The organism is Streptomyces sp. NPDC051576 (genome assembly GCF_040681835.1).
GTDB lineage: Bacteria > Actinomycetota > Actinomycetes > Streptomycetales > Streptomycetaceae > Streptomyces.
Map to the genome: position 1 here is coordinate 168950 of NZ_JBFAZO010000007.1, position 230140 is coordinate 399089.

At 70.4% G+C, this 230140-nt stretch carries 197 protein-coding genes and 4 pseudogenes (2 of these 201 cut by a window edge); 100 read left to right on the forward strand and 101 right to left on the reverse strand.

Annotated elements, in window-relative coordinates; genetic code table 11:
• Positions 1-367: the 3' portion of an LUD domain-containing protein gene (locus AB0M63_RS24045; RefSeq protein ID WP_366020817.1), read on the forward strand. The gene continues 302 nt to the left of window position 1, outside the view; only the last 367 of its 669 coding nucleotides appear in the window; the start codon falls outside the window, past its left edge; its stop codon occupies positions 365-367.
• Here AB0M63_RS24045 and AB0M63_RS24050 read toward each other — a convergent pair.
• On the reverse strand, positions 340-3453 hold the full coding sequence (locus tag AB0M63_RS24050) for a family 78 glycoside hydrolase catalytic domain (RefSeq protein ID WP_366020818.1): 3114 nt from the start codon (positions 3451-3453) through the stop codon (positions 340-342). The two genes, AB0M63_RS24045 and AB0M63_RS24050, sit on opposite strands and share 28 nt — an antisense overlap.
• 169 nt (positions 3454-3622) lie before the next feature.
• On the opposite strand from AB0M63_RS24050, the gene AB0M63_RS24055 reads away from it, so the two are divergent.
• Positions 3623-4777, forward strand: coding sequence for a betaine/proline/choline family ABC transporter ATP-binding protein (locus AB0M63_RS24055; protein ID WP_366020819.1), 1155 nt, complete (start codon positions 3623-3625; stop codon positions 4775-4777).
• A 15-nt stretch (positions 4778-4792) separates the two neighbouring features.
• Here the strand turns inward: AB0M63_RS24055 and AB0M63_RS24060 are convergent, their stop codons facing one another.
• The 4 genes from AB0M63_RS24060 to AB0M63_RS24075 are packed head-to-tail and all read right to left on the reverse strand — an operon-like array spanning position 4793 to position 7695.
• Positions 4793-5371, reverse strand: coding sequence for a hypothetical protein (locus AB0M63_RS24060; RefSeq protein ID WP_366020820.1), 579 nt, complete (start codon positions 5369-5371; stop codon positions 4793-4795).
• Between the two features lie 40 nt (positions 5372-5411).
• Positions 5412-6350, reverse strand: a complete 939-nt coding sequence (locus AB0M63_RS24065; RefSeq protein ID WP_366020821.1) for an ABC transporter substrate-binding protein — start codon at positions 6348-6350, stop codon at positions 5412-5414.
• On the reverse strand, positions 6347-7018 hold the full coding sequence (locus AB0M63_RS24070) for an ABC transporter permease (RefSeq protein WP_355910898.1): 672 nt from the start codon (positions 7016-7018) through the stop codon (positions 6347-6349). Before AB0M63_RS24070 ends, AB0M63_RS24065 begins: the two co-directional genes overlap by 4 nt.
• Complete coding sequence (locus AB0M63_RS24075; RefSeq protein WP_355910895.1) at positions 7015-7695, reverse strand: ABC transporter permease; 681 nt, start codon at positions 7693-7695, stop codon at positions 7015-7017. The genes AB0M63_RS24070 and AB0M63_RS24075 overlap by 4 nt, the downstream gene beginning before the upstream one ends.
• A gap of 204 nt (positions 7696-7899) precedes the next feature.
• Between AB0M63_RS24075 and AB0M63_RS24080 the strand changes: the two genes are divergently transcribed.
• A complete protein-coding gene (locus AB0M63_RS24080; RefSeq protein WP_355910892.1) occupies positions 7900-8682 on the forward strand; it encodes an ABC transporter ATP-binding protein in 783 nt (260 codons plus the stop codon).
• A gap of 3 nt (positions 8683-8685) precedes the next feature.
• Positions 8686-9996, forward strand: coding sequence for an FtsX-like permease family protein (locus tag AB0M63_RS24085; protein ID WP_366020822.1), 1311 nt, complete (start codon positions 8686-8688; stop codon positions 9994-9996).
• Between the two features lie 66 nt (positions 9997-10062).
• On the opposite strand, the gene AB0M63_RS24090 is transcribed toward AB0M63_RS24085, so the two are convergent.
• Positions 10063-10638: a TetR/AcrR family transcriptional regulator gene (locus AB0M63_RS24090; protein ID WP_366020823.1), complete on the reverse strand. Its 576-nt coding sequence runs from the start codon at positions 10636-10638 to the stop codon at positions 10063-10065.
• Between the two features lie 151 nt (positions 10639-10789).
• Here AB0M63_RS24090 and AB0M63_RS24095 point away from each other — a divergent pair, with 151 nt between their 5' ends.
• Both AB0M63_RS24095 and AB0M63_RS24100 read left to right on the forward strand, forming a co-directional pair.
• Entirely contained in the window at positions 10790-11647 is an 858-nt protein-coding gene (locus AB0M63_RS24095; protein ID WP_366020824.1) for a MoxR family ATPase, read from the forward strand.
• Positions 11644-12999 carry a VWA domain-containing protein gene (locus tag AB0M63_RS24100; RefSeq protein WP_366020825.1) on the forward strand — a complete coding sequence of 452 codons (1356 nt, stop codon included), beginning with the start codon at positions 11644-11646 and terminating at the stop codon, positions 12997-12999. Before AB0M63_RS24095 ends, AB0M63_RS24100 begins: the two co-directional genes overlap by 4 nt.
• On the opposite strand, the gene AB0M63_RS24105 is transcribed toward AB0M63_RS24100, so the two are convergent.
• Positions 13000-13704: an SDR family oxidoreductase gene (locus AB0M63_RS24105; protein ID WP_355910877.1), complete on the reverse strand. Its 705-nt coding sequence runs from the start codon at positions 13702-13704 to the stop codon at positions 13000-13002.
• A 145-nt stretch (positions 13705-13849) separates the two neighbouring features.
• Between AB0M63_RS24105 and AB0M63_RS24110 the strand changes: the two genes are divergently transcribed.
• Positions 13850-14809 (forward strand): pyridoxal-phosphate dependent enzyme, encoded by a 960-nt coding sequence (locus AB0M63_RS24110; RefSeq protein ID WP_366020826.1) that lies wholly within the window; start codon positions 13850-13852, stop codon positions 14807-14809.
• Between the two features lie 50 nt (positions 14810-14859).
• On the opposite strand, the gene AB0M63_RS24115 is transcribed toward AB0M63_RS24110, so the two are convergent.
• From AB0M63_RS24115 to AB0M63_RS24130, 4 genes are all read right to left on the reverse strand, one after another.
• Positions 14860-15219, reverse strand: a complete 360-nt coding sequence (locus AB0M63_RS24115) for a cupin domain-containing protein (RefSeq protein WP_355910871.1) — start codon at positions 15217-15219, stop codon at positions 14860-14862.
• 165 nt (positions 15220-15384) lie between these two features.
• Positions 15385-16365: a threo-3-hydroxy-L-aspartate ammonia-lyase gene (locus AB0M63_RS24120; protein WP_366020827.1), complete on the reverse strand. Its 981-nt coding sequence runs from the start codon at positions 16363-16365 to the stop codon at positions 15385-15387.
• Positions 16362-17069: a helix-turn-helix transcriptional regulator gene (locus tag AB0M63_RS24125; protein ID WP_366020828.1), complete on the reverse strand. Its 708-nt coding sequence runs from the start codon at positions 17067-17069 to the stop codon at positions 16362-16364. Before AB0M63_RS24125 ends, AB0M63_RS24120 begins: the two co-directional genes overlap by 4 nt.
• A 66-nt stretch (positions 17070-17135) precedes the next feature.
• A complete protein-coding gene (locus AB0M63_RS24130; RefSeq protein ID WP_366020829.1) occupies positions 17136-21029 on the reverse strand; it encodes a helix-turn-helix domain-containing protein in 3894 nt (1297 codons plus the stop codon).
• A gap of 313 nt (positions 21030-21342) precedes the next feature.
• Between AB0M63_RS24130 and AB0M63_RS24135 the strand changes: the two genes are divergently transcribed.
• Positions 21343-22140, forward strand: coding sequence for a hypothetical protein (locus AB0M63_RS24135; RefSeq protein WP_366020830.1), 798 nt, complete (start codon positions 21343-21345; stop codon positions 22138-22140).
• Positions 22141-22200: 60 nt separating this feature from the next.
• Here AB0M63_RS24135 and araD read toward each other — a convergent pair whose 3' ends face one another.
• The 5 genes from araD to AB0M63_RS24160 all read right to left on the reverse strand — a co-directional run bounded on the left by araD (position 22201) and on the right by AB0M63_RS24160 (position 29962).
• Entirely contained in the window at positions 22201-22926 is a 726-nt protein-coding gene (gene araD / locus AB0M63_RS24140; protein WP_355910856.1) for an L-ribulose-5-phosphate 4-epimerase AraD, read from the reverse strand.
• Between the two features lie 31 nt (positions 22927-22957).
• On the reverse strand, positions 22958-24475 hold the full coding sequence (araA, locus tag AB0M63_RS24145; RefSeq protein ID WP_366020831.1) for an L-arabinose isomerase: 1518 nt from the start codon (positions 24473-24475) through the stop codon (positions 22958-22960).
• Positions 24476-24528: 53 nt separating this feature from the next.
• Positions 24529-26211 (reverse strand): ribulokinase, encoded by a 1683-nt coding sequence (araB, locus tag AB0M63_RS24150; protein WP_355910851.1) that lies wholly within the window; start codon positions 26209-26211, stop codon positions 24529-24531.
• 132 nt (positions 26212-26343) lie between these two features.
• The gene (locus AB0M63_RS24155; protein WP_366020832.1) at positions 26344-28704 is read right to left on the reverse strand and encodes an alpha-L-arabinofuranosidase C-terminal domain-containing protein; all 2361 of its coding nucleotides are present in this window, start codon (positions 28702-28704) and stop codon (positions 26344-26346) included.
• Positions 28705-28939: 235 nt separating this feature from the next.
• Complete coding sequence (locus tag AB0M63_RS24160) at positions 28940-29962, reverse strand: LacI family DNA-binding transcriptional regulator (RefSeq protein ID WP_355924302.1); 1023 nt, start codon at positions 29960-29962, stop codon at positions 28940-28942.
• A 42-nt stretch (positions 29963-30004) separates the two neighbouring features.
• On the opposite strand from AB0M63_RS24160, the gene AB0M63_RS24165 reads away from it, so the two are divergent.
• From AB0M63_RS24165 to AB0M63_RS24205, 9 genes are all read left to right on the forward strand, one after another.
• Positions 30005-30919, forward strand: a complete 915-nt coding sequence (locus AB0M63_RS24165) for a family 43 glycosylhydrolase (RefSeq protein ID WP_355924304.1) — start codon at positions 30005-30007, stop codon at positions 30917-30919.
• A 65-nt stretch (positions 30920-30984) separates the two neighbouring features.
• Entirely contained in the window at positions 30985-32232 is a 1248-nt protein-coding gene (locus tag AB0M63_RS24170) for an extracellular solute-binding protein (RefSeq protein WP_355924306.1), read from the forward strand.
• Between the two features lie 123 nt (positions 32233-32355).
• Complete coding sequence (locus tag AB0M63_RS24175) at positions 32356-33312, forward strand: sugar ABC transporter permease (protein WP_355924308.1); 957 nt, start codon at positions 32356-32358, stop codon at positions 33310-33312.
• Positions 33309-34130, forward strand: a complete 822-nt coding sequence (locus AB0M63_RS24180; RefSeq protein WP_355924310.1) for a carbohydrate ABC transporter permease — start codon at positions 33309-33311, stop codon at positions 34128-34130. Before AB0M63_RS24175 ends, AB0M63_RS24180 begins: the two co-directional genes overlap by 4 nt.
• Complete coding sequence (locus AB0M63_RS24185; RefSeq protein WP_366020833.1) at positions 34127-35104, forward strand: glycoside hydrolase family 43 protein; 978 nt, start codon at positions 34127-34129, stop codon at positions 35102-35104. The genes AB0M63_RS24180 and AB0M63_RS24185 overlap by 4 nt, the downstream gene beginning before the upstream one ends.
• A gap of 119 nt (positions 35105-35223) precedes the next feature.
• Positions 35224-38025 carry a LamG-like jellyroll fold domain-containing protein gene (locus AB0M63_RS24190; RefSeq protein ID WP_366020834.1) on the forward strand — a complete coding sequence of 934 codons (2802 nt, stop codon included), beginning with the start codon at positions 35224-35226 and terminating at the stop codon, positions 38023-38025.
• 92 nt (positions 38026-38117) lie between these two features.
• Positions 38118-38885 carry a hypothetical protein gene (locus AB0M63_RS24195; RefSeq protein ID WP_366020835.1) on the forward strand — a complete coding sequence of 256 codons (768 nt, stop codon included), beginning with the start codon at positions 38118-38120 and terminating at the stop codon, positions 38883-38885.
• A gap of 42 nt (positions 38886-38927) precedes the next feature.
• A complete protein-coding gene (locus tag AB0M63_RS24200) occupies positions 38928-40325 on the forward strand; it encodes a glycoside hydrolase family 43 protein (RefSeq protein WP_366020836.1) in 1398 nt (465 codons plus the stop codon).
• A 75-nt stretch (positions 40326-40400) separates the two neighbouring features.
• Positions 40401-43124 (forward strand): beta-L-arabinofuranosidase domain-containing protein, encoded by a 2724-nt coding sequence (locus tag AB0M63_RS24205; protein ID WP_366020837.1) that lies wholly within the window; start codon positions 40401-40403, stop codon positions 43122-43124.
• Between the two features lie 136 nt (positions 43125-43260).
• Here the strand turns inward: AB0M63_RS24205 and AB0M63_RS24210 are convergent, their stop codons facing one another.
• Entirely contained in the window at positions 43261-44238 is a 978-nt protein-coding gene (locus AB0M63_RS24210; protein WP_366020838.1) for an alpha/beta fold hydrolase, read from the reverse strand.
• A 114-nt stretch (positions 44239-44352) separates the two neighbouring features.
• On the opposite strand from AB0M63_RS24210, the gene AB0M63_RS24215 reads away from it, so the two are divergent.
• Entirely contained in the window at positions 44353-44958 is a 606-nt protein-coding gene (locus AB0M63_RS24215) for a TetR/AcrR family transcriptional regulator (protein ID WP_366020839.1), read from the forward strand.
• A 28-nt stretch (positions 44959-44986) separates the two neighbouring features.
• On the opposite strand, the gene AB0M63_RS24220 is transcribed toward AB0M63_RS24215, so the two are convergent.
• Complete coding sequence (locus AB0M63_RS24220; RefSeq protein ID WP_366020840.1) at positions 44987-46132, reverse strand: DUF2332 domain-containing protein; 1146 nt, start codon at positions 46130-46132, stop codon at positions 44987-44989.
• 226 nt (positions 46133-46358) lie between these two features.
• Here AB0M63_RS24220 and AB0M63_RS24225 point away from each other — a divergent pair, with 226 nt between their 5' ends.
• From AB0M63_RS24225 to AB0M63_RS24235, 3 genes are read left to right on the forward strand one after another with little or no spacing between them, the layout of a single operon-like run.
• Positions 46359-47843 carry an MFS transporter gene (locus tag AB0M63_RS24225; protein ID WP_366020841.1) on the forward strand — a complete coding sequence of 495 codons (1485 nt, stop codon included), beginning with the start codon at positions 46359-46361 and terminating at the stop codon, positions 47841-47843.
• Positions 47844-47878: 35 nt separating this feature from the next.
• The gene (locus tag AB0M63_RS24230; RefSeq protein ID WP_366020842.1) at positions 47879-50200 is read left to right on the forward strand and encodes a glycoside hydrolase family 78 protein; all 2322 of its coding nucleotides are present in this window, start codon (positions 47879-47881) and stop codon (positions 50198-50200) included.
• A complete protein-coding gene (locus AB0M63_RS24235) occupies positions 50197-51228 on the forward strand; it encodes an alpha/beta hydrolase (protein ID WP_366020843.1) in 1032 nt (343 codons plus the stop codon). The genes AB0M63_RS24230 and AB0M63_RS24235 overlap by 4 nt, the downstream gene beginning before the upstream one ends.
• Here AB0M63_RS24235 and AB0M63_RS24240 read toward each other — a convergent pair.
• Positions 51164-52207, reverse strand: coding sequence for a LacI family DNA-binding transcriptional regulator (locus AB0M63_RS24240; protein ID WP_355924331.1), 1044 nt, complete (start codon positions 52205-52207; stop codon positions 51164-51166). The genes AB0M63_RS24235 and AB0M63_RS24240 overlap by 65 nt on opposite strands.
• A gap of 395 nt (positions 52208-52602) precedes the next feature.
• Here AB0M63_RS24240 and AB0M63_RS24245 point away from each other — a divergent pair, with 395 nt between their 5' ends.
• Positions 52603-54099, forward strand: a complete 1497-nt coding sequence (locus AB0M63_RS24245; protein WP_355924333.1) for an arabinofuranosidase catalytic domain-containing protein — start codon at positions 52603-52605, stop codon at positions 54097-54099.
• Between the two features lie 111 nt (positions 54100-54210).
• Positions 54211-57003 (forward strand): LamG-like jellyroll fold domain-containing protein, encoded by a 2793-nt coding sequence (locus AB0M63_RS24250; RefSeq protein WP_366020844.1) that lies wholly within the window; start codon positions 54211-54213, stop codon positions 57001-57003.
• An 89-nt stretch (positions 57004-57092) separates the two neighbouring features.
• On the opposite strand, the gene AB0M63_RS24255 is transcribed toward AB0M63_RS24250, so the two are convergent.
• The 3 genes from AB0M63_RS24255 to AB0M63_RS24265 form a co-directional block, all read right to left on the reverse strand.
• A complete protein-coding gene (locus AB0M63_RS24255; RefSeq protein ID WP_366020845.1) occupies positions 57093-58556 on the reverse strand; it encodes a hypothetical protein in 1464 nt (487 codons plus the stop codon).
• 95 nt (positions 58557-58651) lie between these two features.
• Complete coding sequence (locus AB0M63_RS24260; RefSeq protein WP_355924339.1) at positions 58652-59029, reverse strand: metalloregulator ArsR/SmtB family transcription factor; 378 nt, start codon at positions 59027-59029, stop codon at positions 58652-58654.
• A gap of 207 nt (positions 59030-59236) precedes the next feature.
• Positions 59237-59611 carry a hypothetical protein gene (locus AB0M63_RS24265; RefSeq protein ID WP_355924341.1) on the reverse strand — a complete coding sequence of 125 codons (375 nt, stop codon included), beginning with the start codon at positions 59609-59611 and terminating at the stop codon, positions 59237-59239.
• Positions 59612-59966: 355 nt separating this feature from the next.
• Between AB0M63_RS24265 and AB0M63_RS24270 the strand changes: the two genes are divergently transcribed.
• Together AB0M63_RS24270 and AB0M63_RS24275 are read left to right on the forward strand one after the other, a co-directional pair.
• On the forward strand, positions 59967-60902 hold the full coding sequence (locus AB0M63_RS24270) for a hypothetical protein (protein WP_366020846.1): 936 nt from the start codon (positions 59967-59969) through the stop codon (positions 60900-60902).
• Between the two features lie 147 nt (positions 60903-61049).
• Entirely contained in the window at positions 61050-61721 is a 672-nt protein-coding gene (locus AB0M63_RS24275) for a GntR family transcriptional regulator (RefSeq protein ID WP_355924345.1), read from the forward strand.
• Between the two features lie 29 nt (positions 61722-61750).
• Here AB0M63_RS24275 and AB0M63_RS24280 read toward each other — a convergent pair whose 3' ends face one another.
• Positions 61751-63487 carry a carboxylesterase family protein gene (locus tag AB0M63_RS24280; protein WP_366020847.1) on the reverse strand — a complete coding sequence of 579 codons (1737 nt, stop codon included), beginning with the start codon at positions 63485-63487 and terminating at the stop codon, positions 61751-61753.
• A 401-nt stretch (positions 63488-63888) separates the two neighbouring features.
• Between AB0M63_RS24280 and AB0M63_RS24285 the strand changes: the two genes are divergently transcribed.
• The 4 genes from AB0M63_RS24285 (at position 63889) to AB0M63_RS24300 (ending at position 68214) form a co-directional block, all read left to right on the forward strand.
• Entirely contained in the window at positions 63889-64755 is an 867-nt protein-coding gene (locus AB0M63_RS24285; RefSeq protein ID WP_366020848.1) for an amidohydrolase family protein, read from the forward strand.
• The gene (locus tag AB0M63_RS24290) at positions 64748-65644 is read left to right on the forward strand and encodes a hypothetical protein (protein ID WP_366020849.1); all 897 of its coding nucleotides are present in this window, start codon (positions 64748-64750) and stop codon (positions 65642-65644) included. The genes AB0M63_RS24285 and AB0M63_RS24290 overlap by 8 nt, the downstream gene beginning before the upstream one ends.
• A 75-nt stretch (positions 65645-65719) precedes the next feature.
• Entirely contained in the window at positions 65720-67024 is a 1305-nt protein-coding gene (gene dctA / locus AB0M63_RS24295; protein WP_366020850.1) for a C4-dicarboxylate transporter DctA, read from the forward strand.
• A gap of 164 nt (positions 67025-67188) precedes the next feature.
• Entirely contained in the window at positions 67189-68214 is a 1026-nt protein-coding gene (locus AB0M63_RS24300) for an amidohydrolase family protein (RefSeq protein ID WP_366020851.1), read from the forward strand.
• Positions 68215-68318: 104 nt separating this feature from the next.
• On the opposite strand, the gene AB0M63_RS24305 is transcribed toward AB0M63_RS24300, so the two are convergent.
• Complete coding sequence (locus tag AB0M63_RS24305) at positions 68319-69005, reverse strand: GntR family transcriptional regulator (protein ID WP_355924640.1); 687 nt, start codon at positions 69003-69005, stop codon at positions 68319-68321.
• Positions 69006-69480: 475 nt separating this feature from the next.
• On the opposite strand from AB0M63_RS24305, the gene AB0M63_RS24310 reads away from it, so the two are divergent.
• From AB0M63_RS24310 to AB0M63_RS24380, 15 genes are all read left to right on the forward strand, one after another.
• Positions 69481-70275, forward strand: a complete 795-nt coding sequence (locus AB0M63_RS24310) for an ABC transporter ATP-binding protein (protein WP_355924642.1) — start codon at positions 69481-69483, stop codon at positions 70273-70275.
• Positions 70276-70381: 106 nt separating this feature from the next.
• Positions 70382-71032: an SRPBCC domain-containing protein gene (locus tag AB0M63_RS24315; RefSeq protein ID WP_355924644.1), complete on the forward strand. Its 651-nt coding sequence runs from the start codon at positions 70382-70384 to the stop codon at positions 71030-71032.
• Positions 71029-71889: an aldolase/citrate lyase family protein gene (locus AB0M63_RS24320; RefSeq protein ID WP_366020852.1), complete on the forward strand. Its 861-nt coding sequence runs from the start codon at positions 71029-71031 to the stop codon at positions 71887-71889. Before AB0M63_RS24315 ends, AB0M63_RS24320 begins: the two co-directional genes overlap by 4 nt.
• Positions 71890-71970: 81 nt before the next feature.
• Positions 71971-73041, forward strand: a complete 1071-nt coding sequence (locus AB0M63_RS24325; protein WP_366020854.1) for an amidohydrolase family protein — start codon at positions 71971-71973, stop codon at positions 73039-73041.
• On the forward strand, positions 73038-74693 hold the full coding sequence (locus tag AB0M63_RS24330) for a thiamine pyrophosphate-binding protein (RefSeq protein ID WP_366020855.1): 1656 nt from the start codon (positions 73038-73040) through the stop codon (positions 74691-74693). The genes AB0M63_RS24325 and AB0M63_RS24330 overlap by 4 nt, the downstream gene beginning before the upstream one ends.
• 5 nt (positions 74694-74698) lie before the next feature.
• Positions 74699-75610, forward strand: a complete 912-nt coding sequence (locus tag AB0M63_RS24335) for a hypothetical protein (RefSeq protein WP_366020856.1) — start codon at positions 74699-74701, stop codon at positions 75608-75610.
• A 23-nt stretch (positions 75611-75633) separates the two neighbouring features.
• On the forward strand, positions 75634-76785 hold the full coding sequence (locus AB0M63_RS24340) for a DUF3500 domain-containing protein (protein ID WP_366020857.1): 1152 nt from the start codon (positions 75634-75636) through the stop codon (positions 76783-76785).
• Positions 76786-76805: 20 nt separating this feature from the next.
• A complete protein-coding gene (locus AB0M63_RS24345) occupies positions 76806-77684 on the forward strand; it encodes a hypothetical protein (RefSeq protein WP_366020858.1) in 879 nt (292 codons plus the stop codon).
• A 63-nt stretch (positions 77685-77747) separates the two neighbouring features.
• Entirely contained in the window at positions 77748-78728 is a 981-nt protein-coding gene (locus tag AB0M63_RS24350; protein ID WP_366020859.1) for an ABC transporter substrate-binding protein, read from the forward strand.
• Positions 78729-78767: 39 nt separating this feature from the next.
• A complete protein-coding gene (locus tag AB0M63_RS24355; RefSeq protein WP_355924660.1) occupies positions 78768-79622 on the forward strand; it encodes an amidohydrolase family protein in 855 nt (284 codons plus the stop codon).
• 76 nt (positions 79623-79698) lie between these two features.
• A complete protein-coding gene (locus tag AB0M63_RS24360) occupies positions 79699-80403 on the forward strand; it encodes a GntR family transcriptional regulator (RefSeq protein ID WP_355924662.1) in 705 nt (234 codons plus the stop codon).
• Between the two features lie 52 nt (positions 80404-80455).
• A complete protein-coding gene (locus AB0M63_RS24365; protein ID WP_366020860.1) occupies positions 80456-82048 on the forward strand; it encodes a carboxylesterase family protein in 1593 nt (530 codons plus the stop codon).
• Between the two features lie 12 nt (positions 82049-82060).
• On the forward strand, positions 82061-83155 hold the full coding sequence (locus AB0M63_RS24370; RefSeq protein WP_366020861.1) for an ABC transporter substrate-binding protein: 1095 nt from the start codon (positions 82061-82063) through the stop codon (positions 83153-83155).
• 62 nt (positions 83156-83217) lie between these two features.
• Positions 83218-84084 (forward strand): ABC transporter permease, encoded by an 867-nt coding sequence (locus AB0M63_RS24375; protein WP_355924668.1) that lies wholly within the window; start codon positions 83218-83220, stop codon positions 84082-84084.
• A 100-nt stretch (positions 84085-84184) separates the two neighbouring features.
• Positions 84185-85492 (forward strand): MFS transporter, encoded by a 1308-nt coding sequence (locus AB0M63_RS24380; protein ID WP_366020862.1) that lies wholly within the window; start codon positions 84185-84187, stop codon positions 85490-85492.
• Positions 85493-85723: 231 nt separating this feature from the next.
• On the opposite strand, the gene AB0M63_RS24385 is transcribed toward AB0M63_RS24380, so the two are convergent.
• The 6 genes and pseudogenes from AB0M63_RS24385 to AB0M63_RS24410 form a co-directional block, all read right to left on the reverse strand.
• Positions 85724-86605: a serine hydrolase gene (locus AB0M63_RS24385; RefSeq protein ID WP_366020863.1), complete on the reverse strand. Its 882-nt coding sequence runs from the start codon at positions 86603-86605 to the stop codon at positions 85724-85726.
• Between the two features lie 141 nt (positions 86606-86746).
• A complete protein-coding gene (locus tag AB0M63_RS24390) occupies positions 86747-87148 on the reverse strand; it encodes a hypothetical protein (RefSeq protein ID WP_355924674.1) in 402 nt (133 codons plus the stop codon).
• A gap of 59 nt (positions 87149-87207) precedes the next feature.
• Complete coding sequence (locus tag AB0M63_RS24395) at positions 87208-87609, reverse strand: hypothetical protein (protein WP_355924676.1); 402 nt, start codon at positions 87607-87609, stop codon at positions 87208-87210.
• Positions 87610-87746: 137 nt separating this feature from the next.
• A complete protein-coding gene (locus AB0M63_RS24400; RefSeq protein ID WP_366020864.1) occupies positions 87747-88493 on the reverse strand; it encodes a phosphotransferase in 747 nt (248 codons plus the stop codon).
• A gap of 63 nt (positions 88494-88556) precedes the next feature.
• A pseudogene (locus tag AB0M63_RS24405) lies at positions 88557-88718 on the reverse strand (pirin family protein); the annotation flags it as partial.
• Positions 88719-89313: 595 nt separating this feature from the next.
• Positions 89314-90387 (reverse strand): IS256 family transposase, encoded by a 1074-nt coding sequence (locus AB0M63_RS24410; protein ID WP_366021017.1) that lies wholly within the window; start codon positions 90385-90387, stop codon positions 89314-89316.
• Here AB0M63_RS24410 and AB0M63_RS24415 point away from each other — a divergent pair.
• Together AB0M63_RS24415 and AB0M63_RS24420 are read left to right on the forward strand one after the other, a co-directional pair.
• A pseudogene (locus AB0M63_RS24415) lies at positions 90268-90687 on the forward strand (RHS repeat-associated core domain-containing protein); the annotation flags it as partial. The gene AB0M63_RS24410 and the pseudogene AB0M63_RS24415 sit on opposite strands and share 120 nt — an antisense overlap.
• Complete coding sequence (locus AB0M63_RS24420) at positions 90672-90890, forward strand: hypothetical protein (protein ID WP_366020865.1); 219 nt, start codon at positions 90672-90674, stop codon at positions 90888-90890. The pseudogene AB0M63_RS24415 and the gene AB0M63_RS24420, both read left to right, overlap by 16 nt.
• Positions 90891-91159: 269 nt before the next feature.
• Here the strand turns inward: AB0M63_RS24420 and AB0M63_RS24425 are convergent, their stop codons facing one another.
• Positions 91160-92422 carry a hypothetical protein gene (locus AB0M63_RS24425; RefSeq protein ID WP_366020866.1) on the reverse strand — a complete coding sequence of 421 codons (1263 nt, stop codon included), beginning with the start codon at positions 92420-92422 and terminating at the stop codon, positions 91160-91162.
• A gap of 122 nt (positions 92423-92544) precedes the next feature.
• Between AB0M63_RS24425 and AB0M63_RS24430 the strand changes: the two genes are divergently transcribed.
• Positions 92545-92715, forward strand: a complete 171-nt coding sequence (locus AB0M63_RS24430) for a hypothetical protein (protein WP_366020867.1) — start codon at positions 92545-92547, stop codon at positions 92713-92715.
• Here the strand turns inward: AB0M63_RS24430 and AB0M63_RS24435 are convergent.
• The 3 genes from AB0M63_RS24435 to AB0M63_RS24445 all read right to left on the reverse strand — a co-directional run bounded on the left by AB0M63_RS24435 (position 92712) and on the right by AB0M63_RS24445 (position 95033).
• A complete protein-coding gene (locus AB0M63_RS24435; protein WP_366020868.1) occupies positions 92712-92981 on the reverse strand; it encodes a hypothetical protein in 270 nt (89 codons plus the stop codon). The genes AB0M63_RS24430 and AB0M63_RS24435 overlap by 4 nt on opposite strands.
• Positions 92982-93346: 365 nt before the next feature.
• Positions 93347-94687, reverse strand: coding sequence for a diaminopimelate decarboxylase (gene lysA, locus AB0M63_RS24440; protein ID WP_366020869.1), 1341 nt, complete (start codon positions 94685-94687; stop codon positions 93347-93349).
• Between the two features lie 13 nt (positions 94688-94700).
• Positions 94701-95033, reverse strand: coding sequence for an SAV_915 family protein (locus AB0M63_RS24445; RefSeq protein WP_366020870.1), 333 nt, complete (start codon positions 95031-95033; stop codon positions 94701-94703).
• Between the two features lie 275 nt (positions 95034-95308).
• Between AB0M63_RS24445 and AB0M63_RS24450 the strand changes: the two genes are divergently transcribed.
• Complete coding sequence (locus AB0M63_RS24450) at positions 95309-95875, forward strand: universal stress protein (protein ID WP_366020871.1); 567 nt, start codon at positions 95309-95311, stop codon at positions 95873-95875.
• Between the two features lie 5 nt (positions 95876-95880).
• Here the strand turns inward: AB0M63_RS24450 and AB0M63_RS24455 are convergent, their stop codons facing one another.
• The 7 genes from AB0M63_RS24455 to AB0M63_RS24485 all read right to left on the reverse strand — a co-directional run bounded on the left by AB0M63_RS24455 (position 95881) and on the right by AB0M63_RS24485 (position 105871).
• Positions 95881-98424 carry a sensor histidine kinase KdpD gene (locus AB0M63_RS24455; RefSeq protein WP_366020872.1) on the reverse strand — a complete coding sequence of 848 codons (2544 nt, stop codon included), beginning with the start codon at positions 98422-98424 and terminating at the stop codon, positions 95881-95883.
• Position 98425: 1 nt separating this feature from the next.
• The gene (locus tag AB0M63_RS24460) at positions 98426-99109 is read right to left on the reverse strand and encodes a response regulator (RefSeq protein WP_366020873.1); all 684 of its coding nucleotides are present in this window, start codon (positions 99107-99109) and stop codon (positions 98426-98428) included.
• A 94-nt stretch (positions 99110-99203) separates the two neighbouring features.
• Positions 99204-99872, reverse strand: coding sequence for a potassium-transporting ATPase subunit C (locus tag AB0M63_RS24465; RefSeq protein ID WP_366020874.1), 669 nt, complete (start codon positions 99870-99872; stop codon positions 99204-99206).
• Positions 99873-99877: 5 nt separating this feature from the next.
• The gene (kdpB, locus tag AB0M63_RS24470) at positions 99878-102013 is read right to left on the reverse strand and encodes a potassium-transporting ATPase subunit KdpB (protein ID WP_366020875.1); all 2136 of its coding nucleotides are present in this window, start codon (positions 102011-102013) and stop codon (positions 99878-99880) included.
• Positions 102010-103674, reverse strand: coding sequence for a potassium-transporting ATPase subunit KdpA (gene kdpA / locus AB0M63_RS24475; RefSeq protein ID WP_366020876.1), 1665 nt, complete (start codon positions 103672-103674; stop codon positions 102010-102012). The genes kdpB and kdpA overlap by 4 nt, the downstream gene beginning before the upstream one ends.
• An 8-nt stretch (positions 103675-103682) precedes the next feature.
• The gene (kdpF, locus tag AB0M63_RS24480) at positions 103683-103772 is read right to left on the reverse strand and encodes a K(+)-transporting ATPase subunit F (RefSeq protein WP_016434100.1); all 90 of its coding nucleotides are present in this window, start codon (positions 103770-103772) and stop codon (positions 103683-103685) included.
• A 257-nt stretch (positions 103773-104029) separates the two neighbouring features.
• Positions 104030-105871 carry an APC family permease gene (locus AB0M63_RS24485; RefSeq protein ID WP_366020877.1) on the reverse strand — a complete coding sequence of 614 codons (1842 nt, stop codon included), beginning with the start codon at positions 105869-105871 and terminating at the stop codon, positions 104030-104032.
• A gap of 281 nt (positions 105872-106152) precedes the next feature.
• Between AB0M63_RS24485 and AB0M63_RS24490 the strand changes: the two genes are divergently transcribed.
• Positions 106153-106698: a hypothetical protein gene (locus AB0M63_RS24490; RefSeq protein ID WP_366020878.1), complete on the forward strand. Its 546-nt coding sequence runs from the start codon at positions 106153-106155 to the stop codon at positions 106696-106698.
• 3 nt (positions 106699-106701) lie between these two features.
• Here AB0M63_RS24490 and AB0M63_RS24495 read toward each other — a convergent pair whose 3' ends face one another.
• Both AB0M63_RS24495 and AB0M63_RS24500 read right to left on the reverse strand, forming a co-directional pair.
• Positions 106702-107505: a DUF4118 domain-containing protein gene (locus tag AB0M63_RS24495; RefSeq protein ID WP_366020879.1), complete on the reverse strand. Its 804-nt coding sequence runs from the start codon at positions 107503-107505 to the stop codon at positions 106702-106704.
• A complete protein-coding gene (locus tag AB0M63_RS24500) occupies positions 107505-110000 on the reverse strand; it encodes an ATP-binding protein (RefSeq protein ID WP_366020880.1) in 2496 nt (831 codons plus the stop codon). Before AB0M63_RS24500 ends, AB0M63_RS24495 begins: the two co-directional genes overlap by 1 nt.
• 202 nt (positions 110001-110202) lie before the next feature.
• On the opposite strand from AB0M63_RS24500, the gene AB0M63_RS24505 reads away from it, so the two are divergent.
• Positions 110203-111810 carry a Na+/H+ antiporter gene (locus AB0M63_RS24505; protein ID WP_366020881.1) on the forward strand — a complete coding sequence of 536 codons (1608 nt, stop codon included), beginning with the start codon at positions 110203-110205 and terminating at the stop codon, positions 111808-111810.
• Between the two features lie 36 nt (positions 111811-111846).
• Here AB0M63_RS24505 and AB0M63_RS24510 read toward each other — a convergent pair whose 3' ends face one another.
• Both AB0M63_RS24510 and AB0M63_RS24515 read right to left on the reverse strand, forming a co-directional pair.
• On the reverse strand, positions 111847-112461 hold the full coding sequence (locus AB0M63_RS24510; RefSeq protein ID WP_366020882.1) for a DUF1707 domain-containing protein: 615 nt from the start codon (positions 112459-112461) through the stop codon (positions 111847-111849).
• Positions 112462-112552: 91 nt separating this feature from the next.
• Positions 112553-113965 carry a hypothetical protein gene (locus AB0M63_RS24515; protein WP_366020883.1) on the reverse strand — a complete coding sequence of 471 codons (1413 nt, stop codon included), beginning with the start codon at positions 113963-113965 and terminating at the stop codon, positions 112553-112555.
• Positions 113966-114787: 822 nt separating this feature from the next.
• On the opposite strand from AB0M63_RS24515, the gene AB0M63_RS24520 reads away from it, so the two are divergent.
• The 3 genes and pseudogenes from AB0M63_RS24520 to AB0M63_RS24530 form a co-directional block, all read left to right on the forward strand.
• The gene (locus tag AB0M63_RS24520; RefSeq protein WP_366020884.1) at positions 114788-115060 is read left to right on the forward strand and encodes a hypothetical protein; all 273 of its coding nucleotides are present in this window, start codon (positions 114788-114790) and stop codon (positions 115058-115060) included.
• Positions 115021-115386 (forward strand): annotated as a pseudogene (locus AB0M63_RS24525) (potassium-transporting ATPase subunit B); the annotation flags it as partial. The gene AB0M63_RS24520 and the pseudogene AB0M63_RS24525, both read left to right, overlap by 40 nt.
• 346 nt (positions 115387-115732) lie before the next feature.
• Positions 115733-115960: pseudogene (locus AB0M63_RS24530) on the forward strand (SDR family NAD(P)-dependent oxidoreductase); the annotation flags it as partial.
• A gap of 142 nt (positions 115961-116102) precedes the next feature.
• Here AB0M63_RS24530 and AB0M63_RS24535 read toward each other — a convergent pair.
• Entirely contained in the window at positions 116103-116330 is a 228-nt protein-coding gene (locus AB0M63_RS24535; protein WP_366020885.1) for a hypothetical protein, read from the reverse strand.
• Between the two features lie 255 nt (positions 116331-116585).
• On the opposite strand from AB0M63_RS24535, the gene AB0M63_RS24540 reads away from it, so the two are divergent.
• From AB0M63_RS24540 to AB0M63_RS24560, 5 genes are all read left to right on the forward strand, one after another.
• The gene (locus AB0M63_RS24540) at positions 116586-117470 is read left to right on the forward strand and encodes an aminotransferase class I/II-fold pyridoxal phosphate-dependent enzyme (RefSeq protein ID WP_366021018.1); all 885 of its coding nucleotides are present in this window, start codon (positions 116586-116588) and stop codon (positions 117468-117470) included.
• A gap of 188 nt (positions 117471-117658) precedes the next feature.
• Positions 117659-119614 (forward strand): amino acid transporter, encoded by a 1956-nt coding sequence (locus tag AB0M63_RS24545; RefSeq protein ID WP_366020886.1) that lies wholly within the window; start codon positions 117659-117661, stop codon positions 119612-119614.
• A 117-nt stretch (positions 119615-119731) separates the two neighbouring features.
• On the forward strand, positions 119732-120250 hold the full coding sequence (locus tag AB0M63_RS24550) for a hypothetical protein (RefSeq protein WP_366020887.1): 519 nt from the start codon (positions 119732-119734) through the stop codon (positions 120248-120250).
• 107 nt (positions 120251-120357) lie between these two features.
• Complete coding sequence (locus AB0M63_RS24555; RefSeq protein ID WP_366020888.1) at positions 120358-120852, forward strand: hypothetical protein; 495 nt, start codon at positions 120358-120360, stop codon at positions 120850-120852.
• A gap of 42 nt (positions 120853-120894) precedes the next feature.
• Positions 120895-121176 carry a hypothetical protein gene (locus AB0M63_RS24560; protein ID WP_366020889.1) on the forward strand — a complete coding sequence of 94 codons (282 nt, stop codon included), beginning with the start codon at positions 120895-120897 and terminating at the stop codon, positions 121174-121176.
• Positions 121177-122721: 1545 nt separating this feature from the next.
• Here AB0M63_RS24560 and AB0M63_RS24565 read toward each other — a convergent pair.
• The gene (locus AB0M63_RS24565; RefSeq protein WP_366020890.1) at positions 122722-123687 is read right to left on the reverse strand and encodes a pirin family protein; all 966 of its coding nucleotides are present in this window, start codon (positions 123685-123687) and stop codon (positions 122722-122724) included.
• Between the two features lie 119 nt (positions 123688-123806).
• Here AB0M63_RS24565 and AB0M63_RS24570 point away from each other — a divergent pair, with 119 nt between their 5' ends.
• From AB0M63_RS24570 to AB0M63_RS24580, 3 genes are read left to right on the forward strand one after another with little or no spacing between them, the layout of a single operon-like run.
• Positions 123807-124307: a MarR family transcriptional regulator gene (locus tag AB0M63_RS24570; RefSeq protein WP_366020891.1), complete on the forward strand. Its 501-nt coding sequence runs from the start codon at positions 123807-123809 to the stop codon at positions 124305-124307.
• Complete coding sequence (locus AB0M63_RS24575; RefSeq protein WP_366020892.1) at positions 124304-124747, forward strand: MarR family transcriptional regulator; 444 nt, start codon at positions 124304-124306, stop codon at positions 124745-124747. Before AB0M63_RS24570 ends, AB0M63_RS24575 begins: the two co-directional genes overlap by 4 nt.
• Positions 124748-124795: 48 nt before the next feature.
• Positions 124796-125143 carry a tetratricopeptide repeat protein gene (locus tag AB0M63_RS24580; RefSeq protein ID WP_355924686.1) on the forward strand — a complete coding sequence of 116 codons (348 nt, stop codon included), beginning with the start codon at positions 124796-124798 and terminating at the stop codon, positions 125141-125143.
• A gap of 54 nt (positions 125144-125197) precedes the next feature.
• On the opposite strand, the gene AB0M63_RS24585 is transcribed toward AB0M63_RS24580, so the two are convergent.
• Positions 125198-126589, reverse strand: coding sequence for a PepSY-associated TM helix domain-containing protein (locus AB0M63_RS24585; RefSeq protein WP_366020893.1), 1392 nt, complete (start codon positions 126587-126589; stop codon positions 125198-125200).
• Between the two features lie 444 nt (positions 126590-127033).
• On the opposite strand from AB0M63_RS24585, the gene AB0M63_RS24590 reads away from it, so the two are divergent.
• Positions 127034-127678, forward strand: coding sequence for a peptide deformylase (locus tag AB0M63_RS24590; protein ID WP_355924690.1), 645 nt, complete (start codon positions 127034-127036; stop codon positions 127676-127678).
• A 22-nt stretch (positions 127679-127700) separates the two neighbouring features.
• Here the strand turns inward: AB0M63_RS24590 and AB0M63_RS24595 are convergent, their stop codons facing one another.
• Positions 127701-129131, reverse strand: coding sequence for an NAD(P)/FAD-dependent oxidoreductase (locus AB0M63_RS24595; protein ID WP_366020894.1), 1431 nt, complete (start codon positions 129129-129131; stop codon positions 127701-127703).
• 122 nt (positions 129132-129253) lie between these two features.
• Here AB0M63_RS24595 and trxA point away from each other — a divergent pair, with 122 nt between their 5' ends.
• Positions 129254-129640, forward strand: coding sequence for a thioredoxin (gene trxA / locus AB0M63_RS24600; protein ID WP_355924694.1), 387 nt, complete (start codon positions 129254-129256; stop codon positions 129638-129640).
• Here the strand turns inward: trxA and AB0M63_RS24605 are convergent.
• The 5 genes from AB0M63_RS24605 to AB0M63_RS24625 all read right to left on the reverse strand — a co-directional run bounded on the left by AB0M63_RS24605 (position 129634) and on the right by AB0M63_RS24625 (position 135575).
• On the reverse strand, positions 129634-131670 hold the full coding sequence (locus tag AB0M63_RS24605) for a hypothetical protein (protein ID WP_366020895.1): 2037 nt from the start codon (positions 131668-131670) through the stop codon (positions 129634-129636). The two genes, trxA and AB0M63_RS24605, sit on opposite strands and share 7 nt — an antisense overlap.
• On the reverse strand, positions 131648-132490 hold the full coding sequence (locus tag AB0M63_RS24610) for a trypsin-like peptidase domain-containing protein (RefSeq protein ID WP_366020896.1): 843 nt from the start codon (positions 132488-132490) through the stop codon (positions 131648-131650). Before AB0M63_RS24610 ends, AB0M63_RS24605 begins: the two co-directional genes overlap by 23 nt.
• Positions 132491-132499: 9 nt before the next feature.
• Positions 132500-132805 (reverse strand): CU044_2847 family protein, encoded by a 306-nt coding sequence (locus tag AB0M63_RS24615; RefSeq protein WP_366020897.1) that lies wholly within the window; start codon positions 132803-132805, stop codon positions 132500-132502.
• Between the two features lie 103 nt (positions 132806-132908).
• Positions 132909-134345 (reverse strand): aldehyde dehydrogenase family protein, encoded by a 1437-nt coding sequence (locus AB0M63_RS24620; RefSeq protein ID WP_366020898.1) that lies wholly within the window; start codon positions 134343-134345, stop codon positions 132909-132911.
• A gap of 195 nt (positions 134346-134540) precedes the next feature.
• A complete protein-coding gene (locus AB0M63_RS24625; RefSeq protein WP_366021019.1) occupies positions 134541-135575 on the reverse strand; it encodes a LacI family DNA-binding transcriptional regulator in 1035 nt (344 codons plus the stop codon).
• A 140-nt stretch (positions 135576-135715) separates the two neighbouring features.
• Between AB0M63_RS24625 and AB0M63_RS24630 the strand changes: the two genes are divergently transcribed.
• Both AB0M63_RS24630 and AB0M63_RS24635 read left to right on the forward strand, forming a co-directional pair.
• Positions 135716-136393, forward strand: a complete 678-nt coding sequence (locus AB0M63_RS24630) for a TetR/AcrR family transcriptional regulator C-terminal domain-containing protein (RefSeq protein WP_366020899.1) — start codon at positions 135716-135718, stop codon at positions 136391-136393.
• A gap of 38 nt (positions 136394-136431) precedes the next feature.
• Positions 136432-137568, forward strand: coding sequence for an NAD(P)/FAD-dependent oxidoreductase (locus AB0M63_RS24635; RefSeq protein WP_366020900.1), 1137 nt, complete (start codon positions 136432-136434; stop codon positions 137566-137568).
• Between the two features lie 7 nt (positions 137569-137575).
• Here the strand turns inward: AB0M63_RS24635 and AB0M63_RS24640 are convergent, their stop codons facing one another.
• Complete coding sequence (locus AB0M63_RS24640) at positions 137576-138259, reverse strand: helix-turn-helix domain-containing protein (RefSeq protein ID WP_366020901.1); 684 nt, start codon at positions 138257-138259, stop codon at positions 137576-137578.
• Between the two features lie 104 nt (positions 138260-138363).
• Between AB0M63_RS24640 and AB0M63_RS24645 the strand changes: the two genes are divergently transcribed.
• Positions 138364-138927 carry an NADPH-dependent FMN reductase gene (locus tag AB0M63_RS24645; RefSeq protein WP_366020902.1) on the forward strand — a complete coding sequence of 188 codons (564 nt, stop codon included), beginning with the start codon at positions 138364-138366 and terminating at the stop codon, positions 138925-138927.
• A gap of 65 nt (positions 138928-138992) precedes the next feature.
• Here the strand turns inward: AB0M63_RS24645 and AB0M63_RS24650 are convergent, their stop codons facing one another.
• Positions 138993-139874, reverse strand: coding sequence for an LLM class F420-dependent oxidoreductase (locus tag AB0M63_RS24650; protein ID WP_355911364.1), 882 nt, complete (start codon positions 139872-139874; stop codon positions 138993-138995).
• A gap of 241 nt (positions 139875-140115) precedes the next feature.
• On the opposite strand from AB0M63_RS24650, the gene AB0M63_RS24655 reads away from it, so the two are divergent.
• The 4 genes from AB0M63_RS24655 (at position 140116) to AB0M63_RS24670 (ending at position 145333) form a co-directional block, all read left to right on the forward strand.
• The gene (locus AB0M63_RS24655) at positions 140116-141096 is read left to right on the forward strand and encodes an alpha/beta hydrolase (protein WP_366020903.1); all 981 of its coding nucleotides are present in this window, start codon (positions 140116-140118) and stop codon (positions 141094-141096) included.
• A gap of 618 nt (positions 141097-141714) precedes the next feature.
• Entirely contained in the window at positions 141715-142797 is a 1083-nt protein-coding gene (locus AB0M63_RS24660; RefSeq protein WP_366020904.1) for a helix-turn-helix domain-containing protein, read from the forward strand.
• 472 nt (positions 142798-143269) lie between these two features.
• Complete coding sequence (locus AB0M63_RS24665) at positions 143270-143647, forward strand: histone-like nucleoid-structuring protein Lsr2 (RefSeq protein WP_355911814.1); 378 nt, start codon at positions 143270-143272, stop codon at positions 143645-143647.
• Between the two features lie 345 nt (positions 143648-143992).
• Positions 143993-145333 (forward strand): jacalin-like lectin, encoded by a 1341-nt coding sequence (locus AB0M63_RS24670; RefSeq protein ID WP_366020905.1) that lies wholly within the window; start codon positions 143993-143995, stop codon positions 145331-145333.
• 72 nt (positions 145334-145405) lie between these two features.
• Here AB0M63_RS24670 and AB0M63_RS24675 read toward each other — a convergent pair whose 3' ends face one another.
• A complete protein-coding gene (locus tag AB0M63_RS24675) occupies positions 145406-146401 on the reverse strand; it encodes an AsnC family transcriptional regulator (RefSeq protein WP_366020906.1) in 996 nt (331 codons plus the stop codon).
• A 141-nt stretch (positions 146402-146542) separates the two neighbouring features.
• Between AB0M63_RS24675 and AB0M63_RS24680 the strand changes: the two genes are divergently transcribed.
• Positions 146543-148150 carry an MFS transporter gene (locus AB0M63_RS24680; RefSeq protein WP_366020907.1) on the forward strand — a complete coding sequence of 536 codons (1608 nt, stop codon included), beginning with the start codon at positions 146543-146545 and terminating at the stop codon, positions 148148-148150.
• Positions 148151-148198: 48 nt separating this feature from the next.
• Here the strand turns inward: AB0M63_RS24680 and AB0M63_RS24685 are convergent, their stop codons facing one another.
• Positions 148199-149149 carry a superoxide dismutase gene (locus AB0M63_RS24685; RefSeq protein ID WP_366020908.1) on the reverse strand — a complete coding sequence of 317 codons (951 nt, stop codon included), beginning with the start codon at positions 149147-149149 and terminating at the stop codon, positions 148199-148201.
• A 382-nt stretch (positions 149150-149531) separates the two neighbouring features.
• Between AB0M63_RS24685 and AB0M63_RS24690 the strand changes: the two genes are divergently transcribed.
• Together AB0M63_RS24690 and AB0M63_RS24695 are read left to right on the forward strand one after the other, a co-directional pair.
• On the forward strand, positions 149532-150842 hold the full coding sequence (locus AB0M63_RS24690) for an MFS transporter (protein ID WP_366020910.1): 1311 nt from the start codon (positions 149532-149534) through the stop codon (positions 150840-150842).
• Positions 150843-150909: 67 nt separating this feature from the next.
• Positions 150910-152298 carry a Fic family protein gene (locus AB0M63_RS24695; RefSeq protein WP_366021020.1) on the forward strand — a complete coding sequence of 463 codons (1389 nt, stop codon included), beginning with the start codon at positions 150910-150912 and terminating at the stop codon, positions 152296-152298.
• Here the strand turns inward: AB0M63_RS24695 and AB0M63_RS24700 are convergent.
• Both AB0M63_RS24700 and AB0M63_RS24705 read right to left on the reverse strand, forming a co-directional pair.
• Positions 152271-153530, reverse strand: coding sequence for a glucarate dehydratase family protein (locus AB0M63_RS24700; protein WP_366020911.1), 1260 nt, complete (start codon positions 153528-153530; stop codon positions 152271-152273). The genes AB0M63_RS24695 and AB0M63_RS24700 overlap by 28 nt on opposite strands.
• Positions 153531-153609: 79 nt before the next feature.
• Entirely contained in the window at positions 153610-154998 is a 1389-nt protein-coding gene (locus AB0M63_RS24705; RefSeq protein WP_366020912.1) for a glycoside hydrolase family 43 protein, read from the reverse strand.
• 255 nt (positions 154999-155253) lie between these two features.
• Here AB0M63_RS24705 and AB0M63_RS24710 point away from each other — a divergent pair, with 255 nt between their 5' ends.
• The 4 genes from AB0M63_RS24710 (at position 155254) to AB0M63_RS24725 (ending at position 159044) form a co-directional block, all read left to right on the forward strand.
• Positions 155254-156690 carry an amidase gene (locus tag AB0M63_RS24710; protein WP_366020913.1) on the forward strand — a complete coding sequence of 479 codons (1437 nt, stop codon included), beginning with the start codon at positions 155254-155256 and terminating at the stop codon, positions 156688-156690.
• Positions 156691-156692: 2 nt separating this feature from the next.
• Positions 156693-156911 carry a hypothetical protein gene (locus tag AB0M63_RS24715; RefSeq protein ID WP_355911397.1) on the forward strand — a complete coding sequence of 73 codons (219 nt, stop codon included), beginning with the start codon at positions 156693-156695 and terminating at the stop codon, positions 156909-156911.
• 143 nt (positions 156912-157054) lie between these two features.
• The gene (locus AB0M63_RS24720) at positions 157055-158542 is read left to right on the forward strand and encodes an SPFH domain-containing protein (protein ID WP_355911400.1); all 1488 of its coding nucleotides are present in this window, start codon (positions 157055-157057) and stop codon (positions 158540-158542) included.
• A gap of 55 nt (positions 158543-158597) precedes the next feature.
• Complete coding sequence (locus AB0M63_RS24725) at positions 158598-159044, forward strand: type II toxin-antitoxin system PemK/MazF family toxin (protein WP_366020914.1); 447 nt, start codon at positions 158598-158600, stop codon at positions 159042-159044.
• A gap of 4 nt (positions 159045-159048) precedes the next feature.
• Here AB0M63_RS24725 and AB0M63_RS24730 read toward each other — a convergent pair whose 3' ends face one another.
• Positions 159049-159873 carry a TIGR02452 family protein gene (locus AB0M63_RS24730; protein ID WP_366020915.1) on the reverse strand — a complete coding sequence of 275 codons (825 nt, stop codon included), beginning with the start codon at positions 159871-159873 and terminating at the stop codon, positions 159049-159051.
• Positions 159874-160154: 281 nt separating this feature from the next.
• On the opposite strand from AB0M63_RS24730, the gene egtA reads away from it, so the two are divergent.
• The 5 genes from egtA to AB0M63_RS24755 all read left to right on the forward strand — a co-directional run bounded on the left by egtA (position 160155) and on the right by AB0M63_RS24755 (position 164855).
• The gene (gene egtA, locus AB0M63_RS24735) at positions 160155-161465 is read left to right on the forward strand and encodes an ergothioneine biosynthesis glutamate--cysteine ligase EgtA (RefSeq protein ID WP_366020916.1); all 1311 of its coding nucleotides are present in this window, start codon (positions 160155-160157) and stop codon (positions 161463-161465) included.
• Complete coding sequence (gene egtB, locus AB0M63_RS24740; RefSeq protein ID WP_366020917.1) at positions 161462-162814, forward strand: ergothioneine biosynthesis protein EgtB; 1353 nt, start codon at positions 161462-161464, stop codon at positions 162812-162814. Before egtA ends, egtB begins: the two co-directional genes overlap by 4 nt.
• Positions 162814-163587: an ergothioneine biosynthesis protein EgtC gene (egtC, locus tag AB0M63_RS24745; protein ID WP_366020918.1), complete on the forward strand. Its 774-nt coding sequence runs from the start codon at positions 162814-162816 to the stop codon at positions 163585-163587. Before egtB ends, egtC begins: the two co-directional genes overlap by 1 nt.
• Complete coding sequence (gene egtD, locus AB0M63_RS24750; protein WP_366020919.1) at positions 163584-164546, forward strand: L-histidine N(alpha)-methyltransferase; 963 nt, start codon at positions 163584-163586, stop codon at positions 164544-164546. The genes egtC and egtD overlap by 4 nt, the downstream gene beginning before the upstream one ends.
• 93 nt (positions 164547-164639) lie before the next feature.
• Positions 164640-164855, forward strand: a complete 216-nt coding sequence (locus tag AB0M63_RS24755) for a dodecin (RefSeq protein WP_019068358.1) — start codon at positions 164640-164642, stop codon at positions 164853-164855.
• Between the two features lie 24 nt (positions 164856-164879).
• Here AB0M63_RS24755 and AB0M63_RS24760 read toward each other — a convergent pair whose 3' ends face one another.
• On the reverse strand, positions 164880-165371 hold the full coding sequence (locus tag AB0M63_RS24760) for a hypothetical protein (protein WP_355911422.1): 492 nt from the start codon (positions 165369-165371) through the stop codon (positions 164880-164882).
• A gap of 70 nt (positions 165372-165441) precedes the next feature.
• Between AB0M63_RS24760 and AB0M63_RS24765 the strand changes: the two genes are divergently transcribed.
• Together AB0M63_RS24765 and AB0M63_RS24770 are read left to right on the forward strand one after the other, a co-directional pair.
• Positions 165442-165864, forward strand: coding sequence for a (2Fe-2S) ferredoxin domain-containing protein (locus AB0M63_RS24765; protein ID WP_366020920.1), 423 nt, complete (start codon positions 165442-165444; stop codon positions 165862-165864).
• Positions 165865-165903: 39 nt separating this feature from the next.
• Positions 165904-166908 carry an LLM class flavin-dependent oxidoreductase gene (locus AB0M63_RS24770; RefSeq protein ID WP_366020921.1) on the forward strand — a complete coding sequence of 335 codons (1005 nt, stop codon included), beginning with the start codon at positions 165904-165906 and terminating at the stop codon, positions 166906-166908.
• Here AB0M63_RS24770 and AB0M63_RS24775 read toward each other — a convergent pair.
• Together AB0M63_RS24775 and AB0M63_RS24780 are read right to left on the reverse strand one after the other, a co-directional pair.
• Positions 166898-167920 carry an alcohol dehydrogenase gene (locus AB0M63_RS24775; protein WP_366020922.1) on the reverse strand — a complete coding sequence of 341 codons (1023 nt, stop codon included), beginning with the start codon at positions 167918-167920 and terminating at the stop codon, positions 166898-166900. The genes AB0M63_RS24770 and AB0M63_RS24775 overlap by 11 nt on opposite strands.
• A gap of 49 nt (positions 167921-167969) precedes the next feature.
• Complete coding sequence (locus AB0M63_RS24780; RefSeq protein ID WP_355911432.1) at positions 167970-170438, reverse strand: ATP-dependent Clp protease ATP-binding subunit; 2469 nt, start codon at positions 170436-170438, stop codon at positions 167970-167972.
• A 123-nt stretch (positions 170439-170561) separates the two neighbouring features.
• On the opposite strand from AB0M63_RS24780, the gene AB0M63_RS24785 reads away from it, so the two are divergent.
• Positions 170562-172904: an excinuclease ABC subunit UvrA gene (locus AB0M63_RS24785; protein ID WP_366020923.1), complete on the forward strand. Its 2343-nt coding sequence runs from the start codon at positions 170562-170564 to the stop codon at positions 172902-172904.
• A gap of 12 nt (positions 172905-172916) precedes the next feature.
• On the opposite strand, the gene AB0M63_RS24790 is transcribed toward AB0M63_RS24785, so the two are convergent.
• The 7 genes from AB0M63_RS24790 to AB0M63_RS24820 form a co-directional block, all read right to left on the reverse strand.
• Positions 172917-174086: an alanine--tRNA ligase-related protein gene (locus tag AB0M63_RS24790; RefSeq protein ID WP_366021021.1), complete on the reverse strand. Its 1170-nt coding sequence runs from the start codon at positions 174084-174086 to the stop codon at positions 172917-172919.
• Between the two features lie 130 nt (positions 174087-174216).
• Positions 174217-175152 carry a lysophospholipid acyltransferase family protein gene (locus tag AB0M63_RS24795; protein WP_366020924.1) on the reverse strand — a complete coding sequence of 312 codons (936 nt, stop codon included), beginning with the start codon at positions 175150-175152 and terminating at the stop codon, positions 174217-174219.
• Complete coding sequence (locus AB0M63_RS24800; RefSeq protein ID WP_366020925.1) at positions 175152-175925, reverse strand: GNAT family N-acyltransferase; 774 nt, start codon at positions 175923-175925, stop codon at positions 175152-175154. The genes AB0M63_RS24795 and AB0M63_RS24800 overlap by 1 nt, the downstream gene beginning before the upstream one ends.
• 172 nt (positions 175926-176097) lie before the next feature.
• Complete coding sequence (locus tag AB0M63_RS24805) at positions 176098-177123, reverse strand: hypothetical protein (RefSeq protein WP_366020926.1); 1026 nt, start codon at positions 177121-177123, stop codon at positions 176098-176100.
• Between the two features lie 122 nt (positions 177124-177245).
• The gene (locus tag AB0M63_RS24810) at positions 177246-177995 is read right to left on the reverse strand and encodes a succinate dehydrogenase/fumarate reductase iron-sulfur subunit (RefSeq protein ID WP_355911447.1); all 750 of its coding nucleotides are present in this window, start codon (positions 177993-177995) and stop codon (positions 177246-177248) included.
• Positions 177992-179944 (reverse strand): fumarate reductase/succinate dehydrogenase flavoprotein subunit, encoded by a 1953-nt coding sequence (locus tag AB0M63_RS24815; RefSeq protein ID WP_366020927.1) that lies wholly within the window; start codon positions 179942-179944, stop codon positions 177992-177994. The genes AB0M63_RS24810 and AB0M63_RS24815 overlap by 4 nt, the downstream gene beginning before the upstream one ends.
• A gap of 1 nt (position 179945) precedes the next feature.
• Positions 179946-180617 carry a succinate dehydrogenase gene (locus AB0M63_RS24820; protein ID WP_355911823.1) on the reverse strand — a complete coding sequence of 224 codons (672 nt, stop codon included), beginning with the start codon at positions 180615-180617 and terminating at the stop codon, positions 179946-179948.
• A 120-nt stretch (positions 180618-180737) separates the two neighbouring features.
• Here AB0M63_RS24820 and AB0M63_RS24825 point away from each other — a divergent pair, with 120 nt between their 5' ends.
• Positions 180738-181619, forward strand: coding sequence for a LysR substrate-binding domain-containing protein (locus AB0M63_RS24825; RefSeq protein ID WP_356058833.1), 882 nt, complete (start codon positions 180738-180740; stop codon positions 181617-181619).
• A 280-nt stretch (positions 181620-181899) separates the two neighbouring features.
• Here the strand turns inward: AB0M63_RS24825 and AB0M63_RS24830 are convergent, their stop codons facing one another.
• The 5 genes from AB0M63_RS24830 to AB0M63_RS24850 all read right to left on the reverse strand — a co-directional run bounded on the left by AB0M63_RS24830 (position 181900) and on the right by AB0M63_RS24850 (position 187430).
• Positions 181900-182679: an oxidoreductase gene (locus AB0M63_RS24830; RefSeq protein ID WP_355911456.1), complete on the reverse strand. Its 780-nt coding sequence runs from the start codon at positions 182677-182679 to the stop codon at positions 181900-181902.
• Between the two features lie 31 nt (positions 182680-182710).
• Positions 182711-183112 (reverse strand): DUF4440 domain-containing protein, encoded by a 402-nt coding sequence (locus AB0M63_RS24835; RefSeq protein WP_366020928.1) that lies wholly within the window; start codon positions 183110-183112, stop codon positions 182711-182713.
• Positions 183113-183162: 50 nt separating this feature from the next.
• On the reverse strand, positions 183163-185310 hold the full coding sequence (locus tag AB0M63_RS24840; protein ID WP_355911462.1) for an EAL domain-containing protein: 2148 nt from the start codon (positions 185308-185310) through the stop codon (positions 183163-183165).
• Positions 185307-186119: an SAM-dependent methyltransferase gene (locus AB0M63_RS24845; protein ID WP_355911465.1), complete on the reverse strand. Its 813-nt coding sequence runs from the start codon at positions 186117-186119 to the stop codon at positions 185307-185309. Before AB0M63_RS24845 ends, AB0M63_RS24840 begins: the two co-directional genes overlap by 4 nt.
• A gap of 351 nt (positions 186120-186470) precedes the next feature.
• Positions 186471-187430 carry an SCO0930 family lipoprotein gene (locus AB0M63_RS24850; protein ID WP_366020929.1) on the reverse strand — a complete coding sequence of 320 codons (960 nt, stop codon included), beginning with the start codon at positions 187428-187430 and terminating at the stop codon, positions 186471-186473.
• Between the two features lie 271 nt (positions 187431-187701).
• On the opposite strand from AB0M63_RS24850, the gene AB0M63_RS24855 reads away from it, so the two are divergent.
• The 3 genes from AB0M63_RS24855 (at position 187702) to AB0M63_RS24865 (ending at position 189852) form a co-directional block, all read left to right on the forward strand.
• Positions 187702-188319: a hypothetical protein gene (locus AB0M63_RS24855; RefSeq protein ID WP_355911471.1), complete on the forward strand. Its 618-nt coding sequence runs from the start codon at positions 187702-187704 to the stop codon at positions 188317-188319.
• A 16-nt stretch (positions 188320-188335) separates the two neighbouring features.
• The gene (locus AB0M63_RS24860) at positions 188336-189100 is read left to right on the forward strand and encodes a DUF4239 domain-containing protein (protein WP_355911474.1); all 765 of its coding nucleotides are present in this window, start codon (positions 188336-188338) and stop codon (positions 189098-189100) included.
• 200 nt (positions 189101-189300) lie between these two features.
• Positions 189301-189852, forward strand: coding sequence for a hypothetical protein (locus AB0M63_RS24865; RefSeq protein ID WP_355911477.1), 552 nt, complete (start codon positions 189301-189303; stop codon positions 189850-189852).
• A 96-nt stretch (positions 189853-189948) separates the two neighbouring features.
• Here the strand turns inward: AB0M63_RS24865 and AB0M63_RS24870 are convergent, their stop codons facing one another.
• Positions 189949-190455, reverse strand: coding sequence for a hypothetical protein (locus tag AB0M63_RS24870; RefSeq protein WP_355911480.1), 507 nt, complete (start codon positions 190453-190455; stop codon positions 189949-189951).
• A 332-nt stretch (positions 190456-190787) separates the two neighbouring features.
• Here AB0M63_RS24870 and AB0M63_RS24875 point away from each other — a divergent pair, with 332 nt between their 5' ends.
• The gene (locus AB0M63_RS24875; RefSeq protein WP_366020930.1) at positions 190788-191459 is read left to right on the forward strand and encodes a class F sortase; all 672 of its coding nucleotides are present in this window, start codon (positions 190788-190790) and stop codon (positions 191457-191459) included.
• Between the two features lie 31 nt (positions 191460-191490).
• On the opposite strand, the gene AB0M63_RS24880 is transcribed toward AB0M63_RS24875, so the two are convergent.
• Positions 191491-192330, reverse strand: a complete 840-nt coding sequence (locus AB0M63_RS24880) for a polysaccharide deacetylase family protein (protein ID WP_366020931.1) — start codon at positions 192328-192330, stop codon at positions 191491-191493.
• Positions 192331-192421: 91 nt separating this feature from the next.
• Positions 192422-195700 (reverse strand): bifunctional lysylphosphatidylglycerol synthetase/lysine--tRNA ligase LysX, encoded by a 3279-nt coding sequence (gene lysX / locus AB0M63_RS24885; protein ID WP_366020932.1) that lies wholly within the window; start codon positions 195698-195700, stop codon positions 192422-192424.
• Positions 195701-195791: 91 nt separating this feature from the next.
• Between lysX and AB0M63_RS24890 the strand changes: the two genes are divergently transcribed.
• Positions 195792-196253 (forward strand): universal stress protein, encoded by a 462-nt coding sequence (locus AB0M63_RS24890; RefSeq protein WP_355911492.1) that lies wholly within the window; start codon positions 195792-195794, stop codon positions 196251-196253.
• Between the two features lie 240 nt (positions 196254-196493).
• On the opposite strand, the gene AB0M63_RS24895 is transcribed toward AB0M63_RS24890, so the two are convergent.
• On the reverse strand, positions 196494-197309 hold the full coding sequence (locus tag AB0M63_RS24895; RefSeq protein ID WP_366020933.1) for an alpha/beta hydrolase: 816 nt from the start codon (positions 197307-197309) through the stop codon (positions 196494-196496).
• A gap of 79 nt (positions 197310-197388) precedes the next feature.
• Here AB0M63_RS24895 and AB0M63_RS24900 point away from each other — a divergent pair, with 79 nt between their 5' ends.
• Entirely contained in the window at positions 197389-197853 is a 465-nt protein-coding gene (locus AB0M63_RS24900; RefSeq protein WP_355911826.1) for a MarR family winged helix-turn-helix transcriptional regulator, read from the forward strand.
• A 30-nt stretch (positions 197854-197883) separates the two neighbouring features.
• On the opposite strand, the gene AB0M63_RS24905 is transcribed toward AB0M63_RS24900, so the two are convergent.
• Positions 197884-199023, reverse strand: a complete 1140-nt coding sequence (locus tag AB0M63_RS24905) for a CapA family protein (protein WP_366020934.1) — start codon at positions 199021-199023, stop codon at positions 197884-197886.
• Between the two features lie 223 nt (positions 199024-199246).
• On the opposite strand from AB0M63_RS24905, the gene AB0M63_RS24910 reads away from it, so the two are divergent.
• The 3 genes from AB0M63_RS24910 to AB0M63_RS24920 all read left to right on the forward strand — a co-directional run bounded on the left by AB0M63_RS24910 (position 199247) and on the right by AB0M63_RS24920 (position 201257).
• Positions 199247-199792: a sigma-70 family RNA polymerase sigma factor gene (locus AB0M63_RS24910; protein ID WP_355911501.1), complete on the forward strand. Its 546-nt coding sequence runs from the start codon at positions 199247-199249 to the stop codon at positions 199790-199792.
• A 156-nt stretch (positions 199793-199948) separates the two neighbouring features.
• Positions 199949-200464, forward strand: coding sequence for a hypothetical protein (locus tag AB0M63_RS24915; RefSeq protein ID WP_355911504.1), 516 nt, complete (start codon positions 199949-199951; stop codon positions 200462-200464).
• 142 nt (positions 200465-200606) lie between these two features.
• The gene (locus tag AB0M63_RS24920; protein ID WP_355911507.1) at positions 200607-201257 is read left to right on the forward strand and encodes a zf-HC2 domain-containing protein; all 651 of its coding nucleotides are present in this window, start codon (positions 200607-200609) and stop codon (positions 201255-201257) included.
• Here the strand turns inward: AB0M63_RS24920 and AB0M63_RS24925 are convergent.
• Positions 201244-202065: a helix-turn-helix transcriptional regulator gene (locus AB0M63_RS24925; protein ID WP_366020936.1), complete on the reverse strand. Its 822-nt coding sequence runs from the start codon at positions 202063-202065 to the stop codon at positions 201244-201246. The two genes, AB0M63_RS24920 and AB0M63_RS24925, sit on opposite strands and share 14 nt — an antisense overlap.
• A 72-nt stretch (positions 202066-202137) precedes the next feature.
• Between AB0M63_RS24925 and AB0M63_RS24930 the strand changes: the two genes are divergently transcribed.
• Positions 202138-202854 carry an SDR family oxidoreductase gene (locus AB0M63_RS24930; RefSeq protein WP_366020937.1) on the forward strand — a complete coding sequence of 239 codons (717 nt, stop codon included), beginning with the start codon at positions 202138-202140 and terminating at the stop codon, positions 202852-202854.
• Here AB0M63_RS24930 and AB0M63_RS24935 read toward each other — a convergent pair whose 3' ends face one another.
• From AB0M63_RS24935 to AB0M63_RS24945, 3 genes are all read right to left on the reverse strand, one after another.
• Positions 202855-203718, reverse strand: a complete 864-nt coding sequence (locus AB0M63_RS24935) for a DNA-formamidopyrimidine glycosylase family protein (RefSeq protein ID WP_366020938.1) — start codon at positions 203716-203718, stop codon at positions 202855-202857.
• Positions 203719-203749: 31 nt separating this feature from the next.
• Complete coding sequence (locus tag AB0M63_RS24940; RefSeq protein ID WP_355911518.1) at positions 203750-205825, reverse strand: SpoIIE family protein phosphatase; 2076 nt, start codon at positions 205823-205825, stop codon at positions 203750-203752.
• Positions 205826-205894: 69 nt separating this feature from the next.
• Positions 205895-207148: a DUF6777 domain-containing protein gene (locus AB0M63_RS24945; protein ID WP_366020940.1), complete on the reverse strand. Its 1254-nt coding sequence runs from the start codon at positions 207146-207148 to the stop codon at positions 205895-205897.
• A 135-nt stretch (positions 207149-207283) separates the two neighbouring features.
• Between AB0M63_RS24945 and AB0M63_RS24950 the strand changes: the two genes are divergently transcribed.
• Positions 207284-208705, forward strand: coding sequence for a lipase maturation factor family protein (locus AB0M63_RS24950; protein WP_366020941.1), 1422 nt, complete (start codon positions 207284-207286; stop codon positions 208703-208705).
• Here AB0M63_RS24950 and AB0M63_RS24955 read toward each other — a convergent pair.
• Genes AB0M63_RS24955 through AB0M63_RS24990 form a run of 8 tightly spaced genes read right to left on the reverse strand, consistent with a single transcriptional unit; the run spans position 208693 to position 216611 of the window.
• A complete protein-coding gene (locus tag AB0M63_RS24955; protein ID WP_366020942.1) occupies positions 208693-209532 on the reverse strand; it encodes an amidohydrolase family protein in 840 nt (279 codons plus the stop codon). The genes AB0M63_RS24950 and AB0M63_RS24955 overlap by 13 nt on opposite strands.
• The gene (locus tag AB0M63_RS24960) at positions 209529-209843 is read right to left on the reverse strand and encodes an L-rhamnose mutarotase (RefSeq protein WP_355911529.1); all 315 of its coding nucleotides are present in this window, start codon (positions 209841-209843) and stop codon (positions 209529-209531) included. Before AB0M63_RS24960 ends, AB0M63_RS24955 begins: the two co-directional genes overlap by 4 nt.
• Positions 209840-210841: an aldo/keto reductase gene (locus AB0M63_RS24965; protein WP_366020943.1), complete on the reverse strand. Its 1002-nt coding sequence runs from the start codon at positions 210839-210841 to the stop codon at positions 209840-209842. The genes AB0M63_RS24960 and AB0M63_RS24965 overlap by 4 nt, the downstream gene beginning before the upstream one ends.
• Positions 210838-211593, reverse strand: a complete 756-nt coding sequence (locus AB0M63_RS24970) for an SDR family oxidoreductase (protein WP_366020944.1) — start codon at positions 211591-211593, stop codon at positions 210838-210840. The genes AB0M63_RS24965 and AB0M63_RS24970 overlap by 4 nt, the downstream gene beginning before the upstream one ends.
• The gene (locus AB0M63_RS24975) at positions 211590-212939 is read right to left on the reverse strand and encodes an L-fuconate dehydratase (protein WP_355911539.1); all 1350 of its coding nucleotides are present in this window, start codon (positions 212937-212939) and stop codon (positions 211590-211592) included. The genes AB0M63_RS24970 and AB0M63_RS24975 overlap by 4 nt, the downstream gene beginning before the upstream one ends.
• A 60-nt stretch (positions 212940-212999) precedes the next feature.
• The gene (locus AB0M63_RS24980) at positions 213000-214028 is read right to left on the reverse strand and encodes an ABC transporter permease (protein WP_366020945.1); all 1029 of its coding nucleotides are present in this window, start codon (positions 214026-214028) and stop codon (positions 213000-213002) included.
• Positions 214021-215526: a sugar ABC transporter ATP-binding protein gene (locus tag AB0M63_RS24985; protein ID WP_366020946.1), complete on the reverse strand. Its 1506-nt coding sequence runs from the start codon at positions 215524-215526 to the stop codon at positions 214021-214023. Before AB0M63_RS24985 ends, AB0M63_RS24980 begins: the two co-directional genes overlap by 8 nt.
• Positions 215523-216611: a sugar ABC transporter substrate-binding protein gene (locus tag AB0M63_RS24990; RefSeq protein WP_366020947.1), complete on the reverse strand. Its 1089-nt coding sequence runs from the start codon at positions 216609-216611 to the stop codon at positions 215523-215525. The genes AB0M63_RS24985 and AB0M63_RS24990 overlap by 4 nt, the downstream gene beginning before the upstream one ends.
• 163 nt (positions 216612-216774) lie before the next feature.
• Here AB0M63_RS24990 and AB0M63_RS24995 point away from each other — a divergent pair, with 163 nt between their 5' ends.
• Positions 216775-217503, forward strand: coding sequence for a FadR/GntR family transcriptional regulator (locus tag AB0M63_RS24995; protein WP_355911551.1), 729 nt, complete (start codon positions 216775-216777; stop codon positions 217501-217503).
• A gap of 78 nt (positions 217504-217581) precedes the next feature.
• Here the strand turns inward: AB0M63_RS24995 and AB0M63_RS25000 are convergent, their stop codons facing one another.
• From AB0M63_RS25000 to AB0M63_RS25030, 7 genes are read right to left on the reverse strand one after another with little or no spacing between them, the layout of a single operon-like run.
• A complete protein-coding gene (locus AB0M63_RS25000; protein WP_366020948.1) occupies positions 217582-218049 on the reverse strand; it encodes a DUF4231 domain-containing protein in 468 nt (155 codons plus the stop codon).
• Between the two features lie 7 nt (positions 218050-218056).
• The gene (locus AB0M63_RS25005) at positions 218057-221086 is read right to left on the reverse strand and encodes a glycoside hydrolase family 38 C-terminal domain-containing protein (RefSeq protein ID WP_366020949.1); all 3030 of its coding nucleotides are present in this window, start codon (positions 221084-221086) and stop codon (positions 218057-218059) included.
• Positions 221087-221140: 54 nt separating this feature from the next.
• Positions 221141-223165 carry an endo-beta-N-acetylglucosaminidase gene (locus tag AB0M63_RS25010; RefSeq protein WP_366020950.1) on the reverse strand — a complete coding sequence of 675 codons (2025 nt, stop codon included), beginning with the start codon at positions 223163-223165 and terminating at the stop codon, positions 221141-221143.
• Positions 223162-224418, reverse strand: a complete 1257-nt coding sequence (locus AB0M63_RS25015) for a glycosyl hydrolase (RefSeq protein WP_366020951.1) — start codon at positions 224416-224418, stop codon at positions 223162-223164. Before AB0M63_RS25015 ends, AB0M63_RS25010 begins: the two co-directional genes overlap by 4 nt.
• A 43-nt stretch (positions 224419-224461) precedes the next feature.
• Positions 224462-225367 (reverse strand): carbohydrate ABC transporter permease, encoded by a 906-nt coding sequence (locus AB0M63_RS25020; protein WP_355911566.1) that lies wholly within the window; start codon positions 225365-225367, stop codon positions 224462-224464.
• Positions 225364-226257 (reverse strand): sugar ABC transporter permease, encoded by an 894-nt coding sequence (locus AB0M63_RS25025; RefSeq protein WP_355911569.1) that lies wholly within the window; start codon positions 226255-226257, stop codon positions 225364-225366. The genes AB0M63_RS25020 and AB0M63_RS25025 overlap by 4 nt, the downstream gene beginning before the upstream one ends.
• A 6-nt stretch (positions 226258-226263) precedes the next feature.
• On the reverse strand, positions 226264-227559 hold the full coding sequence (locus AB0M63_RS25030) for a sugar ABC transporter substrate-binding protein (protein WP_366020952.1): 1296 nt from the start codon (positions 227557-227559) through the stop codon (positions 226264-226266).
• A gap of 282 nt (positions 227560-227841) precedes the next feature.
• Here AB0M63_RS25030 and AB0M63_RS25035 point away from each other — a divergent pair, with 282 nt between their 5' ends.
• The gene (locus tag AB0M63_RS25035) at positions 227842-228849 is read left to right on the forward strand and encodes a LacI family DNA-binding transcriptional regulator (protein ID WP_355911829.1); all 1008 of its coding nucleotides are present in this window, start codon (positions 227842-227844) and stop codon (positions 228847-228849) included.
• Positions 228850-228919: 70 nt separating this feature from the next.
• Entirely contained in the window at positions 228920-229723 is an 804-nt protein-coding gene (locus tag AB0M63_RS25040; RefSeq protein ID WP_366020953.1) for an SAM-dependent methyltransferase, read from the forward strand.
• Between the two features lie 67 nt (positions 229724-229790).
• Here the strand turns inward: AB0M63_RS25040 and AB0M63_RS25045 are convergent, their stop codons facing one another.
• A protein-coding gene (locus tag AB0M63_RS25045; protein ID WP_355911578.1) for an ATP-binding protein crosses the window boundary here: on the reverse strand, positions 229791-230140 show its 3' portion. 199 nt of this gene lie beyond the right edge of the window; 350 of the gene's 549 nt are visible here — the last part of the coding sequence; the start codon falls outside the window, past its right edge; its stop codon occupies positions 229791-229793.

Sequence of the window (230140 nt, forward strand, 5' to 3'; positions counted from 1 at the left end):
ACAGATCGCGGACCGGACGGAGAACACTCCGCACGAACTGGACCGGGTCGACAGTGTGGTCACGGCCTGCGCGGTGGCCGCCGCCGAGACCGGCACCATCGTCCTGGACGGCGGCCCGGACCAGGGCCGCCGCCGGATCACGCTCGTCCCCGACCACCACATCTGCGTCGTACGGGTACCGGACCAGGTCGTCTCCTCCGTACCCCAGGCCCTCCAACGCCTCGATCCGGCCCGCCCGTTGACCTGGATCTCGGGTCCGTCCGCGACCAGTGACATCGAGCTGGACCGGGTCGAAGGGGTGCACGGGCCGCGCACCCTGGAGGTGGTGCTGGTGGGCGGTCAGGCGAGCGTGGACGTCAAGTCGTAGCGCCCCGAGGGGAGTTCGAAGGACGCGATGCCGTCCGCGAAGCCGAGGAACTCGACGCCCGGCGTCTCGGCCAGCGGTGTCCCGTCCTCGTGCACGTTCGACGGATCGGCGGCGGGGATGCGCAGGGTCGCCGTGCTGTTCGCGGGGACGGTCGCCCGGTACGTCAACTTCCCTTCCCGTACGGTCCATTCGCTGACGATCTCGCCGTAGGGCGAGAGGTGCGAGCCGCTGACCCTGGTGATCCTGCCGGCCGGGTCGACGTGCGGGCGGAGGAGGAAGTGCTTGAAGCCCGGGTGTTCGGGGACCTTGGCGATACCGGCCATGCTCTCGTACATCCACTCCATGATCGCGCCGTAGGAGTAGTGGTTCAAGGAGTTCATGTCGACGGGCCCGAAGCCGTCCTCCGTGGAGTACGAGTTCCAGCGCTCCCACACCGTGGTGGCGCCGTTGGCGACCGAGTACAGCCAGGACGGCATCGCGTTCTGGTGGAGGAGCCGGTACGCCAGGTCGACGCGTCCCTCGTCGGTGAGGACGGGCGCGAGGACGTTCACGCCGAGGAAGCCCACGGAGAGGGTGTTCTCCACGTACTCCACGCGGGTGCTGTCGGGGTGTGCCGCCTTGTGGGCCGGGCTGTTGCCGATGTTGTCGGCGAGCAGGGTGACCAGTTGGCGGTGCTGCGACTCCGTGTCGTGGAAACCGAGTTTGAGGATCCAGAGCAGGGCGGTCTGGGTGTCGTCCTCGGTCCTGCCCGCGCTGTTGCCGGGGGTGTGGGGTGGTGGGGCGCCGAGGCTGGACCGGACGGTGAGCTGTCCGGTGAGGGCGTCGGTGGCGAAGTACTTGGCGATGAAAGCCCGTTTGATGTGGGTGAAGAGCAGTTCGTAGGTGGCCGCCTCCTCGGTGCGGCCGGTGGCGCGGGCCATGTCCGCCATCAGGCGGGCGCTGTAGCCGTAGTAGACATCGCTGATGAGCTGGGTGCTGGTGATCTGGAAGGCGAGCCAGTCGCCGAAGATCGCGCCCTGGCCCGCATAGGTGTCGCCAGTGCGGTCCCGGATCCAGTCCAGGTACCTGGTCATCGCCGCCCAACTGCGGTCGATGATCGTGGGGTCGCCTGACATCTGCCACACCGTCCACGGCACGACAACTCCGCAGTCCGCCCAGCCACTGGCCGGCAGCGGCTGGCCGTAGCGGTGGCCCGGGGCGACCCAGGGGAACTGGGCCCCGTCCGCACCATAAGTGTGCTGCGAGTCGATCAGGGTGTCCTGGAAGTGGGTGAGGAAGGAGACCGCGTCGGTGTTGAACAGGCCTGTGGCGCAGAAGAGTTGGGTGTCACCGGTCCAGCCGAGGCGTTCGTCGCGCTGGGGGCAGTCGGTGGGCACCCACAGGTAGTTGCCGCGCTGGCCCCAACGGACGTTGCTGATCAACTGGTTGACGTCGTTGTCGTCGGTGGTGACGCTGCCGATGTCACGGAGGGCGGAGGTGGCCACCCGGCCCGTGAGTGCGACGAGGGTCACGGGCGCGGTCGTGGTGACGGAGACGTACCGGAAGCCGTAGAAGGTCAGCGAGTCCTCGTGGGTCTCGCCTGCGGGATCACCCTTGAGGATGTACGTGCTGGTGGCCTGGGCGGTGCGCAGGTTCGCGCGGTAGACCGAGCCGACGGGTCCGTCGGCGCCCGCGCTGTCGTCGTTGAGCATCTCCCCCGGTTTGAAGGCGACTTGAGCACCCGCCGTGCCGCGCAGGGTGTAGCGGGGCACGCCGACGAGGTTCTGGCCGAGGTCGATGACGGCGGTCTCGCCGGGGTGCAGGGTGACGGAGACGGTGGCCGCCCGCACGGGATCGGTGACCGTGCGGGCGGGGTCGACGACGATGCGGCCTCGGCCGTTCGCGCTGCTCTCCTGGTCCGTGGCTCCGGTGTAGACGGTGACCGCTTGCGGCTTGCGGTCCCACTCGGGCATCAGGCGGGCGCTCTCGCCGGGATAGGCGACCAACTGGGCGTCCGGGAAGGGGTGTTGGTGTTCCTCGACGGTGGTCCAGGTGGAGATGTCGAAGCCGTTCGCCGTCCAGCCGGGGAGTTCTCTGCGGGCGTCGTAGGACTGCCCGTCGTAGATGTCGTCGGTGCGGTAGGGGCCGGTGTCGGTGGCGCGCCAGTCGTCGCCGGGGTTGGTGACGATGGTCTGGGTGGAACCGTCGGCGTACCGGACGAGGAGTTTCGCCTTGAGGGCAAGGGAGTTGCCGTCGGCCGACCAGTAGGCACTGTTCTCGGAGACGCGGCCGTTGTACCAGCCGTTGCCGAGCACGGCGGCGAGGGTGACCTGCGAGTGGTCCGTCAGCAGGTCCGTGACGTCGTAGGTGAAGTAGTTGGATGTGGTGTCGTAGTTGGTCCAGCCGGGGGTCAGCAACTCGTGGGTCGTGCCGCCGACTTGGGGCACCGGGACCCGTTGGCCGTTGATGTGTACCTCGTAGACGCCGAGCGCGGAGATGTACAGGCGGGCCTCGCGCACCTGGCCGCCCGTCAGTGCGGTCTGGTGGCGAAGAAGGGGTGCGCCTGTGGTGTTCGGCCGCTTGCCGGACATGGCGATCCACCGCGCGCCGTCCCAGCCGGTGACTCCGTCGGTGCTGAGCAAGCCGGTCTCGAAGAAGGCGGTGGGCGTGGCGTGGACGGCGCGGCCGTGTTCGTCCCAGACCGTCACGGTCCAGTGGTAGCGGGTCGAGGCGCGGAGGTCGGGTCCCTCGTAGCGGACGGCGACCGAGTCCGCCGAGTCGACGCGACCGCTGTCCCAGACGTCGGCCCGGCCGTCGGACAGATGCTCGGCCGAGGCGGCGATCCGGATGCGGTACGCCGTCTGGCGTCGGCCCCGCGCGGCGGACACGGTGTGCCAGCCGAATCTCGGGTGCGCCGCGTCCACGCCGAGCGGATCGGTGCGGTGTTCGACGGTCAGGCCCGACACCGTGGTGTCGGCGGATGCGCTGCCCCCGCCTCCGTTCCCGCCCGCCATCGCCGCTGGTACGACGCTCAGGGCCGCCGTGGTGAGCAGCGTGCGGCGACGCAGCTTGCCGTCGCGAGCCGTTCCGTCGACTCCGTCGTTCATGCCGCTGTCCCTTCGGCCCGCCGGGAGGTGGAGTGGTGCCGCTGAAAAGCGGAGTGGTGCCGCTGAGGTGCAGTGGTCTCGCATCATTTCAGGGGCGGCAGGTCCACGTCACCAACCGGTGGGACGCCGTTGAAGGGCGGTGCGGGACCGGTGCCGTTAGCGTGAAGGCATGATCCGGTTCGAGCAGGTCGGCAAGCGGTATCCGGACGGTACGACGGCCGTGGACGGGCTGTCCTTCGAGGTGTCCGAGGGCGAACTCGTCACGCTCGTGGGCCCGTCCGGCTGCGGCAAGACGACCACCATGATGATGGTCAACCGGCTCATCGAGCCCACCTCGGGCCGGATTCTCGTCAACGGCGAGGACATCGCCGGTGTCGACCCGGTGCGGCTGCGCCGCCGTATCGGATACGTCATCCAGCAGGTGGGCCTCTTCCCGCACCGCACGATCCTCGACAACACGGCGACCGTGCCGTCCCTGGTCGGCTGGAAGCGGGCGAAGGCGCGGGCCCGGGCAGCCGAGCTGCTGGATCTGGTGGGCCTGGACCCGAAGACCTACGGTCCGCGCTATCCGGACCAACTCTCGGGCGGGCAGCGGCAGCGCGTTGGGGTGGCCCGGGCGCTGGCCGCCGATCCGCCGGTGCTGCTGATGGACGAGCCGTTCGGCGCGGTCGACCCCGTGGTGCGGGAGCAGTTGCAGGACGAGTTCCTGCGGATGCAGGCCGCCGTGCGCAAGACGGTGCTGCTGGTCACGCACGACATCGAGGAGGCGGTACGGCTCGGCGACCGGATCGCCGTGTACGGGCAGGGCCGGATCGAGCAGTTCGACACCCCCGGCGCGGTGCTGGGCACGCCGGCGACGCCGTATGTCGCCGAATTCGTGGGCGCGGACCGGGGTCTGAAGCGGCTGTCGGTCACGGAGATCGAGCCCGACGACCTGGAGCAGCCGCCGGTCGTCCGGCTGGACGAACCGGCGGAGCGGGCCGCCGAGCGGCTGCGGGCCGAGGGCGCGCGGTGGGCGGTGGTCCTCGACGGGCAGGGTGAACTCCAGGGGTGGGTCAAGGCCGACGAGCTCGCGGCGGGCGGCACGGTCGGTCACCTGGCCCACCGGATGAACGCCTGGGTGCCGGTGGGTGCCCCCTTGAAACAGGCCTTCGGTGTGATGCTCCAGCACGACGCCGGCTGGGTCGCCGTGCTGGACGGGGCACGCTTCCTCGGTGTGCTGACCCCGGCGAAACTGCACGAGGCACTACGACGGTCCGTGGACGCGGACGCGCTCGGAGTGCCCCGTGGACAGGTGGACTTCGACTCGGTGGCGGACGCCTGAGAACCGAGCGGCGGCTCAGCTGAAGGTGATGGGGCAGCCGAGTCGCATGGAGTGCTGGGCCGCGCGCAGGTACAGGGCCACATAGAAGGTCGTGTCCAGGTCCTCGCTCCAGCGACCGGGGCGGGCGGCGGCCAGCTCCTCCGCCTCGCCCTCCAGGAACCAGAAGGTGAGGGCGAGGTTCCCGGCCGACTCCGGTATCTCGGCGGGCAGTTCGAGTGCCGCCGCCAGCCGCTCGGCCAGGGCCAGGACCTGGGGTGCGCCCGCGATCACCGTCTCGTCCGTGTACGCGGAACCGATCGGCAGACGTATCTGCTCATCCAGCGAGACCGGCACCAGCACCGACCAGCCGCCGATCAACTCCCGCTCCGCAGGCGTCAGTCGGGCACGGCACAGCGCGTCGAAGCCCCGCATGGACGGGCTCAGCTTCTCCTCGAACGCGGACCCGAAGTCCCGCTCCGGGACGGACCCGTACGGCGGCAGCCCGCGTCGGGCCAGCTCCGCGTCGAGCCCCTTGGCGATCGCGCCCTTCCCCCCTTCCCCGGCATCCTCGCTCAGCCACTCTTCCCCACCGACATCGATCAGATAGACACCCATGCCCGAACGGTACAAGCCACCACTGACAACCCCCCGACGCTCACTTCAGGAGGCCCTTGTCCTTCAGATAGGTCCGCGCCACGTCCTGCGCCAACCGCCGCCAAGTGTCGACCTGTTGGTTCATCGACGCCAGGTCGGCCGTGGTCAGCACCTCGTTGAGTCGGCCCAGCGCGCGGGTCACGCCGGTGCTGCCCGCGCGGGAGCGGTTGACGACCGGGACGACGTAGTCGGCGTTCTGGAGGTGCTTGTCGTCGGCGAGGAGGACCAGCCCGAACTGGTCGAGGGTGGCGTCGGTCGTGGTGGTCAGCACCATCTGGTCCTGCCCGTTCTGGACGGCGCTCTTGGCCTGGGTGGTGCCGACGCCCTTGGGGTCGACGGCGGTGATGTCGATGCCGTAGGTCTTGTTCAACCCCGGCTCGCAGTAAGGCCGTTGCACACACTCGTCGCCCGCCGCGAGCCGCACCTTCAGTCCCGAGGCGCCGAGGTCGCTGAGGGTCTCGAGGTGGTGTTCGCGGGCGTACGACCGGGCGACAGCGAAGGCGTTCTGGTCGACGGCCTTGCCGGGGGCCAGCACGGTCAGCCCGCGTGGCGTGGCGAGTTGGCGCAGTGCCTTCATCGTGGCGGTGAGGTCGGGTGAGCCGGCGGCCGGTGCGTCGGGGCCGTTGGTCTTGGCGTTGAGCCAGTCGGCGAAGGTGGCCGCGTACTCGGGTACGACGTCGATCTGCCCTGATTCCAGGGCGGGTTCGTAGAGTTCGCGGTTGGCGACGGTGAGCAGGGACGTCTTGTATCCGGCCTGGTTGAGCAGCAGCGCGTACATCTGGGCGAGCAGGTCGCTCTCGGTGAATCCGGCCGAGCCGATGGTGAGGTGGTGGCTGTCGCCGGGAGGGGCGGTGACGGCGCCCTGGTTCTCCAGGGAGGGGCCGGTCGAGCAGCCGGTGACCGCCAGGAGCAGCGCGGCCGCGGCGAGTTGTCGCCTCATCGCGCTCCCCTGACCCACCGGGGCACGAGCCGTTCGGCGACCTCGAAGACGCCCTCGACGAGCAGCGCGAACACGGCGACGAGCAGAGCTCCGGCCACCACCTGTGCGGTGTTGGCGAGGTTGAATCCGGCGGTGATGATGCGGCCGAGTCCGCCGCCGCCCGCGAGCGCGGCGATGGTGGCGGTCGCGACGAGCTGGACGGCGGCGATCCGGACGCCGTTCATCAACAGCGGGAGGGAGAGCGGCAGTTCGACGCGGAACAGCATCTGCGGCCCGGTCATCCCCATGCCGCGCGCGGCCCGCACGATGCTGCGGTCGACCTCGCGCATGCCGACGTAGGCGTTGGTGAGCAGGGGCGGTACGGCGAACAGGACGAGGGCGACGACCGTTGGGCCCTCGCCCCAGTTGCCGACCGGGGTCAGGAGCAGCAGGACCAGTACGGCGAAGGTGGGCACCGCGCGGCCGATGTTGGAGATGTTGACGGCGAGCGCGCCGCCCTTGCCGAGGTGGCCGAGGACGAGCGCGACCGGGAGCGCGATCAGGCAACTGATGACCAGGCAGACGACGGTGAGGACGAGGTGCTGCGCGAGCCGGTGCCAGATGCCGTCGTCGCCGGACCAGTGGGCGGAGTCGGTGAGCCAGTGCCAGGCGTCGGTGAGGGTGTTCATCCGCGGACCGCCCTGGTCCAGGGGGTGATCAGCCGTTGCACGAGCAGCAGGAGCAGGTCGGCCGCGATGGCGATGACCACGCAGAGCACGGACGCGGTGAGCACCTGTGCCTTGAAGTAGGTGTTCATGCCCGCGTAGATGAGGTTGCCGAGTCCCCCGAAGCCGACGATCGCCCCGACGGTCACCAGCGAGACCGCCGAGACGGTGGCGATGCGCAGTCCGGCCATCGCGGCGGGCAGCGCGAGGGGCAGTTCCACGGTGAGGAGGAGGCGGATCGGGCCGTAGCCCATGCCGCGTGCGGCCTGTCGGGTCTCCTCGGGTACGGCGCGCAGGCCCGCGAGGATGTTGCGGACGAGCAGGGTGAGCGAGTAGAGGACGAGTCCGGCGACGACGAGCGTGGCCGACAGTCCGTAGACGGGCAGGAGCAGCGAGAACATCGCCAGGGACGGGATCGTGTAGAGGATCGTCGTGACCGCGAGCACCGGTCCCGCGGCCCATCCCCAGCGACGGGCCAGCACCGCGAGCGGCAGCGCGACGACCAGGCCGATCAGCACGGAGATCGCGGTCAGTTGCAGGTGCTGGACGACCGCGTCGAAAAGGATGTGGCGGCGGGTGCTCAGGTACTCGCCGCAGATCCACTCGTTGCGGGCGAGGCAGTCGTCCGGGGGCGCGGTCACGTCCCCATTGCATCGGGTGGGCCGGGGTGCGGCCCGTTGTGGTGACCCGTACGGGCGTCGGTCAGGGGTTCCGGTGGGTGCCCGACCACCGGGGTGTCGCTGAGTACACCCCTCGATACGGGTTCTGCGCCCAATGTGCGGCGCCCGCCCGCTCCGTAGCGTCTTCGGCGAGGCACAGGGCGTGCCGCACGGAGGGTGATGGCGATGTTTCGCACCGCACGACGGACGCACGACAAGGGACCCGCCGCCGAGGCGCTGCGGCTGGTCAAGGTGAGTCGGACCTACGGCCAGGACGACAGCGCGGTGACGGCTCTGGACGGGGTCACGCTGAGCCTGGAGCGCGGTTCCTTCACCGCGGTGATGGGGCCTTCGGGGTCCGGGAAGTCGACGCTGCTGCAGTGCGCGGCGGGGCTGGACCGGCCGGACGCCGGGATCGTGATGGTCGACGGCGCGGAGCTGACGGGCGGCAGCGAGGCGGAGCTGACCAGGTTCCGGCGGCGGCGGATCGGGTTCGTGTTCCAGCAGTACAACCTCCTCGACACGCTCACCGTCGCGCAGAACACCGTGCTGCCGCTGAAGCTGGCCGGGCGGCGCGTCGACCGCGAGCGGGTCCGGGAGGTCCTGACGTCGGTCGGTCTCGGCGACCGGATGGGCCACCGCCCCGACCAGCTCTCCGGCGGTCAGCGGCAGCGGGTGGCGATCGCCCGCGCGCTGGTCGCCGAACCCCGGGTGATCTTCGCGGACGAGCCGACCGGAGCCCTGGACACGCGCAGCGCGCGGGACGTGCTGCTGCTGTTGCGGGAGGCGGTGCGGGTGCACGGGCGGACCGTGGTGATGGTGACGCACGACCCGGTCGCGGCCTCGTACGCCGACTCGGTGCTGTTCCTCGCGGACGGCCGGATCGCCGGCCGGATGCACGCGCCGACCGTCGACGCGGTCGCCGAGCGGCTGGCGCACCTGGGCGACGACGTGACGGTGGGGGTGTGAGCGATGTTCGTACTGGCGATGCGTTCGATCCGGCAGCGTCCGGGGCGGTTCCTGGCGACCCTGCTGGCCGCGTTCCTGGGCGCGGCGATCATCATGACGTTCAACTCGCTGCACGACACGGCGGCGCAGTCGGGCATCGACTCGGTCAGCGCCGAGACGCTGTCGACGTCGGCGAGTGTCGTCGGCGGCTACGGCACCCTGCTGGTGTTCTTCGCCGTCGCCTCCACACTCACGGTCAACGTACGCCAGCGCACAAGGGAGTTGGAGACCCTGCGCTGCTCAGGGGCGACTCCGGCGCAGCTCAAGCGGATGGTCGTGGGTGAGGCGGTGGCCGTAGCCCTCGTGGGCGCGATCCTCGCTGTCGGACCGGCGATGCTCGGCGGACGGGCGCTGCTCGGGGTGTTCCAGGACAGCGGTCAGGTCGCGCGGTCCGTCGACTACTCCTTCGGTCCCTACGCGCTCCAGTCGGGCCTCGGCATCACCCTGCTCGCCGCGGCGGGCGCCGCGTTCCTGGCGGTACGGCGGGCGACGCGCGGGCGTCGGCAGCGGGGCCGGGCGCGGACGTTCCTCTCCTACGCCGCACTGGCCGCGGGAGTTGTGTCTGTCACGGCGACTTTCGCCTTCTCCTCGACGGACGCGGCACTGATGGCCGCACCGGCGTACGGGGCGATCCTGCTGTCCGTGGGGCTGGCCCTGCTGGCACCCCGGCTGCTGAACGGGCTGCTCGACCGGCTCCAACTGGCGGGCGCGAGCGGCTGGTTGGCGGTTCGGAATCTGCGTGAGCGGGCCGACCGGCTCGCCGGGATCCTGATGTCGCTGATCCTGTTCACGGCGGTGGCCACGGCGACCCTGTACATGCAGGCGGTGGAGAGCGACGCGGTGCGGGACTCGGGCCTGGCGAAGTCGGTGGACGCGAAGAACCTTCAGACGCTCAACCTCACGGTCGTCGGGATCATCGTGGTCTTCGTCTGCGTGATGCTGGTCAACTCGCTCTACGCGGAGACGACTTACCGCGCCCGGGAGTTCGGCGGGCAGCGCCTGGCGGGGGCGACTCCGGGGCAGGTGCTGCGCACGGTGGGCACCGAGACGGCGATCCTCACGGTCACCGGAGTGCTGTCCGGCACAGTGGCCGCGCTGGCCGGGATCATCCCCTTCACCATGGTCCGCACGGACTCGGTCCTGCCGCACCAGGGGCTCGGGATCTGGCTGGCGGTCGTCGCGGTGGCGGCGACGGTGACGCTGGGGACGAGCCTGCTGACGGCACGGCGGGTGCTTCGCACCCCGGCGGTGGAGTCGGTGACCCTGGCCGCGTGAACACGGCCGGTCGGTCGGGGGCGGTCGCTACGGCGGCCGCCCCCCGTCGCACGGCTACTGCTCCTTCTACTTCACGCCCGCCGCGTCCAGCAGCACCCGTACGGTCTCCCTCGTGAGGCCGTCGTCCAGCGTCTCCACCTTGGCACCGGCGCGGGCGCTGGCTCCGTCGAAGATCAGCATCAACTGGCGTGCCAGCAGCTCGGGATCGCGTGCGCCGCCCAGTTCGGCCTGCGCGCGGAAGGCGTCCCGCAACGCGTCCTTGGCGGTGCGGGCGACCACGCTCGCCGGGTGCTCCGGGTCCTTCAGCTCCACCAGCGTGGCAAGGAAAGGGCAGCCCTGGTAGTCGAGCTCGGTCGAGGCCTGCTCCGCCTGTTCGAAGACGTAGAGGATGCGTTCGCGGGGCGTGCCGGCGTCGTCCGGGCCGGGGGTGAGCCGTGCCGCGTAGCCGGGGGCGCGGCGCTCCAGACTGGCGGCCAGGACCTCGTCCTTGCTGTCGAAGAGCTGGTACATCGACCGCTTCGAGACTCCCGCGGACCGGCACAGCGCCTCGACGCCGATGGAGACGCCGTCGCGGTAGAACAGCTCGGCCGCCGCGTCGAGCAGCCGGTCTCGGGGGGACGCCTTGTCTGTCGTGGTGGCCATAGTGCGAGGTTACCGCGCCGGAGGCCGAGAGGAAACCGATCGGTGTACACGCTTGCGCGGCGGCCCGGCCGCGGGTGACAGTAGGGGTGAACAAGCGCTTGGACATGTTGCCCGCTGCCGATGCACCACCCGTGATCCGCCGGAGGCCCCGTTGTTCCGTTCCGTCGACGAAGTCGCCGCGCGCCTCGCCGAGACCGGCTATCTGGCCTCGCCCGCGGTCGCCACGACCGTCTTCCTCGCCGACCGTCTCGGCAAGCCGCTCCTCGTCGAGGGCCCGGCCGGTGTCGGCAAGACGGAGCTGGCCAAGGCCGTCGCCGAGGTCGCGGGAGCGGAACTGGTCCGGCTCCAGTGCTACGAGGGCGTCGACGAGTCCCGGGCGCTGTACGAGTGGAACCACGCCAAGCAGTTGCTGCGGATCAGCGCGGGCCGCGACGAGAGCTGGGACGAGACGCGCACCGACATCTTCAGCGAGGAGTTCCTGCTCCCCCGCCCGCTGCTCACGGCGATCCGCGGCGAAGGCCCGAAGGTGCTGCTCATCGACGAGACCGACAAGGCGGACGTCGAGGTGGAGGGCCTGCTGCTGGAGGTGCTGAGCGACTTCCAGGTCACCGTCCCGGAGTTGGGCACGATCACCGCGACCCGCCGCCCCTTCGTGGTCCTCACCTCGAACGCGAGCCGTGAACTCTCCGAGGCCCTGCGCCGCCGCTGCCTGTTCCTCCATATCGGCTTCCCCGACGAGGAGTTGGAGCGTCGGATCGTACGGCTGAAGGTGCCGGGGCTCGGCGAGGCGCTGGCCGGGTCGGTGGTGCGGGTGGTCGGGGCGCTGCGGGAGATGGAGCTGCGGAAGGTGCCGTCGGTGGCCGAGACCATCGACTGGGCCCGCACCCTGCTGGCGCTCGGCGCGGACACGCTCGACGAGGCGGTGGTACGCGACACTCTCGGCGTGCTCCTCAAGCACCAGGACGACATCCTCAGGGCGGCTGCCAAGCTCGACCTGGACGCCGTGTGACCGCCACCGATGTCGCCGAGCGGCTGACGGGCCTCGTCGGTGCGCTGCGCGCGCACGGTCTGCGCATCGGGACCGGCGAGACCGTGGACGCGGCGCTGGCGATGGAGGCCCTCGGGTTCGCGGACCGCGAGCTGCTCCGCGAGGGACTGGCCGCGACACTGCTGCACGGGACAGCCCAACGCCCCGTGTTCGACCCGGTCTTCGACCTCTACTTCCCGCGCGGCATCGGAGCACCGCGGGGCGAGCCCACCAGCCGCGACGACCTTCGCGACCGGCTCGCGGCGGCGCTCACCGCCAACGACCAAGCCCTGATGGGGCAGTTGGCGGCGGAGGCCGTGGACGGTTTCGGCGGTTACGGCAACTCCCCCGCGTCGGACGGCTGGTCGTCGCACCAGACCCTGGAGTGGCTGCGACCGCAGACGCTGCTGGCCCGGGTACGGACGAGCATCCGGGCGCAGGGCGGGGACGCCGGGTTCACCGACCGGCTGCTCGACGACGAGATCCGGCAGCGCATCGAGGGCTTCCGGCGGCAGGTCGCCGCCGAGGCGCGGCGCCGGGTCGCCGAGCGGCGCGGCCGGGACGAGATCGCCCGGCGGGCGGTGGCGCCGACGGCCGACCGCGTCGACTTCCTGTTCGCCGGACGGGCCCAACTGGCCGAGCTGCGCAGGGCGGTTCAGCCGCTGGCCCGGAAGCTGGCCACCCGTCTCGCCGCGCGCCGCCGACGCGCCTCGCGGGGCACGATCGATCTCCGGCGCACCCTGCGCGGATCACTGTCCACGGGCGGGGTGCCGATGCGGCCGGTGCTGCGCCGACGCCGGCCGGTCCGGCCCGAACTGGTGCTGCTGTGCGATGTGTCGGGCTCGGTGTCGGGGTTCTCCGATTTCACGATGCTGCTGGTGCAGGCGCTGCACGACCAGTTCAGCAAGGTGCGCGTGTTCGCCTTCGTCAACCGGCTCGACGAGGTGACCCCACTCCTTGTGCACGGCACGGCGGACCCCGAGGGGCTCGGCACCCGCATCCGCGACGAGGCCACCCTCACCGGCTGGCACGGCAGCAGCGACTACGGCGTCGCCCTGGGCGAGTTCGCGGAGCGCTACGGTGACGCGGTCGGCCCGCGCACGACCGTGTTCGTCCTCGGTGACGCCCGCACCAACATGAGCGACCCGAATCTCCCGGCCGTGCGGCACATCGCACAACGGGCGCGCCGCGTCTACTGGTTGAACCCCGAGCAGCGCTCCCGGTGGGGCACCGGCGACTCGGCCGCGCCCGACTACGCGGAGCTGGTCGAGATGCACGAGTGCCGCAACGCCCAGCAACTCAGCGTGCTGGTCGGGAAGTTGCTGCCGGTCTGACTAGACCGCCGTCAACTGCGGGTAGAGCGCGCCCCCTTCGGCGGACAGCCCGGCCTTGACCTGCCGGGTCAGGTCGTCGGCCAGTACCTCGAAGGCGCCGGACTCGATGCCGTCGAGGGCCTGTGCCGCCACGCTCTCGGGCGTGGACTTGGGCGCGTCGACATGTGCGGCCATGTCGGTGTCGACGTAGCCGACATGCAGCCCGGTGACCTCGATGCCGCGCGGCTTCAGGTCCAGGCGCAGGGAGTTGGTCTGCGACCAGAAGGCGGCCTTGGAGGCGCTGTAGGAGCCGGCGATGCCGACCCAGGACAGCACCGAGTGGAAGTTGAGGAGGTGGCCGCCGCCGTTGCGCTCGATGATCGGCACGAAGGCGCGCGTCACCAGCAGGGGTCCATAGAAGTTGGTCTCGAACTCGCGGCGGATGTCCTCGACGGGCGAGTCGAGGAAGTTCGCGTTCACCGAGGCACCGGCGTTGTTGATCAAGATGGTGACGTCCTGTGCCTGTTCGGCCGCCGCCGCGACGGACGCGGGGTCGCTGACCTCCAGCGCCAGCGGCACGGCGTCCGGGTGGGTGACGGTCTTCGGGTCGCGGGCGGTGGCGTACACCTTCTTGGCGCCGCGCTCGTACAGGGCGGTCACCAGTGCGCGGCCGATGCCGCGGCTGCCACCGGTGACGAGGACGACGGAACCTTCGATGCTGGTCATGGAGATCTCCCGGAGCTGGGGCATCCGCGGCAGCCGTACGGAACGCGACTTGGAAACCGATCGGTTTACCCCGCTCGACCACTGTAAACCGATCGGTTTCCATGAGCAAGTGGGCAGGCTGCCCCAGCGCGCGATGATGTACGGCATGAGCGACCCCCACGTGGAACTGGCCACCTTCCCCACGCCCGTCGAACCGGCGCCCCGGCTGGCCACCGCGATCGGGCTCGGCCCGGACGACCTCTGGATCAAGCGCGACGACCTGACCGGCCTCGGAGGCGGCGGCAACAAGATCCGCAAACTGGAGTGGACCGTGGGCGCGGCGCTCGCCGGGGGCGCGGACACCCTGGTCACCACCGGCGCCCCGCAGAGCAACCACGCCCGTCTGACCGCGGCCGCCGGAGCCCGGCTGGGCCTGGACGTGGTGCTGGTGCTGCGCGGATCGCCGGGTGTCTCACGCTCGGGGAACCTCGCCCTCGACGGGCTGTTCGGCGCCCGGATCGCCTGGGCGGGCGAGGTGGACCAGGCCGGACTGGACCGGGCGGCGGCCGAGGTCGGCGAACAACTGCGGAGCGCCGGTGCCATGCCCGCCCTGATCCCGTTCGGCGGTTCCAGCGCGCTCGGCGCACGCGGATACGCGCGCTGCGGCGAGGAGTTGCGCCGCCGGCTACCCGATCTCCGTACCGCCGTCGTGGCGTTGGGTTCGGGCGGCACGATGGCTGGGCTGGTGGTCGCGCTCGGGACGGAGGCGGTGCTCGGGGTCGACGTCGGCGCGCTGCCCGAACCTGCCCTGGCCGTAAGCGAATTCGCCGGACTGAGCTCACCAGACGGACTGCGGATACGTCGGGACCAGATCGGCGCCGGCTACTCCACGCTCACCACCGCGACCGCCGAAGCCCTCGCCCTCGCCGCGCGCACCGCCGGGCTCGTGCTCGACCCGACGTACACGGGACGGGCGATGGCCGGTCTGATCGCGGCCGTCCGCGACGGTGACATCAGGCCCGGCGAGCGGACCGTGTTCGTGCACACGGGCGGACTGCCCGGCCTGTTCGGACACGCGGAGGCCGTCGCGTACGCCGAGGATCGGGTCGTCGAGTACCGGGCATGACATACGCGCCCGGCGGGTGCGGTGCCACAGGGCGCGTATATCCGGAGGGACTACGGGGCCTTCGCGTAGTCCGTGGCCATGGCGCCGGCGAAGTCGTACACGATCACCTGTTCGTCGCCGACTACCCATGCGTCGTGTCCGGGCGGACAGACGAAGACGTCTCCGGGGCCTACTTCGCCCTCGCCGCCTTCGTCCATGACGAGGTGCATCCGCCCCTGGACCACATAACCGTTGTGGTGGATCTCGCAACTCTTGGTGCCCGCGATCGGACCCACGGACTCGGACCAGCGCCAGCCCGGCTCGAAGGTGCCCACCGCGAAGTCGAGTCCGCTGAGGTGGACGGCTTCGAGGTGGCCGCGGGGGAAGTCACGTCGCTCGTCCGGCTTCTCGACCGTCTTCACTTCCAGCATGACGGCTGCCTCCATTCCGGCCGTGCGCCGCACGGCCCGGGCCGGTCTCCGTCTCCCGGCGGCCCCGAACGGCGCCGGCGCTCCGGCGGGGGCCGCGCCCCACCACTCCATCGTCTTCCTGTCCACCCGGGAGCGCCATTCGGGGGAACACCTACGGGGACACCGTCACAACGCGCCGCCGGTGCACAACCGCGCGAAACGCTCGCTGTCGATGTTGCCGCCCGAGACGATCATCCCCACCCGGCCGGTGACCCGGCCCGCACGTCCGGCGAGGAGCGCGGCCAGCGGGGTGGCGCCGCTCGGTTCGACGACGATCTTCAGCCGCTCGAAGGCGAACCGCATCGCGGCCTTGATCTCCTCGTCGCTCACCAACGCGATCTCGTCGACCAGCCGTCGGTTCACGGAGAAGGTCAGCTCGCCGGGCGTCTCGGCCGCCTGCCCGTCGGCGATGGTGCGCGGCACCGGAATGCTCACGCGCCGGCCCGCCTCCAGGGACCGCTTGGTGTCGTCCCCGGCCTCCGGCTCGACACCGATCACGCGGGTGCCCGGGTGCAGCCCCTTGACGGCGGTGGCCGTCCCGGCGATCAGTCCGCCGCCGCCCACGGGCGTCAGCACGGCGTCCAACTCACCCACTTCCTCCACGAGTTCGAGTGCCGCCGTGCCCTGCCCCGCCATGACGTGCGGATGCTCGTACGGCGGGATGAGGCAGAGCCCGCGCTCGGCCGCGAGTGCCTGACCGATGGCTTCCCGGTCGCCGGTGTAGCGGTCGTAGGTGACGATCTCGGCGCCGTACCCCTCGGTGGCGGCCCGCTTCGAAGCGGGGACGTCCTCGGGCATGAGGATCACGGCGGTGGTGCCGAGTTCGCGGGCGGCGAGGGCGACGGCCTGGGCGTGGTTGCCGGAGGAGTAGGCGGCGATGCCCCGGGCCAGTTGCTCCGGTGTCAGCCGGGAGGCCGCGTTGTAGGCGCCGCGGAACTTGAAGGCGCCGATCCGCTGGAAGTTCTCGCACTTCAGGAACACCTCGGCGCCGACGAGTCGGTCGAGGGTGCGCGAGCGCAGCACCGGTGTGCGGTGGGCGGCGCCCTTGATCTGAGCGGCGGCGTCGCGGACGTCGTCGAGAGTGATGAGCGGGGTGCTGGTCGTCACGCGTCTCCTCCAGTGGAAGCGGAATCGGGATCGGCAGGCGTGGCCGTCGCCGCCCGGGCCTGCGCGAGGTAGCTGTAGGCGGACGCCCGGGAGATGCCCAGCCGGACGGCGACCTGCTCGATGGCCCGCCGTACGGCGAAGACCCCGTGCTCGTCGAGGCTGCGGAACAGCTCCAGTCGCTGGGCACGGTCGAGTTGGGCCCACGTCCGGCTCTGCCGTAGCTGATGGGTGTCGACGATGGCCTCGACGACGGAGTCGATGTCGTTGCCGAAGGTGGTGGTGGTCGACGCCTCCGCCACGGCCCCCGCTCCGATCCCGGCCAGCAGGGCCTGCGCCTGCTGTACGGCGGTGACGTCGACGTTGACGCACAGCGCGCCAAACACCGCGCCCGTGGAGTCGCGCAGCACCATCGTGGACGACTTGAGCTGGTGGCCGCCCTTGGTCCGGGTGAGGTAGTTCAGCTCGTCGGCGGCCTCGTCCCCGCGCGCCAGCACCCGCAGCCCGATCTCGCTCATCGCGCCGCCCACCGAGCGCCCGGTCAGGGCTCCGGCAACGGCGACCACCGACTTCTCCGGGGTGCGGTAGTCGTGCAGGACCACCTCGCAGACGGGGCCGAACGTGGCCGCGATCCCGTCGACGACGGGCCTCAACGCGCCGATGATCGCGTCCCGTTCGGCGTCCGGGGCCGGATTGCCGTCCGTCATTCCCACCTCGCGACTTCAGACTGTGTGTCCAATGACTATACCTACAGTCCAAGAGACGCGCGCTCGTCATCTGTCGGGCAGCGCGCCGCAGGGCCGTGCCGGGCTGGACGCGCCGACGTACTCCGTCCATTCGGCCCGGGTGGGCGGGTCCCCCGCCGTGGCACAGACGAGGCGGGCGACGGCCTCGGGGTCCATGGTCCACAGGTGTGCCGCGGCGGCGGACCCGGCGCTGGCGAGGGTGCCGTTCTGCGGGTCGAAGGCCACGGCGTAGGTGGCGCCTTCGGGTGCGGTGAGGGCGGCGAGGAGCACGGGACGGGCCGGGATCGTGGTGTCCCAGACCCGGATGCCGCCGTCACCGCTGCCGGCCGCGAGGCTGCGGCCGTCCGTCCCGAACTGCACGCTGTAGACATACCCTTTGGGCCCGGTGAGGGCCGCGCCGAGCGCGCCCGGGCGACCGGCTCCCGACATCCGCCACAGCCGCACGGTGTTGTCGGCGCTGCCCGCCGCGAGCAGTCCCCCGCTCGGGGCGAACGCCACGGAGGAGACGAAGTTCCCGAACCCGCCGAGCGTGCCGACGGCCTTGGCCCGCCGTGGTGCGCTGACATTCCAGACCCGCACCAGCTTGTCGGTGCCGCCCGCGACGAGCAGCCGGCCGTCCGGGCTGAACGCGACCGACATGACGTAGTTGTCGGTGCTGGTGGCGAGACGCGGCAGCGGTACGGGACGGGTGGGGGTCGTGAGGTCCCAGAGCCACAACTCCGCGGAGCTGGTGCCGACCGCGAGCACCTGGCCGACCGGGTCGAAGACCACGGACTGGACGGTCTTGGTGGGGCCGCGCAGCGTGCTGACGTATCGCGGGTGCGCCGGGTCCGCGACGTTCCATATCTCCACGGTTCCGTCGCCGCCCCCGATCGCCAGGAGTTCCCCGTCTCCGCTGAAGGCGGCGGCGCCGGAGAAGCTGTGCGGGTGGGCCGGGTCGGCGATGGCGGGTCCTGCCTGGACCGGTACGCGCGGGTCGCCGGTCCGCCAGAGCGTGACCGGGCCGCCGGACCGGGCGACGGCGAGGAGATGGCCCGACCCGCGGTAGGCGAGGAAGAAGGCGGGGTCGGCGGTGCCGGGCAGTGCCGGTACCCGCAGGTCCCACAGCCGGGCCTGGCCGTCCGCGGCCGCCGTGGCGAGGGTGTGGCCGTCGGGGAGGAAGGCGGCCGCGGTGACATGGCTGGGGTGCGGCAGGGTCATCAGCGCCGAACCGGTGGTGGTGGACCACAGCCATACGGCGTTGTCGGATCCGCCGCCGGCCAGCGTGCTGCCGTCGGGGCTGAAGACGAGCGCGTTCACCCAGGTCGTCGGTCCGTTGAGCCGGAGCGGACTGGGGTCGGGGCGTGCGGGCCGGGTCACGTTCCACAACCGCACCGACCCGTCCGAGGCACCCACCGCGAGCAGATGGCCGACCGGGCTGAAGGCGACGGCGAGCACGTCGTCGTCGGCACCGAGCGGCTTGCCGAGGCCGCGCGGGTGGCGGGGATCGGTCACGTCCCACAGGCGCGCGGTGTGGTCGGCGTCCCCGGCGGCCAGGGTGCGGCTGTCGGGGGCGAACGCGACGGACTGGACGTAGCCCGTTCCGCCGACGAGAGGGGTGCCGAGGGACGTCGGGTGGCGCGGGTCGTGGATGTCCCACAGGCGTACGGTCCGGTCGGCGCCGCCCGCCGCCAGAGTGCGGCCGTCGGGGCTGAGCGCAAGGGAGTAGACGGTGTCGGCGGGAGGGTCCGGGAGCGCGCCGAGGGACTGGGCACGGGTGCCGTTCAGGGCCCACAGCCACACCGTTCGGTCGGCGCCCGCGGCGGCGAGCAGGCGGCCGTCGCGGCTGAGGGCGACCGCGTAGACGGCCTGCTTGCCTTTGCTGAGGGGGGTGCCGAGGGTCCGGGGTGCGGCCCGGTCGGTGATGTTCCAGCGGCGCACGCTCGGGTCGACGCCGCCTGCGACGAGGGTGTGTCCGTCGGCCGACAGGGCCAGTGACTGGAGGGCGCCGTGCTGCCCGAGAAGGCGGGTGACCTGCGGTACGGCGAAGGCGCCGAGGAGGCTGGCGCGGGCTTCGGGGGTGGGTGAGGTTCGGTATGCGGTGAGGGAGAGTTGGGCCGCCAGGCCGATGTCCTGCTTGCGTAAGTCGTCGGCTTCGGTGGCGATTTGACGGGACAGCGCGATGTCGCGCGCGGTCAACGCGGCGGAACGCTGCCGGTCGGCGGACCGCTTCTGGACGACGGCCACTCCGGCGAGCAGTCCGGCCAGGACGAGCAACACCGTGAGAATGCCGAGGAGTTGGCGGCGCAGACGGATACCCCGGGCGGCCGTGATCCGTTCGGCGGCGGCCAGGCCACGGCTCTCGACCAGGAACTCCCGCTCGCGGCTGTTGATGTCGGCGGACCGTCCCGCTCCGGCCAGCCAGTCCTCGACGGCGGACAGCAGACCGCCCCGGTAGAGCAGGCCGGGGTCGCGGCCGTTGTCCCGCCACCGTTCGGCGTCGTCGGTGAGGCGGCGGTGGATCCGCAGGCCGTCCCGGTCGGCGTCGATCCAGTCCCGTAATCGGGGCCAGGCCTGGACGAGGATCTCGTGGCTGAACTCAATGTGCTCCCGGTCCGCGGTGAGCAGCCGCCGCGTGATGAAGGCGTCGAGCACCTCGCGTACGGCATCGGGTTCGTCCTCGGCGAGCAGCAGTTCACCGCGGGCGATCCGGCGCCGGGTGTCGACCGAGCCGTCCCCGACATGGACCAGCCGCATGAAGACGCGGCGCGCCAACTCCTGCTGCGCGGGCGGCAGTCCGGCATACGCGGTCTCCGCGGTGTTGGCGACGGCGTCACGGATACCGCCGCTGTCCCGGTAGTCCGCGACGGTGAGGGTACGGCCCTGACCGCGTTCCCACATGGTCAGCAGGACGTGCGAGAGCAGGGGCAGCGCACCCGCGTCGCCGGTCGGCACCGAGGCTCCCGACAGCGGGGCGAGGTCCCGGACCAGCAGATCGGCGAGACCGTCGGCGAACTCCACTCCGGCCCGGCGGGCGGGCTCGGTCATCGCCAGCCGCAGATCCGTCTCGTTCATCGGACCGACCACCAGGTGCGAGTCCTGGAGGACCGGCACGAGGACGGGGTGCAGGGACGCCTGCGCGAAGAAGTCGGCGCGCAGCCCGACCACCACGACGGTGGCCGACTCCCCTCCGGGGGCGGCGAGTTGGGTGAGCGCGGTGATGAAGTCACGGCGTTCCTGCTCGTCGGTGCAGGTGGTGAATGTCTCTTCGAACTGGTCGACTACGTACACGGTGGTACGGGGGACTACGACGGCGTCCGCCGCCCGGGCGGCATCGAGGGCGGCGAGCGGATGGGCTCCCGGGGTGAGGAGCCGGATCACGATGTCCGGGCCCAACTCCGGTACCCCGTCCGCCCGGAGGGTGCCGATCAGTCCGGCGCGCAGCAGCGAGGACTTGCCGGCCCCCGACGCGCCCACCACGACCAGCAACCCACCCCCGGCCGCGCGCAGCGCCACCGTAACCTCGCACAGCCGACGGGTCAGCGCCTCGCGGCCGAAGAACCGCTCCGCGTCCTGGGGTTGGAACGCGGCGAGCCCCAGATAGGGAGCGGGTGCTCCGGCCGGGCGGGGTGCGGGGCCGCGGCGGACCCGGCTCAGTGCCTCGACCCACAGCGAGATCTCCTCGGGGTCGGTGACCCCGCACGCCCGGACCAGGGTGGGCAGGGTGTCGGGGAGCGTCGCCAGGGGCAGATGACTGCCGGCGAAGTAGCCGCCGAGGGTGGCCCGGGACACCCCGGTGATCTGGGCGAGGCGGCGGATCGAGAGCCCGGAGTGGTCCTTGAGCGCGCTGAGCGCGGTGGCCAGCTCCTTCTGCGTGCCGACCCGGTCCGGCACCGGCCGGCGTGGTCTGACGACATGCTCGTCCTGCCCGATTTCATCCATGCCCGCCCCCGCACGCCCATGCCTGAAACCCGGTGTCCGCGGCTTGCCGCGGGTGTCCGGACTTGTCCGAGTGTTACAGAACACATCGTGTTCCGTGGGCAGTTCGGGCTTTTCTGGGGGCACCGGCGAGCGAACAGGGAGTGCGTGTGGAACACGTTGCGGAAAGCGCGGTGACTGACCTGCGGACGTGGGCGGCGGCGGTTCGGCGTCACGGAGGCGCAGGGCCTTTCCGCGGTGGTCTCCGAGATCGTCCTGGCGGACAGGGGCTCATGAACCCTGTCCGGCATCTCGAGCGGCTGACGGGGCGACGGCAGTGAGCCTCTTCGGCCAACGCCCCGAACCCGACCCGTCGTTCACCGCCGTACTGGCCAACGACACCACCCGGTCCCGGCGCCGCCTGGCCGACAACCAGCACGTCCTGCGCGAGACCCTGGACGGCGACGAGGAGGTGCACCTCATCGCAGTGGAGGAAGCCCTCAACTCCCGTGTGGTGACGGTGACTTCAGGGCGCCTGCTGGTGGTCCGCAAAGGACGGACGGAGGGCTCGTACACCCGCGACCGGATCACGCGAACCCGGCTGGGACGGCTCCCGAACGGCACGATGCTCGCCTTCGTGGACGGCGCCGGCCTGATGTTCTCGTTCCTGACCGCGCACACCGCCGACCGGTTGGCGTTCGCCGTCGACCGCTTCCTCCTGACCCCGCCCGTCCGGCGCACGGCGGCCCGCGACATCCCGGAACTGCTGCCCGACTACTACCGGGGCATCCTGTTCGCGACGGGCAAGCCGGACACCGCGGACAACATCGTGGCCCTCGTCGAACTCCTCAGTCAGATGCTCACGTCGAACGCCGCGATGTTCTTCCGGCAGACCGGCGACCAGGCCACCGACCAGTCCTTCATGGCCCGCTTCAAGGGCGGCGGCCCCGAGGAGCGGCTGCTCCACGTCGTCGACGACATGATCGACTTCCTGTGGGACTGGAACCCGCGCTGCCACAACGCCCTGCGCACCTTCGTACGCGACGCCCGCACCACCCTGACCGGCCCCGGCAGCCGCCTGTGGCGCTACGGCGACGAACTGCCCAGGGGGCTGTGGGAGTCAGGGGAGGAATGACACCGGTTCCAGCCGCACAGGGGACGGCTGGAACCGCCCGTGAGGCGGCGGATGCGGTGATCACACGCCGGTCGCCGCCTCCGGGTTGCCGTAGTAGGCGTCGGGGCCGTGTTTGCGGGTGTAGTGGCGTTCGACCAGGTGGCGGGGCGGTGGGCCGGTCGGGGACAGGGCGAGGGTGTGGATGGCGATGTCGGCGACCGCCTCGCAGATGATGGCGTGTTCGAGGGACTTGCGGGCGGTGGCGCCCCAGGTGAAGGGACCGTGGTTCGCGACCAGGGCCGCGGGCACCTCGACCGCCTTCTGGTCGTCCTCCGCCAGCATGTCGACGATCACGCGGCCGGTGTTGTACTCGTAGTCCAGGGCGCACTGCTCCGGCGTGAGGTCGGGGGTGCAGGGGATCGGGCCGTTGAAGGTGTCGGCGTGGGTGGTGCCCAGGACCGGGATGTCGCGGCGGGCCTGGGCGAAGGCGACCGCGTGGGTGGAGTGGGTGTGGGTGACCCCGCCGGTGGACGGGAAGGCGAGGTAGAGGCAGCGGTGGGTCTCGGTGTCGGTGGAGGGGCGCAGGTCGCCGTCGACAACCTTGCCGTCGGACAGACGGACGGTCACCAGGTGGTCGAGGGTGAGGTCCTCGTAGGGCACACCGGAGGGCTTGATGACGAAGACGCCCGCCTCCCGGTCGATCCCGCTCACATTGCCCCAGGTCAGGGTCGCGAGGCCGACCTCGGGGATGGCCAGGTTGGCGTCCAGCACCTCTTGCCGCAGGCCGTCGCGGACTCGCGCGGTCATCGATCGTCTCCTTCTGCGCGGGGCGCGTGGCTCACAGGGCCTGGGCGAGGCGGTGGTAGGCGGCGTTCCAGCGGATCTCCTTGGCGAGGTGGTCGCTGCTGGTGTTCTCGTCGATGGTGAGCAGTTCGACGCCGGTCATGGCGGCGAAGTCGGCCAGCGTCTCCAGGTCGACGGCGGAGCTGAGCACGGTGTGGTGCGGGGCGCCGGCCAGCAGCCAGCTCTCGGCCGACTCCGCGAGCGAGGGGCGCGGCTTCCATACCGCCCGGGCGACGGGCAGTTGGGGCAGTGGTTGGCTGGGCGCGACCACGTCGACCACGTTGGCGGTGAGGCGGAAGCGGTCGCCGAGGTCGGCCAGGCCGACGACCACGCCGGGGCCGGGCGCCGCGTCGAAGACCAGTCGGACGGGGTCCTCGCGGTCGCCGATCGACAGTGCGTGGATCTCACAACTCGGGCGGCCGGCCGCGATGGAGGGGCAGACCTCCAGCATGTGGGCGCCCAGGATGCGCGGTTCACCCGGACCGAGGTGGTAGGTGTAGTCCTCCATAAAGCTGGTGCCGCCGGGCCGGCCCGCGCCCATCACCTTCATCGTGCGCAGCAGCGCGGAGGTCTTCCAGTCCCCTTCGCCGCCGAAGCCGTAGCCGTCGGCCATCAGCCGCTGGACGGCGAGACCGGGCAACTGCCGCAGCCCGCCCAGGTCTTCGAAGTTGGTGGTGAAGGCGGTGAAGCCGCCCTCGGTCAGGAAGGTCCGCAGACCGATCTCCTGACGTGCGGCGTAGCGCAGCGAGTCGTGGCGGATGCCGCCGGGGCGCAGCGCGGGCCGTACGTCGTACTGCTCCTCGTAGAGCGCGGCGAGTTCCGTGACGGCCTTGTCCTCGACGGCGTCGACGACCGCGACCAGGTCGTTGACGCCGTAGGTGTTCACCGAGTAACCGAACCGGAGTTGAGCCTCGACCTTGTCGCCCTCGGTCACGGCGACGTCGCGCATGTTGTCGCCGAAGCGGGCCAGCCGCAGGGTGCGCGCCGCGTGCCGGCCGGCGGCGGCCCGCGACCATGCCGCGATACGGCGGATCACGCGCGGGTCCGTCGCATGCCCGGCGACGATCTTCCGGTTGACGCCGACACGTGCCTCGATATGCCCGAACTCCCGGTCGCCGTGGGCGGCTTGGTTGAGGTTCATGAAGTTCATGTCGATGCTCGACCAGGGCAGCGACAGGTTGTACTGGGTGTGCAGGTGCAGCACCGGCCGGTCCAGGGCGCTCAGTCCGGCGATCCACATCTTCGCCGGGGAGAAGGTGTGCATCCACACGATCACCCCCACGCAGTCGTCGGAGGCACTGGCCTCCAGGCACAGCCTGCGGATCGACTCGGCGTCGGTGAGGACCGGCTTCCACACGATCCGCAGGGGTATCTCCTCGGCGGCGCCGAGGCGTTCGGATATCTGCTGGGACTGATGGGCGACCTGGGCCAGGGTGTCGTCGCCGTACAGTGCCTGGCTGCCGGTGAGAAACCAGATCTCCCGGCCGGTGGTCGGTTCTCCGAGTGAGGCCATGATGGGGTTCTGCCTTTCAAGTGGTGCGAGTTCGGGGCGAGTTGTCGGGACGCTCAGGCGGATGCCTCGGCGCGGAGGCGGCGCAGGCGGTGCATGACCTCGTTGGTGCCGCGGCCGAAGTAGTCGTGCAGCAGCCGGTATTCGGCATACAGCCGGTCGTAGGCCGCGGCGCGTTCCGGGTCGGGCTGGTAGACGCCCCGGTCGGCCTTGCCCATCGAGCGGGCGGCGGCCTGGATGTCGGTGTGGGCCCCGGCGGCGACCGCCGCGTGCATCGCCGCGCCCAGGGCCGGGCCCTGGGTGGAGCCGATGACACCCAGGGGTCGGCGGGTGACGTCCGCGTAGATCTGCATCAGCAGCGCGTTCTTCGTCAGCCCGCCCGCGACGATCAGTTCGCCGACCGGCACTCCGGACGTCTCGAAGGCCTCGATGATGGTCCGGGTGCCGAACGCGGTGGCCTCCAGCAGTGCCCGGTAGACGTCCTCGGGCCGGGTCGACAGCGTCAACCCCACGACCACACCGCTCAGTTCGTGGTCGACCAGCACCGAGCGGTTGCCGCTGTGCCAGTCCAGCGCGACCAACCCGTGCTCGCCCACCCGCTGTCCGGCCGCGAGGGCGGTGAGGTGCTCGTGCGCGTCACGGCCCAGCGCGGCCGCCTCCTCGGCGTACGACGCCGGAAAACCGGTGCGCACGAACCAGCCGAAGATGTCACCGACCCCGCTCTGCCCGGCCTCGTAACCCCAAAGACCCGGCAGAATCCCGCCGTCGACGACCCCGCACATGCCCGGCACCACGCCCTGCCGGTCACTGCTCATCACATGGCAGGTGGAGGTGCCCATGATGGCCACCATCTGCCCCGGGTCCACCGCTCCCGCCGCGGGCGCCGTCACATGCGCGTCGACGTTGCCGACGCACACGGCGATGCCCTCGGGCAGGCCCGTCCACGCCGCAGCCTCCGCAGTCAACCCGCCCGCGCGAGCTCCGAGTTGACCGATCGGCTGGTCCAGCTTGTCCATCACGAAGCCGGCGAAGGCGGGGTTCAGCGCCGCCAGGTAGTCACTGGAGGGGTAACTCCCTTCCTGGAGCTGGCCCTTGTACCCGGCGGTGCAGGCGTTGCGCAGATACGTGCCGCTCAACCGCCAGACGATCCAGTCGGCGGCCTCGATCCAGCGCTCGGTCAACTCGTAGAGTTCGGGGTCCTCCTCCAGCAGTTGGAGCGCCTTGGCGAACTCCCACTCCGAGGAGATCTTCCCGCCGTAGCGCTGGAGCCAGGGCTCCTTGCGTGCGTCGGCGAGTTCGGTGATGCGGTCGGCCTGCGCCTGCGCCGCGTGGTGGCGCCAGAGTTTGACGTAGGCATGCGGGCGGCCGGCGAGTCCGGGGAGTTCGCACAGGGGTGTGCCGTCGGCGAGCGTCGGCAGCACCGTGCACGCGGTGAAGTCCGTGCCGATGCCGATCACCTGCTCCGGTGGCACACCGGCGGCGGCGAGCGCCTCGGGCACCGCGTGGCGCAGCACGTCGAGGTAGTCCGAGGGCACCTGCAGGGCCCAGTCCGGGGGCAGCCGGGTGCCGTCCGGCAGTTCCCGGTCCAGGACGGCATGCCGGTAGGCGTGCTCGGCGGTCCCCAGCTCCGCGCCGTCGCGGACGCGGACCACCACGGCCCGTCCGGAGAGCGTCCCGTAGTCGACTCCTACGACGTAGGTTTCCGGGATTCCGGCTGTCTCGTCCGCGGTGTTCACCATCGGCTTCCTCCACGCAAGGTGTTCTCTTTATCGATACAACGAGATGGTTCGACATCCTGTACCAAGTTCGACATATGGCACAAGAGGTGTGACGTGTCCGCGTGCCCCGCGTGTGCGGGGCACGCGGACACGTCATGCGGGAAGCGACAGGATCGTGAACGAGTACGGCTCGACGCTGACCGGCTCGGACAGGTCGCACCGGGAGCCGACCGGCACGGCCGGGGCCGGCTCGAACGCGGCGCCCGCGCCCGGCGGGGCCGCCAGCGTGGTCCGGGAGGCATCCGTCGCGCCCGTCACGCCGGTGAGGGCGAGGGACGTCCGGACGGTCTGGTCGGTCGCGTTGACGATCTTGACGTGGACCGTGCCGGTGTCGCTGTCGCGGACCGCCGTGGCGGAGAAGCGCTCCTCGATACGGTCCGGGCTGGTCACGTCGTGCACGACGACGCCGTCCAGCAGACAGGTGATGCGCCGGCCCCGGCCCTGTACCCGGATCTCCAGGTCGTACAGGCGATCCGTCTCGACGGAGAACGGGATCGGCTCGACGGCCTCGTCGAGGTCGCCGTCGGCCCGGTAGTACAGGCTGAGGAAGCGGTTCTTCCAGGTGCCGAAGCTCCACTCGAAGTGGTCGGGGCCGTCGACGTCGCCGAACGCCACCGCGAAGCCCTCGTCGCCTCGGGTCTGGCGGGCCTGGAGGGTGATCGTGTAGTCCTCGTCGTCCGTGCTCACGGGGAAGCGGACCAAGGTGGTCTCGGCGTCGACGGCGGCCGACAGCGGTTCGGAGCCGTTGAGGCGAAGCCCGGTGAACGTCACGTCGGCGTCGGCGGCCCGTACCGATACCGACGCCTCACGCTGCGGTGGGCGGGTGAACTGCGGAGCGCCGGTGACGGTGACCGGCAGGGAGCGGTCGCCGACCGCCGTGGCGTGCATCTGCTGGACGTAGTAGTTCAGCGACGGCAGCACGCGCTCGTTGTCGAAGTAGATCAGGTCCGGGACCCACTGGGTGCGGTCGAGCTTGGCCAGCAGCGGGGCGTAGGAGGCGAGGCGGACGATGTCGCCGTTGCGTTCCATGCCCATCATGTAGGCAGCCTCGGCAAGGGCGTTGAGCATGGTGTTGCCCTTGGAGCCGTACTCGCCGAGGTAGACGCCGGGGCCGCCGCGGTCGTAGGCGTCGAAGCGGTCGAGGTTCTCGAAGAACCACTTGGGCGATTTGTACGAATGCTCGTCCACGAGGTCCACGGCGAGGTCGCGGGCGAAGCTCCAGCCCTGCTCGTAGTCGTCGCCGAAGGGGCTGGGTCCTGCCGTGCCGATGAGGGTGAGTTCGGGGTGCTTGCCGCGGACCGCCTGGTAGATGCGCTCGAACCGGTTCCGGAAGACGGCGTTGATCTTGTCCTCGTTGCCGATGGCCAGGTACTCCAGGCCGAAGGGCTCCGGGTGGCCCAGCTCCGCGCGGCGCGCGCCCCAGAGGGAGTCGGCGGGTCCGTTGGCGAACTCGACGAGGTCGAGCACTTCCTGGACGTAGTCGTCCATCTCGTCGTCGGGGATCGCCCGCGGACCGCCCTCGGTGTTCTGGCAGCACACCCCGGCGGCGAGCACCGGCAGCGGTTTGGCGCCGATCCGCTCGCAGAACCGGAAGTACTCGAAGTAGCCGATCCCCATGGACTGGTGGTAGCCCCAGATGTTGAAGTTCTGCCGCCGCGAGGGGAGTTCACCGATGGTGTCCTTCCAGCGGTACATGTTCTCCAGGCCGAGGCCGTGAGCGACACAGCCGCCGGGGAAGCGGACGAAGCGGGGCTTCAACTCCGCGATGGCCTCGGCGAGATCTCGGCGCAGTCCGTTGCGCTCGCCCGCGAAGGTGTCCGTCGGGAACAGGGACACGAAGTCGACGCCGACCTCGGCGGGGGCGTCGACGGAGAGCACGAGCCGTGCGGCGGCGCAGGACCGGTCGGCGGTCAGGACGCCTTCGTAGGACTCCCATGGGCCGGTTACCGAAGGGAAGCCAAGGTCAGCGATCAACTCCCCGTCCTCGTCGGTCAGTTCGACCCGGAGTGCGGCGGGGGCGCCGGAGAACGAGCGCGCGTACACGCTGAAGCGGTACGAGCCCCCTTCGGTGACGCTGATCCCGTCGAATCCCTCGTTCACCAGCGCGACGCTTCCGGCCGGCGCGGAGGTACGAAGGACCGCGTAGCGCGATGACTGCGGGGCGACCGGGTTCTCGGTCCGGAGAGTCACCTCCCCGGCGTCGGCGGGCTCGGCGCGCACGCTCCATCCGGTCAGGGCGTGCCAGTCGGGCCGGTCCCGCGCGCTGTAGTCGAAGGACCGGTTCTGCACCAGCTCGCCGTAGAGGCCGCCGTCCGCCGAGTAGTTGATGTCCTCGAAGAAGATTCCCCACAGGTCGCGCGAGATGGCCCTGCCCGGCGCACCGGTGTCCACCACGATGCTGGTCGGCGTCAGGCTGCTGTCGGCCTCGGTGGCCGATCCTGTTTCGATGCCCATAAGTGACCCCTTCTCTGGGGGAGTTGGCGCGGACCCGAACCGGTGGGGTGAGGCTCCGGCCGGCACGTGTCGTCAAATTCGTTATTTCCGGGGCATTGCCAGCGGCGATCCAGACTGTAACGATACACACCGCGCCGGGGCAATGCCCCGGTACAAGATCCGGTCCATCGGTGGGGAGGTGCCTGTGAGCGTCGGCATAGCGTCGGTGTCGGTCCGCCGAGGGGCGGGCCCCGGCTCAGTGGCCGGGTGTCCGGCCCACCGTGGACTCCCGGGCCACGACGGTGAAAGGACTCACGTGTTCCCTCACCCCGCCCTCCGGTGTCTGTCCCGCGATGCGGGCGACCAGCCGGTCCACCGCGACCCGGGCCATGGCCTGGTGGTCGGGGTCGACGGTGGAGAGCGAGGGAACGGTGTACGAGCCTTCGTCGATGCCGTCGAAGCCGATGACCTTCACCTGGTCGGGCACGGCGATGTCGAGGTCCGCCAGGCCGCGCAGCACGCCGATCGCGACGGTGTCGGTCACACAGAAGATGCCGTCGAAATGGGCCCCGCCGCGGACCAGGGAACGGACGGCCCGTGCCCCGCTGCGCATGGTGAACTCGTCGAGATGGACGACCAGTTCGGGGTGGACGTCGAGTCCGGCCTCGGCCAGCGCCTGCTGGTAGCCGGCGAAGCGCAGGCTGGACATGTCGATCTCGTCGGAGGGCGGGCCGTAGAGGATGGCCACCCTGCGGCAGCCGTTCTCGATCAGGTGGGCCGTGGCCGCCCGGGCGCCGTCCACGTTGGGCATGGCGACATGGTCGACCGGGCCCTCGAAGATGCGCTCGCCGAGCAGGACGACCGGGTAGTCCGTGCGGAACAGGTCGGTGTCGGCCTGGCCCATGCCGACGGTGCTGAGGATGAGCCCGTCGTAGAGCCGGTTGCGGGACATCGCGAGCGCGTCCAGCTCGTTCTCCCGGGACGCCCCGGTCTGTTCGAGGACCACCCGCAGCTGCTGGTCGGCGGCGGCCTTGATGATCTCCGCGGCCAGTTGGCCGTTGTAGGGCCGGTCGACCTCGGGCACCGCCAGACCGATCGTCCCGGTGCGACCGCGGCGCAGGTTGCGGGCGGCCACGTTGACGGTGTAGCCGAGCCTGGCTATGGCCTCCAGCACCTTGGCCCGGGTCGTGGATCTGACGTTCGGGTGGTCGTTGATGACGTTGGACACCGTCATCGGCGAGACGCCGGCCTCTTTGGCGACGTCTTGTATCGTTACCAATTTTTTCTCTTCCTCCTCGGAACGACAGGATTTCAGTCTGACATGGATGATCTCGCAGCGGATCAACCCGCCGTCGCAATGCCGGTCGGCTCCCCCGTCCCCGGATATTTCGCGGACCCCGCACTCGTGGCGTTCGACGGGCGGTACTACGTCTATCCCACGACGGACGGCAGTGACCAGTGGGCGGCCACCGCGTTCCGGGCGTTCTCCTCGGCCGACCTGCTCGACTGGCACGACCACGGAGTCGTCCTCGAACTGGGCCGCGACGTGACCTGGGCACAGCGGCACGCCTGGGCGCCGGCCGCCGCCTCCCGCGCCGGGCGCTACTACCTGTACTTCACGGCACGCACCGACAGCATCGGGGTGGCCGTGGCGGACTCGCCGCTCGGTCCCTTCCGCGACCTGGGCAGGCCGCTGATCGAGGCCGGCCGTTTCGAGGGCCGGGCGATCGACCCGTCGGTGTTCACCGACGACGACGGCACGGCCTACCTCTACTGGGGAAACGGCACAGCCCACGGGGTGCCGCTCAACGAGGACATGACGTCCTTCGACGCGTCCCGGGTCGTGAGTTGGACGCCCACGGATTTCCGTGAAGCGGCCCATGTACACAGACGCGGTGACGTGTACTACTTGTCCTGGTCCGTGGACGACACCCGCGACGAGAACTACCGGGTCCTCTACGCCACGGGCCCCGGACCGCTCGGCCCCTGGACCGACCGCGGTGTGCTGCTGGAGAAGGCCGCCGACCGCGGCATCCTGGCGACCGGCCACCACTCGGTCCTCAACATCCCCGGCACGGACGAGTGGGTCATCGCCTACCACCGTTTCGCGATCCCCGGCGGCGACGGCTTCCACCGCGAGCTCGCCTTCGACCTTCTGCACCACCAGGCGGACGGGTCGATCACCAGGGTCGTTCCGGCCTCCGCACCCTTGTGCATCCCGCTTCAGGACGGGTGAAGACAGGTGTCGAACACAGTGAGAAATCCGCTCGAGAAGAACCCTCATCACAACAGGAGCAAGTCATGAGACGTCAGAGAATCGCGACCGCGGTCGCCCTGAGCGGTCTGCTCGCCACGCTGGCGGCATGCGGTGGCGGGAGCGGATCGAGCACCGCCTCCGCGGACGGCAAGGGCACCCTGACGTTCTTCACCTGGGACGCGGAGGCGACCATGCAGCCGCTGGTCAACGAGTTCCAGAAGGAGAACCCGGGCATCAAGATCAAGATGTCCTACGCGCCCCCGGTGGACGACTACATCAACACCCTGCAGAAGCGGCTGCTCGCCCACCAGGCCGCCGACGTGTTCATCCTCGGCAACAAGACCGAGCAGGTCGGCGGCGGCTATGTGAAGGACCTGACCAACCTCAAGGCGGTGAGCGAGGTCTCGCCGTTCAACAAGGCCGCCGAGACCTACAAGGGCAAGGTCTACGGCGTGTCGACGGTCTCCTGGGGCGGCGGCTACCTGGTCAACCTGGATCTGCTGGCCAAGGTCGGCGTCACCAAGCCGCCGGCCACCTGGGCCGAGTTCCTCGCGATGTGCGCGAAGCTCAAGGCGAAGGGCATCAGCCCGCTGCTCGAACCGTCGGACGGCATCTCGACGACCGTGATGGCCAAGATAGGGCAGGCCGACCAGCAGGCCGGCGGCGACCTGGACACGCAGATCTACGACGGCAAGACCACGTTCAGCAAGGCGTGGACGCCCTCGCTGGACTCCTGGGCGCAGCTCTACCAGAAGGGCCTCGTGTCCAAGGACGTGGCCGGTCTGAAGGGCGACCAGGTCCAGAGTGAGTTCATCTCCGGCCGGGTCGCGATGATCGCCACGGGTTCCTGGGGTGTCGCCCCGGTCCGGCAGGGCGCCAAGAAGATGAAGATCGACTTCTGGCCGGTGCCGGGCGAGCAGGCCGGTCAGGACTACTGGGCCGGTGCCGCCGCTCCCGCCTACGCGATCAACTCACGGGCCAAGAACCCGGTGGCGGCCGAGAAGTGGATCAACTTCCTGGCCGGGGCCAAGGGTTCGAAGATCTACCACGACACCACCGGTTCCATCACCACGACGTCGACGTACAAGCCCAACCTGGACCCGGCGCTCGCCAAGATGTACCCGGCCGTCGTCGCCGGAAAGATCTGGTGCACCTGGCAGGCCTGGCCCGGCGCGAACACCAGCCCGCTGGACGCCGCGATGCTCGCCGAGGTCCAGCAGACGGTCCTGGGCGAGGCCAAGCCCGCGGACGTCACCAAGGCACTGGACTCCAAGTGGGCCACCCTCAAGTAGACCGCCCGGAATTAGCCCCACCTCAGCCGTACCGACCTCAAGACGACCACCGGGTCGCGGCCCGCTACGACGGGCGGGCCGCGACCCCGCTCACCCGTGAGACACCCAGGAAAGGAGGATGACATGACCATTGACACGTCCCCGCGGACAGAACCCGAGATCACGCAGACGCGACCCCCGTCGCCGAGAGCCGTCGCGGCCCGCTGGCGGGAGCGGGCGGCCGGAGAGGCCTTCCTGATCCCGATCGCACTGGTGGTGCTGATCCTCGTCGCCATCCCGTTCGCCCGCTCCGTGTACTACAGCTTCACCGACTTCTCGGGCATGTCACCCGACACCAAGTTCGTCGGCTGGCAGAACTACCACCGCGTCTTCACCGACAGCTCGCTGCTGTCGGGACTCTCTTTCACCCTGCTGTTCGCGGTCAGCACCACCGTGATCATCACCGTGCTCGCGATCCCGCTGGCCGTCGTACTGAACAGGAAGTTCTTCGGCCAGGGCCTGGCCCGCGCGGTCTTCTTCTTCCCGGCCATCCCGAGCATCGCGGTGCTGGGCATGGTGTGGAACTTCATCCTGAACCCGCTGGCCTCCGGCGCCCTGAACCGGCTGCTGCACACGCTCTTCGGCATGGGCGCGACACCGTGGCTGGCGGACAACACCCTCGCGAAGGTCTCCGTCATTGTGGTCGGCGTATGGGCCGCGACCGGATGGCACGCGATCCTCTACCTGGCGTATCTCCAGTCGATTCCCAGCGACTACTACGAGGCCGCCACCCTCGACGGCGCCTCGCCCCGCCAGCGGTTCTTCCACATCACGCTGCCGCTGCTGACGCCCGCGCTCACCATCAGCACCATGCTGCTGATGGTCCAGGGCCTCAACGTCTTCGCGCTGCCGGTCTCGCTGACCGGGGGCGGGCCCGGATACGCCACCTACACGATCACGCAGACGATCGTCGTCAGCGGTATCTCGCAGGCCCAGTACGGCCAGGCCTCGGCGCTCGGGGTCGTGTTCATGCTCGCCGTCGGACTGGTCATCCTCGTCCAGTTCCGGCTGACCCGGCGCCTGGAAGGGAGTGGGTCATGACCCGCCGCGGTGCCTCGATCCTCACCAGTGCGGTGATGCTGCTGCTGTCCTGTCTGATGGCGGTGCCCTTTTACTACGTCGTCGTCAACACCTTCAAGTCGCAGGGCGAGATGGCGGCCTCGCCGTTCGGGCTTCCGCACTCGTGGAGTCTGCAGAACTACCGGCACGCCTTCGACACGCTGCCCGTGGTGCGTGCCTTCTTCAACACGCTGTACGTCACCGCCGCGTCGGTCGTGCTGATGCTGCTGGTCGGTTCGATGGCGGCGTTCGCGATGATCTACCGCAAGTCCCGGCTGCACACCGTGTTCGGCGCGATCCTGCTGGCCGCGTTCCTGGTCCCGTACCAGAGCACGATCATCCCGCTCTACCAGATGCTGGTGGACGCCGAGTTGGTCGACTCGCTCAACGGTCTGGTGGTCATCTACCTGGCCGGCGCGGTCTTCTGCTACTTCATCATCATCGGCTACATGCGATCGGTGCCGTTGGAGATCCTGGAGGCGGCGCGGATCGACGGGGCCGGAGCCGTCCGGATCTACTGGGCCATCGTGCTGCCGCTGGTGCGTCCGGTGCTGATCACGGTGGGGGTGTTCCAGACGATGTGGGTGTGGAACGACTACATCTCCCCCACCATCCTGCTGAGCACCCCCGAGAAGTCGACTCTCGTGCTGCTGGCCTCCCAGGCGGTCGCCCAGTTCACCACGGACTGGCCGGCGTTCATGACGATCACCGTCATCGTGCTGATCCCGATGGTGATCTTCTTCCTGACCATGCAGAAGTACATCGTCGAAGGCCTGGTCGCCGGGAGCGTGAAGGGGTGAGCACCACGGACGAGTCGGCCGCGTACGACCGGTTCCTGCTCGCGTACTTCCTGGACGAGCACGACGAACACGGTGAACAGGTCCGCTTCGCGGTCAGCGACGGTCCCGCTCCCGTGTCCTGGACCGCGCTCAACGCGGGCGAGCCGGTCCTCAGGTCCGACGTCGGCGAGCACGGCGCCCGCGACCCCTTCCTGTTGCGGGACCACCGCACGGGAGTGTTCGTCCTGCTGGCGACGGACCTGCGGGTGTGGCCCACCCAGGACTGGGACCGTGCCGTACGGCACGGCAGCCGGGGCATCCTCGTATGGACCTCGCACGACCTGGTGTCCTGGACCGCGCCCTACCTGGTGCGGGTCGCCCCGCCCGAGGCGGGCAACACCTGGGCGCCCAAGGCGATCTGGTCCGAGGAGCGGGGGTGCTGGATGCTCGTCTGGGCCTCCGCCCTCTTCGCCGGGGAGGACCGGTCGGCGGGGACGTACCAGCGGATCATGGCCGCGCCGACCCAGGACTTCGTCACCTTCGGACCGGCCGAGGTCTACCTCGACCTGGGCCATGACGTGATCGACGCGGCCTTCCTGCACGACGGCCCGGACTGGTACCGCTTCTCGGTGAACACCCGTCCGGTCCCGGAGGACCCCGGGGCGGGCACGCACATCCTCGTCGAGCGGGGCACCTCCTTCGACGACCCCGCGTACGTCCCGGTCGCCGTGGACGTGGGCCGGGGCGACCTCCAGCGGGGCGAGGGGCCGGCCGTGACCCGTTCCGCGGACGGCACCAGCTATCTGCTGGTCGACGAGTTCGGACTGCGCGGCTACCACCTGTTCGCCACCGACGGCCCGCCCGGCGGCAGTTGGCGCCTGGTCCCGGACGCGCGACTGCCGTCCGGCGCACGCCACGGTTCGCTCCTCCCCATCACGAGCGACGAGGCCGAACGCCTACTGACGGCCAACTGGCCCGACCCGCACCACAGTTGAACCCGAGCGGGGCCCGCGGCCCCGCCCGGACCCATCCCACCCCCCTCGACCGGGGCGGCGCCGCCGCCCCGGCCTGCTTCCTGCGAACAGTGCTGTTCAACAGAGAAGGGGACACCTCTGTGCGAAGAACCCGCTCGGCACTCCGCCTGGTCATATCGATCCTGGCGTTCTGCCTCGTCACCGCCTCCATGACCCTCGCGGCCCCGTCGGCCCAGGCCGCCGGCTGCACCACCTACTACATCTCCTCCGCCTCCGGCAGCGACTCCAACGACGGCTGCACCACCGCCACTCCTTGGAAAACCCTCACCAACGTCAACGCCACCACCTTCGCCGCCGGCAACCAGATCCTTTTCCAGGACGGCGGCTCCTGGACCGGCGAACTCCAGCCGCAGGGCTCGGGCGCGAGCGGCAGCCAGATCGTGATCTCCAGCTACGGCTCCGGCGCCGCCCCCATCCTCGACGGCGGCGGCGCGGACGCCACCATCTACCTTCACAACCAGCAGTACTGGACCATCCAGAACCTGGAGATCACCAACACGGCGTCCGGCGCGGCCGTCCGCAGCGGCATCCAGTTGCAGAACGACACGACCGGGATCCTCGCCGGCATCCACCTCCTGAACAACAACATCCATGACGTGAAGGGGTATTGGACCAACAGCGGCGGGGTCCAGCCCAGCAAGTCCTCCGGTATCGCGTTCAACGTCACCGACGACAACACCACCAGCGGCTGGGACGACGTCCAGATCACCGGCAACACGCTCACGCACGACGACGCCGGCGGCATCTACATCGGTTCGCTGCTCGGGCTGAACCACGACATCAACGCCACCAACGTCGTGATCGACGGCAACACCCTCACCGACATGGGCGGCAACGACATCGTCTGCGTGTTCTGCGACGCGCCGGTCGTCCAGAACAACGTGGCCACCGACAACGGCTACCGCTTCTCCGGCGCCGGTCTGTGGACGGCCTGGTCGACCAACGGCCTGTGGCAGTACAACGAGGTCTCCCGCCAGTACCGCCAGCTCTACGACGGCCAGGCCTTCGACATCGACAACCACACCACCGGGACGGTCGTCCAGTACAACTGGAGCCACGACAACCCGTTCGGCTTCACCGAGTGGTGCTGCTACAGCGGCTTCGGCGCGAAGACCTCGGTCGTCCGCTACAACATCAGCCAGAACGACGGCGCCTCCAACGCGGTCTTCCCCCTGATGTCGGGCGTCGACAGCTCCAGCAGCGCCGCCGTGTACAACAACACGATCTACCAGCCCGAGGGCAACAACGGCAAGGTCACCGACGGCACCCCGAACAGCACCGTCACCTTCTCCAACAACATCATCTACAAGCTGGGCACGGGCGGTTACTCCACCACCAGGACCTCCTGGACACACAACCTCTTCTACGGCAACCATCCGTCCACCGAGCCGACGGACTCGGCGAAGCTCACCTCCGACCCGCTGTTCGTGAAACCGGGCGGCGGCAGCGCGGGCCGCTCCACCGCGGCGGCCTACAAACTCCGCAGTGGTTCCCCGGCGTTCGGCGCGGGCGCGGTCGTCTCCGGCAACGGCGGCCTGGACTACTTCGGCAACGCGGTCTCCTCCACCGCGGCCCCCAACATCGGCGCCTACAACGGGACTTCGGTAGCCGGACCCACCGCCACCGCCGGCGCCTACTGGCCGCTCGACGAGGCCACCGGCACCGCGACCGCCGACATCAGCGGCGGCTCCAACCACGGCACGCTCCAGGCCGGAGCCTCCTGGACCACCGGCAAGTTCGGCGCCGGCGCCGTCAACCTGGCCGGCACCAGCACTTCCTGGGTCGACGTACCCACCACCGCCGTGGACACCAGCGGCAGTTACTCGGTCTCCGCCTGGGTCAAGCCGAGCAGTGTCAGCGGCAACCAGACCTACGCGAGCATCGACGGCAGCAGCATCAGCCCCTTCTACCTCCAACTATCGGGCGGTACCTTCGCGTTCACCGTCCGCAGCGCCGACTCCACCGGGGCGAGCTACAAGCAGGTCACCGGCGGCTCCCCGACAACCGGCACCTGGTACCACCTGACCGGCGTCTACGACAACAGCGCCCACACCATCGCCCTGTACGTCAACGGCACGCTCCAGGGCACCACCGCCTTCACCTCCCCGTGGAAGGCGACCGGGCACACGGTGATCGGCCGCGCCAAGTGGAACGGCGCGAACGTCGACTTCGCCAACGGCGCGATCGACGACGTCCGCATGATCCCCCGAGCGCTCACCGCACGGGAGGCGTACGCGCTGGGCACCGGCGCGGCCGGCTACTACCAACTCGACGAGGGCAGCGGGAAGTCCTTCACCAACCTCCTCGGCAACACCGCCAACGGCTACACCGAGGGCAATGCCGGCTGGGCGGGCAGCGGAAAGGTGGGCAGCAACGCCCTGAGCCTGGACGGCACCAACGCGACGATGGGCGTCGTGCCGTCCTCGGTGATCGACACCGGCCAGAGTTACTCGGTCGGCGCCTGGGTCAAGTTGAACAGCGTCTCCGGCAACCAGACCTTCGCGAGTCTGGTCGGTTCCAAGGTCAGCCCGTTCTATCTCCAGTTGTCGGGCGGCAAGTTCGTCTTCGTCACCCGCGCCTCCGACGCCAACGCCTCCACGGCCACCAGCGTCACGGCGAGCGCGTCGGCGGCGACCGGCACCTGGTACCACGTCCTGGGCATCTTCGACAGCAGCGCCCAGACGATCTCGCTGTACGTCAACGGCACCCTCCAGGGCACGACGTCCTTCACCACTCCCTGGACGGTCGGCGGCGCCACCCTGATCGGGGCCGGCACCTACAACCAGGGCCCCGTCGACTTCACCAACGGCCAGATCGACGACGTCCACTTCTACAACCGGGTGCTCACCACCTCGGAGATCTCGGCCCTCGCCGCCGGCTGAGCCGGCGACACCCAAGCGGGTGCCCGGCCCGGAGAGATGCGGCTCGGCGGGCCGGGCACCCTTCCACCAGCGCGAACTCAAAGGGGTCAACGATGACCACGTCGGTACGCCAGACCCGCCGCACGACCCCGGCTCCCCGGCGTCGTACGGCGCCCCGCCGGGCGATCCCGGGCTGGGCGGTCGCCGTCGCGGGCGTCCTCGGCGCGGTGGCGATCACGGCCGTCATCCTGCTCGCGGGCGGACACCGGGAACGGGCGACCGCGACACCGGCCCCACCCGCGCCGCCGCCCACCGCCGTGGTCGCCGAGATCAACGACCAGGCCGTCCCCGTACGGGAGTTCGCCCTCTACCTCACACAGGAACGGGCCGCGACCTTCGCCCACTTCCGCCAGGCCTACGGCGTCAGCGACGGCCCCGGCTTCTGGACCACACCCCATGGCGGCACCACCCCGGCCGCCTACGCCCGGAAGCTCGCTCTCGCCGACGTCACCCACGCCACCGTCGTCCTCGGCCTCGCCCACCGGGAAGGGCTGCTCGCCGACCCGGGCTACGACGCCTTCCTCGCCGACTGGGCCGCCGAGAACACCCGACGCGCCAAGGCCGTGGCCGCCCATCAGGTCGTCTACGGCCCCGCGCAGTACACCGAGGCCAACTACCTCTCCTACGTCCTGCACAACCTCGACGCCCAGTTGGAGACAGAGCTGGCCGCGAACGGCACCATCGCGGTCCCCGACGGCCTCGACACTCAGGCCCGCCAGGCCTACGTCCACACCCACTACCAGTCGCTCACCGCCAAGCTCACCGGCCGAGCCCGCACGCAGCTCACGCGTGCCGTCTACGACGCCGTACCCGTGAGCTGACGTACACCACCCACTGCCTCATCATCCTCATCAGGAGTCCCCATGAGCACGGAGCCCGATTCCGGCATGCCCCGACCCTCCCGCCGGCTCTTCCTCGGGATGGCCGCCGCCGTCCCGCTGGCCCTCTCCCTCGGCACCGCCTCCGCCCGCGCGGCGACCGGAACGCCTTATGTGATGGGCTACTTCACGGAGTCGCCCAACAACCTCGGCTCGGACTACGGCCTGCACCTGGCCGTCAGCACCGACGGCCTGGAGTGGACACCGCTGAACCAGAACGCCCCCGTCGTCACCCCCACCGGCGGTTTCGGCGGGCTGCGCGACCCGTACATCCTGCGCAAGCAGGACGGCACCTTCGTGGCCATGGCGACCAACCTCAAGGGCACCGACTGGACCCAGGAGAGCCAGTACATCCACGTCTGGGACTCCGCCGACCTGCGGTCCTTCGACAACTACCGGCTGCTGAAGCTGCACGACATGGACACCCACAGCTGGGCCCCGGAGGCGTTCTGGGACGCCTCGCGCAGCCAGTACGCGATCATCTACTCGTCCGTGAACAGCACCGGACACAACGTGATCATGGTGAGCTACACCACCGACTTCCAGACGGCGACGACCGGTCAGGTGTTCTTCGACCCCGGCTACGACGCGATCGACGGCGACATGGCCGTCGGGGTGAACGGCGTCAACTACATGTACTTCAAGAACAACTCCACGGGGAAACTGCTGGGCTCCAAGTCCACCACCCTCGACCCCGGCAGCTTCACGGCCTTCACCGGCACCGTCTCCCACGGCAGCACCGAGGCCCCGATCCTCGTCAACTCCCAGGCCACCGGCACCTGGTACCTCTGGGGCGACACCTACACCCCCAACGGCGTGTTCTACGCCTGGCAGAGCAGCGACCTCGCCGCCGGCACCTGGACCGCCGTCGACCAGCGCCTCTACACACCTCCGCTGAACTGCAAGCACGGCACGGTCCAGCCGATCAGCCAGACCGAGTACGACAACCTCGTCACCCGGTGGGGCACGCCTGCCTGGAACCGGATCAAGTCCTCGAACTTTCCCGGGCGTTACTGGCGGCACGTCAACTTCGTGGGCCGTATCGACCCGTATCCCTTCGACCCGTACACCGACTCGCAGTGGAAGCTGGTGCCGGGCCTCGCCGACTCCACCGGTGTCTCCTTCCAGTCGGTCAGCTACCCCACCCGCTATCTGCGGCACTTCAACTACCAGCTCGAACTGGACGTCAACGACGGCACGTCGGGGTTCGCCGCGGACGCCACGTTCTACCGGACCGCGGGGCTCGCCGACGCGACCTGGACGTCCTTCCGTTCGTACAACTTCCCGGACCGCTACGTCCGGCACTCGAACTACGTCCTGCGCATCGACCCCATCACGACGACCGGGGCACAGGCCGACGCCACCTTCCACGTCGGGTACTGAGCCGCGCTCCTCCGTGCCCAGCATCTCTCCGCCCCGTCGGAAGCCGCTCAACTCACGGTCCAGGAAAGGACATCGATGAGACCCGAAGCGCACCCCACCCCGCTGTCACGGCGCCGGTTGTTCCAGGCGGGCGCCGTGGCGCTCGCCGCGAGCGTCATCGGCCCCGTGCTCGGCACCCGGCCGGCCCTCGCCGCGACCCTGCCCCAGGCCCACGCGGACGGCGGTGTCACCGCGCAGCCCTTCGACCTCGGCCAGGTCCAACTGGCCGCCGGGCGCTGGCTGGACAACATGAACCGGACCCTGGCGTATCTCCAGTTCATCGACACCGACCGACTGCTGTACAACTTCCGCGCCAACCACGGCCTTTCCACACAGGGGGCCGTGCAGTGCTACGGCTGGGAGGCGCCCACCTTCGAGTTCCGCACGCACAGCCAGGGTCATTTCCTGTCCGCCTGGGCCCAGGCCTACGCGGTGACCGGCGACACCCAGTACCGCGACAAGGCCACCTATATGGTGGCCGAACTGGCCAAGTGCCAGGCCAACGACGCCACGGCCGGCTTCAACACCGGCTATCTGTCCGGCTTCCCGGAGTCCGACCTCGACACCGTGGAGACGGGCGTCCGCAAGGGTGTGCCGTACTACTGCATCCACAAGACGATGGCCGGGCTGCTCGACGTCTGGCGGCTGACCGGCAACACCCAGGCCAGGGACGTGCTCCTGAACAAGGCGGCGTGGGTGGACTGGCGTACCGCCAGGCTCAGTTACACGCAGATGCAGACGACGCTGACCATCGAGTTCGGCGGCATGAACGCCGTACTGACCGACCTCTACCAGATGACCGGCGACACCCGCTGGCTCACCGTGGCCCAACGCTTCGACCACGCGGCGGTCTTCGACCCGCTGGCGAGCGACACCGACGCGCTGAGCGGTCTGCACGCCAACACCCAGGTCCCCAAGATGGTGGGCAGCGCCCGGGAGTTCGAGGCGACCGGCACCACGCGCTACCGGGACATCGCACGCAACTTCTGGACCATCGTCCTGCAACACCACACCTACGCGTTCGGCGGCAACAGCGTCCTGGAGTTCTTCAAGGCGCCGGACGCCATCGCCGCGTATCTCACCGCGGACACCTGCGAGAGCTGCAACACGTACAACATGCTCAAGCTGACCCGTGAGCTGTTCCGCATGGACCCGGGCAACGCGGCCTACTTCGACTACTACGAGCGGGCGTTGACCAACCAGCTCCTCGGCCAGCAGGACCCCACCTCAGCGCACGGCTTCATCTGCTACTTCACACCGAGCATCCCGGGCGGGCAGCGGACGTACTCGAACGACTACAACACGTTCACCTGCTGCCAGAACACCGGCATGGAGACCCAGACCAAGCTCACGGACTCCATCTACTTCCGCAGCGACGCCGACGACGTCCTGTACGTGAACCTGTTCATCGGTTCCACGCTGACCTGGTCCACGCGCGGGGTCACGGTCACCCAGACGACCACCTTCCCCGCCTCCGACACCAGCACCCTGAAGGTGACGGGCACTTCGGGCACCTGGGCGATGAAGATCCGCATCCCGTCCTGGACGTCGAACGCCCAGATCCAGGTCAACGGCACCACGCAGAGCCTCACCCTCACCCCGGGCACCTACGCCACCCTGTCGCGCGCCTGGGCAGACGGCGACACGGTCACCGTCAAGCTGCCGATGTCGGTCACCCTGCCCGCGACCAACGACGACCCGGGCGTGAAGGCGATCACCTACGGCCCGGTCGTGCTGAGCGGCACATACGGCACCGACGCCCTCCACAGCACCCTCCCGGTGCTGAAGACCTCGTCGATCCAGGCGACGTCGACCCCGCTCAACTTCACCGCCACGGCCAACGGTTCGACGGTGAACCTGATCCCGTTCTACGACAACCACCACCAGAACTACAGCATCTACTGGGACGCCGACGGCAAGGCCGCCGCGCCGCCGCGCTTCCTGCTCGTCAACCAGAACAGCGGCAAGTGTGCCGGCGTGCAGAGCATGTCGCGCAACGACGGCGGCCTCGCCGTCCAGTTCGCCGACAACGGCTCTCCGGACCACAACTGGGAGCTGGTGCTGGACGGTTCGTACGTCCGGCTGCGCAACCAGAACAGCGGCAAGGTCCTCGGTGTCGACGGCGCGTCCAGCGCCGACGGCGCGAAGGTCCTGCAGTGGACCGACAACGGCACGGCCGACCACAAGTGGCAGGTCGTGGACCTCGGCACCGGCTACGTCCAGTTCAAGAACGCCAACAGCGCCAAGCTCCTCGGCGTGACCTCCGCGTCCACCGCCGACGGCGCGCAGCTCATCCAGTGGCCCGACACGGGGACCACCGACCACAACTGGCGGATCGTCCCGCTCGGTTACCGCCGGCTGAAGAACGTCAACAGCGGGCTGCTGCTCGGCGTGAAGACCATGTCGACGGCCGACGGCGGCCTGGCCATCCAGTGGGACGACAACGGAACCGCCGACCACCTCTGGCAGTTCGTCGACCAGGGCACCGGCTACTTCAAGATCAAGAACCTCAACAGCCAGAAGATCCTGGGCGTGTCGAGCATGTCGACCGCCGCCGGCGCGACGGTCCTGCAGTGGTCCGACTCGGGCACGGACGACCATCTGTGGCGGCTGCGGTACACGGGCGGCAACGCGTTCGTGGTCCAGAACAAGAACAGCGCTCTGGTGCTCGGCGTCGACCAGGCGTCCACGACGCTGGGCGCCCAGGTCGTCCAGTCGACGGACGACGGCTCGACCGCCCACCTCTGGCAGATCGTCTGACCTCACCGGTCCGCCCGCCCGGGTCCTGCCTCCTCAGGTCACGGGCGGGCGCCGGAGCCGGACCAGGATGCGTGCCGCCATGGGCACCTGCCCGGCGGCCCGCATTCGGCCGCGTCGACCACCAGGCTTCTCCGCGCTACCGGTCCGGGTTCTGGCCTGCCCGTCCCTGGGCACTGTCCCGGCCCGTCGGCGTGGGCGGTCGTCCGTCGACGGAGGCCATGAAGTGCAGCATCCTGCGGTTGATCTCCTCCGCGTGGTCGATCTGCGGTCCGTGGCCCGTGCCGGCGATGATCTCTGCCCGGGCGCCGGGGACCACGCGCGGTACACGTTCCACCTGCCGCTGCGGGTGGACGAGGAGGCTTCGTTTACCGAGCACCAGATAGAGCGGAGTCCTGATGGTGGACAGCTCCTCCTCGGACAGGGGAAGTGGTGCCGGGCGGCGTATGCGGTAGGCGCGAACCGCCGTTCTGATCATCGTGCGCAGTTCCGGCACGACGAGGACCGGCTGTTCGAGCCAGGCCGCCAGTCGCGGGCGAAGCGCCTTGGGTGCGAAGGTCGCGAAGAGGCTCGCGAAGATCCAGACGAAGAAGCGCAGCCCCACCTTCTCCAGGCCCCCGGGGTCGAGCAAGGTCACCGAGGCCAGGCGACGGGGCCTGCGGTGCGCTTGGTTCAGGGCAAGCCAGCCACCGTAGGAGGACCCGACGAGGTGGACGCGGTCGAGCCCGAGCGCGGCGAGCGTCTCGTCCAGCCACTGCGCCGCGTGTTCGGGCTGGTGAATGGGTTCGCGCTGCACACTGCGGCCGGGATCGCCCAGGGTGTCGATCGCGTAGACCGGGCGGTCCGCGCTGAGGGCAGGGGTGTTCGGATACCACATGGCGGAGCAGGAACCCGCCCCGTGCACCAGGACGACAGGGGTGCGGAATCGGGCGTCCTCGTCCGCGGGGCCGTAGCGGTAGACGTGCGTGGTACCGAAGGACGTCTCCACGTCCACTTCCGTGAGCGCGGGCACCCCCAGCGCGTAGACCGCGTCGCAGGCCGTGAAGTAGCGCTCCCGCCAGGCATCGCTCACATAACGGCCGACGTCGGCCTGGGTTCGGGCAGCGGTCTCGGGCATGGCCACCTCCGGCGTATCGGTTTTGTGATACGAACGTACCACGATGTTGGTACGGCTGTATCATCAAAAGGGCCCGCAGGGTCATGGTGGAGACGACGAGCGGAGAACCGGCCGATGCCCAAGCGCGTGGACCACGCAGTACGGCGCACCGAGATCACCGAGGCCCTAGTCCGGGTCGCCGGCCGACGCGGACTGCATGCCGTCGGGATGCGCGAAGTGGCGGCGGAGGCGGGCGTGTCACTGCGGCTGGTGCAGTACTACTTCCAGACCAAGGAGAAGCTGCTGCTGTCCGGGCTCGACCTGCTGGCGGAGAGATTCGGCGAGCGGGTCTCGGCCCGGGTACGGGCCGCCGGGGACAGTCCTGGTCCACGCGCGATGGTCGAGGCGCTGCTGATGGCCGCGCTGCCGACGGACGAGGAAAGCCGCACCTTCCACCACCTCTACACTTCCTACGCGGTTCTGGCCGTGAACGACCCGGCGCTCGCAGCCCAACCCTTCATCAAGAACCCCGACGCCGCCGAAGTCGCCCTCGCCGAACTCCTCGGACAGGCACAGGAAGCGGCACTGCTCGAACCCGGTGTCGACGCACACTCGGAAGCCGTCGGCCTGCTTGCCATGTCCGCCGGCCTCGGCACCAGCATCCTCGTCGGCCAGCGCAGCCCGGAGTCCGCGACCGCAGTCCTGAACCACCACCTGAACCGGATCTTCCGCCCCCAGTGATACGGGACCACGTCGCGTGGTCGTTGCTTCAGTCGGCCGGGACCCACTGGAAGTCGTCCGCGGGACCTCGAGCCAGCGAGATCCAGCGCAGATACGGGTCGGCGAGGCCGAGCAACTGGTCATGACGGTGACCGTCGCCGCGGAGGCCGGCTCCGACCAGGTACAGGGAATTGCGTCGAGCGAGAGGGCCGTGCAGAGCAGCGATGTCGAGGGCGGTGGTCGCCAGCAGGCCGGGTGCCTCTGCGAAGACCCACGCCACCGGGCGCCGGCGGGCGGCCTCGTCGAGTTGGGCGACGAAGGCGGTACGAGCCGGGGCGGTGAGGTAGCTGAGCAGCGAAGCGGTGAACACGACCACCGGCTCGCGGCCCGGCAGTTCGCCGAGGATCCGAGCGGTGTCCGTGGTCGCGTCGCCCGCCGCCACCCTCACACCCGAAGCACCGGCCGCGAGGGCGATCGCGCCCCGCAGAGTGGCGAGTTCGCCGGTCTGCTCGGGCCAGATGAACGCTTCCAGCCAGGCTCGGGCATCGGGGTCGTCCGGGTCGATCGGATGCTGGTCGATGCCGAGTCGCCGGGTGATCCCCGGCATGGTCCGGCGCACGCCGGTGCCGGACGATCCGCGGACTTCGCAGGACACGACGACGGAGGAGCCACCGACCGCCGACGATGTCCCGCCGTCGAGGCGGTAGTCGTAGTGGTCGAACAGCAGGTTGAGCCCGGCACTGGCGCCGACTTCGACCAGGGCGACGGGACCCGGCCAGTGGCGGTGGACGTGATCGACACCGAGGCGCAGGGCGACGCATCGGCGGATCTCGTTGGTCTGGGTGGATCGCTGCGACAGCAGCCGTGCCAGTTCGTCGCGATGCCGGCCACAGAAGGCGGCAAACGTCGGCACCAGTTGATCGTCGACCGCTCTGCGCCCACCGTGGATCGCGTAGTAGGCGGCCAGTTCCGAGTCCCGGCGTGATGCGAGAAGCAGGTTCACCGCCGCGAACAGGAGACTGGGGCGGCGCTGATCCTCCGGTGTTTCGAGAAGCAGCGCGAGAAGGCTCTCGTCACCCGCGACACCTTCACTGAGGGTCTCGTACACCGGTGAGCGGCCGGCCCCTTGTGTCGTACCGAAGAACCGGAACAGGCGCCGGAGCCGCTCGACTTCGGCTGTTCTCTCAGGCCGCATCACACGAGCGTTCTACCATCCCTGACCGCTCCACCTCCGGCAGCGCAACCGCACACCCGCTCTATTCTGAATCGTTTCACTACCTTGTCAAGGCGCAGGAAACGAAAGCAATACCTGCTCCCGGCGCATCGCCCGATCCCTTGTTTTATACGTTTCACCGGCCCGAAGCTCCGCAGGAAGCCCGCTCGCTCAATGGCTCGCTCGCTCCCTGAAAGGACGTGGTCGCATGACACCGTCGTCTGCCCACGCATCGCCCGACGGCAACGGCACCCCGGAGACCTCCGGACGCTGGACCCCGCGCCTGGCCGGCGTACTGCTCGCGCTGACCTGGCCCACACAGCTGGTGACCGCGGTGGTGATCCTCGGCTCCAACTCGCTCGCGAGTGTGGCCCAGGTCTTCCACACCACCCAGGTCGTGTGGTTCACCCTCGTCGTCACGCTCGTCTACACCCTGTTCACGCCGTTCCTCTTCAAGCTGGGCGACCTGTACGGCAGGAAGCGGATCATGGTGGCCGTCACCGGCCTCGGCGTGGTCGGCGACTCCGTCGCCGCGATGGCGGGCCACTACTGGCTGGTCCTCGTGGGCCGGGCCCTCGGCGCCGGCTACGGCGTGTTCCCGGCGCTCGCCTACCCCGCCATCCGCGACATCTTCCCGGCCAAGCTGGTGAAGTCGGCCTCCGGCCTGCTGGCCAGCGCCGGCGGCCTGGTCGCCCTGGCCTCGCCGTTCCTGGCGGCCTGGCTGGTCGACGGCTGGGGATACCGCGGCGGACTCTGGTTCCTGGCCTCGGTCTCCGCCGTGGCCTTCGTCCTGGTCGTCTTCCTCGTCCCGGAGACCCCGCGGCACGCCTTCGACTCCGGTTTCGACTGGCTCGGCGGCCTGACCCTCGGCGGCGGCCTGAGCGCGCTGGTCTACGTGTTGGGCCGGGGCGACGAATGGGGTTGGGGCAGCGGCGAGACGCTGAGCTGGATCACCGGCGGCGCCCTGGCGCTGGTCGCCTTCGTCCTCGTGGAGCGCTCCGCTTCGTACCCGATCCTCAATCTCAAGGTGCTACGGCGCAGAAGCGTCGCGACCGTCCTGCTGTCCGCCTCCTGGGGCCAGGCGGTCGCCTTCTCCGCGCCGACGATCAGCATCCTGCTGGCCCTCTACCCGCACATCCCCGGCGTCTCCGACGGCCTCGGCTGGAGCGTCCACCACAACGCGGTGATCACCGCCCCTGCCTCCGTGATCGTCTTCCTCATCGGGGTCTACTCCAGCCGTCTGATGCGCCGCGTCGACGCCCGGCTCCTCGCCCGCTGCGGGCTCGCCCTGATGGCGCTGGGCTTCCTGCTGATGGGCTCGTTCCACGCCGACGAGACCCAGTTGATGTGGACGATGTGCGTCGCCAACCTGGGCGGCGGCACGGTGGTCGCCGCGGCCCCCGTCATGGTCGTCGGCGCCGTCACCCCGGACGAGCACGGCCAGGCCAGCGGCACGCTCATCATGTTGCTGGGCCTGTTCAGCGCGCTGTTCGGCGCCCTGTTCTTCGCGGTCCTCGACGCCCACAGCACCGTCATGAAGGGCACCGCCTTCTACAGCGACAGCGGCTACACCGCGGCCCTGCGGCTGGGCGGCCTGCTGGGCCTGGTCGCGCTGGCGATCGCCCTGTTCATCCCGCCGCTGCGCGAACCCGAACGGGACGCGGCCGCCCTGCCCGTCCCCGCCGCGCACTGAATCCGTTACGTCCGAGAAGGGCCGCGAACTCCGCCATGCCACAGCACAGTTGGACCGCCCAGGTCATCAGTCCCCGACTCCGGGAGCACCACACCCCGGCACCACCCGCGGCCCTTCTCCGGACCGATTTCACCGTACGGCGAGAGGTGCGGTCGGCCCGTCTGCTGGCCACCGCGCTCGGCGTCTACGAACTCGAACTCAACGGCACGACCGTCGGCGACCTCGTGCTGACCCCCGGCTGGACCAGCTACCACCACCGCCACCGCTACCAGGTCCACGACGTGACTCCCCTGCTCCGCCCGGGCGCCAACGCCTGGGGCGCACATCTCGCGGACGGCTGGTACCGCGGCCTGCTCGGCTTCAACGGCGGCACCCGCGACCTCTACGGCCCGCACACCGGCCTCCTCGCCGAGCTGCACATCGAGTACACCGACGGCACCACCGACACCGTCGTCACCGGCCCCGGCTGGCGCACGAGCGACGGCCCGGTGACCTCGGCCGGCCTGTACGAGGGCGAGGAGTACGACGCCCGCCGGGAACAACTCGGCTGGAGCGGACCGGACTTCGACGACTCCGCATGGCAACCGGCACGCCTGCTCCCCGACTTCGACACCTCCGTACTGTTCCCGGCCGACAGTCCACCGGTCCGCCGTATCGAGTACGTCGAACCGGTCTCAGTCGATACGACCGAACCCGGGCGCCTGCTCCTCGACTTCGGGCAGAACCTGGTGGGGCGGCTGCGCATCCGGACCCGTGGCCCGGCCGGGCACACGATCACCCTGCGCCACGCCGAACTCCTGGAGAACGGCACGCTCTCCACCCATTCCCTGGGCCGTGCCGCGGCCACCGACCGCTACACCCTGCGCGGCGATCCGATCGGCGGGGAAGAGGAATGGGAGCCACGCTTCACCTTCCACGGCTTCCGCTACGCCGAACTCGACGGCTGGCCGGGCAAGTTGAAGCCCGGTGACGTCACCGCCGTCGTCCTGCACAGCGACCTGCGCCGCACCGGCTGGTTCTCCTGTTCCGACCCCGCGCTGAACCGGCTGCACGAAAACGTGGTGTGGGGCATGCGCGGCAACTTCCTCGACGTACCCACCGACTGCCCGCAGCGCGACGAGCGCCTCGGCTGGACCGGCGACGTCCAGGTCTTCGCGCCCACCGCCGCCTACCTCTACGACGTCCGGGACTTCCTGCGCTCCTGGCTGCGCGACCTCACCGCCGAGCAGGCCGCCGACGCCCGTGGCATCCCGCCCGTGATGAGCCCCCAGGTGCCCCTGCTCATCCCCAACTCCCCACCGCCCGGCGAGAACCGGCCGATGGCGGGCTGGGGCGACGCGACCGTGGTCGTCCCCTGGGTGCTGTACGAGCGCTACGGCGACCCCGAGGTGCTGCGCGCCCAGTACCCGTCCATGCGTGCCTGGGTCGACGCCATCGACAAGGTCGCCGGGCCCGGTCATGTCTGGGGCGAGGGCTTCCAGTTCGGCGACTGGCTCGACCCCACCGCACCCCCGGCGATGCCCCCACGGGCGTCCACCTCCTCCCAACTGGTCGCCACCGCCTACTTCGCCCACTCCGCCCGCCTGCTGGCCCGTGCCGCCGAGGTACTGGGAGAGAAGGACGACGCCACCCGCTACCACACACTGGCCGACGCCGTCCGCGAGGCCTTCCGCGCCCGCTTCCACGCCGGTGGCGGCCGTCTGACCGAACAGACCCAGACCGCCTACGCCCTCGCCCTCGTGTTCCGGCTGCTCGACGACGACAGCGAACGAGCGGCGGCCGGTGCGGAGTTGGCGGCCCTGGTCGCGGAGCGCGGCCATCGCATCGGCACCGGATTCCTCGGCACCCCGCTCGTGTGCGACGCGCTCGCCGACACCGGGCACCTCGACACCGCCTACCGGCTGCTGCTCGAACGCTCCTGCCCGTCCTGGCTGTACCAGGTGGACATGGGCGCCACCACGGTGTGGGAGCGCTGGGACGCCCTGCTCCCCGACGGCAGCGTCAACCCCAGCCCCATGACGTCCTTCAACCACTACGCCCCCGGCGCGGTCGCCGACTGGCTCCACCGCACGGTCGCCGGCCTGGCCCCCGCCGAACCCGGCTACCGCCGTCTCCTGATCCGCCCGCGCCCCGGCGGAGGCCTCACCTGGGCGGAGGCGGCACACGAGACGCCGTACGGCAGAGCCGAGACCAAGTGGCGTACGGCGGACGGTGAACTGCGGGTCGAGGTCCTGATCCCGGAGTCGACGACGGCCACCGTGCACCTGCCGGGCACCGGGCCCGTGGAGACCGGCCCCGGCCGGCACACCTTCCGCTGCCCGTTCCCCGCCGACCGAGGAAGGCCGACGAGCCGATGACCTACCCCATAGACCCCGAGTTGGCGGGCCGCCTGGAGGTCGTCTCGCGGTTCTCGTTCGCGGACCACCGGGCGGCCCGGGCGAACATGGCCCGCGCCCTCGCGCACATGCCGCCGTACGAGCCCGCCGTGGCGCTCGATGTGTACGACGACGTCCTCGTGGCGGACTCGCAGATTCCCGTGCGCGTCTACCGCCCTGCCGAGCCGGAGGGCGATCTGCCCGGTCTGCTCTTCCTCCATGGTGGCGGGTTCGTCCTCGGCAGTGTCGCGGCGGCGGACGCGGATGCCCGGCGCCTGGCCGCCGAGGCGGGTGTGGTCGTCGTATCCGTGGAGTACCGCCTGGCCCCCGAGCACCGCTATCCGGCCGCGGTCGAGGACTGCTACGCGGCCCTGGTGTGGGCGGCGAAGAACGCGGCCGAACTGGGCCTGGATTCCGACCGGTTGGCGGTGTTCGGGGAGAGCGCGGGCGGCGGTCTGGCGGCGGCCGTCACTCTCCTGGCCCGGGACCGGGGCGGTCCGCCTCTCCGCTTCCAGTTCCTGTGCACACCCGAGTTGGACGACCGGCTCGCCACCCCGTCGATGCTGGCTTACGCCGACACCCCCGGCTGGAACCTGCCCGCTGCGGAGCTGAGTTGGGACCACTATCTGGGAGAGGGTGTTCGCGGCGGCGACGACGTCCCCTGCTACGCGGCCCCTGCCCGCGCCGAGGACCTGTCCGGACTGCCGCCGACGTACATCACGGTCTGCCAGTTCGACCCGCTCCGCGACGAGGGCATCGCCTACGCCCAGCGCCTCGCCCAGGCCGGTGTACTCACCGAACTGCACCTCCACCCGGGCACGTTCCACGGCTCGCACCAGGGAAACGACGCCACGGTCACCCGCAGGATGCTCGCCGAGCAGGTCGAGGCACTGCGCGCCGGCCTGGGAGGGGAGGCATCCGGAAGCCGCGCACCCGCCTCGCCTCCTACGGCCTTCCCGCCCGGCGGGGACGGGTCGCCGAGGTCCGTACCACCAGACTGGGCTGGATGACGATGTGAGGTGTCTCGTCGGCGGGCGGGAGGCCCGAGTCGGGGTCGCCGACGATCTCGATCAGGGCCCGCAGGGCACGTCGGCCGAGTTCGTCGAAGTCCTGGTGGACGGTGGTCAGTGACGGGCCGAAGTACTCGGTCTCCGGCATGTCGTCGAAACCGACGACGCTGATGTCCTCGGGCACCCGGCGCCCGGCCTTCTCCAGGGCCCGCAGCAGGCCGAGGGCCATGTGGTCGTTGGCGCAGAACACGGCGGTGACATCGGGGTCGGCGGCGATCCGTCGACCGAGTTCGTATCCGGTGCGGGCCGTCCAGTCCCCGCCGGACAGCGGTGCCGGCACGGGAGCGCCCCGCTTCTCCAGCGTTCCGCGCCAGCCGGCCTCGCGTTCCCGTGCGTCGAGCCAGGAGCGCGGTCCGACCAGGTGGTGGACCGTGTGGTGGCCGAGGTCGAGGAGGTAGGAGGTGGCCAGTTCGGCACCGGCCTCGTTGTCCACGGCGACCGAGGCGAGCGTCGTGTGGGTGCCGCAGCCGACCGCGACCAGGGGCATGTCCGACGGTACGTTGGCCAGCGCGCCGACCGCGGCGGTCTGCGGCGCGATGACGACGATCCCTTCGACTCCCTGGTCCCGGAGCCGGTCGACGGCGTCCAGTACCGAACGCCGGTCGAGCGCGCCGACGGCGGCCACGGTGACGAAGTAGTCGTGCTGCCTGGCCGCCTGCTCGATGCCGTAGAGCATGCAAGCGGGGCCGTACAGCGTGGTGTTGAAGCTGACCACGCCCAGGGTGCGGGTGCGGCGGGTGGCCAGGTTGCGGGCGGCGGCGTTGGGGCGGTAGCCGAGTTCGCGGACGGCGGCGAGCACACGGTCCCGGGTCACGGGCCGTACGTTCGGGTGGTCGTTGAGGACCCGCGAGACGGTCTGGTGCGAGACGCCCGCGATCCGGGCCACATCCGCCATCACCGGCGCACGATCCCCGTCCATGGTCCGCCTCCTCCGCATCGTGGACGATTGTTAGCGCACACATGGGGTGAGGTCAAGGTGGTCGCATCCTCGGCCCGGATCGCCGGAACGTGTCGCATGTGCCCTTTGTTTCCACACTTTTGACCATGCGGCAGTGTTGACCTGCCGTTCACCCCGGCGTAAAAATTCGGAGTCGCAGGACCGGCCGACCGTCGGAGACAACGCTCGGACCAGAGCGGATTTCGGACCGCCGCACCCTCAACTCCCGCTCCCCTCCCCCATCCCCTTGCACCTCGGACAAGTGGCCGTCCGAGAGCCTGAATTGTTAGCGCTAACAATCCTCCTGCTCCCCCGCTCCCGCCTCCCGGGCCCCCGTTGCCGGGCCGGCGAAGAACGCATGACGGAAGAGGTTCACAGTGACAGGCAGACACCTCAAAGGGTTCGCGCTGAGGGTCGGCGCGGTGCTCGCCCTGCTCGCCGGCATCCTGGTCGGGGCCGTCGGCGCCGCGGGCACGGCCCAGGCCGCCTCGTCCCTGCCGTGCGACATCTACGCCACCGCGGGGACACCCTGCGCCGCGGCGCACAGCACGACCCGGGCGCTCTACGCCACCTACAACGGCGCCCTCTACCAGGTGAAGCGCGCCTCGGACTCCACCACCCTGGACATCGGCGTGCTCGCCGCCGGGGGGTACGCGAACGCCGCCGCGCAGGACTCCTTCTGCTCGGGAACGACCTGCGTGATCACCAAGATCTACGACCAGTCCTCGAACCACAACGACCTGACCATCGAGGGTCCGGGCGGCAACGGCGGCCAGGACGTGGGCGCGATCGCCAACGCCCTCCCGGTCACGGTCGGCGGCCACGCGGCCTACGGCGTCTTCGTGTCCCCCGGTGTCGGCTACCGCGACAACAGCACCACGGGCATCGCCACCGGCAGCGCCCCCGAGGGCACCTACATGGTCGCCTCCGGCCATCATGTGAACAACCGCTGCTGCTTCGACTACGGCAACGCCGAGACGTCCGGCAACGACACCGGCAACGGACACATGGACGCGCTCAACTTCGGCACCGAGTGCTGGTTCTCGTGCAGCGGAACCGGTTCCGGTCCCTGGGTCGAGGCCGACCTGGAGAACGGCCTGTTCTTCGGGGCGAACGGCTCCTACTCGGGCAACACCGGAATCTCCAGCGAGTACGTCACCGCCATGCTGAAGAACAACGGCACGACGACCTACGCCCTCAAGGGCGGGAACGCGCAGTCGGGTTCGCTGACCACCTTCTACAACGGGGCGCTGCCCAACCTCGGCGGCTACACCCCGATGCAGAAGGAGGGCGCCATCGTCCTCGGTACCGGCGGTGACAACAGCAACGGCTCCGACGGCTCCTTCTTCGAGGGTGTCATGACGACCGGCTATCCGACCGACGCGACCGACAACGCCGTGCAGGCCAACGTCACTTCGGTCGGCTACACCACTCCGGCCGCGACCTTCCCGGTGGCCGGCACGGCCTACCGGCTGACCAACGTCAACAGCGGCAAGGTTCTCGACGCGGTGAACTGCGGTACGGCCAACGGCACCGCGATCGACCAGTGGGCCTCGCTCGGCAACACCTGCCAGCAGTGGAAGTTCACCAGCGCGGGCAACGGCCACTACACGATCACCAACGTCAACAGCGGCACCACCCTCGACTCCGTGAACTGCGCGCAGAGCAACGGCACGGCCCTGGACCTGTGGGCCTCGCTGGGCAACCTCTGCCAGGAGTGGGACGTGACCCACGTCGGCACCCACTACACCATCACCAACGTCGGCAACGGCATGGCCATCGACGTGAAGAACTGCGGCACCGCCAACGGCGTCGCGGTCCGCCAGTGGCAGCAGCTCGACAACACCTGCCAGCAGTGGGACATCGCCCCCTGACCGACCCCGCTGACGGCCCCTTCTGACCCACCCCCCCTCCGACCGGGGCGGCACCGCCGCCCCGGTCTGCCTCCTGCGAACAGTGCTGCTCGACAGAAAAGGGATACCGCTGTGCGAAGAACCCGCTCGGCACTCCGCCTGGTCATATCGATCCTGGCGTTCTGCCTCGTCACCGCCTCCATGGCCCTCGCGGCCCCGTCGGCCCAGGCCGCCGGCTGCACCACCTACTACATCTCCTCCGCCTCCGGCAGCGACTCCAACGACGGCTGCACCGCCGCCACTGCCTGGAAGACCCTCACCAACGTCAACGCCACCACCTTCGCGGCGGGCAACCAGATCCTGTTCCAGGACGGCGGCTCCTGGACGGGGCAACTGCATCCGCTGGGATCGGGAGCGTCCGGCAGCCCGATCGTGATCTCCGATTACGGCTCGGGCGCGAAACCCGCCATCAACGGCGGTGGCGTCGACGCGGCGATCTACCTCGTCAACCAGCAGTACTGGACCGTGCAGAACCTCGAAGTCACCAACACCACCACCACGGCGGCGGCCCGCGCCGGTGTCCTGGTGGAGAACGACACCAGCGGCATCCTGAGCGGGATCAGCATCCTCAACCTGAACCTGCACGACGTCCTCGGCTACTGGGACGGCACCATGCTCCAGCCGAGCAAGGACGCGGGGATCTCCTTCAACCTCAGCGACTCGTACGCGGACAACGGCTGGGACGGCATCCTCATCCAGGGCAACACCATGAACAAGGTGGACGCCGGCGGGGTCTACATCGGCTCGTACAACGGATACGGGCACTCCACCTCGACGTCGAACGTCGTCGTGCAGAACAACACCCTGAACGACGTGGGCGGCAACGGCATCGTCTGCGTGTTCTGCGACGCGCCGACCGTGCAGTACAACACCGTCACCGACACCGGCTACCGCTACGGCGGCGCCGCGATGTGGATGGCCCTGAACACGGGCGGTGTCTGGCAGTACAACGAGGTGGGCCGCTACGGGAAGATCGCCGAGGACGGCACCGGCTTCGACATCGACCACGACAACACCGGTGTGATCGTGCAGTACAACTACACGCACGACAACGCGGGCGGCGCGCTGGAGTTCTGCTGCCGGCCGTCCTTCGGCGCCACCTCGTCGATCGTGCGCTACAACATCAGCCAGAACGACGGCATCCAGACCGCGGTCTTCGCGAAGCTGACCGGCCTCACCACCACCGGAACCACGCAGATCTACAACAACACCGTCTACCAGAGCGCGGACAACAACGCGCCCATCACCTCGGGCACCGCGTCCGGCAACAACATCGTCTTCTCGAACAACCTCATCTACAAGCTGGGCACGGGCGGTTACTCGTCGAGCGGCACCTGGACGCACAACCTCTTCTACGGCAACCATCCCAGCTCCGAACCGACCGACACCGCGAAGGTGACGGCCGATCCGCTGCTGGTGGCACCCGGCGGGGCCTCGACCGGCAGCAGCACCGCGAACGCGTACAAGCTGCTGACCGGCTCACCGGCCATCGGCGCCGGCGTGCTGGTCTCCGGCAACGGCGGCAGCGACTTCTTCGGCAACACGGTCTCCGCCACGGCGGCTCCGAGCATCGGCGCCTTCAACGGCTCGGGCACGACCCTGCCGACCGCGCAGTACGGCGCCCGCTACGCCTTCTACCAGGGCTCCGGCACCCGGGCGCCCGACGTCACCAACCACGCGAACACCGGCACCCTCCAGGCCGGCGCCTCCTGGACTACGGGCAAGACCAGCCCGTACGCGGTCGCGCTCTCCGGGGCGTCGAACAGCTACGTAGACGTACCGAACACGGTGCTCGACACGAGCGCGTCGTATTCGGTGTCCGCCTGGGTGAAGCTCAACTCGCTCACCGGGAACCAGACCTTCGCCAGTATCGACGGCACGAAGATCAGCCCCTTCTACCTCCAACTCGCGGGCGGGAAGCTGGCGTTCACCGTCCGCTCCAGTGACTCGACCGGCGCCACCGCCACTTCGGTGACCGGTGCGACGGCCGTCACCGGGACCTGGTACCACATGGTCGGCGTCTACGACGCGAGCGCCCACACCATCAGCCTTTACGTGAACGGGCTGTTGGCGGGATCGGCGTCCTTCTCCTCCGGCTGGAAGGCGACCGGCCACACGGCCATCGGCCGCGCACTGTGGAACAGCGCGGCGGTCGACTTCGTCAACGGGGCTGTCGACGACGTGCAGTTCATCCCCTCGGCGATCTCCAAGAACCGGGCCTTCGCCCTCGGCACCGACGCCAGCACCTACTACGCGCTCGACGAGGCGAGCGGCACCAGCGTCAACGACTCGGTCTCGGGCGACCGGCAGGGCACCCTGTACGGCAACGCGACCTGGGCGACCGGCAAGGTCGGTTCCTCGGCCGTCAGCCTCGACGGCACCCGGAACACCGAGGTCGACGTCAACGCCAACGCCGTTGACACGGGCGCCAGTTACACAGCCACCGCCTGGGTGAAGTTCGCCTCTACGAGTACGACGCAGACGGTGCTGTCGGCGGACGGTCACTACGTGAGCGGGTTCTATCTGCAACTCGCGGGCGGCAAATTCGCGTACACGACCCGAGCCGCCGACTCCGGCTCGTCCGCCGCGACGACCATCACCGGTCCCACGGTGACCGCCGGCACCTGGTACCAGGTGGTCGCGAGCTATGACGCCACCGCCCAGACGATGTCGCTCTATGTGAACGGCACCCTCGCCGGAACGGCGTCCTTCACCACCCCCTGGACGGCTCCCGGCCTGACGGAGATCGGCCGCGCCATGTGGAACCAGAAGTCCGTGGACCAGCTCAACGGTCTGGTGGACGACGTGCACTTCTACAAGCGCGCGCTGACCACGACGGAGATCTCGGCGCTCTACTCCCTCTAGGGGGCCGGTAGTTGGGCGGGACGACCAGGTGTCGTCCCGCCCTTCCGGCGGTCCGGGCAGAGGTTCCGAGGGCCGCTTTCAGCTGGAGGTCAGGGCGCGATGCCCACACCGTCGATCCGGCTCCATGTCCGCTCCTGTGCGGCGGTCATGGCGGGCCAGACGAGTCCGCCCGGCCGGGGCCGGATCCGGGAGGCGTAGGGCGCGGGCCGGAAGTCGGGGTCGTAGAAGCAGCCGCCGGCGTAGGTCCGGTCGAAGGCCGCGCAGGAGGCCGCGACCGAACGCGGGGTCGGCTTGTGGCCGTGGCGTACCCACGCGTCCAGGGCCGCGAGGGAGTTGGCGTACTCGGAGTCGCTCAGCGCGCTGTGTTCGGTCTCCGTCGTGAAGGTCTGGACGAGGTTGCCGCCGTGGCCGGCGCCCTGGAGGGTGGCGCGGTAGGCCGCCTCGTGCTCGACGAAGGCGGTCGGGTCGTCGATCGCGTGCAGGGTGAGGACGGGCAGGGAGACCTTGCCGGTCAGGTCGCTGTCGTAGGAGAGGTCGCGGCGTGCGGTCGGGTCGGCCGAGAATCGCTCGACGCCGGCGTTGAGTGCCTTGTCGTCGTGTGAGCCCGAGTACCGAACACCCCGGTCGCTGAAGGGGTTTCGGCCGCCGAGCCGGGTCGACACGATGTCGCGGAACGTGAAGGTCGCGAACCGCAGATGTGACTCCAGCGAGCGTTCCGGGATACGGGTGACGGCGAGGATGTCGTCGAGGTTGCGCTGCTGCGGCGCGGTCCGGTCGGCGGGGGCGGAGGCGAAGCCGGTGCACTCCTGGAGGCGGGTGCGGAGTCCGCCGCTCGTCATGGTGGAGTCGGCGCGCAGCCCCTGCCACAGCGGGTACTGCGGTTCGGTCGGGCGGGGGTGGTTGTGGCAGTAGTACTGGTAGACCACCCGTAGGTCGACCCGGTAGTCGTAGCCGCGCGAACCGCCGCCCAGGACACCGCTCGTCAGCAGCACACCGTCATAGGCGCCGGGCCGTCTGCCGTAGGTCTCGGCGACCTTGGCGGCCACGTCGCCGCCCCAGGACTGGCCGTGGACATAGGTCCGTTTCGGCTTGCCGAACTCCGCGACGAACAGTCCGCGCGCACTCTCGGTGTCGGCGGCGGCCATCCGGGTCCCGTAGCCACCGCGGCGGTAGGACGAGCCGGCCCAGGCATACCCCTCCTCGACCATCACCGCCCAGCGCCCCAGATCGTCGGTGCTGCGTGCCGGGTCCGAGGAGTCGCCGAGGTCGGGGCCGCCGTGCGCGTGCACGACGAGGGATCCGTTCCAGCGGAGTGGAACGGCCATCGTGTAGTAGGCCCCGTTCGCGTCCTGGCCCGTGTAACACGTCGCCTTCCCGGCCAGGTCGGGCGGGCAGTCGGCGACGGCGGGCCGCGCGGTCTGCGTCCGGGGCTCGGGGGTGTTGCCCAGCGTGCCGAGAAGGGCCACGGCGAGGCCGGCGGCCAGCACGGCCGGACGGTGGCGGCGGGCCGGGAGCCGTCGGCGTTCGGGTACGGGGGTGTCAAGTGTGTTCACGGGAGCGGCTCCTGTGGATTCGCTGTGCGAAATTGCCCTGCGCACCGTGATGTTAGGAACCGCCGTGTGAGGGGACTACCCGTCGATCATTGCGTTCATAGTGTTCGCCCGCCCCGGCCCGGTGTGGTCAGCGGTTGCGGTGGGGCGTCGGCCTGTTGGAGTTCGGCGAGGATCTGGTTCTGGCCGGTGAGGAGTTCGGTGAGGATACGGCGGGCGGCGCGCAGGAGCTCGGCGACGTCTCCCCCGGCGAGTGCGTAGCGGACGGTGGAGCCCTCCCGGGTGGACACGACGATCCCGGAACGTCGCAGGACGGCCAGTTGCTGCGACAGGCTGGAGGGTTCGATCTCGATGTCGGCGAGCAGGTCCCGTACGGACACCGGACCGTGCTGGAGGAGTTCCAGGACCCTGATGCGGACGGGGTGGCCGAGCATGCGGAAGAAGTCTGCCTTGACCTGGTAGAGGGGGACCTGCATGGACGCTCGCTCCTTGCCGGGTGGGTGGGACCGCGGCCGCCGGGATGTGGCGGCACCCGGGAGTGCCGCCACATCACAGGCCGCCCTCGGATGCCGATCCTTCACGCCTCGGTCCCCGCACGACCACACCTTGTGACCTTGCGGATATGGCGAGTTGAAGAAGTCTTCACATCAGGGGCAGACGTGGTTCCGGTCTGCGGGGACGGGCTAGATCTCGATCGCTCCCTCGACGCGTTTGAGTTGGTGGCGGGCCATGGCCAGGTTCGAACGGGCCTTGTCGAGTACGAGGTACAGGAACAGGCCGTTGCCGTCGCGGCCGGTGATCAGACGGATCAGGTGGTACTGACTGTCCAGCGTGATCAGGATGTCCTCGATCTGGCCCTTGAGGCCCAGCTGTTCCATGGTGCGCACCTTGGCCCGGATCACATCCGTGTTGCCGGCCGCGGCGACCGTCAGGTCCAGACTCTTGCTGCCGCCCAGCGTGCCCAGCGCCATCCCGCTGGTGTAGTCGACGACCGCCGCCCCCAACGCCCCCTCGACGCCGGCCATCATCTCCTTCAGCGACACTTCCACACTCGCCACGATGCCTCCCCTTGTGTTCCGTTGACTGCGGCGGGCAGGTACTGCCGACCCGCCTCGACGTCCGGACCGTACGCACGCGGCCCTCCCCCGCGGAGAATCTCTCCGAGACTGACCCGGGACGATCGGACAACGACCCGACAGGATCTGTTCAGGGGCTACAACTGCCCTTCCTGGTACGAAAGTTGACGCATCGCCCGGCGCGGGCCGTCCGGCTGTCCACGCACGGTCGGCGTCGGCAGGGACCCGGCCGTCGCCCCGCTGCTCCGGAGACGGATCAGAGGGTGAACAAGCGGTGCCGATATAGTTGCCCGTTGGGCCGGAAGCCGGTCCGGTCGATCACGGGAGCAGGGGAGGCATGCTGGTGCGGCAGGCAGGTGTGCTCGACGTCGGCTGCCACAGCGCTCTGTTGACGGTCGTACGGCGGCGTCCGGGCGCGGTACTGGAGCCCGTTTTCTCCCGAAAGGTGCGGCTGAGTCTGCACGAGACCCTCGACCGCAAGGGACGGCTGGAGCGGGCCGGCGTGGAGAGCGTCGAGCGGGCGGTGGCAGAGGCCGTCGCCGCGAACCCCCGTCCGAACGGACCGGAGGTGTTCGCGTTCGCCACCTCCGTCATCCGGGACGCCCCCAACCGCGACGCGATCATCGCGCGGGTGGCACGCACCACCGGCACCCGCCTGCGCGTGCTGACCGGCGAGGAGGAGGCGCGGCTGGCCTACGTGGCCGCCCGCCAGTGGGCCGGTCCGGCGGCCGGCCCGCTGCTCGTGCTGGACATCGGCGGCGGCACCCTGGAGATCGCATCGGGCACCGGGGACCAGCCCGACGCGGTGCACTCGCTGCCGCTGGGCGCGCGCAGGATCACCCGGGACTGGCTGCCCGGGAACACCGCGCCGTCCCCACGCCGCCTGACCGAGATCCGCAAGCATCTGCGCCGGTCCCTGGAAGCCGTTCCCGGCCTGCCGCTCGCCGAGCCGGGCATGCGGGTGCTGGCCTGCTCCAAAACCTTCGAACAGCTTGCCCGGCTCGCCGCGGCACGGGGCAAGGCGCCACGGGCCGGGCGGCAGTTGGCCCTGCCTCACCTGCGCTCTTCGGTCACCCTGCTGGCCGGGGCGAAGCCGTCCCGCCGCAGCCAACTGCCGGGCATCTCACGTCACCGCGCCGAACAATCCCTGGCCGGAGCCCTGATCGCGCAGACCCTGATGGAAACCTGCGGGACCGGAACCGTCGAGATCTGCCCCTGGTCCACCCGCGAAGGGCTGCTTCTGGAACACCTCGGCGCGCCCCTGCGGCGGTGAACCGCTTACGGGGGCGGCAGTCGGCCTCTCATTGCAACTGTCAACAAAAATTGCTGACAATATCTTCGGTGATAAAATCAGCGATCTGGTCCAAAGCCGTTGATCACGGCGGCGGGCGTCCGCGTGTGAGAGAGGGAGCGACAGCCGGTGACCAGCACGCTCATCAAGGGGGCGGCCGCTCGGAGCCACGTGAGCACCTACATCCGCGACGCCCTGCGGAGCGGACACCTTGTGCCGGGGCAGCGGCTGGTGGTTCAGGACCTGGCCGACGAGCTCGGGGTGACACGGAGTTCCGTACGCGAAGCGCTGGTGGACCTCGCCTCCGACGACCTGGTGGAGATCGTGCGCAACCGCGGGGCGCGGGTCAGGCTGATCTCGATCGAGGAGGCCATCCAGATCACCGAGTGCCGCTCCGCGCTGGAGCGGGTGTGCGCGCGCAGGGCGGCGACGCACGCGAGTGAGGCCCAGCGTGCCGAACTCATCGAGGTGGGGCGGCAGTTGAGCGCGGCGGTCGCGGAGGACGCCGCCGAGACCTACTCGATGCTCAACCGCAGGCTGCACGACCTCATCATCGACTTCAGCGGCCAGGTGGTCGCCAAGCGTCAACTGGAGCGTCTCAACACGCAGATGGTGCGCTTCCAGTTCCGCCTCGCGCTGCGGCCGGGGCGTCCGCAGCAGTCGCTGCCCCAGCTCCTGGCCATCATCGACGCCGTCGTCGCCGGTGACCCCGGCGCCGCCGAAGCGGCCGCCGAGGCTCAACTGGCCAGCGTGATCGATGAGTTGCGCACGACCGGGACGCCCGCTGCGTCGAGCCCGTGAGATGACACGGGCTCTTCCCTCCTCCTCTGCTACCAGGCGTCCTGGGTGGCGAAGTACCGCTTCCAGAAGTCGAGTTTGACGGCGGAGGCGACCGGTATCGGACCGTAGTGCTCGCCCACCTCCATCACGGTCGGAGAGTTCCGGGCATAGGCGTGCCACGTCGGCAGCCCCGGACCGTTGGGATCGCCCTCGGCGATGTAGTTGGCGACGTAGGACGTCATGGTGTCGGCGATTTCGTGATCGGTACTGGTCCAGCCCTGGTCCGCCGGGTAGAGGCTGCCGAAGAAGTAGGCGATCTCCGAGCCGTGGTAGGCCCCGCGGATGTCGTGGTCCGGCCCCGGCGGACGGTGGGTCCAGAAGTAGGTGTGCACGGGCAGGTGCGTGCCCCGGCTCCATTCCCCGGCCCACAGGTAGGCGGACACACGGGAGTTGTCACGCACGGCGTCATTGCTCGCGAGCGCCGCCTCGTCGTCCGTACCGGCCGGGTAGAGGGTCAGGAACTCGTCGGCCAGCGTGCCGAACTTCCGGCGGGCGGCACTCGTGTAGTCGTCGAGCGTGACATGCACGGGCGGGGCGCCGGGGCGGTCCGGGTAGCCGGCCGACCGCCAGTAGTCGAAGGCGGTCTCCGGCACCGCTCCGCTCTCGTCGAGGTTGTTGCCGGCCAGGTACCAGACGTCGTTCTGGGCCCGCCGACTGTATGTGGCGTCGTAGCCGGCCGGGATCACCCAGCCGTCCACGACGGGGCGGAACAGCGGTGGCTCGGCGACCGTGCCGGTGTCCACCGTGGTGTCCTTCAGGGTCGCGGCGTCCGTCAGCTCCTGCCAGGGCAGTGCGCGCATCTCCGCCAGGGTGGTCGCGCCGTGCGAGGCGGCATAGGCGACACCCTGGCTCTCGGCGGTGGCCTTCTTCCGCCAGGACGTGCCCAGATAGCGCAGCTCCGGATCACGCGGGTAGCGCACCTGGCTCTGGGCGATGGCCCGGTGGAAGAGTCCTTTGGCCAGCGGTGAGAGAGCCAGCAGGTCCGTGGAACCCGCTCCGGCGGACTGGCCGCCGAGGGTGACCCGGTCGGGGTCGCCGCCGAACGCCTCGATGTTGCGTCGCACCCAGCGCAGTGCGGCGATCTGGTCCAGCAGGCCGTAGTTCCCCGAGGCGCCGTGACCGGACTCGCGGCTCAACTCGGGTGTGGCGAGAAACCCGAGGGCGCCGAGGCGGTAGTTGACGGTCACGACGACGACGCCCTTGCTCGCCAGCGTCGACCCGTCGAACAGGGGGTCGGAGCCCCTGCCTCCGGAGAAGCCTCCGCCGTACAGCCAGACGTACACCGGGCGTCGCTCCCCGGCTCTCGTCGCGGAGGTCCACACGTTCAGGTTGAGGCAGTCCTCGCTCATGGTGAACCCGGTGCCCGCCTGCGGGGGCGCGTCCCCGAAGGTGTCCGCCACGCGTATTCCCTTCCAGGAGGGCGCGGGCCGGGGCGGACGCCAGCGGTTCTTTCCCGCGGTCGAGGCGGCGAAGGGAAGTCCCCGGTAGACGGTGACACCCGGCAGCGCGGCGGGGATGCCCGACACCAGGCCGGATTCGGTTCTCACCGGTGTGCTCGCCGAGGAGGCAGCGGCGGAGGCGGGTTCGGCCGCGGAAGCGGGTTCGGCCGCGAAGGCGGCGAGGGCGGCGGTTCCGGCGGCGAGGCCGGCCGTCCGGCCGAGAAAGCCCCGGCGGTCCCACGCCTGGCTGTCGCCCCCGGAAGGGGCGGGGTGATCCGGGAAGTGCATACGGTTCTCCGATCTCCGGATGGTTGGCCGGGTGCACGGCGGCTCGCGACGGGAAGACACGGGCGGCGGCTCGAACAGGGCGGCGTGAACCCAGCAGGTCACTCGGATTGTCCGACGAATGACGCTGGAAAACGTAACACCGCCGCATGGCACCCACAAGAAGTCGGCAGCTCCTACCTGAGCTTTCCAGGTCCTCATCCCGAACCAGCGCTCCAGATTGTCCGACAATGCCGACGCGAGCACCATCGCGCCGGGGATACACCCCCGGCCTCCACTGGACCCATAGCCGCAAAAATCATTGGATAAAATTGTTGACAATCCTGAAGGCCTGGACTTCAGTCGGTGTGCGGCTTCGGTCATGCCGAGCGACCGACACCGATCCGAGCACCCTGGGAGGCCTGATGGAGATCGTGGACACCCACACCCACGTCATCTCACCCGACACCACGCGATACCCCCACGCCCCTGTCGGGGGGCGCCAGTCCACGTGGTCACAGGCCCACCCCGTGGACATCGACGGCCTGCTGCACGCACTCGACGAGGCGGGAATCGCACGGGCCGTGGTGGTGCAGGCGTCCACGGTCTACGGCCACGACAACCGGTACGTCGCCGAAGCGGTCCGCTCCCACCCCGACCGGTTCGTCGGGGTCTACTCGATCGACGCCCTGGCCGACGACGCCGTAGCGGAGATCAAGAAGTGGCAGGACCAGGGGCTGTCCGGCTTCCGGCTGTTCACCACCGGGACCACGATGCCCGGTCAGGCGGACTGGCTGGGACATGAACGCTCGTATCCCGCGTGGGCCTACGCGGAGGAGCACGACATCCCCGTGTGTCTGCAGATGACGATCCAGGGTCTGCCCGCCCTGCGGAACCTGCTGGAACGCTTTCCCCGGGTACGGGTCCTGCTCGACCACTGCGCACGCCCCGACCTGTCCGACGGCCACCCCTACCAACTGTCGTCAGAGCTCTTCGAGTTGGCGGTCCACCCCGGTGTCCACCTGAAACTCACGCACCGCGCCCTGGAGGCCTCCCGAGCGGGCAGGTCCACAACTCAGGCCTTCCTGACGGACCTGATCGCCTCGTACGGCGCCGGACGCATCGCCTGGGGCTCCAACTTCCCTGCGGCGGAAGGGACTCTGGCCGACATCCTCGACGAGGCCCGGAGCGCGCTGTCCGGTCTCTCCGACCCCGACCTGAGGTCGGTCCTCGGCGGTACGGCCCTCGCGTTCTATCCGTCCCTCGCGACGACGGGCGAAGCCCGTGCCTGAGCCCACCGTTCTGCGCACCGTCCTCGCCGACCACCCGCACACCGCGCAGCTGAAGAGCGGCGAGATCCGTGCCGAGCACGTCACCCTGTCGTTCACCGACATCGCGCCGGTCCATCGGGCCTTCGGGCCCATGGTGCGCCAAGAGGCCTACGACCTCAGCGAGTTGGCCGTCGTGACCGCCTTGCAGGCCATCGCCTACGGCGCTCCCGTGGTCCTGCTCCCGGCCGTGGTGGCCGCCCGCTTCCAGCGCGGCTGCCTCATCGCGCACGCCACCCGACCGGTCACCCCGGCACAACTGGGCGGCGCACACGTCGGGGTGCGTGCGTACACCCAGACCACGGGCATGTGGGTACGCGCCCACCTCGCCGAGGACTTCGGTCTGGCGGCGGACGACATCCACTGGATCACCCACGACGAACCCCACGTGGCCCAGTACACGGACCCCGACTTCGTCGCGCGAGGGAGCGGCGGAGCCTCCCTGCCCGACATGCTGCGCGAGGGGCGGATCGACGCCGCGATACTCGGCAACGACCTCCCCCGGGGTGAGGAGTTCGTGCGCGTCGTCCCTGACGCCGACACACGCGACGAGCAGTGGTGGCAGCAACACGGATACATGCCCGTCAACCACATGGTCGTGGCCGGTGCGTCGGTCTGCCGCCGGGATCCGCGGGCGGTCCGCGAGGCATACGGCCTTCTGCTCAGGGCCGACGCGGCCGTCGAGCGCCCGGACGACCGGCCGTACCCGACCCTCTTCGGCTTCGACCGCCTGCGTGAGCCGATCGAACACATCGTGGCGGCCTGTCTGGAACAGGGACTGCTGCCCAGAAAACTCACACCGGAGGAGGTCTTCGAACCGGCGAGGAACGTTCTCGGCAGCGACGCCGACTGAACGCCGGTTCCACAGCCAACACTCCCCCGACCGCTGCTCCCCGCCAGTCTTTCAACGAAGAAACTGGAAACGACGATGAGTGAAGCAACCACCACGGCCGCACCCGTACAACCGGTCCAACCGCCCCGCCGCTTCTACAAAGACCTCGCCTTCCAGGTGCTCGCCGGAGTGGCACTGGGCGTCATCGTGGGCAATTTCGCCCCGTCCGTCGGACACCACCTTCAGTTCCTCGGCGACATCTTCATCCACCTGATCCAGATGGTCGTCGGCCTCATCATCTTCTGCACCGTCACCCACGGCATCGCCGGCGTCCGTGACCTCGGCAAGGTCGGCCGTATCGCGGTGCGTGCGCTGGTGTACTTCGAGGTGATCACGACCATCGCCCTCGTCATCGGGCTCGTCGTGGTCAACGTGCTCCGCCCGGGAGCGGGTATGCACGTGGACCCGTCGTCACTGCACGCGGCGACGAACACCTCTCCCGCCAAGTCGGAAGGCTTCGACGACTTCCTCGTCAGCCTGGTGCCCACCTCCGCCGTGCAGGCGTTCGCCGAAGGAGACATCCTTCAAGTCCTGGTGTTCTCCGTGCTGTTCGCCTGCGGACTGGCATCCCTCGGCGACAAGGCGCAGCCCGTGCTGGACATCGTCGGCAGCGTCCAGCAGACGCTGTTCTGGATCATCCGCAAGGTCATGCGCATCGCACCGCTCGCGGCCTTCGGCGCCATCGCCTTCACCGTCTCCAAGTACGGTCTGGGCACTCTGACTTCGCTCGGCAAACTGATCGGCGTCTTCTATCTGATCGTCCTGCTCTTCTTCGTCCTGGTCCTGTGGCCGGTGTCGCGGTATGCGGGCATCAGCCTGTTCAAGCTGCTGCGGTACTTCCGCGCGGAGCTGTTCCTCGTACTCGGCACCAGTTCGTCGGAGAGCGTCTTCCCGCAACTCACCTCCAAGCTCAAGAGACTTGGGGTGGACGAGCCCGTGGTCGGTCTGGTGCTTCCCACCGCGTACAGCTTCAACCACGACGGGACGTGTCTGTACTTCGCCGCGGTCAGCGTCTTTCTCGCGCAGGCCACGGGCAGCGATCTGGGATGGCAGGCACAGCTCGGCCTCCTGCTCGTCCTGCTGCTCACGTCCAAGGGCGGCGCTGGGGTGTCGGGATCCGCGATCGCCGTGCTGGCACTGACCCTGAGCGCGACACACAAGATCCCGGTGGACAGCATCGCCCTGGTGCTGGGCATCCACAGCATCCTGTCGGCCGCCTTCGTCTTCACCAATGTCGCCGGCAACTGCGTGGCGACCCTCGTGGTCGGCAAATGGGAGAACGCCATCGACCGGGAGCAGCTCCACGCGGAACTGGACGCCGGCTACCAGACAGCCGCCTGACGCGGACCAGCACCGCACGGGAGACGGACGCAGGCATCCCTCCAGACAAAGATCTCTGACAATATCGTCGACAATAATGGAGCGGATGGCCTGCCACGGGCGTGCCACCGTCTGTCGCCCAGCAGTGCCGAGCGCCCACGAGACTTCCGCGAGAGGGAGAACCAATGATCATCGACTGTCACGGTCACTACACGACCGCACCACCCGCACTGGCGACCTGGCGGGACCGGCAGATCGCCGCCCTCACCGACCCGTCGGCCATCCCCGCCCGCGCGGACCTGCGCATCAGCGACGACGAGCTCAGAGAGACCATCGAGCCCAACCAACTCCGGCTGATGGACGAACGCGGCATCGACCTGACCGTCTTCTCCCCCCGCGCCTCGTTCATGGCGCACCACATCGGCGACTTCCAGACCTCGTCCACCTGGGCGGCCATCTGCAACGAACTCTGCCACCGCATCAGCCAGCTCTACCCCAAGCGGTTCGCCCCCGCCGCGATGCTCCCCCAGTCACCCGGCGCCGACCCCGCCACCTGCATACCCGAACTCACCCGCTGCGTGGAGGACTTCGGCGCCGTCGCCCTCAACCTCAACCCCGACCCCTCCGGCGGCCACTGGACCGCCCCACCGCTCACCGACCGCTCCTGGTACCCCCTCTACGAGAAAATGGCCGAGTACGACATCCCCGCCATGATCCACGTCAGCACCAGCGTCAACCCCGCCTTCCACACCACCGGCGCCCACTACCTCAACGCCGACACCACCGCCTTCATGCAACTCGTCCAGGGCGACCTGTTCACCGACTTCCCCACCCTGCGCCTGGTGATCCCGCACGGCGGCGGAGCCGTCCCCTACCACTGGGGCCGCTTCCGCGGCCTCGCCATGGCCCTCGGGAAGCCTCCGCTGGAGCAACACGTCCTGGACAACGTCTACTTCGACACCTGCGTCTACCACCAGCCCGGCTCCGACCTCCTCTACGAGGTCATCCCCACCCGCAACATCCTCTTCGCCTCGGAAATGATCGGCGCGGTTCGGGACATCGACCCCTGCACCGGCCACCACTTCGACGACACCCGCCGCTACGCCGAGGCAGCAGGACTCCCCGCACACGACCTGGCCGCGGTACAGGAACACAACGCCCGCACCGTCTACCCCCGCCTCGACACCCTGCTCAAACGCCAGGGCCGCTGACCGGCCTCGATGGCCACCCCGGTTTCCGGGCGGCTCCCGGTCCAAGTCCGCCGGCGGAGCCGCTCGGGGGAGCCCCCGTGCGTCACCCGCGAGCCGCACTTCGGTCACTCGACCGCGTCCTGCGTGGACCGCAACAACAGTGCTCGGCGGGCGGCGCCCACGTGATGGCGCATCGCGGCGACGGCCGCGTCATGGTTGCGGGTGAGGATCGCCAGGAAGATGGCCTGGTGTTCCTCAAGCGACCCGGTGCGCGGATGCGGCACTGTGAGGTCGCGGTACTGCCTCATGACGAGGGAGTAGAGCAGCGTGTCGTAGGCGCGGGCCAGCGTCTGCTGATGGGCCGCGTGCTTGACCTGCTGGTGGAAGGTCCGGTTGCCCTGGGAGTATCCCGCCTGATCGCCGCCGGCCTGGCAGTCCGCCATGAACTGGAGCGTACGGCGCAGCCCTTCGATCTCCTCCTCTGTCGCGCGTTCGGCGGCTTTGCCCGCCAGCGCGGATTCGAGCGTCTCCCGCGCCTCCAGGATGTCCAGGGCCTCCTCGACCGTGAAGTCCCTTGTACGGACTCCCCTGTTGACCTCACTGGTGACATAGCCCTCCTGCGCCAGTTGCACCAGCACGGCCCGCATGGTGCTGCGCGAGACGCCGAACCGCTGGGTCAGGTCCGCTTCGGTGAGGCGGGTACCCGGTGCGAAGCCTCCCGACTGCAGGAGGGAGCGCAGGCCCTCGTAGGCCTGGCTGTGCCGCGTCGACGGGCTCTTGTCGGCCGTGTCGTCGAGGTGCTGCGAGTTCACATGATCACCTGTGGCTCGGGAGAGGTGCTGGCGTCTGTCCAGCAGTATCGCTGGCGGCCGAACTCGCGTCCTCCCGCGTGCCGGTGGTCGGCGCGGCGACATCTCAGACCGTAAGGCATGGCTTCGGGCCACCCGCGGCTGAGGGCCGGACGAGACTCGGAACCCGCCTTTGTCCAACAATCATGAGCGAGTACAGGGCTCCGAGCACATGCACAGGATGTTTTTCCGCAGCATCCTTGTCCGTAGAAGTCGACGGTGTTACGTTCGCATCACCGCTTGTCGGACAATCTCGAAAGCGCGCGGTGTCGCCGAGGCTGTCTCACCGGAAAGATCCGGCCGAACCCGGCCGCCCCTTTCGAGGCACAAGTCACCACGGTCAGCAGCCCGTCCCACCGTCACCATCAACGCCACCCACCGGCACGAGCGCACGGCTCCCATTCCGTCTCTTCGCCGTGCGGGAGCCGAGGAGACAGCCATGTCGACCAGCCAGCGAACCCTCCACCCGGAGGCACTCCGTCTCGACGACGTCACCCTTCAGTTCCCCGGCACACATCAGCCGGCGATCGAGAACGTGTCGCTCAAGGTCGATCGCGGCAAGGTCGTCGCCGTGATCGGGCCCAGCGGATGCGGCAAGAGCACCATCCTCAATCTCGCCGCCGGACTGCTCACCCCCACCGAGGGCGCGGTCCACTACGCCGGCGAGCAGGTCACCGGCGTCAACTCCGATGCCGCGTACGTGACCCAGCACTCGCATCTGCTGCCCTGGCTGAGCGTCAAGGCCAACATCGGTCTGGCGCTGAAGTTCCGCAAGGTCGCCAAGGACGAGCGCGAGGAACGCGTCGCGCGATGGGTGGACCTCGTCGGGCTGACCGGGTTCGAGAACCACTATCCCCGGGAGCTGTCCGGCGGGATGCAGAAGCGCTGCGCGATCGCGCGTGCGCTGATCTACGAACCGTCCATCGTGCTGATGGACGAACCGTTCGGGCCGCTCGACGCCATCACCCGGCTCGAACTCCAGCAGGAACTGCTCAACATCTGGCGGGAGCAGAACGGGACCCTGATCTTCGTCACGCACGATCTCAACGAGGCCATCTACCTCGCCGACGAGGTCATCGTGATGTCGAAGGGCCCCGGCACGGTCCGCCGTGTGCTGCCCGTCCCCTTCGAACGCCCGCGCCAGATCGGCTCGTTGGTCGAGTCACCCGAGTTCTCGGAGCTCTACAACGACCTCTGGGGTCTCTTCTCCGCCGAGCGGAAGCCCGCCGCGTAGCCCGCCCGATCCGGCCGCCTCGACAACCCCTCCCCCACCGGGGTCCGCTCCCCCGGACCGCCAGAGCGTCATGCCGTCATGCCCTCGCTGAGTAAGGTTCACGACTTTGATATCGATCAAGGAAGAGATCGCCGTACCGAGCCCTCCCGAACGCGTCTGGGAGGTCATCTCGGATCCCTCAGCCGTCGTGTCCTGCATCGGCGGCGCTGAACTGGGGGCCTCGCACGACGACGGGTCCTTCGACGGAACGCTGGCTGTCAGATTCGGCGGTCTCCGGGTCAAGTTCGCCGCACGGGTCGCCCTGGAACTGGACGAGACCACGCGCGAGGGCCGTCTGACCGCACGTGGCGCGGACGGTCAGCGCGCCACCCGCTTCACCGCCGAAGCCACCTTCCGGGTCGCGGAGGGACCGGCTCCCGACAGCTCACTGGTCTTCTGCGACGGCGAGATCAAACTCAACGGCAAGCTCGCCAAGCTGATCGAGTCGGGCGCGGGGATGGTCGTCTCCCGGATGACGGTGGAGTTCACCGCCGAACTCGTCGCGCTGTGCGCGGGAACCCCCGTTCCCGCCGACGCCGGCGGACCGGCGGAAGCCGTCGACGCGGGCGCCGCCCCGACGCGCCCGGCCGGCCTGCTGGCCCGCCTGCGCGCCTGGTGGTCCGGTCGACGGGCCCGGCGCAGGGGCGGGCCGCCGCAGACGCCGGGCCACCCGGTGAACACGTCCAGTGAGGCTCTCGGCCAGGGAGGTCGGCGATGACAACCACCAGGTACAACAAGGTGATCGGCGCCCTCGCGGCGGGACAGCACGTCTTCGCGACCTTCTCGGCTGCGGACCCGGCGTCCGCGATCGAGTTGAGCAACTCGGCCTACGACGCCGTCGTGTTCGAGATGGAACACAAGCCCTGGGACATCAACGCCCTCAAGGACAGCTTCCAGTACCTGCTGAGCCGACGTCAGATCTTCGAGGCGGAGACCCTCGCCCCGGCCCTCACCCCGATCGTCCGCATCCCCGCCAACGGGGCGGAGAAGGCCCAGTGGCACGCCAAACAGGCCCTCGATCTGGGCGCGTTCGGTGTCGTGTGGCCACACATCTCCACCGTGGAGGAGGCCCGTAACGCCGTCGCAGCCTGCCGATACCCCCGGCTGCCCGACGCACCGCGCTACGAACCCGCGGGCCTGCGCGGGGACGGCCCGCACGCGGCCACCCGCTACTGGGGCATCTCGAACATCGAGTACTACGCCAGGGCGGATGTCTGGCCGCTCGACCCGGACGGGGAGATCCTCGTCGGCCTGATGATCGAGGACCAGCTCGGCATCAGGAACCTGCCGGACATCCTCGACCAGGTCCCGGGGATCGGGCTGATCCTCATCGGCGAGGGCGACATGAGCCAGGAACTGGGATTCCCCCGCCAGTACGAACACCCTCGGGTCCTGGAGTGCAAGCGCCGGATCCTCGACATCTGCGGTGAGCGCGGGGTCGCCGTGGGCCACCCCCATGTCACGGCCGCCAACGTCAAGCAGGTCATCGACGACGGATACCGGTTCCTGATGTCGGCGCCGGTGCGCACCTATCCCGGCCTGGACCGGGCCCGCGAACTGACCGGCCGCGGCTGACAGCGCCCGCCCGACCGGCCGCGCACCGCCGCCTCGGGCGTACGCCATGCCACCACCGCTACACACGTCTCGGAGCAACTCATGATCATCGACTGCCATGGTCACTTCACCACGGCGCCCCCCGCGCTGGGCAAGTGGCGCGAGCGGCAGATCAAGGCGTTCGAGGAGTCGGGCGCCCGCGTCTCACCCGACGAACTGCACATCACCGACGACGAGATCCGCGGCGCCATCGAGAACGGGCAGTTGAAGCTCCAGATCGAGCGGGGCACCGACCTGACCGTCTTCTCGCCGGGCGCGGGCAAGATGGCCCACCACTACGGCGACGAGCGCACCAGTCTCGACTGGTCGCGGGTCAGCAACGACCTGATCGCCCGGGTGTGCGCCCTGTTCCCCGACCGGTTCGTCGGCGTGTGCCAGCTCCCCCAGTCGCCGGGCGACGCGCTGGCCGCCTCGGTCCGCAACTCGGTCGCCGAACTGGAGCGCTGCGTCGAGGAGTTGGGCTTCGTCGGCTGCCTGCTGAACCCCGACCCCTCGGACGGCTACTACCAGGCCCCGCCGCTGACCGACCGCGTCTACTACCCGCTCTACGAGAAGCTGGTCGAGCTCGACGTCCCCGCGATGATCCATGTCGCGATGTCGCGGAACCCGGCGCTGCAGGGCACCTGCGCCCACTACCTGGCCGGGGACACCGCGGCCTTCATGCAACTGTGCGAGTCGGACCTGTTCAAGGACTTCCCGACCCTGAGGCTGATCCTGCCGCACGGCGGCGGTGCCGTCCCGTACCACTGGGGCCGCTACCGGGGAATGATGATCGACCGCGGCCGGCCGCCGCTGGAGGAGTCGATCCTGCGCAACGTCTACTTCGACACCTGCGTGTACCACAAGCGCGGCATGGAACTGCTGCTGGACATCATCCCCGCGCAAAACGTCCTGTTCGCCTCGGAGATGATCGGCGCCGTCCGCAGCGTGGACCCGGAGACCGGGCGTCGGTTCGACGACACGAAACACACCCTCGACTCCATCGACAGCCTGGGCGACACCGACCGGCAGGCGGTCTACGGAGGCAACGCGCTGCGGGTCTTCTCCCGGATCGACGGTGTCCTCAAGGCGCGGTCGACGGCCGCGGCGAACGTGAAGGAGTCCCAGAAGTGAAGGTCTACGAAGCGCTCGCCGAGGCGTTCGTCAAGGAAGGCACCACCGACGTCTTCGGCATGATGGGCGACGCCAACATGCACTGGATGGCCGCGCTCGCCGACCGCGGGGTGCGCCTGTACGAGGTGCGGCACGAGGGCTCGGGCCTCGGCATGGCGGACGGCTGGGCCCGTGGTGCGGGCCGGCCCGGCGTGCTCACCACGACCAGCGGTCCCGGCGTCTCGCAGTTGGCCACCTCGATGATCGTGGCCAGCCGGGCGGGCACTCCCCTGGTCGCCTTCTGCGGTGAGACCCCGCTCGGTGACGAGGGCGCCACCCAGTACCTGGACCAGCGCCGCTTCGCCGCGGCGATCGAGTGCGAGTTCATCCACGTCACCCGGCCGGAGAACGCCCAGGAGGCCGTACGGCAGGCGTTCTACCTGGCCCGAACCGAGTCCAAGCCGGTCATGATCAGCGCGCCTTTCGACGTGCAGATCGCCGAACTCGACGACTACGACGAGGAGTACGTCCCCTCCACCGCCCTGATCCGCACCTCACGGCTGCTGCCCGACCCGGTCGACGTCGAGGCGGCGTGCGACCTGGTCCAGAACGCCAAGCGCGTGGTGATCATCGCGGGGCGCGGCGCACGCGGGGCGGACGCGGGCGAGCAGATCCTCGCTCTCCAGGAACAGACCGGCGCCCTGCTCGCCACCACGCTCCAGGCGAAGAACTGGCTGTGCGACCGCACCGACTTCCACGTCGGTCTGTCGGGTCTGTTCGGCGACAAGACGTCGATGGAACTGCTCCAGGACGCCGACTGCGTGATCGCGGTCGGCGCCAGCCTGAACCACTACACCATCGAGAGCGGCTACCTCTATCCCGAGGCCAAGTACATCCAGATCGACACCGCACCGCACCTGGTGATGGGCAACGGCAGGATCGCCGACCGCTATCTCCAGGCCGACGCGGTCACCGCCGTCACCGAACTGACCCGGGTCCTTCGGGAGCGGTCGGTCCGCCTGGAGGGCTTCCACACCGACGCCGTACGGCAGCACCTGACCGCCCGGCTCCAGCCGCCGGCGGAATACGTGAACGAGCCCGGACGGCTGGATCCGCGCGAGGCGATCTGGATCCTCGACCACGAACTCCCGGGCGAGATGGGGCTGGTGCTGGGCAGCGGACACCAGACCGACTTCGGCACCATGCTCTTCCAGCGCTCGCGCGACGTGCTCTCCAACTACGGCATGTTCGGCGCCATCGGACAGGCCCCGCTGATCGCCCTCGGCCAGTTGATCGCGCAGGGCAACCGGCCCGGTTTCGTGGTCGAGGGCGACGCCAGCTTCCTCATGCACCTGTCCGAGTTCGAGACGGCGTGCCGCTACGACGTGCCGCTGCTGGTCGTCGTGATGAACGACCAGGGCCTGGGCGCCGAGTACCACAAGGCGCGGGCGAAGGGCCTCGACCCGGAACTGGCGACCATCTCCACACCCGAACTCGGCGCGGTGGCCCAGGCGTTGGGCGGCGGCGGGGCGACGGTCCGCACCCCGCAGGAGCTGCGCGACGCACTCGCGGAGTACGTGCGCTCCCCCCGGCCGACCGTGATCGACGTCCGCATCACCCGTGAGGTGCTGAGCACGCCGTACCGCCGCATCCAGTACGGCGAGGACGTGTGAGCGCCATGAACGCGGCACCCTCGACGCCACCGCTGAACGTACTGCTCGGCAACTACCCGCACACCCGGCCCCTGAAGGACGGGACCGTCGCCGTGGACGGGGTGGAGTGCCGGTACCCGGAGTCCTCCCCGCTCCCCCCGGCCTTCGCCCGGATGGTCCGCGAACTGGCCTACGACATCTGCGAGATGCCGACGGCCACCTACCTCCAGGCCCGTGACGCCGGCATCCCGCTGACGCTGCTGCCGGTGGTGCTGGTGGGCAGTACCCATCACCGGTCCCTGACCCGGCTGCCCGAAGGCCCGGAGCTGGACCCCGGGGACCTCGTGGGCCGGCGGGTGGGGGTACGGGCGTACGGCCAGACCACCGGTCTGTGGGTGCGCGGCTGGCTTCAGGAGGAGTACGGGGTGAAGTCCTCGGACGTCACCTGGGTGACCACCGAGGACGTCCATGTCGCCCAGTACGTCAACCCCCCGAACGTGGAACGGTCGACGGCCGAGCGGGTCGCGGACCTGCTGCGCTCCCACGACGTGAGCGCGGCGGTGCTCGGCCCGAAGGCGATCGGCGGCCAGGGCGCGGGACTTGTCCCGCTCGTGGCGGACGCCGAGGGCGCCGGGCGGGCGTGGACCGAGCGGCACGGGACGATCCCGGCGAACCATCTGCTGGTGGTGCGCGACGACGTCCTGCGCGACCGCGCGGATGCCGTCCTGGCCTTCTACCGCGCTTTGGAGCGGACCATCGCGGACACCGCGGGCGAGCGGGACGACTCCCCCGCCGGACGTGCGGTCACCGCCGGATGGACTCCGGCACTGACCGCCTGCCTGGAGATCGCCGGACGGTACGCCCTGGAGCAGCACCTCGTCGCCGAACCGGTCGATGTCGAGGCGATCGAGAAGAAGACGGCCTTCCTCACCCGCTGAGGAACACACAGAGAGGAGCAGCGGTGCGAGAGCCGGTAGGGCTGCGCAAGCGGGGCAACCCGCCCACGCGCAAGCCGACGACATGGACACCCGACCTGCTCGACAAGGTCGCCTGGCGGGTGAAGGCCGCGAACGAGCCCTTCCGCGGAATCGCCACCCCGGACGGCATCCGGTCGGGACTGTTCGCGCTGCGCGACACCGGCGCGGACGTCCGCCCCGTCTACCGGGCGGCCGAGGACTACCTGGCCGGACTCACGCAGAAGCAGCTCGCCGAGGGCCGGTTCGCGATGGACGACGTGAGCTGGCGCCACTGGAACAACGGCGCACGCTACTTCCTGCGCCACGGCCTGTTGCTGGAGGACTTCGACGACGCGCAGCGCGAGCGGGCGCTGACCGTCGTCCGCGAGAGCCTCAGCGCGGACGGATTCCGCCAGATGACCGACCTGATGCACCTCAATCTCACCATCGGTGAGCTGAGCGACAACACGGACGGGCTCAACGAGTGGCTGTACTGGTTCTCCCTGTACGGCGAGCCGGAGAACGGCGGCCCGTGGGGCTGGCAGCTCGACGGGCACCACGTCAACATCAACTGCGTGTTCGTCGGGGACCAGATGGTCCTGACCCCCTCCTTCCTGGGCGCCGAACCGGTCGTCGCCGGATCCGGCAAGTACGCCGGGACCGTGGCCTTCCGTGGTGAGGAGGCCCTGGGACACGAACTGTTCACCCAGCTCGACGGCGGCCGGCGGGAGCGGGCCGTCATCGCGGACACCCTGCCGGCGGAACTGTTCGCCGGTGCCTTCCGGGACAACCTCGACCTCGACCACCAGGGGCTGCCGCTGGGCGAGATGACGCCCGGCCAGCGGGAGACGGCGCTTCGCCTGCTGGGGCTCTACGTGAACCGGGCCGGCGACCCGCACGCCAGGGTCCGCATGGAGGAGGTCCGGGCGCACGAGGGCGACACCCGCTTCGCCTGGGTCGGCGACCCCGACGGCACCTTCTACTACCGCTTCCACAGCCCCGTGATCCTCGTCGAGTTCGAGCACATGCCCGGAGTGCTCTTCGACAACGACTACCCCTCGCGGCGGCACATCCACACCGTCGTCCGCACCCCCAACGGCAACGACTTCGGCATCGACCTGCTGCGCCGACATCACGAGCGCCACCACAGGTCGTGACCATGCAAGAGGAGAGAGACATGAAGCTGGTGCTCGGCCGTGAGGATCTCGCGGCAGCCGCGCTGGCGGCGGCCCGCGAAGCGGGCGCGCAGCCGGAGCGGATCGACATCAAGCCAGTGCACAAGGCCTCACGCGGTTTCGTGAACGCGTCCGACGTGGACCTGTGCGAACTGGCGATCGTGACCGTCCTCCAGGCCGTCGCCCACGGCAAACCCGTACTGCTGCTGCCCCTCACCACCCTCGGACGTCACCAGCACCAGACGCTGGTGACCCTCGGCAGGCTCTCGGTCGCCGACGTGGAGGGACACAGCGTCGGGGTGCGCGCCTGGAGCCAGACCACCGGCGTGTGGGTCCGCGGCTTCCTCACCGAGCAGTACGGCATCGATCTGCGCAAGGCCGACTGGACGACGTACGAGGGGCATCACGTGGAAGGTGCCGAGGACCCGTCCTGGGTGCGGCGGGCCCCGGCGGGCACGAAGCTGCCGGCGGACTTCCTCGAAGGCCGCGTCGACTTCGGGATCATGGGCAACGAACTGCCCTCCGACGACCGTGTCCGCACCGCCGTCGACAACGCCCACCAGGTCGCCGAACAGTGGTCGAGGGACCAGGGGTTCATCCCGGTCAACCACGTCGTCGGCATCTCCGAGGCGGCGGCCGCACAGCACGCCCCCGCCGTCCTCGCCGCCTACGAGGCCATGCGGTCGGTGCTCACCGCCAAGGAGGACGGCGGCCCGGTCCCCCTGCACCCCGTGGGCTTCGAGGCGCTGCGCGGCGCGTTCACCAAGGCCGCCGCCTACGCCCTCGAACAGGACGTCCTGCCACGGGCGGTGGACTACGACGAACTCGTCGAGCGGACCTGCTCGGCGCTCGGCGTGCCGCCGTCCCGGCTCGGCGGCTGACGACCGCGGCACGGACGCTCCTCCCCCACGACATACGAGCAAGAGGACCAAGAGGACACAGCAATGGACAAGCTCACAGTGGTTCTTGGCGACTACCCGCACGCCCAGCCCCTGTTGGACGGTGACGTGACCGTCGACGGGTACCTCGTCGAGCCGGTGGAGGTCACACCGGTCATCGGCGCCTACCGGAGGATGATCCGGGACCTGGAGTTCGACGTCTGCGAACTCGCCCCGGTCTCCTACCTGATGGCCCGCCAGGAAGGCATCCCCCTCACGGCGGTCCCGGTGTTCCTCAACCGGCGCTTCCACCACGGCGACGTTCAGTGCGCCGCCGACTCCGGCATCCGGGTCCCGCGGGATCTGGAGGGACGCCGGGTCGGTGTGCGGGCCTACTCGGTCAGCACCGGCGTGTGGGTGCGCGGCGTGCTGCGCGAGGAGTACGGCGTGGACATCGACAAGATCACCTGGGTGGTCGACGACGACGACCACATCGAGGGCCGGGTCCCCGCCAACGTCGAACGCGTCACCGACGGCCGTTCGCTGGGCGAGCTGCTGCGCGCCGGGGAGATCGACGCCGCGCTGACCGGCAACGCCGGGACCGGACGGGCGGGCGCACCCCGGGCCGGCTGGACGGCCGCGCCCGAGACCCCGGCGGCCGACGAGGGCCCCTACCCGCTCTTCCCCGAGGCCGGCACGCTCGCCGTGGACCACTACCTGCGCACCGGCGTCTATCCGCTGCACTCGCTGATCGCGCTCCGCTCCGAACTCGTTGAACGCGACCCGGAGTTGGCGACCACGCTGTACGCGGCGTTCGCGGAGAGCAAGCGCCGCCACCTCGCCGCCCGGCCCGGCTGGGAGGCGACGCCCCGACTGGCCCGCCAGGGACAGCAGATCGGCGGCGACCCCGTGCCGTACGGCATCGGGGCCAACAGGTCGAGCCTCGATGCGATGGTGCGGTTCGCCAAGGACCAGGGGCTGCTCGACCCCGGCTTCCCCACCGACCTGCCCTCGCTGTTCGCCGCGGGCGACTACCCGGACGCCTGAGCCGGCCCGCACACACCGAAGACCAAGGGAGCACCCGAAGTGGACATCGTCGACGCACACTGCCACATCATCTCCGAGGACCGGACCCGCTACCCCAAGGCACCGATCGGGGGCAAGCAGTCGGAGTGGGCCGCGACCCGGCCCGTGAACGCCGAGGGCATGGTCAGCCGCATGGACGAGGCCGGGATAGCCCAGGCCGTCCTCGTCCAGGCCACCACCAACTACGGCTACGACAACTCCTACGTCCTCGACAGCAGCCGGCACCGGCCGGAGCGCTTCGTCGCCGTCGGCACCGTGGACCCGCTGCGACCGGACGCCGCCGACTCCCTCAAGGCCGCGGCCGGCGACGACGGCCTGGCCGGGGTGCGGCTGTTCACCAGCGGCAGCACCGTGCCCACGCAGGGCGAGTGGTTCGTCGCCCCGGAGACCTTCCCCTTCTGGGAACAGGCCGGCGAACTGGGCCTGCCCGTCTGCCTCCAGATGCGCCTCGGCGCGGCCACCGGGCAACTGGTCGAACTGCTGGAGCGGTTCCCGGGCGTGAAGGTGCTCCTCGACCACATCGGCTACCCGGACATCGCCGACTCGCCCGCGCGCGCCGGTGCCGAGGTCGCGCGGCTCGGTGTCCACCCGGGCCTGCACCTCAAGCTCACCCACCGCAACCTGGAGCGGCTGCGGGACGCCGGTGACCAGGCGGGCGACTTCCTCGGGCCGGTCGTCGAGGCGTTCGGCGCGGGGCGGATCGCCTGGGGGTCGAACCTGCCGGCGGCCGAGCAGTCCCTGCCGGAACTCCGCGCGCTCGCCGAGGACGTCCTGTCCGAACTGCCGGAGCGGGACCGCCGGGAGATCTTCGCGGGCACGGCCCGACGGCTGTACCCGGGACTCGTCCGCGCGTGACCGTCCGACCGCGGTCCGGGTCCGGCCCCGCACCGGCCGACATACCCCTCCGAAAAACCAGACCTACAGGGTGATCATGGTGGATTCCAACGGCTTCGACGACGACGCGGGCCGGACGTTACTGACCCGGCAGAGCCAGGCCTACGAAGGGCTGCGCTCGCTGCTGCTCTCGGGCAGCGTCGAACCGGGCGCCCGGCTCACCGAGGCCGATCTGACCCGGATGTTCAGCGTCTCGCGCAGCACCATGCGGGCGGTCCTGGTGCGGCTGACCCAGGAGGGCTACGTCACCAGCGAGGTCAACCGCGGGGTGCGCACCCGGAGTTTCTCGGTGGAGGAGGCCGCGGACATCCTGGAGGCCCGCGAGACGCTGGAGTCCGCCCTGGCGGGCAAAGCGGCGGAGCGGGCCACCGAGGAGGAGGTCCGCGAACTGCGCGCCACGCTGGAGGCGATGGAGGACTGCAAGTCCCGGGGTGACGCGACGGGTTACTCCCGCGGAAACCGGCGCTTCCACCAGCAGGTGAAGGAGGCCGCGCACCAGCACACCCTGGCGCGGGCCTACGACACCCTGCTGTACCCCCTGGTGATGCGCCAGTACCGCAACCTGTCCGCCCCGCATCCGCGCACCGGATCGCTGGAGGAGCACCAGGCCATCCTCCTGGCCATCGTCACGCGCAATCCCCCGGCGGCCGTCGCCTCGATGCTCCACCATGTCGCCTCCGCCCGGCGGGCGCTGCTGCTCCAGGCCGAGCAGGAACGCACCGCTTCGGCCGTGGACGGCTGAGCGTGCCGCCCGCCCCCGACCTGCCGAAACCCCCCGACCAGAGAGGAAGACCATGCGCCAGCCGGTGAAGACCGAAGCGGGGCTGGTCGGTGGCATACCGGGACGGGACCGGTCGACCACCGTCTTCCGCGGTATCCCCTACGCGGCCCCTCCGGTCGGCGACCTCAGGTGGCGGCCGCCCCAGCCCCCGGTGCCCTGGACCGGGGTGCACCAGGCCATCAGGTTCGGCCCCGTCTGCCCGCAGGTGCCGGGCTCCGAACTGAACGGCGTCGACCTGCCGATGAGCGAGGACTGTCTGCGCCTCAACATCTGGACCGGAGCGGCTTCCCGGGACGAGCCACCGCGTCCGGTACTCGTCTGGATCCACGGCGGCGGCTTCCGGGTAGGAACGGGCGCCGGTCCCCGCTACGACGGTGAGGCCCTGGCCCGCAAGGGCGTCGTGGTCGTCACCTTCAACTACCGGCTCGGTGCCTTCGGCTTCCTGGCCACACCGGAACTCAGCGCCGAATCGGGACACCACGCCTCCGGCAACTACGGTCTGCTCGACCAGATCGCGGTGCTGGAGTGGGTCCGGCGCAACATCGCGGACTTCGGCGGCGATCCCGACCGGGTCACGATCGCCGGGCAGTCGGCGGGCGCCGGCTCGGTGAACTTCCTGAGCATGTCCCCGCTCGCCAAGGGCCTCTTCCACCGGGCCGTCGCACAGAGCCACGCCCGCCATTCCCGTGACCCCGAACTGCGGTACCTGGGCACGTCCTACCGCACCCTGTCCGACGCCGAGGCCGCCGGTGCCCGTTACGCGGCGGAGCGCGGAGCACCGACCCTGCGACAGCTACGGTCACTGCCCTGGCAGCGGCTGGTCGAAGGGGACGCCTCCGCCGTCGACAGCGCCGTCGAGACGGGCGGCCCTGCCAAGCCGCCGCTGTTCCGCCCGGTCGTCGACGGCCGGGTCCTGCCGGCCGGCTACGCGGAGACCTACGCGGCGGGACTGCAGAACGACGTCGGTTACCTGGCCGGGAACAACCTCCACGAAGGCGGGGCGGTGCCCGCGAACGCCTTCGCCGAGTACCGCGCCCTCGGCAGGAGGTCGTGGCGACCGGGTGCCCCGCCGGTCCACCTGACGCGGAGGGACTTCATCGATGCCTCGCGGGTGAAGTTCGGGGCGATGGCCGACGAATTCCTCCGGCTCTACCCGGCGGACACCGACGACGAAGCGGCACACGCCCACTGCGCCGCCGTACGGGACAACGCGCGGATCTCCACCTGGCTGTGGGCGAGAGACTGGTCCGTCGGCGCGGGACAGCCGCTCTACACCTACTCCTGGACCTATCCCGCTCCGGCGGGAGCGGGCGCTCGTGGCGCCTCGCACGGCTCGGAGATCGACTTCGTGTGGGGCGGTCCCCACGGTCCGCACACCGAGTGGACCGACGAGGACCGCCACATCGCGCGGACGATGAGCGGCTACTGGGCCAACTTCGCCGCCACCGGCAACCCCAACGGCCCCGGCCTGCCCCACTGGCCCGCCTGGTCGCCCGACACCCCGGCCGTCATGGAGGTCGGCGCGGGCTTCGGCCCGATCCAACTCGCGGATCCGCCCCGGCTCGACTTCTGGAAACGCTTCTTCCTTACTCAGCAAGCTTGGTGACAGGAGATCGCTATGACGCACGACACCCTCATCACCCCCGCGGCACGCAGAGCAGCAGGGCCGCGTTCCGGCAGGAGCCGCAGGCTTCTCGCCCTCGGCTCGGCCGCGGTGCTCGCCCCGGCGCTGCTCACCGCCTGCGGCAGCGGTTCCGGCACCACCACGACCTCGGACGGACTCGTCCAGGTCACGGTCGGTGGCGGCGGCAGCATCTTCGACACCCCGCTCCAAGTCGCCGACGCCAACGGCTACTTCCGCAAGCAGGGCCTGAAGCTGAAGTTCGTGACGCTGACCGCGGCCACCGGCCCCTCGGCACTCCAGTCGGGTTCGGTGCAGTTCTACGACAGCAGCCCCACCGCGTTCGTGTCCGCTCTCGCCAAGGGCCTTCCGCAGCTCGCGGTCTCCACCGACGGTCTGGGCAACCCGCTGGGTCTCGTGGTCAGCAAGAAGTTCGCCAGTGAACACAAGCTGACCGCGAAGACCCCCGCCGCACAGGTCGCCAAGGCACTGGCGGGCTCCACCGGCGGTTCCAGCTCGGCCAACACCAAGGCCGAGGCCGGCATCTTCCTCGACAAGTACGGCGTCGACCCCGACAAGAAGATCAAGTGGGTGTCGCTGCCGAGCCCGGCCGCGGACAAGGCCGCCATCAACAGCGGGCAGATCGACTGGTTCGTCACCTCGGAGCCCATCCCCCTCCAGATCCAGGACTCCGGGGACGGTGTCGTGGTCGCCGATCCCCTCAAGGTGACGGAGTGGGGCGCCGAACAGGCGGGCTACGGACAGCTCGTGGTCACCCAGAAGAGCTACGCCGGCGCACACGCCGATGTCGTCAAGAAGTTCGCCACGGCCGTCCAGCAGGCGACGGCCTACATGAACACCCACCTCAAGGACAGCAACGACAAGACGGTGCTGACGGCGGCGCAGAAGTCGCTCAAGGGCGTGCCGGACGGCGTTGTGCAGGCCAGCCTCCAGCAGGTCGACTGGCCCACCAGCGGCGCGATGGACGCCGCCGGCTGGAAGAAGACCATGGCGTTCCTCACCAGCCTCGGGACGCTTCCCGCAGGAGCCAAGGTGACCGCGGACGACTGGACCAACAAGTACCTGCCGTGACCCGACCGACGGCCCGCCGCACCGGCGGGTGAACCGACCCGGCGAACCGAGAGGAGCAGACAATGGCGACTGCTACCAGCAGTGCAGAGAGCAAGACCGGGGTGAAGCCGCCCCGGACGCGAAACGTCGGTGACAGCGCGTGGCGGGAGACCGTGCTGGTGGTGGTCCTGCGTCTCGTGGTGATCGCCCTGACGCTCGTCCTGTGGCAGGTGATGAGCGGACCCGTCCTGCCGGAGTACGCCGTCAGCAAACCGACCGACGTCTCGCACGCCCTGTGGGACCTGCTCGGTTCGTCGACCGGCTGGACCGACATCAAGACGACGGCCTTCGAGATCGTGGCCGGTTTCGGGATCGGTGTGGCGATCGGCACCGTGATGGGCCTGGTACTGGGCTCCGTGCCTCTCGCCGGCCGCGTTTTCGAGCCGCTCATCGCGGCCGTCAACGGCATTCCCAAGATCGCCCTGGCGCCGCTCTTCCTGCTGTTCTTCGGCATCGGCCCGATGTCGAAGATCACTATCGCGGCCGCGGGTGTGGCGTTCGTGGTCTTCTACAACGTCTATCTGGGCCTACGGCTGCGGGAACGCGAACTCGTGGAGATCGTGCAGGTGATGGGTGGACGCCGGCACCACGTCCTCAGCTACGTCACGCTCCCCACGCTGGCCGCACCGTTCTTCGCGGCGCTCAAGACGGGTGGCCCGCTGGCGATCCTCGGCGTCATCGGCGGTGAGTTCATCGCCTCCACCGACGGCATCGGCCACGAACTGTTCACCGCGGCCACCAACCTCGACGCCCCGACCGAGTTCGCGGGCCTGATCATCCTGGTGGCGATGACCCTCATCCTCAACGGAATCCTCACCGGCCTCGACACGCTGGCCCTGAAGCGTCTGGGCCTGGGCGACCGCCGTTCGAGGCGCAGCAAGCGCAACTGAGGAGGAGGCGCTCTTCCGCGGCCGTGCCGGAGCCGGGGGTCCAGTGGACTCCCGGTCCCCCGGCCGGTTTCTCCTCACGGTCCGAGTCGGAGCCAGCCCCATGACCAAGTCGCGGCCGAACGCCGCCCCTTCACCCGCGTCCGCGACTCCCGGAAAACCTCCGCGTCCGAGCGGCTTCGTCTCACTCCGGACGAGGAACTACCGGCTGTTCACGCTGGGGCAGACCACGTCCGTGGTCGGCAACTGGATGCAGAACATCGCCGTAGGCTGGCTGACCCTGCAACTGACGCACAGCGGGACCGTGCTCGGCATCGTGACCGGCGCCCGGTATCTGCCCGTCCTGCTGCTCGGTGTGTGGGGCGGACTGGTGGTGGACCGCCACGACACCCGGGCGGTCCTCACGGCAACTCAGATCTGCTTCGCCGTCCAGGCCGCGGTCCTCACCGTGCTGAGCTGGGCCCACTTGATGACCCTGCCGCTGCTCATCGTGCTCATGCTGGTGATCGGCTTCACGAACACCTTCGACAACCCCGCCCGGCAGAGCCTGATCAGCGAACTCGTCGACCGCGAGCACCTGGCCAACGCGATCGCCATCAACTCCACCTTCATCAACACCGCCAAGCTCCTCGGCCCTGGCCTCGCCGGAATCGTCATCGCCGCGCTGGGGGTGACACCCTGTTTCGCCCTGGACACCGTCTCGTTCCTCGCCGTGATCGCGAGCCTGCTCATGCTGCGGAGAGGGGAGATGCATCCGGCGGAACGCGAGGCACGCGCGAGGGGTCAGATCCGCGCCGCCATCGCCTACGTCCGGCACACACCCGACCTGCTCTACCCCATGGTCATGGTGTACGTGACCGGCATCCTCACCTGGGAGTTCCCGGTCAGCCTTCCGCTGCTGACCACGTCGGCCCTCCACGCAGGCCCCACCGGCTACGGCGCCGCGATGGCCGTGATGAGCGCGGGCGCGGTCCTGGGCGGCTTCGTGGCGGTGCGCCGCAACAGACTCAGCACGCGCTCCCTGTCCGTGTCCGCGATCATCTGGGGAGCGCTGATCTGCGCCACGGCCCTCGCCCCGACACTCGCGCTCGCGATGATCGCCCTCGTGTTCGTCGGCTCGGCCTCCATCACCTTCAACTCCTCCGCGAAGACGCTGATGCAGCTGGGAGCCGCACCGCAGATGCGGGGCCGGGTGCTGTCGATCTGGTCGATCGGCTGGCTGGGCGGCACGGTCGTCGGCGCCCCGGTCGTAGGAGCCGTCGGCGCGACGTGGGGCGCGCGCAGCGCATTCCTCACCGGCGGCCTGGCCGCCGCAGGCATCGGCCTCGTCGTCCTGGCGCTGGTGACGCTGGGCCCTTCCGCGACTGACAACCGACCTCTCCGGCCGGGCGACACGAACCGCGACCCATGACCCACGGCCCTGCACCACATGGCCACCCGAGCCGTCAGTCGACCACCCGCACCGAGGCGACCGCCACGCGGGCCGCGCGTTCGACCGCCGCGATCCCGCCCGTCATCGACGCGTTGCCGTCAAAGCCGGTGACCACGGGCCCTTCCGCGACAGACAACCGACGCCTCTGGCCAGGCGACACGGACCCCGACCCATGACCCACGGCCCTGCACCACATGGCCACCCGAGCCGTCAGCCGACCACCCGCACCGAGGCGACCGCCGCACGGGCCGCGCGTTCGACCGCCGCGATCCCGCCCGTCATCGACGCGTTGCCGTCGGAGAGGACCGCGACGAGGTAGTGGTGTGTTCCCGAGGTGACCTCTCCGACGCTGTTGATGTCCCACAGGCCGGTGGTGCTGCGCTGCAGCCAGCCGTTCTTGAGCGCCCATCCGGAGTCGGAGGCCGCCGAGACACCCCATGACTGGTCGGTGGCGATCCGGGTCATCAACGTACGGATGTAGGTCCGGGACGCGGTGGTCAGTGCGGACGAGGTCCCGCCGTCGGCGAACACCGCGCGCAGCAGGCGGATCTGGTCCGTCGCCGTGGTGCGCGTGAGTCCCCACAGGCCGCCGTCCCCGCCCACCGTGGAGGACAGGCCGAGCCGCTTGTTGGCCGCCTCCAGACCGGGCGCCTGGCCTATCTCGCGCCAGAGGGCGGTCGCGGCGTCGTTGTCGCTGCGCTCGATCATCGCCTCGGTCCGGGTGCGCTCCTGCTGTGTGAGGCCGCGTCCGGCGTCCTGCGCCTGGAGGAGCAGTGTGGCGAGGATGTCGACCTTGATGATGCTGGCCGTGTCGTAGGGGAGGTTCTTCCCGTGCACCAGCGGCTGCCCGCCGGGGTAATCCAGGTCCAGCACGGCGCTCGTCACGCGTGCCTCGCTCGGCACGGTCGCCCGCGCGGTACCGGACACGGAGGGATCCGACGTCCCGGTGACGGCTGCCGCGGCCGGACCGACGGGCCCGACCGCGAGGAGGGTGGCCACGGAGCCGGTGAGAAGCGTCGCGCAGAGACCGGCACGCCGGCCAGGCGTGCGCGCGCTCCGCGTGGTCGGTCGGAGATTCAGGCGGTACGGCATGGGGCCTCGGCAGTTCGGGGGCGGGGGCACGGATCTGCGAACGTAGACGAGGCACCGGTCCCGCGAAGTGACCGGTGCCACGAAAAGCCCCGAACTGGATGATTTGTGATGATAGCCACAGCCCTCGGGCGAGGACCGAGGTCAGGCGTACAGCCTCACGGAGTACGTGGAGGTGAGGTCGGTCCACAGACCTCCCGCGCAGTTGTTGCTGCTCAGGTTCCAGGCCACGCTTCCCGTTCCGTTGTATCCCGTGAACCCCTCGGCCCCCGCGCCGCCCGTCTGGCAGTTGAGCACGGTGTACTCGCCGATGAGGTTCTGCACGTTGTACGTCCCGTACCGGTAGAAGTTGTAGACCTTCGGGTGGTTGGTGCCGCCGTCCCAGATGTCGCCCTTGTAGATGCAGACATAGCCCGAGCTGCAGGCAACGGTCTGCACACCAAGTGGTGCCCGGGCCGGTGCGGCGGACGCGGCCGTGGACGCGGTGACCACCACGGGCGCGGCCAGTCCCAGACAGCTCAGTAGCACGATGAGAACGCGACGCATTGAGATCTCCTGTCTCCTCACGAGAACGAGTCGGCGGGATGCCGCTCGCGGTGCTGTGCTCAGAGGCAGTGCGGTACGTGCGGCTGCCACTGGGACGGCGACCCGGTCGTCACGTACCAGTCGTTGATGTAACCGCTGTCGCTGTCGGAGTCGAGCGCGAACCAGTAGTGGTCGCCGTGACCGTCCGCGTCGCCGTCGCCCGTGGTCCAGCAGGCCAACATCATGGTGTTGCCGTTGTAGTAGCGGTGTCCGGTCGTGCCCGAGGAGTACGACGGCCCGTTGTGGGAGGCCAGGTAGGACCCGGCCGAGATGCCGGTCACGGACGCGCACCACACCGTGTGCCCGTCGTGGTCACAGGCCCAGCCCGCGGCCGAGGCCGGGGAGGCGGTGGCGCCCACCGCGACGCCGGACAGGGCGAGCGCGCCGGCCAACACGGCGGCTCGTCGAACGTGACGCTTCATGGTGGTTCCCCCGATGTTCTGTCGATTCCTCGGATCAACGTAGGAGCCGCCCAGGAGCAACTGCCAGCATTTCGAAGACACTCGAAACGTTGACAGGCCGCGGGACTTGAACTGCCGCGCAGGGGGCTGACGCGCCCTCACATCCGGGATCTCAGTACGTCGACCTCACAACCCGGCGCGAAGGGATCGAAGCCGTGCTCGGACAACCAGCGGACTATCAGCAGGCTCCGCAACGACCACCACGCGTGGATCACGTCGAGGTCGACGTCGGTGCCATAACCGGCGATGACGTCGTCGAGGTGTTCCTCGTGTCCGAGGGTGAAGGTGGCGAGGTCGTACAGGGCATCGCCCCGGCCCGCCTCGGACCAGTCGATGATGCCGGTGACCTCGTCGCCGTCGACGAAGACGTGCGCGATCTGGAGGTCGCCGTGGGTGAAGGCCGGGGTCCAGGGCCGGAGCGCGGCCTGGGCGACCTGACGGTTGCGGGTGACCAGGTCGGCGGGCAGGACACCGTTCGTCACGAGCAGCTCGCACTCGTCGTCGAGTTCCGCTGTCAGCGCGCCGATGCTCCGGCCGGCCTGGCCGACCCGGGACGGCAGAGGCGCGTCGTGCAGTGTGCGGATGGCGGCGCCCGCCGCGGCCCATGCCGCCGGCGACCCGGTCGAGGGCCCGCCGAGGCGTCCAAGGGTCGTGCCCTGAACCGCCGCGAGTGCGAGCACGGGCGGTTTGTGCCACAGGACCTTCGGGGTGGGGACCGGCGCGAGGGCCATCGCCTCCACTTCGACGTCGATGCGCGCCTGATCGGCGTCCACCTTCAGGAACACGTCACCGACGCGCAGGGTCGCGCGCTCGGAATGGGCGACGACGACCTCAACCTCATCCATGGGCGACCAGTATCCCGGGGACGACCGCCGACGTCGCCGGGATTATCGCGTGCGTGACGCGGGTCAGCGCACCCTGCCCCGCGGCTTCAGAGCCACCGGCGGAAGTTCGGGGGCCGGCAGCGGGTCCCCGTCATAGCCCTTCACCTCACCGAACCGCGTCCCTGTCATCCAGTCCTCACGAGCCCGCACGATCTCTCCCTGGGTGCGGCCGATCCAGTTCCAGAACCATTGCATTGCCCGGTGTTTCCGCAGGTCAGAGCTGTGTAAGTCCCTTGAAGTCAGCAAAAGTCAGCATCCGAGCCGTGTACCCATGGATGCAATTTGAATAGACTTGCCGCTTTCAGACACTCCTCGGACTCCTCGGCAGACCCAAGGTCCACGACTGGACCACCCTGCTGGCCGCGGCCGGCATCGGCGCAGCCGTCTCCATCGTTGTGGCCCCTCTGACCCTGCCTACTCTGTGGCGGTCGACTCGGCCCCAGGGGCTCCGCCGCGAGTGAGCGGAGGAGTAGTCCGGCCCGACCCTGGGCCCGTCCATGTAAGACGAAGCTACGAACACCGCCCGGCATGCGGCTGCCGCGAGCACACGCGCGGAGGGAGGACTACGGTGCGGTGCCTGTCCGGTATGGACCGACGCTCGCGCGGCTTTCATCACTCACTCTCCGACGTGCTCGCCGTTGGCGATCAGCTCAGCTCGCGGTGCGATCCGGTGTGGAGGCAACTTTCAGCGCCACGCCACCCCATGGAGTCGACCATCCGGGGTCAGACCCATGAAGAGTTGAATGCCGCACTCTCGGTCATGTCCCGCTGGGTGGTGTAGTCACGGCAGCTGTTTCGGTTCCGGTTGCGGAGTGATCTGTGTTTCAGGCGGGGTCGGTTGGGTGGTGAGGAGCTCGGCCATGGAGGCTTCGGAGAGGTAGCGGCGGTCGAAGACCTGCCATTCGTCGTGGAGTTCGGCCAGGACGGCGGCGGCGAGCCGGTCCAGGGCGGCGGAGTTGGGGAAGACCTGGACGACGTCGGCCCGCCGTTTGATCTCCCGGTTCAGCCGTTCCAGCGGGTTGGTCGACCAGATCTTCTTCCAGTGCGACGGCGGGAAGTCGGCGAACGCGGTGATGTCTGGTGCCGCGTCCAGCAGCATCTTCTTGACCTGCGGGAACTGTCGTCCGAGCATGTCGGCGACCACGTTCAGCTGGGTGCGGACCTGCTCGCCGGTGGTCTGGGCGAAGATGGTGCCGATGGTGGCGGCGACCATCTCCCCGGAACCCCTCTCTATCACCGAGAAGACGTCCCGGACGAAGTGAACCCGGCACCTCTGCCAGGCCGCGCCGAGGAAGACGGTACGGATCGCGGCCACCAGACCACTGTGGCTGTCGGAGATGACCAACTGGACGTTGTCCAGGCCGCGGGCTCGCAGGCTGCGCAGGAACTTGGTCCAGAACGGCTTTGACTCGCTGTCACCGACCATCAGTCCGAGAATCTCGCGATGCCCGGTCGCGGAGATCCCAGTCGCGATAACCACGGCCTGCGAGGCGATCCGGTGATTGACCCTCGCCTTGCAGTAGGTGGCGTCCAGGAAGACGTAGGGGAAGACGGTGTGGTCCAGAGGCCGTTCCTTGAACGCGGTGAGTTCCTCGTCGAGTTCGCCGCAGATCCGCGACACCTCCGACTTCGAGATCCCGGAGTCCGCACCGAGTGCTTTGACCAGGTTGTCGACCACCCGACGGACACAGAGACCGACCGCTACGGATGGCTCGGCGGGAAGGAACGGCCCACCGCCACTGCCGCCGACGCGGTCCTCATGGGGGTCAGGGTCTACGACCCCGCCACGGGACGCTTCCTTCAGACCGACCCGGTCCCCGGGGGCAGCGACAACTCCTACGAATACGCCAGCCAGAGCCCCGTTTCCTATGCCGACCCCGCAGGCACCTGGAAGGTCAGCTGGGGCTGGACTGCGGTCCACATCACACTCTCCCGGAGGCAGAACACAATTCTGTACACCGCGACGGGCCTCGCTGCAGCAGTATTGGGCGGCATGAAGAAACTCGGCCCCTACGGACGCGTCATCTACTACACGTTCATGGGTTACGCAATCCTGGCCTTCGTCGCTGAACTTTATGGAAAGTGCCTCCGAGAGAGCGTTTCGTACTTCGTTGGGTATGCGTACCCGTCCTTTGCAAAATGCGCGAGGAGATGACAGTGGAAAATCCGCTTCGCAACGACGGCCCCTTGGACAGGGCCGTTCCGTGGATATCGGCGCTGCTGGCTGTAGTGCTGGCTGCAGCCGCCGTGACCTCAGGCATCGGATCGATCATCAAGGCGATCGCCGTCCTGGCAGCCGCCTCAATTGCGGCCAGAGCTGTGTATCTGATCGTCCGTAGAAGGCGTACATCGCGCTGAATTGACGATGGCCTCGTTGTTGCTCTACCGAATGGGAAGTAGCGCAACAGCGAGGCCGTCCTCGTGAAGAGTGGCAAGCATGGTGCACCGGTACCAGCCCGCGCAGGGGCGGTCCTGTGACCCTCGCTCCATGATCCTGCTCGACAGCGGCACGGTCCGTCTCTGGGCAGCAACAGCTCGGCGCCGCGCCAAACTGGCTCTCCGGGGCGGGACCGGCTCGCCCGTTTCGAGGTCTGCAAGGTCCCGCAGGACGGCGCGCAGGTCCCTGGCTATCGGCCGTTGAGCTCGGCGCGGCACACCGCGCAGTACATGCCGGCATGGCGTCCGTGCCGACGCATCATCTGATCACAGCCGTCACACAGCCCCAACTCCCAGGGCGGGCATCCCAGCGCGGCCGAGGCCGCGGCCCGCTCCACAGACGTGATCACCGACGGCTTCACGGACCTGCGGAGCGGCATCTGCGGCAGGGTGTAGCCACCAGTCGGTTGTCCCAGATCGCGGATGGGCCGGGCGTCGCTGACGAACCATCCGTCTTCACCTGCATGACACGTCCGATCGATCTCCTGCTCGGCGAAGGTGATCTGCTCGTCCTCCTCCGGCTCCGGCGCAACGGGCAAGGGTGTCTTTTCCCCGACCAGCTCCCGCCACCGTTCGCAGTCGTCGAGCGGTACCCACATGTGCCGGCCGGCCCGGCCACTGCCGCGATTGGGTACGTAAACAGGGACGCTCTCTCCCGTAGCGCTGGCGAGCACCAGATCTTCGATCTGGACCGGCTTCTTCTCGGGCTGGCACAGCGCGGGCAGGAACCAGTCTGCATGAGTCCCACCGCAGTGGCCTGCGCCGCCGGACAGGAGGCAGTGGCGATCACTAGTGGCCACGCATTTCCAGACCTGGAGGTAGCGGTAACCACCGCGGATCACCATCTCCTTGCCATCGGAGATCTCCTTCCACGGCATGTCGTCCACGCGGGCCCACGGCGCCCGATCGATCAGTGAGGCCGTACGGTCCTTCGCCACCCACAGGGGCGTGATCTCGTGCTGTACGGCATTGACAGACCGGCGATGGACGCTGCTGGGACTGATGTGGTGGTACTGGATCTCCCATCCGATGCGTATACCCCCGGGACCGGTGACAAGGGCGTCGGTGACAGTCCGCTGATTGGCCGCGGACACCTCGGCTTCGGCATCCAGGCCACAGCGCGAGGCCGTCTCGACGATCCTCTCCTTCGTGGCCTTGTGCTGAGCGCTCTCCGCAGGGGTCGCCTTGTGCGTGATCGGCAGGTGTGAGGCCACGAGAGGTCGGCGGCCTCCGACGCGGCCTCGGCGGATGAACATCCACGGCGACTTCCCACCGGCTTCGGACAGACACTCGCGTCCGTCATGGTGCGCGAGACATTCGAGCAGTTGCGGGTCGCGGTCGGTGACGCTGGCAGTGATCTCCTGGAGCAGATCCGGCCGATCCTGGTGACCGAGGTCGGGCAGGGACAGATTGATCTCTATGCCATATCCGGTGTGCCACACCCCATTTGCCATCCCAACACCATAAGGAGCACCACTGACAGTCCGACAGATCGCCTGCGGTGCGAGCGGGAGGCGACCTCGCTGCCTGCGCGAACCAGTGAATGGGGGCCGCGGTAGCGTTCGGGATACCCGAGGTGAGCCGTCTCGTGGTCGGCACCTCTCACGTCGAGCACCTCACCGAAGCAGTCGGCGGCTCGCGCCTGGAGGTGAACACCGAGACGGTGACGGCATATCGGGCACTGCTCCGCGCGAAGCTGCCGGTGGCTCCGCCGGCCCCCCTGCGCGTCACGTCGAAGGATCTCTAACGGCGCCCCAGCTCCCCGATCCGGGCCACCGTCGCCCCATTCTTCGGGCACACCCACACCGCTGTGCCCGCCACGACCGTTGCGGTCAGCGGATGCGTGTCCGGGTGGGCCGGGCAGCTCGGCCATACCGCCGGTGCGCCCTCAGACCACAACGCCTCTACCGCCCGTTCCTGGACCTGATCCGCGAGGTTCGCCAACTGCTCCGCGGCGATGCCGCCCAGCGGAGAAATCAGGCCCTGGCCCGTGCCGTCCGGGGCATGGAGCATGACCCCGTATCTGTCGCCACGCGTATGCGAGGCCGCACCGCGCACTGCGCCCGGACGTCCCGCAGTACCGTCTCCAGGGTTTCGGAGAATTCCACGTCGTCCACGGGGCTCCGATCCCAACGACAAGGGCTGTCTGTCCGGGCTTCCACTATGCCGCTGACCGCTGAAGCCAAGGACACGGCGCCACGGGCTCCGGGCCGGCTCAGAATCGACGGTCGCCGAATCTCCGATCGCCCGGTCTCAGCCCCAATCCACCGCTCGGGCCAACCACAGGCCCGGCGGATCGGTCAGTGTGAGTGAGGAAAGGCTGCGCGTCCGGGAGTTGGCGTCGTTGGAGAACGTCTGAAAGTCGAACGCCGCACGGGCTAGAGACCCACATCCCGGCTACGGATGTCCTCCAGCGACTCACGGCGGACCAGCAGGCGGGCGAGGCCGTCGCGTGCGGCCGTCACCGGTGGGCAGCCGACCAGGTTGTAGCCGGAGGCCATGGACAGGTGGTAGGCGCCGGCCACGGGTACGGCAAGCAGGTCGCCGGGGCGGATGTCGGCGGGGAGTTGGGTGTCGGCGGCGACGATGTCGCCCGCCTCGCAGTGGCGGCCGACCACGGTCACGCTGGCTGGGGCCTCGGTGCTGTGCCTGCCGATCAGGCGTGGGGCGTAGCGGACGCCGTAGAGGGCCGGACGCGGATTGTCGCTCATGCCACCGTCCACGGCGACGAACACCGTTTCACCCGAGCGCTTCACGGACAGGACGCGGTACACAGCGATGCCCGCAGGGCCCACGATGGCCCGTCCCGGTTCGATGATCAGCCGGGGGACGGGGAGTCCCGCCGCGGCGCAGGCGTCGGTGAGTTCGGTGCGGACCTCGCGGGCCAGTGACGTCAGATCCAGGGCTTCCTCACCGGGGCGGTAGGCGATGCCGTGGCCGCCGCCGAGGTCGAGTTCGGGCAGAACCAGGCCGTGCTGCTCGTGCAGCCGGGCCATGAGGCCGACCATGCGGCGTAGTGCAGCGAGGTACGGCTTGACACTGGTGATCTGTGAGCCCAAGTGGCAGTGCAGGCCCGTGAGTTCGAGCTGTGGCTGGCCCAGGATGCGGGCGATGGCGTGCTGGGCGTAGCCGTCGGCGATCGACAGGCCAAATTTCTGGTCGTCCGTGCCAGTGCGGATCTTTGCGTGGCCACCCGCACTGATGCCGGGCACGACCCGGACCATCACCTTCTGGTGACCGTCGGGTCCTACCGCCGCGGCCAGCCGGGCGATTTCCGACGGGCTGTCGATGACGATGCGGCCGACGCCCAGGCGCAGGGCGGTGTCCAGGTCGCGGGGCGACTTGGCGTTGCCGTGCAGCGTGATCCGCTCCGGCGGGAAGCCGGTGGTGACGGCGAGTTCCAGTTCGCCGGTCGAGCAGACATCGAGGCCGAGCCCCTCCTCTTCGATCCAGTGGGTCACGGCCCGGCACAGAAACGCCTTGGCCGCGTACAGGACTTCGGCATCCGGGAAGGCGTGCCGGTAGGTGCGGCAGCGGTCGCGGACCTCGGCCTCGTCGAGGACGTAGACAGGGGTGCCGAACCGGTCGGCGATCTCCGCGAGCGGTACGCCGCCCACAGCGACGTCGCCGCGCTGGGGCTCGGTGGTCGAGGCGGGCCACACCGACAGTTCGGCGGAGGTGGCGGTGGATGTGGCGGCGGGTTCGTGGACTGTGGTCATCGTGGCTGCCCTCTCAGGCGATCCGCAGCGCGGGAACGGGAGTGGCGGGCTCGACCGGTGCGGGAGCCGGTGCCCAGAACTGCGGGTCCACCGTGACGGTGACGCCGAGCGGGGCGGTCAGTGCGCGCAGGGCCAGCTCGGCGAGGCGGATCCACGCCTGGTCGGGGCCGAGCGTGGCGGTCAGTCGTCGTACGGAGGTGAAGCCGACGCCCGTACGGTCGCCGAGCGGGGTGCGGAAGAGCCGGGCCGCACACCCGGAGGGGCCCGGCCGGACCGGGACGTAGAGGAGTCCGGCCGGGAATCGATCGGCGGGGTCGGGGTCGTCGTCGTGGAGACGATCTGGCATGGGGTTCCTCCATGAGGCAGCGAGCGGGTGCTCAGGAAACGCCCCGGACGCGGGGAGGCGGTCCGGGGCTCGTCTTCGACGTTATGCCCGTGTCCCGGACACCCGGACGTGCCCTGACGGGACGCTGACGTCCGGCGGGACGACTTTGACGAAGTGCTGACGCCGCAGGTGAGGGGGCGTGTGAAGGGCCGTCAGAAGGCCGCCAAGGAATGACGCGAGGGGTGTTCGGGAGGCTTCGAACAGGAGTGGGATGGAGACGTTCCGAGGAGGTTCCTATGTCCGAGTCCCATGTGCCCTCGACCGCTCGTCTCGTGGTGGGAGTGAGTGGTTCGCCGGGCAGTCTCACCGCACTTGTCCGGGCGGCCGACGAGGCCCGGCGCCGCGGGGCCGAACTGTGGCCCGTGCACGCCTGGGAACCGCCCGGCGGGGAGCTCTCGGCCCGCAGGTCCCCGGCAGCGGCCGTCCTGGTCCCGGAGTGGGAGCGGCTGGCACGGGAGAGGCTGCTCAAGGCGCTGTGCGACGTGTTCGGCGACGCGGGATCCGGGCTGCCCGGGCAGGCACTCGTCGTCCGCGGCGCCCCGGGGCCGGCGCTGGTGCGGATCGCCGACCGGGAGGACGACGTCATCGTGATCGGCGCCGGACGGCGAGGGCGACTGCACCGCGCGCTGCGACCGTCGATCGGCCGCTACTGCCTCGCCCACGCCGGCTGCCCCGTTCTCGCGGTGCCGCCGTCCCCGCTGCAGGCCGCGCTGGAGGCGGCGCACCGCAGGAACATCCTGCGGCTGCGGCTGGACACCGGCCGGCTTGAGCGGGAGTTCGACTCTGTGCCGCCCGGCGACTGAGCGCCTCAGGGCGTGGTCGCGGCCGGCAGATCCGACTGCTGCGAGAGCCGTTCGGGGGCCGTCGGTACGACGAGCACCATGGTGAGGCCGCCACCGGGCGTGTCCTCGGCGTGGATGGTGCCGCCGACGGCCTCGATGAAACCGCGCGCGACCGCGAGGCCGAGGCCGACGCCAGCGCCGCGGGGCGAGTCGCCGTAGCGCTGGAAGGGTTCGAAGATGCGGTCCTTGGCCTCGTCCGGGACGCCCGGGCCGCGGTCGACCACCCGTACCTCGACCCGGTCGGCGATGGCGCTCGCCGACACCAGGACCTTTTCGCCGGGCGGGCTGTACTTGACGGCGTTCTCGACGACGTTGGCGACGGCCCGTTCCAGCAGCCCCCGGTCGACATCGACCATGGGCAGGGTCTCGGGGATGTCCAGTTCCACGCTGTCCTCGGGCACCCCGCCAAGCGCCATGGGCACGACCTCGTCGAGGTCGGTCTCGCGGATGATGGGGGTGACGGTCCCGGTCTGGAGACGGGACATGTCGAGCAGGTTGCCGACCAGGAGGTCGAGCCGGTCGGCGCCTTCCTCTATGGCCTGGAGCAGTTCCGTCCGGTCCTCCTCCGACCACTCGACGTCGTCGGAGCGCAGCGAGGTCACGGCGGCCTTGATTCCGGCGAGCGGGGTGCGCAGGTCGTGGCTCACGGCGGCGAGCAGTGCCGTACGGATGCGGTTTCCTTCGGCCAGTTCCTTGGCGCGGTCGGCCTCGCGCTGCAGGCGCTGGCGGTCCAGGACGACCGCGGCCTGGGCGGCGAACGCGGCCAGCACCCGGCGGTCGGCGGCCGGCAGCACCCGGCCGCGCAGGGACAGGGCCATGTGGTCGCCGACCGGTACGTCGACATCGGCGTCCTCCGGTTGTTCGGCGGGCCGGGGCCCCACACTGCCGGCGCAGGTCCAGGGAGCCGTCTCGTCGTTCCGCTCCAGCAGGGCCACCGACTCCATGCCGAAGGTCTCGCGGACCCGTTCCAGCAGCGCCTCCAGGCTGGTCTCACCGCGCAGCACACTGCCCGCAAGGTAGGACAGGATCTCCGACTCGGCCCGCAGCCGGGCCGCCTGCTCGGTACGCCGGGCCGCGAGGTCCACCACCGAGGCCACCGACACGGCGACGCCGACGAAGATCGCGATGGCGACGATGTTCTGCGGGTCGGCGATGGTGAAAGTGTGCACGGGCGGCGTGAAGAACCAGTTCAACAGCAGGGAGCCCACCACTGCGGAAGCCAGCGCCGGGAAGAGACCGCCCAGCAGGGCCGCCGCCACCGTCAACGTCAGGAACAGCAGCATGTCGTTGGCGAGGCCGACGTCCGGAGTTGCGCTGGTGAGGAACCAGGTCAGCAGGAGAGGCCCCAGCACCCCGACGGCCCAGCCCCAGATGACCCGGGAGCGTCCCAGACGTGCTCCGCGCGCCGCCGGCAGCCCACGGCCCTTGCCCACCTCGTCGTGGGTGATCAGGTGCACGTCGAGATCGGGACCGGAGTCCCGGGCCACCGTCGCGCCGACACCCGGCCCGAAGATGTTCTGCCAGCTCCTGCGACGGGACACGCCCAGCACGATCTGGGTGGCATTGACGCCACGCGCGAAGTCCAGCAGGGCCACGGGGATGTCGTCCCCGACGACCTGGTGGAAGGTCCCGCCGAGGTCCTCGACCAGCGTGCGCTGGACGGCCAGTTCCTTCGGGGAGGCGGAAGTGAGCCCGTCGCTGCGCGAGATGTAGACGGCCAGCACCTCGCCCCCGGCGCCCTTCTCCGCCAGCCGCGCGGCCCGCCGGATCAGGGTCCGGCCCTCGGGACCGCCGGTCAGGCCGACCACGATCCGCTCCCTCGAACCCCAGATCGTCGAGACCTGGTGCTCGCTGCGGTACTCGGTGAGATAGGCGTCGACCCGGTCGGCCACCCACAGGAGGGCCAACTCCCGCAGGGCGGTGAGGTTCCCGGGCCGGAAGTAGTTCGACAGCGCCGCGTCGACCTTGTCCGACTTGTAGATGTTCCCGTGCGCCATACGACGGCGCAGCGCCTGCGGGGACATGTCGACCAGCTCGATCTGATCGGCTCGGCGCACGACCTCGTCGGGCACGGTCTCGCGCTGCCGTACGCCGGTGATCGACTCGACGATGTCGCCCAGCGACTCCAGGTGCTGGATGTTGACCGTCGAGATCACGTCGATCCCGGCGGCCAGCAGCTCCTCCACGTCCTGCCAGCGCTTGGTGTTGCGGGAGCCGGGGATGTTCGTGTGGGCCAGTTCGTCGACCAGGGCCACCTGGGGCCCGCGCGCCAGAACGGCGTCCACGTCCATCTCGCTGAAGACGCCGTCCCGGTACTCCAGTTCCCTGCGCGGAATCTGTTCCAGGCCATGCAGCATCACCTCGGTGCGCGGCCGGTGGTGGTGCTCCACGAAGGCGACCACGCAGTCGGTGCCGCGCTCGATACGGCGGTGCGCCTCCGACAGCATGGCGTAGGTCTTGCCGACGCCGGGTGCCGCGCCGAGGTAGATCCGGAGCTTGCCGCGTGCCATGTCATCCTTCGAAGCGGTAGCCCATGCCGGGCTCGGTGATCAGATAGCGGGGGTCTGCGGGGTCGGTCTCCAGTTTGCGCCGCAACTGGGCCATGTAGACGCGCAGATAGTTGGTCTTGTTGCTCTGGGTCACCCCCCACACCTCCTGCAGCAGGTACTTCTGCGTGATCAGGCGCCCAGGGTTGGTAATCAGGACCTCCAGCAGATGCCACTCGGTGGGAGTGAGGCGGATGTCGTGGCCTTCTCGGGTGGCGCGCTTGGCGAGCAGGTCGATGGTGAAGTCGTCGGTGGTGACCAGGGTGGTGGTCGGGGCGAGCGGTACGTCCTCGACCCGGCGGACGGCGGCCCGTAGCCGGGCCAGGAGTTCGTCCATGCTGAACGGCTTGGTGATGTAGTCGTCCGCGCCCTCGTCGAGCGCGGCGACCTTCTCGTCGGAGCCCTGCCGGGCCGACAGCACCAGGATCGGCACACGGGTCCACCCCCGCAGGCCCTTGATGATGTCGACGCCGTCCATGTCGGGCAGTCCGAGGTCGAGCAGGACCACGTCGGGCTGACGTGCGGCGGCGAGCCGGAGTGCCGTGGTGCCGTCGGGGGCGGCGTCGACTCCGTACTGGCGGGCCTGCAGGTTGATGATGAGGGCGCGTACGAGCTGCGGGTCGTCCTCCACCACGAGCACCCGGGTCATGGGGGTGTGCCTCTCCTGTCTTCATGGCGGTGGGAGCCGGCGAATCCGGGACGCTTCCCCGGCCGCCGACTCCCATACGGGTCGCGTAAGGCCGTCACTTCTTCGCTACGAGGTCCTTGAGCGCGATGTTGAGTTCCAGCACGTTCACCGTGGGCTCGCCGATGAAGCCGAGGGTGCGGCCGTCGGTGTGCTCGTCGACCAGCTTCTGCACCTGGGCGACGGACAGCCCGTTCTTCTCGGCGATGCGGTGGACCTGGAGTTCGGCGTAGGCCGGGGAGATGTCCGGGTCCAGGCCGGAGCCGGAGGACGTCACCGCGTCGGCTGGCACCTCGGACGCCTTGACCGTGTAGCCGGGCACCGAGTTGTCCTTGATGACGGCGGCTTTGGCGTCCTTCACCTGCTGGAGGAGCACCTTGCTGTCGGCGGAGAGGTTGGTGGCACCGGACAGGATCAACGAGTACTGCGTGTTGACGCTGTTGCTGCCGAGACCGTTCTGCGGGCGGCCCTGGAACCACTTCAGGTCCGGGTCCGGAGTCGTCTGGCCCTTCTTCAGCGGCAGGTTGTACGACTGCCCGATCAGGGACGAGCCGACGACCTTGCCGTCCGCCTTGATCTCCGAGCCGTTCGCCTTGCCGGGGAAGACCGCCTGGGCGATGCCGGTGACGACCAGCGGGTAGATGACGCCCGTCACCAGGGTCAGCACGAGCAGCGCGCGCAGGCCCGCCCAGAGCAACCGGGCCGTGTTCGTAACCGAGTTGTTCATGCTGATCAGCCGATTCCGGGGATGAGGGAGATGAGCAGGTCGATGAGCTTGATGCCGATGAAGGGGGCGATCAGCCCGCCGATGCCGTAGATCGTCAGATTGCGGCGCAGCATCTTGTCCGCGCTGACCGGCCGGTACTGCACACCCCGCAGAGACAGCGGCACCAGCGCGATGATGACCAGCGCGTTGAAGATCACCGCCGACAGGATCGCCGAGTTCGGCGACGACAGGCCCATGATGTTGAGCTTGTCCAGGCCCGGGTAGACGGCCGCGAACAGCGCCGGGATGATCGCGAAGTACTTCGCGACGTCGTTGGCGATCGAGAAGGTCGTCAACGCGCCCCGGGTGATGAGGAGTTGCTTGCCGATCTCGACGATCTCGATGAGCTTGGTCGGGTTGGAGTCGAGGTCGACCATGTTGCCGGCCTCCTTCGCGGCCGACGTGCCCGTGTTCATCGCGACGCCGACGTCGGCCTGCGCGAGCGCGGGCGCGTCGTTGGTGCCGTCGCCGGTCATCGCCACCAGTTTGCCGCCGGCCTGCTCCCGCTTGATGAGCGCCATCTTGTCCTCGGGAGTGGCCTCCGCGAGGAAGTCGTCGACCCCGGCCTCCTCGGCAATCGCCTTGGCGGTCAACGGGTTGTCACCCGTGATCATGACGGTCTTGATCCCCATGCGGCGCAGCTCATCGAACCGCTCGCGCATGCCCGCCTTGACGACGTCCTTGAGATGGATGACGCCCAACACCCGTGCGCCTTCGGTGTCCTCGACGGCGACCAGCAGCGGCGTACCGCCCGCCGCGGAGATCCGGTTGGCCAGCGTGTCCGCGTCCGGGGACACCTCGCCACCCTGCTCCCTCACCCAGGCGATGACCGAACCGGCCGCGCCCTTGCGGGTCTTGCGCCCGTCGACGTCCACGCCGGACATCCGGGTCTGGGCGGTGAAGGCGATCCACTCGGCGTGGGTCAACTCGCCCTGGTGGCGCTCCCGCAGACCGTACTTCTCCTTCGCCAGGACGACGATGGAGCGGCCCTCGGGCGTCTCGTCGGCCAGCGAGGAGAGCTGCGCCGCGTCGGCCAGTTCGGCCTCGGTGGTACCACTCACCGGCACGAACTCGGACGCCTGGCGGTTGCCGAGGGTGATGGTGCCGGTCTTGTCGAGCAGCAGGGTGGAGACGTCACCGGCGGCCTCGACCGCCCTGCCGGACATGGCCAGTACGTTGCGCTGGACCAGGCGGTCCATGCCCGCGATGCCGATCGCGGAGAGCAGCGCGCCGATCGTGGTCGGGATCAGACAGACCAGCAGGGCCACCAGGACGATCATCGTGAGGTGCGTGCCCGCATAGTCCGCGAACGGCGGCAGCGTGGCGCAGGCGAGCAGGAAGACGATCGTCAACGAGGCCAACAGGATGTTGAGCGCGATCTCGTTCGGGGTCTTCTGCCGGGCGGCACCTTCGACCAGGGCGATCATCCGGTCGATGAAGGTCTCACCGGGCTTCGTCGTGATCTTGATGACGATGCGGTCGGAGAGGACCTTCGTGCCACCGGTGACGGCCGAGCGGTCACCGCCGGACTCACGGATGACGGGCGCGGACTCGCCGGTGATGGCCGACTCGTCGACCGAGGCAACGCCCTCGACGACGTCACCGTCACCGGGGATGACGTCGCCGGCCTCGCAGACGACCAGGTCACCGATCTTCAACTCGGTACCCGGAACCTCCTCCTCGGAGCCGTCCGTGAGCAACCTGCGCGCCACGGTGTCGGTCTTGGCCTTACGCAGGGTGTCGGCCTGCGCCTTGCCACGGCCCTCGGCGACCGCCTCCGCCAGGTTGGCGAAGATCACGGTCAGCCACAGCCAGACGCTGATCGCCCAGCCGAACCAGTCGCCCGGGTCCTTGAAGGAGAACACCGTGGTCAGGACGGACCCGACCAACACCACGAACATCACGGGCGACTTGACCATGACCCGCGGATCGAGCTTGCGGCAGGCGTCGGGCAGAGACTTGATCAGTTGCTTCGGGTCGAACAGACCCGCGCCGACCCGTCCCTCGGGAGACTTGTGACCGGTCGGCACATCGCTGTGCGGCGCCCTGGTCGGAGTGGTGGTGGACATCGAGTCCTCTGACTTCTCTATACGGGTACTCATGACGCCAGCCCCTCGGCGAGCGGGCCCAGCGCCAGGGCCGGGAAGTAGGTCAGACCGGTGATGATGAGGATCGCGCCCACCAGCAGGCCCACGAAGAGCGGCTTGTGGGTGCGCAGGGTGCCCGCGGTCTCCGGGACGGGCCGCTGGTCGGCCAGCGAGCCGGCCAGGGCCAGTACGAACACCATCGGCAGGAAGCGGCCGAGCAGCATCGCGAGTCCGGTCATGGTGTTGAACCAGTCGGTGTTCGCGTTCAGACCGGCGAACGCCGAGCCGTTGTTGTTGGCGGCCGAGGTGAAGGCGTACAGCACCTCGGAGAAGCCGTGCGCGCCGGAGTTGAGCATCGAGTGCGGCGGGGTCGGCAGCGCCATGGAGATCGCCGCGAAGATCAGCACCAGGGCCGGGGTGATCAGGATGTAGCAGGCCGCGAGCTTCATCTCGCGGGTGCCGATCTTCTTGCCGAGGTACTCGGGCGTGCGGCCGACCATGAGTCCGGCGATGAACACCGCGATGACCGCCATGATCAGCATGCCGTAGAGGCCGGAGCCGGTACCACCGGGCGCGATCTCGCCCAACTGCATCCCCAGGATCGTGATCCCGCCGCCGAGACCGGTGAACGAGGAGTGGAAGGAGTCCACCGCGCCCGTCGAGGTCAGGGTGGTCGACACCGCGAAGATCGAGGAGGCTCCGACGCCGAACCGCGTCTCCTTGCCCTCGTACGACCCTCCCGCTGCCTGGAGCGCCGAGCCGTGGTGGGCGAACTCGGTCCACATCATCAGGGCGACGAAGCCGACCCAGATGGTGGCCATGGTGGCGAGGATCGCGTAACCCTGCTTGACCGAGCCGACCATCACACCGAAGGTGCGGGTCAGCGAGAACGGGATCACCAGCAGCAGGAAGATCTCGAACAGGTTGGTGAACGGCGTCGGGTTCTCGAACGGATGGGCACTGTTGGCGTTGAAGTAGCCGCCGCCGTTGGTCCCGAACTCCTTGATGGCCTCCTGGGACGCGACCGCACCCCCGTTCCACTGCTGGTGCCCACCCATGAACTGCCCGACCTCGTGGATGCCGGAGAAGTTCTGGATGACACCGAAGGCCACCAGCACGATCGCGGCGATCGCGGCGCCGGGCACCAGGATGCGGATGACTCCGCGCACCAGGTCGGCCCAGAAGTTGCCGAGTTCACCGGTGCGGGAGCGCGCGAAGCCCCGTACGAGAGCCACCGCGACAGCGATACCGACGGCCGCGGAGACGAAGTTCTGCACGGCAAGGCCGGCGGTCTGCACGACGTGACCCATGGTCTGCTCGCCGTAGTACGACTGCCAGTTGGTGTTCGTCACGAACGACACGGCCGTGTTGAACGACTGCGCCGGATTCACCGACGAGAAGCCCAGCGAGCCGGGCAGGATGCCCTGCAGACGCTGGAGCAGGTAGAGGAAAAGAACACTGACCGCCGAGAAGGCCAGCACACCGCGCAGGTACGCGGGCCAGGTCATCTCGGTGTCGGGATTGGCACCGATGCCCTTGTAGATCCACTTCTCCACCCGCAGATGCCGCGTGGAGGAGTAGACCCGGGCCATGTAGTTACCGAGCGGAATGTAGGCGAGCGCCAGCGCGCCTATCAGGGCGAGCAACTGAAGCACGCCTGCGAGGACGGGACCCATGTCGCGGCTCAGAACCTCTCCGGGAAGATCAGGGCGAGGACGAGATAGCCCAGCAGGGCGACGGCCACGACGAGGCCGACGATGTTCTCGGCGGTCACAGCTTCGTCACCCCCTTGGCGACGAGGGCCACCAACGCGAAGACCGCGATCGTGGTGACGACGAAGGCCAGATCGGCCATCGCGAACTCCTGGGGTGAGGTTCGATGAACAGGGACGAGTAGAGGAAAGCGCCTCTTTGGCCGGATCGGGTCACCCGTTTACGGCTCTCTTACGGCGATGCCCGCGGCTTTGACGGAACTCTTACGACCCTTGATCCATACCGGCGAGTAGGGGCGACGTAACGGTCGATGCCCCGGCTACAGCAGCCGGAAGCGGAGCCGGCAGATCACCGCGTCCGTCTCCCGCCGTACGGCGTGCGCGACGACCGCGCCCCGCTGGTTCTGCAGCAGCCGCTGCCACAGCCGCTCCGGCTCCGCCTCCGGGATGAGCACGGTGACGCGCGTGCCCGGCTCGGCGGCGGTCACCTCGCGGACGTAGGCGGCAATGGGGCGGCCCAGACTGCGCCGCTCGCAGGTCAGCCGGACGAGGGGGATGCCCGGGTCCCATGCGGCCCAGGAACGCTCCAGGGCGTGCAGGGCTACCCGGTCCTCGGGGTCCGGGTAGCACACGGTCACCGCGCGCACATCGTCGCCGAGGGAGGAGGCGGCCGTAAGGGCCTCCGAGGTCAGCCTGGACAGGGACGAGACCGGGACGATCACCAGCGAGCGCTCGCGGTGCGGGCTCTCCGGTACGCGTCCGAGGCCGAGCCGCTCGCCGATCCGGTCGTAGGCCCGGTGCACGGTCTCGAAGGCGGCCACCAGCAGCGGCAGGGCGATCACCACCAGCCAGGCGCCCGCTGCGAACTTCTCCAGGGTGACGACGACGGCCGCGACACCGGTGAGCAGCGCACCGAAGCCGTTGAGCAGCGCCTTGCCCCGCCAGTCCCTCCCCTGTTCCAGCCGCCAGTGGCGGACCATGCCCACCTGGGCGACGGTGAAGCCGACGAAGACGCCGATCGCGAACATCGGGACCAGGGTGTTGGTATCACCGCCGGAGAACACCAGCAGCGCGGCCGAGACGACGGCCAGGGCAAGCACGCCGTGCCGGTGCACCTGGCGGTCGGCCTTCAGGGCGAAGACATGCGGCGCGTAGTTGTCCCGGGCCAGCAGCTTCAACAGCACCGGCAGACCGCCGAAGGACGTGTTCGCGGACAGGGCGAGCAGGATCATCGTCGCGAACTGGATGACGTAGAAAGCCCAGTTGTGGCCCAAGGAGGCGTCCGCGAGCTGGGCCAGGACGGTGACGCCCTCGACCGGCTGGAGGTGGAAACGGCCGATCAGTACGGACAGGCCGATGAGCATCAGGCCGAGGACGGCGCCGAGGGCGACCTCCGCGCGCTGGGCCCGCTTCGCGCGCGGGGCCCGGAAGGAGGGGACGGCGTTGGCGATGGCCTCCACGCCCGTCAGCGCGGCGCAGCCGGAGGCGAAAGCTTTCAGCAGGAGCAGTGCCCCCACTGTGCCGGCGTTGTCGGCGACCACCGAGGCGTGACCGGCGGCAGTCGCCGTGCTCACCGGGTGGGAGCGGAACAGACCGACGGCGATGAGGACGAAGATCGACCCGACGAAGACAACCGTCGGCACGATGAACGCCTTGGCGGACTCCACGATCCCGCGCATGTTCACGCCCGTGATCAGAGCGAGCACCGCCAGACACAGCCACAGCCGGTCGTCGTACAGCCCGGGGAAGGCCGAGGTCAGGGCCGCGACTCCGGCCGTGACGGCCACGGCGACGTTCAGGACGTAGTCCAGCACCAGCGAGGCCGCGGCCACCAGGCTCGTCCGCGCGCCCAGGTGCGTCTTCGCCACGGCGTAGGAGCCACCGCCGTCCGGGAAGGCCGCGATGACCTGCCGGTACGAGGCAACAAGCACCGCCAGCAGGGCGGCGATGGCGAGCGTCACCGGCAGCGTGAAGCCGAGTCCGTGCGCGCCGGCGGCGGCCAGCACGAGGACGATCGCCTCGGGGCCGTAGGCCACCGACGCCATCGCGTCCAGCGACAGGGCGGCCAGGCCGGTGACGGCGGTGAGTCGGTGGCGCTCGCCGGTATCAGGCGGCTCGTCGCCGGCGGGGACGGCGTTGGGCTCGGTGGTGAGGACGGACATGGGTGCGGGCTCCTTCTTGCCTCGGCCGCGCACGATGGCTGAGATGCGCGGCAGCAACCAGGTTCTGTCCGTCTCCGGCCTCATGCGACGCTTCCTTGCGGCATCTTCGCGCCCAACGGGCCGACCTTGATGCGCTCTTGACGGGCGTGTGACGCGGGCGACCGTCGAGCGGCCCGCCGGGCGACGCGTTCCATGATCGGGAGGCAAGGAAGCGCTGGATCTCCGTCAGAGCCGTGTCAAGGCGTGCCGATCCGACTCCCGGGTTCACTAGCGTCAGCGTCATGGGACGCCGTGACCACGTCCGCGGAGAGCCGCCCGACGGATCCGGCGAGGCGACGAACGACCCCGAGTGGGCGCGGGAGCTGTGGAGCACCGTCCGTTGCGCCGGTGTACTGCTCGCCCTCCTTCTCCTGATCGACTGGGGCTCCGGCCGGCTCACCCTGTGGCGTGCCGCGCTGTGGTTCGCTCTCGCCGGGCTGCTGTTCGTCGTGCTGTGCCCCGACCGGGTGTCCGCGGGCGGGAACTGGCTGGCCTCGCGCCGGCTGGTGCGGGAGCGGCGGGTGCGGACGGATCTTCTGGTGTCCGTCCGCTGCCTGGACGGCAGCTCCCAACGGGTCCTGCTGCGAGACGCGTTGGGTGGCCACGTCGAGATCGACCCCGAGGTCCTGGTGCGGAATCCTCAGCTGTGGTGCCGCCTGGACGAGGGCACGCGGAAGGCCGCCGCCGACGGGATCCTGCTGTGCGGTACGACCGTCCTGCGGCAGATCTCCCGCCGCGTGGACCGCGAGACCGCCCGTGCCGTGTTCGAAGCCTCCGGCCTCGAGTGAGCGTCAGCCCCTTCTGACCGGTCCAGCAGTGTCCAGCGCCGATCCCGCCTGGTCGGCCAGCGTCACCGCCACGAGCCGGGCCTGGAGCGGGGGAACCGGCCCGGGGCCGGGAGCGAGCATGAAACGGCCGAGGTAGTGGCCGTTGCCGTAGGCACGCAGTTCGATCTCGCCCTCGGGCCAGCCGGCGGTGTCCACGTCCCACGAGCGCCTGCCCACCGTCACGCCGCCGTCGCTGTGCAGGCGGGGCGGCTGCCCCATGAGGGTGCCGTACTCGAAGCGGCAGGCGCGCAGCCCGAGCAGGTCGGTGAGTTCACGGCGGACGTGGTCGACCACGGTGTCCGCGGAGCCCGAGGACTGCGCCAGTTCGGCAGTCCGGTGGATACGCGAGAGGTGGGCCGCGTCCATGACCGTGATGACCTCCAAACGGCGGGCGCGAGCCGCCAGTTGGGACACGATCACACCGACGACCAGCAGGAGCACCGCTGTCTCCGCGTCGGCGGACGCCGTGATGTCGAAGGTCTCGTACGGCCGGGTCAGGAAGAAGTCGAACCAGGCCGCCGCCGACAGCGCCGCGAGCACACCCGCCGTACGGCTGCCCAGCGCGGCCACCGCGACGACCACCACGACGAGGACGAGCGCGGCGTTCGTGTGCGAGACGTCGGTGCGGAACGGCACGAGTACGAGGGCCGCCAGGAAGGGGCCGGCGAGGCCCGCCGGAAGGGCGAGCCGGTCCCGCGACGGCCAGGTCCGGGGCGTGGTCCGGGTCCTGCTCCGGCGCAGTTTCCACGCGCTGGTCATCGTGCTCATCACGCACCTCCTACGCTGTGCTCCGTCGGTTCGGCATCCACGCTCCGCGCGGCGAGCGGCAGCGACACGACCATCGTGAGTCCGCCGCCGGGAGTGTCCTCGGGGGTGAGGGTGCCGTTCATGGCCTCGGTCAGACCGCGCGCGAGGGCGAGTCCGAGGCCGAGGCCGGTGGTGTTGTCGGTGTCGCCGAGCCGTTGGAAGGGTTCGAAGAGCCGTTCCCGGCCGTCGGCGGGCAGGCCGGGCCCCCGGTCCACGACCCGCAGCTCCACCCGGCCCGCCAGGGCGCTTGCGGTGACCAGCACCTTCTTCCCGGGCGGGGTGTGGCGGTCGGCGTTGCCGGCCAGGTTGGCGAGCACCCGTTCCAGCAGCGGCGGATCGACGAGCACCGGCGGAATCGCCTCGACGCCCACCACGTCCACTCCGGGCACGTCCGCGAGTGCCATGGGCAGCACCTCCTCCAGTGAGGTGGGACGCAGGTTCAGCGTGAGGGCGCCCGCCTCCAGGCGGCTGAGGTCGAGGAGGTTCTCCACCAGGCGGTTGAGTTTGGCCATGGACTCGTCGGCTGTGGCGAGGAGTTCGTCCCGGTCCTCCGGGGAGAACTCGACGTCCCGGCTGCGCAGCGAGGTGACGGCGGCCCAGCCCGCGGCGAGCGGGGTGCGCAGGTCGTGGCCGACGGCCCGCAGCAGCGCCGTACGCAGCCGGTCGGCCGCCTTCACCGGCTCGACCTCGGCCGCGGCCTCGGCGAGCCGGGCCCGCTCCACCGCCGAACCGACGTGCGCGGCGAACGCGGCCAACACCCGCCGCTCGGACGACGACAGGGTGCGACCGCTCAGCGTGAGGAAGGCGCCGGGGCCCGCCGGAACGGCCGTCACGCCGGGCGCGTCGGGAGGATCCTCCACCAGGTCCGCCGACTCCATGCCGAAGGTCTCGCGCGTCCGCTCCAGCAGGGCCGGAATCGTCGTCTCGCCCCGCACGATGCTGCCGGCCAGGGACGACATGGTCTCCGCCTCGGCCGTCGCGCGAGCGGAACGGCGCGACAGGCGCAGGGAGCGGTCCACTACCGCGGCCACGGTTGCCGCCACGACCGCGAAGACCGCCAGGGCGAGCAGTGCGTTCGGGTCGTCCAGGGTGAACTGCCCGATGGGCGGGATGAACCAGTAGTTGAGGAGCAGGGAGGCCGTCACCGAGGCGATCACCGCGGAGGTGACCCCGCCTATGCAGGCCACGCCCACCACGGCGAGCACGAAGAGCAGCGCCTCACTGGTGAGGTTGAGAGTGCCTCGCAGTTGGGCGAGGGCGATCGTAAGGAGTACTGGCAGCACCAGGCCGGCCACCGGCCCGGCGATCAGCCGGGCCGTCGACAGCGTACGCCGCCGGGACGGGAGCAGGGTGCCGCGTCCGGCGCGCTCATGGGTGACCCGGTGGACGTCGATGTCGCCGGACAGCTCGGTCACGGTCTCCCCCGTGCCGGGCCCGGTCAGGAACCGTGCCAGTCGGCCGCGGCGGCTCGTGCCGAGCACGAGCTGCGTGGCGTTCTCGGCGCGGGCGAACTCCACCAGGGTCGTGGCGACGTCGTCGCCGACCACCGAGTGGTAGCTGCCGCCGAGGTCCTCGATCAGCCGGCGCTGTCTGGCCAGCGAGGCGTGCGAGACCCCGGCGGCCAGCCCGTCGCTGCGGGCCACGTGCACGGCGAGCAGGTCACCGCCCGCGGACCGGTCTGCGATCCGGGCCGCCCGCCGGATCAACGTGTCCCCCTCGGGCCCGCCGGTCAGGGCGACCACCACCCGCTCCCGGGTCTCCCACACCCCGCCGATGCCGTGCTGCGAGCGGTATTCCTGTAGTGCCTCGTCGACCCGGTCGGCCACCCACAGCAGCGCCAACTGCCTCAGCGCGGTGAGGTTTCCGGGCCGGAAGTAGTTGGCGAGGGCCGCGTCGATCTTCTCCGGGGCGTAGATGTTGCCGTGCGCCATCCGCCGGCGCAGCCCCTCGGGCGGTATGTCGACCAGCTCGATCTGCCAGGCGCGCCGTACGACCTCGTCCGGGACCCTCTCGTGCTGCGGCACTCCCGTGATCTTCTCGACCACGTCGTTGAGGGACTCCAGGTGCTGGATGTTCAGCGCGGTGACGACGTCGATGCCGGCGTCGAGCAGGGTCTCGATGTCCTGCCAGCGCTTGGGGTTGCGGCCGTCGCCGGGGACGTTGCTGTGGGCGAACTCGTCGACGATCACGACCTGCGGGCTGCGCGTGAGAACCGCGGCGAGGTCCATCTCCTCGAACTCGCCGCCGCGGTAGGCGCAACGGACCCGCTCCACGGCCTCCAGGCCGTCGAGCATCGCCTCGGTGAGCCGTCGTCCATGGCACTCCGCGAACCCCACCACCACGTCGGCACCGCGCGCGGCGCGGCGCCGCCCCTCGTCGAGCATGCGGTAGGTCTTGCCGACCCCCGGGGCCGCCCCGAGGTACACCTTCAGTCGTCCGGGCCGTACGTCACTCATCGCCGCCGACGCGCTCCGCTCACTTGGTCAACTCCCCTGCACGCAAGGGTCCTCCTCCAAGGAAGCCGCTTCGCGGGGCGGCCCGCGCGACTGTTAGCGGTTCCTTGTCGCCGGTCCCGGAGAACTTGACACTGTCTTGACGTGCCCTGCCACCGATAGGGAAGGGTCAGGTGTGCCGGGAAGTCTGGTCGACCGGGGAGCCATGGCGGTTCTCCGAGAGCCCCAGGGGGACGGCATGCGCAGCGTCGGTACGGTTCTCGCACTCGTGGTACTCGCCACGATGGTCGCCACGTTCGCGCGCCGGTGGCGCATTCCCGCCCCGTCCCTGCTGGTCGTCGCCGGTCTGGCGGTGGCGCTGCTGCCCGGTACCCCGCATATCGAGATCAGCCCCGAGATCATCGGGCTGGTGGTGCTGCCGCCCCTGCTGTACGCGAGCGCGGAGGACATGCCCTGGCGTGAGCTGCGCGCGGTGTGGAAGCCGGTCGGAATCCTCGCCATCGGCCTGGTGCTGGCCTCCGCGGCGGCCGTGGCGGCGGTGGCCGCGCTGGTCACTCCCCTGTCCTGGCAGATGGCGTTCGTGTTGGGCGCGATCCTGGCCAGTACCGACCCGGTGGCGGTCACCGCCCTCGGCCGGCGGCTCGCCCTCCCGCCCCGGGTGCAGGTGCTGGTGCAGGCGGAGAGCCTGTTCAACGACGCGACCTCGCTGGTGCTGGTGCGGGTGGCGGCGGGCATCGCGGTGGCGTCCGCCGCCGCGAACTGGGGTGCGGCCGGGGGCGAGTTCCTGGTGCTCGCGGGCGGCGGCACGGTGATCGGGGCAGCCGTCGCCGGAGTGATCGCCCTGATCCGGCGCCGTACCGAGGACCCGGTGCTGGAAACGGTGATCGCCCTGGTCACCCCGTACGCCGCCTACCTGCTGGCGGAGGTCGCGCACACCTCGGGAGTGACGTCCTGCGTGGTGGCCGGTGTGGTCCTCGGCGGCCGGGGCGACCGGCTCACCAACGCCCGCATCCGCCTCCAGCTGCACGCCGTCTACGGCACGGTCGTGTTCCTTCTGGAGAGCGTGGTCTTCAGCCTCATCGGGCTGGCGCTTCCCGACCAGGTCCAGGCCCTGGCCCACGGCGACCGGGCCTGGCCGCTGTACGCCCTCGCCGTCGCCGCCACGGTCGTCGCCGTACGCATGCTGTGGATCGCGCCCCTGTCGGCGGTCGTGCAGCGCAAGGGCGGCCTGGGCCGGGTGAACTGGCGGGTTCCGATGGTGCTGACGTGGGCGGGCACCCGCGGGGTGATGCCGCTGGCCGCCGCGCTGTCCATCCCGGAGGTCATGAAGGACGGCACCCCGCTGGCCGACCGGCCACTGGTCCTGGTCCTGACCACCTCGGTCGTGGTCGTCACCCTCGTCGTCCAGGGCTTCACCCTCGCCCCGGTCGTCCGCCGCTCCGGCATCGCCCTGGAACCCGACCACACCGCACGCGAGGAGACCGAGGCCCGCTCCCGTCTCGCCCACGCCGGCCTGGCCCGCCTGGAGGAACTCGCGGAGCTGGAGGTCGTACCGGACGTGGCCCTCGACCGGCTGCGCCGCGGCCTCAACGCCCGCCTCGACGACGCCCGCGACCGCCTCACCGAGCAGAACGGCACCTCGGTCGCCACCGCATCCGCCGACCTCGTCTACCGTCAGCTGCGCCTCGACCTGATCGCCGTCGAGACAGTGGAGCTCCAGCGCCTCTACGACGCCCGCTCCATCAGCGACACCACCCGCCGCCGGCTGCAGCGCTCCCTGGACCTGGAGGAGGCCCGGCTGACGGATGCGTAGGGGGTCGGCGGACGCGCCCGGCAACGGCTTCGCCCGCTATTTCGCGCCCGACGCCTCCACCCGCACGCTCCCCCCGTGCGTCGATCCCGTCACCGTGATCACATGCGTCACCGCTGCCCCCGGCACCGCGTGCCGCGAGGCGTTGTCACGAACCCGTCCGCCGTACGTGGAGATCCCGCTCAGGTCCACCGCGATTCCGGGTGGCACCGTCAGCCGCACACTTCCGCCGTGCGTCGATACACGGAGCGTGCTCTGCCCGCCCTCCGGCAGCCGCGCCAACGTGTAGTCCAGTCGCGCCGAGCCACCGTGCACATCGAGTTCGACGACGCGCGGCACCGTCCATGCGCCCTCCCGGAGAAGCCGCTCGCCGTGCACCTGCCATCGCTCCACCTCCCCGGCCGTCGAGGCGGGCGCGGGGACGGCCGGTGGAGCAGGAGCCGCGACCGGCAGGTCCTCCGTGAGCGGCGCCAGATCCGCGAAGGTGCGCGCGGTGAGCGCACGCTCGACCCGCTCCTCCAGCTCATCGATGTCCAGCCGGCCGTCCGCCGCCGCGTCCCGCAGGATCTCCACCATCCGGTCGCGGTCCGCATGCGAGACACGCAGCAGAAGCGGATCGCGCTCGGCCGGGTGGCTCGGCTCCTCAATGCTCATGACCATGTACCTTACGACCCGGCCCGCACCCCGGGCGAGCGCGAATGACCGGGCCCGGCCGCCGACTTGGCGGCCTCGCCGGTCGGCACGGTCAGCGGAACTCGGCCAGCCGTGGCCGCAGTCCGAGGGCGGTGAGAACGACGGCCGCGAGCAGTAGGCCGACCGTCCAGGGGAGCAGGTCGGTGACCGTCGAACGGCCCGCGTCGACCGAGGACGTGAAGTGGGCGCGGTTGATGCCGGCCACCTTGTCCAACGCCGCCATCCACGCCCCGAAGTGCGCGTTGGACGTGCCCGGCTCCCACCCCATGCAGAACTCCACCGCGTCCTGTTCCTTCCCGGCGGCCAGCAGCGCGCGGATCTTCCGGTCGTCGCGCTGGTAGACGGCGTACGTCTCCACCGTCTTCTCCGCCGCGGCCCGCTCGCCGGGGAAGGTGACGTTGTCCAGCTCGCGGCGGAACTGGCCGGTGAAGCGCAGGTCGTGGCGGTCGGTCTCGTACGCCTGCCAGGTGGTGGCGAGTTCCGAGTCGTACGTGGTCAGCGTGGCGCCCTTCAGGCCGTACAACTGCTGGGACTTGGCGAGGAACGCGCCGGCGTACTGCCCGCGGCGCTGCGGGTCGAGCAGATAGCGGCTCTCGTCGGCGTTGGCGTCGTAGGCGATCGCGCGGGCGCGGGAGAGGGCGACGACCGAGTCGAAGGCGTCGTGACGGGCCACGCGCAGTTGTTCCGCGGAGGCGGACAGCATCTGCGTCCCGAGAAGCACCGCGAGCAGCGTGCAGCCGGTGGCGGCCAGCGCCGCTGGGTTCAGGGTGCGCCCGAAGCGGCGGGACAGGTACCACTGGAGGACGCCGAGCACGGCCGGCAGCAGCGCGCCGAGGGCGAGAGCGGCGGCGAGTTCGGTGCCCAGGCCGGAGCGCGCCGAGGAGTACTCGGCGTCGAAGGCCGCGTCGTTCGAGGCCACCAACGTGCGTGCGGCGGGCAGGAGTTGGGTGCGCAGCAGGTCGGTCGCGCGACGGTAGTCGACCAGGGCGCCCGCCTTGCCGCCGTGGTGACCGTCGTTCTCCAGGGCCCGGCCGATCAGCTCCTGGTACTCGGCGAAGCCGTCGGTCAGCGACTCCACGGTCTTCTCGTCGGCCCGGCTGCCCTGCGCGGCGACGGCGAGGGTGCGCAGATCGTGTCCGATCTCGCGCCGCGCGTCCCCGTAGAAGCCGACGGCTTTCTTGTACGGCGTCTGCAGGCGCCCCTGTCCCGCGTCTCCGTTGGACAGCAGGATGTTGGCGGCCTGGGCGTCCATGTCGTTCAGGGCCAGGTCCAGATCGGCCGCGCTGGTGGTGCGGGGCGCGTCATGGCCGGCCACGCTGCTCCAGGTGCCCAGGGTGATCAGCCCGGCCACCAGTACCAGTACGGCGAGGGCGCAGGTGAGCAGGACCGTGGCCGCACGCAGAAGACGCAGCCGCGCGGGCACGGATGCCCAGTAGCGGCGACGCAGAGCGGCCCGCGCGGCCACGGCCCGCTGCCTCGGGAGGTGCCCCGGACCGCCCGTCCGCGACGCCCCTCGCCGCCGCGGTCCGGGGCTGCCTCCCGGCGAGGCAACCACCGGCTCCGGCGACTGTTCGCCGGCCTCCGGCCCATGTCGGTGCGATGTACCGGCCGTGATGGTCACGGTCCCTCCCACGTCACGCCATGGACGGTCGCCCGTCCCCCCGTTGGCGATCAGTCTGCGACCGGATCCGGCCGTCGGAGGACCGCGTTGACGCCCCTCTGACGGTCCGCCAGGATTGTTTGACGGAGCCTTGACGGCGCTCGCGGCGGACCCGTATGAAAGCCGCACATTCCATGCCGAGCAGGGTTGTTCGGCCCTCGCTCACGGATAGGTTCCTGTGGTCCGCCGCCGAGGCCGGGGCGTCAACGGCCTCACCGGCTCCGGAGTCTCCGCTCCGAACGCGGCTCACGGCGGCCAGGTGCGTGCCCCGAAGGCAGGCACCGGCGTGTGACGTCCCATCGTCTTCCCGCGTCGGCGTCCGCGCACCTCCGGGCGGTGCCGGGGCCCTGGCACCGCCCGGACCCGCGTTCTCCCACACGTCCACCGACCCGTCCGTCGGCGAGCCCTGCGGCATGCCGCGCCGAACCACGAAGGTGTCATGCATCCCGCCGCGGCCGAGCAGGCCCCGCCGTCCCGCCCCCAGCGCACCACCGGCCCCGCACCGGGAGGAGGAGCCCGGCGCTGCGCCCCGAGCGGTGCCTTCGAACCCGCCCAGCTCGTCAGGTCGCTCCCCGAGGCACTGCGCAAACTGCACCCGAGGACCCTGGCCAGCAACCCCGTCTCTTCGTGGTGTCCGTGGGAGCCGCGCTGACCACCCTGTCCGCGCTGCTGCACCCGGCCGTGTTCACCTGGATCATCAGTGCCTGGCTGTGGCTGACCGTGGTCTTCGCCAACCTCGCCGAGGCCGTCGCGGAGGGCCGGGGCAAGGCACAGGCCGAGTCGCTGCGCAGGGCACGCACGGACACGGTGGCGCTGCGCCTGCTGGACTGGCGCTGGGGCACGGACCTGCGCAGCGCCCGCAAGGAGGCCGGCAACTCCGCATCACCCGGGGCGCGTTGACGACGTTCTCCATCACCAACGACGTAGCGAAGTACTTCGCGATCATCCCCGCGATATTCGCGCGCACCTGTCCGGGTCTGGGAGCGCTCGACGTAATGGGCCTACACAGCCCGACCTCCGCCATCACCTCCGCGATCATCTTCAACGCCCTGATCATCGTCGCCCCGATCCCGCTCGCCCGGCGCGGCGTGCGCTACACCCCCTCTTCCGCCCATGACCTGCTGCGCCGCAACCTGCTCGTCTACGACCTCGGCGGCCTGGTGCTGCCCTTCGTGGGCATCAAGCTGATCGACCTGTTGATCTCGGGGGTGCCCGGCCTCGGCTGAGCCGCGGCCCCTACCCCTTCGACTCGGCCGTCAAGGGCACGTATGCGCACGTCAGAGGGTCATCAGAGAATGGCAGCCGGGCTTGCCCCCGCCCTGCGGCACGGCTTCCATGGAGGACGTGAACAGCGTCTGGCTTCTCTTCGACCGGCCGCCGAGTCCCGCTCGGCCGCCCCGTCGTGCGCCGCGCTGTGCGGAAACACCCGCGTCCGTGTCCCGCTGACGCGTTCCGCATCCCCCGGGGCGCCGTGATGCCACACGGCGCCCCGCTTCCTGCCCTTCACTCCCGCACGTGACGCCACCCCCTCGGTGAGGCGGTGTGCCGCGTGCCGCAACTCCGGATGGGATCATGTCCGACACCACCCTTTCGTCCTGTACTGTGCTTGTCACCGGCGCCACCTCCGGCATCGGCTACGAGACCGCCCGGCAGCTCGCCGATCGCGGCGCCACCGTTCTGCTGCATGGCCGCACCGCCGAGGAGGCCCGCGCCGCCGCCGACCGTCTGGTCGCCACCGCAGGCGTCGGCACCGGGCAACTGCGCACGTACGCCGCCGACTTCACCCGGCTCGACGAGGTCGACCACCAAACACTCGGCTCGGTCGTTGAGGCTTCGCTGACCACGCGGGCTCATGGCAGCACGAAACGAAGGACGCCGGCACATGTGCCGAGGACACACAGCACGCAGGTCAGCACCCACCCGCCCGATCTTGCGATCTCCGCTACTTGTCCGCTCTGTAGAGCTTGATGTCCTTGTTGACGAACAGGTGGACGTAACCGCACCGCCAGCAGATCAGGCCGGTGGCGTTCTCATCGGCCCAGGCCAACTTCATGAACTCCATGCCGGTGCTGTTGAGCAGGACACCCCGCTCTCTGAACAGATCCCCTTGGCAGACCTGGCACTTGAGCCAGACGTCCCCCACCGCGGCGCGTACCGGCTTCTTCGCCATCGCTTGAACGCCCCCGCCCTTGTCATATGGTCGGAACCGAGCCTAACGGGGCAGCGTGAGCCACTCACAGCCCGCGCGAGCCCGAAGCAAGGCCGTCTGACGACTCGCCATCTGGTGGCCGTGTATGCAACAAAGGGGGTAGGCGTGTCCTCCGCATGCCTTATGGAGCAGCCGCCGGGCCGTCTGTGGGCCGTCCAAGGGTGGCCAGCAGCGACTAGCAACAACCAATGACGACCGTCCGATCACAGGCCCGCCCTGCTCCGCCCCCCATCGCGTGATGCCGCTCCGGGCCAGCGTCACTTCCTGCTCGACAAGCTCTCGCACGACTCGCTGCGTCAGGGTGCCGCCGCCAGCGGGGCCACGGTGGAGTTCTTCCGCCACCTGGACAACGAAGCCGTACGGCGCCATCTGAAGGGCATCCGCGCCACCGACACCAGCAACGCCGTCCTCGTCGTCACCGAGGGCGTGTTCTCCATGGACTCCGACACTCCGAACCTGGCCGAACTCCTCGGCATCTGCCACGAGTTCGGCGCCCAGCTCATGGTCGATGCGGCCCACGACTTCGGTGCCATGGGTGCGAGCGGGGGCGGACAGTCGGAGGTGCACGGGATCCTCGGCCAGGTCGACTTCGTCGTCGGGGCGTTCTCCAAGACGTTCGCCACCACCGGTGGCTTCCTCGCCACACCGTCCGCGTCCGCGCGGGAGTACGTGCGGATGTTCGGCGGTCCGCAGACCTTCTCCAGCGCCATCACCCCCGTACAGACGGCGGTGGCCCTCGCGGCCCTGGGCATCGTGACCTCGCCGGAGGGGGCGCGGCGCCGGGCTGCCGTCGCGGCCGTCGCCACCCGCCTGCGCGACGGACTCACCGCACGCGGACTGGAGGTCATGGGCGACGTCGTCTGCCCGGTCGTCCCGGTCCTCATCGGCGACACTCCCGCAGGCCGTACGACCTCGGGTCTCATCGCCCGCGCCGGTCTGATCGCCCACCTCGTCGAACAGCCGGCCGTCGCGTCCGACGCGGCCCGCTTCCGCCTCCAGGCCATGGCGGACCACAGCGACGACGACGTCGACACCGCGATCGACATCCTCGACACCTGCATCCGCGAGGCCCGGCAGAACAGCATCGCCGCGCCCCGCTGAGCGCTCACACGCAACGAGCGGCCAGGCGGTGCTCCCGCAACGCTCCGCCCGGCCGCTCTTAACGGGGTCTTGACGCGTCTGGACCACGCTCCCGTGTGCCCACGCGTCACTCTCTGCTTACGCTGGTGCCGCCGTCCGTGTGATGGCCTGAGCCCCCACGCTGAGCCGCGCACCAGGAGAGCCCGTCGATGGTCACCACCGAACAACCGCCGTCGAGCCGACTGCGGACCTGGATGCTGGAGGGCTTGTCCGACATGGGCAGGCAGGGCGGCCACACCGGCCCGCACGCCGCGCCGCAGCCCGCGCACAAGGGCCAGCGCTGGTGGCGGGTGATGTGCCTGACCGGCGTCGACTACTTCTCCACCCTCGGCTACCAGCCGGGGATCGCGGCCCTGGCGGCCGGACTGCTCTCCCCGGTCGCCACCTTGGTGCTCGTCATCGTCACGCTGGCCGGCGCCCTGCCCGTGTACCGGCGGGTGGCGGAGGAGAGTCCGCACGGTGAGGGCTCGATCGCGATGCTGGAGCGGCTGCTGTCGTTCTGGAAGGGCAAGCTGTTCGTCCTCACCCTGCTCGGGTTCGCGGCGACCGACTTCCTGATCACCATCACCCTGTCGGCGGCGGACGCCTCCACCCACCTGATAGAGAACCCGCGCCTGACCAGCACCCTGCACGGGCAGCAGATGCTGATCACCCTGACCCTGGTCGCCCTGCTCGGCGCGGTGTTCCTCAAGGGCTTCCTGGAGGCCATCGGTGTCGCGGTGGTCCTGGTCGCGGTGTACCTGGGGCTCAACACGGTCGTCGTGATCGTCGGCATGTGGCACGTCGTCACCGCGGGCCATGTGGTCACCGACTGGACCAGCGCCCTGACCACCGAGCACGGCAACGTCTTCGCGATGATCGGCGTCTCCCTGCTGGTCTTCCCCAAGCTGGCGCTCGGCCTCTCCGGTTTCGAGACCGGCGTGGCCGTCATGCCGCACGTCGAGGGCGATCCGGACGACACCGAGGAGAACCCCAAGGGCCGGATCCGGGACACCAAGAAGCTCCTCACGGCCGCGGCGCTGATCATGAGCGTGTTCCTGATCGCCACCAGCTTCATCACCACCGTGCTGATCCCGGAGAAGGAGTTCAAGTCCGGCGGCCAGGCCAACGGACGTGCGCTCTCCTATCTGTCGCACGAGTACCTGGGGAACGCCTTCGGCACGGTCTACGACGTCTCGACCATCGCCATCCTGTGGTTCGCCGGCGCCTCCGCGATGGCCGGCCTGCTCAACCTGATGCCGCGCTATCTGCCCCGCTACGGCATGGCCCCGCACTGGGCCCGTGCCGTGCGCCCCATGGTGATCGTCTTCACGCTGATCGCGTTCCTGGTCACGTGGATCTTCGACGCCAGCGTCGACGCGCAGGGCGGCGCCTACGCCACCGGCGTCCTGGTCCTGATGTCTTCGGCCGCGATCGCGGTGACGATCTCCGCCCGCCGCGCCCAGCAGCGCAACTGGACCATTGGCTTCGCGGCCGTGTCCGCCGTCCTCCTCTACGTCACCGTCGCCAACGTCGTCGAACGCCCCGACGGTGTGAAGATCGGCGCCTGCTTCATCGCCGGCATCATCCTGGTCTCCCTGCTGTCCCGGCTGGCCCGCGCCTTCGAACTCCGCGTGACCAGCGTGACGTTGGACGACATGGCGGAACGATTCATCCGCGACACGTCCCATCGGCGCATCCGCTTCCTCGCGAACGAGCCCGGCCGACGCGACAAGGCCGAGTACCGCGACAAGATCGAGCAGATCCGCGCCGACAACGACCTGCCGGAGCAGGAGGACTTCATCTTCGTCGAGGTCACGGTCCTCGACGCCTCCGAGTTCGAGGCGGGGCTGACCGTCCGCGGCGAGGTCCTCCACAACCGCTACCGCGTCCTGACCCTGGAGTCCTCCTCCGTCCCGAACGCACTGGCCGCGCTGATGCTCCACGTCCGCGACACCACTGGCTGCATCCCGCACATGTACTTCGAGTGGACCGAGGGCAATCCCTTCGCCAACTTCCTCCGCTTCTTCCTCTTCGGCCAGGGCGAGGTCGCCCCGGTCACCCGCGAGGTGCTGCGCGGGGTGGAGCCGAACCGCAAACGCCGACCGCGCGTCCACACGGGCTGAGGACGACACGGGCGACCGACACCCCGCGTAAGGATGTCGTCAAGATTCACCCGTTTGCCGCTAGGACCCCGTCAGGGGCAACCGCCGGACCCCGCACGGGCACCTAACGTCAGCGACATGCGATGGAGCGGACCGGCGGGCTCGGTCGGCGACCGCCACTGGCGTGGCAGCGCACGGCTCGCGGTGAGCTGTGCCCTGTTGTTCTGCGCCATGAGCGTCCTGGTCGACTGGGACTCGGGAAGCCTGACGCCGCTCCGCGCCCTGCTCTGGGTCACCCTCTCGGCCGCCGTGTGCTCCGTCCTGCTGCCGCCGCGAGTGACCGCCGGCCCCGGTTGGCTGGCGGTACGCACGCCCTGGCGGAGGCAGGTGATCCACACGGACGCGCTCACGGCCGTACGGCAGTACGTCGGCGTCTCCTCCCACCTGGTCCTGCGAGACGTCCACGGTCACAGGCTGGAACTCGATCCCCGGATCCTCACGGCCAACCCCTTGCTCTGGCACGAACTCGACACCGGCGTACGTCGCTCCCTGGAGCGCGGAACCCTGGGCCTGGGAGCGGACGTCATGGAGCGCCTGGGGCATCACATCGACGACGACACGGTCCAAGCCGTGCTTCGGGCATCGGGACTTTCCTGAACCGAGGAGAGAGCGCCTCGCGCTCCCTCTGGCCGCCCCCGGCAGCCACCTATCGCTGAAATGACAGAAATAATTGTCATCTCAGCGATAGGTGCTAGATTGCTGTTGTGCCGCAGGATGCCCAGCTGATCTTCGCCGACCATGTCGGCCGCTTCTACGCCCGCCACTACGGTTTCCCGCCCATGGCGGGACGCCTGCTCGGCTATCTACTCGTCTGCGATCCGACCCAGCAGACGATCGACGAACTCAGCGACGCGTTGCTGGCGAGCCGAAGTGCGATCACGGGTGCGGTCAAGCTCCTGGAGGGCTACGGCCTGGCACGACGCACCAGGTCGGCCGGCGAGCGGATGGACCGGGTGAACCTGGACCCGACCGGCCGGCAGCCGCAGAACTTCGACGCGACCCTCCACCTGGAGCACGCGGCGCTGTTCCGAGAGGGCCTGGACCTACTCACCGACGCAGCGCCGGCGCGCCGGGCCCCGCTCGAAGAGATGGTCGCGCTGGCGGAGTTCCTCGCCGAGCGCCTTCCCGCGCTGCGGGACGAGTGGCACGCACACCGCGAGGACCTACGCACCTCCGGAAAGCTGCCATGCGACTCGTAGCCGCCCATAAGCCCCTCATGCCCCGAGGCCACGGAGAGTCCCATGACGACCGAACCCAACCCGTCCTATCAGTCCGATGCGGCTGCTCTGCGCGAGCGCGCCGATCGCGGAGACTCGGACGCAGCAGACGAGCTGATCGAACTGGCCGCGGAACAAGGCGATCTGGGGGAACTGCGGCGTCTCGCGGAGACAGGCAACTCCACCGCGACGGACCAACTCATCGAACTCGCCGCCGAACAGGGCGACCTCACCGAACTGCGACGTCTGGCAGACCAGGGCAACACAACCGCCGCCGAGGTTCTCGACGAACTCATCGACGAATGACCCGAGTCACGCCACTATGACGAGGTCGCCAGGCCGCAGGAGCCGGTCCAGCACAGCGACTGACAACCCCGGATGCATCACCCTGCGAGCATCGCGGGACTCCTCCCCCTGCCAGGGCCGGCCGCGAACTGGGCCTCGACCCAAGGCCCGACGAGACGTCCACCTCTGCTCTCAACACCCTAGGATCACCAGAAGAGTTGGGCGCTGTTCCTCCCTCTCGGCATCGCCTAGCAGGGTCAACGCTGAGGAGGCCGGGGGGGGCGCTGGCGCAGTTGCGCGTCCGAGAGACCCTCGCACTTCCACACGAAGGTCGCCCGGTGGCAGTCGAGTATTCGAGGCGATCACCTCCAACCGCGAGCCCTATACGACACATTCAGGCCGGACGATCTTCTGGACCACGATCTCGCTCACGCTGGGGTCTCCCTGCTGGGCATCTGACTTGGCCAGTTCGCACGTGCCCACGATTCGAGGACTGGACGCCGGCCTCAATCGGCACCTCGCGGGCATCTCCGACAAAGAAGACCTCTCCGCCTATCGGAACCCATCGCTCGATGCCACAACGGAAGTGGCTTGGTGCCGCTGCGAGTGGCAGGCGGTCTGGACGCAACCTGGTGAAGCCGTTAGGGCGCAGGACCGGCGACCGCGAAATACGCTCGCCTGGAGGCCGATGGACGACGCCTCAGAGGTAACCCATAGTCACTTCCACCGGCCGTCAGGCGAGCACGAGCACACGTGGCACGGATCCCTGCGGGACACCCTCGCTGGGGAGAATGCTCGGCGCCGGGGAGCGCGTGGGGAGAAACGACTGCATAGCGCGGCATGATCCGGTCGGACGCTGAAAGATCCATCCGCGCAGGCCAGAGGCCACCAGAGATGTATCACCGCAGGTCAGCGCCCCCAGGTAGACGACTTCAAGAAGATCACTTCGTCTCTCCGGCTTCGCAGGCCACGGCACGACTCGCGAACACCCCCTAGCGCCACCCTGGCGCAGTCGGATCCTGACCAAGATCCGGACCATACACGGACCAGAGTCCGACCACTCTCCCCCAGTCCGGCGTTTGCACAGGTCAGAGACACCTCTGGCCCGTATCACCAGCAGACGAAGAACCTGCTAGTCACTCTCCGGCGCAGCACCTTTCAGATCGGACGCATGCGGCTACCGAGAGACAGCGGCGCCATCGGAATCTTGTGGGACCTCAACAAGGCGGCAGTGTGAGCAACGCCGTCCCTCCGCAACGCCTGACTCGACCGCCAGCCAGGTCAGCATCAGTCCGGACAGCACCGAACCTGCAGACGCCTCCACAAGCCCCGAAGCTCGGCAAAGAGCCCCCCACCCGAGCCTGACGAGGCGTCAGCAAAGTCAGCATTAGGTCAGCATGAGTCCTGCCAGAGCCGCCCACAGACAGCCACACCCTGGAATCGCCAACCGCACCGGCCTGAGCCGGCCGGCCGTTCAGACGCCTTCCGGCAAGCAGGTGGAACACAGCGAGAAATACCCGACCACCTTCCGCCTCGCAGCCACCGACGCTGGCACGTTTCCCCAGTTCAGCGCGCCCTCCCCCGCGGTTTCAACGGCACCGGCGGAAGTTCCGGTGCGGGCAGTGGAGCCCCGTCGTACCCCTTCACCTCCCCGAACCGGAAGCCTTCCATCCAGTCCTGACGGGCCTGTACGATCTCTTCCTGAGATCGCCCGATCCAATTCCAGAACATGATCAGCTCCTCGTCGAACGGCTCACCCCCCAGCAGCATCAGGCCCGCGTCCGAGTCGGCGCGCAGCGGGAGTTCGGTGCGGCCGCAGCCGAGGTAGAGCATCGAGCCGGGGAGGACCGGGACACCGTCGACGTGGGCCTCGCCGGACATGGCCAGGACGGCGTACTCGAAGTCCGGCTCCAGCGGGAGGCGTACGTCCGCTCCGGCGGCGAGGGCCAGGTCCGCGCCGACGATCGGGGTGTACGTCGTGCCGGGCGAGGTCGCGCCGTCGACGTCGCCGAGGACGATCGTGGCGCGCAGGCCGGGCGCCGTGACGACCGGCAGCTCGGGGTGGTGCTCGAAGTGCGGGTCGACATGCCGGTGACTGTCGGGGAGGGCGACCCAGAGCTGCGCGCCGTGCAGGAAGCGGGCGTGCGACTTGGGGCTCTGTTCGGCGTGGCTGATCGCGCGGCCGGAGGTCATGAGGCCCAGTTCGCGCGGGCGGATCGTCGCGACGCTGCCGGTGGAGTCGCGGTGCAGCACCTCGCCCTCGTGCAGCCAGCTCACCGTCTGCAGGCCCATGTGCGGGTGCGGGGGCACCTGCATGCCGGGCTCGTCGGCGATGTCGTCGGGGCCGTAGTGATCGACGAAGCACCAGGCGCCGACCATACGGCGGCCCAGGTTGGGCAGCAGCCGGCGGACTTCGGTGGACTCGCCGAGCTGGACCCGGCGCGGGCTGAGGAGTTCACGGACGGGCTCCGCCACCACGAAACCACGGCCGCCGCACAGGGCCGGAACCGCTTCGCGATCAAGATTGCTCATGGCGACAACCTAGTCCCGTCGAGGCGGTTCCGTCAGTCCGCCTGTCCCCTCCAGCAGTCCGTCGGCCTCCGCCGAGAAAATAGTAGCCATGGATATAGTAGCCATGTACTGTATCTGGCATGAGTACGGCACACGAGGGCGCGACGCCCGGTTTCCTGGTCTGGCGACTGTCGATGAAGTGGCGCGTGGCGGTCGACCGCGCGGTGGCACCCCTGGGACTGACCCATGCGCAGTACTCCCTGGTGGCGTCGCTGTACGGCATGCAGCGCTCCGGACTGCGCCCCAGTCAGCGGCATCTCGCCGACCACACCGGACTCGAAGCCCTCTATGTCTCGAAGCTGGCCCGCGCCCTGGAGACCGCTGGACTCGTCGAGCGCACCCGGGACCCGCGCGACCCGCGCGCGGTCCAACTGGCCCTCACCGACCAGGGCAGCGAGGTGACTCTGCGGGCGATCAAGGTCGTCCACGGACTCCTGGAGCAGTTGCTGGCGCCGCTCGGCGGCCTCGACAGCGCGCGGGCCAAGGAGTTCTCCCGGGACCTGGCGACCCTGCTCGACACACCTCTCGACCGTCCCGGCGAGCACGACCATCCGAGTGAGCACGAGAAGGAGCAGTCATGACCACCACCGCACCCCGCCTCGACCCCCGCGTCCTCGGCCTCGCCCACTACGCCGCCCGCGCGGTCCTGGAGAGTGTCCTCACCCGGCACGGCCTCGCCTTCCAGCAGCAGATCGTCCTGCGACCGGTCGCCCTCGCCGACGGACCCGTCGACCGCGACCGGCTCACCGAGGACACCGTCGCGGCACTGAAGACCGACAAGCAATCCGTGCAGGGAACCATCGACGGACTGATCACGGCCGAACTGCTCGGAGCGGACGCCACCGAGGTGCGGATCACGGACGCCGGGCGGGCGCTGTACGAGCGGGTCACGAAGGAGACGAGCGCGGCCAGTGCCCGGATCTGGGGCGACATCCCCGAGGAGGACCTGCTGACCGCCGGCCGTGTACTGGCCCTGGTCACCGAGCGGGCCAACGCAGAGCTGGCCACCGTAGCGGAGTAGTGGAATATTCAACCAACAGGGTCCGTTGTGCGGGTCGAAGGAGGTCAGGTGGACATGACGTACTACGACCACGGGACACCGGCGGAGCGCTGGGAGCGCGCGCGGATGTTCTTCGACGCCAAGGACTACGCCGCTGCCGCGCGGGTGTTGGGCGGGCTGGTCGAGGAGGTGCCCGAGCAGACCGGACCGCGCCTGCTGCTGGCGCGCGCCTACTACCACTCGGCCCAACTGCGGCGCGCCGAGACCGAGTTGCGGGTCCTCGTGGAGCGCGACCCGGTGGAGCACTACGCACGGCTGATGCTGGGCCGCACGCTGGAGCGGCAGGGGCGGTACGAGGAGGCGGGTTCGCATCTGCGGATCGCCTCGGCGCTCGCGGGTGACTTCGAGCAGGTCTGAGACACAGCGCGGGGCCCGGTTCCGTGAAGGGACCGGGCCCCTTAGCGTGGGGCGCTACCTCGCGTACGTCCGCTGCCCGCGGCGGTGCGCGATCTCGCCCAGCACCACGTCCACGGCGATGAACGCGGCCAGCGGGATGCCCAGCAGCGGGACGAAGTAGCCGACCACGGCGATCACCGCCAGGCTGGGGACGAGGAGCAGCGGCGACATCTGGGCCCAGGCGCCGCGCGGGATCGGGCGGCCGAAGGAGGAACCCCGGCCGCGCTGCCACCACATGCGGTAGCCCCACACGATCAGCAGGATCAGGGAGAGGGCGAGCAGCATCAGGGCGATCTGGCTGACGAGGTCGAAGAGGATGCCGGTGTGCAGGTCGATGCCCCAGCGGGTCAGTTTGGCGAGCAACGGGTAGTCGGCGAAGCGGAGTTCGTCGGTCACCTTGCCGGTGGCGGGGTCGACGGCGACCGCGTCCTGCTTCTCGGGCCAACTGCGCTGGATCTGCCGGACGACGTACGTCGACTCGGCGTCGGCGGGCGGGACGATCTCGACGGGGTTGCCAAGACCCTTCGCCCGGGCGGCGGCGAGGATCGTGTCCATGCCTACCCCGTGTTCGGCGTCGCCGGTCGCGGTGGAACCGCCGTGGCCCGCGTGCTCGCCGCTCCCCGCGGCGGACACCGTCGGGGTGGCCTGGCCGAGGGAGGTGCGGAGTTCGTCGATGTTGGCGCCGGCGTACGTCGACCAGGTCAGGCCGGTCGCCGAGAGGAAGATGAACCCGGCGGCGGCCCAGACACCCACCGTGCCGTGCAGGCCGAGGGTGCGGCGCCGGCCGCTGGTGCCGCGCAGCTTGCGCAGGGCGCGGCGGCGGGAGAACCACAGCACCAGGCCGCCACCCGCGATGACCCACAGCCAGCTCGCGGCGAACTCGCTGTACAGGCGGCCGGTTTCGCCCAGGTGCAGATCACGGTGGAACTCGTCGATCCAGGTGCGCAGCGGGAGGGCGCCGGTCGAGCCGTACTGTTCGAGCGCGCCGCGGACCTTGCCGGTGTACGGGTCGACGAACACGGAGAGGGTGTGGGTGGCGCCGATCCCCTTGACGCCGGAGAGCATGACCCGGGTGGTGGCGCCCGCCTCCGGGGAGGGACGGACCGCCGAGACCGTGCCCTCGGGGTGCGCCTTGCGGGCGGCGGCGACCTGCTGCGAGATGGGCAGCTCACGGTCGCCGACGGGGACGGTCAACTCATGGGCGTACACGATCCGTTCGGCCTGGAACGCGCCGGCGTACAGGAAGCCGGTGGCGGCGGCGACGAGCAGGAACGGGGCGACGAGCACGCCGGCGTAGAAGTGCAGACGCAGGATCAGGGGGCGCAGCGGGGCCCAGCGGCTGGGGGACGGCGCCGGGACGGGCTCTTGCGGGACCTCGGCCGTGGTCGTCGAGGGAGCGGTGGACATGGGCGGGCTTCTCCGGGGGGCAGGGGGTGGGCAGATGAGCGGGTGGAGCGGGATGGGCAGCCTGGAAGCGGGCGGTTGAGACGGGCCAGTTGGACCTGGGCACGGAGACGGGAGCGGATCGGCCCAAGGCAGGCGCTCGGGCGGGTGGATGGCGCCGAAGCGGGTGACGACGAGGCCAGTGGGTTGGGGCAGGGGGCGGGGTCAAGGGCGGGCCGGGCCTCGTACGCACAGCACCTGTCGAAGCCGTAGTGATCCAGTAGTCGGGGCGTGAAGCCGCCGAGTTCCCGTGAGTTCGAGTGGCGTGCGTCACTCCCGGCCGGGCCGGAGACCGTCGTGTCCTGGCGCACCCGCTCCCGCACGGGCCGTAGGCCACGACCCCCTCACGTACTCACCCCTGCGCAAGCTCACCCCTGCGCAAGCCGAAGGCCATGGCATCCTGGCGCGATGGCTCTTCCCAGTGATCGCGCGCCCCTGGCCGAGCGGGTCGAGGAACTCCTCGCCGTCGGCGGCCCGTTGCCCATCGTCTCGGCCGGTGATCCGGTGCTGCGGCGCCGTACCGAGCCGTTCGACGGTCAGTTGGAGCCGGCCCTGCTGGCCCGGTTCGTGGAGGCGCTGCGCGTGACCATGCACGCGGCGCCCGGCGTGGGAGTCGCGGCCCCGCAGGTCGGGGTGGGGCTGCGGATCGCGGTGATCGAGGATCCGGCGCCGGTGCCGGAGGAGGTGCGGGTGGTGCGCGGGCGGGTGCCGCAGCCGTTCCGGGTGCTGGTCAATCCGGCGTACGAGCCGGTCGGGGACGACAGGGCCGCCTTCTTCGAAGGGTGTCTGAGTGTGCCGGGCTGGCAGGCCGTGGTGGCGCGGCACGCCTCGGTGCGGCTGACCGGGCAGGACGAGCACGGGCGGGCGGTGGACGAGGTGTTCACCGGATGGCCCGCACGGATCGTGCAGCACGAGACGGACCATCTCGACGGACTGCTGTATCTCGACCGCGCCGAACTGCGCTCACTGTCCTCGAACGAGGCGATGGCGGAGCGTTGGGCGCAGCCGACACCGGAGGAGGCGTCGGCTGCGCTCGGGTTCCGACTACCGTAAGAAGTCAGGGTTGTTCAGGTGTTCAGCCCCGGTAGGCCTCCAGCAACCGCAGCCACACCTCGCTGATCGTCGGATACGACGGGACCGCGTGCCACAGGCGGCTGATCGGGACCTGGCCGGCGACGGCGATGGTCGCGGAGTGGATCAGTTCACCGACGCCGGGGCCGACGAAGGTGACACCGCGCAGGATCTCCTCGTCGAGGTCGACGATCATGCGGGCGCGGCCCCGGTAGCCGTCGGCGTAGAGGCCGGCGCCGGATACCGAGGAGAGGTCGACGTCGACGGCGCGGACGCGATGGCCGGCCTGTTCCGCCTCGGCCAGGGAGAGGCCGACGGCCGCCGCCTCCGGGTCGGTGAAGACGACCTGAGGGACGGCGTCGTGGTCGGCGGTGGCCACATGGGCGCCCCACGGATCGGTCTCCAGCAGCGGGACGCCCGAGGCGCGGGCGGCGATCGCGGCGCCCGCGATGCGGGCCTGGTACTTGCCCTGGTGGGTGAGGAGGGCGCGGTGGTTGACGTCGCCGACCGCGTACAGCCAGTCGCTGCCCGGCGCGCGCAGGGTGTCGTCCACCGTGATCCAGGAGCCCGGTTCCAGGCCGATCGTGTCGAGGCCGATGTCGTCGGTCCGCGGGACGCGTCCGGTGGCGAAGAGGATCTCGTCGGCCTCGATCCGGTCGCCGCTGTCGGTGAGGGCCACGACGGTGCCGTTCTCGCGGGTCACCGAGGTCACCGACGTACCCGTGCGCAGGTCGACGCCGGCCTCGGCGAGCGCGTCGGCGACCAGTTCGCCGGCGAAGGGCTCCATGCGGGGCAGCAGGCCCTTGCCACGGACGAGGAGGGTGACCCGGGAGCCGAGGGCCTGCCAGGCGGTGGCCATCTCGACGGCGACGACCCCGCCGCCGACCACGATCAGCCGGCCGGGCGCGGCCTTGGCGCTGGTGGCCTCCCGGCTGGTCCACGGCTTGACCTCGTCGAGGCCGGGCAGGTCGGGGAGCAGGGCGCGGGTGCCGGTGCACACGGCGACGGCGTGCCGGGCCGTGAGGACGTGCCGTACACCGTCGGGGCCGGTGACCGTCACCGTGCGGGGACCGTCGAGGCGGCCCTGGCCGCGGTAGAGGTCGGCGCCGATGCCGTCGAGCCAGCGGACCTGGCCGTCGTCCTTCCAGCCCGAGGTCTCGTAGTCGCGATGGGCGAGCACCGCGGGGGTGTCGAGGGCGCCTTGGACGAGGTGGCCGAGGCCGGGCACGCGGCGGGCGTCGGCGCGGGCGATGACCGGGCGCAGCAGGGCCTTGCTGGGCATGCATGCCCAGTACGAGCACTCGCCGCCGACCAGTTCGCTCTCCACGACCGCGGTGGAGAGACCGGCCGCACGGGTGCGGTCGGCGACGTTCTCCCCCACGGGCCCGGCCCCGAGCACCACGACGTCGTACGCGATGGATTCCGTTTCCGTCATGGGGTCAGTCTGCTGGGTGGTGTGCGCTGAGGCCACACGGGTAGGGGCGCGGAATACGGGCCCGGACGACCGTGTTGTCCGGGACGGCTTCGCCCCCACATCGAGGAAGAGGGATTTACGCCATGAGCAGCACCGTGGAGCTCACCAAGGAGAACTTCGACCAGACGGTCACGGACAACGATTTCGTCCTGCTCGACTTCTGGGCGTCCTGGTGCGGGCCGTGCCGTCAGTTCGCACCGGTCTACGAGAAGGCGGCCGAGGAGAACCCGGACCTCGTCTTCGGCAAGATCGACACGGAGGCCCAGCCGGAGCTGGCGCAGGCCTTCGGCATCCAGTCGATCCCGACGCTGATGATCGTCCGCGACCGCGTCGCCGTGTTCGCCCAGCCCGGCGCCCTGCCGGAGGCCGCCCTGACGGACGTCATCGGCCAGGCCCGCAAGCTGGACATGGACGAGGTCCGCAAGTCGGTCGAGGAGCAGCAGGCGCAGGCCGAGCAGAACGGTCAGTAGCGGTTGCTGTCCTGGGCGTGGTCGCCGGTCGACGACTCGGCGGCCTCCCACAGCAGGTCGAAGCGGCTGACTCGGGTCGTGATGTGGCCGGTCCGCACATTGAGGGTGGTCCGGCCGCCCAGCCCCGCGAGGTCCTGCTCGACCTCGTAGGACAGTGTCCGGTCGAAGAGGACGAAGTCGGGGATCACCCCGCGGCGAACGTAGAGCGGCAGTTGTGAGGGGACCAGCACCCGGGCGTCGATGCCCAACTCCCGCTGGTCCTCGCACAGTTGCCGGAGGGCGTCATCGACGTCCTCCGGCCGTTGTGTGACGAACAGCCTGCGGATACGGACGCCCCGGTGCCGCACCGCTTCCGCCTCGGCCTCCAGGTAGCGGGCCGCGTCGTGGCTGAACCAGAGGTCCCGGGTGGCTCCGGTGCTGACGGCGTCGATGCTGCGCCTGGCGCACTGGGTCAGGGACTGCAACCAGTCCAGGTTCTGGCCCTCGCAGTCGGCGACCTTCGACGCCATGTTGTCGATCAGCCGCGTCACCCGGTTGATCTCCTCGGTGGCGAAGTCCCGCACTATGTCCGGGCTGTCGCCGCTCACCCGGGCCACGCTGCGGGCCAGTTCGACCACCCCGTCCGAGCGCAGTTCGGAGCGGTCGACCTCGCTGAAGAGTTCGGTCGCCGCGTTGATCTTGGCGAAACTCTCGCCGACGAGCTGCGCCATCTCTCTGCCCCGCACGTCGAGGGCGGTGTCCATCGTCTCCATCCGCTGCTCGAAGTCCACCAGGTACTGGACGAGCAGCGCGACACCGCCGAGCGCGATCGAGACACTCAACTGCCAGGACTCGGACTGATCGGCGGACGCGAGATTGACGATCAGGAAGGTGAACGCGCCCACCAGTGCGACGACCAGGACTCTCCGCACCAACTGGGGCACCCGGACCGACCGATGGGACTTCGCGGCCACTTGCGGCGCCCTCGTCTTGTCCACGGCTTCTTCCCCTCGGGTCGGCTGCTGTCGACGTGTCGTGCGGGCCACCTCGCGCAGGGCGCGTCCGTGGGCGGTTGAGGCCGCGACGGCCAGGTGATGGTCCGGGCCCAGACACCGGACGGCCAGCTCCGTGGCCGACTGGAGCGCTGTCACCGCGCGGTCGAGGCGCCCGCGCCGCGGCTCCGGGGCGGCGCGCGCCGAATCGAACTCGGCGCAGGCCAGGCTGACCACCGCCATGACAGTCTGCGGATGCTCCGAGCCCAGTGCGGCGGCCGCTCGCACCGTGATCGCCTCCAGGGCGAGGGTGAGCCGGTTCAGGTCACCGGTGTGTTGCCGCTCCCGGGCCTGTTCCAGTTCCACGATCGCCCGGCCCAGCAGCAGGGAGATCTCCGCCGATTCGCTTCCGGTCCCGGGGGCGCGTTCTTCGAGCGCGGCGAGATTGGCCGTCCGGAAGCGGGCAGCCGCGGCCACCCTGGTCGCCGGGTCCGTGTCCGGCGTGGTGACGGCGAGGTCGACGGCCGCGAGGACGTTTTGGACGTCGAGGTCCTCGCCGTCGGCCGACGCACCGGCCGCGTCGAGATGTCGCCGGGCCCGTCGTGCCGACGCCTCGGCCTGCTCCGACAGCCCCAACTGGGCTTGCGCTGCCGCTGTATTGGCGTGGACACGGGCTTGGAGCGACGACGCCGAGCGTGGGAGGTCGTCGGCCAGCCGCAGCAGCAGGTCGTAGGCCGACCTGAGGTCCCCCAGGGACCCGGTCATCACCGCCAGCTGGTTGAGCGCCGCGCCGCGTTCGGCCGGGTCCGTCGAGTCCGCGGCGAACAGGGCCGTGGCCGCGCCCCGCAGCACCCGCAGCGCGTCGTCACGGCGGTGCAGCGTGTTCAGCAGCGCGGCCAGGTAGCAGACACTCCGGGCAGACGCCGGATGCCGTACGACATCGGCGGCGATCAACCGATGCGCCGGCTCGGGCAACGGGCCGAGAGTGCCGCCGTCGTCCCCGTCCGTCAGCGCGTGCTCCACGCGGCGGACGAGATCACCGAGCGTTTCGCCGTTCACCGGTGTCCTCACCCCCGAGCGTCCCGTCGATCATGGCCCGGCCCGCTTGCATGGCCAGGCTGACCACCTGAGCCGGGTCGAGCAGGCCTCGGTCCGACCACTCCTTCAGCCGGACCAGCACGGTCTCCGTCCGGTCCATCACCGCGTCCGGGTCGGAGTCCACGCCCTGCGCCGAGGTCCCGGGCGGGGCCGTGGACGGGTCCTTCAGCACTCTGTGCAGGTGGCCGGTGCTGAAGTACTCGAAGCGGCTCAGGGCTTCGTGGATCGTGGCGGCGAACAGGACGTTGGCCGAGCGCCTGGCATCCTGCCGGTCCGGGTACTGCTCGATGAGGATGCCGATGACCGCACCGTCCGAGCCGGGGGTGGCCTTCTCCACCGGGCCGCCGGAGTACCCCGAGTAGTCGCCCAGGGTCTGCTCGACGGCCAGTTGGATCGCCTCGATGAAGTCCCCGCCCTCGCAGTGGTACTTGACGGCGTAGGCGTCCACCAGACCGCCGAGGTCCGGGTCGCTCAGCAGCGGGCGGTGCAGCCCTCGCCAGCGGTCGCCACGCCGCGCGTGATCGGCGTTCGGGAGGGTGAAGGGGACGTCCTGCGGGTGGAGGATCTCCACGATGGCGAGGTCCGCGTCCGCGACCCGCCTGCGGACGCACCCCTCCAGCGTGGTCCCCGACTCGAAGCAGACGCTCACCCGGTCGTCGTGGTCCGTCAGCCGGCGCAGACAGTGGTCGGCCGTCAGGACGTAGCAGCGGGTCAGCAGGAACCCGGCGCCCAGGTACATGTCGCCCTGGCGGAGGTCCACGGCGTAGTCGCGACCCGGCACGATGGGCCTTCAGGCCCGTTCCACGGTGATGACCACTTCGAACGACGCCTCGGCGGACGCCTTGGACAGGATCACGCCCGCCTCGGCCGCGAGGGTCACACCGAACGTCAGCTCCAGCGAACTGACCCGCCATCCCTCGCGCTCCTGAAGACGGGTCAGCGAGTTCTGGGCGATCCCGGAGGCAGAGACGATCGCCTCCTCCAACTCCCCCGACCGCTCCGCCAGGGAGGCCGTCCCGCGGTTTCTGGACCGGATCTGACGGGAGCCCTGCGAGTCGAGCTCCACCGTCTCGACCCGCACCAAGGAATCAGACATGTCCCCCACCCCATGGCCGAACTTCCGATCAGTCACACCATCGGAAAGGGTAGCCATCACGGGGTGGGCGCACACCGGTTACGACCAGAACGGGCTGTTACGACTAGAACGGGTAGGTCGCCACGTCCCCGCGCACCGTCGTCCACCGCACGTCGGTGAAGGCCTCCAGGTTGGCCTCGCCGCCGAAGCGGGCGCCGGTGCCGGAGGCTCCTGTGCCGCCGAAGGGGGCCACGGCCTCGTCGTTCACGGTCTGGTCGTTGATGTGGACGATTCCGGTCGGGATGCGTTCCGCCAGGTCCAGGCCGCGGGCGCTGTCGCGGGTGACGATGCCGAGCGAGAGGCCGTACGGTCCCGTCGCGGCCAGCGCCGCCGCCTCGTCGGGGGTGGCGAAGGATCGTACCGGCGCCACCGGGCCGAAGACCTCCTCCGCGTAGGCGGGGGTGTCGTCGCCGGCGCCCGCGAGGACGGTCGGCCGGTAGAAGAGGTCCTCGTGGGTGCCGCCCGCCGCGAGCCTGGCGCCCTGTGCCGTGCTGGCCTCGACCAGGCCGTGCACCTTGGCCAGTTGGGCGCCGTCGATGATCGGCCCGAGGTGGACCTGTGCGCGGTGCGGGTCGCCGACGGCGAGGGAGTCGGCCTTGGCGGCGAGGCGTTCGACGTACTCGTCGTAGAGCGAGGCGTGGACGAGGTGGCGGCCCGTCGTCATGCAGATCTGGCCCTGGTGGAAGAAGGAACCCCAGGCCGCCGTGGAGATCACCGCGTCCAGGTCGGCGTCCGCCAGCACGATCAGGGCCGAGTTCCCGCCCAACTCCAGGTGTGCGCGCTTGAGATGACGCCCCGCCGCCTCACCGACCACGCGACCGGCCGCAGTTGAGCCGGTGAACGAGATGACCGGCACCTGCGGGTCGGCGACCAGCGCGGACCCCACCTCCGCGCCGCCGGGCAGGACTTGGAGCAGTTCGTCGGGCAGACCGGCCTCCGCGAAGACCGCCGCGAGGGAGAGTCCACCGCAGACCGCGGTGCGCGGGTCCGGCTTGAGGACGACGGCGTTGCCGAGTGCGAGCGCGGGGGCGACCGAGCGGATGGAGAGGATCAGCGGGGCGTTGAACGGCGCGATCACGCCGACGACTCCGACCGGGACGCGCCGGGTGTACGACAGCCGGGGCGCCTCCGAGGGGAGGACCTGTCCGGCGGGGCGGGAGGCGAGCGCGGCGGCCTCGTAGCACTCCTGGGCGGCGACGTGCAGTTCGAAGTCCGCCTTGCCGGGGATCGACCCGGACTCCCGCACGATCCACTCGCGCAACTCCTCGGCGTGCGCGGCGAACAGGTCACCGGCCTTGCGCAGCACGCCGGCCCGGACGAAGTGCGGGACGCGCGCCCACTCGGCCTGCGCGGTGCGCGCCGCCCGCGCGGCGGGGCCGATGTCCTCGGCGGCGGCGAGCGTGACGGTGCCGAGCGTGTCGCCGGTGGCGGGCTCGGTGACCGAATACTCGGGGCCCGAGAGGGGGCGGGACTGCCAGGTCTTGGGGTCGAGCAGGGGCATGGCGGCTCTCCGTTCCGTCACCGGCGGGACCCACGGGGCAGGTGGGGTCCCGGGTCGTTCGCGTGACGGGATGCGGCGATCCGGCGCAGACGTGCGAGCCGCATCCGGTGGTCGAACGCATCCCCGTCTGGTTGAGCGTGCAACATCCTAGTCGCGTACGGCGAGTTCGCCCCGGTGCGGTCGTCGGTCCCCCGTTCAGCTTGAGTCTCGGTGGACCACCGAGGCGCCGAGCAGTTCGTGTACACCCGGTGGCGCGCCGGGCTCGCGTACCGCGCCGTCGACCAGTTCGGCGAGGTCGCGGCCGGAGGGCAGTTGGATGTGGACGGTGCTCAGGCGGGGGCGCAGGAGGCGGCCGATCATCAGGTCGTCGGCGCCGATCACGGCCGTGTCCTCGGGAATGAGGACGCCTTCGTCCTGGAGGGCGCGCATCAGCAGCATCGCGTACTCGTCGTTGTACGCGAACACCGCGTCGAGGCCGAGAGCGCGCCATCGCGCGGCGGTCTTGGCGGCGCTCTCCTCGGTGTAGGCGAGCGGGAGTTCGGTCACCGTGGCGTCCGTACCGAGCAGGGCGCGACGCACTCCTTCGAGGCGCGGCCGGGAGAAGGCCTCCAGGCCGGGCTCCTCGGGGACGACCACACCGATCCGGCGCCGGCCGCGACCGTAGAGGTGCGCGCCTGCGGCGTGGCCGACACCCTCGTGGTCCAGCAGGAGGGCGTGGGCGCCCTCGACCCGCTCGGGGCCGAGCGTGAGGACGGCCCGCGCGCCGGAGCGCTTGAGGACCGCGACGCCCTGCGGGCCGAGTCCGGAGCCGGGCACCAGGACGGCGACCGGGCGGAGTTCGGCCCAGGCACGGGCGGCCTCGTCGCCGTGCAGACCGACCGAGCCGTGCTGCACGACCGTGTAGTCGAGGCGGCTCAGCGCCCACTGGAGTTCGGTCATGAACTGGCTGTAGAGCAGTCCCACCGCCACGGTCGGCGCCGGCATCAGCACCATCCGGCTGTGCCCGGCGCGCAGGCTGCGGGCCGCCGCGTGCGGGACGTACCCGAGTTCCTTGGCGGCCGCGTGGACACGGCGGCGGGTGGGTTCGCTGATCCGTACGGCACTGGTGTTGTTGAGGACGTAGGAGACGGTCGCGCGTGAGACGCCGGCCAGGCGGGCCACATCGGCGCTCGTGGGGACGGAGCGCGGTGCGGGCGACGGGGCTGCGGGCGTTTTCGGTATCTGCACCATGACGTACGGCATCTTGGCAGAAGCCGGGGCCGCGCAGTGCGGCGGGGGAACGGTCGTCACGACAGCGACATGGTCCGGGATTTTACGAACATGTTCGTCACGAACTTGTTCTCAACGAACATGTTCGCTACTCTCGAAGCATGACAGCTCGCCCCGACACCCCGCGCAGCCGCCGCGAACGCCCGGCGAAACCAGCCCTGACCAGGGAGGGCATCGTCGCCGCCGCCGTGGCGGTGCTGCGCGCGGAAGGTCTGAACAAGGTCACCATGCGACGCCTGGCCCAGGAGCTGGACACCGGTCCGGCCTCGTTGTACGTGTACGTCCGCAACACCGCGGAGCTGCACGCGGCGGTCCTGGACGAGCTGCTCGGCACGATCGGGCCCGTCCCGGCCGAGGGCTCCTGGCGCGAACGGCTGGAGCGGGTGCTCACCGCGTACACCGCGATGCTGTACGAGCATCCGAGCCTCGCCCGTTCGGCACTGACCGCCTGGCCCAGCGGCCCGCACTACCTGAACCTGATCGAGACCCTGCTGGCCCTGCTCGACGAGGGACGCGTGCCACCCGCGCAGGCCGCGTGGGGCGTGGACCTGCTGCTCCAGCAGGCCACCGCGACGGCCGCCGAGCACTCGGCCGAGGACACCGGTCAGGACGCCGACTGGGACGCCCTGACGCACGCCCTGCGGAACGCGTCCGACCGCACCCACCCGCACATCGCCGCCGTCTCCGACGACCTGCTCTCAGGGGCACCCGAGGCACGCCTGTCCTGGAGATTCCAGGCACTGATCAACGGCATCGAGCGCACCGCCGTAGTCGACTGACATCCCATCAAATTCCGTCCCTCTCAAGGAGGTTCACCATGACCACCCCCCATCACCCCATCGCCGTCGTCGGCGGCGGACTCGGCGGGCTCACACTCGCCCGGGTCCTGCACGTCAACGGCATCGAGTCCGCCGTCTTCGACCTGGAGGCCTCCCCCGCCGCACGCACCCAGGGCGGCATGCTCGACATCCACGACGACTCGGGTCAGCCGGCGCTGCGCGCGGCGGGCCTGTACGAGGAGTTCCGCGCGCTGGTCCATCCCGGCGGCGAGGCCACCCGCGTCCTCGACAAGGCCGCCACGGTCCTGCTGGACGAGCCCGACGACGGCAACGGCGGACGTCCCGAGGTCGACCGCGGGCAACTGCGCGACCTGCTGCTCGGCTCCCTGCCGGAGGGCACCGTCCGCTGGGGCGCGAAGGTCACCGGCGCCCGTCCGCTGGACGGCGGCCGGCACGAGGTGACGCTGGCGGACGGCACCTCCTTCACCACCGATCTGCTGATCGGCGCCGACGGCGCCTGGTCCCGGGTGCGGAAACTGCTCTCGGACGCGCTGCCCGCGTACACCGGCATCTCGTTCGTCGAGGTGGACCTGCCGGAGGCCGGCGTACGGCATCCCGTGAGCGCCGAGGTGGTCGGCGGCGGCATGCTGTTCGCGCTCGCCGCGGGCAAGGGAATACTGGCCCACCACGAGACCGACGGGAGCCTGCACATCTACGTGGCGCTCAGCGTCCCCGAGGACGAGTTCGACGGCGTCGACTTCACGGACACCGAGGCGGCGAAGGCGTACACCCTGGAGCACTTCGCCGACTGGGACAAGAGCCTGCGGGCCCTGGTCGCCGACGCGGACGGCCCGCTGGTCCCGCGGCGGATCCACGCCCTGCCGATCGGGCACCGCTGGGACCGGGTGCCCGGCGTCACACTGCTGGGCGACGCGGCCCATCTGATGTCACCGTTCGCGGGCGTGGGCGCCAACCTCGCCATGCTCGACGCGGCCGAACTGGGCCTGGCGCTGGCCGCGCACCCGGGCGACACCGAGGCCGCACTGACGGCCTACGAGGAGCAGCTGTTCCCGCGCGGCGAGGAGTCGGCGGCGGACTCCGCGGCCAACGGGATCCTGCTGTTCCGCGAGGACGCCCCGCAGGGCGTGCTCGACATGTTCGCCGCCCACGACTGAGCGGGACTCAGCGGGGCGGCGGCGTACAGGTCACGCGGGCGACGAGGTCGACCCAGCCGGCCTCCAGCCGCTCCATGGGCATCCCGCACTGTCGGGTCAGATGGTTGATCAGGGCGGGGTCGAGATACGCCATGAGCGGCTGCGCGAGCAGCTCGCAGTCGGCGTCCGGCAGGATCTGCCGCAGCAGCATCGTGACGTGTGTGCGCAGGGCCCCGAGCGAGGGGTGGGAGAAGCGCCTGGTCGGCTCCGGCTGGGCGGCGAGCTGCAGGTCGAGCTGTTCCGCCGAGCGGTAGAGCACCGCCACACCGAAGGCCCGCAGCCGCTCGACCGGCGGGGCGCCGGGACCCAGTGGGGGCGGCCCGCCCAGGAAGTCGGCCTGGAGCTCCCGCGAGGAGTGGTCCAGCAGGGCGATCAGCAGACCGGTGCGGTCGCCGAAGCGGCGGAAGACCGTCCCTTTGCCGACCTCGGCCGCGGTGGCCACCGCCTCCATGGTGACGCCGGCCACCCCGTGCTCCGCGATCAGCCGGGCAGCGGCCTCCAGCAGCCTGGCCCGGTTGCGGGCCGCGTCGGCGCGCAGGCACGGCTCGCTGTCGGAGAAGGAGCGGACCTCAAGCAACTGGGCTTCACCGCTTGCCTCTTCGGGCTGCGAAAAGGGCGGCAGGACGCTGGACATGAACTCAGCATAAAGCACCGGGAAGAAACTGGACCGTGGTCCGGTTAGCCTGATACAACTTAAACGGACCCCGGTCCGGATCGTAACGGCAGTGTTTCAGCACCCCCCTTTGGAGTTCCCCCATGTCTGTTCGTATCCTCGCGCTCGTCGGCAGCCTGCGTGCCGGCTCGCACAACCGCCAGCTCGCCGAGGCCGCCGTGAAGTTCGCGCCCGAGGGCGCCGACATCGAGATCTTCGAGGGTCTCGCCGAGATCCCGTTCTACAACGAGGACATCGACGTCGAGGGCGACGTCCCGGCCGCCGCCGCCAAGCTGCGTGCCGCCGCCGGCTCCGCCGACGCGTTCCTCTTCTTCTCCCCCGAGTACAACGGCACCATCCCGGCCGTCCTGAAGAACGCCATCGACTGGCTGTCCCGTCCCTACGGCGCCAGCGGCTTCGGCGGCAAGCCGGTCGTCGTGGTGGGCACCGCGTTCGGCCAGTACGGCGGGGTGTGGGCGCAGGACGAGGCCCGCAAGGCCGTGGGCATCGCCGGCGGCAAGGTGATCGAGGAGATCAAGCTCTCCATCCCCGGTTCCGTGACCCGCTTCGCGGAGACCCACCCGGCCGACGACGCCGAGGTCGTGGCCCAGTTGACCGAGGTCCTCACCCAGCTCCACGGCCACGCCGGCGAGGCCGTCGCCGCCTGATCCGGGCACCCCGCCGCACCGCGGAAGGGGCCGGAGTCCACACGGACTCCGGCCCCTTCCGCGCGTCAGTCCAACTCGGCCAGACGCGGCACCACCGGCGCCACGAACCGCTCGATCCACTCGGCCGGTTCCCCCGTACGCGGACCAAGGATCACCGTGTCCACACCGAGCTTGGTGAAGCCGTCGATCTCCCGCAGGAAGGCCTCGACGTCCCCCGTCGTGACCGACTCGCCGGTGTGCACGATCGTCTTTCGGATATGGCCGTAGTCGCGCCCCAGCCGGTCGCAGTGCCCGCGCAGCACGTCGAGCTTGTGCCGCAGTTCGTCCGGCGTCGACACGATCAGGTTGCAGGCGTCGGCGTACTGGGCGACCAGCCGCAGGGTCTTCTTCTCGCCGCCACCGCCGATCATGATCTCGGGGTGCGGGCTGCTGACCGGCGCGGGCACGCAGAGGGTTTCGGCGAGCCGGTAGTGCTTGCCCTCGAAGGGGCCGTTCGCCTCCGGGTCCCACATCTGCAGACAGATCCGCAGCGTCTCCTCCAGCCGCTCGAAACGCTCCGCGACCGGCGGATAGGCCACACCGAGACCGTGGTGCTCACGGTCGTACCAGGCGGCCCCGATGCCCAGCGTGGCCCGGCCGCCCGAGAGCACGTCGAGGGTGGTGGCGATCTTCGCGAGCAGCCCGGGGTTCCGGTACGTCACCCCGGTGACCAGCGCGCCGAGCCGGACCGTGGAGGTGTGACCGGCCAGGAAACCCAGGGTCGTGTAGGCCTCCAGCATGGCGTCCTCGGCGCCGCCGTTGAACTCCATCTGGAAGTAGTGGTCCATCACCGAGAGCCAACTGACGCCCGCCGCCTCGGCCGCGGCACCCGCGGCGGCCAGCTCGGGCCCGACCGCGGCCGGCCCTCCGGGATGGTTGAAGCGGTTGATGTGTACGCCGACCCTCATGTCCGACTCCGTTTCACAGTCCGCACGGACCTTCACCGTCCCTCGTGACGGTAGGTCTTCGAGCGCCCTCGAAGACAACCGCTGTGCACCCTGCCCGCAGGGCGCTGCTCCTGGTACGCAGTGGCGCGTGAGGCACCCGCCGTCCGGCGGAGAGGTTCCGCCGGACGGCGGTGACCGGATCAGGGGTGGTCGCGCGGAGTATGGCCGTACGAGCCGCCGCACCCAGCGTCAGGAGAAGCGCATGACGTCCGTCCCGCCACCGCCCCCGTTCGACCCCGAACTCGCCGCCGCCCTGGAGTTGATCAGGGAGTTCATCTCGCCCGGGATGTCACTGGAGGACATCGACGAGATCCGCCGGGGCCCGGCGATCACACAGTCCGCGGAAATGGACCTCACCCTGGACGGCGCCTTCGACATCGAGGACCGGGAAGTGCCGGGGCCGGCGGGCGACCCCGCCGTCTCGCTCCTCATCTGCCGCCCGACCGCGCCCTCGACGACCGGACCGCTGCCCGTCATCTACCACGTGCACGGCGGCGGCATGGTGCTCGGCAACAACCGCGTCGGTGTGGTCGGGGCGCTGGACTACGCGCGGGAACTCGACGCGGTGGTGGTGTCGGTGGAGTACCGGCTGGCGCCCGAGCATCCGCATCCCGCGCCGATCGAGGACGTGTACGCCGGTCTGCTGTGGACGGCGGAGCACGCGAAGGAGATCGGCGGCGACCCGGAGCGGATCCTCCTCATGGGCGCGAGCGCGGGCGGCGGCCTGTGCGCGGCACTGGCCCTGCTCACCCGGGACCGCGGTGGCCCCCGCCCCATCGGCCAGTTGCTGCTCTGCCCCATGCTCGACGACCGCAACGACACCCCGTCCGCGCACCAGATGGCCGGCATCGGCATCTGGGACCGCACCGCCAACGAGACCGGCTGGACCGCGCTCCTCGGCGACCGCCGCGGCGGCCCGGACGTCTCCCCGTACGCCGCCCCGGCCCGGGCGGACGACTTGACCGGCCTGCCCCCGGCCTTCCTGGACGTCGGCTCGGCGGAGACCTTCCGCGACGAGGTCGTCACCTACGCGTCCCGCCTCTGGCAGGCAGGCGGCATCGCCGAACTCCACGTCTGGCCCGGCGGCTTCCACGGCTTCGACGGCTTCGCCCCGCAGGCAGCGGTGTCCCAGGCGGCGCGGGCCGCGCATGTGGGGTGGTTGAGGCGGTTGTTGGGGGTGTGAGGAGGGCGGGGACCTTTGTCTGACGCAGGGGCGGCTGCTTCCGGCGTGGGTGTCCATCGGTGCCGGTGGTTGCCCTCCTCTGCCGTACGGTCAGTTGTCGAGGCAGACGGAAGCGGACGGTACGGGCAGCTTTCGTACGGTGGTACGTCGCCTCGGTCGGCGCTGCTGGTGCGCCTGCCGCCGCGCCGACGCGTCGCCGCTGACGCTCCGCACCGTCGGCTGGCGGGCGCAGCCGGTACGAGCGCTTGCGGACCATTCCGGTGCCGCCCGAGGCCGCACGGACGGCGGGGGCACGGTGACCTGTCGTCTTCGGTCGGCGCGGGTGATTCGCGATACGGCCCCTTCGGCCCTCGTGTCCGCCCCGAGCTCACGCCCCGCGCCGTCAGTATCGGGACGTAAGCGGTACAGGCGGCTCGGCACCGTGCCAGGTCGAGGCGAACGCGTCCGCTGCTGGCCCGCGTGCGGTGACGGGTCGTCCCGGTCGGCGCCGGCGGTTCGTGTTTCTCCGAGTCCCAGGGCGGGGTCGCCTGCTTCGGCTGAGGCCCCGCGTCCCGTGTCCATCGGCGGAACCTTGTCCGCAGGCTCCTGCATCCCCGTTCCATGGCGCACCATGGCCTTATGAAAGAGCTGGCCGGGCGGCTGACCGCGTTGGATCCGGACGCGGGGGCCGCCGTGCGGGTCATCGGTTACTTCGATCGGCTCGCCGAGTCGCGGGCCGGGCTTGAGGCGCTGGTGCGTGGGGCGGCGGTGCTGGCCGGGTGTGCCGCGCGGCTGGTCGACGGCGAGCGGCGGGTGCGGGTGCGCGTCGAGGCGGACGGTACCCGCCGGGACAGCGAGTCACCGCCGGACCCCGCCTGGCCGTCCGCCGCGCTGACGCCGGGCGGGGCCTCGGCGCTGTGGCTGGAGCGTGCGGCGGAGGCGACGCCCAGTGTCGTCGACGCGGTGATCCTGGAGCGGGCGGCCGGTGCCGTACGGCTCGTGCTCGACCGGACCCGGGGCCGGGTTCCCGCCGACGACCCGGAGCTGGTCGAGACACTGCTCGACGCCACGGCTCCGGAGACGGCCCGGCTGCACGCGGCCCGCCGCCTAGGCCTCGACACGGCCGACCCCGCGACCCGCGCCCGGGTCGTCGCCCCGCTCGACGGGCGGCCCCGGGTCCTCGCCGCGCCACGGGACACCGGTACGTCCGGTGCGCGGCCCCTGTCAGTCGGCCCGCACGCCGACGGCGATCCGCAGCCGGCCGCTGTCGTGGTCCACGCCGACTTGTCCGCAAGCCGGCTCGGCATCGGACCCGCCGTCCCCGTACTCGACCTGCCCCGCTCCTGGACCGCCGCCCGCACCGCCCTCCGCTTCACCGCCGACGGGACCCCGCAGGACCCCGGCCCGCGCATCGCGTACGCCGACGAACTCGGCGGCATCGCCCTCCTCGCCGAACTGGTCGCACCGGGTGCCGAACCACCGCCCGACGTCCACGACTTGGAAGCGGCGGCGGCGAACGCGCCCTGGCTGCTGGCCACTCTGAACGCGGTCGCCACCACCACGAGCCTGCGCGCGGCCGCCGCCGAGATCAACGTCCACCACTCCACCCTCCAGGACCGGCTGACCCACGCGGAGTCCCTGCTGGGCTGGCCGGTACGCACGCCGCAGGGACGGCTGCGGCTCCAACTGGCGCTGACTATGCGGCATTTGGCACGGTCGTAGGGAGCGATTCAGGAGGTGGTGACGTGCTCAGGGGGCGAGCTCTTCACCAGAGGCGGTCTGCGGAAACGCGTTCCGCCCAGTCGTTGTCAGTGGTGCCGCATACGGTTCTCCAATGGATCGTCAACGATCGTCGCCTCACCAAGAGGACAACTTCAGAGTCCAGGAGGACGTACGAGAAGCGTGGGGCCGGGTGACCGCGTGGCTCGAACGCAACGACCCTGAAACTCTCGCCGCGCTCGGCGGCCCCGGAAGTCGTTCCGCCCTCAGGGAAGCCGAACTGCGCATAGGTCTGGACCTGCCCGCGGAGATGCGGCAGTGGCTGCTGGCCAACGACATCGATGCCGGCAGGCAACCCGACGCTCACTCCTGTCTGGTGGCGCTGGGCTGTCAGATGGACATCCCCGGCGGCCACATCCTTCTCGGGCTGACAGATATCCAGCGGGTCTACGTCAGCCGGATGGGCCTGGAGGAAATGCAGCCGTCCGCAGACCCCGAGCATCCGTTCTGGCGTCGCGAGTGGGTGCCCATCGCCGCGGAGGCCGACGGTCTCTACGGGACGTTTCTGGACACGCTCAGCGGAACCATCGGAACCTGGGACGAGGCATCCGGTCCCGAAGAGGGCGCATACGCTTCGTTGTCCGCCTTCTTCCAAGAGACGGCGGACCGGCTGGAAGGGGTGTCCTCGGGAGACTGGAGCGGCCCCGGCCCGGCTGCCAGACCCCGTAGGTACGATCCCCGTCCGGATGACGAGCCGATACGCCTGTGGGCACGCGCCAACGGCTATCTCGTGAATGACAGTGGGCGTATCCCTGCGTCGATCCGCGAGGCCTACGAGATGTCACAGAGCTGAGTACCGGCTCCGGCCGTGCCGGTCAAAGGCCTTTGGCCCGGGCCGTGATCTTCGGGCTCATCGCCGACGCCGCCCGGCGGATCCCGCCACGGAACGCCGGTTCGCGCCCGCCGCCCAGCCGCCACAGACCGCTGTCGAGACAGCCGCTCGGACTCCAAGGCCGTATCCGCCCGCACCCACAACAAACGGTCACCCAACGGCACTTGGCCATCTCCACGTCATGCGGAATTCCCGATTCGGTGCAGTCGGAGGGGAGTCATAGCAAGCGCTTGTCGCTACATTGCGACATGACCGCCGCACCACCATCACCCTCCCCCTCTGTCACTCCGCAGGAGGCACTTCCCCATGCGCAGACTTCTCGCCTGTCTGGCGGCCGCTGCCGCGGCCCTGGGCGGGATCACGGTGGCCGCCGCCACTCCGGCCGCCGCCGCGACCTCGGGCAGCTTCAGCGTGCTCAGCTACAACGTCGCCGGGCTCCCGGAGTCGTTGTCCAGCGCCTCGACGCCGCGCGACACCAGCACCACCGAGATCGGCAAGCGCATCGCCCCGTACGACATCGTGAACGTGCAGGAGGACTTCAACTACCACGCCTACCTGTACTCCACCGACACCCACCCCTACCGCACCGCGACCAGCGGCGGCGCGGGCATCGGCAGCGGACTCAACACCGTCTCCGACTACGCCTGGGACGGGGACGACTTCGAGCGCGTCCACTGGAACTCCTGCCAGGTCGACTCGGGCGACTGCCTGACCCCCAAGGGCTTCTCGTTCATGCGCGAGCGCCTCTCCGAGGGCGTGTACGTCGACTTCTACAACCTGCACACCAACGCCGGTACCAACGACGGCGACGAGGCCTCCCGTGCCGACAACCTCAGCCAGTTGACCTCGTTCATCAGCACCCACTCGGCGGGCAACGCCGTCGTGGTGATGGGTGACACGAACACCCGCTACACCCGCTCCGCCGACACGATCGCGGAGTTCGCCTCGAACAACGGCCTCACCGACGCCTGGGTCAAGCTGATCCGCGGCGGCGTCGCGCCGGCCAAGGGCAGCGACGCGCTGGTGTGCGACCAGACCGGGGCCACCGTCCCCAACACCTGCGAGGTCGTGGACAAGGTCCTCTACCGCAGCAGCAAGCTGGTCACGCTCAACGCGACGTCGTACAACAACGAGCACGCCAAGTTCCTGAACTCGGACGGCCTGATGCTCTCCGACCACGACCCGATCACGGTCGGCTTCACCTGGTCGCAGAACGCGGACTTCCAGCTCAGCGACCAGTTCGGCGGTCCGCACGGCGACTACTACCAGGACCTCCCGAGCGTCCCGGCAGCCGCCCAGGCCACCAAGATCTCGCTGCGCGCCGGCTCCCGCGTCGACCAGGTCGGCATCACCCTCGCGAACGGCACCACCCTCACCCACGGCGGCACCGGCGGCACCGCGTCCTCGCTGACGCTGGGCAGCGGTGAGTACGTCACGAGCGCCTACCTCTGCGAGGGCAAGTACAGCGACACCACGCGGATCTTCTACGCCAAGTTCACCACCAACCTGGGCAACACCCTGGCCGGTGGCACCACCACCTCGGACTGCGTGACCCGCACTGCCCCGTCCGGCTGGCAGATCGCCGGCTTCCACGGACGCTCCGGCGACGAGCTGGACAAGGTCGGCTTCATCTACACGAAGCGCTGACCCGAAGTACCGCAGGACGTCCGCCGGATCACCCGCCGCCACGGGTGATCCGGCGCGGTGCGTTCCGGCCGCCTAGGCGAACGCCGGAGGCACCAGCCGCCCCCGCGAGATGAGCGACGTGGCCTGCTTCAGGCGGTGGACGTGGATGCTCACGCCGTAGCCGTCGACGCCCGGCACGGCGGCCAGCCTGGTGGTCAGGTAGCGGTACAGGTCCTCCGTGTCACGGCAGATGGCGATGACCATCACATTGGAGTCGCCGCTGATGGCGGCGGCGAAGGCGACCTGGTCGTGGCCCGCGAGTTCCTCGCCGGCGCGTTCGAGGCGGGCGGGGGCGACCCGCAGCCACAGGGTCGCGGTGAGCGCGAACCCGAGGCGCGCGGAGAGCAGTTCGACGTCGTAGGCGAGGGCCCCCGAGTGCTCCAGGGCGTCCAGGCGTCGCGCCACGCGGGCCGTGGACCAGCCGGTGGCGTCGGCGAGTTGGGTGTGGGTGGCACGCCCGTCCTCCGCGAGGGCGTCGAGGAGTGGCGTGTCCTCGTCGGTGAGGCGTACGGGCGGTCCGGCGGGGGCGGGCGGCCGGTCGCCCACGAGGCGTCGGATCTGCTCGGGGGTGAGGTGGCCGCCGTAGCCCGTCCAGTCGTTTCTGCCGGTCGTGCCGAAGGGATGGATGAGCAGGTCGATGCTGACGTCGAGGACCGATGCCGATCTGGGCAGTTGCCGTAGCAGGACGTCGTCGCGCGACACATGCACCGGCGCGCTGATGACACAGATGATCTCCGAGCCGCCGGACGCCAGCCCGGCGTAGGCGATGTCGGGCCGTCGGGAGAGCGCGTCGGCGAGCGGGCCGACCCGGTCGGGGCGGCAGCGGATCCGGGCCACCCAGCGCGCCTCGCCGTGGACGGCGGGATCGACCAGGCCGACCACCCGCATCACCCCGGCACGGCGCAGGGCGTGGAAACGGCGGGCCGCCGTCTGCTCCGAGACTCCGGCCACCTCGCCGATCAGCCGGAACGGCGCCCGTGGCGCGCACTGCAAGGCGCGGAGGATTTTCCCGTCCACTTCGTCTGCCATGGGGGAAGTCTTACATCTCTGGCGCCCGACATGGAGGTTTCCGTGCGCTTCTCGGTGACACGTTGGTGATTGTCGATGCCGGAGCCGATCCTGAGGCGCGTGCCCGTTCGAGGGCATCACACCTTTGAAGGAGAGTTCTCCGTGAACGTCACGACCCCGGCGAGCGGGCCGACCGACCGGCGGGCGGCCACCCTTGTCATGGCCTGCCTCGGCGTCTTCGTCGCCTACCTGCCGGTGACCACGGTCGCCGTGAGCCTGCCCGCCGTCCAGTCGGCGCTGAACGCGTCGACCGCCCAACTGTCCTGGGTCCAGGACGCGTTCGTCCTGCCCATGGCCGCGTTCATCCTCACCGCCGGTGTCTTCGGCGATGTGCACGGGCGCAAGAAGGTCTTCCTGGCGGGCCTGCTGTTCGCCGCCGCCGGTGCCGCCGTGGCACTGTCCGCGCAGTCGGTGCAGGTGCTGTGGATCAGCCAGGCGCTCGCCGGGCTCGGCGCGGCGACCCTGCTGCCCACCACGCTGGCGCTGATCAGCCACGCGGTGCCCGACCACCGGGAGCGCGGCAAGTTCATCGGCCTGTGGGCGACCTCCCTGATGGCCGCGCTGGCCGTCGGCCCGCTGATCGCCGGAGTCATCCTCGACCACACCTCCTGGCGCTGGATCTACCTGCTGTCCGTCCCCGTCCCGCTGATCGCGCTGGGCTTCGCCGCCCGCCTGCTCCCCGACTCACGGGCCCCGCACGGCCGCAAGCTCGACTGGCCCGGCCAGCTCACGGCCACCCTCTCCATCACCGCCCTCGTCTACGGCGTGATCGAGGGCGGCGCTGGTTCGTTCACCGACGTCAAGGTCATGGTGGCGCTGTTCACCGCGGTCGTCGCCGGTGTCGCGTTCGTGCTCGCCGAGCGGCGCAGTGACAGCCCGATGCTGGATCTGACGCTGTTCCGCAGCCCGGCGTTCACCGCCACCACGCTGGTCGCGATGATCACCTTCCTGGCGCTGATCGGCTTCTTCTTCCTGCTCAGCCTGTACTTCGGTCTGGTGCAGCAGCTCGACACGCTTCAGGCGGCCTGGCGGCTGCTCATGGTCACCGCGGCGGCGATCGTGGCCGGCCAGCCGGTCGGGCGGCTCATGCACCGGGTCTCCCCGCGCGTCCTGATCACCGGGGGTCTGCTGGTCATCTCCGGCGCGCTGTTCTCGCTGACCGGCGTCGACGCCGACACCTCGTTCGCGTCCATCGCCTGGCGGCTGGCGCTGCTGGGCCTGGGCATCGGGACCGTGCTGACGCCGATGACCGCGACCGCCGTGGCGTCGGTGCCGTACCAGCAGGCGGGGATGGCCGCGGCCGGCAACAACGCGTTCCGGCAGGTCGGCGGCGCGCTCGGCCCGGCCGTCCTGGGCGCCCTGCTCACCACCAAGGCGCTGGACGCGCTGCCCGGTCACCTCACCGACGCCGGGGTGACGGGCGCGACGCAGCGCAGCATCGTCTCGACCGCCGACGCCGGCGGTCTGGGCGCCGTCGCCCATATGAACCTCGGCGCGGACACCGGGCGGGCGCTCGGCGCGCTGGGCGACTCGTTCCTGGACGGCATGCAGCTGTGCCTGATCGTGGCCGGAGCGCTGACTCTCCTCGCCGCCGCGGTCTGCGCCCTGCTGCTCCGCCCGCGACAGGCGTCCGCATCCACGAAGGCTCCGGCCGCCGGGGCTGCCAATGAGGCGCCCGTCGCGGCCGGTGCCCCGGTGGCGAACCGCTGAACCACCCACGGGCGGGGCTCCGTTGACGGAGCCCCGCCCTCTGTCGTCTCAGACCGGCACGGCCACGGCGGTGAACGTCGTCTCGGGCGTCTGCGGACTGGTGAAGCGGGCGTTCACCACATAGAGGCGGTTGCCGAAGCGGGCGGCGGTCGTGGGCACGTCGAAACGCGGGTCGGTGATCGTACGGCGCAGGGTCGCGGTGGTGACCCCGGCGTCGAGGTCGAACACGCTGATCAGGTTCAGCCGGTTCTGGACGACGTACAGCGTCCGGCCGATCCGGAACAGACCGTCCCCGTTGGCCACGTCGGACGCTCCGCTCAGGGCGATCTCGGTGGCGGCGCCGGTCCTGAGGGGCACGCGGTAGAGCTTGCCGGGTGTGCTGCTGACGACGATGAGGCCGTGGCCGTCGGGGGTGCCGACGATTCCGTTCGCGTTGTTCACCCCGGGCGTCTGCACCCAGTCGCCGGTGAGCGGCAGGGCGGTGACCTCTCCCGTACGGCCTCGGGGCACGCCGTAGAGCACCGCGTCGAGGGAGTCGGTGAACCAGGCGCGGTCGCCGAGCAGGGTGACGTCGTTGATGAAGTGGCCGGTCGGGGCGGTGAGTTGATAGGTCGTCAGGATCTCGCCGGTGCGGGAGTCGACGACTCTCGCGGCTCCGGTGCTGCCGGCGACGTACAGCAGGCCGTCGTGGTCCAGCTTCAGTCCGACGGAGACCAGGCCGGTGGCGCCCTCGGAGAGCACCTTGCCCTCGCCGGTGCGCAGGTCGGTGCGGTAGATGGCGCCGTCGGCACGGGAGCCCATGTAGGCGTACGGACTGCCGCCGATGGCTATGCCCTCGGGGAGGAAGCCGTCGGGCAGCGGGAACTCTGTCGGCCAACTGGCGTGAACAGTAGATGAATTGGCGCTCGCGGTGCCCGTGCCGACCGTCACGGCGAGGGCGGTCAGGGCGGCGCCGCCGAGTAAGGCGCGCCGGGTGGGCCGGGGAGGGACAGCGGTCATGACTAGGGCCTCCGGACGGGTGGGAGTGGGGGGAGGTGAGCCCTGGAACCGGGTCAAGTCGTCTTCAACTCCGCCCCAGGGTTTTCTCTTCGCGCAACGGCCCGCCACGCCCCGGAGTTCCCACCCGGGCGAACGGCAGGAACGGTTCTGGTGATGTTCTTCGCCTTCGGCATCGGAAATGCCACGAATGCCTTGCGCAGACCTTGAGGAGATGCCGGTGCCGCATATGCCGAGTGGCGCGGCTGCGCTATATTTCACGCCTCAACTTCCCCTGCCCACAGGCGTTTTCCCCTCGCCCCGCCTTCCGCGAATTCATTGCGTCCCAGGCCGGTTCCGTCCGTTTCGCCCCCCGTGATACGCCTCACCGAAAGCCCCCCATTCCGTGGCCATCACCCTGCACGAGGACCGGCCGCCGGCCGGTCGCCATGCAGCCGTTCCGTCCGGCAGCCTCTTTCGACGGATCTACGCACCGCGCACCAGTGACGCGCTGGCTTTCTCCATGTCCACGTACGCCATGCCGCTGCTGGTGCTGGCCATCACCCGTTCCTCGTCGCTGACGGGCCTTGCCTTCGCCCTGGAGTGGACACCGCGGATCGCCGCGTTCGTGCTGGCCGGAAACGTGGTGGACCGGCGCGGCGCGGCGATCGTGTGTTTCCTCGCCTCGCTGCTGCGGGCCCTGGTGCTGGTGGCGGCGGCCGTGGCGCTGGCCATGCTGCCGCACGGCACCGCGGAGACGGTGACCGTGCTGGTGCTGGCCGCGGTGACCGGCACCCTCACACAGTTCAGCTTCGTCGCCAACGAGGCGGTGGGCGTGATCGTCACCCGGCGGGCCGAACACCGCCCGCACGGTGTGCAGTCGGTGCTCATCGGCATCGATCAGACCGCGATGCTCGTCGGACCGCTGCTCGCGGGTTTCCTGCTGCTGGTGGGACCGGGCTGGATGCTCGGCTGTCTGACCGGGCTGTCCCTGCTGGCGGCCGTGCTCGGCCTGCAGACCCCGCCCACCCCGCTGCGCTCGGCCCGCCCGGACGGCGAGCGGACCCCCGGCGGGATGCGGACCGGGCTGCGCATGCTGCGCCGGCTTCCCGCCCTGCGCTGGCTGGTGGCGGGGCTGGCCTGTTCCAATCTCGCCCTCGGCCTGCTCCAGTCGGCCAGCCCCGTCATCGTGGTGCAGACCTTCGGCCGCGACTCCGCCGACGTGGGCACCCTGTGGTCCGCCGCCGCTGCCGCGACCCTGCTGGCCATCACCCTCTGCCGACTCGCGCTGAGCCGCGTCGACCTGTGGGGGGTGGGGGTGGTCTGCGGCACGTTCGCGTCGGCGGCCTGTCTGGCTCTCCCCCAGGCCCCGTCCTACGCCGCCTACACGGTCCTCGTCGCGCTGTTCATGGCCGGCGACGGCGGCCTCACCGTCGTCCTGCGCACGCTGCGCTCGCTGGTCATCCCGGCCACGGCCTTCGGCACCACGCTCTCGCTCACGATGCTGCTCCTGCTGCTGCCGTTCCCGGTGGCCGGCGTCCTCGTCGCCGTCACCCCGCCGGCCCACCTCGGCACGGCCGTCCTGTGCTGCGCCGCCGTCCAGGCCGTCGCCCTGGCCATCACCTTCGTACGGCTGCGCAACGAACCCACGCTGCGCGCGAGCGCCGACCCGACGCGCGCCATGCTCCCCAAGGAGCCGTCGACGACACCGCGTTGACGCGCCGTGCCCCGCGGTAATTGGGTTGAGCGGGCGCCGGGTGGGTGGGCAGGCTTGCGCGGTGCTGATGGACCTGAACCCGAGGACGCTGAGCTGGGACGAGGTGGACCCCGCACGTCACCCCTTCGACAGGGGGTCCGCGGCACAGGCGGTCCGTTCGCTCGGACCGGCCCTGCGGACACCGAGCCGCCCCGACCTCCCCCACGGCGATCCCGTACTGCACGAGTGGGGCCGGCACGTGGCGAGGCCGTGGGCCGACGCCATGTCGCATTCCCTGGCCGAGCGCTTCGGCGGCTGGGCCGTCGGCTGGCGGTGGGCGCACGACGAGGGGGACTTCGACGGCGGGCCGGTCGGAAGCTGGTGCGATCCGCGGGTCTCGGTGACCACCCCTGAGGAGACGCTCGGCCGGGTGGTCGCCGGGCTGTGCGAGTGGCGCGACTGGCTGGAGACGCTCGCCAGTTGGTTCGACGCGTATCCGCTGAGCCTGGCCGCCGTGGAAGACGAACGGATCCTGTGGGAGTGCGCCGCCCGGAACCTGATCCTCCAGGTGACCGACCGCACCGGCTGTGGCAGTGCCTGGTACGGGCACTGCCATCAGGTCCTCACCTGGTTCCTCAGCCGTTGGCACATCGACTCCGACGTCGCGCGGAAGCGGGTCGACGAGGCCATCGGCGGGCGCTTCGAGAGCTGGACCGGTCCCGACCGAGTGCTGCTCGACGACGTCGCGGAGCGGATCGCGGGCTCGGTGCGGCCCGACGACGGCGTACGGCCGGCCGCCGGGCCCGTGCCGGACCATCTGCGGAGCTGGCTCGCGCTGCGTGAGGACGTGCCGTGGGAGGGAGTGCCGGACGGCGGCGGGGACGGGCCGGTGATCCCGGTGCGTGACGGCGCGGCGGAGTCCATACGTGCCTTCGACGGTGCCGTGGACACGGCCCGCGGGGAGGGACTGCTCGCCGCCCTGGACCTGGTGCGGGCCGACGCGGCGCGCGGCGCCCGGCTCGACTTCGACCTGCTGCGCGGGTGGCAGCAGCGCGTCCTGGGCACACCGGAACCACCGTCGTTCCGCACGCTCCCGGCCTTCGCCAAAGGCGGCAGGGAGCGCTACGGCATCGCCCCGGACACCCGCGAACGCCTCGACGTCTGCCTGGCCGAGAGCGCACCGAGCGGTCCCCGGTCCCTCCCGCTGACCGCCCGCGCGGCACGTGCCCATCTCGACGTCTGCTTCTTCCATCCCTTCGACGACGGCAACGCCCGGTCCGCCTTCCTGGCCCTGGTCTTCGTCCTCGCCCGCGAGGGTGTCGCCCTGGACGGGGTCACCCTGATCCGCCGCTTCGGCCTGCCGGCCGACGATCCGCAGAGCGGGGTGATCATGGCCCGGTCCCTCGACACCCACCTCAGGGAGACCCGGCGTCTGGCGGACCTACAGGCTCACCAACGCGGAAGCCTCGGCTCGTAATCGGGCCGGACCCGCCGCATATAGGCGGTGTCGTCACGCGTACGCACCCCGGAGTCCACGTACAGCCGGTGCAGTCGGTCGAGGGCGTCGTGGTCGAGCTCCACGCCGAGCCCCGGGCCGGTGGGGACCCCGACCGCGCCGTCGCGCAGCTCCAGCACCCCCGGGACGACGATGTCGTCGGCGGAGTTCCACGGGTAGTGCGTGTCGCAGGAGTGGTCGAGGTTGGGGATGGTCGCCGCGACATGGGTCATGGCGGCGAGGCTGATGCCCAGGTGCGAGTTGGAGTGCATGGACAGGCCGAGCCCGAACACCTCGCAGACGGCGCCCAGTTCGTGGGTTCGGCGCAGCCCGCCCCAGTAGTGGTGGTCGGTGAGGAGGACCTGGATGGCGCGTTGCTCGATCGCCGGCCGCAGATGCTCCCAGGCGACCACGCACATGTTGGTGGCCAGCGGCAGCGGTGAGTCCTCCGCGACCTTTGCCATGCCGGGGATGGTGGCGGTCGGGTCCTCCAAGTACTCCAGTACGCCGTCGAGTTCACGGGCCACGTAGGCCGATGTCTCCGGTGTCCAGGCCGTGTTGGGGTCCAGGCGCAGCGGCTGCCCTGGGAATGCCTCGGCCAGTGCCCTGATCGCGGCGATCTCCTCGTCGGGCGGGAAGACACCGCCCTTGAGCTTGAACGACCGGAAGCCGTAGCGCTGTTGCATCAGCCGGGCCTGCGCGACGATCCCGGCGGGGTCCAGCGCCGCGCCCCAGTCGTCGGCCACGGCGGCCCGGCCGTCGAGGGCGGGGTGTTCGGCCCATTTGTAGAAGAGGTACGCGGCGAAGGGCACCCGGTCGCGGACCTTCCCGCCGAGCAGGTCGCTGACCGGGACTCCGAGGAGCTTGCCCTGTGCGTCCAGGCAGGCCACCTCCACCGCCGAGGTCGTCCAGCCGCGTTCGTGGGCGCTGGGGACGGTCGGCAGCAGGGCGGCGTCGATCGCGGCGACGAGGGCCGTCGTGTCGAAGACGTCCCTCCCCACGACGCTCTTCGCCGCCGCCTCAAGTCGCTCCAGGCGGACCGCGCCGCCCGTGGACTCGCCGAGGCCCACCGTGCCGTCCTCCAGCACGAGTTGGAGGACGCACCGCAGGGCGAGCGGCTCATGGACGCCGGTGGAGTTGAGCAGGGGCGGGTCGCGGAAGGCGATCGGGGTGACGATCAGTTCGCGGATCCGGGTTCCTGCCGTACTGCTCATGCGCCGAGCGCCTCCAGGCCGTGACCGATCGTTGTCTCCACCAGCATCCTGCCCCGTTCCGGCAGGACTCAGCCGCCCCTCAGGCCCAGGCCGTCACGGGCACGAACGAGCTGTCGGTCCGGAAGAGGTCCGTGCCGTCCGTCGGGTCCACCCGCAGTTGGTAGTTGTAGTGGCGCAGGTAGTAACCGGGGTAGTTGTACGACTCGAAGCGGAGCGCGCCGGTGGTGGCCCCGGTCCGGGCGTAGAACGTGGCGTCCTTCGCGAACGTCGTCGTGCCGTCGTTGGCGTCGAAGCGGCCCCGGAAGTCGTAGTGGCGCAGGTAGTTGCCCGCGGAGTCCCGGAAGGAGAAGCCGGTCGCGTCGGCGAGGCCTGCGACGACGGTGAACGTGGAGGCCTGCTTCAGCGCGGTGGTGCTGGAGCTGGTCACCACCGGCAGGTTGAGCAGGGCGGACTGCTCCTGCCAGTAGCGGGTGGTGTAGTTGGCGGACCGGAAGGAGCGGGTGACACCGGTCGCGAGGCTCGGGCCGCCGGACACCGTCTCCTTGATGACCGTGAAGTGCCGTGCCGTACCGGAGAGGGTGGTCAGCGCGGTCGGAGCGGACCAGGTGGCGAAGGTGTCGTAGCTGTCGCTGTAGTAGTAGTTGCCGTCGCCGTAGCCGTCGAAGAAGATGCGCCAGCCGCCGTTGTCGAGCTGCACCACCGAGGGGCCCTCGCGGTAGCTGCCCCAGCCGGCCCAGTCGCCGGTCTTCGAGATCGTGTAGGGGCCGGTGAGGCTGGTGGCGGTGGCGTACTCGATGTACTTCGCCGTCTCGTTCTTGGTGAAGGCGTGGTAGGTCGAGCCGATCCGCACGATGTACGTGTCGATGTGGTTGGAGCCGATGCCGGACAGGGCGACCGGTGAACTCCAGGCCGTCAGCGCCGAGTTGGTGGCCTTCAGCGCGTACGGCGTGAAGATCCACTCGTCGTCGGTGGTGGAGCAGGACACGATGACGTTGACGCTGCCGTCGCCGTCCACGAACCACTCGGGCGCCCAGGCCCGGGACAGGTTGGTGATCGGGACCGTGTAGTCGTACAGGAACGTCCAGTTGACCCGGTCCGAGCTGCGGGCGAAGCCGATCGTGGTGCTGACGTCCTCCCAGGTGTGGGTGGTGTACGTCAGGTAGTAGTAGCCGTCGGTGTGCTTGAACACGCTGGCGTCGCGGATGCGGTTGCTCGGCGGCGTGTAGGCCGAGGACTGCACGAGGCGGAAGTCGGTGGCGTCGTCGGACTGGTAGACGTTGACGGTGCCGTCGTCGCTGTTCAGGAACGGGACGATCGTGTACCGGGTGGCGTAGCCGCTCGACGGGGCGGCGGCCAGGGCCGTGCCGAGCAGTCCGGGGGCCTCGCCCAGGACGAGCGCGGAGGCGGGCAGGACGGCCATCGCGCGCAGCAGGGCGCGGCGGGACGGCGTGGGGGGACGTGTGGTCACGGGCGGCTCTCCCGGAGACTCGATGGTTTCACTGGTTCACCATGTCGAGATATCGAACATGGTTCGCCAAATCGATCAGAAGGTAAGGGCGGGTCAGGGGCACGTCAATGGTTTGCACAGGGCTGGATGATCTCTGTGGGGTGCCTGTGGTGAACACCCGTCCCACCGGGCCCCGTTGGAAGTCGCCGCAGCCGTACCGCGCCGGGCGCCCGGACGTTACCGTGCGGTAGACATCGCGCTTCCGGAGGTGCCCGCATGACGCCCGACCGCTCCGCAGGCCTGGCCGAGTCCGCCCGCGCACTGGCCGCCGGGGAGGTGACGGCCCGGGAACTGGCGGAGGCGGCCCTCGCGCGGATCGAGTCGACTCGGGCCACCCTGAACGCCTTTCGGGTCGTACGGACGGAGGCGGCGCTCGCCGAGGCCGAGGCGGCGGACCGGGAACTGGCCGCCGGAGTGCGCCGGCCGTTGCTCGGAGTACCCATCGCCGTCAAGGACGACATGGACGTGGCGGGCGAGCCGACCGCGTTCGGCTGCCGGGGCGAGTTCCCACCGGTGGCCGAGGACGGCGAGGCGGTACGGCGGCTGCGGGCGGCCGGTGCCGTGATCGTCGGGAAGACCAACACCTGCGAGTTCGGGCAGTGGCCGTTCACCGAGGGGCCCGCGTTCGGGGAGACCCGCAATCCGTGGAACCCCCTTCACACGCCCGGGGGTTCGTCCGGTGGCTCGGCGGCGGCCGTCGCCGCGGGACTGGTCCCGGCCGCGCTCGGCTCGGACGGCGCGGGGTCGGTGCGCATCCCCGCCGCGTGGACCCACCTCATCGGCGTCAAACCGCAGCGCGGCCGCATCTCGACCTGGCCGCGCGGCGAGTCCTTCCAGGGCATCACGGTCAACGGCACCCTCACCCGTACGGTCGCGGACGCGGCCCTGCTGCTGGACGCGGCGAGCGGCAACCACGCCCGGGACCCGCACCAACCGCCCGCGCTCGCCCTCGCGGACGCGGCGGGCCGCGACCCCGGACGGCTGCGCATCGCGCTCTCGCTGAAGCCGCCGTTCACCGCGCTGCCCGCCCGGCTGCGGCCGGAGGTGCGGGCCAGGGTCCTCGAACTCGCCGAGAAACTGGCCCAGTTGGGCCACACCGTCGTCGAGGCCGATCCGCCGTACGGGCAGATCGGGCTGACGTTCGTCCCGCGCGCCACCGTGGGTCTCGCCGAGCGGGTCCGCGAGGCACCGCACCCCGGACTCCTCGACCGCCGCACCGTCGACGCCGCCCGGCTCGGCCGGCTGCTCGGCGGGGCCCCGCTGCGGGCGGCCCGGCGCGCGGAGGCGACCCTGCACGACCGGATCGGCGCGTTCCTCGGCATGTACGACCTGATCCTCGCGCCCACAACCGCCGCTCCCCCGCCCACAGTTGGCGCGATGCTCCCGCTCGGCGGTCTCGCCACCGACCGCGCGATGATCGCCGCCTGCCCCTACGCCTGGCCGTGGAACATCCTCGGCTGGCCCGGCGTCAACGTCCCCGCGGGCTTCGTGGCGGGCGGACTCCCGGTCGGCGCCCAGTTGTTGGGCCCGGCCAACAGCGAGCCGCTGCTGCTCTCCCTCGCCGCCCAACTGCAGGCGGACCTGCGCTGGCACGAGCGGTGGCCCGATCCGGTCGCGGTGGAATCCCCGGCGGCATCGGCCCGTACGCTGTGAGCATGGAGGACGCTTCGATGGTCGGGCTGATGGGGCGGGTCACCGGGACGGTCGGGCCCGGGCTCGTCGGCGAGGTGATCGTCAGGGTGCGCGGGGGCGCCGAGCACTTCCTCGCGTACGCCGCCGCCGGCGCGGACCGGATCGAGCGGGGCACCGTCGTGATGGTGGTGGAGTACCTGCCGCCGAGGACGGTCTACGTCACGCAGGCATACGACAGTTGAGCCCCCTGCTTCGCAGGTGAGAGCGGTCCGGGGCCGTATGCGTCAAGATTGCAACAAGGATCCGTCAGCGGCTGTACCCCGGTGTCGCGCAGGCGCACACTCCCTTCGTTCGGTGCCGAAAGGGCACCATCACAAGGGGGCGAATGCCGATGATCATCGGCGTCGTAGCGGGGGCGGCGGTTGTCGCCGTGCTCGTACTGATCGGTCTGTTCAAGTCGATGTGGCGGGTCGCCGAGCCCAACGAGGCACTCATCATCTCGGGCTCCAAGCACCGTACCGAAGGCCTTGAGGAGGGCATGGGGTTCCGCATCGTCACGGGGCGCGGCACGCTGGTGCTGCCCGGTGTGCAGGCGGTGCGCAAGATCTCGCTCGACCTGAACGAGACCGAGTTGCACGTGGACTGCGTGACCACCCAGGGCATTCCGCTCAAGGTGCGGGGCGTGGTCATCTTCAAGGTGGGCGACGACTTCGTGTCGATCGCCAACGCGGGCCGTCGTTTCCTCGACCAGCAGAAGATGATGTCGGAGCGGGTGCACAACGTGTTCGCCGGTCATCTCCGGTCCATCGTGGGCGGGTTGACGGTCGAGGACATGATCCGCGACCGGGAGAAACTGACCGGCCAGACCCGTGCCGCGTGCGGTACGGAGATGGAGAAGCTGGGTCTGATCGTGGACTCGCTGCAGATCCACGAGATCGAGGACCCGACCGGGTACATCAAGAACCTCGCGATGCCGCACGCCGCCGCCGTCCAGCGGGACGCGCGCATCGCGCAGGCCGAGGCCAACCGGTTGGCCACCGAGGCCGAACAGAAGGCCGCGGCACGGATGTCGGAGGCCACCCGGGACAGCGAGATCCTCCAGGCCGGCTACCAGGCCGAGCGCGACAAGGCGGCGGCGAAGGCCCGGCAGGCCGGACCGCTCGCGGACGCCGCCGCCCGGCAGGACGTCGTCGTCCAGGAGACCCGGATCGCCGAACTCGACGCGCTGCGCCGGGAACAGCAGCTCCAGGCGGACGTCCGCAAGCCCGCGGACGCCCAGGCCTACGAGACCCGGGCCCGCGCCGAGGCCGAACGCGACGCGCGGATCTCCGCCGCACAGGCCAAGGCGAAGGAGACCGAACTGGCCGCCCTGGCCGAGGCGAACCGGGTCAAGACGGCCGCGAACGCCGAGGCCGAGGCGACCCAGGCACGGGGTGCGGCAGCGGCTACGGCCACCCGCGCCACCGGTGAGGCAGAGGCCGCCGCCGCCCAGGCGAAGGGCCTCGCCGCCGCCGAGGCGACCCGGGCCCAGGGTCTCGCCGAGGCGGAGGCCATCAAGGCGCGGGCCGCGGCCCTCGCCGAGAACCAGGAGGCCGTGGTCGCACAGCAACTCGCCGAGAACTGGCCGGAGATCGTCCGGGCCGGCGCGTCCGCGTTCGGCAGCGTCGACAACATGGTGGTCCTCAACGGGGCCGACGGCATGGGGGAGATGCTCGCCAAGGCGCTCACCATGGGCGGCACGGGCCTCGGCCTGGCCCGCCAACTGCTCGCCACGATGAACCAGAACGGGCAGACCCCGAACGGGACTTCGGCCCTGAACGGAACCGTGGCACCGCCGTCGCAGAAGGTGCCGGTGGAGAAGGACGAGAAGTGACCTCGACGGGAGGCTGACGTACAGGTCGCGGGGGACACCGTTTAAGGTGCCCCCCGTGACCGCGTTTACCGATGAAAACGTCCCGGGCCGCTTCGGCCCCTCCGCCACCACCGAGGCCGACCCGCGCGAGGTCGGCAGGGTGCGTACCGAGTACTCCCCCGCGCACGACGGTGATCCCGACCCCGGTGAGATCGTCTGGACCTGGGTGCCGTTCGAGGAGAACGACGGCCGGGGCAAGGACCGCCCGGTGCTCGTCGTGGCCCGCGAGCCCGGCGGGACCCTGCTCGCCGTCCAGCTCTCCAGCAAGCGGCACGACGCCGACCGCGAGTGGGTGCCGATCGGCAACGGCCCGTGGGACCGCTCCGGCCGCGACTCGTGGGTCGACGTGGACCGCGTGCTGCGTCTGCACGAGGACGGCATGCGCCGGGAGGCGTGCGCGATCGACCAGATGCGCTTCAACCTCGTACGCCACCGGCTGCACGAGCGCTACGGCTGGACCTGACCGGCTACCGCTGGAGCTGACCCTCCGGGAACGCCCGTACGAACGCGTCCCGGACCGTGGCACCCGGTGTGCGGTCCAGGACGCCGAACACCACGTGCTCGAAGGCCGCGGCGAACCGTCCGCCCGGCCCGAGCAGCGCGTGGAAGGCGCCCGCGACCTGCGCCGGGTCGTTCCGGAAGACCCCGCAGCCCCAGGCGCCCAGGACCAGGCGCCGGTAGCCGTGCGCGAGCGCAGTCTCCAGCACCCGCTCCGCCCGTACGGCGACGGCGTGCGGCAGTTCGGCCGCGCGCTCCGGTGCCGTGCGCAGCACGACGCCGGCGTTCGGCGCGGCGGCGGTCAGGAAGCCGGCGGTGTACGGCTCGTCGAGGAGGCCGCCCTTGTCGTCGCGGAAGACGGGGACGGCCGGTGAGTGGATGACCCGGTCCGTGTAGAACGGATCGCGGTGGGCGCGGTGGTGGTCGTAGAAACCGCGGGCCTCAAGCAGGCAGGTGTACAGCGCGGAGGCGCGGCACAGGGCCTCCTCCTGGGCCTGGGCGCCGTTCAGGTAGCCGCCGCCCGGATTGCGGGCCGAGGCGAAGTTCAGCACGGCCACCGGACCGGTGAGCCGACGGGCGGCTTCGAGGCTGCTCTCGCCCGTGACCTCGATGAACGTGTCCACGGGCGAGAACGGTGGTATCTGCACCGGTTCCGGTCCGTGGAGGCGGGTGCCCGCGCGGGCCGCCTCGGTCTCCGCCGCGATGGAGACCTCGCGGCCGTCCGCCGCGCGGTAGCCCCGGGCCGCCACGATCTCCTCGGTCTGCCGCGCGATGCCGCGCAGACGCGCGCTCATGGCGCGACCCCCGTACGCGCCATGACCGCGCGCTCCGCGATCTCCCCCGTGATCTCCCCCGTCGTGCTCATACAGGCATCGTGAGCGATGCTGGTCCTGCGGTGCAACAGAGTTTCCGGGCTCCCGGAAACGGCGGAAGAACCGGAGATTACCGATCCCGAACGTGCCGATACGCACCCTTGTGCGATGCGGCGCGAGGGTCTTGGGTGGTACGAGTGTGCCGACCCGGGCCCAACAGAAACCGGGCCGGTGGCATGGTGGAATCTCAGGAGGATCCCGACATGTCCGATACGGCAAGTGACTGTAGCGACTGTACGGAGCCCGTCGTCGCGGTCACCGAACCCGAGGTGGAGGCCCTGGTCAGGGGCATCTGCTTCAAGACCGGTCCGCCCCGAACGCTCGGGGTCGAAGTGGAATGGCTCGTCCACGAGCTGCGCCTGCCGCAGCTCCCCGTGACACCCGAACGACTGGAAGCGGCCTACGCCGCTCTCAGGACCGTGCCCCTGAGGTCGGCGCTCACCGTCGAGCCCGGCGGCCAACTGGAACTCAGTTCGTCGCCCGCCGCCTCCCTGATGGAGTGCATCGGTTCCGTCTCCGAAGATCTCGACGCCGTCCGCGCGGTGCTGCGCCGCGACGGCCTAGGACTGGTCGGGGTCGGCCACGACCCCTGGCACCCGCCGCGCCGGTTCCTGCACGAGCCGCGCTACGACGCGATGGAGCGCTGCCTCGACCGCACCGGCACCGCGGGCCGCCGCATGATGTGCACCTCGGCGTCCGTGCAGGTGTGCCTGGACGCCGGCCACGAGGAGCCGGGCCCGCTGGGCCTCGGGCGGCGCTGGTGGCTGGCGCACCAGCTGGGCGCGGTGCTGGTGGCCGCGTTCGCCAACTCCCCGCTGGTCGGCCGCAGCCCCACCGGCTGGCGTTCCACCCGGCAGTTGATCTGGATGGAGATCGGCCCCGGCCGGGCCGGCGCACCGCCGCTCGACACGGAGCCGCGCGACTCCTGGACCGGCCATGTCCTGGACTCGCCGGTGATGTGCATACGGCAGGACAGCGGCCCGTGGGAGGTCCCGGAGGGGCTGACCTTCCGGGAGTGGATCAGGTCGGGGTCGCCGAGACCGCCGACCCGTGCGGACCTCGACTATCACGTCACGACCCTGTTCCCGCCGGTCAGACCGCGTGGCCACCTGGAACTGCGCATGATCGACGCGCAGCCCGGGGACGACGGCTGGATCGTGCCGCTGGCCGTGACGACGGCGCTGTTCGACGACCCGGAGGCGGCAGAGACCGCGTACCGCGCCGTGAAGCCGCTGGCCGAACGGTCCCTCGGGCTGCCCGCGCCGCACAATCCGCTGTGGATCGACGCGGCCCGCTACGGACTGTCCGACCCGGAGCTGCACGAGGTGGCCCTCGTCTGCTTCGCCTCGGCGCTGGAGGCCCTGCCCCGGCTCGGCGCCACCGCCGAGGTCACGGACGCCGTCCGCGCGTACTTCGACCGCTATGTCATCCGGGGCCGCTGCCCCGCCGACGATCTGCTCGACCGCGTGCGCGGCACGGACAGCCGCCCGCACGGGAAGGACATCCGCACATGACCGACGCAGACATCGCTGCCGGGACTTCTGCCGACACCTCCGCCGACATCGATATCGAGGCGCTCCGGGAACGGGCGCTGACCACCCTCACCACCGCCCGGGACCGCACCACGCTCCTGACGAGCTGTGTGGAGGAGCCCGAACTCCTCGCCCAGGTCTCGCCGTTGATGTCCCCGCTGGTCTGGGACCTCGCGCACATCGGCAACCAGGAGGAGCTGTGGCTGCTGCGGGCCGTCGGCGGCCGGGACGCGATGCGGCCCGACATCGACGGCCTCTACGACGCGTTCGAGCACCCGCGTTCCGAACGTCCCTCGCTGCCGCTGCTGCCGCCCGAGGAGGCCCGGCAGTACGCGGCCGAGGTCCGCGGCCGGGTGACAGACGTACTCGCCGATTCGGCGTTCCGCGGGTCGCGGCTGACGGAGGCGGGCTTCGCCTTCGGGATGGTCGCGCAGCACGAACAGCAGCACGACGAAACCATGCTGATCACCCATCAGCTCCGCACCGGACCACAGGCGTTGACGGCCCCGGACCCGGAGCCGGTCCCGCTGTTCACCGGTCCGGCCGAAGTCCTCGTCCCCGGCGGCCCGTTCACCATGGGCACCTCCACCGAACCGTGGGCCCTGGACAACGAACGGCCCGCGCACCGGCGGGAGGTGGAGTCCTTCCACATCGACACGACCCCGGTGACCAACGGCGCGTATCTGGCGTTCATCGAGGACGGCGGCTACGACGACCCGCGCTGGTGGACCAAGGAGGGCTGGGCGCACATCCGCCGCAACTCCATCACGGCGCCGCTGTTCTGGCGCCGTGAGGCGGGCCAGTGGCTGCGGCGCCGGTTCGGCGTCACGGAGGCCGTACCGCTCGACGAGCCGGTGGTGCACGTGTGCTGGTACGAGGCCGACGCGTACGCCCGCTGGGCCGGACGCCGGCTGCCCACCGAGGCCGAGTGGGAGAAGGCGGCCCGCCACGACCCGACGGGCGACCGCTCGATGCGCTACCCGTGGGGCGACGCCGACCCGGCACCGGAACACGCCAACCTCGGCCAGCGCCACCTCCGCCCGGCCCCCGCCGGCAGCTATCCGGCAGGCGAATCACCGCTCGGCGTACGCCAGTTGATCGGTGACGTGTGGGAGTGGACGTCGAGCGACTTCCTGCCCTACCCGGGGTTCAGGGCCTTCCCGTACAAGGAGTACTCGGAGGTGTTCTTCGGCCCGGAGTACAAGGTGCTGCGGGGCGGTTCGTTCGCCGTGGACGAGGTGGCCTGCCGGGGCACGTTCCGCAACTGGGACTATCCGATCAGGCGGCAGATCTTCTCCGGATTCCGCACGGCCCGCTCGGGGGCCGTCTGATGTGCCGTCACCTGGCGTACCTGGGACCCGAGGAGCCGCTCGGCCGGCTCCTCGTGGACCCGGAGCACAGCCTGTACCGCCAGTCCTGGGAACCCCGGCGGCAGCGGCACGGGACGGTCAACGCCGATGGTTTCGGGGTGGGTTGGTACGCCGAGGGCGATCCGGTGCCGGGCCGCTACCGGCGGGCCGCGCCCATCTGGGGCGACCAGTCCTTCGCCGACCTGGCCCGCGTGGTCCGCTCGGGCGCACTGCTGGCCGCCGTACGGGACGCGACACTGGCCGGTGCCGACGGGGAGGCCGCGGCGGCCCCGTACGCCGCGGGCCCCTGGCTGTTCAGCCACAACGGAGCCGTCACCGGCTGGCCGCGCACCCTCGCGGCGCCGGCCCAACGCCTGCCCCCGGTGGACCTGTTGTCCCTGGAGGCCCGCTGCGACTCGGCGCTCGTGTGGGCGCTGGTCCTCAGCCGGCTGCGGGCGGGCGACGAGGAGGGCCAGGCGCTGGCCGACACCGTGCTGGAGGTCGCCCACTACGCCCCCGGCTCCCGCCTCAACCTCCTTCTCACCAACGGCGAGACGATCGCCGCGACGGCCTGGGGCGACACCCTCTGGTACCTCTCGGAGCCCGGCCACCGCACGGTCGTCGCCTCCGAGCCCTACGACGACGACCCGCACTGGCAGGAGGTCCCCGACCGCACCCTGCTCACCGCGACCCGCGCCGAGGTCCTCCTCACCCCCCTGAAAGACCTCGCACCTTCGAAGGAGCCCCGTACGTGAGCCCGTTCCTTCTCACCCGCACCGTCCCCGAGGACGCCACCGACGCGGCCCTGCGCGCCGACGTCCTGCACGGCCTCACCCGCACCCCGAAGACCCTCCCGCCGAAGTGGTTCTACGACGCCCACGGCAGCGAACTCTTCGAGCAGATCACCGAGTTGCCCGAGTACTACCCCACCCGCGCCGAGCGGGAGATCCTCGTCGACCGGGCCCGCGAGATCGCCGCCGCGACCGGCGCCCGCACCCTGGTCGAGCTGGGCTCCGGCTCCTCGGACAAGACGCGCCACCTGCTCGACGCGCTCACCGGCCTGGCCGTGTACGTCCCGGTCGACGTCAGCGAGAGTGCGCTCACCCAGGCCGGGCACGCCCTCGTCGAGGAACGCCCGGACCTGAACGTGCATGCCCTGATCGCCGACTTCACCGGCGCGATGACCCTGCCGGAGACACCCGGACCCCGGTTGCTGGCGTTCCTCGGCGGCACGATCGGCAACCTGCTGCCGGCCGAGCGCGCCACGTTCTTCGCCGGCCTGCGCTCGCTGCTCTCCCCCGGTGACGCGCTGCTGCTCGGCACGGACCTGGTCAAGGACGAGCAGGTCCTGGTCAGGGCGTACGACGACGCGGCCGGGGTGACCGCCGCGTTCAACAAGAACGTCCTGACCGTGGTCGACCGCGAGCTGGGCGCCGACTTCGACCCCGACGCCTTCGACCACGTGGCCCTCTGGGACTCCGGCCACGAGTGGATCGAGATGCGGCTGCGGTCCCGCGTCGACCAGACCGTGAAGATCCCGGCGCTCGATCTCGCCGTCGAATTCGCGGCCGGGGAGGAACTGCGCACCGAGATCTCGGCGAAGTTCCGCAAGGAGGGCGTGCGGACCGAACTGGCGGCCGCCGGACTGGAGTTGGCCCACTGGTGGACCGACCGGGAGGGACGCTTCGCGCTGTCACTGAGCGTGGTGCGCTGACGGCGGGTGACGGGCCGTCTCGCGCGCGGCCGCGCCTTGGGGCACGGTGGAGTGACGCGTGACGCGCCCGTCACGGCCGAGAGGAGTACCCGCATGTCCAACCACACGTACCGGGTCACCGAGATCGTCGGCACCTCTCACGAGGGCATCGACCAGGCCATCCGCAACGGCGTCGCCCGCGCCGCGCAGACCCTGCGCAGCCTGGACTGGTTCGAAGTAACCCAGGTCAGGGGCCAGATCGAGAACGGGCAGATCGAGCACTACCAGGTCGGCCTGAAGGTCGGCTTCCGCATCGAGGACGAGGACTGACGGCCGTACGCAGTCGGAGTCCCCTCAGGTCCGGCCCTCCCCCTCCTGCGCCGCCTCCAGCGCGGCGGAGGGGGCGGTCCAGCGGGCCCGTACGACCCTGAACCCGGCCCGCTCGGCGTCGTCGCACACGAGCTCGTCGTCGTCCACGAGAACCCGGACCACGCGGTTCCGGGCGAGCCGCTCCAGGACCTCCAGCTTGGTGCGGCGGGCGGGCCTGCGGTCGTCGTTGCGCCGCATGAGGACCCGCCCCTCGGGCAGCCCCTGCGCGGCGAGCCAGGCGAGCGTGTCGCGCCGGCAGCGCTCGGGCCGCCCGGTCAGATAGACGACCTCGCACTCCTCGGCACACTCCAGCACCAGCGCGATGCCCTCCGCCAGGGGCGGATCCTGCGGGGCGGCACCGAAGAAGCCGTCCCAGTCGCGCGGCCTGTTCTCCAGGAAATGCTGCCGGTGGGCCGTGTCGGCGAGGGTGTTGTCCAGATCGAACACGGCGAGGGGGCGGCTGCTGTCGGCTGTCACACGGCCACCTTAGGCAGCCCCGGAGGGACCCCCTTCATCCGCCCCGGAGGCGTGGCCTCATGCTTTTGGCATGTCTGCCGCCACTCCCGCCCCCCGTACGTTCCTGATCGGCGCCGCCCGCGAGCGGCCCTGCACCCTGGTCGTCTGCCGGGGCTGCTGCTGCGGCGACCCGCGCAAGCACCCGGGCACGGACCACGCCTGGCAACTGGAGCGGCTGCGCGCCGGCGCCGCCGCACACGGATTCGCGGTGCGTACGACGGACTGCCTGGGCCCCTGCGACCAGGCCAACGTGATCGTGGTCCAGCCGTCGGCCGCTGGACGGCGAGCCGGCGGCCGGCCCACCTGGGTCGGCTTCGCCATGGACGACGACTGCACGGAGGAGGTGTTGGAGTGGGCGGCCGCGGGCGGGCCCGGGGTCGCCGAGCCGCCCGTCACGCTGGAGCTGCAGTTCATCGAACCGCCACGGGACGCACGCGTCCGGTCGCGGCGGTGAACCCGGGAATGCCGGGGGCTCGTGGGCGTTGAACCCCATGTGAGTTCCGTGATCGCCTCGACCCCCTTCTCCGTCCTCGACCGCTCCCGCACCCGCGAGGGGCACCCGGTCGCCGAGGCGCTGCGTGACACCGTGCGGCTGGCGCGGGAGGCCGAGGAGCTGGGCTATCGCCGGTTCTGGGTGTCGGAGCACCACGGCGTGCCCGGGGTCGCCGGTTCCGCGCCGACCGTGCTGGCCGCCGCCGTCGCCGCGGCCACCCGGACCATCCGGGTCGGGACGGGCGGAGTGATGCTGCCCAACCACCAACCCCTGGTCGTGGCCGAGCAGTTCGGGGTGCTGGAGTCGCTGTTCCCGGGCCGGATCGACATGGGGCTCGGCCGTTCGGTCGGTTTCACCGACGGTGTACGCCGGGCTCTGGGCCGCGACAAGGACGACGCCGACGATTTCGCCGGACAGCTCGACGAACTCCTCGACTGGTTCCGCGGCACCTCGCCCACCGGCGCGCACGCGCGCCCCTCGGAGGGTCTGAGCGTCCCGCCCTTCGTGCTCGCGATGGGTGAGGGCGCCGACATCGCGGCCCGCGCCGGCCTGCCGATGGTGATCGGCGACCTGCGCAACCGGGAGAAGATGCGGCGCGGTATCGACCACTACCGCGCCCGCTTCCGCCCCTCCCCCTGGGCGCCGGAGCCGTATGTCGTCATCTCCGGGACGATCGCGGTGGCCGCCACCCCCGAGGCCGCCCGCCGGCTCCTGATCCCGGAGGCCTGGTCGATGGCGTACTCGCGCACTCACGGCACCTTCCCGCCGCTGCCGCCCGCCGAGCGGGTGGAGCAACTGGCCATGACCGACAAGGAGTTCGGCTTCTACGAGGCCGGGCTCAGCAGGCAGCTCGCGGGCACCGAGGAACAGGTGGCCCACGAGCTGGAGACGGTACTGAAGGAGACGGAGGCCGACGAGGTCCTCGTCACCACCAGCACCTACGACCGCGAGGCCCTGCTGGACTCCTACCGGCGGCTCGCCCGTATCGCCTCGCTCACGGGGTGAGCACCATCCGGAAGCGCGCGGCCCCGGACAGCATCCTCTCGTAGGCCTCGCCGGCCTGGTCCAGGGGCACGGTCTCCACCATCGGACGGATGCCGTGCAGGGCGCTGAAGGCCAGTGTGTCCCGCACGTCCTGCGCGGTGCCGGAGGGATGGCCGCGAACCACCTTGGCGCTCATGAGCAGTTGGAGCGGACTGATCCCCAACGGCGCGTCGTCCGCCCCGACGACCACCAGCTCGCCGCGGGGCCTCAGCCCCTCCACGGTCGCCGTGGCGGCGTCGGCGTTGCCCGCCGTGGCCAGGACGACCTTGGCGCCGCCCAACGCGCGCAGCGCCTCGGCGACCTCGGTGTCCGCCGTGCTGTCGACGTAGTGGTGCGCGCCCAACTGCTTGGCGAAGTCGGCCTTTTCGGCGCCCCGCGCGATCGCCACGGTCTCGAATCCCATGGCGACCGCGTACTGCACGCCCAGGTGACCGAGTCCGCCGAGTCCGAGTACGGCCACCAGGTCGCCCGGCCGCGCGGAACTGTGCCGCAGCCCGTTGAACGTGGTCACGCCCGCACACCCCATCGGCGCGGCGGCGCTCGCCGCCAGCCCCTCGGGGATCCGGGCGAGCGCGTCGACCGGCGCCACGGTCATCTCCGCGAAGCCGCCGTCGTAGGCCCAGCCGGGCACCTTCAGGTTCTCGCAGACGATGAAGTCGCCCTGCCGGCAAGGGGTGCAGTGACCGCAGCTGCCGCCGAACCAGCCGACCGACACCCGGTCGCCGACCCGCCAGCCGTGGTCCGAGGTGCCCTCGCCCAGCGCGTCGATCCGCCCGGCGATCTCATGCCCGGTGACCAGCGGGAACCGTACGCCGGGCACTCCGGCGTTCACGAAGAAGGTGTCGCTGTGGCAGATCCCGCAGGCCTCCACGGCGATGCGTACATGGCCGGGGCCCGGCTGCGGCACCGCGCGCTCGACGACCTCGAACTCGCCGCCGGCGGCGCCTACTTGCGCGACTCGATAGCTGTTCATGCGTCTCTCCAAGAGGGGGCACGGGGGGGGGAGGCCTGCGGGGGCCTCGCTACTGTTCGGCGCCCTGGCTCGCGCGGATCACGATCGCGCCGTCGGTCGCGTCGACCCGGGCCTGGTCGCCCGCGTTCAGCTCACCGGAAAGCAGCAGGTCGGCCAGCCGGTCGTCGACCTCGCGCTGGATGGTGCGGCGCAGCGGGCGGGCGCCGAAGTCGGGCTGGTAGCCGAGGTTCGCGAGCAGGTCGGACGCCGCGTCGGTGACGTCGAGGGTGACGTCCTGGGCGTGCAGCCGGCGCCGGGTGTGTTCCAGCAACAGGTCGACGATCTCGCGCAGTTGGGCGCGTTCGAGGCCGCGGAAGACGATGATCTCGTCGATGCGGTTGAGGAACTCGGGCCGGAAGTGCTGGTTGAGCACCGGCATCACCGATTCGCGGACCTTGGCGTAGTCGTCGACGCCCGCCGCGAGGATACGGTCGGCTCCGATGTTCGACGTCATGATCACGACGGTGTTCTTGAAGTCGACGGTGCGGCCCTGCGAGTCGGTGAGCCGTCCGTCGTCCAGCAGTTGCAGCAGCGTGTTGAAGACGTCGGGGTGCGCCTTCTCGACCTCGTCGAGCAGCAGCACGGCGTACGGCTGCCTGCGGACGGCCTCGGTGAGCTGGCCGGCCTCCTCGTGGCCGACGTATCCGGGAGGGGCGCCGACCAGGCGGGAGACGGTGTGCCGCTCCTGGAACTCGCTCATGTCGAGGCGGATCATGCGGCCCTCGTCGCCGAAGAGGGCGGCGGCGAGCGCGCGGGCCAGTTCCGTCTTGCCGACACCGGTGGGGCCCAGGAAGAGGAAGCTGCCGATGGGCCGGTTCGGGTCGCTCATCCCGGCTCGGGCACGGCGTACCGCGCGGGCGACGGCGGTGATGGCCTCGTCCTGGCCCACCACCCGCTCGTGGAGGTGCTCCTCCAGCTTCATCAGCCGGGCCCGCTCCTCCTCGGTGAGCTGGGCCACGGGGATCCCGGTGGTGCGGGAGACGACCTCGGCGATGTCCTCGGCGGTGACCTTGGGTGCCTGTTCCTCGGCGGTGCCGGCCGTCTTCAGCTCGGCCTCGGTCTCCCTGATCCGGTCGCGGAGTTCCCGGGCCCGCTCGTACTCCTCGTCGGCGACGGCCTGGTCCTTCTCCCGGTTCAGGGCCGCCAGTTGGTCCTCGGCCTCGCGGGTGTCGGAGAGCGGGGTCTTCGCGCGCAGCCGTACCCGGGCCGCGGCCTGGTCCATCAGGTCGATGGCCTTGTCGGGCAGGAAGCGGGCGGTGATGTAGCGGTCGGAGAGCTCGGCCGCCGCGACGACCGCCTCGTCGGTGATCCGGACCTGGTGGTGGGCCTCGTAGCGGTCGCGCAGCCCGCGCAGGATCTCGATGGTGTCGTCGACGGTCGGTTCGCCGACCAGGATGGGCGCGAAGCGGCGCTCCAGCGCGGAGTCCTTCTCGATGTACTTGCGGTACTCGTCGACGGTGGTGGCGCCGATGAGGTGCAACTGACCGCGGGCCAGAGCGGGTTTGAGCATGTTCCCGGCGTCGAGGGAACCGTCGCCCCCGCCGCCCGCACCGACGACGGTGTGCAACTCGTCCAGGAACAGCACCAGTTCGTCCCCGTGCTCGCTCACCTCGTCGAGGAGTTTCTTCAGCCGCTCCTCGAACTCGCCCCGATACTTGGTGCCGGCGACCATCCCGGCCAGGTCCAGCGACACGATCCGCTTGCCCTCCAGGGTCTTCGGCACGTCCCCGGTGACGATCCGCTGGGCGATGCCCTCGACGACGGCGGTCTTGCCGACGCCGGGGTCACCGATGAGGACGGGGTTGTTCTTGCTGCGCCGGGACAGCACCTCGATGGTCTGCTCGACCTCCTCGTCCCGCCCGATCACCGGGTCGAGCCGCCCCGCGCGGGCGTCCTCGGTGAGGTCGCGCCCGTACTCGTCGACGGTGGGCGTGCTGCTGGGCCGCTTCCGCTCGGGCTCGGCACCGGTGAGCGGCGCACCGTTCTCCCAGCCGCTGCCGGCGAGGGCCTGTCCGGCGGCCGACTCGGGGTTGGCGGCCAGGGCCCGCAGCAGGTGTTCGGGCCCGATGTACGAGGAGTCCTCGGCGCGGGAGATCTGGTACGCGTCGAGCAGGGCGCGCTTGGCCGCCGGGGTGAGCGTGGTGGGTTCGGTCTTCACGGCGCCGTCCGCGCCGGCCAGCCGCTCGCGGATCCGGTCGGGGTCCGCGCCCGCCTCGGCGAGCAGCCGCCGGGTCGACTCCTGCTCGGTGGCGGCGGCCAGCAGATGCCGGGCGTCGAGTTCCTCGCTGCCCTCCACGGCGGCGATGTCCCGTGCCTGCGCCACCAGCTCCCGGGCCCGTTCGGAGAGCAGGCTGCCGATGTCGACGCGCTGGGGCCGGCGCGATGGTGCCGCCGGGCCCGAACCGCCGAAATACCGGGACATCAACTCGTCGAATTCCTCGAAGGGGCTGCGTCCGAAACCGAATCCGGGAGTGGTCATGACCACGGGCCTTCCGTGTGACGACTGGCATCCGTACCTTCCAACGTGGCACAGTGCCGACACCCCCGCACCCCCGCAGGTCACCGGGCGTCCCACGACGAGGTCGCATAGACTCGCCGGGTCATGCACAGCCCCCACGACCCCTACGTCCGCGTCCGCGGCGCCCGCGAGCACAACCTTCAGGGCGTCGACGTCGACATCCCGCGGGACGTGCTGGCGGTGTTCACAGGGGTCTCCGGCTCCGGGAAGTCGTCCCTCGCCTTCGGCACGATCTACGCCGAGGCGCAGCGCCGCTACTTCGAGTCGGTGGCGCCGTACGCCCGCAGGCTGATCCATCAGATCGGCGCGCCGAAGGTCGGCGAGATCACCGGCCTGCCGCCCGCGGTCTCGCTCCAGCAGCGCCGCTCGGCCCCCACCTCCCGCTCCTCGGTGGGCACGGTCACCAATCTCTCCAACTCCCTGCGGATGCTGTTCTCCCGCGCCGGTGACTACCCGCCCGGCGCGGAACGCCTCGACTCGGACGCCTTCTCCCCCAATACGGCGGCGGGCGCGTGCCCGGAGTGCCACGGCCTGGGCCGGGTGCACCGGACGACCGAGGAGTCCCTCGTCCCCGACCCCTCGCTGTCGATCCGCGAGGGCGCGATCGCCGCGTGGCCGGGCGCCTGGCAGGGCAAGAACCTGCGCGACATCCTGGACACCCTCGGCCACGACGTGGACGTGCCGTGGCGTGAACTGCCCGCCGAACAGCGGGAGTGGATCCTGTTCACGGACGAGCAGTCGGTGGTCACGGTCCATCCGGTACGGGATGCCGACCGCATCCAACGCCCGTACCAGGGCACGTACATGAGCGCCCGCCGCTATGTGATGAAGACGTTCTCGGACACGAAGAGCCCGACCCTGCGCGCCAAGGCGGAGCGCTTCCTGACCAGCGCCCCCTGCCCGGTCTGCGGCGGCGCACGACTGCGCGCCGAAGCCCTCGCCGTGACCGTCGCGGGCCGCACGATCGCCGACCTGGCCGCACTGCCCCTCGCGGAGCTGTCCGGCATGCTCGGCGGCACGTCGGAGGCGGCCCGCGTCCTCACCGACGACCTCACGTCCCGTATCTCGCCCATCCTCGAACTCGGCCTCGGCTACCTCAGCCTGGACCGCCCGACCCCCACGCTCTCGGCAGGCGAGCTGCAACGGCTGCGCCTGGCAACGCAGTTGCGCTCCGGTCTGTTCGGTGTCGTCTACGTCCTCGACGAACCGTCCGCCGGTCTGCACCCGGCGGACACCGAGGCCCTGCTCACGGTGCTGGACCGGCTGAAGGCGGCGGGCAACTCGGTGTTCGTGGTGGAGCACCACCTGGACGTGATGCGCGGCGCCGACTGGCTGGTGGACGTGGGGCCGCTGGCGGGTGAGCACGGCGGGCGGGTGCTGCACAGCGGTCCGGTGGCCGACCTGGCGGCGGTGAAGGAGTCGGCGACCGCCCGTTTCCTCTTCGCCTCCTCCCCCGCGCCTACCCGCGAAGTCCGCCCGCCGCGCGGCGAGTTGAAGGTCGGCCCGATCACCCGGCACAACCTCCGGGACGTGACCGCGGAGTTCCCCCTCGGCGTGTTCACCGCGGTCACCGGCGTCTCGGGGTCCGGAAAGTCCACGCTGATCGGCGAGATCACCGAGGAACTGCCGGGCGTGGGACGGCTGGTGTCGGTCGATCAGAAACCCATCGGTCGCACTCCGCGCTCCAACCTCGCCACCTACACCGGCCTCTTCGACACCGTCCGCAAGGTGTTCGCGGCCACCGACGAGGCACGGCAACGGGGTTACGGCGTAGGGCGGTTCTCGTTCAACGTGCCGGGCGGGCGCTGCGAGACCTGTCAGGGCGAGGGGTTCGTGAGCGTCGAGCTGCTCTTCCTCCCGAGCACCTATGCGCCCTGCCCGGACTGCGGCGGGGCCCGCTACAACCCCGAGACGCTCCAAGTGACGTACTGCGGACGGAACATCGCGCAGGTGCTGGACCTGACGGTGGAGGCCGCGGCGGACTTCTTCGCGGACACCCCGCCCGTGGCCCGCAGCCTCACCACCCTCCTGGACGTGGGCCTCGGTTATCTGCGGCTGGGCCAGCCCGCCACCGAGCTCTCCGGCGGTGAAGCCCAACGCATCAAGCTGGCAAGCGAGTTGCAGCGCGCCCGGCGCGGCCACACCCTCTACCTACTCGACGAACCGACCACCGGCCTCCACCCCGCCGACGTCGAGGTCCTCCTGCACCAGCTCCACGGCCTGGTCGACGCCGGGCACACCGTGGTGGTGGTCGAGCACGACATGGCCGTGGTGGCGGGCTCGGACTGGGTGATCGATCTGGGGCCGGGTGGTGGGGAGGAGGGGGGACGGATCGTGGCGATCGGTCCGCCGAGGGAAGTGGCGGGAGCTGCGGGGAGCGCCACGGCTCCCTATCTGGCGAGGGCGCTGGCAACCCCGCAGCCGTAGTTCCGCAGTCTCCTACCTCTCGCTCACCAACCCGGCAACCAGTTCACGGGGCAGCCCGTGGGTGTCGTGCAGGTAGTGGTAGTCCTCCTCGCGCAGCGGGCCCCGGAACTCCGGCCTCGACAACACCCGCCGCCCCCGTTCGAGGAGTTGGGTGAACCGCCGCTCCTCGTCGAGCAGCACCTCACGGACCGTGTCCGTGTCGAGCGACTGCCGGAAGTGGTCGAGGGTGTGCTCGACGAGTTCCACCGGCAGGTCGGACACCGTGCGCGAGTCGTCGTGCCGGCGGAGCACGGTGAGCAGTCGGCGGATCAACCGCCGCAGCACATACCCACGACCGGTGTTGGTGGGCCGTACCCCGTCCCCCAGGACGACCAGACTCGACCGCAGATGGTCACAGACCACCCGCGTCGAACGCTCGTCGAGCTCCCACAGGACGGGCACTCTCCGCATCCACGGCTCGAACAGATCCGTCTCGTAGACCGACCGCCGCCCCTGGAGAACGGACACGAGCCGTTCCAACCCCATCCCCGTGTCGACGCCGATCTGCCGCGACGGAACCAGGCCGCCGTCCTCATCGCGTTCGTACCGCAGGTGCACGTGGTTCCAGATCTCCACCCAGCGCGGGTCGGTGGTGGGGCTACCCTCGGGCACCGTGTCGCCGGTCCAGACGAAGATCTCGGAGTCGGGGCCGCAGAGTCCGACCGGCCCGTTGGACCACCAGTTCTCGTCCCGGGTCGACTCGACGGGCAGGCCCGACTCCCGCCAGGTGTGCAGCGATTCGAGGTCGGGGCCGAGCTGTTCGTCGCCGCCGAAGACCGTGACGTACAGCTTCTCGGGCGGGATGCCGAAGCCGTCGCGCAGCAGCTCGTAGCCCCAGCGCAGGCTCTGCGGGTGGTCGTAGTCACCCAACGACCATGATCCGAGCATCTCGAACACGGTGAGGTGGGTGAGGTCGCCGACCTCGTCGAGGTCGGTGGTGCGCAGACAGCGCTGGACGTTCACCAGGCGTCGCCCCTGTGGATGGGGGCGCCCCTGGAGGTACGGCGTGAGGGGGTGCATGCCGGAGGTGGTGAAGAGGACCGGGTCCGAGGGCGGTGGCAGGAGGGTGCTGCCGGTGATCGGCCGGTGGCCCCGTTCGCGGTAGAAGTCGAGGAAGGTGCGGACGACGACGTCAGTGTTGATGTTCGTGTTCATGGCGGTGGTCCTTCGGGTCCGGGGGACGACCGGAAGGGACCGCGGGGAAGCCCGCGAAGGGGCTGGAAACGACACGTCCCGGCGGTCCGTTTCCGGCCGCCGGGAGAGGTGGGTGGAGTCAGGCGTCGGCAGCCGGCGAGCTGGTCGCTCGCGCGGTCGCGGTGCCGGTGTGCCTGATGATCCTCATGGACGCCACGCTAACAGGACGCCTCCGCGCCGTCCTGCGGATTTTCACCGGGGCCCGGGCCACCGAGGTGCAGTGGTCCGAGTGCCGGGCCTGTCCCCACGCCCCGGCCTGTGCCGCGTACGCGAGGGAGCGGCGGTCGGGATGGCTGCCGGGCGCTATGGCCTGTCCCACCTCGACCTCGGCGACCAGTCCACGCGTCGACACCACCCGCCACACCGAGGTGAGCAGTGAGTCGCTGCCGACGAACGCGGGTGCGGTGCTGGCCGTGCCGCCGTCGGTCAGGTAGTGCAGGCCGACGGGTTGGACGGGCACTCCGGCGTCCAGCGCGGCCTGGAAGACGGCCCGCCGAAAGTGCCCCTGGGCTCGGCCGCACCAGGTGCTGCCCTCGGGGAAGACGGCGACCGCTCCGCCGGCGCGCAGGGCGCCCGCGATGGAGGCGACCGTCTCGGGGAGGGCGCGCAGCCGGTCACGATCGATGAACAGGGCGCCGCTGCCCGCGGTGAGCGTCCCGGCCACGGGCCAGTTCCGGATCTCGGCCTTGGCCAGCATCCGGGCGGGGCGTACGGCGGCCATGAGCGGGATGTCCAGCCACGAGATGTGGTTGGCGACCAGCAGCAGTCCACCGGTGGACGTGGTGGTGCCGGTGATGCGGAGCCGGATGCCTGCGGCCCGGACGATCGTGCGGCACCACCAGCGCACCGCGCGGGCCGGGACGCGCCCGCCGATGGGGGTGAGGGCGGCCCCGACGGCCACCACGACCAGGACGGCCACGAATCGCAGCACGGCGCGCGGTATCGCCGTGACGGACCCCGTCGACTCGATGCACGCCCTGGGGGTGCAGGGCGCGCTGGGCAGCCAGACGCTCATCAGGCCGGGACGAGCGAGAGGAAGTGCCGCAGATAGCGCGGGTTGACCCGGCGCATCGACAGCAGCACGTACAGGTCGGCGACCCCGAAGTCCGGGTCGTGGGCGGGCTCGCCGCAGACCCAGGCGCCGAGGCGGACGTATCCGCGCAGCAGCGGCGGGAGTTCGACGCGGCCGGTGGGACGGGTGACGCCGTCCGCGCTCCAGGGCAGCAGCGGGCGCACCCGGAACTCCTCGGGAGCCAGGTGCTTGGCGCTCACCCGGTCCCAGGTGCCGGCCGCGAGGGCACCGCCGTCGGCCAGGGGAATCGAGCAGCAGCCGGCCAGCCATTCGTGGCCGCGGTCCACCATGTAGCGGGCTATGCCGGCCCAGATGAGGCCGATGACCGTGCCGTCGCGGTGGTCGGGGTGGACGCAGGAGCGGCCGACCTCGACGAGACCCGGGCGGATCACGTCGAGGGGAGCGATGTCGAACTCGCTCTCCGAGTAGAGCCGTCCGGCGACCGCGGCGCGCTCGGGCGGCAGCAGCCGGTAGGTGCCGACCACCTGCCCGGTGACCGTGTCGCGGACGAGGAGGTGGTCGCAGTAGGCGTCGAAGGCGTCCACGTCCAGGCCGGGCTGCGGGCTGGAGAGGTGGGCGCCCATCTCCCCGGCGAAGACGTCGTGCCGCAGCCGCTGCGCGGCACGGACCTCGTCCTCGTCGCGGGCGAGCGTGACGGTGTAGCGGGTCGGCGCGGCGGGCTGCGAGGGACGGTCGAGGGTGGAAACGCCGGTCATGGCTCTCCCTGATCACGGGCCGGGGACGGGGGAGGAACAAGCTGGCCGGTTCCGTAAGTCCAGCCGCAACAGTTCTTCCTACGCCGGGCGTCCTGCGCGTGACCTGTGCCCGGAGGCGGGATGTGGGGTTGTTGAACGGCGTCCCCATGCTCCGGTGCTCAGTGCCTGCCGCTCACTTCGGCGGCAAGCACTGCCCCAGCCGCTCCCGGGCCTCCTCGGCGTCGAGCACCCGCTCCAGCACCAGGTCACCCTTCATGCCGGGGAAGAACCGGCCGGCGGGCCAGCCGCGCTGGTACGGCGGCGGATCGAGTACCAGTACCCGTACGCCGTCAACGACCGGGATGTCGGTGGGAGTTCCCTCGTTCCACACCCATTCGCCGCCCGGGGTCACGAGGTTGAAGGATCCGGTGGTCGGCACCTGGCCCGGGGCGTCCCGGCACACGGCCGCCTCCTGCGCGGAGGGGGCCTGCCCGGGTATGTGTCCGCCGCCGACGAGGGTGTCGGCGAGCAGGGTGTGCAACTGGAAGTTGTCGCCGATGCCGCTCATCCGGAGCAGGTAGCCGGTCCCGGTGGGGCGGTGGAGGGCGAGCAGGGGTTCGTCGTCGAGGACGAGGAGGGCGTAGCGCAGGCACTTGAAATCGTGGTCGGACGCCTCCTGCACGGCGTGCAGGGCGCGTAGGAGTCCGAGGCGCCGCTCGGGCGGGAGCGTGGTGCGCACCGCCGGGTGGTTGAGCATCGCGACGGAGGCCATCTCCCACTGCTGGAGCGTGAACCAGCCCACGGCCGTGTCCTGTCCGACCCTTTGGAGGGTTGCCTCGTCCAGGGCGGCCGGGTTCGGATCGGGAAACTCGCCTCCGCCGGTCGCCGCCCAGCGCTCGCAGAACTCCCCGGCGGCGGTGAGGACTTCGGTCAGCCCGTCGAAGACGTGCGTCGCACAGGCTCGTGCGTCCGCGCCTCGCTCGACACAGGCGCCGACCATTACGGCGACCAGGGCGCGCGGCCCGGGAGGTACCTCCGGGAGCAGTGCGGCCAGGCGCGGGCCGGCCTGGGCGCGCTGGTCGTCCCCCGCGCTCCCGAAGTGCTGTTCCATCTGCCCCAGCGTCTGCTGCGAGCGCTCGCCGTCCCGCTCGCGCACAGCGGTCTCGAAGCCTGTCACGGCGTCGAGAAACCGTCCCCGCCCCTTGCGTGTGAAGATCATGCGCGCAGACTACCGAGCGGCACGGTGCCTGGCGGGACCGGGGATGAGCACCACTCCCGGTCCCGCCCGTCCGCACCTTGTCGGCGAACGTCCATGTCCCGTGAGGGAGTTATTGCGGGAGTTCAGCGCTTGGCGACCTTGCGAGTGGCGCGGAGCCACTCCTTGTTCATGGCGGTGATGGAGACCAGCGGGATGCCCTTCGGGCAGGCGGTGGCGCATTCGCCGGTGAGGGTGCAGCCGCCGAAGCCCTCGTCGTCCATCTGCGTGACCATGTCGAGGACGCGGGTCTCGCGCTCGGGGGCGCCCTGCGGGAGGACATTGAGGTGGTTGATCTTGGCGGAGGTGAAAAGCATCGCCGCGCCGTTGGGACACGCGGCCACGCACGCCCCGCAGCCGATGCACTCGGCGTGCTCGAAGGCGAAGTCGGCGTCCGGTTTGGGCACGGGGGTGGCGTGGGCCTCGGGGGCGGCGCCGGTGGGCGCGGTGATGTAGCCGCCGGCCTGGATGATGCGGTCGAAGGCCGAGCGGTCGACCACGAGGTCCTTGACGACGGGGAAGGCGGAGGCGCGCCACGGCTCGATGTCGATGGTGTCGCCGTCCTCGAAGGACCGCATGTGCAGCTGGCAGGTGGTAGTGCGCTCGGGGCCGTGCGCGTCGCCGTTGATGACCAGGCTGCACGCGCCGCAGATGCCCTCGCGGCAGTCGTGGTCGAAGGCGACGGGGTCCTCGCCCTTGAGGATGAGTTCCTCGTTGAGAGTGTCGAGCATCTCCAGGAACGACATGTCCGTGGAGATTCCGTCCACTTGGTAGGTGGACATGGCGCCTTCGGCGTCGGCGTTCTTCTGCCGCCAGACGCGCAGGGTGAGCTTCATGCGTAGCTCCGCTGAGTGGGGTGGACGTACTCGAAGACCAGGTCTTCCTTGTGCAGCACGGGAGATGAGCCCGTGCCGGTGAACTCCCAGGCGGCGGCGTACGAGAACTCCTCGTCCCTGCGCGCCGCTTCGCCGTCCGGGGTCTGCGACTCCTCGCGGAAGTGGCCGCCGCAGGACTCGGCGCGGTCGAGCGCGTCGAGGCACATCAGCTCGGCGAGTTCGAGGTAGTCGACGACGCGGTTCGCCTTCTCCAGCGACTGGTTGAACTCCTCGCCGGTGCCGGGCACTTTGATGCGCCGCCAGAACTCCTCGCGGATCTGCGGGATGCGTTCCAGCGCCTTGCGCAGTCCGCTGTCGGTGCGGGCCATGCCGCAGAACTCCCACATGAGTTCGCCGACTTCGCGGTGGAAGGAGTCGGGGGTACGGTCGCCGTCGACGGAGAGCAGGAGGTTGAGACGGTCCTCGGTCTCGGCCAACACCTCCTGTACTGCGGGGTGTTCGGCGGTGATCCGCTCATGTCCCGGGTGGCGGGCGAGGTAGTCGTTGATGGTCGCAGGGAGCACGAAGTAGCCGTCGGCGAGGCCCTGCATCAGCGCGGAGGCACCGAGCCGGTTGGCGCCGTGGTCGGAGAAGTTGGCCTCGCCGATCGCGAACAGGCCCGGGATCGTGGTCTGGAGGTCGTAGTCGACCCAGAGTCCGCCCATCGTGTAGTGCACTGCCGGATAGATCCGCATGGGGACCGTGTACGGGTCCTCGGCGGTGATCCGGGCGTACATGTCGAAGAGGTTGCCGTACTTCTCCTCGACGGCCTTGCGCCCCATCCTTCGGATGGCGTCGGCGAAGTCGAGGTAGACGCCCTGGCCGCCGGGGCCGACCCCGCGCCCCTCGTCGCACACGTTCTTCGCGGCGCGCGAGGCGATGTCGCGCGGCACCAGGTTGCCGAAGGACGGGTAGATGCGCTCCAGGTAGTAGTCGCGCTCGTCCTCGGGGATCTGGTTCGCCGGACGTGTGTCGCCCTTGGCCTTCGGCACCCAGATCCGGCCGTCGTTGCGCAACGACTCGCTCATCAGGGTCAGCTTGGACTGGTGGTCGCCGGTGCGCGGGATGCAGGTCGGATGGATCTGGGTGAAGCACGGGTTGGCGAAGAGAGCGCCGCGCCGGTGGGCCCGCCAGACGGCGGTGGCGTTGGAGTTCATGGCGTTCGTCGACAGGTAGAAGACGTTGCCGTAGCCGCCGCTGGCGAGGACGACGGCGTCCGCGAAGTAGGTGTCGATACGGCCGGTGACGAGATCCCGGGCGACGATTCCGCGCGCTTTCCCGTCGATGACGATCAGGTCGAGCATCTCGGTGCGCGGGTGCATCTCGATGTTCCCGGCGGCGATCTGGCGGGACAGCGCCTGGTAGGCGCCGAGGAGGAGTTGCTGTCCGGTCTGGCCGCGGGCGTAGAAGGTCCGGGAGACCTGGACGCCGCCGAAGGAGCGGGTGTCGAGGAGGCCGCCGTACTCGCGGGCGAACGGCACGCCCTGCGCCACGCACTGGTCGATGATCTCGACGGAGATCTGCGCGAGCCGGTGGACGTTGGACTCGCGGGCCCTGAAGTCGCCGCCCTTGACGGTGTCGTAGAAGAGGCGGTGGACGGAGTCGCCGTCGTTGCGGTAGTTCTTCGCCGCGTTGATGCCGCCCTGGGCGGCGATCGAGTGGGCGCGGCGCGGGGAGTCCTGGTAGCAGAACTGGACGACGTGGTAGCCCTGTTCGGCGAGCGTGGCGCCGGCGGAGCCGCCCGCGAGGCCGGTGCCGACGACGATCACCGTGTGTTTGCGCCGGTTGGCGGGGTTGACGAGTTTGGCCTCGAAACGGCGGGTGTCCCAGCGTTCGTTGATCGGGCCGGTGGGGGCCTTGGTGTCGGTGACGGGTTCCCCGGTCGTGAAGTCCGTGTATTCGGCGGTCATTTCAGCTCACCACTCCGGTCATGACGCCCACGGGTACGGCGATGAAGCCGGCCGTGAGCAGCAGCGCGAGGACATTGGCGGTGGTCTTCAGGGCGCGGTCGCGGCTGCGGCTGCCCGCGCCGAGGGTCTGGGCCGCGCTCCAGAAGCCGTGCCGGACGTGCAGGCCGAGGGCGAGCATCGCGACGATGTAGATGACGTCGCCGTACCAGGTGGAGAAGGTGTCCACGACGTTCTGGTACGGGTGGCCCTCCTGGAAGCCGCCGGAGTGCACGGTGCCGGTCGTCAGGTCGAGGAGGTGCCAGACGATGAACAGGGCGAGGATGACGCCGCCCCAGCGCATGGTGCGGGTGGCGTAGGTCGCCCGGGGTTTCTTGTGCACGTACTTGCTGGGGCGCGCCCTGATGTCGCGGCGGCTGAGCTGGTACGCGGAGACGGCGTGCGCGACCACGGCGACGACGAGGACGATCCGGATCAGCCAGAGCGTCCACTCGTAGTGCATGAACGGCTCGCCGACCGTGCGCAGCCAGTGGGCGTAGTGGTTGAACTCGCCCGCGCCGAAGAAGATCTTCAGGTTGCCGATCATGTGGACGACCAGGTACAGCAGCATGATCAGGCCGCTGACCGCCATCACTGTCTTCTTGCCGACGGAGCTGTCCCAAACGGTGCGTGCCATCGACGGCCGTCGGTCCGTCCGCGTTGCCAGAGCCATGTCTACGGACGTTAGGCGTCCGGATGCCGATCGGTCCAAGACATGGTCTGCCTGGATTCCATAGGCTACGGCTATCGTGGGTGGATGCAGTTCCAGCAGCTCCAGTACTTCGTGGCGGTCGCCGAGACCCGGCACTTCACCCGGGCCGCCGATCTGGTCCATGTCGCGCAGCCCTCGCTGTCCCAGCAGATCAAGGCGCTGGAGCGGGAGTTGGGCGCGGATCTGTTCCTGCGGGCGCGGGGAAACATCACGCTCACGGACGCGGGCGAGGCGCTGCTGCCGCTGGCCCGGCGCATCCTGGCCGACGCGGACACGGCCCGGCACGAGGTCCTGGAGCTGGTCCAGCTCCGCAGCGGCCGGGTCCGCCTGGGCGCGACCCCGAGCCTGTGCACGGGCCTGCTGCCGGACGTACTCCGTGCCTTCCACGACCGCTACCCGGGCATCCGACTCCTCATCGAGGAGGGCGGTTCACACGACCTCGTACGGGAACTGGCGCGCGGCGCCCTGGACCTAGCCCTGGTGGTCCTGCCGCTCCCCACTCCATCACCGGCGCTGACCACGGTTGAACTGCTCCGCGAGGACCTCGTGGTCGTGTCATCACCGGAGGCACCCGCACCGGGCCGCGGCCGGACGGTCCGGATCGCCGACCTCGAAGGCGAGCGCCTGGTCATGTTCCGCCACGGCTACGACCTGCGCGAACTGACCGTCGCCGCCTGCCGCGCGGAGGGCTTCGAACCGGACTTCGCGGTGGAGGGCGGCGAGATGGACGCGGTGCTGGGCTTCGTGCGGGCGGGGCTCGGCGTGGCCGTCGTACCGCGCATGGTCGCGACGAAGTCCGGGCGAGGGCTGCGCGTGACCTCCCTCGCCCGACCCGGCCTGCACCGGACGATCGCCCTGGCCCACCGCAGCGATGTGGCTCCGCCTCGGGCGGCGAGGGAGTTGCAGCGGATGTTGTTGGAGCGGTGAGGTTGGGATTCAGCGGGGTGCTGTGGTGGATGTTTCTGGAGGGGTGAACGGTGGGTCTTGGTAGGTCGCTGCGGCGGGCGTTGTCGGAAAGGTGATGGGCGGGGGCTTGGCGCGCCATGTTGCCGGAGCGGTGACAGGCTGGGATTCGGCAGGTCACCGCTGCGGATGTTGCCGCAGCGGGTGAACGGCCCGGACCCCACCGGATCACCAGCGCGGCTGCGGCTGCACGGTGAACGGCGGACCTCAACAGGTCACCGCGGCGGGCGTCGGCATCCGACCCTCACCAGGTCGGGATGAGCCCCCCGTCGATCACCAGATCGCTGCCCGTGAGGTTCGCCGCCCGGTCGCCGGCGAGGAAGAGGACCACGTCGGCAATCTCGGTGGGCTTGGAGAAGCGGCCGGTGACCGTGCCTGAGGCGGCCTGGGCCGCGATCTCTGCGGGGGTGAGGCCGGTGGCGGCCGAGACGGTTTCGGCTACTCCGCCGCCGCCGAGCCACAGTGCCGTCTCGACGGGGCCGGGGCTGACCGTGTTGACGCGGATGCCCTTCGGGCCGACCTCCTTGGAGAGGGCCTTGGAGAAGGCGACCAGGGCGGCCTTGCCGGCGCTGTAGTCGATGACCAGCGGGTCCGGGAGGGTGGCGTTGACCGAGCCGATCGTGATCACGGAGCCCCGGCCTGCGGCCAGCATCAGTGGCAGGGCGGCGCGGGTGACGCGGACCGCCGTGAGGAGGTTCAGGTCGAGGGTGCGTTGCCAGTCGTCGTCGGTGACGGACAGGAAGCCGCCGGTGCGGGGCGGGGCCGTACCGACGTTGTTCACCAGGATGTCGACGCGCCCGTCGGCCGCCGCGATCAGGCGCTCGGCCGCGGCGGGTTCGGCGAGGTCGACAGGCACCCAGCTGACCGGGAACTCCTTTGCCAGCGCGTCCAGTTCCTCGGTGGTGGTGCGGGATCCGGCGACGACGGTCGCGCCGGCTCCGGCCAACGCCGTCACGACGGCCAGTCCGATGCCCTTGCTCGCACCTGTCACGACTGCCGTACGGCCCTGCAGGTCGGTGCTCATCGGGACCAGCTCCTTCGCGTCGCGGTTCACCTCAGTCGATGTCCGGCGGCACCAGGGTCCCCTGGTGGTAGAACATCCGCCAGCCCGTCTCCTCGTCGCGCTTGCGCCACAGGGATGTGCGGCGGGCACGGCCGCCGTCGAACACCGTCTCGTACCGGAGTTGCACCAGGCCCGGGGCCAGGACGACACCCGTCATGGCAGAGGGGTCGTAGCGCGGACCGTCGGCCGCGCTGCCCGCATGGTCGGGCAGCCAGGCCACCATGTCGTCGTACGTGTAGCGGCGGCCGGAGCAGCCGACCTCCACGAACTCGGGGTCGAGCAGGCGCACGATCTCGGCGCGGGAAGCGCGCACAGCGGGGTCGAGGAGGGCCAACTCGCCCGCGATCACCGCGTTCACGACATCGGATTCGTCAACATCGGATTCGTCAGTCATCCGCACATGATCACACCTGCTCACGGGCCCCTCGCAACCGGATTACCGCCTCACCCCGTCGCGTCCACCAACGCCAGCTCGTGCAACCGGTCCGGCGGGCCGGGGCGGGCGTAGTACCAGCCCTGGGCCGTGTCGCAGCCCAGTATGCGGAGTTGCTCGGCCTGGGCGCCGGTCTCCACGCCCTCCACGGTGACCGCGAGATCCAGGCTGTGGGCGAGGGACACGATGCCCTCGACGATCTTGAGGTCGACGGGGTCGGCCGGGAACTGCTGCATGCCCTGGGTGAAGGAGCGGTCCAGTTTGAGGATGCTCACGGGCAGGCGGCGGAGGTTGGCGAGGTTGGAGTAACCGGTGCCGAAGTCGTCGAGGGCGATGTCCACGCCCATCTCGGCCAGTCGGCGCAGGGGTTTGAGGAGGTCGTCGTCGGCCCCGATCAGGGCCGACTCGGTGACCTCCAGGCAGAGCGCGTCGGGGTTGACGCCCGCGCGCTCCAGGATGTCGACGGTGTCCTGCACCAGGCCGGGATGGCTGAGCTGGCAGGGCGAGAGGTTGACGTTGATGCGCAGCGGGCCGGTGGCGTCGTTGCCGCCGTGTCGTTCCTGCCACTGCTTCGCCTGCCGGACCGACTGCTCCAGGACCCAGCGGCCGAGCGGCACGATCAGGCCGGTGTGTTCGGCGAGCGGGATGAACCGGTCGGGGCCGAGCACGCCGTGCTGCGGGTGCAGCCAGCGGACGAGGGCCTCGGCGCCACGGACGCTGCCGTCGCCGAGGTGGACCAGCGGCTGGTACTCGATGAAGAACTCGCCCCGGTCCAGGGCGGCCGGCAGGGCCGTGGTCAGGCCGTGGCGGGTGATCGCGCGGGCGTCGGCCTCGGGGTCGGCGAGTTCGAAGCGGTTGCCGCCCGCCGACTTGGCCCGGTACATGGTGATGTCGGCGCTGCGCAGCACCTCGGCGGGGCCGCGCTCGCCGGCCGGGCCCTCGACGATGCCGATGGAGCCGCGCACGGTGAGGTCGCGGCCGTCGATGCTGACCGGGGTGATCAGCGCGTTCATGATGCGGCCGGCGAGTTCGTCGACCTCGCGCTCGGTGTCGGGGCCGGTGGTCAGCGCCACGAACTCGTCGCCGCCGAGCCGGGCGACCATCTCGCCGGGCGCGGTCGCGCAGGACTGGAGGCGGTCGGCGACCTCGACGAGCAGCCGGTCGCCGGCCGCGTGGCCGAGGCTGTCGTTGATGGTCTTGAAGCCGTCGAGGTCGAGGTAGCACAGGCCGAAGCGCTGGTTGTCGCCCGCGCCGCCGAGCGCCTTCTCCAGGCGTTCGAAGAACAGGGTGCGGTTGGGGAGGCCGGTGAGAGCGTCGTGCGTGGCCTCGTAGCGCAGCCGCAGGTTGAGGAGGCGCCGCTCGGTGGTGTCCTCCATGAGGGCGAGCTGGTACTGCGGGTTGCCGTCGGCGTCACGCAGCAGGGAGACGGTGAGATTGGTCCACAGGACCGTTCCGTCAGGTCGGTAGAACGCCTTCTCGACGTGGTAGTGCTCGCGCTCACCGCGGACGAGTTCGTCGTAGAGGGTCCAGGTCTGGGGCGCGTCCTCGGGGTGGGTCCACTCGCGGACGTTGCGGCCGCCCATGGTCTGCTCGGTGATGCCGAACATGCGCAGCAGCGCGCCGTTGACCTGGAGGATGTTGCCTTCGAGGTCGGCCATGCCGATTCCTATGGCCGCGCCCTCGAAGACCGCGCGGAAGCGGGCCTCGGTCGCGTGCAGGGCCTGTGCGACCACGCCCTGGGCCTGAAGGGCGGCCACCGAGATGGCCTCCTGCTCGGCCAGGGTGCGCTCGCGCAGCTCCTGGGCGAAACCGGCGGCCATCGCGTGCTGGAGGCGGGCCGAGCGGATCCGCAGGTCCTCCTGGGGGCCGTCGCCGCCGCAGTAGAGCACCAGGTAGGCGTCGACGCACTCCAGGGTGCGGCTGAGGGCATCGGGGTCGGTGCAGTGCGCGGCGACGAGGGCGGCGCCGACCGCCTTGCCCTCCTCGGCCTCGAATGTCCTGGCCCGCAGCGCCTCGCTCAACCGGCGTGCCAGCGGCAGCAGCAGCTCCTCGAACTCCGGCCGGGTCAGCGACGTCGAGGTCGCCGGGAACACCGCCCGGCTCCAGATGGTCGCGAACCTGCGCAGTCTGTCCTCCGGCCCGTCCGGCTCCGCGGTCACGCCGTGCGTCCTACGCCGGCGAATCCGGAGAAGGAGTACGGATCCTCGTCCTCCGGTGCGGTGTCCGGCCGCCAGTCCGGCATCGGGACCAGTCCGGGTTCCACCATGTCGTACCCCTCGAAGAACCGCGCGATCTCCTCGCGCGAGCGCATGATCAGCGGATTGCGGATGTCCTTGTACACGTCGACCGCGCCCTCCGCCCGCTCCGGTGGCAGCGGGATTCCCTCGTACGAGGCATGGGTGAGGATCAGCAGGCTGCCGGGCGCGAGTGCCTCGCGCAGCTGCGCCACCGCTCCGTAGGGGTCGTCCGCGTCTTCCACGAAGTGCAGTATGGCAACGAGAAGTAACGCCACTGGCCGCTTCAGGTCGATCAGTTGCCGGACCTGGGCGCTCGCCAGGATCTCCTGGGGCTTGCGGAGGTCGGCGGCGATGACGTCCGCGGTCGGGTTGCCCGCGAGGACCACCTGGCTGTGGGCGACCGCCACCGGGTCGTGGTCGACGTAGACGACATGGGCGCCTGGGCTGGCCTCCTGGGCCACCTCGTGGACGTTTCCGAAGGTGGGAATTCCGGAGCCGATGTCGAGGAACTGGGTGATGCCCTCGGCGGCCGCGAATCGTACGGCGCGGCGCATGAACGCCCGGTTCGCCTGCATGATCTTGGGAAGTCCCGGCAGGAACTCCATGGCCTTGCGGGCTGCTTCCCGGTCGACCTCGAAGTTGTGCGAACCGCCCAGGTAGTAGTCGTAGATACGCGAAACGCTCGGCACCGAGATGTCGATGCTCCGTGGTGCCCAGGCGGGACGCTCCATGTATCTCTCCAGGCGTAGGCGATCCGGTGTTCGAGCTGAGGCTACTGATCGCCCGCCAAAAGAACGAGCGGAAACGGAAATTGACCATCCGTTCCCGGTCACTGCCTGCGGCACGTGCCGAATTGACGTGCGGAGACACGCGGAGACATGCCCAGAAGCGCAGCGAATGCCGGAATTGCTGTGCGGCATACGCGAAAGCGGTCCGCCCCCTCCGTGCGGTGCGGAGGGGGCGGACCAGGGGTCGCGCGCGCTGCTGTTGTTCGTTCGGCACTCTTCTCGCTTGCCCGCGTCCCTCCCTTCCGCGTTTCCGTTGCCGAGTGGGCGGGGCGATCAACCCTGGGGAGGTTCTCGCTACTCCGCGGGCGCGCCGACCGGCTTCCCTTCAGGGGAGACGGCGTACCAAGTGCCGCCCACGCCCTGACCGTTGGTCTGTCCGGCGGCCGTGTCACCGGAGAAGGTGTAGATGGGCCAGCAGTTGACGGTCATCTGCTTGACGCCGTCGGGGCGGGTGAAGCCCATGAGGCCCTTCTTCTGCACACCCTTGGTGTCGTTCGCCGAGACGATGCCGACGGCCGGCCACTTCGCCAGGCAGTCACCGGTGCAGTTCGAGACGGAATCCGGCCATGCCTTGTCCTTGAGGAAGCGGTAGACCGTGTGGCCGTTCTTGTCGACGACGATGTCGCCGAGCTTGGCGTCCTTGCGGACGGAGAGACCGGGCAGCGAGGCGAGGGTCGCCTTCTTGCCGTCGGGGGCGAGCGCGTACCACTTGCCGCCCACGCCCTGGCCGTTGACGTCACCGGCGTTGACGTCCTTGGCGTAGCGGTAGGCCGGCCAGCCGCCGATGGTCAGCTGCTTGGTGCCGTCCGTGCGGGTCACCTCGCCGAGGAGGGACTTGTCGATACCGGTACCGGCCGTGGCGTCGTCCGCGGGGACGGGCGGCCAGGTGGTGGCGCAGTCGCCGTCGCAGTTCGACTTGGGCGGGTTGGCCGTGTCGGTGTCGAAACGGTAGAGGGTGAGACCGGCACCGTCGCTCAACACCTTGCCGAGGTCGGGGTTGTTGGCAACGGTCAACTGGCCGGCGGGCTCGGCGGCCGCGGCCTGCTGGCCGTCCGCGCCATAGCCGTTGCCCGCACCGGTGCTGGCACTGGCCGTCGCACCGACGCTTCCGTAACCTCCGGCCGCCGCGGTGGCACCGACGTTCTGTGCCGCGGAGGAAGGCGTGGTCACATTTTCCGAACCGCACGCCGCCGTCAACGCCATGACGGACACGGCCGTCGCCGCGAGTGAGGCGCTCCGCCAGGAGGTCTTCATCGTCAACTCCCCATAATCACCTGGATGTTGCAGCGCCCGTCTGTGCCGCCGCACGGTCCTAGGTACGGGTGGGGACCACGGAAGTGTTCAACCGCCGCACAAATTTCTTTCCGACCCCTGTGACCCGGCGGCGCCACTTCGCATGTGCGTGCGCATCCGGCCATGGACGACGGTCGGATCGTCAAACCGTCGCACCATGTCTTCCACTCCTTCGGGGCAATCCCTCCGCGCCCCGGCACGCGCGGGCGCACGAGGCCTCATGATCTCCGTCGTGCATGGACCCGAACCGACCCGAACCGCCCTCGCCGCAAGGGTGTTGGCCCTGGTGACGCTGACCTGGCTGCTGGCGGGCGCACCGGCGGGTGTGGCAGCGGCCGACGCCTGTGCGTACGCCTCCACGGGCCCGGACGGCACGGAGGCGGTGGCCGTCGCCGGCGGCTCCTGGCCGACTCCCCCGGGCTGCCCGAAGCCGACTCCGCCGCCGCCCTGCCCCTCACCGACACCCACCCCGCCACCGCCCGAGCCGACACCCTCTCCCCCGCCGAAGCCGACCCCCACCCCGAAACCGACGCCGAAACCGACCCCGAAGCCGCGGCCCACGCCGAAACCCGTGCCTCCGCCGCCCGCACCGGCACCGCGCCCGACCCACGCCGCCGCGATTCCCCGGCCGACCCCGACGCCCACACCGACCCCACCGGCGGCGACCCCGCCTCCGCCCGCACCGGGGCCCAAGCCGAGCCCGCATCCCTCGGTGACCCCGGTGAGTTATCCGAAGTACCACGCCCAACCGCGCCCGCGGCCCGCCACCAACCGGACGCCGCCGGTCGTCTACGTCCTGCTCATCACCCTGCCCGCGGTGGTCGCCATCGCCGCGCTGCGTCCGCGCTGATCCCCGGAGGAACCCCTTGTCGGAATGGCTTGTTCTCGTCATCGCGATGGTGGCGGCCTGTGCCGTGGTCGTCATCATCACCTTCGTACGCGAGCGCACCGCGTCCGAGGACGAGGATCCCGGCGAAACCCCGGACGTCATCGAGTACATGACCATGTGGATCGGCGTGGTGTACGCCATCGTCCTGGGCCTGGCGATCGCCGGTGTCTGGGAGGCCCGCAGCGCCGCCCAGGACCACGTGCAGGCGGAGGCGCAGGCGCTGCACGAGATCTCGGAGCGGGTCCGGGTCTATCCGCCGGACGTCCGCGACCGCATCCGTGCCGACGTGAACGCCTATGTCTCGCAGGTCGTCGACGTCGAGTGGAAGACGATGGCCGACCACGAGAAGCTCACCCAGCGCGGCACCGACCTGCTCGAACGCGTCCGTCAGGACGTCACCGACTACCAGCCGAAGACGGACTTCCAGGCGCAGGCCTATCAGCCGCTGGTCGACCAGGTGGCCGCCGCGGACCTGGCCCGCAGCGCCCGCTCGGACTCCACCGGGGCGACCATGCCGTCGGTGGTCTGGTTCGGGCTGCTCGCCGGGGCCGTGATCACCATCGGCATGGTCTTCGCGCTCCAGATCCGGCGTACGACACGGGAGCTGATCCTCGCCGGGCTGTTCTCGGCGCTGATCGCCTTCCTGCTGTTCCTGATCTGGGACTTCGACGCGCCCTACAGCCGTGGCATCACGGCGTCGGCGCAGCCGTTCCTGAACCTCTTCCCGCACCTCAAGGACTGACGGCCCCTCACCCGAGCCGCCCGCCGGGGGACGTCCGCCACGCCGCGGCCGTCCCCCGCACGGCCCACACAGTTGCCCCATTCGCACGACTGGGATCGCGGGCGCGCACACATGTTCCTAGCGTTTCGGACATCGAGGTGCATTTACGGCGCCAGCGGAAAAGGTCCGCGGCTGCTCCTCGGGGACCCGGAGGAATCACCATGCGCGCGATACGCGTCGCCTCGGCCGCACTGCTGGGCATCAGCGCCCTCGCCCTCTCCGCGCCGGCCGCCGTCGCGAAGGGCGACGGCAACCACAACATCACGCCGTTCGGCTTCAGCGTCCTGCCCTCGACGATCGCGGCGGGCGGCCAGGTGACCCTGCGGCTCGACCGCGACAACGGCGGCTGCAAGGGCTCCGCCACGGTCTCCTCCGGGGTGTTCGACACGGTCAGGATCTCGCCGGGCCAGTCCTCGGCGAACGCGATGGTCGACTGGGACGCCCGGCCGGGCGCGGTGTACCAGGTGACGTTCACGTGTGACGGCGCGAGCGGCTCCACGGGTCTGACCATCGCGTCCGGCCGCACCAACAACAACGACATCCAGCCGCTCCAGCCGGCCCAGCAGATGCCCCGAGGGGTCCGGGCCGGTGAGGGCGGCAGCATCGCCGGCTTCGACCTCAAGGAACTCGGCATCGGCGCGGCTCTCATCGCGGGCTCGGTCGGGGCGGCGTACCACTTCTCGCGCCGCCGTACCGGAGAGGACGGCGCCTGACCGCTCCGCCACCCGGACAGGCCTTCGCCCCGGAACCCGAAAGGGTCCGGGGCGAAGGCCTGTCGCGTGCGTCCTGACCTCCGAAGGGGGAGGAGGTCAGATGCCGCGCTCGGTGCGGCGGCGCATCCAGAACACCCCGCCGCCCACGACGGCCGCGGCGACCAGGCCGCCGCCGATCGCCATGTCGGTCGGGGTCGCCCCGGTGGCGCTGCTGCCGCCGAGACCGCCGCGGACACCGCCGATGACGGTGTAGGCGTTGTCACGGGTCAGCGAGGAACCGTTGGAGCAGCGGACCGTGATGCTGTACGAGCCGGGCGTCGCCGACCTGCTGATCCTGGCCGTTCCGCTGGACGTCGTACCGGAGCGGCCGAGCAGGGAGAGGTTGGCGGGGCGCTCGAACCCCGGTGAGGTGGCGATGGCGTTGCCGCCGCTGAAGCAGCCGTCGACCGTGACGGTGAGCTGTCCGCCGCGGGCGATCACACTGGGCAGGGCCTGGATGTTGCTGGGGCTGGCGCCCATGCCGTCCGCGACGGCCACCGGGGCGGCGAGCCCCAGGACGGCCACCGCGGCACCGGCGGCGGCCAGGGCACGAGTAGTACGCATGTCATCCTCCGCGGAAGGCGCCCCGGGACCCGTCCCCGGTCGATCGGCGAGAAAACGCCTCCCAGACAGACCCTCAGATGCCGTGCACGCGCCCGCATTTCGAGAATGGTCCGTCCTGGTGAGAGGACACGCCGGGGGAAAACCGCACAATCGGATATTGCCGCAGGTCACGGACCGTCAGAAAATTCCTGTGAGCGGCAACTCGTATGGCGCACTTCAGGATGTCCGGGCCACCCGTTCGCGCTCTCCCCGTCGCCGGTTCCGCATTCGGGACTTAGCGTTCTCGTATGCGCGATTGACGGGGCGACGGCCGCGTCGAGAGGGGATGACGAATGTCTGCGTCCGAGCTGTGCGAGCTTGCCGAAGAGGAGGAGCGGCAGAAGAAGCGCGCCCCGTGGGGAGTGATAGCGCTTGTTCTGCTGACCGGTCTCGCGCTCATTCGGAATGGTTCGGGAGAGTTCGACGTGGGGCCACCGCAGCCGGCGACGGCGGCCGCCGCGGACGCCCGGACCGGCCACAGCACGTTCGGCAAGGCTCCGGCCCCGCTGCCGTACTCCGTCGCCGACCGGATCAGGATCCCGGCGATCCGGGTCGACGCACCGGTCATGCCGGTGGGCCTGGACGCGGACGGCTGGGTCGGTGCGCCGCCGCCGGAGGACCCGAACCTGGCGGGCTGGTTCACCGGCGCCGTCTCCCCCGGCGAAAAGGGCACCGCGGTCGTCGTCGGCCACGTCGACAACAAAATGGGCCCCGCCGTTTTCTACGGACTCGGGGCCCTCAAGAAGGGAAATCGCGTCGAGGTCGAGCGCAAGGACGGAAAGATGGCCGTATTCGAGATCTACGGCATCGAGGTCTTCGAGAAGAGCAACTTCCCCGGCGACCGCGTCTACGGTTCCAAGGGGACTCCGGAACTGCGCGTCATCACCTGCGGGGGCGGTTTCTCGAAGCAGAACGGCTACGACGGCAATGTCGTCGTCTTCGCCCGCCTGGTCGAGGTCCGCTGAGCGTCTCCCCGACCGGGCGGGCGAAAGTCCGTCAGATGGTCCGGCGGCGCGGCAGCGTCATGTGATAGCCGGAGTCGAGCAGGTGCGGCAGATATTCGCGCAGCGCCCGCACACTCTGTGAACGGTCGCCCCCGGCGTCGTGCGAGAGCACCACGACGCCGGGGGCGGCGCCGTCCTCGACCGCGTTGACGATGTGGCGGATGCCGGGGGTGTCCCAGTCGAGGGTGTCGACCGTCCAGGCGAGCGGCTCCATGCCCAGCTCGGAACCGAGTTGGAAGGCGGCCCGGTTCCAGGCGCCGTAGGGCGCGCGGAACCACTGCGGGCGTTCCCCGTAGGCGTCCTCGATGACGTCGCTGGTGCGTTCCATCTCGGAGCGGATCTGACCCCGGGTCATCTTCGTGAGCAGGGGGTGGGACCAGGTGTGGTTGCCGACGATGTGGCCCTCGTCGGACATCCGGGCCAGCAGGTCCCGGTTCCAGTCGGCCATCTCGCCGCACACGAAGAACGTGGCGCGCACGTCGTACTCGGCGAGGGTGTCCAGGATGTGCGGGGTGTAGCGGGGGTCGGGTCCGTCGTCGAAGGTCAGGACCATGGTGTTGCCGCGTCCGGACATGCGCAGGAAGGGTTCGTGCCGCACCGGGACACGGGCGGGGGCGGCGTGGGGTGCGCTGTATCCGGCCACGGGCTGGAGGCGGTAGGCGGAGGGCTTGCGCGCGAGGCGCGGCGGGGGTCCGGCGGCGGGAGCGGCGGCCCGGGCGGGGGCGTCGTCCGAGAGTCCGGAGTACAGCAGACCGGCGGTGCCGGCCGCCCCGACGGCAGCGGCGCCGGCGAGCAGGGCCCGTCGGCGCGTGAGCGACTGATCCTTCTTCATGACTCATCAGTCGCCCGGCCGGGCACCGCCTCCCCACGGCAACACCGGAGCGGCGGCAGGAAAACACCCGCCCGGCCCAGCGTTCGCGCGCTCAGCGGCGCCGGACGAGGGGGAACGGCAGCGTCTCACGGATCGTCAGGCCGGTGAGGAACATGACGAGTCGGTCGACGCCGATGCCGAGTCCACCGGTGGGCGGCATCGCGTATTCGAGGGCGTCGAGGAAGTCCTCGTCGAGTTCCATCGCCTCGGGGTCTCCCCCGGCCGCGAGCAGGGACTGGGCGGTGAGGCGGCGGCGCTGTTCGACGGGGTCGGTCAGTTCGGAGTAGGCGGTGCCGAGTTCGGTGCCGAAGGCGACGAGGTCCCAGCGTTCGGCGAGCCGCGGGTCGGTGCGGTGCTGGCGGGTGAGCGGGGAGACGTCGGTCGGGAAGTCCTTGTAGAAGGTGGGCAGCCGGGTCGGCTCCTCCACCAGCCGTTCGTACATCTCCAGGACGACGTCCCCGCGGCCGTCGTCGGCGCCGTACGGCACTCCCGCGCGGTCGCACAGCAGGTGCAGGCGGGCCAGTTCCGTGTCGGCGCCGACCTCCTCCCCCAGCGCCTCGGAGATCGCGCCGTAGACCGTCTTGACCGGCCAGGGCCCGGAGATGTCGTACTCCTGCCCGTCCTTGCGGGCGACGGCGGAGCCGAAGGCGGCGGTCGCGGCGCCCTGGATCAGTTCGCGGGCGAGGTCGAGCATCACGTCGTAGTCGGCGTACGCCTGGTAGGCCTCCAGCATCGTGAACTCGGGGTTGTGCTTGTAGGAGACGCCCTCGTTGCGGAAGGTGCGGCCCATCTCGAAGACCTTCTCCATGCCGCCGACGCACAGGCGCTTGAGGTACAGCTCCGGGGCGATGCGCAGATAGAGGTCGAGGTCGTAGGCGTTGATGTGGGTGGTGAAGGGGCGGGCGTTGGCGCCGCCGTGGATCTGCTGGAGCATCGGGGTCTCGACCTCCAGGTAGCCGCGCTCCAACAGGCCCTGGCGCAGGGCCTGTACGGCGGTGGAGCGGGCCCGGACCACGTCGCGGGCGGCGGGGCCGGCGACCAGGTCGAGGTAGCGCGTGCGGACCTTGGCCTCGGGGTCGGTCAGGCCGCGGTGTTTGTCGGGCAGGGGGCGCAGGCACTTGCCGGTGAGCTGCCAGGTGGTGACGAAGACGGTGGGCTCGCCCTTGTCGCTGGTGCCCGCACGGCCGGTGGCGGTGATGTGGTCGCCGATGTCGGTGTCGGTGGTGAAGCGGTCGAGGGCGGGGCCCGACTCGGCCCGGGTGAGGGCGAGTTGGTGGTCGCCGGACCAGTCGCGAAGCGTGAGGAAGACGATGCCGCCGAGGTCGCGGACGCGCATGACCCGGCCGGCGACGGTGACCTGCTCGCCCGCGCGGATCTCGGCGAGGGTGTGGGTGCGTTGCGGGACGCCGACCGGGTAGGGGTCGGTGCCGGCGGCGCGCAGGCGGTCGAGTTTGTGGTGCCGGACGCGGACCTGTTCGGGCAGACCGCTGTCCGGGCCGTCAGTCCCGGCCCCGTCCCCGCCGTCGAGGCCGAGTGCCGACAGGGACGGCAGGCTCGCGGTGGTCGCGGGTCGTGGTCCGGTCCTCGGGTGCCCCTTTCCCCAGAGGGCGCGCAGCGACGGTACGGAGACGAAGCCCTCGGCGATGCCGGAGGCGAGGCTGATGCGGGCGAGGGAGGCGGTCTCGCCGTAGCAGATGAAGCGGGGGTACCACTCGGGGTGGTACTTGGCGTTGGAGCGGTAAAGGGCCTCCAACTGCCACCACTTGGAGAAGAACAGCAGGAGGCGGCGCCAGAGGCGGAGCACCGGTCCTGCGCCGATGCGGGCGCCCTCCTCGAAGGCCGAGCGGAACACGGCGAAGTTGAGGGAGACGCGGTGGACGCCCAACTTCGGGGCGGCGGCGCAGAGTTCGGCGACCATGAACTCCATGACGCCGTTGGGGGCGGTGCGGTCGCGGCGCATCAAGTCGAGGGAGACGCCGTCGCTGCCCCAGGGGACGAGGGAGAGCAGGGCGAGGAGTTTGCCGTCCTCGCCGAGTGCCTCCACGAGGAGGCAGTCGCCGTCGGCCGGGTCGCCGAGGCGGTCCAGGGCCATGGAGAAGCCGCGTTCGGTCTCGGTGTCGCGCCACGCGTCGGCGCGGTCGACGACCTCCTCCATCTCCGTGTCGGTGAGGGTGGCGTGGCGGCGGACGCGGCAGGTGGCGCCGGCGCGGCGGACGCGGCCGACGGCCTGGCGGGTGACGCGCATGTCGCGTCCCGCGAGGTCGAATTCGGGGACATGCAGGATGGCCTCGTCGCCGAGTTGGAGGGCGCCGAGTCCGGCGCGGGCGAAGGCCCTGGCGCCGTCCTCGGAGGCGCCCATCGCGGCGGGGGCCCAGGCGTGGCGGCGGGCCAGGTCGAGCCAGGCGGCGATGGCGTGCGGCCAGGCCTCGCGGTCGCCGACCGGGTCACCGCTGGCGAGGCAGACGCCGGCCTCGACGCGGTAGGTGACGGCGGCCTTGCCACTGGGCGAGAAGACGACGGCCTTGTCGCGCCGGGTGGCGAAGTAGCCGAGGGAGTCCTGACCGCCGTAGGCCTTCAGGAGGGCGCGGATGCGGGCCTCCTCGTCGCCGTGCAGGGCCGCTTCGAGGCGTTGGGAGCGGAAGAGGACGGTGGCCGCGTTGAGGAGGGCGAGCGCGCCGAAGAGGCCGAGCAGGAAGAACAGGGCGCGGGGCGGGCGCCCGTCGAAGGAGCGACCGGAGACCAGGCCGCCGCAGACCCGGTCGGCGGCCCAGCCCAGGTGCTGGCTCTCGGGCAGGGTGCCGGGGAACAGGGAGACCAGTCCCCAGCCCGCCAGGATCGCGACGGCGAGTCCGGCGAACAGCACCGCGAGGGCGCGGCGGACGGCGGCGCGGCGGGATGCGGCGTAGAACTGCCCGCGGGCCACGATCAGCAGGACCAGCAGCAGGGCGCACACGATGAGCGACGGGAGGGACTGGGCGTAGAGGCCGAGGGCCACGCCGAGGGCGTCCGTCAGGACCAGCAGGCCGAGGTAGACGACCACCAGCCACCAGGCGATCTTCTTGCGGGCGGCGGTGGCTGCGGCCAGCAGGAACAGGAAGACGGCGTAGGCGAGGTTGGCGCTGACGGGGACGATCAACAGGTCGAGGAAGCGGACGACCGGGCGCAGCACGCGGCGCAGCGGGGCGATGAACGCCAGCAGGACGCACAGCAGGCCGAGGGCGCCGAAGAAGGTGGCGAAACCCTCCGGCACCCTGCCGAGGAAGCCGTGCCCGGACGGCCGTGCCGGCCCCTTGGTGTCCTTGGACCCGGTGGCCTCCATGGTGGCAGTCATGGTTCCGACTGTAGGAACAGGGTGGGCCGCGCGCCCGTCGAGAACTCCCGGGCACGGCCGAGGACCTGCGGGTTCCGATAGCCTCACGGCCGTGACGGAACAGCACTCAACTCAGTTCGAGCGGGGCACGGACGGGCCGAAGGTCATTGTGGCCGGGGTGGACGGCTCGGAGTCCTCGCTGCGGGCCGCGGCATATGCCGCGGGCCTGGCCCGACGTCAGCGCGCGCTGCTCGCCCTGGTGTACGTGCAGCCGGTGCTGGCGGCGGGGGCGGCCATGGGGGCGCCGGTCGCGGACACGACCGACGAGATCGCCGAGAACCTCGTCGCGCAGATCCGCAGCGAGACCGAGCGCGTGAAGGGGATATTCGACATCCGCTGGGAATTCCACACGTTCCGCGGCGACCCCTACGGCGGCCTGGTGAAGGCCGCCGACGAACTCAAGGCCGACGCGGTCATCGTCGGCGCCTCCGAACAGGCCGGCCACCGGATCATCGGCTCGGTCGCGGTGCGGTTGGTGAAGGCGGGGCGGTGGCCGGTGACGGTGGTGCCGTAGACCTGGGTCCACGGACGGTGTTCAGGGGGCTCCCATCCGGCCGACGATGCAGGGGTGACATCGACATCTCACCCTTTCGATGTGGACTCCTTCCTGCGCCGCCCGCTCAGTACCTCGGTGTGGACGAGGCGCGGTGGGACGAGCGGTTCGTGGGCTATCCGTACGACGATCCGGAGCGGCGCGGCACCGTGTGGTTGCGGCCGGTGCCCGCCTCGTTGCAGGTCTCGGACCTGAGTTTCGTCACAGGGAGTGGAGGAACTCCTTGAGGATCTCGTTGAAGTGGTCCGGCTGCTCCATGTTCGGGTAGTGGCCGACGCCCTCGATCGTCGTGGAGCGGCCGTTCGGGACCGTGTTGATGAGGCGGTCGGCCATGGCGATGCTGTCGGGCCAGTCGAGGGCGCCGTGGATGGCCAGTACCGGGACGTCGAGCTTGGGGACGCGGGACCACGGGTCGTCGAGGGGGACGAGCCAGTTGTGCTCGCCGGGTGTGTGCTTGGAGAGCGTGTGGGTGGTCAGTTCGCGCAGGCGGCGGATCACGGACGGCTCGACCTGGTCGACCGTGCGGTGCGGGCCCGCCACGCCCTGGGCGAAGCGGTCGAGCCAGCCCGGGATGTCGCCGGCGCCGAGGAGGTGCGCGGTCCGCACCTGCTCCTCCAGCAGCTCCGGGTCGGCGTATTCGAACGCGCTGGTGCCGGCGCCCGAGACCACCACCGCGCGGGCCAGTTCGGGGTGTTCCAGCGCGGTGTCGGTGGCGACGGCTGCGCCCATGCACAGGCCGAGCAGCACCGCCGGCCCGAGGTCGAGGTGGTGGAGCAGGGCCGCGAGGTCGTCGGCCCAGCGGAAGGGCCCGCTCGCGTTGGCGGAGAAGCCGTGGCCGCGGATGTCGGGCGCGATGACGCGGAAGTCGCGGGCGAGGGCCGGGATCTGCTCGTCGAAGACACGGTGGTCGGCGAAGCCGGAGTGGAGGAGGACCACGGGGGTGCCGGTGCCGACGTTACGGTAGGCGAGTTCCCCGTCGGCAGATGCGAAGAAGCTCAGTTTCGAAGCAGCCGTCATGACAACCAAGGTGTCATCTTGGGGCAGGGTTTGGCAACCCAGGTGTCATGATGGGATCGTGAACGACTCCGCTCCCCCGATGCCCGGCGCCCTGCCCCCGGACGAACTCGGCCACCGCCTCACCGAGGTGTTCGACCTGGTCGGCCCCCTCTACCGGCGCGCGGCACGCAAGGTGGAGCAGGCCGAACCCGTCGAGGGCGTGTCCGCCGGCGTCCGCGCCGTCCTCAACCTGCTGCGCCTGCACGGGCCCATGACGGTTCCGCAGATGGGCCGCGACCAAGCGCTGAGTCGGCAGTTCGTGCAGCGCATGGTCAACGACGCGGCGGCGCGCGGCTGGGTCGAGAGCGTCCCGAACCCCGCGCACCAGCGGTCCTCGCTGATCCGGCTGACCGACACGGGCCGGTCGACCATCACCGATGTGCTGGGCCGCGAGCACTATCTGATGCGGCAGGTCGGCGGCGACCTGACGGAGGCGGACGTCCGCGCGTGCGCACGGGTGCTGACCCAGATGCTGGCGACCTTCGCGCACGTCGACGTGGACTGAGCCCCCACCTGCCCCGAAAGGAACTCCCCTCTACTTCCCCATCACCAGCCCGTCCTTCGCCGCGCCCCGGCTGAGCACCACCTCGCGGATCCGGTCGCGGTCCCCGGTCAGTTCGGCGCCCTGGGCGATCGCCCGGTTCAGGTCGACGACCCGGCCCGCGTCGATGTCGAACAGCTGGGGCACGAACTCCGCCCTGGCCACCTCCCAGCGGCCGCCGGGCCGGGCGGGCGGTACGAAGGTGAAGCGGCCGAGGGTGCTCTGGTTGCCGCCGGGGTCCTGGGTGCCGGCGTTGTCGTACATCTCGCCGGTGATCTGGTCGCCGAGCCCGTAGACCACCCAGGTGCCGTTGACCTTCTCGTACGCCTGCGGGGAGTGGGCGGCGGTGCCGAGGATCAGGTCGACGTCGGGGCGTCCGCCGGTGCGGGCGGCGGTGAGTTCCCTGGCCAGCGCCACCTGCTGCGGGTCGGGCGCGTCCAGACCCGGCGTGCCCCAGCGCAGGGACACCACGACGACGTCGGCGCCGGCGCTCCGGGCAGCCCGGGCGTCGGCCAGGATCCGGGCGGGGTCGGCGAGGTTCACCGCCCAGGGGTCGCCCGGCGGGAGCGGGACGCCGCTCGTGTCGGCGGTGTAGGCGAGGTGGGCGACCTTCGCCGGCCCGGCGCGCAGCAGGGTGACCGCGCGCGCCTCGGCGTCCGTGCGCGCCGTTCCCGCGTGCCGTACGCCGGCCTGGTCGAGGGTGTCGAGGGTGCGCTGGATGCCGACGGCCCCCTCGTCCAGGCTGTGGTCGGAGGCGGTGGAGCAACTGTCGTAGCCGGTCGCGGCGAGGCCCTGGGCCTCCTCGGGCGGGGAGTCGAAGGCCGGGGAGCCGGTCCGGTCGCCGAACACGGTCTCGATGTGACACAACGCCAAGTCGGCCCGGGACACGACGGGTTGAGCCCCGGCGAGCATCGGCCGGAAGTCGTAGCCGGTGCCGCCGGCGTCGAAGCGGGCGCGGTCCAGGACGGCACTGTGCGGGAGGATGTCGCCGGCGGCGACGAGGGTGAAGCCGCGGGCGGCGGGGGGCGCCGGACGGCCGGAGGCCTTCGAGTCGTGGTGCCGGCCCTGACAGGCGGCGGCCGCGGCGAGAACGGCTGCCAGGGCGACGGCCACCTGGCGTCTGCGTGCGATCATCGATTCACCCCACTGAGGTCATATTTACTCACCAATAGGTATGAACTTCACCGGCCCCGCAAACGACTTCCGGCCTCTGATGACCCGTCCGGTGTCCGCGTGCGGGGTGACAGCGGGTGACGCGGACCGTTCGTCGCACCGTTCGTCGACGCGATCGACCGTCCGCCGCAGCCCCCTGCGCGCGCCCTGTCCCCCGGGCGGCCCGCCGGGATGCCATACGGCCATGACGGCCGGACCCACGCTCACCAACGGAACGACCGCCGAGCACGAGCTCGCCGCACTCCAGCGCGAGCACGGCAGGCCGCTCTTCGCGCTGCTGCTCCGGCTCTGCGACGGCGACCGCCAGCGCGCCGAGGACCTGCTCCAGGAGACCCTCGTACGGGCCTGGCAGCACCCCGAGGCGCTGCGCGCAGACGACTTCGAGTCCGTACGGCCCTGGCTGCTGACGGTGGGACGGCGGCTCGCCATCGACGCGCGCCGGGCCCGGCAGGCGCGACCGCCCGAGGTCGGGGACGCGGTGCTGGAGAACGCACGGGTGTGTGCCGATCACGCGGAACGGTCGGCGGCGACGCTCGATGTGCGAGAGGCTGTGAAGACACTCACTCCGGAGCACCGTGAAGTCCTGGTGCTTGTGTACTTCCAGGGGGCGAGTGTGGCGGAGGCCGCGGCAACGCTCGGGATTCCGCCCGGTACGGTGAAGTCCCGCGCTTACTACGCGTTGCGCGCCCTGCGCCGGGTGCTACCGGGCTATGCGGCCGACCTGCGGTGAAACCGACTGATTAGTCAAACCTCCGTAAAGCGCCTTGCTGAGGACCCTGGTTGAGTAATCGGCTGTCCTCATCCGTGTTCCGGACTGGGGGGCTCGGGGTTCCTGACGGAGCCTCGGGCCGGGCGACGCGCACGCACCGGAGGAAGGCAGGAAGGGATGCTGCACAGAGGTCAAGAGAGCACGGACGGCACCGGTGGCGGTGAACTCACCGTCCCCATGGCGTGGTTGTACGCCGAGTACATCGCCGACGAGTTGTTGCGGACCGGCGACCTGATGCCGCCGACGTCCTTCGAGTTCCGCGCGGGGCGGGACGCGTTGGCGCTGACCATCTTCCTTTCCGACACCGACGGCGAACTGTCCGGTATCCGGGTGGTCACCCAGTTGGAGACCTGGCTTTCGCTCACGGCGTACGACCAGCCGTGGCAGGACTGGGTCCAGGAACGTATGTCCAAGTTGACGGCCGAGGCGGTCGCATCCCGCGCCGACGCACCGGATCTGGTGCTGGCGGAGGCGGCCTGGCGCTGGCTGGAGGAGACCGAGCTGCTCGCGCCCGATCTGGACGCGGTGCCGGGAGGCGGTCCGGTGACCGGTGAGGACGACGGGCCGAAGGTCTGGACGCCCGCCTGGCAACTGGGTCTGCCGCTCGGTCATCTCGCCATCCATCTTTTTTGAAACGGGGACCAATCCGTGGGCCCGACCGCTCCGAATGAGTTGATGGCGATTCTGTGTGTGCCTTGAGTGATTCGGCTGGCTGGTGCGTACCGATGGGAGCAAGGAGTAACCCCACCCGCACCTAACGGCACGAGGATTCGGCATGAGGTCCCTGGAAAGGCATCGCGACGTCGGCGCGTACGCGCTCGGCGTGCTGGACGAGGCGGAGGCCTTCCGCTTCGAGGATCACCTCATGGAGTGCACTAGCTGCGCGGCTCATGTGACCGAATTCGGTCCCGCCTCACGGCAGTTGATGCTGTACCGGCGGGCGACGCCGCGCTCAGTGCACCCCATGGCACAACCCGGGCCGCGGCTGCTGGACCGGTTGCTCGGCGAGGTGACCGCGCGTCACCGGGCCGGACGGCGTCGCTTTCTGTACGCCGTGGCCGCGTCGGTGGTGTTCGCCGTGGGCGGGCCCGCGGTCGCGTCTCTCGCCGGGCAGGGTGACGGGGCCGTGTCCCTCACCGCGACCGACGCGAAGTCGGGCGTGTGGGCGCAGATCACGGCCGCGGACGAGGGCTACGGCAGTGATGTGTCCCTGAAGATCAAGGATGGTGCCGGCCCCCGCTCGTGTCATCTCGTGGTCGTCGGCCGCGACGGTTCCGAGCAGACCGTGACCAGTTGGAACGTACCCGCGCACGACGCGACGATGATCACGATGCAGGGTGGCGCGGCGATGCACCCCGACGAGATCGACCACTACGACGTGCGGACCGCGGACGGCACGCGGTTGGTGCGGCTCACCGCGCACTGAAGTCCCGGCCCGCGGAAACCAGTTGGCGCAGGGCCCGCTCGGACGGGCTGCCCGGGTCCGCGGTGACGAAGACGACCTGCTGGTCGTCGTCCGGGACGGTGAGCACATCGCAGTTCACCCGCAGCGGGCCCGCCTCCGGATGGATCAGGGTCTTGGAGCGGTGGCCGGGCGCGTGCACCGGACCGGTGTCCCAGATCTGGGTGAACTCCTCACTGCCGGCGCGCAGTTCGGCCAGCAGCCGGGCGAGTGCCGGGTCGTGCGGATAGCGGTCGGTGGAGCGGCGCAGCCGGGCGACCAGGATGTGGGCGAACTCCTCGGCGCCCGAACTCTCCATGGTGCTGCCCAGGAATCTGCGGCGGGCCAGGTTCGGTCGCGCGCCGTAGTCCCGGCCGAATACGGCCGAGGCCGACGCGTTCGCGGCGATGACGTCGCAGAGGGCGTCGGTGACGATGGCCGCCGTGTCCGGGATGCGGCGCAGCAGGGCCGTCACATGCGGGCGGACCGTGCGCACCGGGGCGGCGAGCGGGGTCGCCTCGGTCCCGGCCAGCCGGAACATATGGCCGCGCTCGGCCGGGGTGAGCCGGAAGACTCCGGTGAGGGCGTCCAGGATGCGGGGGGACGGGCGCGGGCCGCGGGCCTGCTCCAGGCGGGCGTAGTAGTCGACGGACATGTGGGCCAGCTCGGCGACCTCTTCGCGGCGCAGCCCGAGGGTCCGCCGGGAGGGTTCACCGGGCAACCCGACATCGGCGGGCACCAATTGTTCCCTCCGCCCGCGCAGAAATCGGGCCAGTTCCTGTTTGCCGGTCATGGTGGCTCCCTCCGGCTGCCAGGGATCGGTTGTCCCTGGTTCGGCGGCCTCGGCTGCGGAATCGTCGTCCCTATGAACGATTCCACAGCACTCGTCACCGGCGCCAACAAGGGCATCGGCAAGGAGATCGCCCGCCTGCTCGTCGCCGAGGGCCTCACCGTCTACGTCGGCTCGCGCGACGCGGCCCGGGGAGAGCGGGCAGTCGAGGAACTGGGCGGCGGCGCACGCCTGTTGCCCCTCGACGTCACGGACGCCGACAGCATCGCGGCGGCGGCACGACAGGTCACCGCCCTGGACGTCCTGGTCAACAACGCGGGCATCATGGCCGGCGGCAGCCCGGCACCCGAGGCGGACCTCGACGACTTCCGCCGCACCTACGAGACGAACGTCTTCGGCGTCCTCGCGGTCACCAACGCCTTCCTCCCGGCCCTCCGCCGCTCATCCCACCCCCGCATCGTGAACATCTCCAGCGGAACCGCCTCCCTGACCCGAAGCACCGACCCGGACGGGGACTTCGCCCGGTCCGCCGGCGCGGGCGCCGCCTACCGCTCCTCGAAGACGGCCCTCAACGCCCTGACCGTCTTCTACGCCCAGTCCCTCGCCCCCGAGGGCTTCAAGGTGAACGCCCTCGCCCCCGGCCTGCGCAGAACAGACCTCAACGAACGAGCGGCCACGAGCGACGGCGACCCGGCGGAGGCGGCCCGGGGTGCGGTCGCCCTGGCACTGGTGCCGGATGACGGTCCTACGGGGCGGTTCGTGTCGTGGGACGGGACGGACGTTCCCTGGTAGCTACTTGAGGAGCTTCGACATCCGCCGGTCCGCCAGTGGCTTGCCGCCCGTCTGGCAGGTCGGGCAGTACTGGAGGGAGGAGTCGCTGAAGGAGACCTCGCGGATGGTGTCGCCGCAGACCGGGCATGGTTGGCCGGTGCGGCCGTGGACGCGCAGGCCGCTCTTCTTCTCCGCCTTCAGGCGGCCTGCGGCCACGCCCCGGGAGCGTTCGACGGCCTCGGTGAGGGTGGTGCGCAGGGCGGTGTAGAGGGTGTGTGTCTCGGCGGGGGTCAGGGACGACGCCAGTTTGAAGGGGGACATCTTCGCGGCGTGCAGGATCTCGTCGCTGTACGCGTTGCCCACCCCGGCGATCAGGGTCTGGTCGCGCAGGGCGCCCTTGAGCTGCCGGCGTTCGTCCTTGAGGAGTTCGGCGAAGCGTGGCTCGGTGAAGTCGTCGGCCAGGGGGTCGGGGCCGAGCCGGGCGACGCCCGGGACGGAGTGGGGATCGGCCACGACGTACACCGCGAGGCGCTTCTGTGTGCCCGCCTCCGTCAGGTCGAAGCCCTCACCGGTCTCCAGGGCCACGCGGAGCGCGAGATGACCCTTGCCCGGGCGGGGCGGGCCGTCCGGGAGGCGGTCCTTCCAGTGCAGCCAGCCCGCGCGGGCCAGATGGGTCACGAAGTGCGGGCCGCCGTCCGTCTCGACGTCCAGGAACTTGCCGTACCGGTGCACGGCCACCACCTCGTGTCCCTCCAGCGCGGTGGGCGGAGGGTCGTACGTCTTCAGGACGCTGATGGCGACGGGCAGCACCCGTACGATCTCGTGGCCGACGAGGTGTTCGGTCAGGAAGTCCTTCAGCGCTTCGACCTCGGGAAGTTCCGGCATACGTCCAGAGTGCCATCCGGGGCCCGTGCGGTCAGTTCCGCTCCGGCACCAGGAACTCGCACCACACGCACTTGCCGCTGCCCCGCGCCTCCACGCCCCACACGTCCGTGAGCAGGTCGACCAGGAGCAGGCCGCGCCCGGAGACCCCCTCGTCGCCCGCCTCCCGGCGGCGCGGGAGGGCGCTGGAGGAATCCTCGACCTCGACGCGCAGACGGCGGTCGGGGCCGGTGAGAACCCTGAGCGTGACGATCGCGGACCCCTCGGTGTGCATCAGCGCGTTGGTGATCAGCTCGTCGGCGACCAGTTCGACCTCGTCGGAGCGCTCGCCGGCGCCCCAGGCGCGGAGCGCCGCCCGGACCATGTGCCGTGCCTCGGTGAGGGCCGCGGCGTCGCCGGAGCCCACGTGCAGCCGGAGCCGGCCGCCGGAGCGCGGGGTGTCGAGGCCGCGCCGGCGCAGCAGGAGCAGCGCCACGTCGTCCTCGCCGCCGCGCTCCTCGGCCACGTCGATGAGCAGGTCGGCGAGATCGCGTACGTCGTCGGGGCCGGAGGCGACGAGGGCGATGAGGGTGTGCAGGCCGTCGTCGAGGTCCGCGCCGGGCTGTTCGACGAGGCCGTCAGTGCACAGCACCAGGGTCTGGCCGGGATCGAGTTCGATGGTGGAGACGGGGTATTCGAGCCGCCCGAACTCCGCGGACAGACCGAGCGGCAGCCCGCCTTCGACGGACACGCGCCGGCAGGTGCCGTCCAACTGCCGTACCAGCGGGTCGATATGGCCGGCCCGGACCACCTGGACCACTCCGGTGGACAGGTCGGCCTCGGCGTAGAGGCAGGTGGCGAAGCGGTCGGTGTCGAGTTCGTGGAGGAAGACGGAGGCGCGCGCCATCACGGTCGCCGGGGTGTGCCCTTCGGCGGCGTACGCCTTGAGGACGATCCGCAACTGCCCCATGACGGCGGCGGCGTGCGTGTCGTGGCCCTGGACGTCGCCGATGACCGCGCCGACCCGGCCGCCGGGCAGCGGGATCAGGTCGTACCAGTCGCCGCCGATGTCCCGGCCGGCCTTGGCGGACCGGTAGCGGACCGCGACGTCGGCGCCCGGCACGCTGGGGATGGCGCGCGGCAGCATGGCCTGCTGGAGGCCCTGGGCGAGGTCCTTCTCCTGCTCGTAGAACATGGCGCGCTGCAGGCTCTGCGCGATGCTGCTGCCCAGCGCGACGAGCACGTTGCGCTCGTCGGTGGAGAATCCGCGCCGGTCGCTGTAGAGCAGGCCCATGGCCCCGATCGGCCGGGCCTGGGCGATCAGCGGCAGATAGGCGGCCGCGGTGATGTTCAGGTCGGTGATGTGCGGCCAGAGGATCGGGTAGCGCTCGGCGAACTCCTCGGGCGACTCGATGAAGGCCGGGCTGAGGGTCCGTACGACGTCCCCCATCGGGTACGGCTCGTCGATCCGGGTGACTTCCGTGCCGGGCACGAAGCTGCCCTCGGGTCCTTCGGCGACCAGGCGGATCCGGCCGGCCTCGACCAGGCCCATGACCAGGCTGGTCGCGCCGAGGTGGACGAGTCCGTGGGTGTCCTTGAGGACGTCGATGACGTCCTGGACGGTACGGGCGTGCGCGAGGGCGGCGGTGGTGAGCTGGACGACGTTGGTCTGGTCGCGCCGGGCCGCGTCCTGGGCGGCCTGTTCGCGGCGGGCGGCGCTGTCGGCGAGTTCCTGGGTGGCGTCGCGGACGATGCCGATGATCCGGCGCGGGCGCCCCGTCTCGTCGCGGCGGATGTAGCCCTGGGTATGGGTCCAGCGCAGGGTGCCGTCGCGCAGCCTCATGCGGAAGTAGGCACCGTAGTTCTCGCTGCCGTCCTTCAGTGCCTGGGAGACGAGACCGTCGAGCCGGTAGCCCTCCGGCGGCGGTACCCGGATCGCCAGGCTCTCGGGGCGTCCGTCGTATTCGTCGGGGCGCAGGTCGAAGACCTCGTGAGCCTGGGCGTCCATGTGGAACAGGCCGTTGTCCAGGTCCCAGTCGAAACTGCCCATGCGGTTGAGCGCCAGGATCGGATCCGGGTGGGCGGGCCAGTCGTCCGGGAGTGACAGGGCGCTCGCTCCCCGATCAACCATGCGGCCCACCTTGCCAGGATTTGCCTGATTCTTCGACTTCTCCGACCACTTCGGGTACTGCGCGTGCGGTCAGCCGGCGAAGACATTCGTGGGGCTGTCGAAGATGCTGCTGGTGGTGTCGTCGGGGACCAGTCCGCCGCCGTCGGGCAGGTCGGGGGTCTCCGGGACGGTGGGCGGGCCGATCTCGTCGGCGGAGCCGGAGTCCTGGTCCTGGGAGGGCAAGGGTGCGGAGGGTGTCTCGGCGCTCGGGGTGGGCCCGCGCGGTGTGGGGGTACTGCCGGGCGGGCTGGCCGTGACGGTCGCGGTGGGGCAGCCGGTGGCGCCCGGGGGCGGCGCTACGGGGGCCGGGGCGCCGGTCGTGCCCGGGCTCACGGTGACCGTCGGGGTGGCGCAGTCGGAGGGCGATGTCTCCGGGACGGCGCTCGCACTACCGCTGGGCGCCGGACTCGTACCGTCGGATGCGGGCGGGACGCTGCCGGAGGCGCTCTCGTGGGGCGGTCGCGGAGAAGGGTGGGACGGCTTGGGGACCGGCGTCGGCGTGACCGCTGCCGGCGGCGGTACGACATGGTCGTGATGGGGCCCGCGATGGCCGAGGGGCCGTTCGATCCAGGTGTGGTGGACGATGTCGATGATCGTGACGTTGGTGATCACCTGGGGCGCGGGGGTCACCACGACCACCTCCGCGGGCCGGAACCCGGACCACGGCCGACCGCTGGTGCCGGAGCCGGCGCCCGCCACACCCGCCTTGAGCGGGTTGCCGCAGGCGCAGCGGACCCGGGGCACGCCCCGGTCGTCGACGAGGACGGCGGTGCCGGCCTGGAGGACCGACTGGAAGCCGGTGGCCTGTGCGTCCCGGAAGCCGTGGTTGGTGACCTGGGTGTCGGCGCGCAGCACGACGGAGGTCAGCCCGCGCAGATACGCGGGGATCGCGCCCTGGGAGATGCCCTCGGCCTGCGCGAAGGCGTGGGCCTTGGCCCGGTCGGCGGCGAGTTGGGCGATCTGTCGCTCGACGTCACAACTGCCGGTCCGCGCGGTCCCGCCGTACAGGCCGGGCGTGGCACCGGAGACGGCTCGCATACGGCCGGTGGACGGAGAAGCGGTCCGCTCAGGTGTCGACCGCGGTGTTCGGGTGACCCGTGGCATGGCGCTCGCGGCGGTGGCCGTGGAGTCCGTGAAGGGGTCGGGGCCCTGTGCCGCCGCGGGCTGCAGGAAGACCTCGCCGCTCGGCTTCGTGTCCTTGCCGCCGTCGCCGCCGCAGCCGGCGGCGAGGAGTGCCGCCGAGAGCGCGCAGGCCGTGGCGATGGTTCCGGTGGAGATGCGCACCGTGTTCTCCCGCCTCAAGCCGGGTGATTCGCCACTATTGTCTGCTTCACTCACTTGGGTTACGCAACCGGAGACATGGAATACGGAGAGTGACGGTCTGCTGATGCGCGACGATGGAGACAGGAGCGCACGGTCGTGGGATGGTTCACCGCACCCGACTACTGGCTGAGCCGGCTGGTCTTCCAGCGGGCCCTGGCCGGTGTCTATCTGTTCGCGTTCCTCACGGCGGCCCGGCAGTTCCGCGCGCTGATCGGCGAGCGCGGCATGCTGCCGGTCCCCCGGTTCGTCGAGCTGATCCCGTTCGGGCGGGCGCCGAGCCTCTTCCAACTCCACTACACGGACCGCTTCTTCGCGGCCTGCGCATGGACGGGCTGCGCGGTGTCGGTGGCCCTGGCCGCCGGTCTCGACTCCCAACTCCCCCTGTGGGGCGGGATGTTGCTGTGGCTGGCGCCATGGGCGCTGTATCTGTCGATCGTCAACGTCGGTCAGACCTGGTACGCGTTCGGCTGGGAGTCACTGCTGCTGGAGGTCGGTTTCCTGGCCGTGTTCCTCGGCAACGACGAGGTGGCCCCGCCGGTCGTGGTGCTGTTCCTGCTGCGCTGGATCCTGTTCCGGGTCGAGTTCGGCGCGGGTCTGATCAAGCTGCGCGGCGACGCCTGCTGGCGGAAACTGACCTGCCTGGACTTCCACCACGAGACACAGCCGATGCCGGGCCCGCTGAGCTGGTTCTTCCACCATCTCCCACGCCCCCTGCACCGGGCCGAGGTCGCCGCCAACCACCTCACCCAACTCGTCGTGCCCGTCCTGCTGTTCACCCCGCAGCCGATCGCGTCGGCCGCCGCGTCCCTGATGATCGTCACCCAGTTGTGGCTGGTCCTGTCCGGCAACTTCTCCTGGCTGAACTGGATCACCATCGTGCTCGCCCTGTCCGCGCTCAGGCTCCCCCACACACCGCCGTCCGTACCCGGGCCACCCGTCTGGTACGAGACCGTGGTCCTCACCGTCGCCGCCGTGCTGCTGTGGCTCAGCCGCCGACCGGTACTCAACATGATCTCCCGCCGCCAGATCATGAACCGTTCCTTCGATCCGCTCCATCTGGTCAACACCTACGGCGCGTTCGGCACCGTCGGCCGGATCCGCCACGAGGTGGTGGTCGAGGGCACGACCGACACCGTGCCCCGCGAGGGATCCGACTGGCGGGAGTACGAGTTCAGGGGCAAGCCGGGCGATCCGCGGCACTGGCCACGCCAGTTCGCGCCCTACCATCTGCGGCTGGACTGGATGATGTGGTTCGCGGCACTCTCCCCCGGCTACGCCGACCCGTGGTTCGGCGCCCTGGTGGAACGGCTCCTGGAGAACGACCCGGACACGCTACGACTCCTGCGCCGCTCCCCGTTCCCGCCCGGCGAACCGCCGCGCTTCGTCCGGGCCCGCCTCTTCCGCTACCGCTACACGACCTGGCGGGAGTTGCGGGAGACGGGCGCGTGCTGGGAGCGGACGTTCGTGCGGGAGTACCTGCCGCCCACACGGTTGGCGGACAGGGCTCAGAGACCGTAGACGCGGGTGGCGGTGCCCTCGAAGACCTCGGCGCGCTCGGCCGCACTGAGGTCTTCGGTCAACTCACCTGCCGCGTCCGCGACTTGGGCGTACGTCGCCGCCAGGGTGCATACCGGCCAGTCCGAGCCGAACATCAGCCGGCTCGGCCCGAAGGCGTCGAGCGCGGTGTCGGCGTAGGGGTGGAGGTCCTCCGTACGCCAGGTCTTCCAGTCGGCCTCGGTGACCAGGCCCGACAGCTTGCAGTACGTGTTGGGGAGCGCGGCGAGGGAGCGCAGGGGTGTCGCCCAGGGTTCGAGCTGTCCCGAGGCAATGGGCGGCTTTCCCAAGTGGTCGAGGACCAAGGTGAGTTGAGGAAGGGACACGGCCGCCTCGGCGCAGGCGGGAAGCTGGTGGTGCAGAACGAGCAGGTCGTACACGAGTCCCGCGTCGGCCACCGCGGCCAGGCCCCGGAGCACGTCCGGGCGCAGCAGCCAGTTCGGGTCGGGCTCGCCCTGCACCTGGTGGCGGATGCCCTTCAGGTGGTGGCCGCCCGGTAGTTCGCGCAGGCGGGCCAGTTCGTCGGCGATGTCCGGGCGGGTGAGGTCGGTCCAGCCGACGACTCCGGCGATGATGTCGTGCGCGTCGGCGAGGGCGAGGAACTCCGGGGTCTCCTCGGCGACGGTGACCGTCTGGACGAGGACGGTCCGGTCCACGCCGACCGACCGGGCCTCGGGTTCGAGGTCGGTCACGGTGAAGTCGCGGCGGAGCGGCTGGAGTTCGGGAACGGTGATCCAGTCCTGGTCGCGGACCGAGAGGTCCCAGACATGGTGGTGGGCGTCGACGGTCATGGCAGCTCCCATACGACGGGCAGGCCCGCGTCGGTGCCCTCGCTGGAGTAGTCGTGGACCACGTCCAGGAGTTGGGTCATCCGCGCCTGCCAGGCGACGTTCACCGGGAGCTGGTCCAACTCGGCGAGCAGGCGGGCGTAGTCCTCGCAGTCCAGGACGTGGAACAGGTCGGTGCCGCTGCGCCAGATGGTCCAGGAGGTGGCGCCGGCGGCGCGGATCGCGGCGCTGAGTTCCTTGGGGACCTCGCGGTGGGCACTCTCGTACGCGTCGATGCGGTCGGCGCGCACCTTGGTGTGCAGGGCGACTCTCATGACGGCTCCTCCGGCGGTTTCTCGGTGGGGACGGGGGCGTCGGCCGGCAGGAGGTCCGTGTCCCGCAGCTCCTGCCAGAACGCGCCCGGTACAGGGGCCGCGAACTGCTCGGCGCAGTCCCGTACTTCGGCCTCCGAGCGGGCGCCGACGAGGACACTCGCCACGGCCGGGTGCGCGGCGCAGAAGGCCAGGGCGGCGGCCCGCAATGTTGTGCCGTGCCGCTCGGCCACGCCCTTCATGCGCAGGGCGCGGTCCAGCAACTCGGCCGGTGCCTGGGCGTAGTTGTACGTGGCGTCCGGCTTCGGGTCCGCCAGCAGACCGGAGTTGAAGGCGCCGCCAACGACGACCGACCGGCCGCGTGCCACGGCGGACGGGAGCAGTTCGGCGAGGGCGCTCTGGTCGAGCAGGGTGTAGCGCCCGGCGCAGAGCACCACGTCCACGTCCGTGTCCTGGACGAACCGGGTGAGCATCCCGGCCTGGTTCATCCCGGCGCCGATCGCGCCCACGACTCCCTCCGCACGCAGCTTCTCCAGGGCCGGATAGCCCTCGCGGAAGGCCTGTTCGGCGTGGTCGTCGGGGTCGTGGAGGTAGACGATGTCGACGTGGTCGAGTCCGAGGCGTTCGAGGCTGGCGTCCAAAGTGCGGCGGATCCCGTCGGCACTGAAGTCCCAGACGCGGTGGTGGGTGGCGGGTACGACGAAGCCGTTGTCGAGGTCGTCGCCGGTCACGGCCGCCACGGGTTCCAGGCGGCGGCCGACCTTGGTCGAGATGGCGTAGGACGAGCGTGGGTGCTCGCGCAGGGCGGCTCCGAGGCGGCGTTCGGAGAGGCCGAGGCCGTAGTGGGGCGCGGTGTCGAAGTACCGGATGCCTTGCTGCCAGGCGGTGTTGACCGCCCGGTGTGCCTGCTCGTCGCTCACCTCGGTGTACAGGTTGGCGATCGCGGCGCCGCCGAAGGCCAGTGCGCTGACCTCGACGCCGCTGCCGCCGAGGGTGCTCACTGGCCCACCGGCCTCAGACGCAGGCCCTGCATGCCGCCGTCGACGGCGAGGGCGGTGCCGGCGGTGGCGCCGGACAGCGGGCTCGCCAAGTAGGCGATGGCGCCCGCGACTTCGGCCGCCGACACGAGCCGGCCGGAGGGCTGGCGGGCGGCGAGGGCGGCGCGTTCGGCGTCCGGGTCGGGAGCCGCGTCGAGGAGGCGGCCGACCCAAGGGGTGTCCGCCGTACCGGGGTTGACGCAGTTGACGCGGACGCCCTCGCGGAGGTGGTCGGCGGCCATGGCCAGGGTGAGGGAGTACACGGCGCCCTTGGTGGCGCTGTAGAGCGCGCGTTGGGGAAGGCCAGCGGTGGCGGCGATCGAGCAGGTGTTGACGATCGCCGCGTGGGAGGACTCACGCAGGTGCGGGAGGGCGGCGCGGGCCGCGCGGACCATGCCGATGACGTTGACGTCCAGGACGCGGTGCCACTCGTCGTCGTCGTTGTCCTCGACGGTGCCCTGGGCGCCGATGCCCGCGTTGTTGACCAGGATGTCGAGTCCGCCGAGGTCGGCGACGGCGGACGCCACGGCCTGCCGTACGGACGCGTCGTCGGTGACGTCGGCGCGGTAGCCGAGCAGGGGCTTCTCGACGCTGGTGGGATCGAGGTCGAGGACGGCGACCTGGGCGCCGCGCTCGGCGAGGAGTTCGGCGGTGGCCCGGCCGATGCCGGAGGCGCCGCCGGTGACCAGGGCCTTGAGGCCCTCGAAGTCGGTCATGCCGCGTGTCCCTTCTGGCGGTCGAGGTCGGCGGCCCAGAAGGTGCCGCCGGGGAAGGTGTACCGGGCGATGGACTCGGGCCGCATGGTGGCCGAGAAACCGGGCGTGGTGGGTGCCATGTAGTGACCCTCGCGGATCACCACCGGATCGAGGAAGTGGTCGTGCAGATGATCGACGTACTCGATGACGCGGTCGTCGGTGGAGCCGGAGACGGCGAGGTAGTCGAACATCGAGAGGTGCTGGACGAGTTCGCACAGTCCGACACCGCCCGCGTGCGGGCAGACGGGTACCCCGAACTTGGCGGCGAGCAGCAGGATCGCGAGGTTCTCGTTGACTCCGCCGACGCGGGCCGCGTCTATCTGGAGGATGTCGAGGGCGCCGGCCTGGAGCATCTGCTTGAAGACGATGCGGTTCTGGACGTGTTCACCGGTGGCGACCTTCACCGGGGCGACGGCCGCGCGGATCGTGGCGTGGCCGAGGACGTCGTCGGGGCTGGTGGGTTCCTCGATCCAGTACGGGTCGAACTCGGCGAGGGCCTTGGTCCAGCGGATCGCCTCGTCCACGTCCCAGCGCTGGTTGGCGTCGATCGCCATCCGGATGCCGGGGCCGACCACCGAACGGGCCACCCGGCAGCGGCGGATGTCGTCGTCGAGGTCGGCGCCGACCTTCAGCTTGATCTGCCGGAAGCCGTCGGCGACGGCCTGGGCGGCGAGCCGGGTGAGCTTCTCGTCGTCGTAGCCGAGCCAGCCGGCGGAGGTGGTGTAGGCGGGGAAGCCGCGCTTCGCCAGGACGTCCCTACGGCCTTCGGCGCCCGCCCGGCCGCGCCGCAGGATCTCCAGGGCCTCGTCCGGGGTCAGCGCGTCGGTGATGTAGCGGAAGTCGATCTGGCTGACGAGCCATTCGGGGTCCGCGTCGGCGAGCAACTGCCATAGCGGCTTGCCGGCGCGCTTGGCGGTGAGGTCCCAGGCCGCGTTCATCACGGCGCCGACCGCCATGTGCATCACGCCCTTCTCGGGCCCCAGCCAGCGGAGTTGGCTGTCGCCGATCAGCTCGCGGTTCAACGACCCCGGATCCGCGCACAGTTGATCGACCGGCCGGCCGATCACATGGTCCCGCAGCGCGTCGATCGCGGCGACCTGGACGTCGTTGCCCCGCCCGATGGTGAAGGAGAACCCGTGCCCCTCGTGCCCGTCGGCAGCGTCGGTGCGCAGCACGACGTACGCGGCCGAGTAGTCGGGGTCCGGGTTCATCGCGTCGGAGCCGTCCAGCTCGCGCGAGGTGGGGAAACGGATGTCGTAGGTGTCGACCGCGGTGACACGTGCGGGCGGGCCGGGGGTCGGGGACACGGAAGGCCTTTCGGTCGGGTACAGGGATCCGGTGCCGTGCGGGTGCCGGAGGCCGGTGGGTCAGTCCTGGGCGCGGCCGGTGGTGACGCGGGCGATCATGAGGGCGACCAGGATGATCCCGCCGTAGATGGCCTGGATCCAGAAGGACGGGACCTGGGCGAGGGTGAGCAGGTTCTGTACGACGCCCAGGAGGAGTACGCCGGTCAGGGCGCCGAACATGGTGCCCTTGCCGCCGTCGAGGCTGATACCGCCGATGACCGCGGCCGCCATCACGGTGAAGATCATGTTGTTGCCCTGGTTGGCGCTGATCGCGCCGACATAGCCGGTCTGCATGATCCCGCCCACCGAGGCGAGGACGCCGGCGACGACGGACACCCCGAGCAGCATCCGGTCGACGCGGATACCGGCCGCGCGGGCCGCCTCCTGGTTGCCGCCGATCGCGTACAGGGCGCGGCCGACGCGGTGGTACTTCAGCACGAACCCGGCGATCGCGAAGCAGACCGCGGCCAGCCACACCGACATCGGGACGTTCAGGAAGGTGCTGGTGGCCAGGGTGAAGAAGGAGTCGGGCATCCCGAACAGGGTCTTGCCCTTGGTGGCGCCGACCAGCAGTCCGCGCAGCACGATCAGCATGGCGAGGGTCACGATGAAGGCGTTGAGCTTGAACTTCACCACCAGGATGCCGTTGAAGGCGCCGATGATCCCGCCCACGACGAGGATCGCGACCAGCGCGAGCGGCGCGGACCATTCCATGCCCCAGCCGGACTCCGCGGACGGCAGGACCAGCAGGGCGCCGATGGCGGGCGCGATGCCGACCACCGACTCCAACGAGAGGTCGATCTTGCCGGTGATCAGGATCAGCGACTCGGCGAGCACCACCATGGCGAGCGCGGCGGAGGCGCCGAGGATGGAGATCAGGTTCCGTTCGGTGAGGAACGAATCGTTGACGATCGCGCCGAGGATCAGAAGCACCAACAGGGCTGGTACGAGGGCGAGTTCACGGGCCCGGCGGAGCAGGACCGTGCGCGCCGAGCGGGCGGCGGCGGCGCGTGGGGCCGCGAGCGGCGGGGCCGCCTTGGTGTCAGCCATGGTCCACTCCTTCGATGGAGGCGATCAGCTCGTGGTCGCGCCAGCCCGCCGGGTGCTCGGCGACGACACGGCCGTGGAAGAGGACGAGGACGCGGTCGCAGCGCCGCAGGTCGTCGAGTTCGTCGGAGACGACGAGCACGGCGGTCCCGTCGTCGCGGGCGCTGTCCATACGGGCGAGCAGTGACTCCTTGGACTTCACGTCGACGCCCGCGGTGGGGTTGATGAGGACCAGCAGCCTCGGGTCGGAGGCCAGCGCGCGGGCCATGACGACCTTCTGCGCGTTGCCGCCGGAGAGATCGGAGACGGGCTGTTCGGGACCCTCGGTGTGGATGTCCAGGCGGTCGATCAGCTCGGTGGCGAACGCGCGCTTGCGGTCGCTGCCGACGAAGCCGAAGCGGCCGAGCCGGTCCAGGACCGTCATCGTGGCGTTGTCACCGATGGACATGCCGAAGACCAGCCCCTGCCCGTGCCGGTCGCGCGGCACACAGCCGACACCGGCCTTGAGCGCGGCCTGCACATCCCCGAACGGCAGCTTCTCGCCGTCGAGTTGGGCGGTCCCGCCGGTCGGCGTGTACAGCCCGGTGAAGGACTCGGCCAGCTCGATCTTGCCGCTGCCGCTGGATCCGGCGAGTCCCACGACCTCGCCGCGGCGCACGGTGAGGTCGACGTTCTCGTACGACTCGGAGGTGAGCCCCCGCGCGTCGAGGAGGACGGGTGCGGCTTCGTCCAACTCCCTCAGCTGCACCTCCAGTTCGGCGATCGACTCGCCCGCCATCGCCTCCACCAGGGCGCGGCGCGGGAGGTCGGCGACCGGTGCGGTGGTGATCCAGCGGGCGTCACGCAGCACCGTGACGGTCTGGCACACCTCGTACACCTCCTGGAGGTGGTGCGAGATGAACAAGAAGGTGACGCCGGACTCCTGGAGCGCCCGCATGCGGGTGAAGAGCCGCTCGATCTCCCGGTTGTCGAGCTGGGCCGTCGGTTCGTCGAGGACGATGAACCGGGCGCCGAAACTCAACGCCCTCGCGATCTCCACCATTTGGCGGTCCTCGACCTTGAGGTCGGCGGTGCGCGCCTCGGGGTCGACGCGCACGTCCCAGGTGTCGAGGAGTTCGGCGGCCTCGGTGCGCAGTCTGCGCCAACTGATGACACCGCCGCGGGAGGTCGGCTGACGGTTGATGAAGAGGTTCTCGGCGACCGTCAACTCGGGGACCACGGTGGGCTTTTGGTAGACGCAGGCCACCTTGGCGCGCCAGGCGTCGCGGTCGGTGAGCGGAGGTGCGGGTTCGCCGTCGAAGCGCACCGTGCCTTCGTCGGGGGCCTGGAGTCCGGTGAGGACGGTGACGAGGGTGGACTTGCCGGCGCCGTTGCGTCCGACGAGGGCGTGGGACTCGCCGGGCAGCACGGTGAGTCGACCGTCGGCGAGGGCGACGGTGGGGCCGTACCGCTTGACGATTCCCGTCGCCTCCACCAGCGGAGTGGTCAGTGGGCTGCTCATTTGACCGTGTTGCCCCAGAGCTTGGAGTCGTCGACGTTGTCCTTGGTGACCAGGGGCGCGGGCAGCTGGTCCTCAAGAATGCCGCTGGGCAGCTTGACGATGGTGGAGTCGTGGTCGGTGGGGCCGGGCTTGAAGGTCTTCCCCTGCATCGCGGCCTTGATGTAGTACATGCCGTACTTGGCGTAGGCGTCGGCGGGTTGGGAGACGGTCGCGTCGATCTCGCCCTTGCGGATCGCGTCGAACTCCTGCGGGATGCCGTCGTTCGAGACGATCGTGATGTGCCCGGCCTGGCCCGCCGTCTTCAGCATGCCCTTGGACTTGAGGGTCTGGAGCGTGGGCGCGAGATAGACGCCGCCCGCCTGCATGTAGATGCCCTTGATGTCGGGGTTGGCGTTGAGGAGCGTGTCGAGCTTCGAGGCGGCCGTGTCGGACTCCCACTTGGCGGGGATCTCCAGGACCTTCAGCTTCGGGTACTTCTTCTTGACGCAGGCCCTGAACGCCTCCGACCGGTCACGGCCGTTGACGGACGCCAGGTCGCCCATGATCTGCACGACCTTGCCGCTGGTGATGTGCGCGCCGAGGTAGTCGCAGGCCTTCTCGCCGTACGCCACGTTGTCGGCGCGGACCACCATCGCGACCTTGCCCTTGTCGGGCGCCACGTCGACGGCGACGACCGGCACACCCTTGCGCTCGGCCTGGTCGAGGCCGGCTTCGATGGCGGCGCTGTCGAGCGGGGCGACGACCAGGCCCTTGACGCCCTGGTTCAGCTCGTTGTTGATGTCGGTGATCTGCTGAGAGGGGTCGCTGTTGGAGTTGACCGTCTTCAGTGCGTCGACGCCTTCGGACTTCGCCATCTTCGGCACATAGTCGTTGTACGACTGCCAGAACGGCGAGGTCAGCAGGGGCAGAATCACCCCCACCTTGCCGGTACCACTGCCACCGCCGGCGCTGCTCGCGCCGGTGTCCTTGGTGCTGCCGCATGCCGTGAGCGCGAGGGTGCCGCACGCGGCCGCCGCCGTCGCACGCACCGCCCACGCGGTCAGTCGCCTGCCTTGCCGTCCGTTCCGCACTGTGCTGCCGGCCATCTGTCGGGCTCCTCATCGAGCGTGATCGAGCAGTTGCCGGAATATTTATCAGACCACTTCGGGGCTACAACACCCTCAGGAGCCAAATTTTCGCGGTTTCGAGCCGTAGTGGTCGGACCACATCTGTGAATAGACTGCGCGGACCGGCGACAGGAGGAGTGGCGTGGACGAGACCCTGCCGAGCGAGACGGAACCGGAGGCCGCCCCGCCGAAGGGCACGGTGACGCAGCGGGCGATCGACCGGATCAAGGCGCTGATCGGCGAGGGCCGCCTGGAGCCGGGCCAGCGGCTGCCCACCGAGCGCGATCTCGCGGCCCAACTGGGCATCTCCCGCAGCTCGATGCGGGAAGCGATCCGCGCGCTCACGGTGCTGGGCGTGCTGGAGGCGCGGCACGGTTCGGGCATCTACGTCACGCAGTTGGAGGCCGGTGACCTGCTGGAGACGTTCGGTGTCGTAGCCGACCTGTCGCGTGGGCCGCGCCTCGTGGAACTCCTCGAAGTCCGCCGCATCCTGGAGTCGACGGCGACGGCGCTGGCGGCGGCACGGATCACGCCGGACCAACTGGCCGAGGTCGAGAAACACCTGACCGCGATGAACGCGACGGACGACCCCGAGGAGATCCTCGCCCACGACCTCGCCTTCCACCGCGAGATCGCGGCCGCCGCCGGCAACGAGACGATGGCCGCGATCCTGGAGGGCCTCTCGTCCCGAACCTTCCGCGCCCGGGTCTGGCGCGGCTACCAGGAGGAAGGCGCCTTCACCCGCACCCGCCGCGAACACGCCGCCATCCACCGCGCGTTGGTCGCCCACGACCCGGAGGCGGCACGAGCGGCGGCGGCTTCGCATGTGGGCGAGGTCGAGGAGTGGCTGCGGGCGCAGCTTGGGGGGTAGGGCAGGGGCTGGGGGTGCGAGAGGGCGCATGCCGTCATCGCCGTTGCGGTCGCCCTCGTTCTGGGCTCGGGCGCCCCTTCACGCACCCCCGGTCGGCGCGGGCGGATCCCCCCGCTGCCCCTGAACCTCCGCCCAGCCTCGCAGTTCATTGGTGCCCACCTCCTCGACCGCCCGCTGAAGCGTGGCCCGTGCGTCCGAATCGCGGTCGGGCGGCGGGAGCAGCACGTAGCGGTCGATCGCCCGGCGTAGACCCTCCCTGGCCTGTGCGGCCATGACCCAGCGGGAGCCCGGGCTGAACAGTTGGCGCATGCCGGTGAAGAAGACCGCGCCGCCCGCGATGAGGGCGGTGAGCCAGGCCGGCGCGTGCAGGCCCGCCGCCACGACCGTCGCGGACGTGGCGGCGAGAGCGCCGAGTTCCGTCGTGTAGTGCAGCCGTCTCGCCCGGTCGCACGTCCGCGCGTAGAACCGCAACTCCTGGCGGGCGAGGGCCAGCAGCGGATCCGGCTGCGCGGCCCACGGCTGCTCGACGGTCGTTCTTCGTCTCATCGCCCCATCATCGGGCGATCACGGCGGCCGGCGAAAGCCGTAGCGTCACCAGCTCGAACGGGCGCAGCCGCAGGGTGAGTTGCTCACCGTCCCGGTTCACCTCCTTGGCCTCGGCCAATGGGCGTTCCAGCAGGTCGGTGACCTCGACCGAGTCGAAGGCGAAGCCCACCGTCAATGTTGCCATGGCCCGACCCCCGTGTGCTTCGTGGAACCTCACCACCACGTCCCCGCTCCCGTCGTCCGCGAGCTTCACCGCCGTGACCACGACCGCGTCCCGGTCCACGCTCACCAGCGGCGCGACCTCCTGCCCGCCCGTGAGCCGCCGCTCGGGCAGGTTGATCCGCCAGCCCTCGCGCACCGCGTCGCCGATGGCCGCGCCCGGCACCAGCGCATGCCGGAAACGGTGGACGCCCTGGTCGGTCTCGGGGTCCGGGAAGCGCGGGGCGCGCAGGAGGGAGACGCGGACGGTCGTGGTCGTCCCGCGATCGCCGTCGGTGCGGACCGTACGGGTCACGTCGTGGCCGTACGTCGAGTCGTTGACCACGGCGACGCCCCAGCCGGGTTCCTCCACGTGGACGAAGCGGTGGTTGCAGGCCTCGAACTTGGCCGCCTCCCACGAGGTGTTGGTGTGCGTGGGCCGGTGGAAGTGCCCGAACTGGGTCTCGGACGCGTACCGTTCGGCATGCACGTCGAGCGGGAAGGCGAGCTTCAGGAACTTCTCGGTCTCGTGCCAGTCGACCTCGGTGTCGATCAACAGCCGCCGCTCCCCCGGGGCGAGGGACAGCACCTGGGTGACCCGGGACACGCCGAAGGACCGTACGATCCGCACCGCGCTCCCGTCCGCCGCGACCTCCTCCGCGTCCGTGAGGTCCGTGACCGTGTTGCGGTAGAACTCGTCGACGTCCCAGGCGTCCCACATGTTCGGGAAATCCGGGTGCAGTTGGAGCAGGTTCGCGGCCCGCCCGGGAGCGATCGTCTCGCGGTCGGCCTCGATGTCGTAGGCGGAGACGACGAGACCGCGGGCGTCGATCTCGACGCGGAGCAGGCCGTTCTCCAGTACGTGTCCGCCGCCGGCCCGTGCCGTGAGAGCCGTGCCGTCCTGGACCGCCGGGGTCCCGGCGCCGCCCGCGGGGACGCCGCCACGGGTGTGGGGCGCCGAGTTGAACACCAACTCCCTTGCCCCCTCCCCCGCCAACGCGCGCTGGGCCGCGTCGATGATGCCGCTCAGCTCCGAGGCGACCCGCTCGTACGTCTTCCGTGCCTCCCGGTGCACCCAGGCGATCGACGAGCCGGGCAGGATGTCGTGGAACTGGTGCAGCAGTACCGTCTTCCAGATCCGGTCCAACTCCTCGTACGGGTACGGGAATCCGGCCCGGACGGCAGCCGTTGCGGCCCACAGCTCCGCCTCGCGCAGGAGGTGTTCGCTGCGCCGGTTGCCCTGCTTGGTCTTCGCCTGGCTGGTGAGGGTGGCGCGGTGGAGTTCGAGGTACAACTCGCCGACCCACACGGGCGGTTCGGGGTAGTCGGCCTCGGCCTTCTGGAAGAACTCCTTCGGGGTCTCCCAGGCCACGGTCGCCGAGCCTTCGAGGTCGCGCAGACGAGCCGCCTTGGCGACCATCTCGCGCGTGGTGCCACCGCCTCCGTCGCCCCAGCCGGTGGGCGCGAGGGAGTGCCGGGCCACGCCCTTGTCCTTGAAGTTGCGGGCCGCGTGGGCGATTTCACTGCCCTTCATGGAGCAGTTGTAGGTGTCGACGGGCGGGAAGTGGGTGAAGATCCGGGTGCCGTCGATGCCCTCCCAACGGAAGGTGTGGTGCGGGAACTTGTTCGTCTGCGACCACGAGATCTTCTGCGTCAGCAGCCACTTGGAGCCCGCGGCCTTGATGATCTGCGGCAGACCTGCGGCGAAGCCGAAGGTGTCGGGCAGCCAGGCCTCCTCGTTCTCGATACCGAACTCGTCGAGGAAGAACCGCTTCCCGTGCACGAACTGACGGGCCATCGCCTCCGAGCCCGGCATGTTGGTGTCCGACTCCACCCACATACCGCCGGCCGGCACGAACCGCCCGTCCGCCACCGCCTTCTTGACCCGCGCCCACACCTCGGGCCGGTGCTCCTTCACCCAGGCCCACTGCTGGGCCTGGGACATGGCGAAGACGAAGTCGGGCTCGTCATCGAGGAGGGCGGTCATGTTGGACGTCGTACGGGCCACTTTGCGGACCGTCTCGCGCAGCGGCCACAGCCACGCGGAGTCGATGTGCGCGTGCCCGACGGCGCTGATCCGGTGCGCGGACGGCACGGCGGGCGCCGACAGGACGGCCGTCAGGTGTGAACGGGCCTTCTCCGCCGTGCCGTTGACGTCCTGGAGGTCCACGGCGTCCAGCGCCTTCTCGATCGCCCGCAGCAGGTCCCAGCGGCGCGCGGAGTCGACGGGCAGCTCGGCCATGAGCTCGCCGAGGACCTCCAGGTCGAGGACGAGCCGCCAGACGTTCTCGTCGAGGACGGCGAGATCCATGCGGGTGAGCGTGTACTGCGGTTCGCTGCCGGCGGTCTCCTTGTCGCCCAACTGGGTGGGGAGGAAGGGGTGGTAGTCCAGAATGACGGGGTTGGACGCGGCCTCGATGTGCAGCCGCACCTCCTCGCCGCCGGCGACGGGCGCGCCGATGCGGACCCACTGGTTGCGCGGGTTGAGGCCCTTCACGGGGGTGCCGTCGGGCCGGTAGACGAGGCCCTCGCACTGGAAGCCGGGCATGTTCTCGTCGAAGCCGAGGTCGAGCAGCGCCTCGACGGTCTTCCCGGCCCACGCCTGAGGCACGGTCCCGGTGACACGGAACCAACTGGTCCCCCAGGGAGCACCCCACCGGGCGCCCACCTCGATCGGTTCGGGTACGGCGGCGAGCCCCTCGGCGACGGGCACCGGCTCACCGGGCGCGTGCCAGACGGCGACCTCCAGCGGCACGGACTCGGGGTACACGGCGGGACGGATGCGTTCTTCGAGGACACGCTTGAGGCGGGCTTCGACCAGGCTGCGGTCGTCATGCATGTGGGGTGCTCCGTGGCTCGGTTGCGGGTGAAGGTGCGGGTGGGGACAGGGGTGCTACCAGGCGTACGTGACGGTCGCGGGGGCCGACGCTGTGTACAGCTCCCCTGTCGCGTGCAGTTCGAACCGCGCTTCCTGCTCGCCCTGTTCGGCCGTCAGCCCGCCGACGAAGAAGGCCCGCTGGCAGGTGCCGCCGAGGAAGCGCCGGGTGCCGTCCGCCAGGAGGCGGTGCAGGGTGTAGTGGCGTACGGCGCCGGGCGCGGCGTCCCAGGCGAAGCGCAGGTCCCCACCGGTGGCGGCGGTGATCCGCAGGCCGGAGGGAGCGGCGGGCGGCTCGGTGTCGTCGGCATCGCGGACAGCGATCCCGCCGAGCCGCCAGTTCACCGGCCCCTCGGTCGCGGTGAGCCGTACACCGATCGCGTGCAGCGTCCCGGAGAGACCCGTGAGCGGCACAGTCACGGTCTGCCAGCCGTCGACGGGGTTCACAGGCAGATAGGTGTACGGCGGTGCGGACCCCGCGCCGCTTGGCTCGGCCGTGGCGACGGCCAGCTCGACGTTCACACTGCCGGTGTCGGTACGGAACGTCAGGTCGACCACGGTGTCACCACCGATCGGCAGCTGTGAACCGTACAGATCCACGGTCGTCGGTCGATCCAGCGCACCCGAGACCAGCACACTGCTGCCGCCCCGCCAGGCGTCCGCGAAGTCGAGGGTCACGGTGGGCCGTTGGCCGGCCGTCCGCACCACCCATCGCCGGGACGGCAGCCGGTCCTGGAGTCCGAGGTGGTTCCACGGCGCGTCCGAGGTGACCGTCCCGTCCTCGTACCAGCGCAGGCCGTGCCCGGTGTTGAAGACGCTCGCGAACGGCAGCGCGCCGCCCACCGTAGACCGGTCGGCGACCGACACCGCCGGCGCCCGCCAGCTGTCCGTGGGGTCCGGCTGCGAGGGGTCGAGCGAGCGGCCGGTCCAGAACCGGTCGTCCGCCGCGTGGAAGTCGCCCGGCGTACGGCTCGCGGGCAGGTGGTTGCGGGTCCACTCGGGCCGGTAGAAGCCGATGGACGTGATGTGCGCCTTGGTCGTCGGCACCATCGCGTCCCAACTCACCGACGTATCGGACCCGTTGGACTCGACATCGACGCCCGCCCACAACTCGTAGCGGCTGCGCCCCAGGCCGTCCGCCTTCGTCCCGGACGCGGCCAGCGTGCTCGGGCTCCACCGGAAGTCGACGAACATGTCGTCGGCGGCCTCGAAGAACGCCTGGTTCGACGTGTTCAGCGCGCCCTGCCAACTGACCGTACCGTTGACGGTCATCGCGTCGTACCAGGTCACCCGCTGCCCCTGGGCGGCTGCGAGGGACTTCAACTCCCTTACGAATCCCTGCATGTCGGTGCCGAGCGCGGTGTTCCCGCCGCTGGTCTCGGCGTTGACGAACCATCCGTCGAAGCCGTACGCGGCCGCCACGGCGACGAGTTGGGCGGCCAGCGGGTAGTGCCCGGCGGAGTCCTTCTGGACCAGGTCGCGGGTCCACTGGAGCTGTCCGCCGTAGGCGACGGGCGGCAGGAAGATGTTGCCGAGGACGGGCACGCCGTGGCGGTGGGCGGCGTCCACGATAGGTGCGTTGGGGGCGAGGATGATGCCCTCGCCGGACGAGCCGCCCCAGAAGACGAGTTCGTCGAGGTAGGACCAGTGGGTGAGGGCGTAGTAGTCGGCGGTGGCCGCACCCTGGGAGGGGTTGCTCGACGTCGGCCCGAAGGACACCAACGACTGGATGCGGGCCTGACCGGAGCGGGCGGTGCTGTTGGCGGGGGTCGGGGTGAAGCGAGCGGCGAGCGGCACGGCGGCGGCGTTGAAGGCGAGGTCCGTGTCCGAGGCGGCGGTCCAGGTCTTCAGGCTGCGCCAGGTGATGCCGGTGCCCGGGGTGCCGGAGGGCAGGGAGTCCGGGTACCAGTAGGAGGCGTAGGGCTGGGTCGCGGTGGCGGCGGCCTGCCCCACCGCGCGGGCGGGCATGGGCAGTTGGGGCAGCAGGGTGGCTGCCGCGCCGGCGAGCAGGACGGTGCGTCTGGTGGGACGTCGGGGGTTCACGAGCTGGTGCCTCCTTGTGGGGTGGGGAGTACCTGGTCGGGAGTGACGACTTCGGTGATGCCGCGCGCGGCGAGGTGTTCCTTGTCGTCCGCGCGCGTGTCGAGGACGGTCGCCGGGCGGGCTCCGTCGGCGACGAGCCGGAAGTAGGCGTCGAAGACCGGCCCGCCGGGACCGCAGACCGAGCGGACCGACGGGTCGGCGGGCACGACAAGGCCCGTGGTGCGGGTGGCGGGCGCGTAGGTGGGCTCGCGGGCCGCCTCCGCGAGCACCAGCGCGATGTCCTTGGGCTGCCGGTCGTTGGTCAACAGGCCCAGCCCGTACTCGAGTTCGGGGAAGTCGGCGAGGTCACGGGACACGTCGTGCGAGCACCACCAGGTGATGCCCCAGAGGTCCGTGCAGTCAAGGGCGTTGGCGATCGTGGCCTCGGCGAAGGCTGCCGCGTGCTCGGCCGGTACGAGCGGCTGGGGTGCGCCGACCTCCTGGAGCCAGACGGGCCGGTGCGGCGCGTCGGCCCAGGCCTTGCTCAGCTCGATCAGGTATGCGGCATGGTGCTCGGCGGGGACCGAACTCCGGCCGTGGCGTTGGGCGGTGCCGTTGAAGACCCAGGAGTGCACGGCCGTCATCGCGCCGTGCCGGGCGGCCTGGGCCGGGGTGAACGGCATGTCGTCCTGGTACCAGGTCGCGTCGTACTCGGCGTGCAGATGCGGCTTGCCGGGCGCCCCCTCGGCGCAGGCCGCGAGCATCCGCTCCAGCCAGGCGTCGATCTGGTCCTCCGTCGCCCGGTCGGGGTCGGGATGCGGGCCGGCCGAGAACTGGTTGACCTCGTTGCCGAGGGTCATGCCGATGAAGTTGGGCCGGTCGCCGAGGGCGGCGGCGAGCGTGCGCAGGTAGGTCGCCTGGCCGTCGAGGACGTCGGGGTCGGTGAAGAGGTTGCGCCGGTGCCAGGTGCGGGTCCAGGCGGGCAGGTAGTCGAAGCTGCTCAAGTGCCCTTGCAGTCCGTCCACGTTGACGTCGAGCCCGCGCTCACCGGCCGCGTCGACGAGCTGAACGAGCTGCTGCACGGCCTTGGGCCGGATCAGGGTCCGGTTGGGCTGGAAGTAGGGCCACACCGGGAAGACCCGGATGTGGTCGAGGCCCAGCGCGGCGATCGAGTCGAGGTCGGCGCGCACGGGGTCGAGGTCGAAGTCGAGCCAGTGGTGGAACCACCCTTGGCTGGGGGTGTAGTTGACGCCGAAGCGCACGGCAGAAGACATCGGGATCCTGGTTCTGTAGTGCGTACCTGGATGCGAGGCGGCTTCACCCCTTGACCGCGCCTTCGCCCACGCCCCGGAAGAAGTACCGCTGGAGGCAGGCGAAGAGGGCGATCAGGGGTGCCACGGCGATGACCGTGCCGGCGGCCACCAGGCGTTCGTCGTTGGCGAAGGTGCCGTGCAGATAGTTGAGGCCGATGGTGAGCGTGAACCTGGACGGGTCACTGAGCACGATGAGCGGCCACAGGAAGTCGTCCCAGGCGCCCATGAAGGCGAAGATCGCGACGACGGCGACGGTCCCCTTCACGGACGGCAGCGCGATCCGCAGGAACCGCTGCCAGACGTTGGCACCATCGACGAAGGCCGCCTCCTCGATCTCGTAGGGCAGGTTGAGGAAGGCGTTGCGCATCAGCAGGACGTTCATCGCGCCGATGCAGCCCGGAAGGACCACCCCGATCAGGGTGTTGTTGAGGCCCAGCTCACGCATGGTGGTGAACTGGGCGATGATGATGCCCTCCACCGGCACGAGCATCGCGAGAATGAAGACGAGGGTGGCCACCCGGCGGCCCCTGTAGCGCAGCCGGGCCAGCGCGTACCCCGCGAGCGCCGAACCGACGCAGTTCGTCACGACGTTGGCGGAGGCGACCTTCAGCGAGTTGAGGGCGTAGTCCCAGACCGGGATGGTTTCGGCGACCCGCTGGTAGTTGTGCAGGGTGGGGTGCTGGGGCAGGAAGGTCGGCGGTGAGCTGTAGATGTCCTCGGTCGGGCCCTTGAGCGAGGTGGAGAGCTGCCACAGGAAGGGGCCGACCGTGATGGCGAGGACGGCGAGCAACAGCGCGTAGCGCAGGGCGAGTTCCCAGCCGCGGATGCGGCGGCCGTGCTCGTCGGTGACACGCGGTTTCCGGGCCGGAGCCGGTGTCTCGGCCGGGCGCACTCGCTCGATGACGGTCATGGCACGTCCCTCCGGTCGGCCCGCAGCACGAGCAGCATCAGGGCGACGGTGACCACGAAGACGACGACGGAGAGGGCGGAGGCGTAGCCGACCCGCCCGGTCAGTCCCGTGCCGGTGCGCTGGACGAGCATCACGAGGGTGGTGTCCTCGCCGGCCGGTCCGCCGCTCGGGCCCGCCATCAGGTAGACCTCGGAGAACACCTTGAAAGCGGCCACCGAGGACAGCGCGCCGACGAGGACCATGGTGGAGCGGACGGCGGGCACGGTGACCGTGAAGAAGCGGCGCACCGCGCCCGCGCCGTCGACCGACGCGGCCTCGTGCAGTTCGCGGGGCACACTGGCGAGTGCCGCCAGATAAATGATCATGTAGTAGCCGAGGCCCTTCCAGACCGTGACGGCCATGGCGCTGAGCAGCAGCAGCCACTGGTCGCTGAGGAAGCCGATGCGGCCGACGCCGATCGTCTCCAACAGCGAGTTGACCAGGCCGCGTTCGTCGAGCAGCCACACCCAGATCAGCCCGACCACGACGATCGAGGCGACGACCGGGGTGTAGAAGGCGGACCGGAAGAAGGTGATGCCGGGGATGTTCTTCTGCACCAGCAGGGCGAGCAGCAGCGGGAGTACGACGAGTGCGGGGACCACTCCGAGGATGTACAGGGTGCTGTTGCGCAAGCCGGTCCAGAACATGTCGTCGTGCCACAGCTCGCGGAAGTTGGCGAAGCCCACGAAGCGGCCGGGGATCAGGGTGCGCCGGTCGGTGAAGGCGCCCGCCAGCGTGGAGCCGAACGGGTAGAGGATGAAGACGCCGGTGATCAGCAGCCCCGGGGCGGCGAACAGCCAGGGGCTGGTGGGCAGTTGGCGCCGCACCCGGGAGACGGTGGACAGGGCCATCGCGGACTATCCCTGCTGCTGGAGCAGTGTGTCGCACTGCTTGACAGCGTTGTCGAGAGCCGCCTTGGGGCTCTCCTTCCCCTGCAACGCCTTGGCGACCTCGTTGCGCAGCGCGGTCTTCATCTGCTCGCTGAACAGCACCGGCGTGTAATTGACCGCGTTCTTCAGGGACTTGGCGGCCGCGATCCGCACCCGTGTCTCGTCGGTGCCGTCCTCCTTGGTGAAGTACGGGTCCTCCAGGGAACCCGCGGTGCTCGGGAAGATGGCGACCTGCTTCGCGAACGACATCTGCTGCTGGGCGTCGGTCACATAGTGCGCGAAGGCCACGGAGGCGGCGGTGTGCTTGGTCTTGGAGTTGACCATCACGCCCATCACGTACATGTTGACGTGACCGGTGCTGGTGATCTGGTCGGTGATGCCGATGTTCTTGTACAGGGTGGGCGCCTGCTTCTTGAAGTTGTCGAGGTCCAGGGCGCTGCCGGGGTTCATGGCGACGGCCCCGGTGAGGAACTTCTTGCCGGACGACTCGGGGGTGGCGGTGAGCGCCTGCGGGTCGAGGGCCTTCGCGTCGTACAACTGCTTGTATTTGGTGAGGAGTTCGACGCCCTTGGCGTCGTTGAAGGCGAAGCCGGTGCCCGCCTTGTTCATGACTTGGACGCCGTAGCGGCCGAAGTCCTCGACGGTGGGGACGTTGGCGAGGGTGGCTACCTTGCCGTCGGTCTTCTGGGCCAACTGGAGTGCGTCGGCGAAGAGTTCGTCGTACGTCTTCGGCGGCTGGTCCGGGTCGAGTCCGGCCTGCTTGAACAGGGACTTGTTGTAGAAGAGCGGGCCGGTGTTGAGGTACCAGGGGAAGGCGTAGGTGCCGGTCATGCCCGGTATCTGGTGGCTGGCCCAAGCCCCGCTCAGATACTCGGGCTTGTACTTCGCGGCTGCCTTGTCGAGGTCGAGCGCGAGGCCTGCCTTGGCGAGCGGGGCGACCAGGTCCGGGGAGACGTTGACGACGTCGGGCAGGGTGCCGCCTGCCGCGTCCGCGCTGATCTTGTCGGCGTAGCCCTCGGCGGGCTGGTCGATCCACTTCACATGGGTGCCGGGGTACTTCTTCTCGAAGCCGGCGACCACGCCCTCGAAGTAGGGCTTGAAGTTGGCGCGGAGGTTCCAGGTCTGGAAGGTGATGTCGCCCTCGACCTTGCCCGAGGCGTCGGACGATCCGCCGCCGTCCTCTCCCCCGGAGCCGCAGGCGCTCAGCGGCATGAGGACGACGACGGCGGCAGCGGCGGCGAAGGCTCTGCGGGAGATGCGCACGGCGGGTGACTCCTTTGCGGTGGCGGTGGCCAATCGTGCCGGGGCAGACCCTGCACGCTGTCCGGCGGGCGAGTCAATGGATTCCGCTCAGCTAAATTCATTAGTTGACCGGATCCGGCCACCATCGGGTCAACATGCCTGGTCAGAAAGGTGTGTTCGCATTCTTGCGGTGGATCACTAATGCGCTTTAGGGTGTGCTGGCTCAAGCGCTTTAGTGCGGGGTGCCGACGGAATGGAGATCAGGCGTTGTCAGGCAAGCGGTCGCCCGCGCGTCGGCCGACGATGAAGGACATCGCGCAGCGCGCCGGGGTGTCCGAGAGCGCGGTCTCCTTCGCGCTCAACGGCCGGCCCGGCGTCTCCGAGATCACCCGGGACCGGGTGCGCCGGGTCGCGGAGCAGTTGGGCTGGCGGCCCAGCACGGCGGCACGGGCGCTGTCCGGGGAGGGCGCGGCGACGGTCGGTTTCGTCCTCGCCCGGCCCGCGGACACCCTCGGCGTGGACTCGTTCTTCCTGCAACTCGTCTCGGGCATCCAGGAGGTGCTGGCCGAGCGCCATCTCGGCCTGCTCTTCCAGATGGCCGAGGACGTGGACGACGAGTGCGCGGTGTACCGGCGCTGGTGGGCCGAACACCGGGTGGACGGGGTCCTGGTGGCCGATCCGCGCACCGCCGACCCGCGGCCCGACCTCCTGGACGAACTGGGCCTGCCCGCCGTGGTGATCGGCGGCGCGCCCGACGAACGCCATCCCGGGCTCTCGACGGTGTGGGCCGACGACGCGGGCGCGATGGCGTCGGTCGTCGACGAGTTGTACGCGCGCGGCCACCGGCGGATCGCGCACATCGCCGGCCTGCCCGGCCTCGCGCACACCGAGCGCCGGATCCGCGCGCTGCGCGCCGAGGCCCAGCGGCGCGGACTCACCGAGGTGCGCTCGGTGACCACCGACTACTCGGACGCGGCGGGCGCCGCCGTCACCCGCCGGGTCCTGGAGGTCGACGCTCCGCCGACCGCGCTGATCTACGACAACGACGTGATGGCCGTCGCCGGGGTGGCCGCCGCCGCCGAACTGGGCCGCTCCGTACCGGCGGACGTGTCGGTGGTCGCCTGGGAGGACTCCGCGCTGTGCCGCATGGTCCGGCCGTGGCTGTCGGCGCTGTCCCGGGACAGTGTGGAGTTCGGCCGAACGGCCGCGCGGGAGTTGACCTCTCTGCTGGACGGCGGCCCGGCGCGCACGGTGCGGGTCCCGGTGCCGCGGCTGATCGAGCGGGACAGCACGGGAGAGGCGCACCTGTGAACGTGCCGTAACTCCCGGTTCGGGTCCGAATCGCCGGACACCGCCGGGTACTTCGTGTGAGGCTTTGCCCATGACTTCCGAAGACCCGCTGGCCGACCGGCTCCAGCTCGACCGGCCGCACTCCGCCCGTGTGTGGAATTTCCTCCTGGGCGGCAAGGACAACTACGCCGCCGACCGCGAAGCCGGCGAGATGATCGTCCAGATGTTCCCGGACATCGCCCTGCTCGCCCGCCTCCAACGAGGCTTCCTGGTGCGGGCCGTGCACTATCTGGCCGCGGAGGCGGGCATCCGCCAGTTCCTCGACATCGGAACCGGTCTGCCGACCGTCGACAACACGCACGAGGTCGCGCAACGCATCGCGCCCGAGAGCCGCATCGTCTATGTCGACAACGATCCCCTGGTCCTCGTGCACGCCCAGGCCCTGCTCACCAGCACCCCGCAGGGCGCCTGCGCCTATGTCGAGGCCGATGTGCGCGACCCCGAGACGATTCTCGAAGCCGCGGCCAGGACACTGGACTTCAGCAAGCCGATCGCGCTGACGATGCTGGGCATCCTGGGCCAGATCCCGGACTCCGACGAGCCCGAGGCCGTCGTGGCCCGCTTCCTCGACGCGCTGCCCTCGGGCAGCTACCTCGCGCTGACCGACGGCACGGACACCAACCCGGCGCTCAACCAGGCGATCTCGGTGTACAACGCCAACTCCGCCAGCTCCTACTACCTGCGCGGCCCCGAGCGGATAGCGGCCTTCTTCGAGGGTCTCGACGCCGTCGAACCCGGCATCGTCCCCATCTCGCAGTGGCGCCCGGAGCCGGTCGACGTGGGCCGCGACCCGTCCGACGTGGACACGGTCTGCGGCATCGGCCGCAAGGCCTGATCGGCGACACGGAAGGGGGGCACCGGCGCAACGCCGGTGCCCCCCTTGCGTGTTGTGTTCCCGGGACTCAGAGCCGGAACAGCGCCCAGACCGTCTTGCCGCCGCCCGCCCGCAGGTTCCAGCCCCATGAGTCGCTCAGCGCGGAGACCACCTGGAGACCGCGCCCGGACTCGGCGAACTCGTCCGGACAACCCTCCACGGGTATGCGGTCGCTGTCGTCGGTGACCGCGCACACCGCGTACGGCAGCCGGTCCCACACCGCGACCCACAGTGAAGGCCGCGGCTGCGTACGAGAGTTGGGAGCCTGGCCGTAGCGCAGCGCGTTGCTCACCAGTTCCGACACGGCGACCGCCATGTCGTCGACGAGTTCGCCGCCGACCCGGTCGGCTACCGCCGCCCGGGTGAAGTCCCGTGCCA

Coding starts and splice junctions, on each gene's coding strand:
- AB0M63_RS24050 (WP_366020818.1), bottom strand. CDS start 3,453: ATGAACGACGGAGTCGACGGAACGGCTCGCGACGGCAAGCTGCGTCGC.
- AB0M63_RS24055 (WP_366020819.1), top strand. CDS start 3,623: ATGATCCGGTTCGAGCAGGTCGGCAAGCGGTATCCGGACGGTACGACG.
- AB0M63_RS24060 (WP_366020820.1), bottom strand. CDS start 5,371: ATGGGTGTCTATCTGATCGATGTCGGTGGGGAAGAGTGGCTGAGCGAG.
- AB0M63_RS24065 (WP_366020821.1), bottom strand. CDS start 6,350: ATGAGGCGACAACTCGCCGCGGCCGCGCTGCTCCTGGCGGTCACCGGC.
- AB0M63_RS24070 (WP_355910898.1), bottom strand. CDS start 7,018: ATGAACACCCTCACCGACGCCTGGCACTGGCTCACCGACTCCGCCCAC.
- AB0M63_RS24080 (WP_355910892.1), top strand. CDS start 7,900: ATGTTTCGCACCGCACGACGGACGCACGACAAGGGACCCGCCGCCGAG.
- AB0M63_RS24085 (WP_366020822.1), top strand. CDS start 8,686: ATGTTCGTACTGGCGATGCGTTCGATCCGGCAGCGTCCGGGGCGGTTC.
- AB0M63_RS24090 (WP_366020823.1), bottom strand. CDS start 10,638: ATGGCCACCACGACAGACAAGGCGTCCCCCCGAGACCGGCTGCTCGAC.
- AB0M63_RS24105 (WP_355910877.1), bottom strand. CDS start 13,704: ATGACCAGCATCGAAGGTTCCGTCGTCCTCGTCACCGGTGGCAGCCGC.
- AB0M63_RS24110 (WP_366020826.1), top strand. CDS start 13,850: ATGAGCGACCCCCACGTGGAACTGGCCACCTTCCCCACGCCCGTCGAA.
- AB0M63_RS24115 (WP_355910871.1), bottom strand. CDS start 15,219: ATGCTGGAAGTGAAGACGGTCGAGAAGCCGGACGAGCGACGTGACTTC.
- AB0M63_RS24125 (WP_366020828.1), bottom strand. CDS start 17,069: ATGACGGACGGCAATCCGGCCCCGGACGCCGAACGGGACGCGATCATC.
- AB0M63_RS24130 (WP_366020829.1), bottom strand. CDS start 21,029: ATGGATGAAATCGGGCAGGACGAGCATGTCGTCAGACCACGCCGGCCG.
- araD (WP_355910856.1), bottom strand. CDS start 22,926: ATGACCGCGCGAGTCCGCGACGGCCTGCGGCAAGAGGTGCTGGACGCC.
- araA (WP_366020831.1), bottom strand. CDS start 24,475: ATGGCCTCACTCGGAGAACCGACCACCGGCCGGGAGATCTGGTTTCTC.
- araB (WP_355910851.1), bottom strand. CDS start 26,211: ATGGTGAACACCGCGGACGAGACAGCCGGAATCCCGGAAACCTACGTC.
- AB0M63_RS24155 (WP_366020832.1), bottom strand. CDS start 28,704: ATGGGCATCGAAACAGGATCGGCCACCGAGGCCGACAGCAGCCTGACG.
- AB0M63_RS24165 (WP_355924304.1), top strand. CDS start 30,005: ATGGATGATCTCGCAGCGGATCAACCCGCCGTCGCAATGCCGGTCGGC.
- AB0M63_RS24170 (WP_355924306.1), top strand. CDS start 30,985: ATGAGACGTCAGAGAATCGCGACCGCGGTCGCCCTGAGCGGTCTGCTC.
- AB0M63_RS24175 (WP_355924308.1), top strand. CDS start 32,356: ATGACCATTGACACGTCCCCGCGGACAGAACCCGAGATCACGCAGACG.
- AB0M63_RS24180 (WP_355924310.1), top strand. CDS start 33,309: ATGACCCGCCGCGGTGCCTCGATCCTCACCAGTGCGGTGATGCTGCTG.
- AB0M63_RS24195 (WP_366020835.1), top strand. CDS start 38,118: ATGACCACGTCGGTACGCCAGACCCGCCGCACGACCCCGGCTCCCCGG.
- AB0M63_RS24200 (WP_366020836.1), top strand. CDS start 38,928: ATGAGCACGGAGCCCGATTCCGGCATGCCCCGACCCTCCCGCCGGCTC.
- AB0M63_RS24205 (WP_366020837.1), top strand. CDS start 40,401: ATGAGACCCGAAGCGCACCCCACCCCGCTGTCACGGCGCCGGTTGTTC.
- AB0M63_RS24210 (WP_366020838.1), bottom strand. CDS start 44,238: ATGCCCGAGACCGCTGCCCGAACCCAGGCCGACGTCGGCCGTTATGTG.
- AB0M63_RS24215 (WP_366020839.1), top strand. CDS start 44,353: ATGCCCAAGCGCGTGGACCACGCAGTACGGCGCACCGAGATCACCGAG.
- AB0M63_RS24220 (WP_366020840.1), bottom strand. CDS start 46,132: ATGCGGCCTGAGAGAACAGCCGAAGTCGAGCGGCTCCGGCGCCTGTTC.
- AB0M63_RS24225 (WP_366020841.1), top strand. CDS start 46,359: ATGACACCGTCGTCTGCCCACGCATCGCCCGACGGCAACGGCACCCCG.
- AB0M63_RS24230 (WP_366020842.1), top strand. CDS start 47,879: ATGCCACAGCACAGTTGGACCGCCCAGGTCATCAGTCCCCGACTCCGG.
- AB0M63_RS24235 (WP_366020843.1), top strand. CDS start 50,197: ATGACCTACCCCATAGACCCCGAGTTGGCGGGCCGCCTGGAGGTCGTC.
- AB0M63_RS24240 (WP_355924331.1), bottom strand. CDS start 52,207: ATGGACGGGGATCGTGCGCCGGTGATGGCGGATGTGGCCCGGATCGCG.
- AB0M63_RS24260 (WP_355924339.1), bottom strand. CDS start 59,029: ATGCAGGTCCCCCTCTACCAGGTCAAGGCAGACTTCTTCCGCATGCTC.
- AB0M63_RS24270 (WP_366020846.1), top strand. CDS start 59,967: ATGCTGGTGCGGCAGGCAGGTGTGCTCGACGTCGGCTGCCACAGCGCT.
- AB0M63_RS24280 (WP_366020847.1), bottom strand. CDS start 63,487: ATGCACTTCCCGGATCACCCCGCCCCTTCCGGGGGCGACAGCCAGGCG.
- AB0M63_RS24285 (WP_366020848.1), top strand. CDS start 63,889: ATGGAGATCGTGGACACCCACACCCACGTCATCTCACCCGACACCACG.
- dctA (WP_366020850.1), top strand. CDS start 65,720: ATGAGTGAAGCAACCACCACGGCCGCACCCGTACAACCGGTCCAACCG.
- AB0M63_RS24300 (WP_366020851.1), top strand. CDS start 67,189: ATGATCATCGACTGTCACGGTCACTACACGACCGCACCACCCGCACTG.
- AB0M63_RS24310 (WP_355924642.1), top strand. CDS start 69,481: ATGTCGACCAGCCAGCGAACCCTCCACCCGGAGGCACTCCGTCTCGAC.
- AB0M63_RS24320 (WP_366020852.1), top strand. CDS start 71,029: ATGACAACCACCAGGTACAACAAGGTGATCGGCGCCCTCGCGGCGGGA.
- AB0M63_RS24325 (WP_366020854.1), top strand. CDS start 71,971: ATGATCATCGACTGCCATGGTCACTTCACCACGGCGCCCCCCGCGCTG.
- AB0M63_RS24335 (WP_366020856.1), top strand. CDS start 74,699: ATGAACGCGGCACCCTCGACGCCACCGCTGAACGTACTGCTCGGCAAC.
- AB0M63_RS24345 (WP_366020858.1), top strand. CDS start 76,806: ATGAAGCTGGTGCTCGGCCGTGAGGATCTCGCGGCAGCCGCGCTGGCG.
- AB0M63_RS24350 (WP_366020859.1), top strand. CDS start 77,748: ATGGACAAGCTCACAGTGGTTCTTGGCGACTACCCGCACGCCCAGCCC.
- AB0M63_RS24360 (WP_355924662.1), top strand. CDS start 79,699: ATGGTGGATTCCAACGGCTTCGACGACGACGCGGGCCGGACGTTACTG.
- AB0M63_RS24365 (WP_366020860.1), top strand. CDS start 80,456: ATGCGCCAGCCGGTGAAGACCGAAGCGGGGCTGGTCGGTGGCATACCG.
- AB0M63_RS24370 (WP_366020861.1), top strand. CDS start 82,061: ATGACGCACGACACCCTCATCACCCCCGCGGCACGCAGAGCAGCAGGG.
- AB0M63_RS24375 (WP_355924668.1), top strand. CDS start 83,218: ATGGCGACTGCTACCAGCAGTGCAGAGAGCAAGACCGGGGTGAAGCCG.
- AB0M63_RS24380 (WP_366020862.1), top strand. CDS start 84,185: ATGACCAAGTCGCGGCCGAACGCCGCCCCTTCACCCGCGTCCGCGACT.
- AB0M63_RS24385 (WP_366020863.1), bottom strand. CDS start 86,605: ATGCCGTACCGCCTGAATCTCCGACCGACCACGCGGAGCGCGCGCACG.
- AB0M63_RS24390 (WP_355924674.1), bottom strand. CDS start 87,148: ATGCGTCGCGTTCTCATCGTGCTACTGAGCTGTCTGGGACTGGCCGCG.
- AB0M63_RS24395 (WP_355924676.1), bottom strand. CDS start 87,609: ATGAAGCGTCACGTTCGACGAGCCGCCGTGTTGGCCGGCGCGCTCGCC.
- AB0M63_RS24400 (WP_366020864.1), bottom strand. CDS start 88,493: ATGGATGAGGTTGAGGTCGTCGTCGCCCATTCCGAGCGCGCGACCCTG.
- AB0M63_RS24420 (WP_366020865.1), top strand. CDS start 90,672: ATGCGCGAGGAGATGACAGTGGAAAATCCGCTTCGCAACGACGGCCCC.
- AB0M63_RS24425 (WP_366020866.1), bottom strand. CDS start 92,422: ATGGCAAATGGGGTGTGGCACACCGGATATGGCATAGAGATCAATCTG.
- AB0M63_RS24435 (WP_366020868.1), bottom strand. CDS start 92,981: ATGCTCCATGCCCCGGACGGCACGGGCCAGGGCCTGATTTCTCCGCTG.
- lysA (WP_366020869.1), bottom strand. CDS start 94,687: ATGACCACAGTCCACGAACCCGCCGCCACATCCACCGCCACCTCCGCC.
- AB0M63_RS24445 (WP_366020870.1), bottom strand. CDS start 95,033: ATGCCAGATCGTCTCCACGACGACGACCCCGACCCCGCCGATCGATTC.
- AB0M63_RS24450 (WP_366020871.1), top strand. CDS start 95,309: ATGTCCGAGTCCCATGTGCCCTCGACCGCTCGTCTCGTGGTGGGAGTG.
- AB0M63_RS24455 (WP_366020872.1), bottom strand. CDS start 98,424: ATGGCACGCGGCAAGCTCCGGATCTACCTCGGCGCGGCACCCGGCGTC.
- AB0M63_RS24460 (WP_366020873.1), bottom strand. CDS start 99,109: ATGACCCGGGTGCTCGTGGTGGAGGACGACCCGCAGCTCGTACGCGCC.
- AB0M63_RS24465 (WP_366020874.1), bottom strand. CDS start 99,872: ATGAACAACTCGGTTACGAACACGGCCCGGTTGCTCTGGGCGGGCCTG.
- kdpB (WP_366020875.1), bottom strand. CDS start 102,013: ATGAGTACCCGTATAGAGAAGTCAGAGGACTCGATGTCCACCACCACT.
- kdpA (WP_366020876.1), bottom strand. CDS start 103,674: ATGGGTCCCGTCCTCGCAGGCGTGCTTCAGTTGCTCGCCCTGATAGGC.
- AB0M63_RS24485 (WP_366020877.1), bottom strand. CDS start 105,871: ATGTCCGTCCTCACCACCGAGCCCAACGCCGTCCCCGCCGGCGACGAG.
- AB0M63_RS24490 (WP_366020878.1), top strand. CDS start 106,153: ATGGGACGCCGTGACCACGTCCGCGGAGAGCCGCCCGACGGATCCGGC.
- AB0M63_RS24495 (WP_366020879.1), bottom strand. CDS start 107,505: ATGAGCACGATGACCAGCGCGTGGAAACTGCGCCGGAGCAGGACCCGG.
- AB0M63_RS24500 (WP_366020880.1), bottom strand. CDS start 110,000: ATGAGTGACGTACGGCCCGGACGACTGAAGGTGTACCTCGGGGCGGCC.
- AB0M63_RS24505 (WP_366020881.1), top strand. CDS start 110,203: ATGGCGGTTCTCCGAGAGCCCCAGGGGGACGGCATGCGCAGCGTCGGT.
- AB0M63_RS24510 (WP_366020882.1), bottom strand. CDS start 112,461: ATGAGCATTGAGGAGCCGAGCCACCCGGCCGAGCGCGATCCGCTTCTG.
- AB0M63_RS24535 (WP_366020885.1), bottom strand. CDS start 116,330: ATGGCGAAGAAGCCGGTACGCGCCGCGGTGGGGGACGTCTGGCTCAAG.
- AB0M63_RS24545 (WP_366020886.1), top strand. CDS start 117,659: ATGGTCACCACCGAACAACCGCCGTCGAGCCGACTGCGGACCTGGATG.
- AB0M63_RS24550 (WP_366020887.1), top strand. CDS start 119,732: ATGCGATGGAGCGGACCGGCGGGCTCGGTCGGCGACCGCCACTGGCGT.
- AB0M63_RS24560 (WP_366020889.1), top strand. CDS start 120,895: ATGACGACCGAACCCAACCCGTCCTATCAGTCCGATGCGGCTGCTCTG.
- AB0M63_RS24565 (WP_366020890.1), bottom strand. CDS start 123,687: ATGAGCAATCTTGATCGCGAAGCGGTTCCGGCCCTGTGCGGCGGCCGT.
- AB0M63_RS24570 (WP_366020891.1), top strand. CDS start 123,807: ATGAGTACGGCACACGAGGGCGCGACGCCCGGTTTCCTGGTCTGGCGA.
- AB0M63_RS24575 (WP_366020892.1), top strand. CDS start 124,304: ATGACCACCACCGCACCCCGCCTCGACCCCCGCGTCCTCGGCCTCGCC.
- AB0M63_RS24585 (WP_366020893.1), bottom strand. CDS start 126,589: ATGTCCACCGCTCCCTCGACGACCACGGCCGAGGTCCCGCAAGAGCCC.
- AB0M63_RS24590 (WP_355924690.1), top strand. CDS start 127,034: ATGGCTCTTCCCAGTGATCGCGCGCCCCTGGCCGAGCGGGTCGAGGAA.
- AB0M63_RS24595 (WP_366020894.1), bottom strand. CDS start 129,131: ATGACGGAAACGGAATCCATCGCGTACGACGTCGTGGTGCTCGGGGCC.
- trxA (WP_355924694.1), top strand. CDS start 129,254: ATGAGCAGCACCGTGGAGCTCACCAAGGAGAACTTCGACCAGACGGTC.
- AB0M63_RS24615 (WP_366020897.1), bottom strand. CDS start 132,805: ATGTCTGATTCCTTGGTGCGGGTCGAGACGGTGGAGCTCGACTCGCAG.
- AB0M63_RS24620 (WP_366020898.1), bottom strand. CDS start 134,345: ATGCCCCTGCTCGACCCCAAGACCTGGCAGTCCCGCCCCCTCTCGGGC.
- AB0M63_RS24625 (WP_366021019.1), bottom strand. CDS start 135,575: ATGGTGCAGATACCGAAAACGCCCGCAGCCCCGTCGCCCGCACCGCGC.
- AB0M63_RS24630 (WP_366020899.1), top strand. CDS start 135,716: ATGACAGCTCGCCCCGACACCCCGCGCAGCCGCCGCGAACGCCCGGCG.
- AB0M63_RS24635 (WP_366020900.1), top strand. CDS start 136,432: ATGACCACCCCCCATCACCCCATCGCCGTCGTCGGCGGCGGACTCGGC.
- AB0M63_RS24645 (WP_366020902.1), top strand. CDS start 138,364: ATGTCTGTTCGTATCCTCGCGCTCGTCGGCAGCCTGCGTGCCGGCTCG.
- AB0M63_RS24650 (WP_355911364.1), bottom strand. CDS start 139,874: ATGAGGGTCGGCGTACACATCAACCGCTTCAACCATCCCGGAGGGCCG.
- AB0M63_RS24655 (WP_366020903.1), top strand. CDS start 140,116: ATGACGTCCGTCCCGCCACCGCCCCCGTTCGACCCCGAACTCGCCGCC.
- AB0M63_RS24660 (WP_366020904.1), top strand. CDS start 141,715: ATGAAAGAGCTGGCCGGGCGGCTGACCGCGTTGGATCCGGACGCGGGG.
- AB0M63_RS24665 (WP_355911814.1), top strand. CDS start 143,270: ATGCAGCCGTCCGCAGACCCCGAGCATCCGTTCTGGCGTCGCGAGTGG.
- AB0M63_RS24670 (WP_366020905.1), top strand. CDS start 143,993: ATGCGCAGACTTCTCGCCTGTCTGGCGGCCGCTGCCGCGGCCCTGGGC.
- AB0M63_RS24675 (WP_366020906.1), bottom strand. CDS start 146,401: ATGGCAGACGAAGTGGACGGGAAAATCCTCCGCGCCTTGCAGTGCGCG.
- AB0M63_RS24685 (WP_366020908.1), bottom strand. CDS start 149,149: ATGACCGCTGTCCCTCCCCGGCCCACCCGGCGCGCCTTACTCGGCGGC.
- AB0M63_RS24695 (WP_366021020.1), top strand. CDS start 150,910: ATGGACCTGAACCCGAGGACGCTGAGCTGGGACGAGGTGGACCCCGCA.
- AB0M63_RS24700 (WP_366020911.1), bottom strand. CDS start 153,530: ATGAGCAGTACGGCAGGAACCCGGATCCGCGAACTGATCGTCACCCCG.
- AB0M63_RS24710 (WP_366020913.1), top strand. CDS start 155,254: ATGACGCCCGACCGCTCCGCAGGCCTGGCCGAGTCCGCCCGCGCACTG.
- AB0M63_RS24715 (WP_355911397.1), top strand. CDS start 156,693: ATGGAGGACGCTTCGATGGTCGGGCTGATGGGGCGGGTCACCGGGACG.
- AB0M63_RS24720 (WP_355911400.1), top strand. CDS start 157,055: ATGCCGATGATCATCGGCGTCGTAGCGGGGGCGGCGGTTGTCGCCGTG.
- AB0M63_RS24730 (WP_366020915.1), bottom strand. CDS start 159,873: ATGAGCGCGCGTCTGCGCGGCATCGCGCGGCAGACCGAGGAGATCGTG.
- egtA (WP_366020916.1), top strand. CDS start 160,155: ATGTCCGATACGGCAAGTGACTGTAGCGACTGTACGGAGCCCGTCGTC.
- egtB (WP_366020917.1), top strand. CDS start 161,462: ATGACCGACGCAGACATCGCTGCCGGGACTTCTGCCGACACCTCCGCC.
- egtC (WP_366020918.1), top strand. CDS start 162,814: ATGTGCCGTCACCTGGCGTACCTGGGACCCGAGGAGCCGCTCGGCCGG.
- AB0M63_RS24755 (WP_019068358.1), top strand. CDS start 164,640: ATGTCCAACCACACGTACCGGGTCACCGAGATCGTCGGCACCTCTCAC.
- AB0M63_RS24765 (WP_366020920.1), top strand. CDS start 165,442: ATGTCTGCCGCCACTCCCGCCCCCCGTACGTTCCTGATCGGCGCCGCC.
- AB0M63_RS24775 (WP_366020922.1), bottom strand. CDS start 167,920: ATGAACAGCTATCGAGTCGCGCAAGTAGGCGCCGCCGGCGGCGAGTTC.
- AB0M63_RS24780 (WP_355911432.1), bottom strand. CDS start 170,438: ATGACCACTCCCGGATTCGGTTTCGGACGCAGCCCCTTCGAGGAATTC.
- AB0M63_RS24785 (WP_366020923.1), top strand. CDS start 170,562: ATGCACAGCCCCCACGACCCCTACGTCCGCGTCCGCGGCGCCCGCGAG.
- AB0M63_RS24795 (WP_366020924.1), bottom strand. CDS start 175,152: ATGAGCGTCTGGCTGCCCAGCGCGCCCTGCACCCCCAGGGCGTGCATC.
- AB0M63_RS24800 (WP_366020925.1), bottom strand. CDS start 175,925: ATGACCGGCGTTTCCACCCTCGACCGTCCCTCGCAGCCCGCCGCGCCG.
- AB0M63_RS24805 (WP_366020926.1), bottom strand. CDS start 177,123: ATGATCTTCACACGCAAGGGGCGGGGACGGTTTCTCGACGCCGTGACA.
- AB0M63_RS24810 (WP_355911447.1), bottom strand. CDS start 177,995: ATGAAGCTCACCCTGCGCGTCTGGCGGCAGAAGAACGCCGACGCCGAA.
- AB0M63_RS24815 (WP_366020927.1), bottom strand. CDS start 179,944: ATGACCGCCGAATACACGGACTTCACGACCGGGGAACCCGTCACCGAC.
- AB0M63_RS24820 (WP_355911823.1), bottom strand. CDS start 180,617: ATGGCACGCACCGTTTGGGACAGCTCCGTCGGCAAGAAGACAGTGATG.
- AB0M63_RS24825 (WP_356058833.1), top strand. CDS start 180,738: ATGCAGTTCCAGCAGCTCCAGTACTTCGTGGCGGTCGCCGAGACCCGG.
- AB0M63_RS24830 (WP_355911456.1), bottom strand. CDS start 182,679: ATGAGCACCGACCTGCAGGGCCGTACGGCAGTCGTGACAGGTGCGAGC.
- AB0M63_RS24835 (WP_366020928.1), bottom strand. CDS start 183,112: ATGACTGACGAATCCGATGTTGACGAATCCGATGTCGTGAACGCGGTG.
- AB0M63_RS24845 (WP_355911465.1), bottom strand. CDS start 186,119: ATGGAGCGTCCCGCCTGGGCACCACGGAGCATCGACATCTCGGTGCCG.
- AB0M63_RS24850 (WP_366020929.1), bottom strand. CDS start 187,430: ATGAAGACCTCCTGGCGGAGCGCCTCACTCGCGGCGACGGCCGTGTCC.
- AB0M63_RS24865 (WP_355911477.1), top strand. CDS start 189,301: ATGCGCGCGATACGCGTCGCCTCGGCCGCACTGCTGGGCATCAGCGCC.
- AB0M63_RS24870 (WP_355911480.1), bottom strand. CDS start 190,455: ATGCGTACTACTCGTGCCCTGGCCGCCGCCGGTGCCGCGGTGGCCGTC.
- AB0M63_RS24875 (WP_366020930.1), top strand. CDS start 190,788: ATGTCTGCGTCCGAGCTGTGCGAGCTTGCCGAAGAGGAGGAGCGGCAG.
- AB0M63_RS24880 (WP_366020931.1), bottom strand. CDS start 192,330: ATGAAGAAGGATCAGTCGCTCACGCGCCGACGGGCCCTGCTCGCCGGC.
- lysX (WP_366020932.1), bottom strand. CDS start 195,700: ATGACTGCCACCATGGAGGCCACCGGGTCCAAGGACACCAAGGGGCCG.
- AB0M63_RS24895 (WP_366020933.1), bottom strand. CDS start 197,309: ATGACGGCTGCTTCGAAACTGAGCTTCTTCGCATCTGCCGACGGGGAA.
- AB0M63_RS24900 (WP_355911826.1), top strand. CDS start 197,389: ATGCCCGGCGCCCTGCCCCCGGACGAACTCGGCCACCGCCTCACCGAG.
- AB0M63_RS24905 (WP_366020934.1), bottom strand. CDS start 199,023: ATGATCGCACGCAGACGCCAGGTGGCCGTCGCCCTGGCAGCCGTTCTC.
- AB0M63_RS24910 (WP_355911501.1), top strand. CDS start 199,247: ATGACGGCCGGACCCACGCTCACCAACGGAACGACCGCCGAGCACGAG.
- AB0M63_RS24915 (WP_355911504.1), top strand. CDS start 199,949: ATGCTGCACAGAGGTCAAGAGAGCACGGACGGCACCGGTGGCGGTGAA.
- AB0M63_RS24920 (WP_355911507.1), top strand. CDS start 200,607: ATGAGGTCCCTGGAAAGGCATCGCGACGTCGGCGCGTACGCGCTCGGC.
- AB0M63_RS24925 (WP_366020936.1), bottom strand. CDS start 202,065: ATGACCGGCAAACAGGAACTGGCCCGATTTCTGCGCGGGCGGAGGGAA.
- AB0M63_RS24930 (WP_366020937.1), top strand. CDS start 202,138: ATGAACGATTCCACAGCACTCGTCACCGGCGCCAACAAGGGCATCGGC.
- AB0M63_RS24935 (WP_366020938.1), bottom strand. CDS start 203,718: ATGCCGGAACTTCCCGAGGTCGAAGCGCTGAAGGACTTCCTGACCGAA.
- AB0M63_RS24940 (WP_355911518.1), bottom strand. CDS start 205,825: ATGGTTGATCGGGGAGCGAGCGCCCTGTCACTCCCGGACGACTGGCCC.
- AB0M63_RS24955 (WP_366020942.1), bottom strand. CDS start 209,532: ATGACCGTCGACGCCCACCACCATGTCTGGGACCTCTCGGTCCGCGAC.
- AB0M63_RS24960 (WP_355911529.1), bottom strand. CDS start 209,843: ATGAGAGTCGCCCTGCACACCAAGGTGCGCGCCGACCGCATCGACGCG.
- AB0M63_RS24970 (WP_366020944.1), bottom strand. CDS start 211,593: ATGACCGACTTCGAGGGCCTCAAGGCCCTGGTCACCGGCGGCGCCTCC.
- AB0M63_RS24980 (WP_366020945.1), bottom strand. CDS start 214,028: ATGGCTGACACCAAGGCGGCCCCGCCGCTCGCGGCCCCACGCGCCGCC.
- AB0M63_RS24985 (WP_366020946.1), bottom strand. CDS start 215,526: ATGAGCAGCCCACTGACCACTCCGCTGGTGGAGGCGACGGGAATCGTC.
- AB0M63_RS24990 (WP_366020947.1), bottom strand. CDS start 216,611: ATGGCCGGCAGCACAGTGCGGAACGGACGGCAAGGCAGGCGACTGACC.
- AB0M63_RS25000 (WP_366020948.1), bottom strand. CDS start 218,049: ATGAGACGAAGAACGACCGTCGAGCAGCCGTGGGCCGCGCAGCCGGAT.
- AB0M63_RS25005 (WP_366020949.1), bottom strand. CDS start 221,086: ATGCATGACGACCGCAGCCTGGTCGAAGCCCGCCTCAAGCGTGTCCTC.
- AB0M63_RS25015 (WP_366020951.1), bottom strand. CDS start 224,418: ATGTCTTCTGCCGTGCGCTTCGGCGTCAACTACACCCCCAGCCAAGGG.
- AB0M63_RS25020 (WP_355911566.1), bottom strand. CDS start 225,367: ATGACCGTCATCGAGCGAGTGCGCCCGGCCGAGACACCGGCTCCGGCC.
- AB0M63_RS25025 (WP_355911569.1), bottom strand. CDS start 226,257: ATGGCCCTGTCCACCGTCTCCCGGGTGCGGCGCCAACTGCCCACCAGC.
- AB0M63_RS25035 (WP_355911829.1), top strand. CDS start 227,842: ATGAAGGACATCGCGCAGCGCGCCGGGGTGTCCGAGAGCGCGGTCTCC.
- AB0M63_RS25040 (WP_366020953.1), top strand. CDS start 228,920: ATGACTTCCGAAGACCCGCTGGCCGACCGGCTCCAGCTCGACCGGCCG.